The sequence below is a fragment of the Legionella pneumophila subsp. pneumophila str. Philadelphia 1 genome (assembly GCF_000008485.1).
Taxonomy (GTDB): domain Bacteria; phylum Pseudomonadota; class Gammaproteobacteria; order Legionellales; family Legionellaceae; genus Legionella; species Legionella pneumophila.
On record NC_002942.5, the window covers coordinates 2,743,845 to 2,974,530 of the forward strand.

Consider the following 230,686-nt stretch of genomic DNA (forward strand, 5'->3'; position numbering starts at 1 on the left):
ATATCTCCTATGATTAAAGTTGGAGTGGCCGGTTCAGGTAATTTGGAAGTGATTATTAAACCAAACTCTAACTTTGATAAAACCGATATTATTGTAAATACTGTAATCTCTGGTTTCCGAAATACCTGGGATGCAGTGATTGAACGCTTTGTTGAAGACTATCCTTATGGCGGGCTATCCATTACTCTTAACGATGCGGGGGCCACTCCGCCTGTCGTTTCCTTACGCCTACGTCAGGCGATGGAAACCTACCAAACAGGATATCATAAAAAGGATAGCTACACAGAAGCCGCCGCACGCAATAGAATTTATTCGTTAGTCGATGAAAACAGTTTTACAGAATTCTTACTCGATAAAGACACACCTAGCCCCACCCTGCCTCAGTTAAACATGCAAGTGGAAACAGACGATGGGGTCATCATTGGTATCGCCAAAATGAATGGAATTGATATAGCCATTGCATCGCAACAAAAAGATTTCATTGGCGGCTCAGTAGGAGAGATACATGGTGCCAAAATCAATGGTCTAATCAAGTATGCAATTAAACATCAACTGCCTGCAATCATTTTTTTGATTGACAGTGGTGGAGTCCGTTTACAAGAGGCGAACGTAGGTGAAATTGAAATTTCTGAAATCATTCGCTCCATCCTGGATGCTCGCTCAGCCGGCATTAAAACCATAGGCGTTATTTGTGGCAATAATGGGGCCTTTGGTGGCATGGGGATCATCAGTGGCACTCTTGATTATCTTATCGTTAATCAAGGAGCACGTATTGGCATATCAGGAGCGGAAGTAATTCAGGCAGTAAAAGGAGTTGAAGTATTTGATAGCAGTAATCGTCCATTAGTCTGGCGAGTCTATGGTGGTAGAACCCGCTTTCTTAAAGACGATGTTCAAGGATATACCACCAATAAAACCATGGATATTCGTCAGGAGATAAAAACTGCCCTTAAAACGCTCGCCACTACCCCGTCCCTTAGTCTGAATTCTATTCTGGCAGAGCATGAACAACTGCAAAAACGCATTACCTCAGCCAAAAATTGCCGTGAGGAAGGTGAGTGGTTAAAAAATAACCGACCCGAATTATATCAGCAAGACATATTCAGTGTTTCTGACCAGCAATTCCTGGAATTGACTAATAAAGGGAAATAAATGATGCCCAATGAAAAAATTACTTTAAAACAATTAATCGATCATTGCTTTGACACGACAAAAACAACAATTAAACAGCAAATTGTTTTTGGAGCCGGAAAAATAGAAAACAAAAATTTCAACATTGTTGGCACCGTTGAAGATACCAGTTTCGGAGTTGACGAATCCATAGAAATGGCCCGATGTATTCTGGATATAATCAAAAATAACAACACAGATCCTATTGTCCTGTTGACTGATGTAGCCGGACAAAAATTAGCAGTACGTGATGAATGGCTAGGAATGTATGCATACTTTGCTCATTTATTAAAGTGTTTGCATTTGGCACGCCAAAATGGCAATAAAATCATTACCCTTATATACAATCAAGCCATTGGCGGCAGTTTTATCGCATTTGGCATGATGGCAGATAGGATATATGCTTTGAAAAATGCTAAATTGGCAGTCATGTGGCTAGAGGGTATGTCTAAAGTGACCAAGATAGATATCGATGTGTTACGAAAAATCAGCGAGACATCCCCGGTATTTGCTCCAGGCGTAGAAAACTTCAAAAAATTAGGAGGGTTACACCAGGTTCTTGATTTGGATGAAGTCTCTCAGCAATTGCTATTGACACTTCAGGAACCCAATATTAGCCATGATAATCGTGCCGAATTAGGCAAACAATATGGCGGCCGCAAAGAAGCCTATGACATTATAAAAGCCATAGAAAATCTATGAACTATCTCAGACATACTCTATGCTATCTTGATAAAAATACGACAACTGCGATCTTACCCGCTCCTGCACAAATTGATATACTCCGGTATTGGTTAAAATGTGACTATCCCCTTATAGTAACCAGGCAGTCTGAGAATATCCCCAGTGGACAAATCCAACTCGCCATTCCCTACTTTATCCCAGCACGAAACCAAAAATTACGCACCAGCTATGTAGTGGATGACTCTTGGGTAATTAGCACAAGAGCACTCCCTTCTCTTCAAGAGATCTTCCCTTCTTTAGAACTTGATACAAGCAGCAAAATCCAGGTTTATGGCTCCTACTGCTGGCAACACCTAACCAGAGAGCAATATGTCCAGCCTTCTTCTGATCTGGATGTGCTGATATCTTATGACAATCAATCACTCTTTAACTTATCAGCATTGCAAAAATATTTACAAAAAACACTTAACATTGATTGCATAGACGGTGAAATACGCTTTCCTGCTTTAGGCGACTGTTCATGGGCAGAATTGCTACAAATCCACTCCAGTGATTCTATTTTGTTTAAAACAACAAAAAAAGTAACTTTAGTGAAAAGAGAGAGCCTATATGCAAATTTTCCAGCACTCCTTGCCTAATCCATACAAAATTGCCAGATATTTTGCAAAAACAGCAGTTCAAGCCCTGTATGATGAAGTGGCCTTATATCCAAAACCCGGATTAGTCAGTTTTGTTGATAGTGGGGCACATCAAGATATGAATGGAGCCCTGTTTTTTCGCAGTCTCTTTGGTTTGCGCCATTATTTTTACCAGGTTGGCCTGCATACTGCCTTGGGATATTCACCTAAAAATCTGGTAACATTTGGCTTGAATGCCGAAAAAACCATGCTAAAGATTACCGGAGGGATCAATACTCATCGAGGAGCTATATTTGCCCTTGGGATATTATGCACTTCGATTTGCAAATTAAGTGTAAAATATCATGCCTTTTCTATTGAAGATCTGCATTATGCGATTATTGATCAATGGGCTCAATACCTGGAAAAGGAACACCAAAACACAGATACCCATGGTACATTAGTAACGAAAAAATATGCTGTACATGATGCTAAACAAACTGCCATTGAAGGGTATAAACCAGTATTCGATACTTATAATGAATTATTGAACATGACTCACGATCAGACATTCTTTGGGTTATTGACATACCAACGTTTATTATTGACCATTGACGACATCAATATCCTTTATCGTACCGGTCCCGAGGGATTAGAATTTGCCCGTTATCATGTTCAACAAGGCATATGTCAAAACAATCGGGAAAAATCCATACAAAAAGCCATTGAACTGCATCAATTATTTTCCAAAAAAAACATAAGTCCCGGGGGCGTAGCAGATATGTTAGGCTTAATTTATTTTTTACGGCATGTTTTCTCAAGAGAAGCCAAATGAAAATATTATTTCTTTTTGCCGGTCAAGGTTATCATGCTGACAGTTTGTTTGATATTTTTCGAACTGATAAAAAGACAATGAACCTTCTAAAGATAATGTCTTCTGCAGCTGAAATTGACTTCTTACAAAATGATCTTGAAATGACCAATCCGCATTCTGTTCAATCTATTATTGGCGCCTATCAGTTGACTCTTTTTTCAAGACTGCTGCCGCTCTTCACAAACCACCAAGTTGACCTGGCTGGTTACAGTTTAGGCGAAATCAGCGCTTTTTTAGGGAGCATTAATGCAAATCATCAAGATTCCTTTAAATTATTCAGGTATCGCACCCAGCTTATGACATCGATAGTTAATAATAATATCTTTGCAGAATACGATTTGTTGTCTGTCGTTGGACAATTTATATTGGAAGAAATTCAACCTGTTATTGCAAAACATAACTGCTATATTGCTATTATCAATTCAATACAACATGTGGTGATCGGCGGAAAAATTTCAGATCTCCGGCACTTGATCACAGCGCTTTCCCAATACCCTATAAGTCATGCGAAATTTTTAGGAGTTTATCTGCCTTCTCATACGGATTTTTACTCTGATAAAAGCAAACAATTCCAGCGATTTCTGGATGAAAATTATGGTTTTTATTCTCTAAAATACCCTGTCATCAGCCCACTAGAATTAAATAAAATATATAATGCCAGGCAAGAAAGGGCTTTGCTTGGCCAAGAGCTATGTACAACACTTCAATGGCATAAAGTTTGCGCTTTAATCGGCGAATATCAGTATAATTTGATTATAGATCTCGGCCCTGGCGATTCCATGACTACTATCTTGAACAAAGCAAACACAGAATTGTTCAATACACCCCTAATTACTGCATCACATTACAATAGTTTAAAAGGACTTTGTAACGCCATAATATCGCTTACCTCATCTTATCAATGAGATAATATTCATTAAATTTCGCCCGGTTTAAAAATTAAATTGACTTAATCATCTTGTACTTTCAATTCTATTGATTTATTAAAAAGAGATCTCTTACCATAGCGGCTTCGCTCCATCAAGCACAGGGATCTTCTTTGAAAATCTTGTTGTTTCTTGTTTTAGTTATCCTGACTAACCCGCTGATGGCCAAGGAAAACCTGGTCTTTGCTGTCATTGGAGACTACGGTGCCAATTCTTTAGCGGAAGCCAAAGTAGCCAGTGTCCTCAAGTCCAAAAATCCCCAGTTTATTCTTACTCTTGGAGATAATAATTAAACTTACGGTTGCTGGAAAACGATTGATAAGAATGTGGGTAAATATTATCACGAATACATAGGCAATTATCAGGGAAAATATGGGAAAGGTTCTGATGTCAATCGCTTTTTCCCTACTCTGGGTAATCATGATTGGCTTGCTCGAAAGACTTGTTTATATCAGGGAACATTACCCTATTTCAGCTATTTTACCCTTCCTGGAAATCAAAGTTATTATGATTTTGTTCGCGGCCCAATCCATTTTTTTGCCTTGGATAGTGATTCTCATGAACCGGATGGAAGCAAGGAAGGTTCGAAGCAATATCAATGGTTGTTTGAACAGGTACAACAATCAAAAGCTCCCTTTAAAATAGTCTATTTTCATCATGCTCCGTTGAGTTCTGGCAAACATAGTTCCAATACCAGTATGCAATGGAATTTTGCCGCTATGGGTATTGATGTGGTCATGGGAGGTCATGATCATCACTACGAGCGTATCGAACGCAACGGAATTGTTTATTATGTCAATGGAGCCGGAGGAGCAGAGCTTTATTCCTATAAAAAATGGGTGGAAGGAAGCAAATTTTTCTACTCTAAACACCATGGATTCATGCTGATAATAGCTCTCGAGCATGCCCTGAAAATTCAATTCATCAATGATGATGATGAAATCAAGGATGAAATAGTCATTCAAGAAAAACCGGGTGTTGGATAACATCAGGACCTTGAGGGTTTTTGTAAGTCCTGAACATAAGAAAATGATGGGTTTACACCATGCTTGCCTCAGCTTTCCTTAATATTCACATAATATTTCTTTGATAAAATGGCAAGATTAAATACTTTTTGTATTATTGGACATCCATATGACGCCTTTGTTTCCAGAAAAAAATACTCCCCTTACTATAAAACAAGGCCCAGTCGATGATTGTTACCTGCTAGTCGCATTAGATTGTATTTTTAACTCTGGAGACGAAGCTCGTCAATTGTTAGCATCAAAGTTTACGCAAACTCTACTTGGGCTAACCGTCCGCATTAAACGAAATAATCAGAGTACCCGACTGGATTCTCAGAAAATGCGTGGCAAATATATCCACGTTTATGATCGAAATACAGATGAAGATGTTTTTTTTATAGGCCAACAAAAACTCAAAGAAATTGATAATTCAAAAAAAGGGGTAGAAACCAATTCACTCGCTATTAAAGTTTTAGAACGAATCAGCTCCTATTATTACACTGGAGATTGGGATCATACCAATGACTCTGGAAGTCTGACAGCTCATAGCATAAGACAAAGACACATGGAAACCTCCACCCGTTTTGTCGGCAAATTATTAGGTATTCATGCTGAAGATACTGAAGAAATGGATGCAATCATCAAACTCAAATTAATGAACCCCAAAGAAGCCGTTTATATCAGCTTCGCCTATGGTGAGCCAGATGCCAATGGAAAAATTTATGACCGTCATGCGTTAAGAATAGATAAAGTGGTCCCTAAAATAAATGGTGGTTATGATTTTATTTTAGTCAATCCATGGGATAATCAAAAACAGGAAACATTCAGTCTAGAAGAACTTGAAAAACGAGATTGCCGTTTTTGTACCTTCAGTCTCAATCAACAGAGACATGAAATTACACGTATTTTATTAAAAAATCCGGTAGAGCAAGGGCAATATATTTTTGCAAACCCGGAATTGTTTACCCTGCTCTTGCAAATGCAAAAGCTAAGCCTGTTATCCGATGCTAAAAACATTCAAGCGTGTATTAATCTTCACAAACAAATGCCTTACTTGCCCTCCCTATACAATTCATTAACATCTGACGAACAAAAAAAACTGATTCAAGGAATGGTAGGCACAAAGGGTGATAAAGCAAAATTTATAAAACACCTGATAATTAACACCCCTCGACTGGATTTGATTAAAACAATTTTTCAAAAAGAACCTCTTGAAAATAAAACTGAGAACATGATTGTTGACCTGGCACTTGAAGCAAAAAAGAAACATTCACCAGCACGCATTGTTTTCGAAGATCCGGAATTTTTTACTTTAATCATGAATCGAGCGATTCATCATAAAGCAACCATTCGGGGATGCAGTCAGGAACAAGCAAAAAAATTGATTGAATCCAAAATAATTAATTTTTATTTTGATAACCTGGGAACAGATAGTCTGACTCGAAATGCAAGGCTATGTGAATTATTTGCTGCAAAGATTTTCACAAAAACATCCATTGAATCCTGGTTTGCTGCCAGACTTTCTTTGACTAATGTTGATTTGTCTCAAGCATTACGAACTCTGGGATTTTCTGATCAACGTTCTGGAGTAATGAGCGCACCGGTTCTAAAAAAGCAAACAGCTTTAGTGGCTGGCCAGGTTGGATTTTTCCCAATCCATAAATCCTCACCGGCGCTGGTAACAAATAAAACTCCCGCTCCAATCCAGGAACTGACTGCAAAAAAATCATCTGTTCCTACCCTACCATCTATAGTAAAAAAACCTTCTACACCAACTCCAGCACTTCTAGGGAACGGATTATCCATTTATACCCCAGAGAAACCCTCTGTAAAAACGCTCCCTCCTCTAAAAGGAGTGCGCCTTACATCACTCCCCTAGAATTCATAATATATCTATTGTGCTGGCTGGAAATTAATTTTTTAACCTGAAACTCCTAAAGCAAAGATCTGGAAACAGATTCATAGAAAAATCTAACTCACTCAAAATCTTTCTATATACTTTGCTTTCTGCTGCCTAAGATTAATCTTGCTTTGGTTTCGCTAAATTCAGTAACAAATCCATAATTTAGAATTCCTGAAAGTAGGGATTCAAGATAACTTACTTTATGCTAATATTGATTAAATATTGCAAGGATAGAACTCAAATTGACGATCATGATGAACAAAGACAAACATTCATTGCCTGCTATAGCAGCAGAAGAGATCCCCCCGCGAACCAAACCCTCTATTTATCCTGAGCCATTCGCATCCATGATGGCTGGTCGTCAAAAACATGCATTAGGGGATTTTTTTGGAATAAAAAATTTTGGCGTCAACTTAACAAGATTAGCTCCTGGGGCACAATCCGCTTTGCTGCATAAACATAAACTACAGGAAGAATTCATTTTTATCCTGAAAGGGCAACCAACATTAGTCACTGAAACTGCTGACATTCAATTACATCCCGGAATGTGTGCTGGATTTACTCCAAATGGCGAAGCACATCAACTGGTCAATCGGACAGCTGATGAAGTGGTTTATCTTGAAATAGGAGATCGAACCCAGGGCGACGAAGTAAATTATCCTGCGGATGATCTTGCGGCAGTGTTTGGTGATGATGGGCAGTGGCATTTTATGCATAAAAATGGAATGCCGTATTAATAACAAATAATTAGAAAGAAAAAATTATGATAACTAACAACATAAGATTTAATTGGATTATCTTTATTCTATTAATTAGTTTATTAAATTTAGCCAATATTAATGAACTTCATGCAGATGAAGCTGGAGAGCAAAGTCAATTTAATTTAGAGAGTTATTCTCCCCAAACAAAGAAATTATGCCAAACAGTAGCTCATTTATCAGCACCAGGCCAAAACCAGCTTGATGAAGCCAGTAAAGCCTCACTAAAAAACTGTGATGCGCTTGATCTCTATTATGGTTTTAATACCGCCCCCGATTATGACAAAGCCTTTCAATGTGCATTAATGAATAAAGATTATAATGTCCTGGTTATGGCTTACGCCAATGGTAGAGGAGTAAAATTTAATCCTGATCTTGCCATGCATTTTGCCTGCATGATGGAGGATGCCGCTCCAGCGGAAATGGATGGTCGTATTGCCCATCTCGCACAGATAAAACAGGGTAATAAGAAAACTTCTTTTGATATTTGTGATGACATTACCAGTGGGTATATGATGGGTTGGTGCTCTTCTATTGATCAGCGTTTGCAAGATGCAAAACGCAATAAAAAAATTAATGCCCTAGTCAGCCAATGGACTACTCAAGAACAACTATTATACCAGCAGGTTAGAAAAACTGCCGAAGTGTATATCCATGATCATTCGATGAATGAAATTGATTTATCAGGAACAGCCAGAAGCGCATTTGCCATCAATGCGCAATTAGGTCTCAATCAAAGCCTGTTTGAGCTGTTACAAAAGGTAGATCGATGTGAGGCTCCTCTTGTGACAACAAAGCAATATGAGGAACTGGATAGGCAATTGAATAGTATCTATAAAAAGTTGATGGCAGATACTACCTCCTTTCAATACACTACTATTACCAAAGAAGGTATTAAAAAAACCGAGATAGCCTGGATTAAATACAGGGATGCCTGGATTCAACTGGCTCGTGTGAAATGCCCCAAGATCAGCGCAGAAAGCTGGCAAGCGCTCTTAATTCAAGACCGCATTAAATTGCTCAATGAAATTCTTGAGTTAGCTGAATAATTAATGTTATTGACTATCAAATAAAGCGAGTAATCAATGACTCGAAATTCAGTGAAAACAGTATGTATCTTTTTATCGATAATCCTTTATGTCATTGCCTTGTGCTTACCCGCGGCAATAATACCTGATTTTGAACGAGGGATACATCAAACACATTATGGATTTGAAATCTTAATCACAGGATGGATGGGTTTTCTAGCATGGCAACCTGCTTGGCTGGCAAACCTTTTGTATCTATTTTCATTACTGGCCTATGGATCCAAAAACAGTTATCGCTTTGGCATTACAGCTTTTATTTTTGCCATGCTTTCGCCATTCATTCTTGTAGAAAAATTATTAATCGGATTTTACGTATGGCTTGCCAGTTTTGCTATCTTACTATACGGGAATAATTTGCATGAAATGACTATAGAGTAGATTTAAGATTAATAAGTCTATTCCTTGTCTATAGAACATCTACAAAATCATTAAAGCCTCATGTCTTGGCATGAGGCTTATTGTAAGCTTGCTTGGAAAAATCATTCTATGTATTGGATGCAGCTACTTTTTTAAAGCGATCATGTCCAATGAAACGAGCTCCCGGTCCTTCATGAGTAATATCCTGAGCCTGATGGGTCAAGATGGAAATGGTATCAATGATGTTTCCTTTTTTAGTGAAATTACCACTAAAACTTAATACAGAACCACACCCGGGATAAACAACACTAAATGTCACAGTGTTACCTACAGCATAACCTATAATCGGTCTTTTTTGGCCAATTGCCTGAGGACAAGATTAAGAGCCGCTCAATATTCTAAAACTGAATTTGGTGATTCTAGCCAATCCCACTGCAGTGAAACAAAGTACGGGGATAGCTACACTTAATGGCCCGGGCATCCATTGAGCTGTCAAAACACCAATCAGGCCCGCGAGACCAAACTGGCAAGCACCCAACAGAGCGGTAGCGACGCCAGCTTGCTGTTCAAAATCCTTTAAAGCAAGCGCTGTTGCTGTGCCCATGCTAATACCAATACCCACAGTCAAGCAAAGCATGGGAAGCATAAAACTTAAAATGCTGCATTGACGAAGATTAAGAGCCAGCATAAAAAAGCATGACAGTGTCATTAAAACCAAGCCCCAACGCACTATGCTCTCCAATGAGTGAGAATAAGTAAGTCGTGCGGCCATCATATTGGCAACAAACACAGTCATTGCATTCAAACCAAACCAGAAACCATATTCAGTCGCACTCAGGTACAGTTGTGTGATCAAAATACCTGGTGATTGAGCACAAAACAAGTACAATCCCAGCAAACTGGCTGAGGCAACCCATGTGTATTGGCGAAAGTCAGAGTTACTTATTATCTGCCTCATCACTTGGTGCACCCTCATCTGGAGCAGCTCGGGTTTGGGATAGTGATAATCAGGGATGTAACGGAAGGCTATGCCAGTCATTAATAACCCAAGCAAGGTTAAAAAGTAGAATCCACTATGCCAATCTTGCGTCATATCCAACAATAATCCCCCAATAACTGGAGCAGAACTGGCAACCATCGAATTCGTCCCAGACAGGATACTAAACAAGCGGGCACAGGTGCCCGTTGAAAAATTATCTCGAACGATAATAAAGCATAGTAAATAGGTTCCACAGGCACCAGCTGCCTGAATGATACGTGCAAAAATCAATGCCGGTACTGACGGAGCTAACGCAGAGATCAACGATCCTGCAAAAAAAAGAAGTGCCGTACTCAAGGCCATCTGTCTTCGTCCAAAACGATCGGCCAAAGGCCCAACCAATAGCTGACCCAAAGCTACAGTGAGCATAAACAAATAAAGGGTAGCTTGCATCGTTGTACTGTCAGTATTGAAATAACGACTCATTTCCGGAATTGCGGGCACAAAAACATCCATAGCAAAAGAAATGCTGATAATGAGTGGAAATAATCGAAAAAGACTTTGTCTTTCTGTCCAGCCAATAAAATTCAATTAATGGTGTTCCTGATAAAATATTACTTATGAAAAATATAAACTGCGCTTAATTGTAACAGATTTACACTCAATGTTATAAAATTGCTGATTCAACAGATGTTATTCAATTAATTATTGGTAGTCCAAACGCAAAAATTCTGGACTACCGTAAAACATAAGGAATAACGAAGTGAGCAAGAGGCTTTAGCCAAAATGAATGATCGGGAACATAGAAAAATGCACCAATTGCCAGAAACATTGCTTTGGGTAACCAGTCGACATACTTATATTGATTTATGTTTTTCAATTTCCCTGGCAAAACGATCCAGAAATCCTTGCAGAAAATTTCGGGTAGACTCCATGGTAATAGAAAAATTGTTATCAATCAGTCCATCTTTATAAACAAGATAAATTTCAGGCTGCCCAAAGCAAACGCCATCAATTGCAACCATTATGCTTCGCAAATGCGATTGAGCAACAGCGGTTCCAATAGCTCCCGGACTCGTTCCAATAGCTGCCATGAGTTTGCCTGCCCATACATTTTTTCCGTATGGCCTGGTCCCCCAATCTATAATATTCTTCAATACACCGGGTATCGAACGATTATATTCAGGTGTCACAAATAAAACAGCATCTGCCTCAGTAATTTCTTTTTTTAACCGAATGACTGAGTCAGGTAAATTATTATCAAAATCCTGGTTATAAAGAGGAATATCATCTATTTTAATATGAGATAGCTGAAATGTAGGATGCTGAAGCTTGTCCAGAGCAAACGCTAATTTACGATTAAAAGATTCTTTACGAAGGCTTCCGACAATAACAGCTACATTGAACATAAATTTTTCCTTAAATTTATTGATACAAAATGAATTAATCGATTTATCAATGATTATGCATTAAAAAGCAGTTATTAAACAAGACGTATTCATGCTGCGTCAGTATTCAAAAAATATTAATAAGTTGTTGATATATAAGGAATTAATAATGGGGATACTAATTGATGGTATTTGGCACGATGAAAACAATATAAACACAGACAAAGAAGGACGTTTTGTTCGTGCTGAATCAGGTTTCCGTCAGCACATTACTGCGAATGGAGAGAGTGGGTTTAAAGCAGAGCCTGATCGATATCATTTATACCTGTCCTATGCTTGTCCCTGGGCATGCCGAACGTTAATCATGAGAAAACTGAAAGGATTGGAAAAAATTATTTCTGTTTCTTTTTCAGATCCAGTCATGGGTAAAAATGGCTGGAGTTACGGCGAATCAGGTAATGAAACAGCCGATCACATCAATCATATCCATTATCTCAAAGAGTTGTATTTGGTTGCCAGAAAAGATTATACCGGTAGAGTAACAGTTCCTGTTTTATGGGACAAAAAAAAGAAAACGATAGTCAATAATGAATCATCAGAAATCATGCGCATGTTGAATAGCGAATTTAATGCCTTTAGTTCTACAGATCATGACTATTATCCAAAACAATGGCGCCAAAAAATTGATGAGATTAATCAGCTTGTCTATGAAAATATTAACAACGGTGTTTACAAATGCGGCTTCGCTAAATCCCAAAAAGCTTATGAAGAAGCATTTGATGCGTTATTTAATACCTTAAATCAAATAGAAAACCTATTGGCAACACAGCGATATTTGCTAGGAGAGCAACTAACAGAAGCCGACTGGCGTTTATTTACAACATTAATTCGGTTCGATGCCGTGTATCATGGTCACTTCAAATGCAACTTGCAGCGGATTGCCGACTATCCGCATTTATCCAATTATTTACGAGAGCTTTATCATTTTCCTGGTATCAAAGAAACCGTAAATTTTAATCATATCAAACAACATTATTATCGAAGTCATTTAAGCATTAATCCTACGGGAATTGTTCCCAAGGGCCCAAAATTAAATTTGGATGAACCACATAACCGCTATGAATTCTAATAAATTTTTCAATAGCTAGAAATTAGGATAAAAAACCATGCAAAAAATCACTCCTTGTCTATGGTTCAATGATAAAGCCGAAGAAGCAGTGACGTATTATATCTCGATTTTCAAAAATGGGAGTATTGAAAAAATTACTTACTATGGCAAAGAAGGAGTTGAATTCCATAAAAAACCAGCAGGCAGTGTGATGACAATCCTCTTCAATTTGAATGGACAACAATACGTGGCACTTAATGGCGGCCCTGAATTTCGATTTAACGAATCCATCTCACTGATGGTCAATTGCGATACACAAGACGAGTTGGATTACTTCTGGAAGGAACTCTCAGCAGATGGAGAAGAAGGTCCTTGTGGCTGGCTCAAAGACAAATTTGGATTATCTTGGCAGATAGTTCCCGATATCTTGGCTGAATTGCTGAGTGACCATCAAAAGTCAGAAAAAGTCATGAGAGTGCTTCTGCAAATGAAAAAACTGGATATCGCAAAGCTGAAAGCTGCAGCAGAATAAGATGCTAAGGAAAAATCATAAAATCGAAGCAATAAATGACCTTTAGCAAAGAAATTGGGAGTTACGAGTCTTGCAATAATCAATTTATCAAGGAGAATACATGAAACCGCTAATACCTTACCTTCTTTTCAACGGTACCTGTCGAGAAGCAATGACATTTTATCAGAATTGTTTTGGAGGAGAATTAGAACTAATGACGTATGGTGATTCCCCTGAAGGGGCTTGTGATAAAAAAGCCGATAAAAACGACATCATGCATGCTTGTTTAAGACAAGGTGGTTTCACTCTGATGGCATCTGATTGGCCAGGTGGCGAAGCAAAGCAAGGCAATAATGTGCATCTCAACATTGATTGCAGCACAAAATCAGAAATTGAAGCCCTGTTTAAAAAACTAAGTCAGGAAGGAACGGTAGTGCAAGCACTCGCCGATACATTTTGGGGCGCGCACTTTGGTATGCTGATTGATAGGTATAATATACACTGGATGTTAAATTATTCTTTGAAACAATAGAAATCAAAATACAAAAAAGTCTGATCGACAATTTTTAATCAATTGAGATCGTTTCACTAACCAGTAAAGTAAGTCCCATGTGACCAGCAAAAAGCTCATCATACAGGGATTTACTTTATGTCATTATTTACGGTCATAAATACATGAGATAGTTTCTTGTTTAATATCATCCAAGGTATTTCCTGTTTGAAAATGCTGTCCTTTGACTACCAGTTGCTCTTGCTCCAATGCCATGGAAACCTTACTAAAAAACACATTCAAACTACCGCTTTGATTGATAAACAAATGATAATTAATAAAAATTAAAGCTGTGTTATCTTGATTCCATTTCACTGTAGTGCTGCCGCTTTCAGATAAAGATAAGCGTGAGGATGACTCTGCTCGAACTTCACCCGGAATATATTTTTCTTCCATAAATCCATAGGAAATAGAAATGTGTTCTCGAGTATGCTTGATAGTTAGGTCCACAGCCGGATTACTATCACATTGCCCGCTCCACCTGCCAGAAAAATCTATTTGATTTTTTTTGATTTCATCATGAGCCCTATATCTCAGTTTGTTATTATTTCTTAAATCATTCTCATTCTCAAACCAGGGAAGAGCTGAAGCCTGATTCATAAAACCGACGAAAAAGAATAAAACTATAAAAAAATGTCTTATCATTTCTGACTTCCTTATCAGTAGGCAGGTTTGTACAGAATAATACTTTTTCTGTCTCGCAGAAAACGAATTTATAATATCATTGCAATCTACTTTTTAAGGAGTATCCGGGAAAATAGCAATTCAGGGTTCTTGCTTTTGACACAACTCTTACAACATAGCATGGTTTTGCTTTGGTATAAGACGTACTTCGAGAAATCCGCTGGAAATTGATATTCCGTTACCCCGAAACCGAATATTGTCGCTTTCATAGACTATTGGTATGGCTTTTATCAGACAATTTACTGACAGCATATGTTATAGCTAAAGCAGCTCCTCCAAATAGGCCCCACTTTAGTGCTTTCGACGCATAAGAACTGTTGCTCTTTTCTATTCTGGGATCACTTTCTTTTTTTAAATAACCATGATCCATTTGTTGCGACATATTCTCAATGACTTCTATTAAATACTGAATAATATCTTCTGGCTTTGCAGGATCTTCAGCATTACCCATCTGGATAAAATTTTTTTGACTATGAAAATAAGCATCCGGGTTCATTGGAGAAAGAGTGTTGCCCAGAAAATCCTCTAATAAAATACCTACCGTATCATCACCATTGATTTGTTTGTTCACCAACTCTTCTTCCAAACACTCAATAGGCAACTTTAATAAATAAAATCGCAGGTATTGCAATACCATCACATGTTCATTGGGTGTTAAATCGCCTTCTTTACGTTCAGTTGGAATCCCAAAAAACAGATTATAATTGGATTCGAAGTAAGATTTTATGGCCGTTTTTTGCTGAGCTGATAACCCCATACTGAGCTTCCTCCAATAGCAGTAAAGTCTAAATAATGCAAAGCAAAGCTTAACAGAAGACAGAGTGATCTTAAATCTTTCATGATGACCTTACAATGAATTTTATGTGCAAATTATAAATAATCAAATAAAAACAACATTAAGAATTTGCTGTCATTGTCTGGAGGGATTTGTTAAGTTAATCTTTTCTTTGGGTTCCACGAATCAATATGAATCGCTTCATTCGTTTTTTGTTGCTTCTATTGATAACCTGTTCTTCAGGCTCTCCCTATCTTTATGCAGCCAATAAAAATAATGATTTTGTTTTATTTGAAAAAATATTTACTGACTGGACTTTGGCATTTAATCAAAAAAAACTGGCACCAACTTGTGCTTTATTTTCAAAATCATTAATTGCCAATTATCAGGGTGCTCCGCAAAAAAATTACACGTCTATTTGTCACGGCTTTAAAAAAATATTTCAGCAAACAAGGAAAAATTACCAATATCATTTTAAATTAAAACAGGTCTATCGCTCAGGCCATCTCGCGGTTGCAAGAATTACCTGGTACTTGCAAATATTTGAGCAAGGAAAACTCATTTCCGAGACGCAAGATGAAGGATTAGATGTCTTTCTAAAAGATGCACAAAATCAATGGAAAATTATTAATTTCATAGGATACCCTGTCCCTGGTAATCTCGATGAAAAACACTAAAACAAGGTGGCATAATAAATTGTAATATGCTCCTTGATTGATCTTGTTGTATTTTATCAATATAATCGCCACCCTATTTATTTGATGAGTATTAGCATGATCACTGAAATTGAAACATTACTAAAAAAGGCGGGATTTACCTATGTAGGGAATGGCAGAGGCTTGGGGGAATTTGAAAAATATGAAAATCACCTCTACCATAAAAATGTTTATGGCTCAATACAACAGATCCAATTGGCTATGGACAGAGAGAATGACACGGTGAGACCCGTGTTTTCAAAAAATGTTCCAATAGAGCTACGTGACAGTATTTATGAACTTATGAAAAACCCATCTGAAAAAAATTCGTTAACATTTAATTGACATTAGGGTGTGTTGACAATTGGCTCCCAAAGCCTACGTGCCGCGACTTGTTCGCGGCATCCATGAGATCTAATCAGCTGCAGATTTCTTCATAAAGATCGCGCCATTCTGGATTTAACTCTTCAATTAAATTTAACTTCCACTGTCTGCACCAATTTTTGAAACGTTTCTCACGACGAGCAGCTTCTATGTACGTTTCATGCACTTCATAATAGACCAAGATATGTACATTATACCGTGCTGTAAACCCTGGAATCACTTTATTTTTGTGCTCCCAGACCCACTTAATTAAATCAGATGTTGAGCCAACATATAGGGTGCCATTGCTAGCGTTGAAGCATAATTCCGTTTTAACTTATCGTACCTTGTTGCAATAGCACGAAACTGTTTAAGTCTGGCAAATATATTTTCAACTAGGTGACGATATTTATATAAACCCCAATCAACTTCAGCATTACCTGTTTTAGAGTTTTTCTTTCTGGGGATAATTGGAATGGGAGATTTTTGCTTAATTTGTTCTCGAATTTCTTCGCTGTCATAACCTTTGTCCGCAATAGTATAAGTTGCTATCGGTAAAGAGCTGATTAAGTCCGGTGCAGCTTTAGCATCATGTACTTCACCGCAAATCAACTGAAATGAAATTGGAAAACCAAAGGCATCCACAGCCATATGGATCTTTGTTGTATTGCCAGCGACCGATTTACCAATGGCTTCAATTGTTTTCATTGAGCATAAGTCTAAGCATTGCAAGCTCGTTTTGTACTTGGGGTTAGAACCGTTATAATACGAGTTTACTCTTATTTATCAATCAATTACACACTTATTCGAAGGACCGATTTCAAGTTGACCATCTCCTGGATGCCGCGAACAAGTCGCGGCACGTAGGCGTTGGGAGCCAATTGTCAACACGCCCTAGAGTTTGAGCCATAATTCCCTTAAATGGCTAATTGCAGATTGTTAGGTTTTATCAGAAAAATTTTAAATAATTAAAGCATAAGGCCTAACCTGCTTTTTTGTTAGCATGATATAATTAATGTGCGGATAACTTGTCGAATCCATGTAATAAAATTTTGCTTGTTTTGCGAAAAATAATGAAACCCATAGCACATATCGCAGATAAAGAAATAATATCTATCCCTGTTAAAGAATGCGGCGAAGAGCTCATTGATCTTAAAAACCAAAATATTATTGTTTACGGGCCCCCTCCAGAAACCCCTTTAACCGCAAATGACTACACCAAAATACGTAAAACCGTATATCAAAAATTATGTTTGGCACAAAATGACCTGCCCAATGGCTGGCGTTTTAGACTATATGAAGGATTACGCAGTCTGGCTGTTCAGGAAATTCTGTTTAACCAACAACGTGATAACCTACGTCAAAGCAAAGAGTACGATTCCTATGAGGATTTATTTAATGAAACCTGTCGTCTGGTTTCTCCAGTAGTCCATTTGGATGGGACAGCTAATATACCACCACATAGCACCGGGGCCGCAATCGACATTGAGCTCATTGATAGCTATGGCAATCTGATTAATCTTGGAATGGCTGCAAAGGACTGGTTAATTGTTGATCCTGATTTAAGTGAAACCTATTCAAAACTTATTTCTGAAGAAGCTATGCAAAATCGTATTCTGATGCTGAAAATAATGGCTAAGCATGGTTTTGTTAATTACCCCAGAGAATGGTGGCATTTTTCCTATGGAGATCGCCTATGGGCCTATATGACAGAACATTCTACTGCCATCTATGGTGCTATCATAAATAATTAAGCCAATGCGGCAATGCCTGCCATTCTTGAACTGGGCTAATTATTTGATTATTCTGTCAATATTACCTTAAAGAATATCTCTTATGACCCCATCTATTTCGCTTATTACCTCCTATTCTTTATTACCCGCCATATTGATGTTAATCGGTGGGGGCATCGCAAGCCTTTACCGTCCAGGTGGTTCAATAACCAGCGCAACCCAACATTTTGCAGCAGGTGTTGTTTTTGCTGCTGTAGCAAAAGAACTGCTACCCAAAATCGGAGCATACCATGATCCTCTTGCTCTTATTATCGGCTTTTCAGTAGGCATTCTGGCCATGTTATTTCTAAAATGGTTGGCTAACAGGCTCGAAGATCTTGAACAAGAAAAAACAGGTCTATCCTGGGGATTATTAACCGCAGTTGGAATTGATTTATTAATAGATGGTATTTTAATTGGGGTTGCTTTTTTGGCTGGTGAACGAGGAGGAATTCTTATCGCTATTGCCCTTGCCATTGAAATTTTCTTTTTGGGATTATCGACGACCGCCACTTTAGGGGCAAGACAAGTGAACGTGCCAATTCGTCTGTTAACCAGTGTCATTTTGGCCATATTGATCCCTGTGGGAGCTGCTCTGGGCGCCAGTTTATTAATTCATTTACCACTATCGATTACCAATGGAATTTTATCATTTGGTGTTGCGGCATTACTTTATCTGGTCACTGAGGAGTTATTGCTTGAAGCCCATGGGGTTCGTGAAACCCCTTACATTACTTTATGTTTTTTCATTGGATTTTTGTTGATTTTATTGTTAGAAGGGCTGGCAGCATAAATGCAAGCAGGTATTTTAATAAAAACATAAGCTATGATGAGCTGAACCAGCTTGGAAAAACAAATACAAATCACTTTTCTATAGTCTAAAAATTAAATTTTCTTCCATTCTTTTTAACTCTGCTTGATCAAGGGGGAGGTCCACAGTCCAAGGTTTTATTGGCTGGGGAAGATTCGTTTCAGTACAGTAAATTTTCAACTCTTGCGCTGAAATATGATCGATATCAAACTCCTTAACAAGTGTTTGCACTCCCTCCTCAAAACTGGTTAAAGTTTTTTGAATGACTTCATCACCATCATGTTTTGAAAATTTCAATTGATTCGATTGAGCGTCCCAAATCAACGATTTACGTCCATATTCCGTAATAGATCCAACAATCGTTTTATTGTCTCGAATAGAAATTGTATCCGGATAACGTTCCAATTTGAGTAAGTTCAGCTCTACCGTTTTGAGATCTATGGGGATCAAATCAGTCTGCATCAAGCGAAACCACCCTTGACTTGTTTTCCTCTCCAGAACATGCACACCATCCTGCTTATAAAATTTAAACTCTTCTTTACCTTGTAAAATGGACTCGTCTTTTTCTGTTATCAATATTGGGAGCCTTGGAGCAGAAGCGCCCAATCCCGGATCCAGAAGAAATTTTTTGTCTCCCACAGTCACGACTAAAACAAGATGAGTAGCAGGTATCGCAAGTACCTTAGGGGAGTTCACAGGTTCGCCAACAAGAACACGCGCCGCACAATATTCCGTCTTAAATCCCAATTGCACTAATGCATCAAACAACAGACCCGCACTTTGGTAACAATACCCCCCATGCTCTGAAGAAAGCAGCTTTGTATAATTAAAAAAAGACAAGGATTGTCTTTGGACAGGATGTTGATTAGCAATTCTGCGTAATTCAAAATTGGAATAAGGAAAAACTTTAATATGTGCTAAATAAATACTGTTTAAGTATTTAATCTGTTCTTCGGGGGGTAAATCAGATAATAATTGAAAACCTAATTTTAATTTTTGGAGATATTCCTTTAAGTCGATGGGTTTCATATAAAACTAAATCATAATACTTTTTTACATCGTATCTGGTTTAAGTTTGAAAATAAAGTGTTTTATTAAAACAAAAATCAAGGGTTCCATAGAACCCTTTGCCCACAGCCCAAACAGAATAGAAAGAAACACTTGGTTTCAGCGGTTAAACTATCCAGCTAAGCCAGTTTATTGGATATTTCTGTTTTTAGGGTTTCCAGGTTATTCGCAAATTCACCCATTTTTTCAGAAGAGTCTGTTTTTATATTTTCTTTGCCAGAAAAGAAAACTCCTACATATCCCTTTGCTGATGAAAAGTGTACAACCAATGCAGGAATAACTGCCAAGGTTGCAATAACTCCTATAAATCTTCTGACAAAATCAGGATAGCCATGCCAACCACGATGCGTTGATAAAACTGGGCTGGCCTCCTCAAGAACCTGTTTACACTTCCTTTCAAATTTTTGAAAAGATTGAGGCGTAATATCATCCATAAAAAAATCATTTCCTACTGTGGATAAGTCATTAATTAGTGCTTGCATGACATTGGTTGCTTCGTGAAGAGTACCATATTTTTTATTCAGTAATTCTGCTTTTCTTTGTAATTCATCTAATAATTTATTGAATGAATTTTGATACGGCATAATTTGAGAACGCAACATCTGTTGATTATGTCGTTGTTTTGCACGTAGTTGATCTTCTTGAGTAAAAAATTTTTCGAGGTGTGGACAATACTTTAAAAACAATGCGATTAATTTTAAATCCCCATTATTTATCGCCTGGGTTAAATGAGCCTTGTTGAATTGGTCTTTATAAGCACTGTTGGCTTTAAAATGGTCTTCCATGCGCTGATAATAAGTATCAAATAAGGCAATTATCTTTGATGCCTTTACAGGATCGGTTTTATCATAGCATCGCGCCCAATCAAGTGCGGTTCGTCCCCCAGTTGGGGTTTCTCCAATTTTATATCGATGACTCCCAGACACTTTTGTTCTGACATGAATATCAGCACCTGAATCCATTAAATATTCCACGATATCCACATAGCCATTGACACAAGCCCAAAGCAACGGAGTTTGTTGGAAAGAGTCTTTGGATTCCAATAAATCTGGTCTATGTTCTATAATGATTTTAACCAGCTCAAAATCTCCTTTTTTTGCTGCCTGAATTAAATCATTCCCGTCAATATTCAACGCATGACGAGAGTCTGCGTTGAGAAACGCTCGAATCAAATCAATATGAACCGGTCTACTCTTTATCACTGAAATAAACACGGATGGGAAAACAAGATTGGCATAGTTTTCAATTAAAAGTTTTGCATGTTCGTATTTCTTTTTTTGAATCACTTCACTTAAGATTTGTGACTTTTGATATTTCGTCAGGTAGCGAACTTTTGACGCCACAGCTTCAGCTATCCCTTCGTCATTCACTTCTTTATCTAGCAGAACTTTTATCTGTTGAAACTCTCTTGATTTATCAATATAAGATTGTCTTTGATTATAAAAAATTTCAAAATTTTCAGATGAAATTTTCTTTTGCTGCTCCAAACTTCGTATATTTCCCTCTTCATTAATAGAACTGGTGCTCCAACAAAGACGCCCTCCCATTACGATATAATTGGAATCCTGGAGCAATTGAGCACTGCATGCTATTCTTAGTTCATCAAAATGTTCAGCATCAATATGAGCCAAGACGATGCCATAAGTTGATTCAGCAATAGACGCGTATTCTGCAGAAGTCAGCCCAAATTCATCGGCCATCATTCTCATAAACGCTTTTTCATCGTTACATAATTGTAATACCAAATTATTCAACGTACCCCTGTCTTCAAACAAACCCAGGAATTTTTTTGCCTTTTCTTTGTTTTTTAAACGCAACTGCAAAGAACACAAATAGAGAAACGTTTGTAAAATAAACAGCTGATAAGTGTTCCTGCGTTTACATCCTGATTCAGAATCATCATTAGTGCTTTCGTTATATTTATCAAAAGCCTGATTGTAGACATCTGCAAATGTTTTTTGCTTGGTTCCTGATTGTTCACTCAGCAAATTTGCTTGTTTAAATATTGATTTAATGGCATCGACTATCTCTTCCTTTTGCCAGGTACTAAAGTCTTCGTTGTCTCCAAAGGCAGCGACCAAATTGCCTTCCATGACTTCGAAAACAGCTGATTGTTGATTTTCTAAAGAAGTATCCTGTTTTTGCAGAATTTCATAAACCGCTTTAAATAAAGCTTGAGGATCTTTATTATCTTTTTTGCATAAGTAATCGATGGGGTCTGCATCCAGTTTTCCCAGCGCATCAGCAATCAGGTCCAAGTTACCCTCTGCAGCAGGCTTTTGCACAAGAGACAATGCTTCCAGGCATTGATTAATGTCGGACTGGGCAAGTAATTGCTTGTAGCGGGATTCACCGGGGTTTATAAGACTCATTACGTTTGGCAAATCAAATTGTCGCACTCTGTCTGGATACACCGTTACAACAAACTCGCTCTTTGATACCATGATTTCATCGCTGTGACTAAAATCATTCCTCATGTCTTCAAAGCCTGGATTTCCTTTTCTGAAAGCGAGAGCTTGCTCTTTCAACTCATTGAGATTTGCTATGATTGTTTCAAGAAATAGTTGCTCATCCACACGGATTTCAGTAGACGATTTGAGACCATTTAATTCATGAATCAAATTTGAGAACAATTCGGTAAAGGGTTTTACAGAGTGACGACCTCCGGATTTCTGCTTACCATAAAAAAAAGTTCTTCTTTCTAAATCCGATTTGCACGTATTATCGCCAAATAAATAAAGAAAAATTGGCTTGGTTTCATCGGCAGTAAAATTGTCGGAAATACTGGCCGCGCCTGTTAAAGGCACAATTATTGATAGCTCACCTGATTTATCTAAATGAACAAAGGGGTATTTTTCGAATATTTTGGCTAATTGGTCTTTCAATTTCGTTATACTCTTTCATTTTAAGCTTTTTTGGCGCCATTGTAATATAGTTTGCTTAAGACAAAATTAATAACACTGTGGGCATAAATAAGCCCAGAAAAAACCTCTTGTTGTCTCTGCCAACAAGAAAATCCCAAGATTTGAAAAATGAATAACTTGCCTATTATTTACAAACACTGCCAATTTTTTTAATATCCGCTGATTCAATAACAAGGAGTTTCCAGTGGCTTTTCAAAGATCATTTTTTTCTCATATCGAAGACGATTGGCGTTATTATCAAAACATTCGTGCAAAATACTCTGATGCTATACCCATACCACAAAGAAAATATTTCGAACCCATTCATTCCATAGATTCATTCGCCACATTAGCAGTACGGCCTATTGAAAAACCTCTTTGGCTTGGTGTTCACACAGCAGGTTTTTTGCTGAAAGCGATAATCCACTTAGTAGGGGCATTAGTTCTTTCACCATTTGCTTTGATCTTTGCGGTATGTGTTCCGAGATCCGAATTGAGAGAGCAAACTGTCTCATCATTTAAATCTACTGCTGCCGGATCTATTGTTGCTGCAGGTATGGCTTGTGTTGCATTACTCTCAACTTTAATGTCGCTTATTTTTAATCCGTTGTATCTATTAAGTCGAAGTGCCGCCACAGGAATCGATCATCTTAATTCAGTAACCGAATCCTGTTGCGGTCTGACTATAGCAAAAATCTGATTAGGTGGTTCAATCGCAACCCTTATTTATTTCAAATCTGGCGAAAACTAGAGAACAGATGGTCTCATCTGTTCTGCTGGCTCACTTTTTACCTTCATAGTTGATATTGCTCCTCCAATCAAATCAATCAAATTAATAATGGGGCTAACAATCACACCAATTGCGGTAATAAGAGAAACAGCGAAATGCACCACGCTATCAATAATATGAATCTTTGCGGCTTTTTTATCAGAAAAAACCAGGCTGTTGAGAGACTTTAAGCTCAAATAGAGAGACGATGAAACAAGCTCTAAAGTTATAATAGAAAAACTAATCGGTGCCGTTATCACATGGCCTGCTCTGTAAAAAAAATTAGGGGCAGATGAATAAGGAGCAAAAAAAACTGATTTGAGGGGTTTGTCTTTCCCTTTCAAATAATGGTCAGCAACCTGGTAAGTGGTACCGCATTGTTCTAATAAAAATTCATTGAATGTTTTTAAGAAATTATTAAACGACATCGATAGATACTCCCTGTTAAAAAAATCTTCATAATAATATATGAATTTGCATTAATTACTAAAGATAATTTCGATAATGATTTTTACTTCAATCTATCGCCTGTAAATTTGCCCTGGTATAATCAGAACTTGCCAAATACATCCAGTTGGAAGCAAAAAATGTTTTTAATAATGGGTGTTATTTAAACTAATTGACTTAATTAAAACCATTCTTTAACAAAATCCTGATCATTACTCCACTTGATTTCAGAGTCATAACTTCAGCATAATGCATCGAAGATTTTAGCCGGATTGGGAGTTTTTCATGCTTAATTTTAAATGGTGTGAGTTTTCAGAATTAACAAGCAAACAACTCTATGACATTCTGGCATTACGAGCGAGTGTTTTTGTAGTAGAACAGCACTGCCCCTACCTTGATCCAGACGGTAGAGATTTTTTTTCCATGCATTTATTGGGCCTGGAAGAAAATTCTCTCGTGGCTTATTTGCGCCTGTTTCTTCCAACTGAGATCGAAAACCATCTCACATTTGGCCGTGTTGTTACAGCTAAATCAGCGCGGACCAAAGGATATGGAAGAAAACTGATACGTGAATTATTGTCTTATTGCGACATGCATTACCCTGGTATTCGCATTCAATGCTCTGCCCAAAATTACTTGAAAAAATTCTATGAAGAATTCGACTTTAAAAGTTATGGCTCGGTTTATGAGGAGGATGGTATTCCCCATATTACCATGCAAAGAACCTTATAAAACCGCAATAACCAATCCGGGTTTCCTGGAAGTAATCTATCAGCCCGATCAAATTTTAAATTGACATTAGTGCTACAATAAAGCACACTTTTTATCATGTTTACTCATTAATAATATTATTTAACGCGAGCTATGGATAAAATCAGTCATTATCTCGAAGCCTAGTATCGGATTTCATGTTTCATGCCAGGGCTTCGAGACAATGCTTATGCATCTCCTCAGCCTGAGTGTTCCCTGGGTATCGACTGGTTGATATATCATCTTTATCCATAACTCACGTTATTTAAAGTATTATTCTATGGAGAGGTTATGACGAAAATTGTTTATCTACACAATGACCCGGATAAAATGCTCTATTATAAGGACAGCGTTCCCAAAGATTTAAAAGTGGTTGAACCAGATGCCAAAATGATGTTAGAAATTTTAGAGCAAAAATTAAAACTACTCGAAGTAGTTGATTTAGATTGGTTTTATTGTGCAATTTGTATGGAACTTCCTAAAGAGCCAGTGTTTTATCCAACCTCAGAAGGCATTAGTAATCTTTACGAAAAAAGTGAATTAGTCAAATGGTTTTCAAGAGACCCCAGAAATAAATCCGACCCCGTTGGACTTGGTTTAAATGTTACTATATCTCAATATAAAACTCCTACTCCAAAAGAATTGCTTGATTTTGTTATTAAATCAACAGGATTTGCTGAAGAGGTGTTCATTGACCATTACAAAAAACCACTAGCAAAAAAAATTTCCCCTGAGGAAGAGCTCTTACTTGAGAAACCCGATAATACCAGACGCAATGAAATAGATAGCCCCACTCATTCACAGTCAAGATCCTGCTGGAGTCTCTTTTTGTATAGTATTTTTGGTGGTAAAGATAACAGAAAAGTAATGCAGGAAAAAACTGATTCCCTAACATCGTATGATATACAGCCCCATCATTAATGAAAATAAATCAAGTTTTTTAGACGGTTTTTTTGTTATGCACAGAACTTACACCCCCAAAGATCAAGGCAAAAATGTGTTTAATGAGAGAGTTTCGATAAACTAAATGACCGAATTAAAAACAATTTTTAACAAAGAGATTGGGGGTTTTGTAAGTCCTGATGTATAATAATGATATAGTTCAACCAATCAACCAGGATGTTCCATGTTGACTCCTCCGCCTGACTCAAAAATTTCAACCACCGATAAAAGTTTGGATAAATTAAGCGCTCCATTGGATATGCTTAAACAAATGAATGAGTCAACAATGGAACAAACCAAACTTGATGAACTACGAAAAAAAATGTCCCTGCAAGCGGAAATACTTAATAAAGCGAAAGCAGATAATGACATGTTTTTTCGTTTACTTATCGAATTAATGTCATTAAAACTCCAAGGTGAATTATTTAAAGAACAATTAAGCAAAATTTCTAAAGAAAGTGGTTATGACAGCGCACAAAGCGCATTAATTCAAGCCACAAACTCAGAAGGGCAAAGCCCTTTACAATACGCCCTGCAAAAACAAGACTTCTCTACGGCAAAGTATTTTCTGGATAACGGAGCAAAAGCGGGTCCGATAGAAAAAGCCGTCTTCGAAATTGCTCTTGACAGTAAGGCGGCTAAAGAATTTGGGTTTCCTCCACTCCCACCCGAAAAGGAAAAACTGCACCCTGTCAAAAATTTTGGTCTGGTTTTAGGTATAAAAACAACCAGTGTGGATGGTACTCCCTCTCAATTCGGCCATATAGCGCCCACTTATCAATTGATGACAGATTCGGTCAGTCATTTTGCCAAATCTCATCCTGGCAACAAGAACTTTCAGGAAATAGCCAATGCCTTCCAGTTTTCAAATGAGGCATCGGCATTCAAATTCAGCACACCACAAAGAAATCCGGAAGCAGGTAACGATCTTGCAAGACGCATTCAAGGAGGCGAACTCACCACAATTCCTGTCAGCTGTAAAGGTCATGCCATGGGATTATCGTATGTACCCGACGGCCCTGGTTCGAAATCGGGCTACCTGGTATATACCAATCGTGGTCTTGGAGCAAAGAGCAGCGAGCATGGCACCCATATTTTCCGAATCGAGGATTCCAGCAAAATTACACCTGAATTTATCAATAATATGACAAGTGGACATTCGAATGGCGCGTCTCATGATGAAATTATGTCTCAAATTAAAGCAGCTGCCGGAAACAAAGAGCCCATTCACCATATCAAACAAAAAGGACAAAAAAATGACAATTGCACAATAGCCAACTCCAAATCCAACATAGAGGGAATACTATTATGCCAAAAAGCCAGAGAAGTGGGAGGGTTCGATAAATTAACAGAAAGCGATATGGACTCCGTTAAAAAAGAATACAAGGAATTTACAAAACATATGAGAGTTGAAAAAGTCAATGAATTAGCCAAAGCCCTTAAAGAAAATCCTCAGGATCCTGATTTAAATAATTTAACCAAAGAATATTTGAAGCAACATCCAAACGCCGACCCTAAACTAAAACAAACCTTGGAAACTGCATTAAAACAAGCTTCTGAAAGCAGTATGACACTAAGCCAACCAGGGAAAACCATTTAATACTACCGAGCCTACATGGATTGTAATATCCAAAATAGTTTAATAGCCTCGCCATAATCGAGTGGTTTAATCAAATGGCCTCGAATATTTAAAGACTCAAAAGCCAGCTTATCCTTGCTGGTATAGGCTGCCGTAAGTACAAATACCTCTATATCCGTAAAGGAAGAGTCGTCTCTTAATTCTTTTAAGAACTCAATACCGTTCATTTTAGGTATATTGATGTCGAGAAGAATTAACTTGGGATGAATTTTATTTTCTTTATTTCGACCATATAGCATATCCAATGCCTGATTCCCACTTTTAGCTATTTCAATCTTGATTAATGAACTGATTTTATGGAATACGCGCTCAACAGACTGAATGTCAACCTCATCATCTTCCAAATACAGGATATCTACTTTATCAGCTGCGAGGTCCATCACTATTCTCCGTGAGACAATGTTTTATTTTTTTATTTCTAAATTAATTATAGACCTAAACCTTTATTGATGAGGGACTTTAGGCCATGTAAATGAAAATCTTGCGCCTTTACCCAACTCAGAGTCCACCTCAATTTTCCCATTTTGAGATTCTACAATTTTCTTTACTATAGTTAATCCTATGCCGGTAGTTTCTGCCTCATCTTTGGATTTTAAGGTTTGAAATATTCTGAATATTTTCTCAAAATACACCGGCTCAATACCTGGACCATCATCTGCCACAAAAAACTCATAAAATGTGCCTTTATCCAAAACACCAATTTCAATTGTTCCTGTTTTACAATGATGATGTTTCATGCTATTTGCTATCAGATTAGAAAAAACCTGACTTAGAAGTAATTTGGCCGTTGGCAGTTGGGGCATGGATTCATGGACTATAATAGTAAATTGTTCATCATGGTTAAGAATATCTATTATTTCTTGAATTAACTCCTTAGTATCTACCCATTCTACCTCCATATTGACCCTGCCTGCCCGCGCATATTGTAATAAGCCATCTACCATCCCGCTCATACGACGGGTACGTTCTCTGAGCAATTGAAGATTTTTTCTGGAAAGAGAATCCAACTTATTTCCGCAATCCTCTTCAATCCACGTTGCCAATTGAATAATTGCCCTTAGCGGCGCTTTTAGGTCATGGGAAATAATGTATGAAAACTCTTCAAGATTCTGGTTACTTTTAATCAGCTTTTCTTCAAATTCTTTAATTTCTGTAATATCTTTTGAAATAATGACGTACCCTACTTTTTTTCCTTGCGAATCATAGCGGATAGTCATAGTAACGGAAGCAGTGAACTGGGACCCGTCTTTTCTGACTCTTTGAAATATTTCTTCCGCCTTTCCTTCCCGACGTACTGTTTGAAAAAACTTTCGTACTTTACCTGACTGGATATCTTCCACTGTATGCAAAATCTCAATGCTCTCTTTGTTCACTAATTCTTGAGCCTCGTAGCCGTAATTTCGTCTGGCCCCTTCATTCCAAACCAAGATGACGCCTTTCAAATTGATTGCAATGATTGAATATTCAATTGCGCTTTCCAATATGGTTTGTAAAGTACTTTTGGCATGCCGTTCTTCTTCTGTTTTAGCGATTTGCTGCTTTAATGCCTTGGTCTTCTCTTTTAATTTTTTACTTATTTCTTTTTGAGCCTTTAAACTCTCTTCCAGACGTTGGGCAAAACGGTATAACTCGGATATTTTTTTTTCACTTATTTCTTCAGCTTCTTTCCTTGCGCGTATCTCTCTATCAAGATGGCGTAACAATACTTCATAATCACTCATCAGGATCGCCTTTTGTTAATACAAATCTTACCTTAAAGCCTGTTTTTGCAGGCAGATTTTCACGAACAATAGTCATGTTTTCTTTATGATATTTAATACAACCTTTTATTAAACCTTCCGCAAAATCGGCCAAAGGACGCGAAGAAGTGTAAATCATTTCCATTTGATTTTGACTGTGATATTGGCATTCAAAATGGGGTAGTTCAGTATAGTCATACAATTTTTTCACTTCGAAATGAATATGTGTTTCAAGCGCTTCCAAAAATTGAAACACCGACTTTTTTTCCCTGAAAAATTGAGGATATTTTTTTGCAAAAACCTCAAACAAATACTCACCATATTCTTGTAAAATCACTGATGTTGGTTTGCCATTTTTCATAGCAAGCGCTTTAACCAATTGAAATAATTCTTTGGGAGAGTATGTACCGATAGACGTGTAGGCACCATGGGACTTCAAATGACTATCCATAATAATTTGATCTACCAGGGTGTAGGATTCACTTTTTTCTACAAAATTGAGAAATTCGTTGAATATGATTCCTTTCATAGACAAGATGTTTTATATCAATTGATTAATACTATAAGTATAGTCGTAAATTTGTCATCAATAATATAATCCTGACGCAAGCAGGAATGTTTTGCATTTTTTTGCTCATATTGATTAAACCATAAGGCCTTGCTCGCTCCTGCGTGGCGCTACACCATGTAAAGCGGGGAAATCTTGACCAACTACTTTTCTGATATTCCCCTGTTTGGAGGAGAAGAGAATCGTCTAGGTTAGCTGATTTGAAAAGGCAGGTAACTTGGACCAATCCGGATAAGTTAACTCCCATAATCGATAAATCTTTTCATCTTTATATTGGGCAATCAAAATGACTTCGATTCTCTTGACTGGCTCATTAGGTCGAGTGGTGGTAATAAATACCCGCCCAGCTATTTTTTCACCTTGCTCAAGGAAGGTCTCTTCATCGTATTCAACTTGATATTGAATTTCAGTCGCATAATACTGTTGATGCGAGCTTAGAAATTCATCATAGCCTGTCACTATATCATTGGTATAGAGCAGAAACTCCCCGTGGTAATATTCTGGAATAAGATTGGCGTTTTTCTTAATTACCATTTGAGTAAACATTTCTTTTAATTTTTGTATATACATTTTCTACTCTCAAATTAATTTTTCAAAATTATACAACAATTATTTAGCAATAAAACTGATCATTTTGAAAAATTACCCTCAGTATTGTTCATTAATTGAAGAAAGGTTACTATGAAATTGCATGGAAGTAATCATTAATACTGGATAATAGGAGAAAAGGAATGTCTCAATTCAATTTTTTTGAAAAAAACCAGGCTTTTGATGAAAACAATTTTGAACAAAAATTGCAGGATGCAATCAATCTGATAAAACAAAATCAATCTTTTGTTGCAAGATTAGTGCTCGATGCGATAAATTCCAATCAAGTCACATTAAGTACTTTCTATCAACTTACCCCAAATCATTACCAGAAAACGAAAACAATTATGAGAAAGGACTATCATACTATCCTTCCAAATACTTTCCCCCCTACAATTTCCGCAGTACGTAAAATTGAGAAAGAACTGGATGGCATTATTTATGATAATCAACATATTTATATCAGTTCGACAAAAAGCGTTGAAGAAATTGCCAAAACATTAATCCATGAAGTCTGTCATTTTTTAAATTCAGATCTTTACGATAAAGAAATGGAAACAGAAGAGTCAAAACAAGTCGGCTATAAAGATGAAGTAAGAGCATTTACAGCAGAAAAAATGTTTGAAAAAAATAAAGGCTACCTGCTCAGAAGCGATATAAACCAAATACATGAAACGGTTACCGAACTATATCCTGAATTCACCGATCCGGAAAACCCAATGTCAGGGTATATTTACAGCACTTTTGATAGCCCTTCTTAAGGGCTGTTTACATTTTGCCAGCTTGAGTCGAAAAGCCTTGATTTTCGAGCGCCGTAGTGGAACATAAAATGAAATAAGTTAAAAAATCTACGTATCTTCAAGAATATTAAGTATAATTGCTGTGAGTTTGAATTATAAAATAAATCCATTTTCTTATCTTAAACTCATAGCAATTAATAATTATAAAGATTATCCAGAGAGCCTGCATGTCAAAACAAGAAAATATCATTTCTCATAACACCGATTCATCTCTTCTGAATACTGTAATGCAGCAAATGAAGGAAAGAATAATAAACGAGGGTGATAAGCCACATGTCACGGTAGAAACTCAACTTAAGATTCTTCAAGAATTAAGCCAATTTGGGTTTGGTCAATTTCTAATAAAAAATCAGGGTATCAATGGTTATTGGACTCATTATATGTTGACTCATCCTTGGTTTGGAAGAAAGACGGGATTAAACAATAGTCGTGAGCCATTATCAAACATGGAATGTTTCTTGTTGGACAAAGCACCAACAATGTTAGCAACCCAACAGCGTTTCGAATTATTTTTGCAGGAAAATCAAAAAGCTCTGGTTAATGGCGCAACCCTTGCTTCTATCCCCTGTGGGATGTTAGGGGAATTACTTTATCTTGATTTCAATGGCATCAACAACATCCAACTGATGGGTATAGATTATGACCAGGCAGCATTAGAGGATGCCAATGCCTTGGCAAAAGAACGAAACCTGGACAGATTCACAACGCTTGTTTGTCGTAATGCCTGGGAGCTTAATATTCAAGAGGAATTTGATCTCATTTCCAGCAATGGGTTAAATATTTATGAACCAGACGATAACAAAGTTCTGGATTTATACCAGCAGTTTCATACAGCCTTAAAAAAAGGCGGGAAGTTAGTAACCAGTTTTTTAACTCCTCCCCCTCACCTGAGTTCACAATGCGAATGGATATTCAATAAAATTAACCCAGAAGATTTATTATTGCAGAGAATTATTTTTTCCGATATTTTAAATGCAAAATTCCAGTGTTATCGCTCATCGCAACAAACCCAGAAGCAACTCGCCTTGGCAGGCTTCAAGAATATTCATTTTCTATATGATGAAGCTCATCTCTTCCCAACCGTAATAGCTGAAAAATAGCAAGAAAAAGGAAATTGTTATCCGTATTTTTTTAAGCCATAGCGATAAATATTATATGATGACTGCCATTGAGAATATGCTTACTTGGAATAAGCTGGATGCCAAAAATCATTTCCAAAACCTGAAAGGATACCTCGGCACAGAAACGAGCATTTTTTAAACTTCCATTTCTTCAAACTTCATTTTAAAATAGCTGATTTTCCCAAGGATAGTCGAACATTCGGCACCTGATTATTATCACAAATAAAATAAAGGAATAAGCAATGGTAGACTATCATTATTTCAAGAGTAAATTGAATCACTTTTATGGGCGCTATGTAGGATATAATCAACGCCCGGTTTTTTTTGATATTGATCAAACTTTCCCAGAATTAAATCACATAACACGCCATTTTCCCGATATCAAAAGGGAATTCGAAAATGTACAAGCGAATGTAAAAGAATTTCCACGCTACCACGACATAGATCCCGGAGAGTCTGCCATATCAAACACTACAGAAAAAAACTGGAATGTTTTTATGCTGTATCTTCTTGGTTATCAACTCAAGGAAGCACGTTTATTATGCCCGGAACTTTGTAATTTATTGGAAGGAATACCCCATCTTATACAAGCTTTTTTCTCGATTTTAGAACCTGGAAAATCTATTCCCCTCCATGAAGGCCCCTATATTGGCTATCTAAGATATCATTTAGGAATTCATGTTCCCCAAAACAATCCACCACAAATTTTAGTTAATAACCAAACTTATACCTGGAAAGAAGGAGAAGCAGTACTTTTTGATGACTCCTGGCCACATGAAGTAAGAAATACCAGTGATGATTATCGTGCCGTATTAATCATTGATGTCTTGCGCCCTATGCCCTTCTTGCCGCAACTGGTCAATCAATTTGTAACCCACGTCATTGCTCGATATTTTTATGGTCGCAAAGTAATGAAACGCGCGATGCAGTATGGTGGAGAAGTAAAGCCTTTGGCACTTTAAGTAAACAACGATTATTATCTTTCGAAAATCGTTTAAAATATTTATCAATCAATAAAAAAAGAAAAGTTGAACTTTAGGTTCAACCCTTGTTGAATTAGCTCTTATCAGTCTTTCTCTATACTAAAAAGAGCGATATAAGCATATCTTCATAATTGAAATGCGCTGGTTATTTTATCTTAATGGTTTGTCTTTCTTGAGACTTAATACTTTCTCTTGTTTCCTCAACCATTTTCTCAAATGAAGACACTGAACTTGTCTTTAACCCTAAAAGCTGGGTTGTTAACCCTTGCCCCTTAGCCAAAATTCTATATTCATCTTTACTTTTCAATTCAGCAACAATTTGCTTAAGGCTCTGTTCATCGGTAGCTTCAGCCAGTTTATCCTTGAAATCAGCCAGGATTTCTGTTTTTAAAGCATCACCTCGCATTTGCTGATATTTTTCTTTAACATTTTTAAAGTTTTCCGTGCTTGCCGTATAGCGGTGCTCTCTTCCTTCATCTTTTGTTGCGTATTTATAAGAAAGATATTCGGATAAATTTTCACCTTTAGAGCTCAGCACACTCTCTAATGTTTCATCATTAACATTATTGCTTCTCTCAAGTTTTTGAATAGCAGCAATTTTATGATTCATCAAAGCTTTTGTATTATGCATCCATATTTTCGAAGTTGGGTCTGCTACATCTTTTATGAATTGCATTATACCTACTAAAATTTTAGATTTCCCAACCTTAAAATCTGGATCAGGGGTTGCTCGCTCATTTGGACTTAATTTACAATCCATAAAGAATGCTGACATTTTGTTAACAGCTGATACTAAACCAGGCTCTACCGTTGATTCTGTGAGAGTTGCAGCCGCTCTACTATAATCCGAAGCTGCTCCCCATAAAGATTGTAAAATAGCATATCCTTTTGGAGATATTGTTTTATCACTCAACTCTGGCCTTAAATCATCTTCCTTAAGATTTTTTTCCTTCATAAATTTATGAAGCTCATTCGCTGCTTTAAGATATCCGCTGATGTTACCCTTTTCAAGCATGCTATTCGCGTTGTCCCACAACTTCTTGGCATTTTCCAGATTTTCAATCCTTGTGACACGTTGAACACCCAGCTCTCTTATTTTCGCTACCTCATCAAGCATTGCTTTAGCATCAGAATAAGGCATCTCATCATGTTCTTTTTTGTGCTCAGCATGCAACTCAAATCTCTTGCTCATCGCTTGATTGTATACTGACTCGATTCGAGCAATTTGCTCTTCGGGCAATAAATTTTTTTCACGTAATAAACGTATAGTTCCTGGTGCCGAAAGATGAGCTCCATCCTCACTGTATAAATTAAATTCCTCACGCAATCCCATCAGCATAAAATCGATGGGACGCATAATATGAGTTTTGACACTCACTACTTCTGCACCCTCTTTAGGTGCAGTAAAGTCTTTAATTGCTTTATTATAAAACTTCTTGGCTGAAACCATATTGCTGAAAGAAGGTTCTTGTTTGATTTTATCTCGTAACTCTTCTCCTAATTCATAGCGAGGTAGAACAGGTTTTGATGTTAAAATTGACATTGCAGTTGCTTCAACATCAGCTACCATCCCGTCTTTTAACATACCAAACAAATCATCAGGCGTACCAATAAGACGGCTTGGATTGATTCCAATAGGATCAGGATATATCTGATTGCTTGCAGTAAAAATACGCTGACATAAATTATTTAATGCGTCAAAGACCGGTTTTACTTTTTTTATATCTTCGTCATTTTTAACAATAACAAAGGCATCCAAATCACTATACTCAGTGGCTTGTGCCTTGGCAAGAGAACCTGCAAAATGGACTTCCATATCTTTCGGCATCTCGACACCAAGCGCGTCAAAGGCATCATAAATCATTTCTTTGTAAATTTGACGTAATCCATTCTCCCACTCCTGCCATGGAGATACTTCATTGCCCTCATTTTCTCGAATTATTTTACTTAGATTAGCCAATTTGTTCTGATATTCTTCAAATTTTTTCTGAGCGGTTGGGGATAGTAATGGTTTGTCTCGCTCATCACTGTATAAACTACCAAATTGCTCTTCATTAACACTCATTTTAATTCTCCCCATTATGCTCATGTACTCGAGGATTCATAAGTCTTCAGATAAGATAGATAATACCTCTCTACTTGTAATTAAGTATATCATTTGGTATATTATGAGATCATTAAGGATATTGTCTTTACATATAATTTACAATTTACACATCTAATACACAATGACAGGATATCTGAAGTAAATTTAGGAGGAGTAACGATGCGTTCGATTATTACACAAATCTGTAATGGTGTTCTTCATGGACAAAGCTATCAATCTGGTTCCAATGATTTAGATAAGGGTAATAGTGAAATCTTTGCATCCAGCCTCTTTGTACATTTGAATGAACAGGGCAAAGAAATTATAAAGCACAAGGATTCTGACGATAAAATAGTCATTGGATATACCAAAGATGGAATGGCTTTTCAAATAGTGGTGGATGGCTTTTATGGATGCGAACGTCAGGCTGTTTTTTCATTTATTGATAACTATGTACTCCCTTTAATTGATAACTTCTCCTTAGATCTCACCAGATACCCGGATTCAAAAAAAGTTACCGAATCACTCATTCATACTATTTACTCTTTGCGCAGCAAACATGCTCCATTGGCAGAGTTCACTATGTCTTTATGCGTAACTTATCAAAAGGATGAACAACTGTTTTGTGCTGGATTCGGCATTGGTGACACCGGAATAGCTATCAAACGAAACGAAGGAACAATTGAACAATTAGTTTGTCATACGGAAGTTGATGGATTCAAAGACGCATTTGACAACTATTCATCCGCCAATATCGACTTGGTCATTGAAAGAAATTCTGTCTTTAATACTAAAGTCATGCCCGGTGATGAACTAGTAGGATACACTTATGTTCCACCGATGTTAGAAATGACTGAAAAAGAGTTTGAAGTAGAAACTGTTGATGGCAAGAAAATAAATAAAAGAATTGTAAGACATCTAAATCTCGATCCTGGAAATTTTGATGACAAAGACCCCTTATTTTCTCAATTGCTACAAGTTGTAAAATCCAAACAAAAACAGCTGGTTGAACAAGCAAAAGAAACAGGACAAATCCAACGTTTTGGTGATGATTTTACAGTAGGAAGATTAGTCATTCCTGATCAGTTACTAATAAATCAATTAAGAATTCATGCTTTATCAATCGGAGTAAGTGATGGATTACTTTCATACATCAAGAATGAAAATGAAAACAAAGGTTTTCTTGGTATATATGGTTTCTTCACAGGAGCTGATAAAAATATAGAAAAAGCGACTCTTTATAAAAATCTCATCGCAAAATACCAAAATAATCATTTTATCTCTCTAATTATTCTTTCTGCTCTAGTCTCTGATAGTAAAACACCCCTAATGACTCAGTACTTAGTTGGCTATCTGGATTTCCCGTCGAAAGCATTACTTGCTAATAAAATTACAGAATTGCTTTTAAAAGAATTAGAAAATCCGGATATGAGAGAAATACTGGGTTCCAGATTAGCAACTGATGTTATAGAGGAATTAGAAACTAAAATTATTCGTTATATTCACAACCCAGCAGGCTCGGATATTCATTCAACGCTAAACCTTTGGACTGCAGATAAAATTAAGGCTGCAACTAACTCGAGTCTTACTATTTAAGTATTATAAGTTCATTATGAAAAGAAACTCATACGATATGATTTAACATATCCTTGAGTTCCTTTTTTATTTGGATAACAACGACCTTCATTGCTTTTTCAACTGATTTGGACAGCGTCGCATTAAAAGCAATGCTATCAATTTCAATCCCGTATAAAATGATATCCTCTGGCAAAGCATTAAGACTTTGACCTATTTGTAGTGCTTCTACAACCCCTATTTCATGGGTCGATAATCTATTTTGAAATGCAAAAATCTCGTTATTTTTTAAGCGATGGATTGTACCTATGGCGCATCCGGACTTTACAGCATCAATTAAAAAAACGACTTTGGCTGGATTCATCACTTCAATCAAACGAAGACCAGGCCGATCGTGAGACTCTATGCTCACCAGTTTACTAATGTATTGATCTTTGGACAATTCTGTCTTAAGACAATCGGCAAGCAAATATCCTACTTGATCATCACCAAAAGGTGAGCCTATGCCTAATATTTTTATAAGATTCATATTCTATCGATTTTTAAATTCAGAAAATGTGTAGAGCATGAAATACACGGATCATAATTACGAATGATCATCTCACTAAAATACCTGATCGCTTCTTCCTCCTGATTAAGGCCAAATTGTATTAAAGAATGCTTTAAATCTTCCTCAATACGCGCCTGATTTTGGCTGGTGGGAGGAACAATACGCGCTTGTAAAACCTGGCCGGTTTCATCAAAAACATAATGCTGCCACAGCATACCTCTGGGAGCCTCGGTACAACCTGCTCCTTCTCCTGCCTGAGGTTTGATTTCAGGACGAGATTGCTCTGGCAAGTCATATTGTTCCAGAATGCGGATAGCTTCCAAAACACAGTAGTACATCTCCACTGCTCGAGCAATAATACTATGGCACATATTCCGCGAAGGAAATTGAATATTCAAGCTTTGTAAAAGAAGATGAATGGGTGCTGGCAAATGCCCAAAACAATTATTAATACGGGCCAGAGGACCTACTAAATAAGGTTTATTTTGCAATAAACAGTGCAATGCATTGGAGTAATCCACATGATGCTCTTTGAAATAAGCATCAAATTCTTCTTTGGTTATATTTAATCCACGATCTGAAACAATCCTTCCCTCATTCATAGGATATTCAGTAGGGTGATAAAGCGAAACACTGGTAAAATCATGAGAATTATCGGGTAAGGATAAGCTCGCAAGCCAATGAATTAACGCTTCGCAATCCGAGATCCGTTCTTTTGCCTTGTCTAATATTAATTTGATTTGCGGATGGGAAGGCGCTTTATAAAAACCACCTACGCAAGCTCCTACTGGATGAACGGAACGCCCCCCTAACAATTTAATCAAATCATTACCAAAAGCCTGAATCCGCAACCCGCATTTCACCTCCTCTGGATATTTCCTTGCCATTTCAGGTGCTGATTGAAATCCTAAAAAATCAGGTAAAGCCAAAAAATAGACGTGCAAACTATGACTTTCCAGCCATTCGCCACAATAAAACAGGCGACGCATATCGCGAACCCAAGGAGTGGGACTTAGGTTAAAACATTGTTCTATAGCCTGGGTAGCACTCATTTGATAAGCAACAGGGCATATACCACAAATACGGGCTACAAAATCCAACACTTCATTGTAACTTCGACCCTCCAGAAATTTCTCAAATAATCTTGGGGGTTCATAAATTTTTAATTTTAATGTTTCAATTTTGCTATCCCGAATGCAAAGTTCAAGAGCCCCCTCTCCTTCCACCCGCGCCAAAATTGGAACATTAATTGAAATGTCTTTACCCATTGCTAATTTTAATTCCCTTAAAGTAATTTCCGGCTTGATTAAATGCAGGTGCCTGATTATTAATATGTAAAAACTGCCTGGCAATCGCTTCTTTGGTTAATCCGATAGATAAAAACCACTCTCCCAAAGAATTGGGATTAGCATTTTCTTTTGGCCCATAACAAGCATAGCATGCTCTGCCTAAAGTGGGGCAAAGCGACCCACAGCCTGTTTGAGTTACTGGCCCCATACAAGGTTGTTTTTTGGTCACCAGCACACACACATTCCCTTTTCGTTTGCACTCCATACATTCAGAATCTCTTTTTATTTTGGGAGTCGCATTAGATAATAAAAAACGAATCGCCTCCAATATCTGCCCGCTATTTACAGGACACCCCCATAACTCCCAATCCACTTTAACGTGATGCGCAATAGCCGTGGATGTAGTTAAAGTCTTGATATAATCCGGTGACGCATAAACACTGGCCATCCATTCCCTGGAGTCTGCAAAATTACGTAAGGCTTGTATACCGCCCGCTGTAGCGCAAGCACCTATGGTAATAAGGTATTGACTGTTTTCACGAATTTTACGTATTCGATGCTCTTCATCAGGAGTTGAAATACTGCCTTCCACAAATGCGATATCCACTTTCATATCCACATCCACCATACCTGCCTCTGCAAAATGCACAATTTCAACCAAGTCTGATAAAGTTAACAACGATTCACCCGCATTTAAAAATGCCAATTGACATCCATCACAAGAAGTAAATTTATATACAGCGATACGCGGTTTCATAGCGTTCCTCAGACACTTTAAAATCCAGATTCTTTGAATAACTCTTTAACTTGAGAATAAGCAAATACAGGACCATCTTTACACACGAATAAACCACCGTATTGACAATGACCACAATGACCAATTCCACATTCCATGTTTCTCTCCATACTGAGGTAGATGTCGTTTTCAAGAATCCCTTTTTGGGTAAACACTTTAACGGCTGTATTCATCATCATTTCAGGCCCACACATCATCACCACAGAGTTATCTGGTTGTATAATGATGTGGTCAATCAAGTCAGTCACATAACCAACACCCCAAGGCCATTTAGGACCAGCTTGATCTGCGGCTATATAAACTTCAGTATGATCTGATTTTTGCCATTTGGCATACTGCTTTCTAAAAATAAAATCCTCGCTGTGTTTTACTCCCTGCAAAATACTGAGCTTACCGTAATGACGTCGTCTTCCTAAAATATAATTGATAATGGAAACAGATGGAGCACAACCCAATCCCCCGGTTAGAACAATAATGTCTTTACCTATCGTTTTTTGTAGTGGCCAGCCTACTCCAAAAGGACCTCGTATTCCAAGACGATCACCAACCTGCAGTTTTTGCATGGCTTTGGTTACCCGCCCTACCGCTCGAATAGTGTGACTTAGAAAAGTTTTCTTTCTGGGATCTGAAACAATAGAAATAGCCACTTCACCGACCCCATAAAGGTATAGCATATTGAATTGACCAGGATAAAATTGAAATTGCTTATGATGTTCTTCATCAGTAAAGCGGAAGTGCAGAGTAAAAATTGAAGACGACTCCTGTGTACGTTGAATAATTTCAACTTCTTTTGGTAAATAAGGATCATAGACTACTTCATTCATTTTCTATTTTCCTTGCATTGGACTCGCCTGAAATTGCTGCCAACTCTTCGGTTATATCAATTCCCACAGGACACCAGGTCACACAACGTCCACATCCAACACAGCCGCTTGTATCAAATTGATCAAACCAGCTTCCTACCTTGTGAGTTAACCATTGCCTGTATTGCTTTTTTGTGTCATCACGAATAATTTTCCCATTGAGATAAGTATGACCCGTCGTAAAACAGGAGTCCCACTCTCTATGGTGTTCACTGGTACAACCATCCAGGCCTGGCTTTTCAACTTCACTATGACAAAAACAGGTTGGGCATACCAAAGTACAATTACCACAGGATAAACATCGTTCGGCCACGTCATCCCAACGGGTGTGATTTAAATTCGAAAACAGCAAATCTCGTAAATCCCTTTTATTGTCCAGAGGAATCCTCTTGGTTTGCAAGGCAGCGGCTTGTTTCACATTATTTTGGGCATCAGTACATTGAGCACTTTTTGCATCATGTAAATCCAGTTGATTCATAATCTTTTTGCCTTTATCACTACCTGCTTCCACAACAAATCCATCTTCAATTTCCGTCATAAGAATATCAAACGAATTGTTCACTGCAGGGCCAGTTCCAGCAGAAACACAAAAACAATTCGCAGAGGAATAGGTGCAATTCACTGCAACAACAAATAATTGCTCGCGCCTTCTTTTGTAACGAGGATCCGGCTTATTATTTTCTATAAAAACTTTATCTTGAATGCTCATCGCCGCTAAATCACAAGCGCGAGAACCGATAATGGCAACAGGTGTTTCATCTGGCTGATGTGGTTTAAAGCACAATTTTCCTTGTTCATCACGCTCAACCCTCCAAACAGTTTCCTGTGGCTTAAACAATAGAGGCTTTATTCCTTGAGGGCCATTGGCAAATGCAAAAGCTTTGCGTTCGGGAATTTGTTCCAATCGATAGCCACCTGGTTCTTGATGATCACGCATACCCCATGGTAATTGCTCAGCCCTGGTCAGGACATCATAAACAATCGCACCATCACGCACTTGAGGCCCCACACAGGAGTATCCAGCATTTTGCAAAGAGTCAATTAAATGTTGCAATTTATCATGAGGCAAAAAACAGTTCCTCTTGTCGTTCATCCTGGTCGTCCTTTCTTGTCGATCGTTATTACTTATTAACAGATTCTGGGCAATTGCTCTCCGGCCAGCCAATCCACAATTCGCAACCCGCCCAATTTTGTTTTCAGCTGAACAAAATAGCGATGATCTTCAATCACCTCACCAATGATTTCAGCATGTAAACCCAAGGGGTGCGCTTTCATAGCAGTTAATAGCCTCTCTGCCTTTTCAGAAGGGCAAACTGCTATTAATTTTCCTTCATTAGCAACATAAAGAGGATCAAGACCTAATAATTCGCACGCGCTAGCAACCTCGGTACGAATCGGAATTTTACTTTCATCAATAACAAACCCGACTTTGGATTGTAAGGCCAATTCATTCAGTGTCGTTGCAAGCCCTCCACGCGTTGGATCACGCAAGCAATGAAGTTCTGGAACTGCTTTCACCATCTCGCCGACAAGCCCATGCAAAGAGGCTGTGTCAGACTGCACTTTGGTCTGAAATTCCAGGTTATTGCGGTGCGCCATAATAGCTACCCCATGGTCCCCTATAAAACCGCTCACAATGATTTTGTCACCGGGTTTTGCTGCATCACCCGAAATATGAATTCCCGCAGGGACAATCCCTACTCCGGTTGTCGTAATAAAAATACCATCGCCTTTTCCTCGTTCGACAACTTTTGTATCGCCGGCAATGATGGCAACACCTGCTTGCCTGGCTGCATCAGCCATGGAATAAACGATTTTTCGCAAATCCTTAAGAGGAAACCCCTCTTCAAGAATAAAGCTGGCTGTCAAATACAAAGGTTTTGCCCCTGACATAGCCACATCATTAACAGTTCCATGCACTGACAAAGAACCAATGTCCCCGCCAGGGAAAAAAAGTGGGGAAATAACATGAGCATCGGTTGCCATGACCATACGTCCTGAAGGAACAATAAAGCAAGCCTGATCATTTTTCTGTGCCAACCATTCATTATCAAATGCGGTTAAAAATAATTGTTCAATTAGCTGAGCCATAGCACGTCCACCACTGCCATGGGTCAAATTGATAGTGCCTTCTTTAAAATTCAGCTTTGGCCCCGTTAATTTTTTAGTTATCAGGATTTCATTCATAAAGCATTAACCCGTCCATAAGCATAAACTGCTGCACAAGCTCCCTCCGATGAAACCATACAGGATCCTAAAGGATTTTCTGGCAAGCAAGCCTTGGCAAATAATTTGCAATCAGTTGGTTTTTTTACTCCTCTTAATACCTCACCACAAAGACATTGCTTATGTTCCTGCGCTGCACTCTCCGGTAATTCGAAACGCTGTTCAGCATCAAACTCAGAAAAAGACTCTTTGATCTTTAATGCGCTGGATGGAATAAAACCCAAACCACGCCATTCAAAACGATCGCGTATTTCCAGGACTTCGGCCATGATGCGTTGTGACAAAAGATTACCCTTACGATTCACTGCACGAGTGTATTGAATTTCCACATCACAACGCCCCTCATTCAATTGTTGAATTAACATCAGAATAGAATGCAACACATCCAACGGCTCAAACCCTGATATCACGATAGGTTTTTGGTATTTTTTACAAACTTGCTCATAAGGAAAACTCCCAATCACGATACTGACATGGGCTGGGCCAACAAAGCCGTCCAGGGCAACTTCATTGGCCTGCAGCAAACTATCCATAGCAATGGGAGTTAACACATGGTTACAAAATACACTGAAATTAGTGATGTTTAATTTTTTAGCTTGCTTAATGACAAAAGCAGTGGGAGGTGTTGTTGTTTCAAAGCCTATAGCAAAAAACACAACGTCTTTATCGGGGTTTTCCTGAGCGATTTTTAATGCATCATTCGCAGAATAGATCATCCTGACATCAGCGCCGCATGCTTTGGCGGTTAACAAACTTTTTTGTCCACTTCCCGGGACTCGCAGCATGTCAGCATAGCTGCACAGAATCACTTGCGGCATTGAGGCAAGCGCAATAGCCTTATCAATTCTCGCTATAGGCAAAACGCAAACAGGACAACCGGGGCCATGAATCATTTCAACATTGTTGGGAAGCAAACTTGGAATCCCATAACGATGAATAGCATGAGTATGGCCTCCACAAAACTCCATAAACTGATAATGTCTTTGCGGCTCTGCTGTTGCGATAATTTCATTGATAATGGCTTGTGCGTAAGCACCGTTACGAAACTCTTCTATGTATTTCACTTCAAGCCATCCTTTAGCATATGGGCAAACAAACTCAATGTTTTGTTTGCCTCTCTTTCATCCAGTTTTGTTAAGGCGAATCCTGCATGAATAATGACGTACTCTCCTTCAGAAACCTGCTCCAAAAGAACAGTGGAAATTTCCTTGGTGATCCCACCCAAATTAACGATTGCCTTGTTATCTTCCAAAACCTGATCAATTTGCGCTGGCAACGCTAAGCACATAAGCCACCCTTATTCTTTTATTCCAACAATCCATGCTTGACCTAGCGCAATTCCACCATCATTTGGTGGAAGCAATTTGGGCAACAGGGGTTTAATACCTGATTTAATTAATGAATTAATTAAGCCTTCCGCAAGAACCTGGTTTAAAAAACAGCCGCCACTCAATAGTAGCATGTGAATCCCTTTTTCTCGACAAATTCCTGTAACCCACTCGCTAAGACCTGCTATTAAAGTACCATGAAACAGATTGGCCCCTAACTGTTGCTCTGTCGTGTTTGCTATAAACTGTAAAGTAGGCCGCATGTCAAAAACATTGCCGTTTATCGTCCAGCCTTTGTTTAAGACTTGTGGATGAGTCACCATGCTTTCCAATCTCATGGCCGCATGACCTTCAAACAAGGAGAGCGATTCAACCCCTAAAAGAGCGCTGACCGCATCAAACAGTCGCCCACAACTGGTAGTCAGCGGACAATGAATCTTTTTTTCTAATAATTGCAGTAAAAATGGCGATTGGGGCTGCTCTTTAAACCGTTGCGAAATCTCATCCCCCCTTCCCAAAGTATGCAAAATTCCAGCAGCCATACGCCAGGGTTCTCTTGCAGCAAGTTCGCCTCCGGGCTGAGGAATAGGGAAAAAATGTCCAACGCGCTTAAATTCCGCTTTCTCCAGTAATAATAATTCGCCCCCCCAAGCTTCGCCATCAGAACCAAACCCATAGCCATCCAGAACCAATCCTAATACAGGCTCCTGAATTCCATGTTCTGCTACAACAGAAGCCAAGTGGGCATGATGATGCTGCACCCCGTAAGCAGATATATCATACTTTTGCGCCAATCTGCTGGTATAAAAATCAGGATGCCAATCATGAGCGATTCGTTCTGGTTTGACCGCAAGAAATTTTAATAAATGATTCAATGACTCATGAAAATACTCAATCGTCGCTTTATTGTTTAAACTGCCAATATGTTGTGAAACGAAAGCTTCTTCGCCACGAGTAATACAGAAGGTATTTTTAAGATGTCCTCCCAAGGCCACGGTAGGGGGAATTTCATAAGGCAATCTTAAAGGAGCAGGCACATAGCCGCGTGCCCGACGAATCAATACTGAAGTGTCATTAATCATGCGAACAACAGAGTCATCTGTGCGAGTAATGATTTCCCGATCATGAGAGACAATTTTATCGGCTATTGAAATTAAACCTTGCTCGGCCTTCTTATCATCAATAATGAGCGGTTCACCGCCTATGTTCGCACTGGTCACCACTAATACCATGGAATGATACTCATCCAGCCATTGGCAATAATCCGGGTTGCCAAGGAACGAATTAAAAAGCAAATAATGTAATGGAGTAGAAGGTAGCATGATACCGAAATGATTTAAGCCCGGAGCAATCTCATCCGGTAAAAGCGCTTTCTTTTTTCTTAACAAGACAATCGGCCTTTCTCTGCTTTCTAATACCACTCTGGCCTGGGGGCTTACTTCGGCAATTCTTTCTGCACTTTTCGCATTAACTACCATCAAAGCGAATGGTTTGGCCTCACGACTTTTTCTTAACCGCAATTGTGAAATAGCATCCTCATTTCGAGCATCACAAATTAATTGATATCCTCCCAAACCCTTTAAAGCAATAATTTCTCCATCCCGAATTCTTTGAGCTACCTTGTCGACTGATAGCGCGAGTTGCGGGCCACATTCACTACAGGCTGTAGGTTGCGCGTGATAGCGACGGTTATCAGGATTTAAATAGTCGGATTGACACGATTGACAAAGGGGAAACTGACTCATTGATGTTTGACAACGATCATAGGGCAGATTTCTGGTAATTGTGAACCTTGGACCACAGTGAGTACAATTTAAGAAAGGATAACGATAGTATCTGCTTTGAGGGTCAAATAATTCACCGAGGCATTCAGAACAAATGCAAACATCCGGAGTAATGACAGTATTTATTTTACCCTGCTGGCTATCAAGAATTTCAAAAGCTCTTTCGTTCGGAACAATTGGCAGTGAAGTGAACTCCAGGTTATGAATTGCTGCGAGAGGAGGTAATTGCTCTCTTAATTTCGGAATAAATTGTGATAAATAGTTGCCTTGAATTTCTATCAAAACACCTGATGCATTATTTTGTACAAAGCCAGTTAATTCCATTTGTTTGGCAAGCTTATAAACGCACGGTCTAAAACCAACCCCTTGCACTAGTCCTTGAATGCTAATTTGTACCCGTTCCAATTCCATGGGCTACCACTTTTTCTATGAAGAAGACTGGACATTCAACCTAAAAGAATGCAACAACCAATCGTGCCAATCCTTCAATCCAACACCATTAACCGCTGACAGGGTAATAATGTCTATGGATGGATTCGTGCGGCGTACATATTCCTTACATAAATCCAAATCAAAATTCACATGGGGTAATAAATCTGCTTTGGTTATCAGAAGCAAATCTGCTGAATGAAACATATCAGGGTATTTGAGCGGTTTATTCTCTCCTTCCGTCACAGAAAGAACTACTATTCTGAATTGCTCGCCCAGATGAAATGAAGCCGGGCAAACGAGATTACCCACATTTTCGATAAATAAAAGCGATTGCTTTTTTAGGGAAATATCTTGTATGGCGTGACTGATCATATGGGCATCCAAATGGCATACTTTTCCAGTATTAATTTGCCAGGCATCCCCTCCATGAGATTTTAGCATTTGGGCATCACAATTTGTTTGTTGATCACCTACTATGACTGCAATATCCATTTCCTTGCCAAGTTCGGAAATGGTTTTGGAAAGCAATGTTGTCTTCCCGGATCCAGGGCTTGACATCAAATTCAAAGCCAAAATTTTATGCCTGAGAAAATAATCCCGGTTATGAGCAGCAAATTCATTGTTTTGCGCTAAAATATTCTGCTCGATATCAACTGAATGTTCATGAGGCACAGAATGCTCATGGTGAGCAGCATGATGCCCATTATCCATGGTTTGACCTTTTTCTACTGAACATCCGCATATCCCGCACATTATTCCACCACCATTGATTTCACTTTTAATTCTTCACCTTTTGTCAGTGTTAAGGAATGATTGCCGCAAACCAGGCATTCATCATAATACTGTTTCATCGGTACAATTTGTTGACAAGAATTGCATATTGCTTCACCTGGGATTTCTACAATCGATAATTCTGCATTTTGTGCAATCGTCCCTTGAGTTATCACTTTAAAGCTAAAATTCAATGCGTGCTTATCGACTGCTACTAGCTGCCCTATTTCCAGCACTATTTTCTTTACCTTTCGGCATTTATTGCCAGTGGCTTGTTGCTTGATAATCTCGACAATACGCTTACATAACCATAATTCATGCATTTTTAGCCTGTTTAAAGCAATTTGCAGCAATTGATTATAGCAATACCTATGCTAAAAAAAGCAATGCCAAATCCTACTAATCTTGAGAAAAGTAATGAGAACCCATCAGCACGCCGAATCAAGCTTGCTACAAAAAATCCATTTAATCCATCCGACATCATCATTCCCAGCATAAAAACAAAACCTAATAACCCGGAAAATAGAAAACCTGATAAAGCACTGGCTGCAAGTGAAAACAATACAATTTGACTCATCGTATCAAAAGATAAGGCAAACAACGCACCAATGAAAAGAATCATAAGAGGATGTACATTGTTATCAGCAAGCTTCCTGAATAAATAACTCCTTAAGTTGGTTGGTATGATGGCAGAAGATGAATAATGAACCGTATTCCACAAAGTTAAAAACCCAAATAACAATAAACAGGTAACTGATACAATATTTCCCACTTCATTTAACCATTCAGGAGTACTCGCTGAAATAATACCCCCGCCAATGATCAAACTCACAATAATAACTACCAAACCATGGCCTAGTGAAAACAAAAAGCCAACCATGCGCGATAAAGAAGGTTTATAACGAACTGTGCGAGTTATCGCATCGATCGTTGCCAGATGATCCAAATCAAAACCATGACGCATCCCAAGCAAGAGAGCAGTTGAAATCAAAAACCAACCTGAATCGTTCATTAGTATGGGGCCATTATTAATGTTAAAGACTATGGACAATATACCAATACTTTCACTGTTTTTATAACCCTCAATGGACTCAACTTCCAAGAGTAGGTTAACATATGAAGCTATCTATCTTTTGTATGGTACATTAATACTCATTATGTCTAAAACTGCAAAACATAAAAAACTCATCTCTTGCGTTGTTCCTGTTTTTAATGAGGAAGTACTTATTGCTGAATTCATCGCCGCATTGGATAAAACTCTTAAGAGCATCACTTATCCTTATGAAATTCTACTGATAGATGATGGAAGCCAGGATAATACTTTCGCAATCATTCAAACATTAAGAAAAGAGTATTCTCTTCGTTGCATTCGTTTCAGTAGAAATTTCGGCAAGGAAAAAGCGCTCAGTGCAGGATTGGATCATGCGCGCGGAGATGCTGTGATCTTATTGGATAGTGATTTCCAACACCCGCTTGAATTATTAAGCGAATTTATCGCCAAATGGGAAGACGGTTATGACATGGTTTATGCCGTGAGGCAAAATCGTTCTGACGAATCATGGCTAAAACGAGTTTGCGCTAAAATTTTTTATCATCTCACTTCCAAAATAAACCGTATTAATATCCCGGCAAATGCAGGTGACTTTAGATTGCTCGATAGAAAAATTGTTAATGCACTACAAACCCTTCCCGAACGTAATCGCTTTATGAAGGGTTTATACAGCTGGGTCGGTTTTAAACAAATAGCCGTGCCATTTAATGTACACCCCCGTAAATCGGGTAGTTCACAATGGAGTTTTTATTCTTTACTGGATTTGGCAATTACTGGCATAACATCGTTTACTGCTTTTCCTCTAAGAATGATTTCCCTGGGAGGAATGGTGGTGGCAGCCCTGGCGCTTATTTATGCCGCCTGGATTGTATTAAGCACGCTAATCTTTGGCATTGAAACCCCTGGCTGGGCAACCATAGTCACTGCAATCAGTTTTTTTGGCGGATTGCAATTATTTGCTATCGGTGTAGTTGGCGAATACATAGGCCGTGTTTTTGATGAAGTGAAACACAGACCCCACTACATTATCGATGAGGAGTCCAGTTTTGATGACCACTGCTCTTAAATTATCCCATCGATTAATTTATTTTACTGGAGTAGGGATCTGCGCTGCTATCGTACATCTTTTGATCGTGTTCAATTTAGTCAATTTTCTAAATCTTCAACCTCTGCTGTCTAATGCTATTGCTTTTTTAATTGCATTCAATGTCAGCTATTTAGGTCATAAATATTTCACTTTTAATCAGCTACAAGATAAAAAACAATTAAGTTTGCCTCATTTTTTTCTAGTGGCAGCTTCTGCCGGCCTACTTAATGAAACACTATATTATCTGCTATTACGCTTCACAACGTTATATTATATTGCTGCCCTGGTTTTTGTTTTAAGTATCGTTGCAGTTTACAACTATCTTTTTTCAAGATTTTGGGCCTGTCGTTAAATTGACTTGGTATTCCTCACAATCTTGCATAAATTCATCACTCAAAAAATAATTTAGTTCCCTGGCTCTTGCCGCTGCAATAATATCACTATTGTCACCTTCACCAGGATGGCACATGATTAAGGTATTTGTCGGAACATTGTTTAACCATTGCCTGAATAAAGATCTGTAGTTCGTTCTGGCAGAAAAATCGTAAATCCCTGCAAAATAAGGATTGTGAGGAATATTTGTTTTCTTTAACTGGCTACTTAAAATTTTACCGCCAGTTATTCCCAGAATTTTTGTTTTTGCTTGATACCCTGACATGTTAACCGAAGGGTACGTGGAACGAATAAAAATACTCTTTCCCTTTAATCGCTGTTCATACATATCAATAATAATTCGCCTAATACCAGGAAACTGATGGATATGTTGATGACCATCAATAAAATCCGGCAACTTTCCCATGACTTTTATGAAATGATCCAATTGAGTATTCAATTCATCTGAGATTAATCTTGAATTCAAGATACCCAAATGCGATCTGATAAGTAATTCTCTTAAACCAAAACAAAGCTTGTCAGGATGAGATAGAAAATAACCTTCTGTGAGATTAAAATGCAAGCCAGTGCGAACCCCATTTTTCAAAGCCAATAAGTCTGGGGCATCGACATCAAAAGAACTGGCATTCACAATACAGCTTACTGCGGATAAGCGCTGTAAACGAGCCATTTTTAAAATACCCTGGGTAATACCATGATTAAGGCCAAAATCATCAGCGCACAAGAATATATTTTTCAGATCACTCATTAATAACTTCTAATTCCAAAAAAAATTGTAATATATTACTGCCCCTATCCTTATTTTGTAATAACCAAAATCATTATCTGATAATCTATATTATAGGGGTGATAGAAATTTAACTCCCTGCTCCACTTATTTTCTTAAAAGGATATATAGAATCAGCTGGGGATAACTAGGCTGTCTCAGGTTGTTGCGTTTTTGCAACAAACAGGCGAGTTGTCAGTAAATTAATACAAAGCCCACTAATCACCAGCAATCCGGCAACCAGCTTCCAGAGATAAAATGGTTCTCCCAAAATAAGGACAGAACTCAAAATACCCACAACTGGAACCAATAAAGTGAAAGGTACTACCATGCCAACTGGATAACGGCTTATCAACCAATTCCATACTCCATAACCAACCCAAGTTGAAATATAAACAATATAAAGCACGGAAAGAATGCCTTTCCAGGTCATATGTTCATAGGCAGTTACAAAGCTTTCAGGCCCTTCAAAAACCAGTGAAAGTATAAACATGGGCAAACAGGCAACAAAACTACTCCAAACAATCACAGCAATCAGATTAACAGAATGAATTTTTTTCGTAATGAGGTTGCCAATACCCCAGGAAGCCGCTGCAGCAAGAATACATAAAAACCCCATTAAAGACACATTGTGGTCGAAGTGTAAGGCCACTACACCAATGCCTATAAATGCAATCAAAGCCCCTATTATCTGCCCGACTTGGGGTTGTTCTCCTAAAAAGATTATTGCAAAAAACATACTGAAAAAGACTTGCACTTGCATGAGTAAAGAAGCCACTCCTGGAGTCATGCCCACACGCAAACCAATAAAAAGCAATGCAAATTGCAAGGCAAACATGATTAACCCATAACTAGCAATAATTTTAAAAGGTACAGCAGGAGGCTTGATAAAAAACACAGCCGGTACACTGGCTAAAAGAAATCTGACAGCGCAAAGAAGCAGTGGAGAAAATTCTTCAAGACTAAGCTTGACGAAAATAAAATTAATTCCCCAAACGAAAACAACCAATAAAGCTAACAAGAGATGGGCAAAAGGCATGACTGAAGTCAACTTTTATAAAAGTCTCTTTATTTTAACCCATAAACATAAAATATGCTAAGAAATCTTAATAATTGAGCAAATAAACAACAAATAATTTCGGCATATTGGCATGAATCCTAAAAAAATCATAGTATTATTGATATTTTTGGTTTTTAGCAAATCCGAATGTACTTTATTAATACTCTCTTAAGTTTTTTCTGCTAAATTTATGCTAAATTTAAAAAATATACTGACTTTATTTAGCTCACACTGGGGAATTAAATGGCCAAAACTATTACAAAAGACAGTTTTTTTCATAGTCGTTTACAACAATTTGTAGCTAATTCCCTTTTTCCAGCAGGGGCCGGTGATTGGTATAAAAACAAAGGCTACGGAAAAAAGGGCGAAGTTGATGACGAAGCTCCTTTTAGAGATTTCGTTGAAAAACAAAAAACCGATAAAAAATCACACTATTATAAAGAGTTTCAAGGCCTGGATTTAAGTCTGAAGAAAGTGAAAACAAAGCTGGTTTCTGGTGAATCCTGTCAGTTAGAAGTCATGAAATGCCAACCAGAGTCAAATGAACCTAAAAAACCTGGCACTGGCAAACATATTGTCTATTTTCCCGGGGCAAATACTTACTACCAAGCCTGTTTTCGCGATATCAGCACGGCTTGCAAAGAAACTGGAGCAACAGTACATGCTTTTAATTTCCCAGGGACAGGTCTCAGTTCAGGGAAGGTGAGAGAGGCAAATGACTTAATCAATGCCGGTATTTCTGTGGTATCTTCTTTGATTAAACAAGGCGTGCACCCGGACGACATCATTTTACAGGGTGATTGCTACGGAGCAAGCATTGCATTAGAGGTAAAAAAGCAATTAGAAGACCAGGCAGACATCAAAGTTCGTGCAATCATGAACAATGTTTTCAAGTCATTTAAAGCAGCCGTTTGCGATATGATTACCCAATCTCCATGGCTACCTAATATATTAAAAAGCATTGTTAAAAGATTGTTAGAATTTACCGGCTGGCATGTTACTCCGGGAAAAAAATATAAACATGCCGATCCTTACCAATGTCATATTCAACACTTGGGAGATCAAACGCTAGAATCGTCAACATTATCAGGTAAAGTCAGCAAATATCATCATGAAATACAAACTGGGCAAACCAAATCTCAAAAAAGGGCTCCCATTACCGATACTTGTCCAGAAGAGTATCGAAAGGATCGCGATGAGCTGGATAGGAAACATTATGTTCGAGTCAAAGAAAGCGCTAAAGAACGCCTTGCTTCCAAATTTGGAGTAGATAAATTTGGAAGGGTCAATGCTCACTTTGCCGATTTGTGTGAACTGGAAATGTTGGATGGGCAATCGGTGTATCAAGGCTTTGTCAATGACTATATTGCCAGATCGAATGCTTATATCGAAAAACACCCTCAAAAAGGTATTAAAGAAGTTCAGGATGATTTACGTAAATTACATTACCTGCAACCAGCTGATTCCATAGAGATTACTGAAGATGAAGCTCAGGATTTTAATACGGTAGTGGATCTTATTACGGAAGAACAACAACTAAGGCATGATCGATTCAACGATAATACAATAGGTAAAAGCATCTCTATGTAATTGAAAGTACTGACTGGCAGGACTATTCAGCTTTTGCCAGTCAGTTGCCTCGAACAAAATCCTTGTGCTTCAACGCCAAGGGCACTATTAAATTTACTGGACATATTCTGAAATGCAATCAGTGCTGTCAATTCAATGATTTCCTGTTCAGAATAATACAATTTCAATTGATTGAAGCACTCATCATCAGGACGTTGATAAGAATAAGTTACTTTTTCAGCATAATCCAATGCCGCTTTTTCTTCTGGTGAAAATAATGAGGAACTCCTCCATTTCGCCAGTTGTTTATACCGTGCTTCACTTCCAGCCCTTTTAATTAAAGTTGCTGAATTAATATCAACACAAAACGCACACCAGTTAATTTGAGAAACCCTGACAGTGATGAGAGAGCGTAATATTGGGGAAAGTGGTGATTTTTTTCTGTCTATCACGCCATACATAGCAGCAACTGCCAAAAATAACCTGGGAATTCTTGCCCAAATCAAAGCAGGTTCGAGTATTTGGCCGTATTTTCTTTTTTGATTCCAGAAGAATGGTTTTAAATACCAGGGAGTCTTCTTGATATTTTTTTCCAAAATTCTCATGCATAATTATCCTTTTTATGAATACTGAATTAATAGCATGGAATAAGAATGAAAGAAATTATTTTGGCAACCAGTAACCCTGGAAAAATAAAAGAATTAGAACAATTACTAGCCCCCACCATATGCATTCCCCAAGCCGACTTGGGTATATCCGATGCGGAAGAAACAGGATTAAGTTTTATAGAGAATGCCATTCTCAAAGCCCGTCATGCCAGCTCATTAGCCAATAAACCAGCTTTAGCCGATGACTCGGGGCTTGTAGTCCCCTCTTTAAATGGAGAGCCGGGTATCTATTCAGCACGCTATGCTGGAATAAAGGCAAATGACGAAGACAATATTCAACAATTGTTAAGTAAAATGGCTGATTTATCCCAAGAACAAAGACAAGCCTATTTTTTTTGCGCAATAGCGCTAATGCGACATGCCAAAGATCCAACACCGCTCATTGCCACAGGCGTATTTCATGGCCTTATTAGCGTGAAACCTTCAGGAACAAATGGCTTTGGGTATGACCCGGTATTTTATCTCAACGAATATCAATGCACAGCCGCTGAATTACCTGCTAAAATTAAAAATAGGATTAGCCATCGCGCAAAAGCTTTAAACCAATTACGCGCCCTTCTTCCAGATTAATATGAACAGTGAAGTAGATACTCTTTTTGCACAAGCCTATAAGCTTCAATATGAAGGCCATTTACCTCAAGCCATTAGCTTATATGAGCAGATACTTGCCCAATCACCCAAACATACAGAAACTCTGCATTTCCTGGGATTAACCTATGCCCAATTAGGTGATATGGAAAATGCCATTTTATATTTTTTGCAAGCCAGAAAAATTAATCCCAATGACGTTGGTATACTCAATAATCTCGCTAACGCTTATAAAAAGGCAGGTCAATTAGATGAGGCAATTAAATACTACCAGCAAGCCATTGAGATTAAACCAGAGTATGTCCAGGCTCATAATAATCTGGCAGCAACCTACGCATTACTCAACAATTACCAGAAAGCGTTGCATCATTATGTGATTGCAGTGAATACAGAACCTGACTTTAGCGCGGCTCACTTTAATTTAGGTTTATTACTTCTCAAAAATCAACAATTGTCTGCTGCCAAAACACAATTTAATAATGTGATAGCTCTAAATCCTCAGCACAGAGAAGCTCAATTTTACTTAGGTATTTTGCATTTGGAAGACAATTTACTCTCAGAGGCAGAACAGGCATTTCATAAAGTGTTAGAGCAAGATCATGAACATGTCCAATCCCTAATTAACTTAGGCGTGATCGCTTTGAAAAGAGAACAAAACCAATTAGCTGTTGATTATTTTACCAAAGCCTTGGCTTTGGATAATGAAGACATTGATGCACGTAATAATTTGGCAGCCACATTCATGCATCATGATCGATTTGAAAATGCGCTCATGCATTACGATGTTTTACTGAAAAAAGAACCCGACAATCTGGAGTATTTATACAATTCCGGAGTCGCTCAAATGGCATTGGGCCATCTCAATGAAGCCACCCTTTTGTTTGATCAGATTTTAACATTACAAAGTGATCACACCCCATCCTTGAATAATCTGGCCGCTATTTATTTAAAAATGGACATGCGAGAAACCGCGCGCGAATATCTTGAGCGCGCTCTGGCAATCAACCCCGATGATGTGATCAGCAGGCATATGCTGAATGCCATTACAGGGGCAACGAGCGTTAATACTACAGAAAAATATGCCCAAAATTTATTTAATAATTATGCCTTGTATTACGACCAACACATGCAAGGTGAATTACACTATAAGATTCCGCATCACATTGGCCGCCTCATCCACCAACTTCAACTTTTGCAAACCAGTCATTCTTTGGACTTGGGTTGTGGTACTGGATTAACAGGTATTGTGCTTCGTGAAATAAGCAAACACTTAACCGGAGTAGATATAGCAGAAAAAATGATAGCTCGAGCAAAGGAAAAAAATATCTATGATCTTCTGGTATGCTCGGAATTAATCGATTTTTTAAGAAAAGATAAAAACGATTACGATTTAGCGGTCGCTGCAGACGTCCTACCCTATTTTGGTAATCTGGATGATATTTTTAATTCCATCAATCAACATCTGAAGCAAGAAGGGTATTTTATTTTCACTACCGAAATCAGCACAACAACTCCGTGGAAACTGGAAAGCAGCGCTCGATTTAGCCATCAACCCGAATACATAGAGAGCTTAATCAATAAATACCAATTTCATCTTATCAAACAAGAGAAAATACCAGGCCGAACACAAAACAAACAAGTGCTGGAAGTCATGTTGTATTGCATACAGAAATCAACCTCTTGTTTTGTTTCCAACTGAACTTACGCCCCCCTAATCACTTTGTTAAAAAAAACCGTTCACAGGATATGTAATTAGGGAATACCAAGTGTTCTGTCTTTCCCGCGAAGGCGAATCTATCAATAAAATTAGCATATAGTTTTTATTTTTAGACGGTTTCCCGCCTTCGCGGGAAGGACCACTCAAATAAATAGGATTATAAACAGAAAAGACTGCATTCCCAATGAACGGTTGTATTAAAAAATAAACTTTTATCTAGGCTTTTTCGTGAGTTCTGTCCAAATCTGGCAAACTCTGAAAAGGATAACTCTATATTGGATTTTTCATATTCTTAAACACTAAAATGGCAAATCCAACTCAGAATCCAAGCGCTGAATTTGTTTCTTAAACAAATATTGAATTTGCTCCAGATGATCTTTATCTGTCGCCTCAAAACGTGCGACCAGACAAGGAGTTGTGTTTGATGCTCGTAACAATCCCCATCCATTTGGAAATTCAACACGCAAACCATCAATATTCAAAATCCTACCTTCAGGGAAATCAGCCTGCTCACTAAAACGCTGAATAAAATCAAATTTTTCTTCATCAGTAATCGCTATTTTTATTTCAGGTGTATTGACACTATTAGGGATCAACTCAAATTGTTCACTGACAGTCAAATGGGAAAAACTGATAATCTCTAACAATCGGCATGCGCTATATAAAGCATCGTCAAATCCATACCAGCGATCTTTAAAAAACAGATGCCCGCTCATTTCGCCAGCCAAGATGGCTTGTTCTTTTTTCATCACCGCTTTCACAATTGAATGGCCAGTGGGGCACATTCTGGCAACACCGCCTGCTGCCTGGATTTCTTTCTCCAAATGACTGGAGCACTTCACATCAAACACAACAGTAGCACCTGGATTACGACTTAAAATCTCTCGTGAGTAAAACATCATTAAACGATCAGGCCAAATCACTTCGCCTTTATTTGTCACTAGGCCAAGTCTGTCAGCATCCCCATCAAAGCCCAAACCAATATCAGCTTGATGATTTGCCACAGCCGCTTTTAAATCAACTAAATTAGCTTCTATTGAAGGGTCAGGATGATGATTGGGAAATCGACCATCCACTTCACAATACAGGGGAATGACTTCACAGCCTAATTTTGAAATAGCCCTGGGAATAATTGGACCCGCCACACCATTTCCACAATCAACAACTACTTTTAAAGGGCGCTTCAATTGAATATCGCTCACGATACGCTGAATGTAGCCTTCTATCACATCAAAAGCCGTTTCTGTGCCACGAACAGCTGACTGTTTGACTTCACCCAGCAAAGCATAAAGTGTATCTATTTCATCTTGAATTAATGTTTTTCCAGCCAATACTAACTTGATACCATTATAATCAGCAGGATTATGACTTCCGGTAACCATCAATCCAGAATCAATCCCTTGCGTATGGGTAGCATAATACATGACAGGTGTCGCCACAGCACCAAGATCAAGGATATCTATCCCACTGTCTAGCAAACCCTCTTTCAAGGCCGTAGCCAATGCATGACTGGTCAGACGTCCATCACGAGCTACAAATATTTGTCGACGATTTAATTTTTGTAAATAACGTGCAATAGCTAAACCAATGTTATAAAAAGAATTCTCATCCAGTTCTTTACCGATAATCCCCCTAATGTCATAGGCACGAAAGACAGAGCGGGGAATTTGTTTTTGTTGATAGGTCATTTAATATCTCCCGGAACTACCAAAACCACCTTCTCCTCTGGAGCTTTCTGTAAATTCATTGACCACCTCAAAAGAAGCCTGTACAACCGGGATAAAAACTAATTGAGCAATTCTATCACCAGGATTAACAGTAAAATGTTCCTGGCTCCTGTTCCAACAAGAGATTTTTAATTCTCCTTGATAATCGGAGTCAATCAGCCCTACAAGGTTTCCTAAAACAATACCATTTTTGTGGCCTAAACCTGATCTTGGCAAAATCACTGCCGCCAGCTTTGGATCGGCAATGTAAATAGCAATGCCGGTGGGCAGCAATACTGTTTGCTGAGGTGCTACTTGCATAGGCTCCGAGATACAGACCCTTAAATCCAGACCAGCGGACCCATCAGTGGCATAGGCAGGCAATGGAATGGTATCTCCTATCCTTGAATCCAGAATTTTTAACTGAATAACTTGATGCATAATAATTCTCAATCGTTTTATTGCGCCTAATTTTGCAGACTTGCAGCAAGGATTGCAATAATTTGGCCTGCCAGGCGTGTTTTATGGGTTAATGGCAGCTCTATTTGTTTGTTTTTTGTAATCACTGTTACTTGATTTACATCACTTTCGAATCCCATTCCATTACCTACCTGATTGGCGATAATCATATCCAGTTTTTTATTTTTCATTTTTTCTTTTGCATAGGAAATCACATCAGTTGTTTCAGCTGCAAACCCAACAACAAAGGAAGCTTTACCACTTTTAGCTACTTCAGAAAGAATATCTGCATTTCTAACAAGCTGGAGAGTGAGTTCAGAGTTTTCATTTTTTTTCATTTTTTCCGAAGCAGGATTCAGCACTCTATAATCTGATACTGCGGCTGTTCCAATAAATACATCTCCCTGTTGTACATGTCTGTTCACTTCTTCCAGCATCGATTGTGCAGACTCCACTCTTATGACCTCGATGTCCGAAAACGTTTGTAAATGACAAGGACCACTAATTAATGTCACTTGTGCGCCTGCCATAGCGGCGGCTTCAGCCATTGCAAAACCCATCTTCCCTGAACTGTAATTGCTTAAATAACGAACTGGATCAATCGACTCGCGAGTAGGGCCTGCAGTAATCACAATTCGTTTGCCATGCAATAGTTGATTCACATCCAGTAAGCGCAAGGTATTCACAATTTGATCCGCCTCGCTGACTCTTCCCAATCCATGTTCCCCACAGGCCTGGGAGCCTTCTTCAGGCCCGACAAAAAACACACCTCGTTCTTTTAACAATTCACAATTTGCCTTGGTTGCTGGATGTGCCCACATGCTTCTGTTCATGGCAGGACAAACAATAACTGGCGTTTCAGTAACGAGATATAATGTTGAAAGCAAATCATCAGCAAGACCTTGAGCCATTTTAGCAAGACAATTTGCAGACGCAGGAGCAATGAGCAAATAATCTGCCCATCTGGCTAATTCAATATGTCCCATAGCCCGTTCAGCTTGAGTGTCGAATAAATCAATCCTCACTTCATTGCCTGATAATGCCTGCATCAATAAAGGGTTAATGAACTGTTGTGCTGAATGAGTCATGACAACCCTCACATCGGCCCCCAAACGAGTTAACTCTCTAACCAGATGAGCAGATTTATAAGCAGCAATGCCGCCACAAACACCAAGTAGAATTTTTTTATTAATAAAATCTTGCATGGATCGCCATTTTTGATAAGAATAACCCCGATCAAAGCACAAACTTCGCAATAAAGGAATATAAAAGGAATACAAAATGATGGTTGCCCATACAGCGCAGCAACTTGACTTGCGCGAAAAACTACTTACTAATGGAGTACATAGCCTCTCTGATATTGAATTGTTAGCCGTTTTCATCAGTTCGGGTAACAATAAAAAATCTTGTTTGCAACTAGCCTATGAGCTCACCAAACACTTGGGAAATTTACGTAATATCCTCAATGCTGATCTGCAAAGCTTTAAATCAATCCATGGATTAGGAGAGGTTCGTTATGCACAACTTCAGGCTGCGAAAGAAATATGTCATCGAAGTGATTTTATTCATCTGCAAAAAGAAATCCGGTTATCTAACACACAACAAACTTATGCTTTTTTAAAAAAACGACTGCGAGACTACAAAAATGAAACTTTTGCCGCACTCTTTCTGGATAACCAACACCGAATTATTGCTTATGAAGAATTATTCTCAGGAACCATCAACACGGCAACAGTCTATCCCAGACCGATTGTAGAACGTGTATTGCAATTAAATGCTGCTGCTTTAATTCTGGCACATAATCATCCCTCGGGCTTGTCTGATGCAAGCCAGCAAGATTTAGCCATTACAGAACGCATTCGAGATGCTCTGGATTTGGTAGATGCCCGGTTACTGGATCACATTGTCATTGGGGATAATGAAGTGTATTCCATTTTTGCTGAGAACAAATGGGTATGTAACTAGTTCCCGTCCCTATCATTTGAGTTAATGGATTAAAAATGCTCCAACCTTTTATTACAGATTTTATAAAAAATAGTTCGTTTCAATTTATTTTTGTAATGGGATTAGTTTCTGACATCACCGTAGCCGGGACGATAAAACACATAGTAGTTCTCTTTGGATTCCCCTATTTAAGCTCTGTTGTTCTTTATTGTCTAATGAAGCGTAAAAAAGCAACCGTTAAAGCAAGAATCAGTGAGCAATACCGGCCAAAACAGAAAAAAATTAGTAGATGAATTCTTAAGGTTTTCTTAAGGTTTAGTTAATACTTGGTGGTTATAATGGCACAAAGTGTTGTTTTAGGTCAGAGTCATTATGTTAATTTATCAAGGTAAAGAAATAGTTCGATTTAAAGAAAAAACGGGGGGTAAAAATAAAAGCGACGTCGATGGTTTTTATAAAGACAATGATGGCGGGAAATTTTTTATAAAAAAACCAGGTGACCCTCGTGAACTATTCACGGAATTATTTGCCGGTTTGTTATTAAAAGAATTCATGAAGCGAGGGTTGATTGATGAAAGTTATTTTCCATCATTGATTTGCGCGGATGTCATTCAATTTGAAGACAAGTCCTATGGGCTCATCCAACCACTGGTTTCATTTGATGAATTACATAAAGTGATTGGAACGAGCTCTGGTGATGGCAAAGATCGTAATACACTAAAGGAAACCCTTTTTGGGCCAGGTTATTATGCTGGTATTACGAAACAAAATAAATACTTTGGCCTTTCTATGGCCCTTATGTTTTCTTTATTGTTGGGAGCCCATAGTGTACATAGTGGCAACATCGTTGTACTCAACGGAGAGGAAAAAGAAAAAAGCAAACAATTTGGCCGAATAGATTGGGGAGACGCATTCCGTTATTTCGCTCATCCTAACAATAATGACAATCTCCTTTATGCTTATGAAAACAGAGGTTGGTTTAATTATAAATCACTAACTAAAGATTATTTCCTCAACTATAAGAAGATCAACGGGCTCTTCCCTGCGATGGCTGAAAAAGCTCGACAATTGCAATCCAAACTCAATCCTGAATTACTTGTTAAAATAGTAACCAGCGCACTCAAAAATATTCCAGCTGATCTGATAGATGAAAAAACCAAAATCCAACTTGCCGCATACATGTGTATGGATTCATTTAAAGAGGCGACATTTGGCACTGAGGGTAATTGCAAAGATTTTGCCATTGCCATGGCCACATTATTAGAAAATCGTTTAGGAAAAATTGCTGTTCTTAAAGATATGTCCCCATTGAGCAATCCTGAAGAGCTATATCAAAGTATTTTGGAATTAAAACCCTTGACGCTTCTTATGACCTCTTCAACCTCTTTTTCAGAAACCATAAATCAATGGGCAGACATCTTAAAAACTACAGACATGGAAAAATTTTCGTTTGATAGTAATCCAATCAACCTACTGGAATTAGTCAAACAATTTAATCTTTACGTTGATGAACTAGCCATCACGTGTGAAGCCAATAATGTCTGGGCAAAAGAAAGAATAGACAGCACCCCTAATCTGTTTGCTCTCTACGATAATAGCGGTGGTGAAGCGATTCACGGACATGCCTTTGTTCCTTACTACAAAGAAAGCATTGTATTGCGCCGCCTATTTACAGTAGACCCTAATACTTTCAACTTATCTCGTTTTGCTGCTTTTGAAGGACCATGCCAACTCTATTGCAAGGAACATAAAGACTCTGCCTGGGTTAAAATCCAAACCTTACTGACTTTAGGTAATGGAATTATTAATACGCTAAAAATAATCAAACAGGCTCAAGCATTCGGAATAGATGAGGCAGTTACAGAGAATTTAAAAGCATTGAAAGAACAATTCATTGCTTTTCAACTTGCGGAAGCTGATATAAAGGAATCATTAAAAGCACCTTCTTTTGCAGAGCCCTTGCCTAATAAGGAAAGTGAGTTTTTTTATCCCATTGATGAAAAAGCATTAGCTAAAATGAATGGATATCAACTTGCAACGATTTGTCTGGAAGAACTAAATAGCCCTAAACCGTCGCCTTTAATTGAAAGAATTCTCAGTAATAAAAAATTTTGGAAACGTATTAACTCTGCTTTTGAAAGTGGTGTATTTAAAGGCCGCACAGATGATCCCGCCGGTAAAATAGCTAAAATCCGTGAATGGCATCAATTATTACAGATTTCTGGTAAAAAAACTGCTGGACAAATTGATGAGCTGCAAAAGATAGTAATTTCTCTTCAATCAAAAATTAAAAGGCAAACGATTGAATTTGAGGAGTTAGAAGCGACTTTAATCCAAATAAAAGAAAAATATCAGTTACTGGAGAAAATGGCTGAGCAAAGCGAACATGAGAAATCTTCCGCCCAATCCATTATTCGCTCTCTGAATTTAGAACTGAGTCAGCTTAAATTACAACTGCAAGAGCAAGAAAAATTACAGTTCCAGTTAAAAGAACTCAAAGAGAAAATACATGAACAAACTACTCTATCCAAGCGATTAGGAGAAGAGCTGCAAACGCAAAAGAAAACCAACACGCACCAGGAAGAAACCATTCAAAGAATCACCAAAGAAAAATCATTGGCCGATTCTTCCCTTGAGTCGCTTCGAAAAGAACTGCATGAATTGGCAAAAAAAGAACGCTCTCTTCATAAAACGCTCGAAGAAAAACAATTACAAGTACAACAGTTAGAAGAGCAATTAGCAGAGAAAGAAAAGGAAAATCTAGCCCTGAAAAAAGCTGACAAACAAAGTCAACATGAAAAATCCCTGGATAAATCCGCTATTGAATCTCTAACCTCAGAGCTTAATCAGCTTAAACTAGAACTGCAAAAACAAGAAACATTACAATTGCAGTTAAAATCTTTAAGAAAACAAATTCAAGAGCAAACATTAGTTGTAGAGGGCTTAAAAGAGGAGTTACAAAAACAAAAGAAAAGCAACACACACCAGGAAGAAACTATTGAAAGAATTACTAAAGAAAAATCATTAGCTGATTCTGCTCTTGAATCACTTCGAAAAGAGATGTATGAATTAACTCGAAAAAACGAAGAAAATCAACTTAAATTAACAAAACAAGTCCACTCTCTTAGCGAACAACTTGAAGAGAAACAATTACAAATTAGAGAATTTGAGAAGCAATTACAAGAAAAAGAAAAACGAGTTGAGCAAAGTGAGAAAGGTAAAGCTTCAGCAAAACGAACTGTGGCTTCACTTAGAGAGCAAGTAAGCAATTTAAAATTGCAATTACAGCAACTTGGAGAGGTAATTCAGGAAAAAGAAAAAGGCTCCTCTTTGATAAGCCAGCAATCCAAACAAATTATTGCTCTTCAAGAGATTATAGAAGATCAAAAAAGACAATTGGAAGAATTGAAAATAAAAATTCAGGAACTTGTATCTGCAAATCAAGAGCTTGGAAAACAAAATCAAAGTTTGAGCAAGGAAAATTTACATAATAAGAATACAGTTGAAGATCTTAAGAAAAAATTGAATGAATTAAATGTTCAATTGGAACAATTGCATCAATCTTCAAATGAAAAAGAACAAACCATTAGAAAATTGAGAGAAGAACTCATTAAGAAAGATTCTTCGCTCAAACAAAATGAGGAAATGCAATTAGCCCAAAAACATCTGCAAGAGGAAATTGATCGTCTACAAAAAGAAATTAAACAACAACAATTAAATACAAATCAATTAGAATCTATAATTGCTCAAAGTAAAGAGGCTGAAAAACGCTATCAGCAAGCTTTACAACAGAAAAAGGGAATTTACTTTGCGCGAATGGAAAGAGTGTCTCCTATTTATTTGCAAATACAGCAAATTGAACAAAAGGCCAAAGAATTGGAGGAAAGAAGGGAAACAGAAGCATCAACAGCGGCAAAGACACTCGCAACAAAACTTCGTTTAGAGATAAAAAATTATCTCGACAATAATGAGTCCGATGAAAAAAGTGCCTTAAACTCATTCAAAATAAATGCCAAACGGCATATTGAAAACTCGAAGGAAACGCTAAATCAACATCGTGAAGAATGGAAGTACCTGTTAGCCAATGTTACTTTAGGGGTATTCTTGCTTGGAATCGGTTATCTCGCCGCTATTTTGATTAACAAAGCAACTACTGGCAATTATACCTTTTTCAGCCAAACTAACAGCGGGAAAAAATTGGACGCGTTGGAAAAAGCGATTTCCTCCACTCACTCCGAAACATTAGTTTATGGATAATCTTCTCTTTTTGGCATAGGTTGGCTTAAATTCATCCTATGCCAATAATAAAGACACTTGAGCATAATAAGTTGGACACAGAGGCAAAGAATCGTTCCAATTGGCAAATCAGCCATTCTCTTTTACCGGGTTAAATCAAATTGTGCCAAGGGAAAATAATTACTTCCTTCTTTATCGGGCCTACTTTCGATTAAATAAAATTTATTAATCGGAACTGGTGGAATGATAGGAAATTTTATTTGCAACAACTGCTGAAGTTTTGGGCTGAAATTCACCACTCTACCTACAGTCAAATGCCCTCTAAAAGGACGTTTTTCTAAGGGATACTTTAAACTGTCCATCACCTGACCAATCATTCGAGACCAATCCCTAAGTCTGTCTTGAGGATCTACAGTTAATGAAATAAGTCTTGGATTTTTGGGAGAAGGGAACCACTCTAAAACACCGAATTCCAAATCAAATTGCTTTATATGGTTAAGTTCATTACTTACTCTTTCAATCAAGACCTGAATATGTTTTGTTTCCAGTCTCTGTAAAAATTGCAAGGTGATATGCAAATGCATTGGCTTTGTCCACCTTATGGAGTGAACTGGTGCCATTTGCCTCAATGGCTCCAAATTACTCCGGATATTTTCCTGGATCGCTGGTGGTAGTGAAATAGCAAAAAAAGCACGTATAGCGTTCATAATATGAGTTGCCTATTGGAAAAATATTGCAATCCACAAAATAAATTCCGAAAAACAAACGCTTTTTCCAAATTAATTATCAAGATCACTACTGTTTTTAAATTTTTTGCTGCCTGTCAACGACCCCGATTAATGGCCTCCAGGCAAGCTATTCATTCATCAGCATTGATGTCAAATATTGTTACTTTTTGAATGCATTAAGTAAGTATAACCCATCCTACTATAATTGTAAGATAGAGGATAAAAACAGGACCAATACCCATGCATGCCATGATCATGGAAAAGCCTGGATGTGAATTGCAATATCAGGAAGTCAATAAACCAAATCCAAATGAAAATGAACTTTTAATTAAAGTATCAGCTTGTGGGATTTGTAGAACTGACTTGCATGTTGTCGATGGTGAGTTGAAAAATCCCAAGACTCCCCTTATTCCAGGCCACCAAATTGTAGGAACTGTTGAGCAGGTTGGATCCGCTGTTAAGAAATTTGCAATTGGACAGCGAGTTGGAGTCCCTTGGCTAGGTGGAAGTTGCGGGATCTGTAATTTTTGCACCTCTGGCCGAGAAAATTTGTGTGATCAAGCCTGCTTTACCGGGTATCAAATAGATGGTGGTTTCGCTGAGTTCTGTGTAGCAAATTACCATTTTTGCTTTCCTATTCCCGATGGATACCCGGATCATCAGGCAGCACCATTATTTTGTGCTGGTTTAATTGGATATCGTGCCTTGCTAAAGGCTGGTGACGCAACTCATTTAGGTCTATATGGATTTGGAGCGGCCGCACATATACTGATTCAAGTGGCTTGCCAAAAAGGAATAAAAATTTATGCATTTACAAGCCCAGGCGATCAGGAAACTCAAAGATTTGCATACCGATTAGGTGCTGTCTGGGCCGGGGATTCTACGCAATCACCACCTCATCTTCTTGATGCAGCAATCATTTTTGCACCCGTTGGTGCATTAGTGCCTCAGGCTCTTAGCCATACTGTAAAAGGAGGTACTGTGGTTTGTGCTGGTATACATATGTCGGATATTCCCAGCTTCCCTTATGAAATACTATGGGGTGAACGCACTGTATGTTCAATTGCCAATCTAACTCGCAAAGATGGAGAAGAGTTCCTGTCTCTAGCCCCTAAAATCCCAGTTAAGACAAAAGTTCAAACCTATCCCCTTACCGAAGTTAATCGAGCACTGGATGATTTAAGACATGGCAGGTATAGAGGAGCCGGGGTTATTGTTATGAAATAAGGCTATAATTATCAAAAGCTATTACAACAAATTCAAATCATCAAGGAAGTAACTCGCCTCGCTCAAAATTGGTTTAAGCAACATTTAGAAAGAATAAAATAAATACAAAAATAACAATATAAAGTCATTGTGAAATGAATTTAAAACAATTGAAAATATTTTATCTAGCAACTATATTTACATTGATAAGCTGGTGAATATTACTTTCGGTGTTTTTAACAACTAACTGATACGTCAATTTATGGAATAAGGAGGTGACATCATGGGCAGCTTAAGAAAACATCAACCAGGTAAAACAACTGATCTTCTGATGAGTCCGTTTTTAAGACTTCAGCAAGAGGTCAATCATGCTATGAGTGATTTTTATAATTTATTTGACCCTCAAAGAAGTGCCAATCTTGAGCAATTCGAGCATATTTCTCTTACTCCGTCTTTGGATATCGTTGAAGATAAAGATAATTTCAAAATTGAAGTAGAAATGCCTGGTATGGGTGAAGAAGATATTAAAGTATCTTTTTGTGAAAACAGATTAACCATTGAAGGAGAGAAAACCACTTCTAAAAAAGATGAAAATAAAAATTATATCAGTCGTGAAATTAGTTATGGGCGATATGAACGCACCATTTCCTTACCTCTATCTGCGGATGTGGATAAAGCGACTGCCTCTTTTAAAAAGGGTATGTTATGGATCACAATACCTAAAAAAACTGAAGCCAAGGAAAATGTAAAAACAATTAAAATTGAAAAAGCAAAATAATTAATTCAGTCAGGGTCAGGCTCCAAAGCGATGGAGTCAGCCCCATTCTTATTTTTTGGCTCTACTTTCCCAAATGGTAGTTAATAACATAAGAATTATGCCTATGAGAGCGCCTGTCACTGACCCAATACCCGGGTGAATTTAAACTTCCTATGACAGCGCCTAAAATAATTCCAATGGATATTTCAATACTAATCCATAATTATTGTAAAATTTGAATAAAATTGTTCATTATTAGCTTGAATGATCATTATTATAATAAAAAGATAAACTGACACTCTTTTGCAAAACCTAAATTAAAAATTAGTTTCATTGATCCTGATTCTTTTTATGATAATTTAATTGAAATAATCCATCGCTCTCTCAAATGACTATGAAATTTCCTTTTCAAATAATCGATTTAACACACTCTGTTTCACCTGAATCCCCTGGTTGGGATCTGGATTGTGGATTTACCCATAGTAATTTTATTGATTATGAAGACTGTACATCGGAAATCAAATTCAGAGTTCAGCAAATACACTCACCCTTGGGGATTGGAACCCATATGGATGCTCCGGCCCATTGTATTACAGGGGCCGCCTCTATTACTGATCTCGATCTGCACCGTAATTACCTGCTCACACAAAGTGTGCTGATTAATGTTAGTCATCAAACGGATGAACATTATCAAATTACAAAACAGGATATTCTGGATTTCGAAGCCAGATATGGGAGGTTAAAAAAGAATGTGTTTGTGCTTTTTTATACTGGTTGGGATAAACATTGGCCTAATCCTGACAAATATCGCAACAATTTGGTTTTTCCAAGCATTAGTGCTCACGCAGCCCAACTATTGCTTGAAAGAAATATTGCTGGCATTGGCATAGACACGCTTTCTCCTGATACCGCAGACTCAGGTTATCCTGTGCATCAACTGTTATTACAAGCAGGTAAATATATTATTGAAAACGTTGCCAATGCACATTCCCTGCCACCCATTGGCGCCTGGACCCTTGCTTTACCATGGAAAATAATCAATGCTACGGAGTCACCAGTCCAATTGATTGGACTGGTATGATAATGCATAGTTCATTGATTAATACTAATTATTACAATACGTTACTCCTTTTAATTAACCCTTATATTGAAAAATTGCCAGGGATCAGATAAGTCCACTTCTTCAGGATAAAGTTCCCCTCTATTTTTTAAAGGGGTCCAATCCGTGTAATAGCCGCCGACTTTTCCAAGATACGGTTTGGCAATATCAATAATATATTGGTGATCAACTTCCTCTGGTTCTACGATACCCTCATCAGGATGCTCTATTGCCCAGATTATTCCTGAAATCATACTGGCGACAACTTGTAAACTGGTTGCATTATTATAAGGGGCAATTTGCCTTGCTTCCTGGATAGAAAGAGTTGAACCATACCAATACGCCCCTCTTTGATTACCCATCAACAACACACCCAATTCATCACATCCATCAATGATTTCGTTTAAAATCAGGCGATTCTTGTTTTGTGGTTTCCATTCATTACTTTTTAATTCGAAAATGGAGAGCCTGGCATCTGGACAAGGATTATAGGCGTAGTGAACTGTTGGCCTATACAATAATTCAGATCCATTTTTTAATGTTAAAAAATTGGTAAGTGAAATAGTTTCTGCATGAGTAATTAAAAAACCGTGAAAAGCACCCAGTGTTGGCGTCCATGAACGCACCATTACACCGGCACTAGGGCGAGACAGATAGATCGCGCATTGTGGTCCATTACTATGAGAATAAGCGTCATGGGGCCAATGAGCTTCATGTGTCCCCCACCCGATTTCAGCAGGTTGCAGTCCTTCCAAAATCAGACCATTAGCGGACCAGGTATTAACGAACTCGCCTGGTGATTTTGGAGGATAGGTAACTTGAGAGTCTTGCTCTGCAACATGGATTACTTTAATTCCCAAAGTCATGGCGAGATTAGCCCATTCTGCTGCATTTTTAGGTCTGTTAATAGTAAGGCCATTATCTTTTGCAATATTCAACAAGGCCTCTTTAATAAAATGTGAAACAAGACCCGGATTAGCCCCGTGAGTAATTAAGGCTGTTTTTTGAGTTTTATCCTTTAAGCGAAGGACTTCTTCACGCAAAGAATAATTGGTTCGGCGATTAAGCGCCATCTTCTCCATAACAAATTCTTCTTTCCACGGCTCAGTTGCAGCATTAATATACAATGCTCCTTTTTGATTACATAGTATAATCAAAGCAAGACTTGATATACCGATTGACACATCAATTAAAAAATCGTTTTCTTCCAAAGTACTACCAATCACTTCAAGATAATTTTGGGGAGTAATTTGTTGTAACTTGAATGAAACTCCGTATTGTTGAGCAACATCGACCTTTGTCCCTTCTGCGGCAATGATTGTCACTTGCGATGGTTTGATATCAAATTTCTCAAAGATTAAAGGCATTAATGCCTGACCAACGCAACCAAATCCTAATATGACAAAACGATTTTTAAACAAGATTTTTTTTGTATTATGATTCTTATCCATGATGAATCCTTAACTTCCCGGCCCAGTTTAATTTGAATTTTTAATACTCAACAACTATTCAACAATGATCATACCCAACAGACATCAAAAACTTTCATATGGCATACTAATATTGTAGTAGCTATGTTGAATTCAGACAGCCTGTTGAGTAAAAAATTAGACACATCAACTCCCTGCTTGATTTTTAAAGTATGTAGTAAAATTGCATCCTGCCACTCTATTCCTGGCTTTGAATAAATCAATTAAAATGGCAGCCAGAATGTTACTGGAAAATCACATGATCCATATTGCGCTTTATCAACCAGAAATTCCACCGAACACGGGCAATATTATTCGACTCTGCGCCAATACTGGAGCTCAACTGCATTTGATTCATCCATTAGGCTTTACTTTGGAAGATAAACAAATGCGACGAGCCGGTCTTGACTATCATCAATGGGCCTCAATATTGCATTATGAGAATTGGCAAACATTCTTGCAGTCTCATTCACAACGACGATTATTTTGCTGTAGCGCAAAAGGAAAAGTGAAGTATAGTGACGTCGATTATAAGGCAGATGACATCTTATTATTTGGACCCGAATCTTGCGGCTTACCTCAACAAATACTGAACCAATACTCAACAATACGGATTCCCATGAGAGAAAATAATCGTAGTCTCAACTTATCAAATGCTGTAGCAATCATATTGTACGAAGCATGGAGGCAAATGGATTTTAACATGTAAGCATTAACTTGGTAATCCACCTGATAGCGATTACAGCAATGGAAGGAACAGGTTATGCAAGCAGTACTCTAATATAAACAGGACTTACGAAAAACCACAAGGCCGAGGCAAAAATATTTTTTAACAAAGAGATTGGGGAGGGCGTAAGTCTTTATTCCTTATAAAGAGGAAACTCCAGCATCCTCAATAGCATCTTCATAAATCAAAACAAGGGCGGCGCCCTGGTGAACCTCCAAACTAATTTCTGCTGTTTGTGTTCGATTGAAACAGGAATTTTTTCCAGGAAAAGAAAGGTGTGAGTGCTTTAACTCCCACTTCAAACCCTCAGAAGACAGGACAACCTCAGGGATACCTATTAACGAGATTTTAGTCTGGACAGGTAAAATAAAATTAACCCTCAACTTTTCATTGACAACAAAACCTTTGAGGGGAGGCGAATATAAAAGGCAGTTTGTATCCATAAAAATGTTGATGTTATTCAGAATATGATCCAAATACCCACCATTTATCCCTACAACGATAGCAGGCAATAGATCATGAGTTTGTAAATAATGCATAGCCTTTTGATAATCCGTACTCCCTTGATCTGGTAAATGAAGAAAAGAATGGTTTTCCAACAAAGCAGGCTGAATAGAATCCAGATCTCCAGTAATTAAGTCAGGAAAGACACCAAGGTTACATAACACATTAGCGGCACCATCAGCTGCAATGACCGGCAGCTTTCTTTTATGAAAAAAGGAAGGATCGGGCAAATCACCATTAAGACATAAAATAGAACGATAGTCTTTAAAGTTAATTACATCGAGCATCATAACGTCTTTTTAATAAAATCAGCAGAAAACTCACTATCAAACCCACTACATTGGAACTCGTTACAAAAAATGAGTTTGTGCTGCTTCCATAAATGATCCAGGCCAGCGAACAAACTAGATAATTCACTAACATCATCATGGAAAGATCTTCAGTTGATTTGGTTTTTAAGGATTTAACGATTTGCGGTAAAAGTCCAATAAACGAGGTAATAAAAGCAACTATTCCAGAAAAAATAACAATTGACACATTTTCCTCCGCTCAGACTAATGAGATCAGGTTCAAAGGGTTGGGTGATCCTCTCAGCCAACTTATCAATTGGCACCCCTAATGCTGGACTTATATTTTATCACGAAATGAGCAGACCGCAATTTAATAGCAACAAAATACTCCTTTCTTTTTTTATCAGTTTATGATTAATTGATAATCCTTTAGTTCAAAAAAGGAATTAAGCTCCTCAAATAACTCTCAAATCGGTATTTGACAATAACTCATACAGCAGCTGGAGGAATCACTATGACATTAGAACTTATTCGAAATGGAGAGACAGATACCAATGATTATGAGGAACACCTGGATTCTTTTGGATACGAAACATTAGAAAAATCCTTGAAAGAAGATGCCAAGTCGATATGCCAATTCTTTTGTAATGAAGAGCTGGTTTTACAAGGTTTAAAAAAATTGGTGACACAATTTTATCAGTTTAACCAGCCTGAGAAAAAAACATTAATGCAATTTTTTGATGGCTGGGGAAGTAAAAATCATTTTAACCAGGGGACTACATCAAATGAAAAGATACCTTTTGAAACCAGTCGCAATTTTCATTTCCCTAATCACACTCCAGTTTTATGCGGCGAATTAACCGCTGATTTATTCAATAATGTTCTTCTAAAACAGGGTTATTTATCTGCCGATATTGGAGCAGGGCCAAAGCATGGCAAATGGGCACACTCCATTCAATTTTTTCTTTTGGAAGAAGCAAGAAAAGCTGGACAATTAAACCTTCATGCCAATAATGTCTGCGAATTTATTAAAAAAATCTCACAAATTCACGGTCAATACGAATCATTGAGTTTATGGAGCATTCTCTTTGATTCATTTGACGAAACCTTTACCTGCCCTAATCTAATTACTCAAACTTTGACATCACAATGGGATAATTCGAAAGAAGCTCAATTTCTAGCAGACAGACTAAATAGTTTCCAAAAAAAATTTGAAAAAGCCGCATCTACTGAAAATAATTACAATGCGTATGCGAATAAAAAGTATCTGAGCAAAATTGATAAAGCGAACTATGTCAAATACAAAGACAAATGCGCAATACTGTGGTTTGCGCCACAGGATAAAAAAACTATCCCAAAACCTTCCAGCCAAGAAGAATTGAAACAAAATCAATTAAGCTTTTTAAATTAAGCTTATTATAAGAGGATATGACTTTATATCGATAAACTTAAATAAAACATCCCTGGCTTGGATAGCAACTCTTTATCAAAGCAAAAAATTGTTTTAAATCGAAATATTTTCAGAAAAAACTATAGATGCTCACACAAAATCTCAATCTATTTTTATTATAAAAACGAATTTAATTCAATAAATCAGTTTATATAAACTCCTTCACTAGAAAACATTTTTCGCCTTGACCTTGGAGTTTTTCCTAAGTCCTATTATATTTAATAGTATAATATTTAATCTATTTTGGATTAAATAAACCAGGGAAAACGCGATCATGAGCAAATTCCTCGTATTTATTGGATCAATATTATTTTTTTCTTCCGTTTTAGCTGGAGATATCCCAGAAGTAGACATACAAGATCAACAGTCGGATCAGGAATTATGCGCCCAAAAATTTTATAATCAATGCATCAACAAGTGCGAAAAAACAAATTATGGCGACTGTACTCAAGCCTGTGAGGAAAATGCTAAAAATCAATGTCTTTACGCAGGTGAATAAGAATGGTTTGCATTGAGGCAATTAAATTAAATCCTATAAATTTTAATAATGAAAATATTAACTCATTAAAAATAAACTGTATTTCCTCATTTCATGTTATAAATAAAACATTGCATCTGGAATTTTAAAATGCTCCATAATACTAAAATAAACAAACTCGCTGTCTTTTGTGGATCTAACACTGGTTATTCTGAAGTCTATAAACAATCAGCTGAAAACATGGCCGATGTCCTAAGCAGTAATGGTATTACCCTGGTTTATGGTGGCTCAAAAAGCGGTTTGATGGGAATAATAGCCAATCGCATGTTAAAAAATGGCTCTAATGTCATTGGTGTTATACCAAAATCTCTGGTTGACACAGAAAAAGCACATGATGGGTTGACGGAATTACATGTTGTTAATTCTATGTATGAAAGAAAAATATTGATGTGTAAATTGTCGGACGGGTTCATTCTGCTGCCAGGTGGGTCAGGTTCTCTGGATGAGTTTTTTGAAATGTTTACCCTGGTACAATTAGGATACCATAAAAAACCTTGCTGTGTACTCAATGCCTCTGGTTACTATGATTACCTTTTGCAATTTTTAGACTATGCTGTTAATCAAGGTTTTTTACGCTCAAAGGATCGAAACGCGCTCATTGTCAATCAATATCCAGATACGCTCATTGAGAATTTATTTGAAGTAATCAATAATCGCAAATAACAATTTAGGAAAATTAATAACATAACAAGGAGTTAACCAATGCCAAAAAAACTGCTCATCGCTGCTTTATTATGCAATATTTTTTGTAACCCCAGCCATCTCTATGCCTCATCAACAGAAATACCCATACTTGGGAAAACCATGACCCAGGCTAAACAACAACAAATGACTCCCAAGCAGGCATTGCAACGTTTAAAAGACGGTAATCAACGCTTCCTCAGTAATCAACCTTTAGCACGAGATTATCTAAAACAAGCCAAACAATCAGCTTATGGCCAATATCCTTTTGCGGTCATCTTGAATTGTATGGACTCGCGCAGTGTTCCTGAATTCTTTTTTGATCAAGGATTGGCAGACCTGTTTACCTTACGTGTTGCTGGCAATGTTCTCAACGATGACATTTTAGGAAGTATGGAATTTGCAACAAAAGTAGTGGGAGCACGTTTGGTAGTTGTCCTGGCTCACACCTCCTGTGGGGCTGTTGCAGGAGCATGCAAAGATGTTAAATTAGGGCATTTGACTGATGTTATAAATAAAATCCAGCCTGTTGTAAAACCCAGCATGGAAAGCACGGGCATTGATAATTGCTCTGACCCCAAACTGATTGATGACATGGCTAAAGCCAATGCTCTGCATGTTGTAAAAAATATACTAGAGCAAAGCCCCATTTTAAATGAACTAGTTAAGAATAAACAAATTGGGATTGTAGCGGGTCTTCATGATATTAAAACAGGTAAGGTGACTTTTTTTGAAGAAAAGCGATCTGTCCCAGAGTAAAGCATGTTGGCAGTTGCCAACTTGCTTTAATATTTCCTTTCAAATGCAAGCTGAATTTGGTTACAATCGCATAATTTTTGGTGAATGACTTTTTATATGCCTAAATCACATAATTCCATTATATTTCTTGGTTTGCTTTCTGCGTTTTCTTTGCTTACATTTGATCTTTATCAACCATCACTGCCTTTCATAACGAATTATTTTAATATTACCCCAAGTATGGGGCAATTAACCCTAAGTATTTATTTGCTAGTTTATGGTATCACGCATCTTCTATGGGGACCACTTATAGACCATTTTGGGCGCCGGCGCCTACTTCCCGGAAACCTTTTATTAGCCTTAATTGGCAGTTTAATGTGTGCTTTTGCACCGAATATCACCATGCTTATTTGCGGTCGTGCCCTACAAGGATTCGCTTTATGCTGCGCCAATCTCATTGCCTATTCCGCAGCACGTGATTTTGAAGACACGATTGTTCGCGCCAAAGTGCTGTCCTATATTTCCATGACCGTTTCAGTTTCACCGATTATAGCCCCGGTAATTGGTGCTCTTATCTTTCATCATTTTGGCTGGCAAGCCAATTTTATAGTCATGGCAATCGTTGCCTGTATTCTATTGATACAAACCAAACTCTCCTTGCTAGAGTCCCCTTTCTGGACTCCTCCCCAGGAGAGGTTCTCGGTAAAAAAAATACTCCAGGAATATAAGTCCATACTCAATATACCCTCTCTATGGTGCGCATCATTTATTTTAATGTTTGGCATTTCTGCTGTCATGCTCACTGTAATTAATTCCTCTTACCTTATCATCGAGGTACTGAATTACTCTCCACTTGCCTATGGACTTATTTTTATTCTGAATGGTTTAAATATTATTTTTGGAAACTATCTGGGCATTTGGCTTCGTGACCGATTACCCATTATCACCACCATCTATTTGGGGAACTGGTTCATTGTCCTTGGTGGTACAGCGATGTTGGTTACTTCCAAATTGTTTGGATTTAGTCTGTTAGCATTGTCATTTTCATTAATTGCCAACTTGGGAATTAGTGTCAGTGCCGCTCCAACTATCTCCATCGCCCTAACGGATTTTAAGCAAAATGCAGGAATAGTTATGGCTTTTATGAATACCATACGTTTAATCGGCCCCTCTCTTTTAACTATTCTAACCGGCTATTTGTTGACAAGGAATCTTGACGCGCTTCCACTGGGATTAATAGGCTCAGGAATTGGAGCCCTCTTTTTCTCATGGCATTTTAGCCGATTGACCACTGAATCGAGAAACTCAGACATGGATAGCGAAGAAGCGTTGACCTAACAGTCTGTTAACTTCCCCATATTGGATATAAAATTTTTTATATAATTCTCCTGAAACACAGAGCCACACATTGGTTCTGTGAAGGTAAAGCAAAACATGAGTTGCTCATTAAGAGTAAGAACATTGAGCAAAACAGGTATGTCTGCATTTTGCCGGGATGTACAAAAATAGCTTTTTTTCCATTTCAAATGACTATATTGAGTATTAAAAGGTAACAAACCAATATTGGTTACGGTCACTCCCATTGAAAAGCGATCCCTATGACCTTCCCATGATGACAGAGCATCAATAATATCCTGCTTACTATGATGAACTGGAAATATAGCGTCACCGGGCAATCGCTCTTGTTTTAACTGATGATCATAATCCCTGGCCAGCTCTATAATATCTGATTCTATACTGACTTGTTTATGATATGTAGTCACCACAGACACATAGCATCCAAAATAGTCCACCGGAATCACAGGTATACACCATTTCCTTAAATTAACAGGGGTGTGTAGTGTTTTATCTTAAGGTTGATCGAGAACTTTTGTTAATGTCATTAGGGACAGCGCATTAATTAATGCATTCAGAGAAAAGTTGTGATTTTTACTAAAAGCCAGAAGCACTCCGGTTTGTTTCACTCTAACAGGATAATAATGATTTTTTGTTATTCGCTCGCCAGGAGGGACATAATTCTGGTAATAAATCGGAGTAGGCAAAAATGTAGGAGGCAGAGAAGATTTTTGCCTTTTTTGTGTTGCACCAGTTCCTCAACAGGAGGATAGAGAGGTAAGGATGGATTTGAATCACTTTTATGGTAAATTCTAAAGAGAGTATGGAAAAAATAGGCTACCGAGACGCCATCTCCAATATTATGTCCTGCGATTAACAGGATTTCATGAGAATTACCGTGTTGGTCATAAATAAGAATGGTTCGCCATTGACATAGCTCTTCCCAATAGCCTAGTTTTCTGGATAGCGGTTTCATAGATTTTCTCCCGAAGCCCTGGTCATGATTCTGGAAAGTTCCTTTTACAGAGAGCAATTTCCATACTACAGGACATATACCAGCTTAATTACTTTTGATGGATCTAACCCATATTACTGCTCTAAATTATAAATAATTGCTTTTTTCAAGTTCTATTTATGCAATTAAGTCAAAAAAACTCATAATTTTATCAACATATTATCATCTTGCTATTCCTGATTATATTTTGCAATTATACCTCTTAATGTTCATTTAATAATCTTAATGTAAGATATTCACCATGACAAAAATTTTACTAAAGTAATTTATGACTAAAATATACTTATTAACTGCACCTTTTGATGAAGAAGCAAAAACAGGTGATGGGCAATACGCGGCCTCTTTAGAATTGGGTTTTGCTGAAAATTACGAACATATCCCCTGTAAATGGTTAAAAAAAGACAAAGGTGATTACAGCATCCCATTCCCAACAGGAACCACTTCTATACCGGAAGAAACGATACCAAGCGCAATAGTATTACAGCCAGTTGCTAACGAAAATACAGTAATAAGCGGTTATAAATTAAAAGATACTGTTTCATCTCCAGAAAAAGCACAAGAAGTAAATAACAAAACGGTCAGTCCCAGAACACCAAAAATTATTGTAAAGCATGATAATAGCCTGCAATCACTTACAATAATGGATATTTACTCTCAAAAACCTATCCAATTTGATGAGTCAAAAGTTGATGAAATAATTCACTCTTTAGAAACCAAAAAAGTAAACCTGGAAAAAGCTATAGAAGATAATAACGCTGAGCTGAGTAAAATTAAGAAACAAAAATCCAAATTAGCGTATTTGACTAGATTATATAAGGAAAACAAAGAGAATATTCAAGATTATTGCACCTTAAATGAATATATTGAGGCTCATTTATTTAATCCTAAATTTTTAAGCAGACATGAGAAAGCACTCAATAATTTTAAGGCACTTAAAAGCCAATTTACTGGCCCTGTCAATTTAAAAGAACTGGAAAAATTAACAGATAAACTGACTGGAATTAAAGAGTACAGCTACGATTTCCATAGTAACAGTTTACCCTATGATTTAGAGCACGATAAAAGTTTCAGAAATTTTTATGATTTTGATGGATTAAAAGAATCTATTGAAAGCATTATCAAGGAATTAGAGGTGCTTAACAGCATTCGTCAGGCTGTATCAGACAAGTACCCCAATAGCTTTAAAGCGCTAAATGAAACAGAAGAGCACGACGATAAATTAAAATTTATCAATATTATTTTCAACGATGGATTTAGCACCACTTATGACCAACAAACCTTTATCAAGGCCTTATCAGCTCTTGATATTGAAAAGGCAATTGACGCTTATACAAATGTTAAAAACAAACTGGAAAACACTCAGGATATTATCGCCAATAAAGAGGGGTGTAGAAATAAGTTAATTTCAGAATTACAAACTTTAATTGCAAATAAACAAGAACCTTACCTCTCTGCAAATGAAAAGCTTGGCGGTTTTTACAGTAAAAGAAAACTCTCCGCAAGTGAAGGATTTCATTTAGCCTATCAGGCAAACCGACGTGACCCGATAAAACCTGAAGTGATTGAAAACATTATTACCAAAATGAAACCCATTGATGAGGATACTCATCTTGATATTCATATTCGTCCACCAGATTGCGGGGTCTTTATTACTCCAGAAGACATCAAAAAATTTCAAGAGGCAGGTATTAAAGTCAATATCACAATCCATGAATATAAACAGAACTACACTCGACGTTATTTACAACAATATACTCATGATTTAATGCGCCAGGCAAACAGTGTGCAATTCTTTAATGCAGAAGATAGAGAAAATGCTATTATTGCCGCTACTTATGGTGATTGTGATAAGCGCAATACAACTGAACCGACTGGTGTTGCAAAAAAAATAAGAGAAGTCGGGGAAGATTTTGACTTAGATAAATACCCGGTTCAAAAATATGATTTAAAAGGAAAATCAGGATTAACCGTTGCATCACAAAAATTAAGTACTGAACCGGATCATCCATTGGATGTAGTAGCCAAGGCCCCTAATATCTTATCTTTTGGTACGATTCGTCCTGGCAAAGGGTTTGAAGAAGCGTTAAAGCTGGCTCAATTGATCAAAGATAACTCCCTTTCTATTCATGAAAAAATAAAACGGGTACCTATTGTAAAACTGGCAGGTGACCCACAAGACAAAGCTTTAATGAAACAAATAGTTGTTGAAAGATTTGGTAAAACAGCGGTCAAAACTTATCAAAAAACTCATCCCTATGATAATCGATTCAATAATAGTCAGCGCAGAGATTATTGGAAAAATTTGGTTAGGGAGTTAAATGCAAAAGTTAAAGAAGAAGTCGCTGTTCTTAATAATCCTTACATCGAAATATATCCTTGGTGTGAGCCGCATGAATTGCTGGATTTAAAGCAAAACTGTAAATACGTTTGTCGAATGGATGACATGGGCATGAGAAACAATGGCTCAGCAATTATCAGTGTATTAGACGTTGGAGTCGTTTATACTAAATTTGGTTCTGTTACAGACGATATTTTTATTAAAGGCGGTAAATACGGCAATGCCGTTGATATTGGAGAATATCGTTATGGGAAATACAGTCTGTTAAAAAAGGAAAAGGAATTTAAAGAACAGCATGAGGAAGAACCACTACCTAAGTGGCTAATCAAAAATCCAGACTCTGCTTATAAGCGACAATCAGAATCGAGAGATCCAAAGGATATTTTAGACTCCATTGTTGCAAGAGAAGAAAATCAATTAATATGTGATAATATAGAAGATTCCGATAATTATCGGACAGTAGTCGAAGCACAAAAGTTATTAAAAGAGCGCTTTACACTCAAAAATGCTGTAGATCATTTATTAGAGAATATAGGACTCGGCCATTTAATTGCTCAAGAAGAGGTCGATGAATTATTTGAGACAGTTGATCCAGTGCAAGCACAAATAGATAATTTAGACATTCTTTCTGATATTAAAACACCACGTCTGTGTTTATCACGCTCTTGCCCTGAGCTAGGTTTTTTCGGCTCACGTCGTGGTGACTTGGAGGCTAAACAAGAAAATAATAAACTTAAAGAATCGATACTGGTATTTTGATATGATAAAAGGAAAACTTATGCCCAACTCTCTGAAGGATGTGCAAAAATTAATTTGTGATGAAGGCATCACAGATAATGTAATTACGACTCTATCCAGGTTAAAACCATTTGATTTAGCCATGCTCAAAGCCACTAGTGACAACAAAGTTAAAACGCTACTGGATAGTGATGAATTAAAACCATTCTGGGTAAATAAATTTAATAAATTGCGATTAGAAAAAGATCATATTTTTCAATTTAGAAACCCGGATCCGCAATCAAGAGCTGATTTCTATTGTGGATATGTTTTATATTTAGCGGCATTAAAGGAAAAACAAAAAGAAATCAGTAGTTATTATGATTATCTTAATCTTTCCTTCACAACATTTAATTGCTTTTATGCGGCTCAGGAAATTTTGACGTTCTTAATTGGTGCTTGTAAGAATGACACCAAAAGAGAAAATATCGACCTTTTATACAATTTTGTAACTAGCCAAAGCACTCAAATACAAGAACACAAAACGCCAGGGTGCTTATTGCTTGCTAATGCGTATTTTTATCTTGCTGGATTTTATCTGAGCCTGGATCTTAAAGCAGAAAGCATTGAATGTTATAAAGAATGCTGGGGACAACTTCATTTGGCACAATTATTAGAGACAGATTCTGAACGAGAAATTCACAACGCATACTTTAATAAGGGATTAGCGACCAGTAATGCATTTGGTTTGAATTCCATATCAGAAATTAAAGCTCGATGCCTTGACTTAGCCTCAGAAGCATTACCTTATCCGGCTCGAAATGTGATGGAAGCAAACGCTGTAAAAACCTTTGAAAATAGATTTAAAGACAGCATGAGTACGGCTGGTAAAGACGATGAGCGCAGTATAACTCGACCAATTATTTTATAATATAGTCCGCTGATATTCTCTTTATGGTATTGTATTATGATGCTAAAAACAACCAACATTAGCTTCCAGGTCGCTGTATTTTGCATAGGACAATTCATATTAAATTAAAGCGCAATAATATGAGTTTTTACTTATGGAAAAGTAATATTAGTATTAAAAAACAGGGATTATGGTATCCTTGGTATTTGTTTTAATTGGGAGCAATATTATTTAACTTAAGTCCAAGAAACCGTAGAAATCATAACTCTAATTGGTAGCATCCATTCAGAGTTCACCATTGAAATACTCATGATTTATACAAGTATTTCTAATCCTACACTAACTATTCAATGTTCAGGACTAATAAGATTAATACCCAAACAATCTCAAAGTTTTTACTCAGATAATTAAGGAATCATGCAAAGGTTAAAAAATATATTTACTGCAATTTACCAATATTTATTAAAAGAAACTGAAGATGCAAGCCACCAAATCACTTTATTTGGCATCGTCATGATGATTAATTACCCTCTTTTCGGAGTTTTCTGGAAACTGGAGCATTTTCAACTGACAGAAGAATTTATTTTACGCATCACTGCAGCCCTCCTCTGTGCCTGTTTGGCATTTAATCAATTTTGGCCAAGACAATTATTAAAATTTCTACCTGTTTTTTGGTATATAGTTCTTCTCTTTTGTTTGCCTTACTTTTTTGCTTATTTGACTCTCATAAACAATGGCTCGACTCTTTGGCTAATGAATTGCGTATCCGCTATCTTTTTTCTTTTATTAGTTTCCAGTGTATTGGGGGCTCTTATATTACTTATATCAGGTGTTGGACTTGCTTTTTTTCATTTTTATATTTTATCAAATAATCAGTTTGTCTATATCCCAGGAACCATATCACTTTTTAGTTTAATTGTTACGTTTATTGCAGCAATAATCATTGGTGCCTTGTTTGCACGAGATAGAGAAATTACCTATGCCGGACGTTTATCGGGTATGCGCATGCTGGCTGGAAGTATCGCTCATGATTTAAGAACGCCGCTTGCCAGTATTTATTTACAAGCCGAATTACAGGAATTGATTGTCGAAAGATTAAATAATCCAGAAGTTCAAAAGGACCTGAAGGAAAATTTAAGCAAAATTACTCGCGGCATAGAAATGAGTAATCAATTAATTCGTATGCAATTAAATAATATTCAACGAGACAAATTAGATACCAGTACATTTTCGATTTATTCCATCAAAAAATTGCTCAAGGCGTCTTTAGAAGAATACCCTTTCAAAGAAAATCAAAAATCATTGATTCATTTAAATGATAAAAATGATTTTTCCATATGGATTGATGAAGTGGGTTTTAAAAATATGATGTGGAATTTGCTAAAAAATAGTCTGGAATATATTGAGGAAACCCATAAAGGCGAAATCTCTATCTGGCTAGAACAAGGATGGGAGAAAGAGAATTTTAATTACCTCCATATAAAAGATACAGCTAAAGGTTTAAATCATAAAGAATATGAAAAAATATTTGATTTCTTCTATTCTGGCAGAAAAGAAGGAACTGGTTTAGGCTTGGCCTATTGTAAACTTCTGATGCAAGCAGCAGGCGGTGATATTTCCTGTAAAGGGAAAAAAAATGAATTCGCTCATTTCACTTTAAAATTCCCCAAAATTGATTAATTCCTATTTAACATAAGAAATCCCGAGATTTCTTATGTTAAAAAATATCAATTAAATAAGGCATTGGAAAACTGTTCCCACATCCCTAACTGATGAGTTTGAATAAAATGAAATGATTCTATCAGACGCTGAGGTGATTCTTCCCATATGGGCACAATCAATTGTAGAGTGGTATCAAAATGATCAACATGGGTATGTACATTAAAGAAGGTCATGCCATGTTGAGATATTTTCATCGATTTGGCAAGTTCAACAAGAAAAGGATAATCAAGATTATCCAAGCGCTCATAAGCCGCAAAAGCACACAAATGATCTTTAGGATCATGTTGCGCCAACCAGGATAAATGAGCTTTATTAAATTCTTTGGCAAAAGGAATGTAGTTGGTTTCATTCACTATTTCATCATGAATATCAACACCGCATTCTTTTGCAAAACGTTCATAAAGCTTTTCATGGGAAAAACGATTGCCAATTCCAATTTCTTCATAAATATTTTGAATAATAATTTGTTTTGAAGCTTCGTTATCAGCAAAATTGGCAACGTACCACAAAAAATTTATAAAATGCCCTCTTAAATGATAAAAAATTGATGCAAACATTTTTCTAAGGTTGTCATCCCAGAAAATAGTTCGCTTAACGTCAAATAAAGGAATCGAACTCAATGAGTTCTTATAATCCAAATCAGATTGAATAAGAAAATGGCTGAGTGATTTTGGTAAATTTGTGCTCGTCTCTTCAGGCATGATTCACACTTCATATGAAATAAGTTAAGTCCAGCAAGTTAATTAAACATTATACCATCTGAACATTATTTAATCAATAAGATATTATTGACCGTTTTTAAAAAATTTGCTTTCTTTATAAAAGCAAAAGTATCGTTTTTTGTCTTGTTTTTGTCAATTCAAAGCGTAATCATATCTGATATTGAGTTTAAACTTCCACCATAATTCCCTGGATGAAGAATAAAATCTTGTCTTAATTAAATAGCATAAAATCCAATTGTTAGCGGAAATAAGAAAAATCTCATTAAGCTTATGAGTACTTTTAATTTTCCAAAATTAAAAGTAACAGGTCAGTGCCCTGATGTTGAAATATCCTCTAACGATCTTGGGGATGATCTCTTACAATTGAAATGACCCTTTCATAAAGGCGACTGCGATGAACTAGTGTTCCTGTCAAAATCAAACCCTTTTTCAAGCGATTGGTTTTCTTTTTTATGCTCTCGCCAAAAACGCTGAATTTTTATAATCGCCTCTTCTTTTGCAACAAGTTCAAATCTCACATCTGCGGGATTTGAGCAGGGATATATTCTTTTGATCATTTCATAATAAGTAAAAGCCAATCTTCGCTGCATTTGACAACCAGGCCGAGCAAGATCCAGGAGTTTTGCGACAGCTTGATAGCATTTATCAACTCCAGCAGCACTCAAAATCATTTTCTCAGTTTCATCCAACTGTTGAAAAAATTGCTTATCCAGTTGCTGGGTTCCCTCTATTAAGGTCACTGTAGCATACAATAATTTCTCTAGCTCCCTTAAAGGGCTTGCCTGGTTATAATCACCCAAATCCTGATTGATGCCATCAAGACTCAGACCGACCCCCGAAATTAAATCACTGTTTATTTCATAATCTGATTCGCCGGGGTACAAAGTGGATTGTTGAGACTGCACACTCAGCCTATCCAGATTCGAATAATCAGGAGTCATCCAAAACGACGTTTGTTGAGTATGTTTTCTTACATTGGCTCTTTGCTTTAAAAAAGCAAGTGCCCTGGATTTGGGCATACCAGTTATCAAATTAACCGCTTCAGCACAACTGGAAAACATCAATTCGGCTAAATGCTCCCAAACCTTAGCTTTGCTTTTACTATTCATTTTACGGGTCACTTTATCGCCATAACAGCCAATTACCAATTGAATAACTAATAGATACTCAGCGATGATATTCAGATACAAATAATTGCCGAATATTTTGCGCCGGCTGTTAAACAAGGAGCGAACCGAGCCACTGGATTTATCGAGGAATAGAAAGGATGGATGGTAAACGCCCGTTAGCAATTCCGCATGATAATGCTTCGTCCAGTCAGAAACAGTTAAGAAGCTGGTCAACGGAAGATTGTCACCCAAATCAGCGATACCGCTGGCTCGTAAGTTAACAAATTCGACTGCTTTTTGCCATTTATCAAGACGGCCCATTTGTGATTGCAAAGCACTTAAAAGCTCAACTAACGTCTGATATCGACCCTTATCGCTCCTTTTACTCTCATCAATATGGGTGTGAAACATATCTGCCAGATAAGGAAAGACTATGCCCTCTCTCAGGAGCACGAAAAGATCATGTACATTTTTCTGCACTGATGAAGTGAGTTGACTAAAGCTCTGCTGCTTATCATGCAGATAAGTAAAATAAGAAGGTGTTGCTTTATAAACATAAATTTCAAGGCTTTTTGCATCACTTATCAAATTCTTGAACTTCTCAAAATCAGGTGATTTACTGCATTTTTCGAGAATCTCTGTTCGATTAATTGAATATTGGCTGAGAGGGGTAGGTAATTGACTTTGCAAATTCAAACGGCGTTGATGTTTCAACAAATAATCTGCCATTTGAAATTCATTACTTAAAGCAGATTGCGGTTCCCCTTTTTTTTGCACCTTTACAGCAATCACTTCATTGCCTTTATTCGTGCTAAAAAGTAATGTTCTTCCCTGTATGCGCATTAATTTTCCGTCATTGATATTGAAACGATAAGTATTCTTGACGGGGCCTTTTCCTTTTTGGAAAAAATGTTGAGGACCAAAATTGACCTGTTTGGGGCGTGTTCTTAACAAGAGATTATCAGTAATGTTCGCGTGATAATAATGCGTTGATCTGCTCTCCCTGTACATAGGATTCAAGATAGAGCCTGGTTCATAGGATTGGGTAAGCCAAGCAAGGTAAACCTGATCAGGAAAGAAAAAAGCAGCAGAATCCCTAAACTGCTGCATAAACGCACGTTGATTATGAGTCAATGATTTTTTATTGTAATCCAGTATAAAAGCTCTTATAAAATTAAAATGAAGATGGTGCTTTTTTATCCAGTCAACTATGGGATACTCACTGGTTTTAGCGCATTCAACAGCCATACTCCATATTTTAGATTCATTTTTTTCAAGATAATCAGCCACTTTTTGAGATAAATTAAGATACAGATCTTTTCGACCTTTATTTCCCTCGTTTGCGGCTAAGGTTTTTATAAAAAGATAATGAGATATAAGATACTGCGCAGGGATACTCTTCAGTTTTTCATCTAAAACACATTGTTTTAACAATGCAATATAAAGCTCAATCAACTCAAGTCTGGTATCCTCAAAAGGAATTTCCTCCAAGGGAACTGATTGATTATGTCGCTTGCTAACCACTGGCAGTAAGCCTAGATCCTGTGTTTCACTTTCCCCAATTTTTACAAAATATTCTTGTTTCAAAGGAACAGTAGTTAGAGTAGGTGGCGTTGAGGTGCTTAACTGACTAGTATCTGACTTTTGGTATCCAAATATTCCATCTAATAATTTATCCAGATAACTAAACATAGTTACAACACCTCATTGCGTTTTAATTCCCTAAGTGAATCCGTTTCTCTATTACTTTAAATAAAACAGGCTAAGGTTTATTAGTCTTCTCCGTTGTTGGTTGAGTCGTTTGTACCTCTGGCTTTTTCCAAATCATAAATGGCTTCAGAAGTTTTTCGACAAAGGAGTCAGTTTTTACTGTACTTAAAGGTGTTGTTGCCTGCGAAGGAACAACTATCTCATGTTCTTTTTCTATCTCCCTATCATCAACTTCCTTAACATCGATTTTTTCATCATCGATTTCTTTTAACTCTTTCTCATACCAGGAAGGTGTAGGCACACTGGTTAACGCAGAATAACAACCATCCACAGAAAAACCGGCTTGCGCTGTTTTTTTAGAATCAGCCTCTTGCCCAGGGACATTGATATCACCAACGATAGAGAGTGCGCGTTGTACCCGACTCAAGTCAACTCCCAAATGAGGCCATTCAGATGAATCAATATAGGGCACCGCCTCACCTGTAGCCGCAAACAAGCCTCGGGCGTAATGCATAATATCCAAGCCATCTTGTTTGCCAAACAAGTGAATCAATGTAGGTACAATACCAGAAACCCCTTTTGAGTGGCCCAAAAATACTTCAACCGGGCTTTTGCAACGCATCAAATCGATCATGTGTGACAAGTGAATTATATAACCTTCAGGGGTACCATCAAAACTGTCACCTACCCTGTCTTCTATACATCGTGAGTACAATCGGATTTCTTCTTCTGAAAAAAGATGAGTCAAATGCTTGCGGGCATATTCTTCGAACTGTTTAGCCCCATACAGATGATAACGATGATAAGCATCACCATAAGAAGCCTCGCTTTCGCGCCCGGCTACAAAAAATAGCTGCGCAATGTTTATCTTTTTAAGATCAAGTTCACTGAGATCGGCTATTGTTCGTCCGTCTTGACATACGTGTGGGGAAGGTTGTTTTTTTGAGGAGCAATACATCAATTGGCTATACATCAATGTGCGCATCGTATGAGCTAACCCATGGATAGGGCGATGAAGCTGCTTGCCATCAATTGTAATATACCTTTGCAAGTTATGGCCATCGCCTTTTGCAAAAGTGGCTGTTGGATTCTTGTAATTATACTCCCATTCAGAACCCACTTCAGTGTAAGGCTGAGATAAGCGTGTTTTATACACATATTCCGCCACTTCCAACACATCAGAATCTAGAATAATAGGCACAATGGTCTCCTTCCATAAACAAAATGAGGATTTATTATATAACAAGTGTAATTATTTATCAATTCATTGCGGTAGGCATAACTCAAAAAATCGCAATGATTTAATCGAAAATCTCATATTCGATTGTTTTAGATAACTCAAATTGTGAGCTCAATTCTTGTATATGAGGAACAATGATTAGTTTTTTATACTGAAAGAAAAAACACAAATATTATCATCTTTTTAACAATCAGACTTATTTTTAAATACTTATAATCATTTTATAATATACTTATAGTCAGAACACTAGCATAGGGTGATGAACATGGTTGACAAAATAAAATTCAAAGAGCCGGAGCGATGCGAATATTTACATATCGCTAAGGATAATAAAGTCCATATTCTTTTACCTATTGTAGGTGGGGATGAAATAGGACTGGATAATACCTGTGAAACAACAGGTGAGTTATTAACCTTTTTCTATGGAAAAACGCATGGTGGGACAAAGTATTCTGCTGAACATCACCTAAATGAATATAAAAAGAATCTGGAAGATGATATAAAGGCAATCGGTGTTCAAAGAAAAATTTCACCAAATGCCTATGAAGATCTATTAAAAGAGAAAAAAGAGCGCCTGGAACAAATCGAAAAATATATTGATTTAATCAAAGTACTCAAAGAGAAATTTGATGAGCAAAGAGAAATAGACAAACTACGCACAGAAGGAATCCCGCAATTACCTTCTGGAGTAAAGGAAGTCATTAAATCTTCTGAAAATGCCTTTGCTTTAAGGCTTTCCCCGGATAGACCAGACTCATTTACCCGCTTTGATGATCCTCTGTTTAGTCTCAAAAGAAACAGATCTCAATATGAAGCTGGGGGATACCAACGGGCAACTGATGGATTAGGGGCTCGTTTGCGTTCTGAGCTTCTACCACCAGATAAAGACACTCCTATTGTTTTTAATAAAAAATCACTGAAGGACAAAATCGTAGATTCTGTTTTAGTGCAACTTGACAAAGATTTTAATACAAAAGATGGCGATCGTGGTCAAAAATTTGAGGATATAAAAAAACTCGTTCTAGAAGAGTACAAGAAAATTGATTCCGAACTTCAAGTGGATGAGGATACCTATCACCAACCACTTAACTTGGATTATTTGGAAAACATAGCATGTACGTTAGATGACAACTCCACCGCGAAAGATTGGGTTTATGGAATTATTGGTGCTACAACAGAAGCTGATTATTGGCCAAAAAAGGAAAGTGAAAGTGGTACTGAAAAAGTTAGTGTATTCTATGAGAAGCAAAAGGAAATAAAATTTGAATCTGATACAAATACAATGTCAATTAAAGTCCAATATCTATTAGCTGAGATTAATTTTTATTGTAAAACCAACAAGTTATCAGATGCTAACTTCGGTGAATTTTTTGATAAAGAGCCCCATGCTACTGAAGTTGCTAAAAGAGTGAAAGAAGGACTTGTTCAAGGAGCAGAGATTGAGCCTATTATTTACAATTACATTAACAGCCACCATGCCGAACTGGGATTAACATCTGAGTTAAGCAGCAAGCAACAAGAGGAAATTACTGAAAAATTTACTCAACGTTATCACATTATTGAGAACTCTCCTCACTTTGATGAATTTTTTGTCGCTGATCCTGATAAAAAAGGGAATATATTCTCCCATCAAGGCAGAATGAGTTGCCATTTCCTGGATTTCTTCGCTCGACAAACCAAAGGCAAATATCCCCTTGGTGATCTTGCAGGTCATCAAGAAGCACTCCAGGCAGGAACTTCCAATCGGTTACATCACAAGAATGAGGTAGTCGCTCAAGGATATGAAAAATTTGATCAATTCAAGAAAGAAGTCGTCAAACTGCTGGCAGAGAGTAAACCAAAAGAATTATTGGATTATTTGGTTGCTACCTCCCCCACAGGTGTTCCTAATTATTCCATGCTCTCAAAGGAAACTCAAAATTATATTGCTTACAACCGTAACTGGCCAGCCATTCAAAAAGAGCTCGAAAAAACTACTGACATACCAGAGAACCAAAAACAAGATCTTTTAAGATTGCTTTCTCGTAATAATCTGCAACACGAGAACCTCAGTGCAATTACCTGGTCAAAATACTCTTCCAAGCCATTATTGGATGTGGAGTTAAATAAAATCGCCGAAGGTTTAGATCTAACTGCTAAAATTTACAATGAAAAAAGAAAAAGTGAATGGTTTAAAGGTTCAAGAAATGAGGCTCGTAAGACCCAATGTGAAGAATTGCAAAGAGTATCCCAAGAAATCAATGCTCTTCTGCAAAGTGAATCTTTAACAAAAAGCCAAGTTCTTGAAAAAGTTTTAAACTCCATAGAAGCATTGGATAAAATTGATAGAGACATTTCTGCTGAATATAATTTATTTAAGAGTACTCTGCAAAAAGAAGTACAATCATTTCGAGATCAATTGAAGGATATCTGTCAATTAGATAACTATGCCTTTAAATCAACAAAACTTGATGAAATTATCTCTCTGGAAATGGAAGAACAATTTCAAATGATTAAAGATCCTGCTGTCCAACAAATTGTCCGAGACTTGCCTTCTCATTGTCATAATAATGAAGTGATTGAATTCTTTATGACATTAAATCCTGAAGAAGCAGCTAAAGTAGCTAGCTATTTAAGCCTCGAGTACCGGGAACTCAATAAATCAACAGATAAGAAAACTCTCCTTGAACAAGATATTCCTAAATTATTTAAAGAAGTGAATATGGAACTATTATCCCAATTAAAACAAGATAGTGCAGTTAAGGAAGACGTCTATGAAAAATTCTGTCAATTAGCTGATAAAATTCCTCCTGAGCATTTTACAAGGAATAATATCAGGAAATGGTCTGCCAATCCTGAAAAACTTGAGGAGTCCAATCTCGGTGAATTACTAAAATCCTCTGAAGGCTCAATTACTGAAATGGCAAGAAAATACAGAGAAACCATAAATGAAATGACAGGAAGAAATGAGTCACTCAGAGAAACTGTTAGGAATACAATATAGCTTAGTAGTATGAATCAAGCGATTGAGAATATAAAAACACGGTTGTGTTGAGGCGTATGTGTAATCAAGCAAAAAGTTTAATTACAACTCTTTTTGTTGTTTTACAAACAAATTGTCTTTATAATATACTTATAAACAAGACACTAGAAAATGGTGATAAACATGGTTGACGTAATCAAATTCAAAGAGCCGGAACGTTGTGATTATCTATATGTTGATGAAAACAACAAAGTTCATATCCTTTTACCGATTGTAGGAGGAGATGAAATAGGCCTGGATAATACCTGTCAAACAGCAGTTGAGTTGATCACATTTTTCTATGGTAGTGCGCACAGTGGTGTGACTAAATATTCTGCTGAACACCAACTCAGTGAATACAAAAGGCAATTGGAAGAAGACATCAAAGCCATCAATAGTCAAAAGAAAATTTCACCTCATGCTTATGACGATTTATTAAAAGAGAAAATAGAACGCTTACAGCAAATTGAAAAATACATTGAATTAATTCAAGTACTAAAAAAACAATATGATGAACAAAATGATATCAGGCAACTTCGTACTGGAGGGATTCCGCAATTACCCTCTGGGGTAAAGGAAATCATTAAATCCTCTGAAAATGCTTTCGCTGTGAGACTTTCTCCATATGACAACGATAAATTCACTCGCTTTGATGACCCTTTATTCAATGTCAAAAGAAACATCTCAAAATATGACACGCCCTCAAGACAAGCTCCTATTCCAATATACGAGGGATTAGGTTATCGCCTGCGTTCAACACTGTTCCCGGAAGATAAAACACCAACTCCAATTAATAAAAAATCACTTAGGGATAAAGTTAAAAGCACTGTTCTTAGTCATTATAAAGATGAAGATAGAATTGATGGAGAAAAAAAAGATGAAAAATTAAACGAACTAATTACTAATCTTCAAAACGAACTTGTAAAAGAGTTAGTAAAAAGTGATCCTCAATATTCGAAACTATCTTTATCTAAAGATCCAAGAGGAAAAGAAATAAATTACGATTATTTAGTAAATAGTTTGATGCTTGTAGATAACGACTCTGAAATTGGTGATTGGATTGATACTATTCTCGACGCTACAGTAGATTCCACTGTCTGGGTAGCTCAGGCATCCAGCCCTTTCTATGATGGTGCTAAAGAAATATCATCAGACCGCGATGCGGACAAGATATCCATCAGAGTTCAGTACCTGTTGGCCGAAGCCAATATTTACTGTAAAACAAACAAATTATCGGATGCTAACTTTGGAGAATTTTTCGACAAAGAGCCTCATGCTACTGAAATTGCGAAAAGAGTAAAGGAAGGATTTACGCAAGGTGCAGATATAGAACCAATTATATACGACTATATTAACAGCAACCATGCCGAGCTGGGATTAAAATCTCCGTTAACCGGCAAACAACAACAAGAAATCACTGATAAATTTACAAAACATTATAATACGATTAAAGAATCTCCACATTTTGATGAGTTTTTTGTCGCTGATCCGGATAAAAAAGGCAATATCTTTTCTCATCAAGGCAGAATCAGTTGTCATTTTCTGGATTTCTTTACTCGACAAACCAAAGGCAAACATCCTCTTGGTGATCTTGCAAGTCATCAGGAAGCTCTCCAGGAAGGAACCTCCAATCGCTTACATCACAAGAATGAGGTAGTAGCCCAGGGGTACGAAAAACTGGATCAATTCAAGAAAGAGGTTGTCAAACTGCTGGCTGAGAATAAACCAAAAGAATTATTGGATTATTTGGTTGCTACCTCACCTACAGGTGTTCCAAATTACTCCATGCTTTCGAAGGAAACTCAAAATTACATTGCTTATAATCGTAACTGGCCAGCCATTCAAAAAGAGCTGGAAAAGGCTACCAGCATCCCGGAGAGTCAAAAACAAGATCTTTCAAGATTGCTTTCTCGTGATAATTTACAACACGATAATCTAAGCGCAATTACCTGGTCAAAATATTCCTCCAAGCCATTATTGGATGTGGAATTAAATAAAATCGCTGAAGGATTAGAACTCACTGCAAAAATTTACAATGAAAAGAGAGGACGCGAATGGTGGTTTAAAGGTTCAAGAAATGAAGCTCGTAAGACCCAATGTGAAGAATTGCAAAGAGTATCCAAAGAAATCAATACTCTTCTGCAAAGTGAATCTTTAACGAAAAGCCAGGTACTTGAAAAGGTTTTAAATTCTATAGAAACATTAGATAAAATTGACAGAGACATTTCTGCCGAATCCAATTGGTTTCAAAGTACTCTGCAAAAGGAAGTCAGGTTATTTCGAGATCAATTGAAAGATATTTGCCAATTGGACAAGTATGCCTTTAAATCAACAAAACTTGATGAAATCATCTCTCTGGAAATGGAAGAACAATTTCAAAAGATACAAGATCCTGCTGTTCAACAAATTGTCAGGGACTTGCCTTCTCATTGCCACAATGATGAAGCAATTGAATTCTTTAAGACATTGAACCCTGAAGAGGCAGCAAAAGTAGCTAGCTATTTAAGCCTGGAATACAGGGAAATTAATAAATCAACCGATAAGAAAACTCTCCTAGAACAAGATATTCCCAGACTGTTTAAAGAAGTCAATACGCAGTTACTCTCCAAACTCAAAGAAGAAAAAGCTATTGATGAGCAAGTTCATGAAAAACTCAGTCAACTGGCTGACAAAATTGCCCCTGAGCATTTTACAAGAAATAACATTATAAAATGGTCTACCAACCCTGAAAAGCTTGAGGAATCAAATCTTAATGAGCCAATCAAATCAGTCCAAAGCCCTACTACTAAACAAACATCAAAACAATTCAGGGAAGCGATGGGTGAAATCACTGGAAGAAATGAGCCTCCTACAGACACTTTGTACACGGGAATTATAAAGAAATAGGTAAGAGTGAAATCACTGGAAGAAATGAGCCTCCTACAGACACCCTTGGGCATACAATATAACTTGATAGCATCAACTGTTTGAATGTTCAGGAAGATAAATACACTATTTGGCTGTGAGAGGATTAGAATTATTCTCACAGCATTCTCTATAGCTGTAAATTAGCATGAGTCATGGATAAAATCAGTTATTATCTCGAACCACTCAGGTTGCGGAGGTATTTATGCCGTCTCGAAATCTCGTATTTGATTTAATGTTTCATGCCAAGGCTTCAAGACAATGCTTACGCATCTCCTCAGCCCAAACGTCCTCTGGATATCAACTGGTTCTTATGTAATCTTTATCCATAACTTACGTTAAATTAATTAATGTTTTGCCTTCCTCTTGTCCTGCCAGGTTTGCAACAATACATAAAAAACAGGCACAAAAACAACTGCAAGGCAAGTTGAGGCAAGCATACCACTGCTCACCGCTATACCAATTGAGCGACGAGAATTGGCACCTGCTCCCGTTGCAAAAACCAAGGGCATAACCCCCATGATAAATGCAAAAGATGTCATCAGAATAGGACGAAAACGTGTTTTGGCGCCAATGACCGCTGCCTCAAGAACTGATTTATTATGAATTTCACGTTGTTCACGCGCTACCTCAACAATCAAAATAGCATTTTTTGTAGCCAATGCAATAAGAAGTAACAAGCCAATTTGAGTGTACATATTATTATCCATACCCAAACTGCCGAGAGCTAATACTGTTCCAACCAAAGTCAAAGGAACACTCAGGATAATCGCAGATGGAATAAGCCAATTTTCATACTGGCCAGATAAAATTAAATAAACCAAAACCAAAGACAAGGCAAAAATAAAGTAACTGAGGTTACCAGCCACCTTTTCCTGGTAAGCTGTACTTGTCCATTCATAAGATATCCCTGGGGGTAATTGTTCCTTTGCCAATTTCTCCATAACCTGGATTCCCTGCCCCGAGCTATAGCCTCTTGCGGCAACCCCATTTATGTTACTTGATGGATAAAGGTTATATAAAGAAATAATTGAGGGTCCTACCGCAGGCCCCACGTCTGTAAGAGTACCTAAGGGCACCATGGAGCCGGATTGATTTCTTACATAGTAATTCCTTAAATCTTCGCTGCTAACCCTCGAGGATGCATCCGCCTGAACATAGACTGGAAATACTTGACCAAATTTCGTGAACAGATTGACATAAGAAGAACCTAAATAAGTTTGTAAAGTATCAAAGGCATCAGCAACGCGCACTCCTAAAGATTCGGCTTTGGTTCTGTTAATAGGTGCTGCAACTTGAGGAACACTCGCACGAAATGTCGTCATAAGGTTTTGCAACTGTGGGTATTGACGCCCTGTATTGATCATTTGATCAGTAGCTTGCTGTAATTTCCTGTAATCAAAAGTACCGTCTTGTAATTCAACTTGCATTTGAAATCCCCCCGACATCCCTAAACCTTGAATGGGAGGGGGCACAACCACCAACACTTTTGCATCAAGGGTTTCTTTGGCTATTGCATTGAATTTGGTATAAAGAGCTCGTAAATTTTCAGATTTTCCTCTGACACTCCAATCTTTGAATATAACATAGATGACACCGGCATTAGAAAGCAGAGAATTGTTATCCAATAATGAAATACCATCAATAGCAATCACATTATCTACACCCCCAACTTCAGATGCTTTTTTAGCTAATCTACTCACTACTTCATCAGTACGTCCTAAACTGGCGCCATCCGGCAGCTGAATACTTAACATCAAATAGCCTTGATCTTCCATGGGAATAAAGCCAGTTGGAATACGCGTCAGGCCATAAATGGCACAAGCCACTAAAATGATTCCAATCAAACAAACTTTACCACTACGATGTACAAGCCGATCAATAAACTTTACGTAAGCCGATTCAATGGGATTATAAATTCGATCAAAGGCCTGAAAGAATATATTCTTTGGTTTACTCGTATCGGGAGCCTTTAACCATAAAGCACATTGAGTCGGCTTTAACGTCATGGCATTAATTGCGCTTATAAAGGCAGTTGCAGCAATAACTAAAGCAAACTGTGCATACATTGACCCCGTTAACCCAGGCATAAAACCGGCCGGTACAAAAACAGCCATTAATACCAAAGTGATACCAATAATCGGGCCAAATAATTCTTTCATTGCAAGTATGGCTGATTCTTTAGGTGACAAGCCTTTTTCAATATGTTGAGTCACACCCTCAACAATAACAATGGCATCATCAACCACAATTCCAATTGCTAATACCAAAGCAAATAAAGTCAGCAAATTAATGCTATAGCCCAATAAAAGCATGGCAAAAAATGTCCCAATGATAGTCACAGGAACCGTTGTCGCGGGTACTAATGAAGCGCGAAAATTTTGTAAAAATACAACAATCACTATTAAAACCAAAATTCCTGCTTCAAAAAGTGTTTTATATACTTCTTCAATTGAAGCTTTGACGAAAACGGTGGTATCAAATGGAATAGAATATTCAAGACCCGGAGGAAACTGTTTTGCCATTTTCGCCACGGCTTTCCGAACTTCTTGCGCAACATCCAACGCATTGGCACCAGGAAGTTGAAAGATACCTATTGCTGCTGTAGGTTTACCATTAAGATTAGCGAGCTGATTATAGCTCTCGGATCCCAACTCAACTCGCCCTACATCACGAATACGTACTACCTGAGCAGAGCTACTGGCAGAGGAATTTTGATCGGGTGGGGTATCAATCGTTTTAATAATAATGTTTTCAAACTCTTTGGGATCAGAGAGTTGTCCAGGCACATTCACTGTAAATTGATAGGCTTGTTTGCCAACAGTAGGAGGAGCACCCAGTTGTCCAGCTGATACCTCTTTGTTTTGGTAGCTGATGGCATTTAAAACATCACTTGGGTTCAAAGAAAAAGCAAGCATCTTTTTAGGATCGAGCCAAACACGCATCGCATAACTTCCTGAACCAAAAACCACCACATTCCCTACTCCGGGTAAACGGGATAATTCATCTTGCATATTGATGGTCGCATAGCTGTCAAGAAATACGCCGTCGTATTCATTATTTTTTGAAGTCAAAGTAATAAATTGAAGAATAGCAGTCGATTTTTGTTGAACGATAACACCTTGCTTTTGTACTGATTCGGGGAGTTGAGCCATCGCCGCTTGTACTCGATTTTGCACCAGAACCTGCGCATAGTTCAGATCCGTGCCTATAGCAAACGTGACAATTAAAGTATAGGTGCCTCCACTAGTACTTGTCGATTGCATGTACAGCATGTCCTCAACCCCATTGACTTGTTGCTCAATTGGCAAAGCGACGGTATTAATCAAAGTTTTTGCATCAGCGCCAGGATAGGTCGTAGTAACCTGGATAGTAGGAGGAACAATGGCAGGGTATTGAGACACAGGCAAAACAGCAATCGCTATTATCCCTATAAATACAATAAACAAGGCAATGACATTGGCCAGAACGGGTCTTTCAATAAAAAATTTGGAAATCATTTCAGTTGTTTCGCTCCCTGAATAAAGGGTCTTAAATTCTTACAATTTTTTGGCCATACTTACTCAGGTTGCTCAGTTTTAGGCGTAACCCGATGATTGGGCGTCGCATTTTGCAACCCGGAAACAATCACACTGTCTTGAGCATCAAGGCCTTTAGTAATAGCCCTTACCCCATTTTCTAGCCCGCCAAGTGTCACGCGTTTGGTAAGCACATAATTGTCTTTATCAACCACAAGGACATAGGGGCCAATTTGATCGTATTGAACAGAGGTGTCAGGTATTGTTAATTTTGGAGAAGGTTCAGATATCGGTACCCGGACTTGCACAAATAAACCAGGTACCAGGGGATATCCCTTGTTAGGTAACAAGGCGCGAAACTCCATGGTTCCAGTTGAAGCGTTTAAACCAGTATTTACAAAATCCAATGTCCCCTTATGAGGAAATCCTTTTTCATCTTGCAAAGCCACTTCAACAGGGATTTTGACCAATTCCATTGGTTTATATCCTCTCTTGCGCGCTGCATTTCTAATCCTGATTAAATCCAGTTCATTTAAATTAAAATAAACGTAAATAGGGTCGATTTGTTCTATGGTAGCCAAATCCGTTGCGGCACCGTGCCCAACCAAATTACCCACATCGACTAAATGTCTTCCCATCCGCCCATCGAAAGGAGCTGAAACGTGGGTATAACCATATGTAATTGCGGCGTTTGTAGCATCAGCTTCCGATTTATCTACTTCTGCCTGTGCTTCTTCAACTTTTGCTTTCCATTTTTCAACACTGTTAAGAGACGTGGCATTTTGTTTATACATGCGTTGCTGTCTGGCATACTCTGATTTGGCATAGGCATAATTTGCTTTTTGAGCGGCTACCTTGGCTTCAGCAGCACGCAGTTGCTCAAGATAGGGCTCGGGTTCAATAATAAATAATTCCTGATTTTTTTTGACAAAAGCGCCGTCAGTAAATTTTATGGCATCCAAATAACCTTCAATCCGTGCCACCAAATCTACCGATTGAAATGCTACTGTATTACCTGTCTGGGTAACATACTGTCCCATTTTCATTAATTTGGGCTTTTGAACGATCACATCTGGCGGTGCTGGGGTTGCTACCTGGGCCCTTGTAAAATGGTCATATACTAAATAAACAAACACAATACCAAAAAATACAATTGCTACGGTTTTAACTAAATTTTGTTTATTTTGAGAGTTCATTCTCATCACCAGGTTGGTAAATATAGTTGTTTCATTCGTTGTCCGTTAGAGTCTGGAGGCAAATGATTTTCTTGCTTCAATAAACTACCCCAATTAGTACGGGCAGCCATTTCACTTTTTATTTGATTTGAAACAATATCATTCTTGCCGCGTATTTGCCAACCGCCTCCAAGCGAGCGGTATAAGCCAACCAGAGACAAAGCCAATTCTCCTGTGGCATTAACCAGTGAAGTTTGTACTCGTAATTGTTGCTGTTCTGCATTCAATACAGTGGTGTAATTAGCCTCTCCTTCCTTGTATCGTACTAAAGCAAGTCTTGTCGATTCTATGGCAGCAGCATTGGCTGTTTTAAGTGAAGAGACGGTTTTTTGCCCCTCTACATAGCGCGTAATGTTATCTTGAACTTCCTGCTGCACTTTGAGCACCAAATTAAGATAGTTCAGCAATGCTTGCTGGAAAGCAGCGTCTTGAGCTCGTACCGCGTTCGTGATTTGACCATAATTTAATAAAGACCATGCCAGTGACGGGCCTGCGACTATATTGCGATTAGACCAGTTAAATATATCACTAATAGTAGAATTGCCAATATTATTTGAGGCAAAAACAAAAGTCCCCACTAATGAAAGTGAAGGATAAAGATTAGCCTTCACAGCGCCAATTGCAGCTGATTGGGCTATAGCCTCCATTCTGGCTTGATAAACATCTGGCCTTCGCGCTATCACTTCTTTAGGAATTCCAACTTCCACTACCGCTAAAGCTTTTGGTATTCCTTTATTTTTTTTAAGCAAGTCATCCACCTTATCAGGAGTGGTACCAAGTAATACAGCCAAAATATCTTTTTGGTGCTGGAGGTCACTCACGTATTGGGGCAGTTTTGATTGAGTTTCCGCAAGTTCTGTTGCCGCTTGTTCCACATCCAGTAAACTGGTTTGACCACCATAATAACGATCCTTTGCGATTTTAAGACTCATCGCCTGCACCTGGATATTAGTTTTTGTTACTTTGATTAATTCTTCGCTGGTGCGGATTTTAATAAAAGTACTGGCAATATCTGAGGTGAGAGTAACCAATGCGGAATCATAAGCTGCCAGAGAGGCAAGGAACAGGGCATCATTAGATTGAATCGCTCTTCGGTATTTTCCCCAAAAATCAAGTTCCCAGCTTGCGGAAAATCCGAGGCTGGCTGTTAAAAAATCGGGCGGTAGAAGCCCTTGTAATTGATTGCCCCCAATTCGATTGTAATTATAATCTCCTACCATAGCTTGTTGCTGGGGATAAAGCTCCCCAACTGATTGAGCAAGTTGAGCTCTTGCTTGCAAAACTCGTACTCCTGCCATTTGCAAGGAAAGATTGTTGTGATAACCGTTATCGATTAATGAGGTTAAAGTGGGATCATTAAAGACTTTCCACCAATTCGCATTTTGAAAAGCGGATTGTTTTATTGCAGGGCTTGAAGTAAGCCAATAATTGGCCGCATCTTTTTTAGGCTCTTTAAAATTTGGCCCGACCAGACAGGAGCTTAGAATCAAACAACTTAAGAGAGCAAGGATTTTCAACATGTATACCAGTATTTCCCTATCTGTTCAAAAGCAGCTTATGTAGATTGAAGATGGATTTGAACTATTGGTTCATCAATCATTAGATATTATCTATGAATACTCAATTGAACAAGTATCCTGAAGAAACAAATTCTTACTAAATGACCAACCATCTGGTGATTCGACCTGCCTGAATTTCTCGCTCTAATATTTAGAACTCTGTCTCAATACGTACCACTTGATAAGAAGGGCTTTCATAGGGATGAGCTTTTTTTAAAGCTGCAACCACCTCTTTGATTCTCTCTCTGGCGCAAATCGTTTCCACCTTGTATTCAGGCACTTTTTCCAATTGATTAATTTCTCCAATAAACGCCTGGCTACCTGGTAAAGGCATAAACTGGCCTTCACCTAAAGTTTGCCAGGCGCAATGGTTATAATTATCAACATAACCAGCCCCTGCCGCAAAAACTGCATTTTTTACTTCGTCAAGATGAGTTTCTGGAACATGAAAATACAACATATACATGATAGCTATACCTCCCTTGATATTTATTACCACACAAGATAGAAATGCCAGTAATTATCGTAATTCAGGAGAGGCAAAGGAAGCATCCGGGGTAAAATTTTTCTCTTGATAGGCCAGAAACAAAAAACCCACCACGCCAACAGCCAATGTCAAAGGAATCACCCCAACTCCATAAACAAAAGCGCGAGCTACATGTGTCCCCCCATACATATTGACGACATAACCAATTACAGAATGAAAACCATACCCAAAAATCATAATAATCATATTCGCAATTGCAGTAGTTAACCCTGCAAGATTATCGGGGACATAAGTGGATACTTTATAAATAGCCAAAATTTGATAAGAGCAACAAATGCCAACCAGGATAAAACTTATTGTTATACTGGGAATAGTCAGAACACCTCCGACAAGCATAGCAAATACCAGAAACATAACCACGCCTGATGCGATGATAGTTCCAAGATAATACCCTGTTTTTTCTGCAATCAGACTTAAGATAGGTGCGCCAAAACACATGCCAATATAAATCATTGATGGAAGATAATTTGCCGCGTTGGCATTCAAACTGTATGCCATTTTTAAAAAGCCAGAGCCCCATACATCAGAAAAACCTTCCAGTGGTCCCAACATCAATCCCGCAAAACAACACAATAGGATCACTTTACTATTACCAAAAACCATTCTGATATTAGAAATCACACTATCCTGGCGAGAAGGCTGTGCATCGGGAACAATTAGATAGGTAATACCAGCCAGCACTATTCCTATGCCTACAAATATTTCCACCACCATTTTATAACCCATAAGTTGACACATGTAACTGACAGGACCGCCGCCATATACCGCGCCAACAAGTCCTATCATGACTGAAAAGCTCAGCATCCTTGGAAAATGTTTCTCCTTAAAAGTCATGCGGATTATTTTAAATGTTCCTAAAATGGCAGCCGATGAACCTATACCAATCAGGGCTCTTCCTATCACTGGATAAACCCAATTTTCAGCAAACAAAATGGGAAGTAAACCTATCACGGTCAACATGATGCATCCTGTCATCACTTTTCTTGGGCCAAAACGATCGAGCATAATCCCAATAGGCAAGTGCATCAAAGAATAACCAATGTAATAAATACCGGAAAATTGCCCAAAAATTATGGCATCAATGTGAAATTGCTGAGTAATATCATCCAGCATAATATTGGGCATAACTCTCAGAACATATTGATATGCGTAAAATATGGATACTATGACCCACACAAACCACGCTGTAACTCGTGAAACAGACATAATCACCCTCGGAAAAGAAAATAAAAAGACCACTAGGATTAAATAATTATCATAAAGTATTTTATCTTACTTCCCTTGAAATTGGATTGCAAAAAACAAAATAAAACCCTTTTTTTTGATTTTAAATTCTAATTTAATATATTTTTTTGGAATATAATTCTATAATAAGAAATATAAGTGCCATTTTCATTGCATAAAATATGATACTCGATCGTACTGATAAAAAAATACTTGAAATACTGCAAGCAAATTGCGAAATCAATAACCAGGAATTGGCCGACCTTGTGGCCTTGTCTCCTTCGTCCTGTTTGCGTCGAGTCAAATTATTAATAGATAATGGTTATATCAAGAAACAGGTTGCCCTGCTTGAGCCAGAAAAAGTAGGGTTAAAATTGACTGTTATTGTTTTAGTAGGGTTAAACAATCACCAGCCTGAGGTTATGAATCAATTTGAAAAAACCATACAACTTTTTCCGGAAGTCATTCAATGCTACTTGATTACAGGCCAATCTGCTGATTATTTATTGAAGATAATTGTGCCTGATTTAAACGCTTATCAAGCTTTTTTATTAGGCAAATTAACACGCATCAATGGCGTTGCAAGTGTTCACTCCAGCTTTATATTACGCAATGTTTCTGACACGACCGCCCTACCCCTTGATCATTTGGATTAGGGCACTGCTCTTCGAATATTAAATTATTCAATAAATACTAACTCGAAAGTACCTGGCTCTGCCTATAAAATCAAAAATTCTATAAAAATAGATAAAAATAGAACAAATTTATTAATTTAATGCTTATTTTTATAGGTTTTAATCTGAATTTGAATTATAATTGCTGACCTAATTTAAGTTAAATTGGAGTAAAAAATGTCAATGACTCTCTCGTTAGGTCAAAAATACGGCTCATTCTTTTGGGGATGTACTAAATTTGCTGTTTCCCCCTATACCAATACTTTTCTATCCATCGTCAAATCGAAAGAGGTTGAAGAAGCAGATTGTTTATCCAAGGCTCTTGCTGCCAGCATTGTCTGCGGAGTTCTCACTTTTGTTGTTCCGGTATTACCAGTTCTATGCGCTTTTACGTTTACCCTGTCTTCAATAGCCATGTTGCTTGCGGTAGCCAGCATGTTCGTGACTTATCCGATTGCAATACTTGGTGATGCACTGTGCGGACCAGAATTGTCTGACGATTACCATTATTCTTTCTAATCAGTTTTAAGATAATTTCATTTGAAATCATCATAAGTATCAACAAACAGGAAGAGTATTTTTAAACTCGTAAAAAATACTCTTCCTGTTTGATATTGAGAAAAAATGAACCCAGCCATCAACAAAAGCCATTAATTTGCTCATTATGCAGCATATATGTTTGATATGATCAAAAAGCATATGCTAAGATATGCTGATTTTGATTCAAAAAGGTAAAAACATGTCTAAATTCCCTCACAAAACCCCCGAGACACTTCGTCAATATTTCCAAGCAAAAGATCTGGGGCAATTAACAGAAATTAATCATTCCTATGGGCCTCATTTTGAAAATCTGGAAAACGCGATTGATAGACTGACTCAAGAGATATCCACTCAAAAAGGAAAACTATCCGGATTTTTAAAAGAACAGGAAAAGATTTCCCAAAATTATGGAAAAATCGTAATTGAACAAGAACGATTTGAAAACAATCGTGCATCGATTATGAGCGACTCTTGTACCGGAGCAGAACGCTATTTAGCACTCGCCGCACTTGGAATGTCGCCTTTCGATTGCTACTATAGCAATAGCAGGAGTTTACAAGATCAAATCGATACGACAAACAAAAAATTAAATGAATTAAATTCTCATTTTGCTTTTTGGAAAAATCAAAGATCGAAAGCGGTTTCTGAATTAAAGATATTAAATAGTATTATCGATGAAAAAAGAAAAGAGCTTGAAGTTGATCATCAATTTACATTGAGTTCAAACTAAAAATTGATAAGCCTAACCCGGGTTAATCTTAATTATAATCCGGGCGAGCGTCCTAATCATTGAATACCAGTCCTATTTCACCTTGCTTTATCTTACTCATCATCCATATGCAAAGAGTTTATTTTCAGTTTGTTACATGCGTCCAATATTTCTCTGATACAATCCCCATGATCATCGAGGTAATGAAAATCATAATTCATAAAAACATCATGATGCTCCGTATTCAGCGTACATTGGGTATGGGTACTTGACGCAATTTTTTCCTTATCAAAAATCTCGATCTTATAAACGACACTTCCTTCTTTATATATGCGACATTCCGTATCTTTATCATCCAAAAAGGCTACGTGTAAAAAGCCCATGTTAAAACAAGGGCAGGCAAATAATGCGCTTGAACCAGTGCAGAAAAAAAGAAATAAGGCAAAGAATATCTTGCTATAGTGAGCTTTAGTCGTTTGCATATTCTTCCCTGATTAACTGTCTTTTGTCTAATTGTAGACCATTATTAGTCTATAATTTAATGAACAGGATAATCTTTACAGGGAGCTGTTATGTTAAGTTGGGCACTTATTTTTTTTATCATTGCAATTATTGCAGCCGCGTTTGGATTTGGCGGCATTGCAGTGGCTGCTGCTGGAATTGCAAAAATATTATTCTTTCTATTTTTGGTGATGTTTGTCATATTTCTTATTATGGGATTACTCGGGCGTCGTGGCCCTCCTCCTGTCTAGCAAAAATATGAAGCTCAAACACCTGGTTAAATAGTATAGATTATTGTGATTTTCCACGCATGTCGATATCCCAAATATCGACAACAACATTATTTTCTGTGATATAAAACTTATCATACAAGTTTATTGTCGGATCACAATGAGGAACGATAAGCTCTAAAACATCGCCATTTTGCAGGAAATGACTTCCGCCTTCACAAGAAAATACCTTGCCATGCTCATCTCCAAACCCACCCCAATCATAAACCAGTCCGGGATGACTAATAATATGTGGTTTATGATGAGGATCGACATAAATCGATTTCGTTCCAGCATCAACAGTAGCGTGCTCTTTACGATTACTGCTTATAACACTTGTTAAAAGAGTCATCGAGTTTTTAAATGGCTGAAAGCTTGATGGGTTATTTTTTGAACCAATTGAACCATACTCAACATCCATTACAGCATATGAGCCAGGCTGGATTTCTGTTACTTCACTTGCTTCGACATCAATATCAAAAGTACCAGTTCCGGTGCCAGTTAATATTTCACAAGGGAGATTGGCATCTCTAAAACTCTTAACAATCCTGCTGGCCATATCCATAATACGTAGAGAAAACGCTTTTCTCTCTTCATAGTTTTGAATGTGTTGCAAGTGGCCTGCATAACATTGAATTCCTTTTAGCTTAAGCCAATTCATACTATTGATAAAATGACCATATTCCAAAGCTACCTCGGGATTAATGCCCGTTCGACCAATGCCTGAATCGATATCAAGCAAGACATAAACTGGCTGGTTTAGCGACTTTCCAAGCTCATTAAGCATGCGAATATTATCCTTGCCATCTACAACCAGCATTAAATCAGGCGCTGATTTAAGACAATTAAATAATCTTGAATACTTGGCTTCCGATACAATGGGTGAAGTAATTAAGACATTCGTGATTTGTTTGGATACCAATACTTCAGCCTCTGATAGTTTGGCGGCAGAAATCCCTATTGCCCCATATTCAAGTTGTAAACGTGCGATTTGAGTACATTTATGAGTTTTACAATGCGGTCTTATTCCTATGCCCCATTCGAAACCATGTTGTTGCATCACTTTTAAGTTGTATTTCAGCTTTTCATAATCAATCACAAGGCATGGGGTATTTAGTTCTATCTTATGAAGCCCGATGTATTTTTCTTTCATGAGATAATTCATCACAAAGTTCAATAAATGCGTTTTATGACATAAATTGCTTAGGAATTTAAGCTTTTATTAAACTATTTTTTAAAAGATGAGCATCCTAATCCTCAAAGATCAATATAAAATTGCATGACTAACTGCTATGAGCTGGCTCCTCGATTTCAATGATTTTATAATTGATGAGTTATTTATTTCTTACATCAACCACCATTTTTCTCTGATTCAAATCATTCTATTTTGTGATTAAAAAATAATCTTAGGACACTTATCACAGGATATTTACCTCTCCCAAACAAAATTTTATCCCCTTGATAACCCAAAACATATTTAGTTCTTATCTTTCTCAATATTCAAAATTTGAACTAATAGATTAGAAAACAAATGTCCTGAAAATTTAAATACACAAATGTCGCTTATGCGACATGTCACCTCATTTTTCGATAACCACAAAAGGTTAATATTTAATCATAAAGATTAACTTTATATCTTTTAGATTAAATTTTAACGAGGTGCATCATGAAAACCAAACTAAACAAATCAATCCTTTTTAAACAAGGAAATGCTGGTGAGCTTTTTGAGTCTTTTATTCAAAAAGTTGATGAAAATGCCAAGCCTAATCAGCTTGAAGAAATTATCGCTGTTGCAAAACCCCAAGTCATAGCCCCAGTGACAAAAAATAAATACACTAAACAATTTGAAATTATAGTATCCGCTTTACTAACCAATAAATCCAATATTGTCTTTACACAAAATAATGGCAAATATGTTGTAAATGTAAATGGGGCAGATTTCAATCTGGATGAAATCCTGGCTAACATGCAACGCTCTCAAATAAATCTGTCTACTGAACAACTAAATCAGTATGTTAATTACGTTGATAAAGAAGCAGGAATTAAAGTTACAATTCCAGATGCTGCGAAAAAACCAATAACTTTGAGTTGTCAAGAATTGAAAGGTAAAGCAACCAAATTACAACATCTTCATGAAGGTGAAATTGCTGGATTAAATATATATACCCAACAATATTATGAATTTATGAATGGCTTATTAAGAGGCCAGCATCCATACAAAGGAAACGATGCAAACTTTCAGGAAAATATGCGTCAGGTAATACTCCATAGCGCAGCAGCACTCTCAGGAATTAGTAAAGGTCAAAAGCATAAACTTCCATTGACCTTCCGATACGACGGAGACACCCTTCCCAAGCCTATTATTGAAAAAAGAATTCAATGCGCCCAGTCAAAAGGTATAGGACTAGAAGTTTATGAAGACACCGCTTTTGTCAGTAGTGCTTTTGAAAAACCTGTATCTACTTTTAATGGACCCATTCGAACCGTATTTTATGGTATGCAAGGATTGGATATAGGAGAAATCTCTCGTTATCCTGCTGAGCGTGAATTTTTAATCGCTCCTGGTAAAGTCAAATACCTGCACCATCGAGAAGAAAATAAAAAACACTATTTCCTGGCGTGTTCCGTCACTCCTCCTGCAAGCATAAAACAAATATCAAATTTGCCAAACGGGGGTACTTATAAACAAGCGGAAAACATAGCAGTCGAAGCAGAGAGGGATATGGTAAAAAAATTCGCACAATTTGCTATCGATGTAACAAATCAATATCTTGAAGGTAAGGCTGAAAAAGACAAAAGCAAATGGTCAATTTTAGCAAATATTGATAATACCTATGGAAAAGGCTCTTATAAAATTCAATTTGCAGAAGAACTAAAAACATCATTGAATGGATTGCTGAATAATTTACAAAATGGGTATATTGAACATAAAGCCGCTCACAACAGAATTATTGAAATACTTCATCAGGCCATTGAAAAAGCCCAAACTATAGATAATATTTCTTTATCCTACGCAAAAGGGCAAGACAGTTCTGGAGTCCTTTCTAAAACCTTACAATACATCTGTTTTCAGGTTGAGGATGAAATGAAGGGATTAGAAACATTCAAAAGTTCAATCACTGAATATTTTGCCGGACATCAAAGCTTTTTTGAAAGCTCCAGGAATATTGGAGTCATTGATAAGTTGCATAAAGACTATCTATCAAAACCATACGACCAATCAGAAAAAGGCAAAGACCCCAATGGTGGCGATTGGACTTTAAATTGTGGTAACAATAAAACTCTTCATAGACCAAATCATGGGCTGTCTCACACTTTAAGAGGTGCTGCTCTAGTTCCAGAGGTACTTTATTCCTACGCGACGCATTCCACCGATAAGAAGACCAGAGATATGGTTCAAAACATAAGCAAGGATGACATCAAACGAATGCAAGTCGCCATGTTATTTTCTGTTGTCGGCAGAAAAAGCGAACTGGGATTTGCAGATAACCCAGGAGTATATGGAGGATATAGAAGAGCCAGCGCAGACCTTTTTGAAGAGTATGCAAAAACGCATTATAAAGACTTATTTACCTCAAAAGAGCAAATTGCCTATTGGAAACGCTTGGTACTTGATTATGGAAACCCTGGTTTTCATCCAGATGTGAACAAACCTGAACAAGCAATCATAGCTAAAATAATGAGACAATGCCATTGTCTGGATTTATTAAGATGCTATTCTAAAGAGGAATTCACGAAAAAGGTAACCAAACCGCTTCAAGATGACTTGGGAGTTGACGCAGCTAATAATCTTGTCAACTACTCCAAAACCCTTCTTGAAAAAACAGGAGACAGATTAATCGGTACGAAGAGCTACAATTTACAAGAACATTGGCTCAACAACACTGACGTATCACATTGCATCAATACTCTGAACTCCGCTTTACAACACGCACCACACCAACAATATGTTGTTAAGCATGAGGAAGAGGAATCCTTAGATTCAGATATGTGGGTTAAACTATAAAATAACGTCAAATAGAGAGAACCTCTGGTTTCAAGTAAAACTCGGGATCAGAAGTTCTCTAACTTTCTTTGATTACTTTGTTTATGCATTGAATTGAATCTACAAAAATAAAAAAAATCATTACACCACTCAACATGATTAATTTTTGTTCTATAATTTAATCAGGTAGATGTTCGGATTAAAGCAACATAATGAATGCCCAATCCAGAATGAAAGCTTATACCAGCTTCCTGTATAATTGTTACAATGATATTTTCGAAAAGACTCCTATTGATTTCTGGGGATACTTATATTTTGATTTTCAAGGACGATACTTACAACTCATTTCAGAAAAATCCATTATTGACGAAATTCTTAATAAAGAATTATTCATTGAACAGAATCTTTGCAAAAAAAATTATCAGCATGATAATTTTTATGTTTGCAATGTAGATGGTGATCATGTCATAGCGCCTGGTATAAAGAACTGCTTATTAGATCGTGACTTCACGTATTTTGTTGATATCATTCATCAGGACTCCAATCGCGTTGAAATGGTTACCTTCGCCTCTTCACAACAACCAAACAGCACAAATAATTTTATATTTAATAATCTTGATTACCTTAATATGGTTGCTGAAAACCTGTCTTCAAGAGCTAGGAGAATGCATACAAAAGATAATTTTTTAACCTTACCCAGAGAATGCATAATCCAGATGAATGAACTGATTAGCTCAGGAAATTCAAATAAGAAAGATAATCTTAAAGAAATTATTCTGAGATCCTCGCAGCAAAAAATGGCGGAACTCATCAAAGATAATGTATTTGATTATAATCAACTTCCTTTTAGTTTTTTAGCAGCCAAAGAACTGACTCATCGAGAAAAGGAAATGATCTATTTATACTTTAATGATTTTAATTTATCGCGTATTGCTTCTATTTTTGAAGTTTCCAAACGCACGGTCGAGAGACACTTTGAGAGTATAAAAAAGAAACTTGACTGCGAGAGCACAGGCCAAATAATCCCTGCGTTGATTAAATATGATTGTTCTTTAAAAAAAGGCATCAAGACATAACCCCTACTGACTCAAAAACAGCATAATTATTATGGTGGTACTTTATTATAATCTATTTTTGTTTATTATATGTCATTTGATTAAAAATGATTTTTTTTAAACTATATGAAAGAAAAATACAAAAAGAGTCTATATATTCCAAATGAACTTCTTTTAGAAATTTTTGCGGATAAAAATTTAGACATTCAAAATATCATAGTTGTCAGCATGGTTTGTAAACTTTGGTATGAGTTATCACTTGATAATGCCGTTTGGAGGCCTTTATTTATCAAACGATTTTCCTATTCACCAACTTTAGCTAACCACTCAATCTTTAAAGAGGATTATCAAAAACAATTGGCTTTAACTCAAGCAATGAAAAAGAAATGTGAATCAAATCATGCATGTAGGAATGAGCCAGGATTACTAGAGGCTATTAGAGAAAAAAACATTCCTTTGATCTACGCCTTATTTGAATCTGGCCATCGAATTATCATAGATAGTTTTCCTGATGGCGAACAACAGTTTACTGAAGAAATGCTTGGTTTTTTATCAGAATGCGCTGAATTACCAAGTTCCTTATTGGCAAGAATTTTTAAACGTGGTTTTTGCACAGCAGACATGGAGACCAGTGAGTTTTTGGCATTACATTTCATTGTTGCAGAAGCTGATGAAAAACTATTACAAAAAATATTTAGAGCTCTAGGTGATGACTTATTATCAGTTAGCCGCTATTGTGATCTTTATGATAACAATTTTTTTAGCTCTCTATTACATTTTCCTGTAGAACGATTTTCATTAGTACTGAGATTGCTCTACGAAACTTTAGGAAAAACAAAACTGAGTACTCTTTTAGTGTACCAAAACCATACTTACACTGATTGGAGTTGCATTCATTCTGCAAGTAGATGTGGTAGAGAATATTTCTTCATTACTCTCAAATATCTTAAAAGGCAAGATTATCCTGTATTATTGAAAAAAGGATTAAATGATGAAGATATTCCTTTATTCAATATTGCATATTGGGGCGATAAAGAGTCTTTATCTCACATTATTAACATTTTGGGAGCTGACGCAACAACGTTTCTTAAATACAAGGACAATAAAGGACGTAACATCTTATTGCCCGCATTGTTGAGTGAAGATCATTCAACAGTTGAATTAATTGAAAAAGTGATGGGGATGGAATTCATTGATTTGTTACTTATGCAAGATACAAATGGCCGCGATATTTTGAGACGAGTCATGTTGCTTCAGGAACCTACAGTATTGAGACGCATCAATACAGTACTTAAACTATTACGTGATTATGATTGCCTGGACATTGCTCAGGAGCTATATAGCAGTGATGAATTTACCCAACTCATATCTCAGAATTTATATATCAACCAGGATGAAACCATAGAGTTATTCAATAAATATACAGAAGAAAAAACAAACAATTTTTGTTCTATTTTATAAAATTAGAATAAATATATGAACGTACTTTATCATTGAAGAAGATTCGAAGTTGCATCTCGAAATAATAGATGTATCCTGCCAATTTAAAAATGCCTCGTAATAAGCCAGAATGAAATTGTTACGATTTATTCAAAATAGCAGAGGCTCCATACTATTATTCAATCTTTCATGAAACTACACATAACTTGACCACGTCAAGTTGGTAAGTCCTGCAAGTAGTAACAGAGTCCAACCTCAAAAGTCAGACCCATTGTTACCCTATAAGAATTTGTCAAAATTATTACTGAGGACCCGATTTTTTCGATTCTTCCTCTTTAACAGTTGGAGATGGCTCTGTCGTAGTACTATGAGAAAAAAGACTGAACATACTACGCACAAGGTCACTTATTGTAGTTGTAGTTTCAACTTTTGCTTTGGAGGAACGACTTGCAACATTTTCCAAGGTATCCAATTTACCGCTTTTATCCAGAGCTAAAACAGGGCCATTAAATACAATGCCATTTTCTCTGACATAATCCCCCCAGTCACTCATACCTTTACGGTCTTTAGTAAATGATTCTGGAGGCATATATCGACCCCATTTTTTATCATAGACACCAGTTGCGCCTGTAACTTGCCCCATGGTATCCGTGCTAGCGGCCTTGACACCATCATCTGTTTGACGAGCACCGCCCCAATAATCATTTCCGGGCCAGGAAAAATGATCCCAGGCAACAATTGAAACGAGGATATGCGTATCTGGATTGCTACCTAAGGGGTAGTCAAGTTGCCCCGTTGTGCCACGAACCACACCAGAAGGACTCACACGAAAAGACATATGACCAATCTTCTTTTCAGCAGGTTCATCTCCCATATAAGGGTCATAATGAATGATATCAATGTAAGGTAACGAATCTTTATGTTTCTCAAGAATATGGATTAATGCGTTTCTGACATAGGGTTTAATCACATCATAATAAGCGCCTGAAAAACACCCTGTTCCTATACCGGGAATAGTAATTGCTGCCTGCTTTTCATTTTGTCGCGCTAACTCATTAAAATGGATCAATTGAGGTAACAAACGTCTCTCATACAAAGCGTTTAATTTGTCTTGATTTAGTTTGCCATTGTCTAGCACTTCTTTCATATCTGAAGTCGGTCCACTGCCCGAAGCCAAGAGCGCTCCTGGCACATAAGCCAAATAACCGGAAATTGGCTTTGGGTGATTCTTGAAAGAGGAGCCATGTCCACCATCATTGTACATAGTGACTGGCATATTGACACTAACATCCCCAAGAATGCTCTCTTCTTCCAGTGTCCAGTCAGTTCCATCATGATAAACCTGACTTTCAGCAAAAACCTGTGGTTTTTTAGACTGGATTAACAGTTGAGTAAATGTAGTAATATCCATTTCAGAGATGCTTTTTTCTTGTTTACTTAATTCTTCAAGAAAAAATTTACCGGGCGTGGCAAGCCCTTTTTCGAGGTTCTGTTTGTATTGTAAAATTTTATTCAGGGTTTCTTTACTGAGCAACAATTGATAGGCCATTATATTCTCACTTAATCCAAAAATTGTATTAATGTTTCTTACCACGAAGTCCTTACAATAAGCATTGCTTACTGGAAATCTTCCCCTACAGATGTGTTGATTGTACTGAAACAATCTCAAACCTATTGCCTCAACAAAAGGAATTTAATTGACCAATATGCGTATAATAATAACACATAATAGCTGCTATTCCAATCAGTGAAAACCTGGTATACCGTTTTCAAAACTGGAATATGGCTTGATAAATATATAACTGTCTAGTTTTATTGCAAATACTTTTTTAGTCATTTAAAAACTTTTTAATTAGATGCATCATTAGCCTTCTTGCCTAAGCTGATTATTTTAGGGCAAGGCACAAACATTTCGAGGCGTGTAGTTTACATACAAGCACCGCAGAAACATTTGCGCGCTGGTTATGCAAGAGATCTATTGTAAACGAGCGCTTTTGTCATCTTGCCTTTGAACTTCTTCCAATTGCTCAGAATCTAGTGTCTTTTTCACTTCACTGTCTTGATTTTTACTAGGCTTGTCAGTATCAACAGCTGATTTGCGAACATCTGCTGTCTCATCAGATGATGAAGTATTTTTAGGGTCAGGCTGCGTTGCTTTTTTTAAAGAAAGGCTGGTTTTATGAAAATGATCTATTTGCTCAAGTGTGCCTCTTAATTCAGTGACTAACATTGTGACCGGACTAGACGGTTTTGGATAGTCTTCTTTCAAAAAACGAAGGGTAATCAAGTATAAAAGATAGTTCCCGAGGTTCTTCAGCATGGAGCCAAGACCACGATTACTTTTTTGTTCTTCAGACTCAATATCATGAATCAGCTGATTAGACTCACTTTTAAAAGCATCATAGCTTTTTTTGCCCGCAGACCAATCCTGAAATACCTCGTTTAATTTATTCAGTGCCTCGCGATGGCGACCTGTATTTTCGACATTCTGGTTGAGTTTATTTAACCCAGATTCAAAATTCTTTACCTCTTCCTGAAGTTTTTCTTTATTCTTAAATCGCTCTTGTAACTCATGATGCATCGCTGATTGAATTGTCAAACCAAAAACATAATCCTGAGCTTTACGAAATTCTGCATGCGTGTCGTCAAGTACACCATAATTTAATTTAATATTTGCTTTATCAAAAATGGATTGAAGAAACGGCTCTGTCAAAACATCCACAACCTCACTGTAGCTGTGATAACCTTCCTTGATATAACTGGAAATCCATAAATTAATAATCTGGTTTACTTTTTTTTCAATGTCTTTATCTGTTTTATGCTTTTCAATATAGTCCGTTAACACCACCATAAGTGAGTAGGTTGTGCCAGACAGCGACGCCACAAAAGGAGTAGTAGGCTTAGTTTTTGAATACCCACCCGCCACTTTCTCATTAATGGCTATTTTGGGCACATCTCTGACAGGCACCAGGTTATCGGTAAAATTAGGTGAGTTAGGTTTCATAATCCCTGGATTCGCAGATGGAGTATTCCCCAACTCTTCTCTGGATCTGTCCTTTTTTGGGTATCTCTCTGATTGTGCTTTTAAAGGTAATTCAACATTATCATTCAGCATGACAAAAGATAAAATAAATTGCTTTGCTTCATCCAAAGTTTTGATTTCGGTCTCATGAGTTACTGCATACTCAGGTTTCACCGCATTATAACTGTCTCTCAATTCGTTAAATACGGAAAGATCACTCTCTTGTTTAATGACTGATTCAAGGTGATCTGCATACAAGGTTTCATAAAGCCTTCTGCTTTCATTGTCTTTAGGATTGCTTTTTAATCTGGGAGCGACCTCTGCCAGCCTCTGGACAACTTGCTCACTTAACAAGGATTCATTTTTTTTACAAAAATCCAATATTTTTTCAATTGCTTCCTTGTAATTCTGCTTAAAATAGAGCTTTTCTATGTCTTCAAAAAAACCAGAAAACTCTTTCTTTTTGCCAAGTGACTTTTCAAGATACTTAACTGAGAGCAATATAAAATCAGACTCATCTAATTTTGGAGAATCTAATGATAATGAAATACTGAGTTCTATTTTTTGGTATGACATAGGATATCTGCTAAATTGATTAAATTTTAAATCACATAGTACAAAATATAACAAAATGTTTAATAAAAGTAAATATGATACCCATAAAGAGCAAACAACACACTTTGGTTAATTTTCTATGCATGCATAGGAATTAAATGATTTGAAACAATACAATAAGATCGAATTTAATACTTCTACTATACTTCATAGACATAGAAACAGAAATTGAGAAGTCAACATGTCTCCACGGATTTGTTGCTATAACCAATACCCTGGCTTATATCAAGATTTTGATGCGATGCGGGAAGATTTGCAGCGAATTCAGAAGATGGGTTTTAAGCAAGTTTGGGTCAATCCATTTTATACACCTTGTCAATATAATCCTGTCCCTAACATGGCTAATCGTATTCATAGCCCTTATGCCATGCAGGATGAATCAATTTATCCACGCTATGCCAAGAATGATAAAAGCGTTCAGCAATACACTGCAAAAGCAAATGAGCTTGGTTTAATGCCTGTATTTGATTTGGTCGCAAGACACCTGGCGGTAGATCATCGTTTTGTGAATGGCGATAAATTTTTTCTTGAAAAATACAATATTGATACGAAAAAATGGTTTAAACGTCACCCCAATGGAAATTTGGTGATGCATAACATGGACGAAAATTATAATCCGTTGACCAATAATCCCTGGAGTGATGTGGCAACGTTTAACTATGATGATCCTGTCATTTGCGAACAAATCATCGAATATTATTGGAAACCATTTATCGAGCGAAATATTGAGTATCTTGGTTTTCAGGGAATACGTATTGATGCCCCAGCCATGGTAAATAACAAGGTATTGTCTCGACTAACAGAAATCGCAAAGGAGGCTTGCCAACGCAAATTTCAACATGCCCCGCTTATTATTGCAGAAACGATAGGCAGAGGTTATATGGAAGAAAATCTTGCTTTGAAAGGTATTGTAACCCACACGATGAATAGTGTGTTCTGGATGCCGGGCCCCGAAGGTGGCTATGGTTATTCATATAACTTATGGCAACAGGATGACAATTGGTTTACTCAAAATAAAGGATTATTACAGCAGGTTGGTCCTACAATTGGTTTTCCTGGCTCTCATGATGAGCCACGCTATATTCAGCAACTGGTGGAAAAAGGCATCCAGGATGATGAATTGCTTGCAAAACGCATGCGCGAAAAACTGGCTGTCAGCGCATTTTGTTCTGATGGCGGTTGGATTTTACAATACGGTGATGAATATGGTGCTACCAAGCCAGTAAACGTTTTTGATCCAACCCCTGTTGAATATCATAAACAAAGCCATCTGAGACGATTTGATCTGTCAGACTATATCTCTGAAATTAATACAACACTGGCCCAGCTACCCAATCCTCACTTCCCCGAATGGGCGCAGCGGGTCTTTCTTCCGAATCATCCAGATTTGGTAACCTTTATTGTTCACCAGGGTTGGGGTTATACTGGAACCTCATTCGTTATTGCGACCAACACCGATCCCTCTCAGCAAATCCAATTAACAGAAAAAGAACTTGGAGAAATAATGCTGGCAAATGGCCGAAATAATACGACTGAAAAACAGATAAAACCACAAGTGCTTTATTTATGTGGCACAGTTCGCGCATCACCTGAATTGAAAAAAGAGATCCAAATTGTTACATCCAGACCAGCTACAAGTGAAAAGTCCATCCATTTTTTCCAGAGTCATCCTGAAGAAAAGCAAATGAGCGAAAAACTGCCTTTAGAGAAAACACCACCTAAATTTAAATAATATTTACCGGAGATATGCATTGATATTAATTACAGCCTAGAAAATCATTGCGGTTGCTATTTTGCTTCCTCACCAATTAAGTCACCACTTGATAAGAAAGCAAAATCAATCTGACGATGTTGTTTTTCCCACACTTCAGCAAAAACAGCACCCTTACATTGCAGCACGCTTAGAGGAGTTTTCACTAATTGATTCTTGTTGCTTAATGATTTTATCCATTTCCTGCACAAAGAGGATGACATCATCAAGAATGAAATTGCGTTTATGAGATTTCGAATACTCTATATACCTCTGCGCAATGTCTTTGCACTTTTCTGGCGTATATCTTTCATCACCTTCAAGTCCTTTTTGGTACATTTGGGTGAGTGCTCTCGCTACTCGTGGACCAGACTGCTTGTTTTTTCGAACATACGGGTTTAGTTCTGTAGGGTATGGTTTTGGGCTTACATCCTCAGATACCTTAAGCAGAGTATGTTTCGAGAATTGACTTAATACGCCCTTTTGAGGCTGTTCAGAATTAACTTTCTCCTCAGATGATTTGGTCAAGGACAAATCTTCTTTTTTCTGAGATATTACAGGACTATACAATCCAAATTTAGCTAAGCCTGTGCTGAGTTTATTTTCAACCATAAGGGCTGGAATGCATTCGAGAAAATTGGAAAAAAGAGTACCAAGCGACATCCTCAAGGCAGGTTCCGATGCTAATTTAGGTGTTGCTTTAGCCAGAAGCTGAAAAAACAATTCAATTTCTTTTTGTTTTGTCACAGCAGTTGGGCTGGTTTTAATAAGCTCTATCTGCTTCATCAAATCACTAAGCCAATCACTTATCGAAGAGTATTTTTCTACCCCAAGCTCTTTGCTGCCATACTCTGACTGCATCCGCTCCAGCATGTCGAGTAGTTTTTCTTCTTTGTCTGTTAGTTTTGAGGTAAATATCGCATCAGGAATGATAGAAGTCCAATGAACATTGCCTTCATTATTTAATATCATTTCCGGACTGCCTGCCTGATAGGACGGACTTGCTCCATTTCTATGAACATGCAAAATAATTTCATGATCATAGACAGGCTCAATTCTTCCCTCATGGTTACGTACCATGCGTTCACCTTGTATGGCGCGATGTAAAACCATCAGTGTTTCTTCACTACCCCATACGAACTCTCTTCGAAGATGCTCTCTGTATTCATCAAGATGTTTTTCATTCTCAGCTAATAAAAAATCTATCGTTTCTTTTCTTAGGATATTATCTAAAATAGTCGCCTGATGAACCTGGATCTCTTTTTCAGTTAAGCTTTGCTCTTTGAGTTCCTGTTTTTTATTTTCCCATTGGCGATTGAATTCTTCTATGACAGAAGGTGTTCTTGTTAAAATATACTCCTGAAGAGCATCCAACAAACCACTTACCTTGTATATCTCGGCCTCAGTATAATCAGGATTCGAAAAATCATTGTCTATTAACAGCGTCAACTCGGATTCATTGATTTGTAGTGAGCGTTTAAAACCAAATTCCACAGCATAATGGAGAGATGAAAATAAAGGCGTATCATGAGGTGAAGATTTGAATTCGACTTTGGTATGTTCCGCTGCCAAATCTCTCGTTGCCCTGCCAAGAATGGGTTCTATGATTGTTTTGATTTCATCACGGGTAAACGCCCTGTCAGGGTCTTTGGATAATAGTTTTCGTAAACGGGCCCTATCTTCTTCCTTTAATCCTAATTTGTTAAAAATATCTTCAGTAATCTTGACATTATTTTTTGCCCGCAAATAATACATTAATGAAATACTGTAAGCATAATACAAGCAATTGCCTTTACCACTATTATCCACATTAAACATATTGACTCCTTTTTGTAAATTCAAAACCCTCACCACATTAATAGTCTCTTATTGCTTTTCCTCCTTGGTTTGATTTCATTATTTGAAAGATTCATGAGTTCTTTTCTGGTAATGGACTGATACTCAGTGATATAAGTGAGTAAATCGATAAATAGTTTATTTGATACGAAAAGAATTCCTTTAGGGGTGGATTCGGAGTCATTCATTTGAACCCGGTGACCAGTGAAATTGGTTTGCAGCAGGGTATTATGATTTATGATTAAATCCCAACATATTGACACAACATTAATCCCTTAGTTTTTATTTGATATAAAATGCAATGTATACGATCAAAATGATTCGCGCAATACTTTGATCTCATTTTCCGATCAGTGAGTTCGATTAATGCCAAAGTGATTTTTATATGTAAATCATCGGGTTAATTCCCAGGGGAAAATTGGCTATAAAATTAACTATCGCTAACAGGTGTTGACAGGTTTACCATAGTCCTGTATACATAATATACAAATTAAATTTTTTGTGATTATTCATGTTCTACACTACTACACCAAATCAATTAAATAAAAAAGCAAGCCTTGTACAGGCTTTTGCTTGCTTTTTTTATTTTAGCTTTTTCAGCCCTGAGCTGGGTGGTAGGTAGGCAATACTAACACTCCAACCCCCAGCTGAGTCTGGGGGTTTTTGATACCCAAGATCCCCAGTCTAATAAGGGGGTTGGGTACAAAAGAGGAGTGTGAACGATGAACCATCAATGTCAAATTCATCATCCATCTAAAGCGCTTTCTGGCTTGAGGAGGATACGATGAGTTATTCCATCTTAAAAAAACTGCCACCAATAGAAAAAATTATCCGGGAATTGCCACTATCCCACCCCGCCTATCTACAAATTGCCCAAGACCGACAAGAGGTCAAAGCTATTTTGGAAGGGCGAGATAAACGTCTTTTGATGATAGTTGGTCCTTGTTCAGCATGGCCTAAAAAAGCGGTATTGGAATACGCTGAGCGTTTGGTACAACTCAACAGCAAAGTAAAACACGCTTTAAAATTAATCATGCGCGTTTACATTCAAAAGCCAAGAACCACCAAAGGCTGGACTGGACCGGTGAATCAACCCGATTTATTTTCAACTCCTGATATTGAGGCAGGTATAAAATATACCCGGGACATGATGATAAAAGTCATTCAAATGGGGCTCCCTATCGCTGATGAGGCTCTTTTCACCCATAATGCCAAAGGATTTCTTGAACTTCTGTCCTGGGTTGCAATAGGCGCCCGTAGTTCAGAGGATCAAGAGCATCGAATTTTTGCCTCCGCCCTTGACTGTGCCGTAGGATTAAAAAACCCTACACATGGTTCACTCGCTGTCGGAGTAAACAGCCTGGTTGCATCACAGCATCCTCATGTCGCTGTCTTCGATGGCTATGAAGTACAAACCCATGGTAATCATCATGCTCATCTCGTTCTGCGTGGTTCAAACCAAGCTCCCAATTACTCTGTTTCTCATCTGGAGGAAGTCATGTACTACATGGGCATGCATCAGATAGTGAACCCTTCTGTCATTATTGATGTTAGCCATGACAACTGTCTGGTGAATGGGAAAAAAAATCATCAGCTACAACCAGAGATTGCATTTAATATTCTGGAAAGCATCAAAAACAGACCTGATTTAAAACAACTGGTCAAGGGATTCATGGTAGAAAGTTTCATCAAAGAAGGTAATCAAAAATTAGATTCTATCAATCCCGATAACATTGATTTAAGCGGGTTATCCGTTACCGATCCTTGCCTCAGTTGGGAGAAGACAGAATCGTTCCTGTTGGAACTGGCAGAGAGGGAAGCGTTATGAAGAATCTCGTTGAAGAAAAAGAAGCCTTTCGCTTCGGTGTTTCTGGAGATATCGGATCATTTTCTGAGGAAGCGGCTTTGCTTTATGCCAGGAAAAAAGGCCTTAATGCCCATCTCGTTCATTTGCTGGATATGGAAGGCGTTTTAAATGCTATTGAGAATGAAACTATAGATTTGGGCATCTTACCCGTTGTTAACCTTTTAGGAGGATTGGTAAAACCAGCATTTCAGGCTATGGGCAAATATTCATTTACTCCCATCGATGAGATTTGGCATGACATAAACCAATGCCTGCTAGTTAAGACAAATACTCAAAATCATAAAATCACACATATTGTGTCACATCCTCAAGGCTTTGCCCAATGCAAAAAATTCCTAAGAAACAAATTTAAGAATGCGAAAAAAATAGAATGGATCGATACAGCAAAAGCAGCAAAGGATTTGGCAGAAGGAATATTGCCACCCCATGCCGCAGTCATTGCATCGGCACGTTGTGCACCACTTTATGATTTGAAAATCAGTGCGAGAAATATTCAGGACAGTCATCTGAACAGAACAGCTTTTATATTAGTTAAAAAATAAGTGATAAGGTCTCTATCCGCTAAGGAGTTCATCATGAGTACGATTGAAGAACTAAGAAAACAAATTGAACAAACTGATGCATACATCATTGAAAAGTTGGCTCAACGCCAAGAATTGTCTAAAAAAATCGGAGCTTTAAAGGCTAAAGAAGGAAAAAAAATATTAGATCGCCTGCGCGAAAAAAAATTGTTTGAATATTATGACTTTTTATCCAGGCAATATCACTTGCAGCAGGATTTCGTGAATCAATTATTCAAGATAATTATCTCAAACTCAAAAAAGGTCCAAAAATAATGAACCATTATGAAAAAATGAGCTTGCTAAAAGATTCCGCAACAGTTGCCATCAATTCTCTAGCCCAACAAAAAATAAACGCGGGAATCAAAATTCATAATCTCAGTGCTGGAGAACCCAAACTGCCACCCCATCCCTCCATAATAAATGCCGTCACACAAGCTATGGAACAAGGACATACCCTTTATCCTCCAATAATGGGAATTCCTGAACTACGTCATATGGGCTGTGAATGGATGTATAGATCCTATGATTGCTCATTCCAAAATGAGCAATGCCTGGTTGTGAATGGTGGAAAACTTGGCATTTATTTACTCATGCAATTATTACTGCAGCCTAACGACGAAGTCATTATTCCTTCTCCCTACTGGGTTTCCTATCCAGCCATGGTTAGCCTGTTTGGCGGCACCCCCGTGCCAGTTGAAACGACAGAAGCCGAAGAATGGAAACTAACGCCACAGGCACTGCAAAAAGCGTGTACCACAAAAAGTAAAATACTCATTCTGAATAATGCCACCAATCCCACCGGAGCTCTGTATACCCAGTCCGAGCTGATTCACTTATTGCAAACTGCCAAGAAGCATAATCTTTTAGTGATCTCTGATGAAGTTTACAGCGAACTAACCTATGATGGGCATCATTACGTATCCTGTGGTTCTTTACCCCAGTTTCGAGAGCGTGTCATCATCATTCAAAGCTGTTCAAAAAACTTTTCCATGACCGGGTGGCGAGTGGGTTTTATTTTTGCCCCGGAAATATTCATCAAACCTTTAAGCGCCCTGGTCAGTCAAAGCACCAGTGGAGTAACCACCCTTAGCCAATGGGCCGCTGTGGCTGCGCTGCAAGAAGTAAATCAAGTCAATATCTGGGTTCAGCAAAACATGGAAAAAAGAAGAAATTGCCTCCTCCGCACCTTGCATGACTATCTGGGATTGACCATAACACCTCCAATTTCCTCACTTTATGTTTTTCTTTCCCTAAAGGATATTGGCTGCAAAAATCAAAATTCCGAGGAGTTTTGTAAACAAGCTTTGGATAAGGCAAATGTTGCGATGGTACCGGGAATCGCCTTTGGTAAAGAGGGTTACGTCCGCTTGTCTTTTGGAGGCAATGAAGACGATTTAAAATCAGGTATTTATGCTCTGGCGCAATGGCTGCATCGCTAATTAAAGTAATTCATTACTTTGCAAGAAGCATGACCAGACCTCTTACATAACTAGTCTCTTTTATTTTAAACGTTTCTGTGGTGCCTCATTTAACGACTCTAAAATAGGACTTACGAAAAACCCCAAGGTCGAGACAAAAAATGTTTTTAATGAGGAAGTTTAGATACACTAAATGACCGAATTAAAAACATTTTTTAACAAAGAGATTGGGATTTTTCGTAAGTCCTATATAAAATTGATGCATTCGACAATAGGCTAAAAAACTATTATGTTATTTATCGATACCTCAGGATAAAAAACCATGCCAAGAGAATACGATAATTTAATCTGCTACAAACAACTATCAATTGATGACCATGGAAAACTTAAATTTTTTCTTGAAAAGCACAGCACTAAAGAAGGAACATGGGGCAAACTTTCCCTAAGCGAAGGTGAAATTGATTTTATTTTCCAGAATGGCTTGGGGCAGGAACTGTCGCGTATTCGTCTTGATAAAAATAATAGGCAACTATCTATTCCTCCGGCCTCCTGGCATAAAATCATTCCGATCAGCGCATCGTTCAATGCTCAGCTTGGTTTTTATTGCAAACCTCATCGCTACTTTAACAAAAAATACGGCTTAACTGAGGTGCACCGTGACTTATTGTATGTGTATCATACCTACTTGTCGCATTTAGGCTCACTAACCACTCTGGATGTCGGTTGTGGTTCCGGTAGAAATCTGTTGTATTTGACCCAACTTGGCCATATAGTGACTGGAATTGATATCAATCAAACGGCACTGGAAAATATTCAAATAATCGCTCAAAAAGAAAACCTGAGTCTGCTTAATATTTTGTCGCAGGATTTAAATCAACCTCAAGCCCTTGCACCAGATCATTACGATTTTGTCTGCTCTACAGTGACTCTCCAATTTTTAAATGCCTCACGTATCCCCTCTTTATTGATTGAGTTGCAGGAGGCAACGAAGAAAAATGGCTATCATTTTCTGGTTTTTCCCGTCCAATCTGAACTTTATTCACTCCCAAGCTCATTCACGTTTTTACCAAAACAAGAAGAGCTGTATCATTTTTACCAGGACAGCGGCTGGTCTATCCTCGAATACAAAGAATCAGTAGGACATCTTCATAAACAGGATGAAATGGGAAGACCAGTGCAAGGATTATTTGCTCTGTTGCTTGCCCAGAAAGTTCTATAAAGATCACTTTCATAAAATATTACCCTGGATTGCTAACTGATCCTCAATAAAGCAGACAATTCACTTGGATTATGTAAAACATCAGCCAGAGTATACTGCTCTAAAATCTGCAGGAAAGCACGTTGCGCTTCATACAAAACGCTCTTGAGTTTACATGCTGGGGCAATACAACAGTTTGCCTTTTCTTTGTTAAAACAGGGAACCAAATCAAAATTGGGCTCAAGCTCCATAATCAATTGGCCTAAATTAATGGTTTCAGGTGAGGCCGCCATCAAAATACCGCCGTTTTTCCCCCGTATTGTCTTAATTAAACCCATCTTCGATAAATTATGAATGATTTTGATGAGATGATTGTTTGATATGGAATAGGCATCTGTAATGTCCTTAATGGTACATGAACCTTTCTTTAAGGCAATGTAGATCAAAGCACGCAGGGAATAATCAGTAAATTGAGTCAATTGCATAAAAAATCCTTCTGGTTTGTTGACGTCTATTATTTCTTTTTATAAGATGTATTTCAAATACATCTTTAAGGAGTATATCATGACTGAATCATTGTTTGAGCGATTAGGCGGCCAAAATGCCGTCAACACAGCTGTGGATATTTTCTACCGCAAAATGCTCATGGATGACAGAGTGAATTATTTTTTTGATGACGTGGATATGGAGCAACAAATCCTTAAGCAAAAAGGATTTTTAACCATGGTGTTTGGCGGACCAAATCAATACACTGGAAAAAGTATGCGGGAAGGACATCAGCATCTACTTGCCAGAGGCTTAAATGACTCACATGTGGATATTGTAATCGAGCATTTAGGGGAAACCCTTAAGGAATTGGGCGCCAATGAAGAGGACATTCAGAAAGTAGCTGCAATCGCCAATAGTGTTCGTGGCGATGTATTGGGGCGCTCATCATGAGTACCGTACGATTTAACAATCAATCTTTTGCATTAACTCCGGATGAAAGCCTCTTGCAATGTTTTTTGCGCCACGGGGTAGAATACCCTAACTCCTGCCAGGCAGGCATTTGCCAGTCATGCCTGATTAAAGCCAAAGACGGGAAGATTAATCCAGACTGGCAAGAAGGATTACCCGAAACACTCAAATCTCAAGGGTATTTCCTGGCTTGTCTTGCCAAACCAAGCACTTCGCTTTATGTCACATCTCCTGACAATGCCGAATGCGAGACACAAGCTCAAATAATGAGCCTGCAACGCTTAAATCACAATGTTATTCAAGTCAAACTGAACGTGGAACATCCTGCCCCATGGCTACCCGGACAATACCTGTCGCTCATTAATCCTGAAGGAACAATGCGCAATTATTCCATAGCCAATATCCCTGCTGATGATGGATACATTGAACTGCACATAAAAATTTACCCGCAAGGCAAGATGGGACAATGGCTTTTGCAACGCGCAGCCATTAATACATTCATCACCATCCGAGGCCCTTTTGGTCAATGTTATTATCATAATCCACATAATCTGGCTTTTGATATATTGCTGGCAGGGACAGGGACTGGCCTCGCTCCGCTGATAGGTATCATCAGAAGCGCATTAACACAAAAGCATGAAGGAACAATTACGCTGGTGCATGGCGGGGTTACTGATGAGGATATCTATTACAAGGAAGAACTGGAAATGTTGTCTTTATTGTTCAGCAACTTCCGCTATGATCCCTGTGTGCTGCAAAGTCAAGGGCTTTATCCAGAAGGCTCAATTGAAAAACGGGTGCTAACTCACTTGCACTCTCCCAACAATACGAAAGTGTATGTGTGTGGTCCAAAGGAAACAACCAATAAATTGAAAACACGAATTTTTCTTGCGGGTGTTCCTTCAACAAATATTTATAGTGATGTTTTTTTATAATATTTAAATAGCCCTGTTGATTTATAATCTGGTGCAAACCAGATTATGTTTCTCGCTCATCAAAATAATCTCTTCTTTCCGCTGGTAGCATTTCTTTTCTTTAAGACGTTTTCCGGCAATTTGCCATCAGAACTTTTATAGCCATGTGGCGGTATCTAATCTTCCGGCTATACTTAAGCATATAATTTTCAATCATTTTTCTCACGTCTAAAAGGATTACGTTCATGATCGTCGATTTTGAAACGCACTTCATCACTGAAGCTTGTATTGATTATCTGACTCAACGCCAGGAAGTTCCCAAATTGGTTCCAGATCTCAATGGAGCTTATACAATGTGTTTTACACCTGATGTTTCCTTATTTCACACAAGTGCATTAATGGAAGAATTATTAAGTTTAAACGAGCAACGACTGGCAATTATGGACCAAGCAGGGGTGACAATCCAGGTATTAAGTTTGACTACTATCAATGGGATTGACTCCTGCCCTGGAGATGAAAACAAAAGCACCGCTTTAGCAAGAGAAGTCAATGACCAGCTTTACTCTGCCATTCAAAGACATCCTGAACGATTTAAAGGTTTTGCTTCTATATCGCCTTATGACGTCAAAGAAGGTGTAAAAGAATTGGAAAGAGCGATATCTCAATTAGGTTTTGTAGGTTGGCTTACACACTCCAATTTTGGCCAGGATAATTACCTGGACGATAAAACCTATTGGCCATTGCTGGAAGCCGCGGAAGGTTTAAACATTCCTATCTACCTGCATCCGAATGTACCCATCATGCGCGAATTCGGTAAATATGGTTTTGCCTTGGGGGGAAGTGCTTTAGGGTTTGAATTTGACACGGCTTTATGTTTGATGCGAATGATTCTTGGAGGTGTATTCGATGCGTTTCCCAAATTAAAAATTATGCTGGGACACTTGGGTGAAACCATGCCGTTTTTAATGGAGCGTCTCGATCATTTATACCGTATACCAGACTTAAAAGCTTATCGACCTTCTATTCAGCGTATTCCCTCAGAGGTATTACGTCAAAATGTTTACATAACCACTAGCGGACGTTTCTTCGTTCCCGCCTTACGTTATGTTCTAGAGGTCATGGGGGAGGACAGGGTATTGTTTGCCTCCGATTACCCAATGGAATCCTTACTTGACGCTACTCGATTTATTCAAGATTCCGATTTATCAAACCAAACGAAGCAAAAAATTTTCTCTATAAATGCCAAGAATTTGAACTTAATATGAAGCATCTCTCTTGCATCATATCAGTAAAGAGCTGATTTTCTTGCAGACATTAATTGAGCCAGGCTCAATTAATGTCTTGCTTTATAGAAATAAAATACGAATAGTTTCATTCTGCAATATTTTTTAACGAAGAATTAATCTATCAGCATCCGCCTCATTGTTTATGGATTGATCACTTGCAATATGGCTCATCCGATGGGTGGAGTAAAGCAAATATTTATTTACCCCTTGGTGCATCACATCGCGTTTGGCGACCATTTCCTTATAGGCCTCCTGCCATTTTTCCTGGAAGCTGGGTAATATATCCCAAATTTTTTGATTTTCCTCCAGAACATCGGCATCTTCTTTCTCAAGTGCAATCTTAAAAGATTGGATGAGAATTTTTTCGACAGTATGAAACATATATTTTTTAGCGCCTTTCCTGACCAAACCAGCCTGTCCATCATTTTCATGAGATAAAATGGCTTTCAGCGCTTCATTATATAAACTTATTTGAGAATATCGTAATACTTGTGGTGATGGGAGAAAAAAATATTCCTTTTCACCTTTATCATTATAATAAGTAAAACTCAGCGTAAACTCTTTCAGCCCTCTCGCATCATCTTTTAATAACTCCTTGGCATACATCATTGTTAAAGTACCACATGAAGTCCTGTCAGCTTGAGGGATTAGCTGTTGCAAGTCCATTGCAGAATATAATTTTAACAAATCAGGTGTAAAAAAATTGCCTTCGACAAAAGGAAAATTCAAATGAAACATCCCTCCAAGATCATGATATCTGATAAGCGCTGTGTTATAAAATATCGGTCTTATGGCCTTACCAGGTAAACAGATATAGAGATCGAAATGACATCTCCCACTGGTACGTTGACCAGTAAAGAAATAACCCAAAACCTCTCCTTCTTGCAGTTCATCACAGATGTCTTTTATTTCACTTGCGCTTTCCCTGGCAGTTAACCCCATATAATCAAAATTTCGCTCTATAAATTCATTAATTTTTGCATCAAGTATTCCTTTGCATGACAGCTCTTGGCATGCCTCATTGAGTTGTCTTAACTCTTCCAGGGATAATCCAGAAATGATTTTTCCTTTTGCATCCAGAAATGGAAGAACTTTATTGTATATTTCTTCGTAAAAACCTATAAATGCACCCATATGTTTATTGATAGAAAAAGGAGAGTTTGCGCCATTCAGATTAGGTGGTTGAAAAAATATTTGTAAAAATTTGGCGTATTTGAGTTCCAGGAATTGCTGTTTTTGTTGTTCAAAATTAACCTGACGCTCTTTTATCAGAGACTGATATTTGGGTGTAGTGCCATTAATAATCAAGCGAATACCGTATTTTTCCTGATAATGCTTAACTATTTTTTCGAGATCCAGAACGCTGACTTGATACCCTGGATAAGAACTATCTTGTTCTTTAGCCAAAAACTCAGTTTTATCTTGACTCATTTCATATTTTGTTTTCATAAAAAACCCGGCTGCAGCTTGTATCATTACTAATTCATGAGTTTTTCTCATCACCGGAACTGGAATCAATTAATTGCCCACCAGGATGATTTTCATTGATTTCATAATGACAACTCCTTGCTCTATCTCAATGAAACAACTGATTATAAAAATCATTATTTTTTCATTATGAATCCCTTATAAATTAACAAACCCTCTGCCTAATAAAGACTGACAGAGACCATGGATATTTCAATTTAGAGACAAAAAGAAAGGAAACGACGATTTGTTAAGTAACGCTTCGCTGAATTAAAGTTAATAAACTACTCTCAATCACCAAATCCGAGAGTAAATCGCTCATCTTCTTTGCCTCAGCGACGAACCCGTTTACTTAATTAAAGCTAAGTGTTACCACTAGTCCTCCGTATATCCTTGTGGAGAAGATAGGCCGCAGCAAAAAGATCATTTTTATGATCTTTTAGTGAGCAAAATTTTAACAATAAAAGCTTAAGAATTTATTAAATGGGCAACACCTTATATTGAGACCATAGGGGACTCAAGACCTTTCACTGGTTAACTGATTGAATGTATTTAATTTTTTTCATTGCATGACTCAAGTAATGAATTACAAAACGAACACTCACTATGTTATACAGGATGTTTTATTCTTGTTACATATCAGGATTCATAGCATCACTGCTTGCAACAGACATAAGATCTTTTTCAATTTCAGGTTTACTTGCTTTCTTATTAGCTTGCCAAAGAAGGATTCTACTGGCCTCTGCATCCGCTAAAAGACACTGTTTCTCAGTAAACTCCTCCCAGGTCAAATGACATGGATCTTCAAGTTGATAATCAGCTAAATTGGTTCCCGGAAGTAATTTATTTATAAATTGATCCCCATACAATAAACATTGATAAACGGAAATAAATTTTTGATACTCACTAAAAGACAAAGGCTCGTACCTTTTACTGCGATGAGTATAAAGAATTAAAAGCAACTCATTCACTGTCGTTGTTGCTTCAACATCCAACGTCATCGACTCCGCCCTATTTTTTTTATTAATTATAAGTTTCATTTGCGATTATTAAGTAAAAATTAGCCTTGTCTGCTAGTATAGTTTAAATAGCAGTAAATCAATATATGGCTTTGTGAGATTTAAGTGGCCGATTGAAACACCAGAATTCTGTATACATCTTACCGAAATAAAACATAAGCTGTTTAACAAACCATTTTGAACGGGGGTATCCGACTGCAAATATATAGAGATTTATTTTTGCCAGCCAATTTCAGATTTTACTGCTATTTCTTGCAAGCAGATCCCGTATTTCAGTAAGTAATTGAATTTCTGGAGTGACTGGTTCTGGTTCATTTGCTTTTTTTCTCTGCAGCAGATTGATTAATTTGATGAGTACAAAAATAGCAAAAGCAACGATAATAAAATCAATGACGTTTTGTAAAAAATTTCCCCACTTGATTTGAACGTCTCCTACAGTAAAACTCAATCCTGCAATATTGATGCCTCCCAATAACAAACCAACGCAAGGCATGATAATTCCATCGACCAAAGCAGTGACAATTTTATTAAAAGCAACACCCATTACAACAGCAACTGCCAAATCCATCACATTGCCTCGCATGGCAAATTCTTTGAATTCCTTTAGTAAACTCATCAGACATCCCTATCATGATTAAGTTATGCGATGAAATGTATATTCGCAAAATTTTTCCAATCTTTCAATTACAGACTGTTCTGAGCCTGTTAGCTTGTAGAAAGGAACTTAAATTTACATTATTGTACAACGGTGTTTTTTAGTATCTTTGTAGTTATTGGTATCTTTTCTTTGTTTATCTTGTTCCGCCCATAGAGTCAAATCCGGTTGATGAATCATCTTCTTTTCAACCATGCAACATTCTATAGAATCATAACTTCCAAACATATCGGACTCTGGCTGATACGTTTTTTGTTCTGAATAAGTCCTGTTTTTAGGGAAATGTGTAATAAAACAGGCTGAAGCCATGTCTTTGCCTAAGCGTTGGAGCATCCCCTCTTCAATAACTACTCCATCTTTTCGTACCGTAGGGATATGCTTGGCCCCTACTCTGGCAATGACTATAGTATCCTCATCCATCTTATGCAAAATTTGATTACAAAAGCCTTCATTACCCCGTTGTACTCTGACCAAAGATTTTCCATAGAGATGGTAGGCCCAGTACAAACAATCATCAAAATCATTAAATATTCGATTCCCAATTTGCAAACCCAAATCTTTTATACGTGCCGTCACTTTTTTAATAGATTTAAGGTTTTTAAATGGATTGCTGAAATTATCTTCTAACCCATAAACTTCAACATTATTTTTAATTAATGCAATTAAAGAAGGTTCAACTGTATTTAATTTGCTTAAAGATTCCAGAGTGTAAGGTTCCAAATTGTCTAATGCAGCTAAATTTTCATCGAAAAATACTATTTTCTTGTTTATCTTACCTTGCCTTTGCAATTTTAAAATACAATCCAGACAATCCTCGCTTGCATAGGAATAATGGTTTTCCCCTATCAAGATGCATTTTTTACCATTGCTTATTTGTTCCAGAAACCAATCTTCGAATTCCATTAGCACATCTCACTAAAAAGACAATAGAGCCATAACTCAATCAAGGTGATTATTATACTAAATAATAAAACAATAAAATAATGATCAATATGATTTATAAATATACAATTCTAATTGCTTGTCTTTCCCGTTGTTATCCCTAACTACATGATATGGAATTGAAAATTGTTGAACCAAAATCACTCTTCTCATGACACGATATCCTGCACAAAAAATACTGTGATCAATGGTTCGAAAGATTGAGTTCGCATGTGATTTGAACCAGGCTGCCTATAAAATGACAAGCCCTGGCTACCACGTGTTGCACTGTCGTTCAGCAAACAGCGTTTGCATTTTTTTATTTACAGCAGACGCAATCCGATTGTTTTCGGTTTTTTCTAACTTGTCCAAATTCTGCTTCAATTGATTCATCCACTCCTGATCAAAACCTTTTTGACAGAATAATCTATTTTGGCGCACATATTCTTCCAGAAGTTTCGATTGTTTTTTACCAAGATGCGTATGCTGGTTTGAGGAAATCAAGATTCCATCCAAAATAGCATAAATGTCGGTTTCTAATGCCGGAAAAGAGCGATTTTTTTCATATAAATTGGAAAAATTAACATCATGGTACTCTTCATGCGCCGTAGCAGGTGAAATCTTATTATGATGTTCTGCCAAAGGGATACAACCGACCTGGAATATACCAAGCACGATAATAATAAAATGTCTTCTCATCATACACCACCTGCAAATTGAGCATAAAGAACAATCTATTATGAAATTTACATATCTACTCAGCATTGAGGAAATATTTCAATTTTGACTAAGATACGAAATTCATTTCATTTTATCCAGCTCATGCTTGTTCTAAGCACTTACTGCGGCTGCTAAACCAACTGTTTTAGGAGGATCTGAAAATTTGGTAATTTGAGAGGAAATATCTTCTGCAAAGAATACAAAGTGTTTTTTATGCTTCTCAATCACTGGAATACCCTCACTCTGGCCAATGATAATACCATGACCATGCCATGTTTTATCGGATACATCCTGCTTTAATTGCAGTGAAGTTGAAAACATTAATACACGACTGTCCATATCTATATTGAATACTGCTGAATCACCCCCTGTTTCTAGCAGGGAGTGAGCAATTTTTTTTTGCTTTACCCATTCCAGAATAAAGGAAATCAAATGTTTTTCTTGAATCCTGGAAGGCGAAATAATTAATTTAACATCGGATAATGAATTGCTTTTTAAAACATATTCCAACATCTCATTTAATATCGTTTCTTTTCGTTTATCATCCTTGTCCGAAGCTTCACTGGACATATGAGTAAAGGCGGCAGAACAACCGCTATCACTGCCGTAGATAGCAACAGCAGCGCAGGTAGCCAATCCATCGGTAATAAAAGTCTTATTCGTACCGTTACTATAGATAACCTCATCCATACCAACATTTACAGCGTTTTTTATAAAGGCAAAACATTGCTCTTTCGCCATCAATTTAAATTTTTTCATTTTCAATATCAAAGTCATTTATAAACCAAATTGTCATTATTTTTTACATTTTAAATGAAAAATGAATCTTATGAAAAGAAAATCATATAATTTTTATGAAAAATTTATCCGTGTTATCCCGTTAAATAAACCCAATAAAAAATTATTGGTTTGTTTTTATGTTGAACACTATGATTAATAAATCGCTAGGTTCAACCAAACACTGAGGCTAACCGGTGCTATACGCCATATTTGACAATAACTTAAAAAGTCTTTTCTGGACAATAAAGTTTCAAGCTTAAGAAGAAGTGCTTCAATCGCAGATAAGTTAAGAGAATCCACTGATGTATGTAAGCTTTTGGTTTGAAACGCTTTTTAAACAGGGACAATTGGGATTCGACACTATTTCTGTATAATGATAAGGTAGTTATAGGGTGGCAGAATTTATGTAAATTCATCTCTTTGATGAGTTGGTCAATAGCCTATATAATTCTTGTTACTAATTGAAATCAATGGACGGGCAATGCCTCAACCATAGCTAAGCTAAAGGATACCAATGTTTCAATCCATTCTAATAATTGCACTAATGACTTTTAGCTTCATCACTAAAGCAGCCCTCCCTGCTGATCCAATCCAGCGCTGCCTGGATATTAGAAGGCTCGTGGATATCACCTCAAGACAGAAAATGGCAGCCAAAGAACCCGGGGTGTTACGTTTTAAATTTCATAAAATTTCAGCATCAGAACTCCCGTTAGATAACCCTGTGGGTAATATGGATGAAGTTATCCAGGCATTAAATAATCAGATTGAAAACTGCAATAATAGCTATGGTGAATTCCAGACAGTAACAATCGCTGGCCATCAATTCAAACGCCAGGAATGGTGCTTAAATACCAACAAAAAAATGCTGACTCTGGCAAAAGCCGCCCATGGTGATTTTAAAAAATTTTTATCGAGCATCAAAACCGAGTTTGACTGGTATAAAAGCGATGGTTGGCCGGAAAACCACGCAGGATTTAAAAAAGGTGAATTCCAATTTACCGCCTATTACGCCCCTGCCGCCGTCGAGGCCCGCACCAATCGAGGTGGAGCATTTTTGTATCCTCTTTATAGTAACCCAGGAGTTGTCAGTGTTATTTTGGAAAGCAAAAAATATAATTTAAAAACTCCTCTTTGCGGGGTGGACCCGCTTAGCAAAGTGATGCGTGGATTTTGCCTGAAAAATGCGGACGGCACCTACTCTGTAGCACCAGACCGAGAAGAAATTGAGCATGGGGCTTTAAATCCAAAATATATAATTGGCTATCTTAAAGACCCAAATGACTCTGCTTTTTTAATGCTACAAGGCTCTGGTTCATTACTCCTTGATGGCAAATTGTTTCACATCAATTACGATGGTGCCAACGGCAGGCCACGCACGATGCTTGGTCGCATAGTCCAATGCGCTCAAGATCCAACCTGTGGTGGCAATCTTGACAAAATGGAACGTTGCGCTAAAGATCCGAAATGCCATGATGAAGCCAAGTTACGCTGCAACGTATCTAAAAAAATCAGGCAAAGCGCTGCATCAGAAAAGCTCATTCGGCAATATCTGAACAATCTTACCCCTGATAAAGCAGACAATTTACGGAATCGAGATCAAAGCTATGTATTTTTTGCCAAAGAAGATGGTGGCCCTTATGGTTCAGAAAATATTTCTCTAACCCCCCATGTGTCATGTGCAACCGATCACAGGGTTATTCCTGTTGGAATGAATTTTATCTATCATTGCAAAAAAGCTACTTCATGGTGTGTAGCTCAGGATGCAGGCGGTGCAATTATAGGGGCTCATGTTGACGTCTATAAAGGTGAGGGAAATCAAGCAGGTGTGGAAGCAAATCAGTTAAATCATACTGGAACATTATTTGTGGCACTACCTAAACGGAAATAGAAAGAAGGCAACCAATACTTATTTCGAGTAATTACTTTTATTGGCTATGGTCATTTAGGGTGCTGTTAATCTACAACCGAATAAATAAGAATGCTTTTTGATTTGGATTACTTTGCGCAATGAGCAAGGAAAATGCGGCTAAGCTTTTTCCTATGATCTGAGAACAAAATGATTCCATTGGGGTACTGATTAACATCGCCCAAGCTCGCCATTAAAACCACATATTTTTAATATATATTCAGCATTTATCTTATATAATTTATTGAAAAAAAAAAGATATTACAAATAGTATATATCACATATGATTATAATTAATTGTCTATTTTTTAATCTTTATGATTAAATATAATTAATTGGTTCGCTTTTGGAGAGTATCATGTCCATTATATCTAATCATGACATCACTTTTAGTTCCACCCAAAAGGATTTGATCGAAAAACAGCAAAAAAATGACATTAAAAATCAACACATCGCAGATGTAAAAGCGAATAAGGGAGGAGAAACATCAGAAAAATTGATTGTTTTTGGTGCCAAAACAACAGCTCTTGCGGCGTGTGGTATCGCTCTATTATTTCCACTCACAGCACCAATGATTATTCCCATAGCACAAGTCAGTGGTGCAGTGGCACTAGTCATCATTACTCGCAAGTTTATCAAAAGCTCCTAACAGCGCCTTTAGGCGCTAGAATGCAATGGGAAGGCTTGTATTACTTTCCATTGCAATGAGTGCTAATTTCAGAAATTCCATGTATTTCTATTGGAGCAGCTCTATCAGGAAATTCAGCCATTAATTTTAATGATCCTCCCATAACTGAACTATATTTACTCAAAGTTGAAATTAACCTATCAGAACATTTTTCCAAACGAGAGATTCCATCTTATTTCATATGTAATATTTCACCAAGGTCTTCTTGAGTTTTTTGGTGCCAGACGTAAATGACCCAAAGTCATTTCTTCAGCAATGAGTTGATTAGCTTGGTTTTGAGTAATATCCAACCTATCCTTTGCGAGATATTTCATTGTGCCATTAAGTGGTTTCGCCATGAAACAACTTAATGTTTTAAATTTGATAAATGTTCATCAAATATCAAATCTTTCGTTTAAATTATATCGTTATAAAGCTGTGTTTCCTTGCTATCTGATTACTCTCCACAAACGAACGGAGTCGCCTTTCGCACAGAGCCAAATTTCTCTGAAACTTTTAAATGAGCTAAACCTTCGTTTTGAACCATTTCATTTTGTATGGACTCACAGCTTAAACCTATCTCACTCAAATAAAAAATTGGCAATCGATACATAAATCTCTCAGATCTCTTCTATCAAATATTACCTTATTATCACAAAGAACATTGCTTAAAAATGACAGTTTAATAAGCTTTTGGTAGTAATAAAACAAGCCGGAACTGGCGAACAAATCCGGCTGGAATAGAAATTTATAGAACCATTTATAAGTTTAGAGTTCTTGAAACCTCAGATGAATGCTCCAGTTCAACCTGGGCATCAGCATGGCTTCGTGTCCTTAAATTCGCAAATTGCTTTCTTAAATTATTGTAAGTCGTCGCCGCTTTATTTTCATCAATCACAGTACGTGCTTCATCTTTATAATAGACATTCCCCCGCTTCCCAAAATAGCGGTGTGAAGCCAAAGCCGCTCTTATCGCAATTAATTCCGGAGAAATTTTGTCATTAGAGAAAATTTTACCTCGATCTTCCACAGGCACGTTGAGTAATGCCTTTTCTATTCTGTCCGCTTTGGCATTCATGCCAACGCTAAATAAGCATTTGGCTTCCTTGCGATAATTTGCAATGACTTTGTTAATCGCTTCGGTTACTTTTATTGCACTATTAATTTCCTCAAATGATTGTTGCAACGTTATAGAATCCATATCTTTTGAGCTACCCATTTTTTCATAAGACTCCTTGATAAAGTCGTCCATTTTTTGATCTTTTTGACCCACTTGATGTTTTGCAAGATTCTCAAGAGAGTCTAATAGTTTTAGCCTTGTCTCATCTTTTCCAAATCGGCAGTATCTTGCAATCTTTTCATTATCCATCTCTAATACTTGGCAACAATTCCCTGACTTTAGGTGACTGCTTGATTGTTTATGAATCCACTTTACAATATTCTGATAATTCTCTTGTTGAGACCCCAGGCCCAAAATTGGACTAAAGTCAGTCTCCATAAGATTGCCATTCAAATAACGTTTAATATTCAAAGTCACATTAGCAGGTATTAAATCAGGATTTTTAGAGAAGATCTCATACAGTGGCTTTAATATATCTTCCTTGTCATCGTAAAACTCAAAATTAATCTTTTCATCAGGATATTGTTGAGCTATATACTGTATCTGTGAATACAGCATTAAAAATTTACTCTCATCGCTTATGCAATGGAGTGAATTTAGTTGGCCACTGAGCGCCGATTTTACCAGTTCTGCTAGAGACTCACTGTTTAATGAATTCAAGTCATTCAAGCCTTTAATCACTTGCAGGGCACTGTGAAAAGTATCTCCAATTGCGGCATTCTCACAGATTAAATCAGGAACAAGTAATGGATGAAAAGTTGCCCCCATGACATCACACAACTCTTGAGCTACTGGTATAAATAAAGTAGCTGCTCCTGCATTTAAATTGATTAAATCCGCTTTGAGGTTTTGCCTGTTAGAACCAATAAAAACATGGATGGGATCGCCATTATTATTTTTACCCAGAATTTCCTTATTGGCGTTAAATAAACTGTTAGCATCCCAAACTTTCCTCCCATCATTTGTTTGTAAAGACTCTTTATATTTCCTGTTTGAGATACATTGATCAAAATCCAAGGATTTAACTGTTATGCTCATTTTCGTCTCCAAGGTTAGAATAATTACCTTTATTGTTTAATTATTTTACATATTGCACTGTTATTTTGAAAACGAATTTTATTTATATCTGATATTATTATTTTTAATATCAATGAATGTAATCAACGGAGCTAAAAACAAATCCATAGTTGATAATGATGATGTATCAATATTTCAGATAGGAATCAGTGCATTTTTTTACCATTAGGAACATGAGGCTCAACGGAAGCCAGACATATAGCACCCTTCTCATCTGAAAAACCAAGCAATAGAAATTGAGAGAGGAACCCGGCAATATTTTTCTCCCCTAAATTCACGCATCCAATAACTATCCGCCCTATCAATGCTTCCGGCGTATAATGCACTGTTATTTGCGCAGAGGTTTGGAGAACGCCAATATCGGCACCAAAATCCACCCAAACTTTATAGGCAGGTTTCCTGGCACGCAGGAATGGTTCTGCTTTCACAACGGTACCGGAACGCAAATCGACTTTTTCAAATTCTTCATAAGATATCGTCATTTTTCCACCTCAACGTTTTGCATAGACTGTAATTGAAAGTATAACCATGCCCATTCCAATTATTTGCCCTATCGTTAATTGCTCACCAAGAAATATCCAGGCAATAGTCACTGTTGCCAAAGGCATTATAGCGGTCGATAACGAAGCCATGACTCCATCAACTGTCTGGCAACCGAAATACCAAAAAACATAAAAAAGGCCAGAACTTAATCCCAGAATAATTAAAATTAGCCAATCCAAAGTATGGATAGTGAAACTGTCCCATGTGCTAAAGCTTAAGCAAAATAACAATAAAATCGCATTAATCCCATTGAGCAAGGAAGAAATTAAAAATACAGGTAATGAATTAACGTGCATTTTACTTAAAATATAATACATGGCTTCAGGCAGAAGCGAAGTTAAAACAAGTGCGTCACCTAAAAAAGAATGGCTTACGTTGATGTCGCCTAGCTTGTCGCATGCAATTACAACTAATCCAAGAGTAGCAAAACCCACACAAATGGCTTTTTTGCCTGATATTTTCTCGCCAAGAATTAGCCACGACATGATAGCAATAATCGCGGGCAAAGCACTCGTTATAATGCCAGCTACGTTAGCATCCGTATATTGTAAGCCCCATAATATAAGGAAATTAAAAAGTACTCCCGCAGATAATGCCTGAGCAAAAATAAAAAACCAATCTCTTCGTTTTAACTGTAAAAAATAAGAATACATGGGTAATTTTTTCGCTGGGGTTAGCCAATGTAACAGTAATAAAATGACAGCAGCCAGTGTAAAACGAAGTGCAAGTATGTAAAGAACAGGAATTGACGAAAGTACGTATTTTGAAAATACAATATTAATGCCTACCATAATTTGGGCAAAGATAAGAAAGAGCATGCCCTGGATAAAATAAGTATTGGATTTTTTCACATCAATAACCATCTTGGTCTTATTTAATAATCGATACCATCAAATGAATTCGTAGTCTATCAATTTAAAACCAGAGCTTATTTATCTATTTCACGCATTTTCTTTGCTGTTAACGCTTTGGATCTCCATTGAGAAGGGGATTCACCGAATACTTTACTAAAACGGCGACTAAATGCGGGCAAGTTTTCATAACCTACTTCAAATGCGATTGCTTCAATGGAACAATTTTTCTGAGATAATAATTTTTTAGCATGGAGTAATTTTTTCATCCGCCAATATTCGGCAATACCACAGCCTAACATCTGTTTAAAACGGCGCTGCAATTGACTAATGCTCAAATAACAATGTTTCGCTACCCTGTTCACATTCACAGAATCTGCAAAATAAAGATCAATCCATTGTTTTGCTCTGATAACAACCAGATCCGGTTCGGGTGAAAAAGAACTTGCCGCAAAGTGAAACAATAATTGATTGATTAAAGAGTCTGTAAAAAAATCTCTTTCATTATGTGCTAAATAATGGTGGGTAAATTGGATGAGCTTTTTAGTACTGGCGGTTAAATTGAGAATATTAGACTCAAAAGCTTCGTCACGAAGAGAGTTTTGAGTAGTAGCATCAATCACTAAAAACAGATTTTTTTGACTTCCGGCAAAACAATGTTGTTCATTAGGCGCAATGTATACTCCGATATCATCATTAACGACACCGGAGTAGTGACCTACCTCTAGCTCCATAGAACCTGAGACGGGCAGTACCAATTGCGCAAAATCGTGAGTGTGACTGCAACTTTCAGTATGGTAAGAACGAAGATCAATACGATTAGTCAGCAACATATTGCTCCCAAGCAAGCATTTACCTTTAAAAGAAACAGATTATATCATACTTAATTTGAGCCCCATTGAGAGAGGTAGTCAGGAAATTAGAGAGCGTTATTTGGATCAGCTTGAGTTTTTTATCACACGGATAGGTCAGGACTAACAAAGGCTTTAAACGCCTGGGTAGAGTTTATTGAAAATAGGCAACGGGATCGCCCAGGGCTAGACCCTGTTGTAGTGAGCATCTCACAGATTCATTGAATCAATCTAAATTTTAATCAACTCCCTCTAGTTTGCTTATCCTCATTTAGCAGAGCAATCCTTGAGTAGTGCCTTGGGTTTCAAACGCATTTCTTGCATTAATGCCTTACGAAGAATGATGCTATTCTCTTGGGTTGCACCAGACCAAAAGCCGGTAGCACAGGTATTCGTATTACAATCACCGCCAAAAGTAAAAAAAGCTTGAGTGTTCTCAATCGTACAAAGACACAAAGCACGTTTTGAATTTTGTGGATCAACCGTACATGGCATGTCTAGGCAATTTGTCCAAGGCAATCCTTCTGAGCAGTTCATCTTTCTTTTAAATGCAAATTGCTCAAATGAAAAAGTTGAAACAAGTGACGTCACTTTGTATCTGTCTCTAATAGGCTTTCTCTCTTTACATGTTTTATAACCGGCACTTTTACCTTTTTCTACTATGCAATCACAAACTGCGTTGGCCGGATTTCCAGACGTGGGAATACAACGAGCGGAAGTGCAAAGCGCATACTCCTGATCACATATAATTGGCGTTGCAGAGGCCTGTACAAACCCCGTATTGAGAAATAAAAAAGCAGCTATTAATCCAATCCATTTTCCAAGCATCAAGTTCATTTTTCAGATCTCTTTATTTTTTATTTATAGCAGCATATTTATACTATTATCGAATCGTATGAGCTTTAAATAGGTGACTGGACATTGTAGACTAACTCTGGTCCCACTATGATTAATTATTGAGCACATGACAATAACTACTATAACTTCTCCTCAAGAAACGAGATACATTGATCTATCTTCTTGTTATTTTTATTACTCTTCTCGCATTCTTGCTTTCGTTACATGGCTTAGTTGCGGCTTATTCGGAATTTACATACTTTTCTTTTACGCAAACTCTCTAATATCCGACTCTGCCTCTCGTTGGAACAATGTATTACCTAATCTTTATATCAAATCGCACACCGCATCAACTTTAGGTATTGCCATTCACTTTACTGCAGGCGGTATTATTCTTGCAATGGGATTTTTACAGTTACTCAGCACCATTCGTCATTACGCACCCGGGATACACCGCTGGTTAGGGCGCATCTATGTCATTGCTGCTGCTCTTACAGGAATAGGCGGATTGACTTTCATCGCTTCAACCGGAACTATCGGTGGGCTGGTAATGGATATTGGTTTTGGTCTTTATGGATTATTAATGATTTTGTGTGCCTTACAGGCTTACCGTTATGCTAGACAATTAAAATTCGATAACCATCAGGCTTGGGCTATTCGTTTGTTTGCACTTGCGATCGGCTCATGGCTCTACAGGATGGAATACGGCTTCTGGTTTCTCATGACAAATAAACTATGGCATACCCAAACATTTCAAGGCCCTTTTGATTTTGTGATGGCATTCTTCTTCTATCTGCCCAATTTGTTGATTGCTGAAGCCTATTTACGAGGCCGCTCAGCACAAGTTAGTCAGTTTTCCAAACTCATTGCTGGAACCGTGATAAACTTGGCTAGCGGTTTATTAGCAGTAGCTACCTATTTTTTCGCTAAACAATATTGGTTACCAGCAATTTGGGGACATAGCATTAGATAGCAAGCTTAGCCTGGTTGCTTTAAAAACCTCATCACTTATGGCGAGGGGGATGTCAAAACAGCCCTGCTCTCTAAAGTAGGGTTAGAATTGGGCTTATGAGTACGCTCTTCGCTCAAGCCCACATCAAAAAATCTTAGCCCAGCTTGCCTGATATTTGAATCATCAGGTTTGGATAATTTTTCTGATGTTGGTAATAGAGTATTATTTTGCAGCACATCTGAAGTATGGCTGTGACTCATTTTCTCTATCAATGGCTTGTCCATCTCTGAAGGACATGGAGTCGATTTTTTCCTATCAAAAACGGTGGGCCAGGTAAAAGCTATCGATACAAATACTAAAATGACCGGAGACAATATTGCCATGGTAATGGTTAATGCAAATTTTGCCCCTATTGTTTCTCCCAGCGTTTCACCAATATGAATCCCGCTTCGGATTCCACCAGCAACAGAATAAGCAAGAGAATCACCTATCAATGCAAACAATTTGAGCATGTTGATAGCTCCGTGCTTTATCTTTTGCGCTCTTGTTAGGTTTTCTTCCGGTGGTTGGTATATTGATTCAAATTTTTCTTTTAGATCGACATACGTTTTCGGGTTAAAGACTTTATATACTTGTGAAAAAGTATTGACAACCATCGTTGTTGAAGTACATATCATGGCAATAAAGTGTGCTAAAAGGGTATCAGGAGTCGCACCTAAGGCATTGAAAAGCTTATTAACCCCTGAAACCGTTGTAAACCAAGTTAGCGTCGCATAAACAGCCAAAAAGACCGTACTTACCATTCCTAATAAAACACATCGCAAAAGACCATAGGGTTTTTGGTAATCTTCAATAAAAAGATTTTTAAATTTTGTATAATTTTCACGTATGCCGATAGCTTGAAACGAATAAAAAGAGACCGCTGCAACCACAGACAGCCCAATTGTAAGTATCAAAACCAGAGGGTTAGAGATTAGCATGCCCGCCCCCAAAAACGTGAGAAGTCCTACGAGACCAGCATATCCAGAGATGCCCGCAGAAATGCACGCTAACAAGGTCACTACACCAAAAAATAATTTCTGGCCTCTATCGAATATCGTTTTTTCTTTTATATTTTCTTCAAGGGTCTTAAACGTTTTTTGTTTTTGAGGCTGAAAGCCGGCACTATCAAGCATGGCTTTTCCGCGGCTTAATAAGCAAACTATTCCATTACATAAGGAAAGTATTATCGCCAAACCGAGGCTAAGGCCAAAAGGCGCTCCTAAAGTACTTAATAATCCCAGGCAAAATACCATACACAGCGCCATGGAGGTAACGACTTTGCCAATGACCAATGGCACTCCTTTTATCAGCCTGTTTCTATTTTGAGTCGGTGTTCTCGCAAATTCCTGGCCATTGCTAGAGCAGCTAGCAATCTGTAAGACTTCCTGCTTAGATAATCTTTTTCCACCTGAAAGTATCTCTCCCCACTTAAAGGTAAGGAAACTCCAAAAATAGTGAGAAAAAGGACGATTAAGAAGATCTGTTATGCGAAGATCCCCGTTTAGAATGGCTTGTTGAACTTTTTGCGATTCTTCTTTAGTAAATTGATATTGGTTGAAAGAGGTAATAATCCAATCTTTTTGAGTACGAAATTTTCTTCTTAAAACCATTATCACTTCGGGACGTTTATGATTAGCAAAGTCGATTTGATCTTGTTCTAATAAACTAACTATTTCTTTCATTACAATAAATCCTTTTTTAATACAAACTGCGTAGCTTATTTATAAATTCACAAGAATTCCATTAAATTTTTATTTCAATCATCAATAGGTATGATCCTGTTAAATTTTCACTAGAAAGATTTGACATACTTTGCGAGTTACATTCTAATCATGTTTTTTTCATGATCATGGACAATCATGGCATTATTGAGTTTTCTAAAACCTGCTCCATATCTTGATGAAATTCAGGATAAAAACGTTGTTAAACGGCAATATCGTTATTGGCGTATTCGCACCTTTTATGCAATGTATATAGGGTATGCGTTGTTTTATTTTACGCGAAAGAGTTTTACCTTCGTGATGCCTGCGTTACAAAGCACCTTGGGGATGACTAAAACTGAACTGGGAATGATCGCCAGCATTTTGAGTTTAAGTTATGGTATCAGCAAATTTTTGAGTGGAATTCTTGGTGATAAATCTAATCCTCGTTATTTAATGGCGATCGGACTGATTTTGACAGGTGTTTTTAATATTTTGTTTGGATTGTCTTCTACCTGGTGGTTATTCGCTATTTTTTGGGGATTGAATGGTTGGTTTCAAGGGTGGGGCTGGCCAGGATGTACTAAATTATTAACACATTGGTATTCTCAATCGGAGCGTGGCCGTTGGTGGAGTCTTTGGAATACATCACACAACGTTGGTGGTGCATTAATTCCTTTGATTGTTGCTGTGTGCGCGCAATACTTCGGCTGGCGTTCAGCCATGTTTGTGCCTGGGATCATTTGCATTTTAGGAGGTGTTTTTTTAATCAATCGTTTAAGAGATACCCCACAATCACTTGGTTTACCCGCGATAGAGCAATATCATGAAGATTTTTCTGGTTCCACAAATCACCACCAGGAGAAAACAGAACTCTCAGTCAAAGAAATTCTTTGGAATTATGTGTTGTGCAACCAATATATTTGGATACTGTCCATTTCTTATTTGTTTATTTACATTGTCCGAACGGCCATTAATGATTGGAGCATGTTGTATTTAACGGAAGTGAAAGAGTATTCCTTAATCACTGCAGGCAGTTGTGTCATATGGTTTGAAGTTGGTGGCTTTTTTGGAAATCTGGTTGCCGGCTGGTCTTCTGATAAAATATTTCAAGGTAAACGCAATCCAATCAACGTTCTTTTTACTGCAGGCGTATTTGCCACTTTATTGCTGTTTACGTTAACCAGGGCATATACACCGTTCCTCGATGCTTTGTTTCTTTTTTTCTTTGGTTTTTTTATCTTTGGACCACAAATGATGATCGGTATGGCCTGTGCGGAATTAGCACATAAAAAAGCAGCGGCGACTGCAACTGGCTTTGCCGGATTTTTTGCTTATTGTTTAGGTGCTGTTCTGGCCGGTGCTCCTTTGGGTGCAATTATCAAAAATTACGGCTGGGATAATTTCTTCCTCACATTGTTTGTTTGCTGCTTGATTCCATTACTTTTGATGCTGCCGCTCTGGCATGTGAAAGTTAATCCAAAGTATCGTCAATCAGAATTTTCAGGCAAATCCGAATTTGCTTAGTGATTGGCTTCCCAGGGTAATCCAGAAAAAGTAGGTCGGACCTGCCTTGGCCCGACCTGCTCTTGCTACCTCCACATGAATGCCCCTGGGGTATAGAGATATCCTTGTTGTGATAGGACAAGAGGTTATACAGAAAAATTTGTTGGTACATATTCATCCAAAAAATGTATAATCAATCAAATCAATGATGAAAGCAAATGATAAAAATGTGTTACCTATTGACGATTTTCTTTGCAAGAAATATCTTTGATTCTCGTGATCTATGAATTACGTATATTTAAAATCTGTAGCGGAAGTAGAAGATAACTTTATGAATTATTATTCGATTTTGTTGACCATTAAACGACTCATTATAGGTTTACTCCCCATACTACTGGTTGCTTGTACGCATCAGCAATCTCATGGTCCGGATCACTATGTAGTCAGAGGGAAAACATATCATGTGATGAAGTCTGCCAAACACTACAAAGCAAAAGGAATTGCTTCCTGGTATGGGTCACACGCTCGGCACCAAAAAACATCGACCGGAGAGCGTTACAACATGTATGCGATGACAGCCGCTCATCCAACGCTCCCAATTGCTACACGAGTACGTGTCAAAAACCTGAATAATGGCCGATCGGTTGTGGTTCGAATTAACGATAGAGGTCCTTTTTTATCAAACAGGCTAATTGATTTATCCTTTGCTGCCGCTAAAAAACTCGGTATAAAAGGCATTGCTCCTGTTGAAATTGAAGTCGTTTGAAAATGCTAAGAAGTAAAGCTTACTCAAGCTAATAACCTGATTTACCTGGTTAACTTATTAAATAATCTAAAATTAAGAAATCGTCCTATTCATCAATGAATTTCATACTCATTTAGACTTTAAAATAATTCATAGTAAATTAAGTACTTGCAAGTGAAAGGCTATTCTCTGAATTTTAAACTTCATAAAAATGATGTAGAGAATCATTATTCAATAAGTCAACAGCATAAAATTAAATCGCAACTGGATGATTGAAATATTGATTATTACAGAAATCAATGTATTTCTCCTTGGATCATTGCTATTGACTTTAGATATCGATACATATACCTGAATCTCGAGATTTGTTTGCAGGATCTCACAAATTTTAAATCCCGAGGACAAGCCCCGGGATGTCGATTGAGGAAGCTAAAGTGAATGGCAGTAGCTTCTAGGACATACCAAGGCACCTGGATAATGGAGAAAGGAGAAAATTGTTAAATCATTCTATTGAGAAATGGTTGATCTTCTTTGATTTCAATCGGGGCTGATATATGTTTATCTATTGCTGTTTTAGCTTTAGTTAAACTTACGGCTATATCCCCTTTTTTATTTGGATCATAAGCAATTTTCTTAAGGTATTGATCAAATTCTTCGCTAACCTCATTAGCAGATTTTCTTTGTAATTTAGATGCCAAATTTTCTAAACTCTGTGCTATAGGCAGGTGAACTGAAAAGAAACCAGCAATTTGCCTTCCCCAGGAAATTGAACGAGAATTGTTACGTATTTCAGCTGCTACTTTATTAAAAATATGCGAAAGTTCCATGTTATCTACTTGATGAATTAATCCTGAAAAAAATTGTTCTGTATTTTGCAGATATTTATTATGAGTCGCATGTATTGTGGGTATTCCTTTTGACTGTGCGGCTTCTATTTCTGTATGGTCATCATCGATAAATACTTTTATCTTATTACCGCTCATTTTTTGGATATACAAAATGAAACTTGCTTTATCAGGAAAGTTTGTTTCACCATACCTTGTAAATAATAAACGATTATCATTGTCTTCAAATGTGAAATTTTCTAATGGCATAATTGAAGACTCTAGATCATAACTTTGTAATTGGAGCTGTCTTAACCTATTTAAGTCTCCTCGTGAACTGACGATCACAACATGATATTTTTCTTGAAGTTGTTTCAGCGCTTCTACTGCACCAATAAACATAGGAGACATTTGATAAATAGTATTGTTTTCGTCTGTTACCGATTCAAAATCTTCTGCGTTCTCTCTATTGACTAATGTATCATCCCAATCAATAAAAATTAGTTCTTTGGCCATGGTTAACTCCAGATTAATCTTAAATAATTTAATGTAACAATCGCAAGATCATAAAGATTAAATTTTTTACAATTATAGCCCGTTAGAGCAATAGAAATAACTGTCATTTTTTAGCAGTGAAATAGGAATAAACTAAGTGTAAAAAGAATAGGAGCAGAGTAATCCCAGGTGTAAATGAAGTTTTTTTAAATTTTTTTCATCCATTATTTTAGGTTCAACCCTATGACAAAACCTACAATTAATCAATAATGCGGTATCAATCTTTTGCTGTTCAAGATCATTATCAGTATTTCTTCCTAATCAGTAATTTCGAGTGCTAAAAACCAATCATTTGGTAGTTGCTTTTTCACAAATCTGTCTGCTCGTCCATGTGTTTGGATCATCTTAATTGCTCCAGTAATTTTCATTTATTAAATCCTGTAGCTTAAGTAATAGAAACAGAAACAAGTTGTCGGCGTGATTATAGGTAAAAAATAAGTGCCATAACTGTTCAATTTCGACAGTTATTTTATAGATCAAAATGGTTAAAATATGTCTAATTATTTCAATTTAGACGAGTTAGCAAATACATGAATAACTATTTTGGGAGTAATTAAAATATGTTTGATAGAAATATAAAAGAAATAATCAATGAATTACAAGAAAAGGATTTACTTCCGGACACTGGAAAAATTATCGGCGGACCCCGAAATCAATTTGATAAGAAAGGAGAGATAAAACAAGGGTATCTTTTTTCAGTTATGAACAAAGAACCAATAGGAAAAGGTGGGTTCGCTTCTGTTTATCCTGTTACGCTGTATCGGCAAGGTGAAACTGGATTTGCTAAAAAATCTACTGATCATAAGAAGTTTGTAACAAAGAAATTTAATTTAAATAAACTTAAAATAAAATACACCAACTTAAATATAGAAAATTTAATTGAAAAAGAGTTTGAGTTTTGTCGAAAAGCAGGGCACTTAAGTATAAAACCACCTGTTTACAATAATAATAAATGTTATCTAACGATGAAACGAATGCCAGGGATGGATTTAAATCGTATCTTCAATAAATTAATGGCTAATCCTCATTATCTTACAGAGGGTCAACGAATTAAGATAACCTATGCTTTATTATTGGCTTTGAAAAATCAGGTGATTGATAAAGGAATTATTCATCGAGATATAAAGCCTGAGAATATTCATGTTAAAGTGGTTGACCCTGTTGAAGTGAATATTTTCGATTACGGACTTGCCAAAAATGCAGGCGAAGACGATAACCTATTTCCTGGAAGTGAAAGTTGGGCAGCGCCTGAAATGTTTATTGGCTTAAAGCACGATAGTAAAGCTGATATTTTTTCAATGGGAAGAGTGATTGCCTTCTTATGGGGCGAAAGTGCTACAAACTATTTGAGTAATAACCCCCTTAATAAAAGCCGAAATGCAGCAAAAAACCTTAATTTGCCCGCACAAGTTAAATGGGTAGAGCCATTTTTGAAACAAATGTTAGCGGAAAGACAAGAGGATAGAATAGAGATTGATTCCGCAATAAACCAATTTAAGCAACTTGCGTCCATTAACGCGCCGAAGCTTAAATTACCTCAATCCTCAATAAAGAATCACTCAAATATTAATAATCTCTGCTTTTTTCAAAATCCAACTAAAAGCACAAACAATTCTGATCTTACACAATTAAATATTCAGCGGGATATCAAAAAGGATTTGCAGGAATTATTAGAGAATCTTCCTGGTGAATTTTCTCATTATCGCAGTAATATAATTTTTAAAAACACAATAGGCCGTTTTACAACAATACAAAAAATGATGAATGAACTAAATCGGATCATGGATGAAAACGAATCTCAAGATATACCCAAGGAATTATATGATTTTATTCATCAATATCAGAATAAATTTTTGCATGCAAGCGAAGCTAATATTATAAGAAAAATAAATGGCTTCTTAGAAGATATAGAGTATCAAAATTTAACCAATTCAGGCTTTGAATTATAATATATTGATTTTACTCTGGGTTTGTTAGGAACGCATCGCTAACAAATCCCAGATAATTGTAAGATTTTTCAAGCCTTTTTCAAAGGATTTAGTATATATATCTTCTTTATTGTAACAACCCCATTTGCTTTTTATATTATTAAGATGAAAAATAACGGTTCTTTCAGTAATATGAAGCAATGGTGCAATAAGCTTGATCGATTTTCCTTGTAAAAAATAGTACAAAACCTCCATTTCTCTCCGAGACAAATTAATCGTTGTTTTTAGCCAATCATCAACATTAACATTGATTTTAAGATTAGGTGTTAAAAAGGTATTTTTTGAATTAAGGTTATTCATCAGTTGATGGAGATTCATAAATTTCGTAAAGCCAATGACACCATGAGTTTTTCCATCTTCATCTTTAAGCGGTAATTTGTGAGATAAGGCAAATATTTTTTCACCGTTTTTAGTAATACAATCATCTAATTGAAAGTAAATAATTTCTTCCATTGCCGAGTAATCATGACTATTATAAAAATGCGCATATTTCCCAAAGGGAAGTGCTTTATCAGGCATACCCATAATATCTTTTTCTTGTAATTGCAATTGTTTGAGTCCCCTATTATTCATATACTGGTAATGAAAATTCTTATCTTTGATGTATACGGTACTATGGGAGTATTCAAAAATTGTTTTTGTATAAGTCAAGAGTTTTTCAGGGATCATAAAGCTATTGTGACACAATCTTTTTGGTTGAAAATAATACCACAAGATTATAAATAAATCAATTTACTTTTTTATTAGATCCTGAACTACTTATTTTAATTAATAAATCTTGGATTGATTGTATTATTGGATAAAAATGACCCAATCTCGCTTTGTAAAAGATGTGATTTCCCTGGATGAATTTAGCTGTAAATTGACTATTATTGTTAACCTCAATAGAATTGCCATCTAATTTATCATCAATGAAATTGATTTTGAGCAATCACTCTGGACAATCCCATCAAGCCATACCAAAAATGCGCTGGTTATGAAAATTCATTTAACGCCACTCACTCAATCTTTATTTGAATTATTAAAAGCTGAAACCAATTCTTCTTTTGTCATACCAGGGCTTAATGATGAAGAACCCTTAACCGATAAGGCTATTGCGAAAGCAGTTAGCAGAATTCAAACTCGAGTTGGCATTCCTCATTGGACAGCCCATGATCTAAGACGCACCTTTGCAACCCAACTTGGAGAGGCTTTGCATGTTGATCCGGTGGTAATTGAGAAATGTTTAGGGCATAAGATGCCTAAGATCATGGCTACTTACAATAAGAATGAAATGCTACCTCAAAGAAAAGAAGCTCTTATTCGGTGGGAAGAACGTATTAAGCAACTTATAGGATCAGACTCCCTCAAATTAGCTGTATATTGCAAAACTGCTTTAAACAAAGCAGAAATTACAATTGGATAAAAATTCATGATAAAAAATCTAATTACACAACAAGAAGGAAAAACACTCGAGTTTAAGAGAGATTTATCATCACCAAAATCACTACTTAAATCTATCGTTGCTTTTGCAAATACAGCTGGCGGTCACCTGATTATTGGGGTCAATGATGAAAGACAAATAATAGGTGTTGAGCATCCATTAGACGAAGAGGAACGTCTGTGTAATCTGATTGCTGATTCTATCTCACCACGTCTTATACCTAGTATTGAATTGGTAACACTAAATAATAAAACACTGCTGGTAATTGAAGTATTTGTCAGTAATACAGGACCTCATTGGATCAATTCAGAAGGATCGACACAAGGTATTTATGTCCGACTAGGTTCCACAAATCGTCAAGCAGATCAAGAGCTTATCACAGAATTACACCGTCGCTCAGAAGGAGTAAATTTTGATGAAATGCCCATGCCTCAGCTTTCTGTCGATGATGTTGATATAACGAAAGCTCAAGAACTATTTTCAGATATTAAATCGCTGAATGAAAAAAACCTCCTGACTTTAAAGCTCATTACTTCTCATCAAGGAAAATTAGTTCCAACAAAAGGTGCGATATTGTTATTTGGAAAAGAACGCAATACATATTTTCCTGATGCCTGGGTACAATGTGGCCGTTTCATTGGTAAAGACAAATCCCGTATTTTCGATCATGTTGATATCTATGACTATCTTCCCGATGCAGTTGAGAGCATCATGATGTTTTTGAAAAAGCACGCTTTACGTGGCGCTGATTTTTCAGCAGTACAAAGAAAAGATATTTGGAGTATCCCTCTTGTTATGTTGCGCGAAGCTGTTATCAATGCACTTGTCCATACCGACTACTCTCAACGTGGTGCGCCAATTAGGATCTCTTTTTTTGACGACCGTATAGAAATAGAAAACCCAGGAATCCTGTTACCTGGGCTAACGATTGAAGATATGCGACAAGGCATATCCAAAATTAGAAATCATGTTATTGCCAGAGTTTTCCGTGAACTTAATTTAATCGAACAATGGGGAAGTGGTGTAAGTCGTATCTATTCCGAAGCTATAGAACAAAAATTACAAGAACCAGAAATTATAGAAATTGGGATGCGAATACGCTTTATTATATATCTTGCACAAGGGATACCAATCGATTCCACTTTCGATAAAAGGGATAAACAATTGGAGTCACGGCTAGAGTCACGGCTAGAGTCACGGCTAGAGTCAAAACTTGCGGCTAGAGTCATCCAAGTACTGCAAAATGGGGAAGCTGGAAAAATACAAATTGCTCGAAGTTTAGGTCATCAAACAGTATCAGGAGAACTACACAAGCAAATTAAGCAGCTACTAAAGCTTGAGATAATAGAAATGACTATTCCAGATAAACCAAATAGTAGATTGCAAAAGTATCGCCTGACTAACAAAGGGATAGATCTAATAAACATCATACAGCGGGAATTGTAATGCTCACCCTAGGTTTTTCTCAAGGCCAAAATAATAAAAATCAGACAAAACCTCTTCACTTATCAATAACAGATTAGTATTTGTCTGATTTTAAAAAAGCTCAAGGATTTATTTTAATAAATTATCATTTTCTATAAAGATTAATATAACTTTTTTGTCCGCTTTAAGCGATTGTTCATTCATATCGTCATCGCCAACAAATAAGGAGTAACATCAACGCGCAGTTTCTTTGCATAGCGTTGCAACTTTCGAGAATCAATATGTTTTTCTCTCAATCCAGTCTGAAGTGCCTTAAGAGCAATTTCTTTTGAAAGAAATCGAAAGGCATCGATAATAGTACGCTCCATGTCAAAAATGGGTACTGATTCTCCATCAACATTCCATGTTGTTAGACCAGTGCTTACATCCCTCATTCTTTTTACAATGGTATTTGGCCTCATTGGTTTCGTTGTACTATGAGGTACTGCTATCCAATGCTTACGAGGCATTTCATCTGTAAGCTCATATATTGCCAGTGCGCTAACGAGACAAATAACACCTTGGGAAATTGATCTCAGTGTAAATATCAAATCTTCCCACCTAAAATCAAACTCTTTCTTCACATAAACAGCTTGATATAGGCCTTTGCTAACTCGATGAATAATATCTTTTTGCACATAGTAACAGAGCAAACTTGGAGACATACCAAGTTCATTAGCCTCTTTACTGGTAAAAACGGGCTTTCTCAGAAGAGATTTAATGTTAGCAAGTTTTGTATATGTTTTCATATCTATATTTTAATAAATAAACCCATAAAAATCTAATGGGTTTATTTATTAAAACTGTTTACTAAAGCCGACACAAACCCGACACACTTTTGTTCTGTAAAACCCTGGGAATTTCAACGATTGATGTTAAAATCCAGTCATTCCCAATTTTAGTTCTGAAAGGTTAAATTAAGATATAACAGGAACACCACTTATGTAAGGAGGAAGTCCCTTCGGATGTCTTCTTACAAAATCTTTGTAGTTCTTTATAAAATTTTTATCAGTACTTATTACACTTATCCAACATTTTGTTGCGTTTATTATATCGTTACAGAAAATTTTTATGTCGATATTTAATGCTTTGTTTATAATATTGTTATGGAAAATATTAGAAGAACTTGGCTCTACGAAAAGAATACGGGTGAAATTACTATTTTTATGAGTTGTTTTTCCTTGGTGAAGCATAGAACATCTAAAATAATAGCAATCCATTCCATTCAAATAATAGCCATTCGGAATCACAACATTTTTATCGAACCAACTTGCATATTTAGAACCGCTAGCCACGCCATTTACTGATTCAAGTGCTCCACAAATATCAGGAATAGCAAGACTCACAAATAAGGATAGATAATACAAGTTATTTTGAATTCCTGTTTCAATTTGATCTAGCAAATCATCCATAATTCCTACTTTCATTCTTATCAAATGATATCTTAATGTAGAAAAGTATAGACCAATATTCGATTTATTCTGCCTTATAAAAAGGTAGTAGCAGAGATTTTCCACCACAAACCAATGCTTTTTTTATTTCCTGATTAAATTAGAGCAGCAAGACGTAGAGCAAATAAGTTTAATTATCGCAAATAAGTATATAATAGGTATAAAATTGGTATAAATTATACCTATTTTGATTAATGTTTCCGGAATAGTGGTTTATGCTAATATGAGTCAAATTCCTCTTCCATCCTGAGTAATACCCAGCTTTCCCCTGGAATTTCACCCCATCTTAAAAATCTTATTGGAAATTCTACCGACGATACGTCCGAATATTTTGAATCACCGTCCCCACTATCTCGACTTGCTCACTTTCGTTAAAAGTAATATTGGGCCAGTTATCATTCAAGGTCAGTAGTTCAAACTCAGATGAAGTATAGGATATCTTTTTATACTGACAAATAATGACATCATCTTTGCCACTTATTTTGACGACAACGAAATCACCAGGATTGGGGGATATAGAAGGGTCAACTATTTGTATGTCATTGATTCTTAATTCCGGGCTCATGCTGTCATCAAGCATTTTCAAAGCAAAAGCATATTCATCTAATTGATTTGCTATGTCTTGATTAACAGGTAAAAAAGTTATTTTTTCAGCGTAAGGTTCTTCTTTAACTCTTTGAATATGATATTTCGGATCACCAGCTTGTTTGTGGTCGAGCAATGGTATTAATGACCCGACTCTAGAATTTATGCCAAAATCACCATCTCGTTCATCGGATAACCCCATGAGAAAAGATGGGGATACTTCTAAAGCTTGCGCCAACTGCGTAATTTCTTCGGGTCCCGGCATCCTTGTGCCGTGTTCCCAATTATTTATTCGAGAGGGTTTTATATCATCGGTTAAATCAGCTAAAGCCTGCCTGGTTAAGCCTTTAGCTTTACGCGCTTCATGAATACGTTTCCCAATCTTTTCTCTAATGCTCATTACAATAAATTCACCAAAATTGAAAAAAGCTCTGATTGATACTTGATTGTTACACGAAAGGTGTTATATTCAATAATATTTGCACGTAACGTGTAATTTAATGTGTTTTACCTCTTAAACTTAACACAAAATGAGTAAGTTAACGAGCGGGAATTTGGAAATGACTGCATACATACAACAAAACGTTTGCAGTACTGATTATGGAGTTACTATATGGAACATACAAAAAATAAACCCTTCAAACAAAAATTACTCTTTATCAAAGACGTAGAGCAAATTATTGGCCGGAATAGACTGACATTAAGAAGATGGTGGTCTGCTGGTAAGTTTCCTACACCAACGAAACTTAATGGTACTGTATTAGTATGGCAAACAGATGTTATCGAACAGTGGATTAATCTGCATACTGAATCAAAATAAATACATCTATCAAAAAAATTCTTAGGAAGAGTGAATAATGCATTTTTTATTTGTAAATGCTCAGGAACTTGAAGCGCTTATGGAATTACCCTATATTCAACGTTTAACCTATCTCATGGGCATTCGCCCCTATATGGACAGAGAAACGCATATAGTTGGGATAAAGCGTAGAATCAGTTATCAATCACTACGAGAGGCGTTATACGTTGCCCCTATTGCAGGTGTAAAAACAGGCAGCCCAAGCCAGCAACAGGTAAAGCGAGCAGTTAAATCGTTAGAACGTGCTGGTTTGATTGAAATCAAATCCACAACACGGCATCTTATTTTAAAATGCCTTTTAGCCGAAGGGCATCAATCTTTTCCAAAACAGGCCGACCCTAGGCCGAACCCTAAAGCCGCCATAAACCCGACACACTTTTGGCCTTTTAAAATATAGGGATTTTCTAATATGCATTGTAAAACCCATCATGCCTATAAGCGTTTAGGCCGACCCACCTCAGAACTCAGAATTATTATTTATTTATATATATATTTTTGTTTATTTGAAAAAATTTTCTTTAAAAGTGATCCACAGAAAAATTTATAAATGGTGCTTTAATTTTAGTGAGTATAAGTGACTACACAGATCAACAGCGTTTAGGAAAAATTCGGTGCAGCAATTGCAATGTGTTTTATGATCTAGAAGAATTAATTACCCTACCATTTAAAGGCGTCACTCCACTATTAACCCATTAATAAAAGTTTCTATGCTCTTCACTTCATGATGAACTCATGATGAATAAGTGATGCAGAAGTTATATTTATCCCAGATAGACACTAGATCTTCCGTGCATCACCTAATTCATCACACATTCACCGCTATTTTGAGCTGTGTACTACCAGTTTTTTGGTAAAATATTATTATTAATCATATGGATATGGCGCATATTTATATCATGCGAAAGGTGTGTGTGTTATCTTAACATTTATTAAAAATTATTTTGTCTTCAGACCTTATTTTATATTTATAAATCTTCAAATTTTTAAGTGCAGACAATTGCACGTTTGTGATTGATAATATTTATATAGTTGTCTTTGTAACCATCCCCTAAAATAGTTGTATTCCTGATTAGAGTTCTCCAAGTTAAACTACCACTAAGGAGAACGAAGATGAAAAAATCGCGTTATACAGAAACTCAGATTGTCAAAATTCTAAAAGAGGTTGAAGCAGGCAGACTGGTTAAAGAAATTTGTCGTGAATATGGTATTTCTGACGCAACATATTACAACTGGAAAGCAAAATATGGAGGCATGGAGTCATCAGACATAAAGCGTCTGAAAGACCTTGAAGAAGAGAACCGTCGTCTAAAGCAGATGTACGCTGAACTGAGTCTTGATCACAAAATCCTGAAGGATATTGTTGAAAAAAAGCTGTGAAGCCAACTGTGCGTCGGGAGTTGGTTGATTATGCAGTCAATGCTCATGCTGTGAGTTTACGCCGCGCTTGCAAGGTTGTGGGTATCAACGACTCGGTTTATCGCTATAAGCCGGATAGTCGGTCTGATGAAAGTGTCATTGTGGCATTACAAGAATCATCTGAACGTTACCCAGCGTATGGCTTCAGTAAATTGCTTAAGGTCTTACGGCGCCAGGGGCACAAATGGAATCATAAACGGGTTTACCGTGTGTATTGTGAGCTTAAGCTCAATATGCGTCGCAAGGGAAAAAAGCGGTTACCCAATCGCTCACCTGGACCTCTGAGTGTGCCAGCGTCCATTAACCAGTGTTGGTCAATGGACTTTATGTGCGATGCATTGATGTGTGGTCGACGCTTCCGAACATTTAACATAGTGGATGATTTCAATCGTGAAGTGTTAGCGATCGAGATAGATTTGAACCTGCCCGCACAGCGAGTAATTCGCGTATTAGAACGTGTTGTTGCCTGGCGTGGTCTCCCTGCCAAACTACGTATGGATAATGGTCCTGAATTTATTTCCAGAGCCCTAGCTGATTGGGCAGAAAAAAATAAGGTGCAGTTGGAATTTATCAAGCCAGCCAAGCCAACACAAAATTCATTTATTGAGCGATTCAATAGAACTTATCGCACAGAAATACTGGATATGTATGCGTTCAAAAATTTACACGAAGTAAGAGAGTTAACAGAAAACTGGATAAAGGAGTACAACGACGAAAGACCCCATGATTCACTAAATGATTTAACGCCGTGGGAATATCTGGCAAAAAATCAGCCAATGAACTCTAATTTAGGATGCCACTAAATATGGGGGGTTTACAGCTACAATTTATGCAACAAATTCAAAATAGCTTATTCCTCAGTACTATCAGAGCCTAGAATTACTATTCGCTCATTATCTTTATAACTGATAAATAGATTACATAGAAAACCCTCTATTTCCTGAGAAAAAATATTTAGCTTCTCTCTAGTTCTCAAACCAAATAGTACCAAGCCGTTTTCTTCAATTTCTGATATAATTTCATTCAATCGATATGATGCCCTAATTTGTTCACCAACATCTAAATCCCCCCAGATTTCACCCCAATCCTTGATCTCTTGTATAACACTTGAAATAAGATCAGCATCTTTTGAATTTCTGGGTATTTCATAATCGATTTTATAAGCTAATGATTCAATAAATGATTCAACGATCATTTTTCCAGAATGCAGCCTAATTAAATACCTCTCTCCTTCATCAGTTTTTTGTTGCAACTGCTCTATTTTATCCATTCCCATTAGTTGACTAGCCTCAACTCCAAAAACTGCAGCAAGAGCTGTAATAGTTTCCATACTATTTACTCCGTCCTTTTCTGCTCTTGCAATAGTTCTTACACTACAATCGCATAAATGTGCCAAATGTTCTTGAGTCCAACCCCGGCTAACTCGCAGTTCCTTAATAATATTTCTTTTAACTTTCATTTTGAATTCCTGTTTATAACAACAAGGTAACTATATCAAAATAATAGTCCTAACTATCTGACAGTTTACTGACAGTAATAAGACAGCAGTAGGCAAATAAAAAAAATAGTTCATGTCTTAGAGTAAATTATTGGGGGGTTTTGTTTACTAATTTAAATCAAGAATGTTTATCCCAAATTTTTGCACTAGTTGCATTATAAAAATGAACTTCTAAGTTATTTTTTCTTTTCTTTGTATCAATCAGATGATTTCTATGCTCCACCATAGTCGAGAGCATATTTATCATATCTTTATTGGGTTCTAATGTTGGATCACCAAATATACTGACATACAGATGTGAAATTGTGCTATCAATTATAGCGTCAATTATATGTTGATCATTTTTTTTAAAGCTTACACCATAAGCTACTACTGAGCCGTTCAACTGCGTAAGACTCCTTAAACCTTTAAGCAAATATCCATTGTGAAGTATTTTTTTTAGTTTGGCTCCCGCATCGCCTTCTGATACAAATAGAGGGAACATTCCTTGTCCAAGAGCTTGAAGAATTTGCTCTTTCAATGCTATGCCAGTTCTAGACCAACAAAACTTTCTTATCTCATGTCCTGCATCAAACAAATGCAAGGCACCATGTAGAAAATAAATCTCCGCGCTAGATGATTGAGTAGTAGGCCAGACAACATATTCATCTTGATAATAATCTTCTTCATCTGCATTTCCATCACAAAATCCATCCCTAAAACCTAGCTCTTCAAGATATTTCATAACTACCCAATATAGTAATAAATCGTAATTTAACGAATATATAGATTTAAAATTGGAAAGAAATTCAAGACAGGATTTATATTGAGGCAAAGTAATACTATTCGGATTATCTGGATGATTGTTAGTAATTGCCTCTACCAACATGTTTTTTAAAAGAGCTTCATCTTGTTTTGCCTGCATTAAGACATTTTCATCAACACTATAAGCAGCGCCTGCAATGCCAAAATACTTCAGCACTTGCATAATATATTCAAAATCGAAGGTATTTACTGATTCAAACAATTCAGGAATTGAAGAGGATAATTTTTGCACAAGTCCCTTTTCTAAAGCCTGCTCATATAGGCTTTTATAAGAAAAAATACTTTTATTAAATGCCATGCTGAAACCGTTACCTAGAAGAAGGGCAGGTTTTTTTTGTGGTGATCTTTGTGTTTCATTGAGTACTTCTGAAAAGTCCATAATATGCGTGATATTCATTTTGGTTCCTCATTAAATCAACCCCTTGACGTGGGGGCTTAAGACTAGACTGCTATTAGCTTACATAGTGTTCTTGCATAAATTTAAAAAAAAGATGTTGCATTGGAGTTTGGGGTCGTCTTGTCTCTTGCCTTATAAGACTCATTTCTGGCAAAATTATTAACTATTCACTGATTAAATCATTCAGGCAAAAGATAAGACATGCTCCCATGACGTGAATATTAATCCATCAAGTTCTTAAATCCTGCTGGGATCCATAGGATTTTGACGTGATCGTGATCTCCCTGCCATCTAGCAAGATCACTCTTTATTTTATTTATAATCTTAAGCTCATCACGAAACTTATCTGCATTTTTTCTACCATTGCAAATATGATAATTATTTTCATAACAAGTAAAAAGGGAGATTATAGGTGTACTAGGAATGATACCATTTCCCCTATTTTCCTTCACAAAATTTAATCCCTCTTTTATTGCTAGAATATCTGCCTTAATCGGTGATATATCCTCACCAACATCTAATTTAGACTGACTCTGATATAGAACTTCAAAATCGGGAGACGAAATGGAGAAAACAAATTGATTTTTCTTACCCTTTACAAAGATATTTATATTGTTAGATTTGGACATGCTGTTCCTCAATAATGTAGCCTTATTGGGGTTGTTTTTTCCTTATCTGCAATATAAACCCACAAAGGCTGCTGGTTGGATAATCCATAAATTTCCTTGGATTTCATTCTAATAATAGCTTAAAAGTCGACCAAAGTCAAGTTTTTTGTAATTATATTGTAAATTTCATTGCATTTTAAGAAATTAATGCTAAGCGAATTTAACCATCATTGTATTTTTTACTTTTGGTTTATATATTTATAAAGGGTAGTTTTTCCAATGCCAACCATCTTACAAATTGATTGGATAGAATGCTTTTTAGTGGCATAAAGAGTTTTAACTAGCTCTTTTTGTTCGCTTGTAAGCTTTTCTGGCTGCCCTCCCTGCCGTCCTCTAGCTCTGGCGGCTTCGAGACCAGCTGAGGTTCGCTCCTTGATTAAGTTACGTTCGAACTCTGAAAGTGCCCCAAAAACATGGGTTTTCGGGATATTTTAAATATTGCCTACCTTATTTCAGGATTCCTATACAAGCCTTTTACACTTATTAATGACGTTCCCACCTTATATGAATTTTTGGTAAAGAAACTTTTCTTTGATTGAACATTTTCCATACGTCATCTAGCTTAAAATTATTTCCCCAAAGATAGGATATATAATGCAGGTGTGGCAAGCCATGATGATTTTCAATTTTTTCTATATCTTTAAAATCAAAGTAAAATATATGCCATTTGGATTTATCCAAATTATAAAAAGCATGCACAGAAATGTATTTCTTTTTATCATGTTCTGCTATCATTTTTCTAAAAATTTTTCTTTTAAGCTGAGAATCATTGCTGGTAGAAAAAAGGTCTTTTTCCTCATCGCTCACTTTATCTTCTTTTGAAAGAAAAGTGTTATGCTTTTTTTGCCAATAGAGACCTAGTAGGCCACAGTTAATTATAAAATTTGAAAATTCATCCTCTTGTATAATGATATTTTTTATAATTGCTTCCACTTCTTGTTTGCTTTTTGCCTCTATAATTTTTCTAAAATTATTAGGGATGTGTTTTTCAATTTGCTGATTTCTAAAGATTATTCTTTGATAATATTCTAATACTGGGTCCATATTATGTAATTTCCTGCCTACCTTATATGAGTTTTGGGATCAATAATTCAATTACTGAGCAAATAAAACGTTCATATCTTTTTCTGCTTGTTCTAGAAAGACAATGCAGTAACCTATGACTACTTTAGTATGGTTTTCCTCAACCTCACAGTGTACTCCCCTTCCACGACCATCATCTTTCATCTTATAGAAACTTAACGGAAATGAGTGAGCTTGAGATGATAAAAACTCATATAATCCTCTAAATGTATTTTTATTCAAACCCATTTTAACCACAAGATCATCCTGGCTTACCATTAAGGGCTTTTTTCCTTTCAAAAATTCTTTTTGCTGCTTATCAGGCAATGAGAGGAAATATTTGTTTTTATTTAAACGATTTTCCAAATCTTTTACAGTTTCTTGAAATTTATCAATGCCATTTTTTATACCTAATTTCTCATAAAGACTTATTCTTGCTTTACAATCATGTAAATTAAAAATATTCCAACGACAACCCCATTCACTTTTACTTATTTTATCAATACATAAGTAATAAAAAATCAGGTAGCACTCTATTATATTTCTAGTTAAAGACGCAGCTGATGCATAATCCCAATGTCCATCTTCTCTATCAGGAAGTACTGATAATAGAGTTTTTGCAGTTACACACATTTTTGTAAATAATACAGAAGAATAAAAATGCTGTTGCGATTTAGAAGGAATATTTGCGAAAGCACGTGAGGTATGTATACATTTTGCGACGAAACTTTCAAAATTATTTTTTGATTCATAATAGCTCATAAACATCCTTATTCAATATTAAAAATCTCACTGGTTAATATATTTGTAAAGTGTAGTCTTCCCAACACCGACCATCTTGCAGATAGATTGAATTGAATGCTTTTTATTAGCGTACAGTGTTTTTACCAGCTCCTTCTGCTCATCACTGAGTTTTTCTGGTCGTCCCCCTTGCCGACCCCTAGCTCTTGCAGCCTCAAGTCCAGCAAGAGTACGCTCTTTTATTAAATTACGTTCAAACTCAGAAAGGGCACCAAATACATGAAACATAAATTTTCCAGAAGGAGTTTCAGTATTAATAGCTTCTGTTACACTATGAAAACCAATTCCCTTTTCTTCCAACTTACTTACATAAGAAATAAGGTGTTTGAGAGATCGCCCTAACCTATCCAATCGCCAAACAACTAAAACATCTCCTTCTCTAAGAAAATTTTCGACTTTCTCTAATCCGGGGCGTTCGGATACTGAACCACTAATTTTATCCGTAAAAATTTGTTCACATCCTGCTTTCTTTAACTCATCAAGTTGCAAGTCTAAATTTTGTTCATGTGTGGAAACTCTGGCATACCCTACTCTCATTATTATTCCCTTTGTTCAGAAAGACTAAAAGAATAGATTAAAATGAACTTTGATTAATGTATAGAGTTTTCGAACTGGTTTTTGCAGTGAATTACAAATTTTTGAGCATCAATTTCGGGCGTCCACAAACCCATCATTTTACGAATCATAACGACAAATGGGTTCGTTTTGCCTTAATACTATTATTCTTCAGCAACTCAATTAGCTAGCATAAGTAATTAAATTAATACTATTCTATTCGTTGAAATCGAGGAACTGTTTTTCCATGATGAATGACATTCTCAAAAAACATTTGCATAGGGCGAACCCAAAGCTGGTTATCACCAAATTGATCACAATGATAAAGTGCCCTATACACTATCATCTCTTCATCTGTTTCACTATGACGCGCTCGGCCAATGACTTCATATAATTTTTCGTTTTTATAATGCCTGTATTTTCCATAGATAATTGGATCAGCTAACATTTACACTCTTGTGATTAATAGCCATTAGTTTTCACTGACTGGTTTATACTACTATTGCATCGGTACCAAAACTGGTACCAAATATTTCTGACGGGGTATGGATAATTTTATAAAACCCTTACTGGGCTTGGTCGGGACGGAAGGATTTGAACCTTCGACCACTAGCACCCCATGCTAGTGCGCTACCAGGCTGCGCTACGCCCCGATTGGTTAGGCATGATATCTAAATAAGGCTAAAATAACAAGGGTTATGGTTTACTATCATGAGTGAAGTATAAGTTCATGGCTTGTCTGAGTTTTATTTCGCTCAAATAGGCCCTACTTGATTTCTGGTATTTTTGGCCACGATTTTAGAACTTTCTGAAGTACCAGCGCATGATTATGTTGAAGATCTTTTGCCGCATAAAACAAAGTGACTGGTGAAGTGCTCGCTAACGCCAAAACGTGTTCTATCAATTCGGGTTTCTCTTTTAACTCCTGAGCATACCGCTTTGCAAACTCATGCCAATGCTCACTGTCTTGATGAAACCATTTCCTCAAAGCCGGACTTGGAGCTATGTCTTTCAGCCACATATCCAGAAGAAAACTGTCTTTTTTTATTCCCCGAGGCCATAATCGGTCTACAAGTATCCATAGCCCTTCTTTGTGTTCCGGTGGAGAGTACACTCTGGATAAAGTAATTTCGGGTACCGTCATATTATGTCATCCGTATCATTGGAAAAATTTCAGGGCCATTTTAATCTCTTTGATTATATGGATAAGATAGGGGGTTATCTCTAATCGTTCGGACTGAGGAGGCATTAATGCTGTCTCGAAGCCTTGTATGAAATTTAATGTTTCGTGCCAAGGCTTCGAGACGATGCTTATGCATCCCTCAGCCTGAACGACTCCTGGAGATCAACTGCTTCTTATATAATCCTTATCCATAACTTACTTTAATTAAGAATAGCATGATGGAGAAATTTTTCCGCTCATCCTTGCCTGGGAAAAATTATATCCAATCAGGTAATTTAGGGCCTCGGCTAATATCAAATGGATTTGGCAGGGATGATTTATATTCTTCCCCTACCAAATCTTTTTCCATTGTCGCTTTCGATTTTTCCGGATATTTTACTGATTGGTTTTGATGTTGCAAAGCCAGTGTATTGCTGGGTAACAAATTTTTATCCATCAATTGTTGCACAAACAAATCATAATATTTAGGGCTGGGTATCTTTATCGTCAAACTATTACCCTCTCTGGCAAGCGTAATTGTTTCCAGAGGAACCTGTGGGTCTTTTATTGAATTTTTAAAAAGGTTAAATTCCTTCGCAATCATCTCATACAACTCATCCAGAGCATTCTGCTCTTCATTGCCAAGCTCGCGCTTGCCTTGCAACACCAATAAACCAAGCTCCATGTTCAGAGTCATATTGACTAAAGCAAGGGGGTCTTTAAATTCAAAAACAAAATCTTCATCCTCTGGCAAATGCCATAGGCCGCTATGCAATAGTAGTTGTTCTATGTTTGTAACATTGGCAGGATTCTTTGGTGCGAGCAATTGATGATCATTATCATCCACTTTGTCGTCAGAAGCGCTATCCGATCCGCCACCCCCAGAACCGCCGCCATGACCACGACAAAAAGGTAATCCTAATGAACGACAGATACTGCAGGGATTATTTTCAATTGCACGTGCACGTTCATCTTTTTGCGTTTCTTCTCTTTTCTTTACCACAACCATTATTTTAAACCTTGGAGTTACTAACAGGCAAATGATAATTTAAAATGAATGTTTCATTTGGCAACTTGGTGAATTTTGCAAAAAATTTACAATAAACTACACTTTGAACCTCATTACGGAGATCAAGGCACATTTTTGGGATTAGGGTTCAAGGTAGGAGTATAGCGAGCTTCTCTTTGCTCTTCAATTTCATCATCTGTTCCATCTTGTCCTGTTGTTTCATATCCGGGAACACCATCACCGACTAAATCCACTTCATCACCACGGGTGAATTGGTTATGATCCATATCATTATCTGACCCTTCCAACTTCATTTCCTCAGTCAAAATATCTTTAGGATCCAGGACTGTGTCTGGTTCTGGCTCTAACTCAATCATATTGCTGCCCTTAAATATAATCTTCTCTATATTTAAGTGTAGCAGGGATAGAAAGATAAGAAATTTGGCAAGGATTAGTTTACCGAATACCTTCTGCCCCTTGCTGGGAAAAGACTTAAAAAACCATCGGGTGATATGAAGTTAATGACAGGCTAAACTGCTGCTTCAGTTGGACATAAAGTCTCATTGCCCAATAAGCAAAGAGACCTTTTTTCAAAAAATATAACCATTATTTTCTATTACTATAATAGGCTTTTTATTCTTTGTGCTTCCAGTTTGGAATGAGATATCTGTATATAGCGATTACAACTATTCAGCTCAGCATATTGCAAAGAATAAATGGCATTATCTAATTCTTGTTTTGCTGCAGAATGAACATCCTCTACAATCCAGTCCGCCGCTGTATCAATGTGTATTGAAGCAATAACCAATTTTTCTGCACAGGTTTTTTTAGCCTGGCTGGAAACCAAAGACGCTACTGTTGAAGCCAAGTCATGACACTGTTGTAAAATGGCTTCTTTATTTTCTGATGAATTCGCATAACCGCTTAAAGTTAGAACGGACAAACAGGCTATCAAAGTTGCTTTTAACTTCATGTTAATCATATTAAACTCCTGTAATTGTTTGTATAAAACCGTTTTACATCGAATATCCATAAAATAACCATGCCAGGACCATACCTTCCTAATTCAGCACCATAATCTGGCGGGCAATCGCTCAACTCTAAAATCAAAAAGGCTTAAACAGTTCCTCTTTCTGCAAGAAAAAGGAACTGGAACCGTAATCATTACGGATTAAGAATAGTTATCTTGTGGTATTCAGAACTAACTCGATAAAAGCAGAAAAATCCTTAACCAAAAGCATTAATTCCCGTTATATGTCTTCCCAAGACCAAAGTATGCACATTATCGGTACCTTCATAAGTGAAGACCGACTCCAGATTCAGCATATGCCGAATGACATGATACTCAAGACTAATTCCATTCCCGCCCATTAGATTCCTACATTTTCTCGCAATTTTCAATGCTTCACGGCAAGCATTCCCCTTAGCCAGAGAAATCATAGTCGGTGTCTCACGATGCTGATCCTTTAAACGCCCAATCTGCAAATTAAGGCATTGTGCTTTAATAATTTCTGTATACATATCAGCCAAATCTTTTTGAATCAACTGAAACGAAGCCAAAGGTTTGGCAAACTGCTTGCGTTCCAGCAAATAATCCCGAGCGATATCAAAGCAAGCCATGGCAGCGCCCATTGCTCCCCATGCGATACCATAACGCGCCTGACTCAAGCAACTTAACGCAGCTCCAAGCCCTTTTTCACTTTTCGGCAATAAATTCTCGTCTGGAACAAAAACATTATCAAAAACCAGCTCCCCGGTAATGGAGGCTCGTAAAGACATCTTTAACTTAATTTCAGGACAACTCATGCCTTCAGATTTTGTATCGACAATAAAACCACGAATTCCCGCCTCTGTTTTTGCCCACACTATTGCGATGTCTGCGATAGGGGCATTGGTGATCCACATTTTAGCACCATTCAAAATCCAGCCACCTTCAATTTTTTTGGCATGAGTACGCATGCTGGCCGGGTCAGATCCTGAGTCTGGCTCAGTTAATCCAAAGCAACCTATAATATTCCCCGCAGCCATCTCTGGCAGGTAGCGTTTTTTTTGCTCTTCACTGCCAAATTTAAAAATAGGATACATACACAAAGAACTTTGCACAGAAACAAAGCTGCGCAAACCGCTATCACCTCGCTCCAATTCCTGGCATACTAAACCATAGGCAACATAAGAAGCTTCTGCACCCCCATATTCCGCAGGTAAAGTTAAGCCCAACAACCCCAGATCAGCAGATTTTTTTATCAGCTCTTTTGGGAAATGGGCGTGCTCATAAGATTCAGCCATTAAAGGTATTACGTCATTGCTAACAAAACGAGACACACTATCTCGTATCATGCGCTCGTCATCATGTAATTGTTCATCAAGAAACAACAAGTCGTCCACTTTCCTTCTCCCTTTTATCTGACTGTAATGCGATTACCGCGTCTATAATACTTTCCTGACTTGGCAATAAATACTGCCAAGCAGTTCCTAATGGTATGAAGCAATCTTTGCCCGTAATCCGCTTTATTTTTAACCGTGGCGAAGCCTCTTCCATCAATAATGTCATCAATCCTTCACTAATTGAGCCGCTTTGTCTACCCTCATCAACAATTAAAATACGTTTTGCCTTGGCAATTTCTTTTAAAATGGCGTCTTTTGGCAAGGGGCTGAGCCAGCGCAAATCAATGATCTTAACAGAAATATTATGTGCTTCACGCAAGACCTTTTCCGCCTGGCGAGATAAATAATATCCATTGGCATATGTTAAAATAACAGTATCCCCCTCCCCATATACGCCAACCTCTCCTTGAGAAATCATTTCATCAGGTGACGGGTATTCAAATAACCACCCATTATCTCCCGGGCTATACAAATCCTTGGTCATGTAGAGGGCAATGGGCTCTAAAAACACGACAACCCGCCCTTCCTCATAGGCAAGGCGCATACATGTTCTCAACATTTTTGCTGCGTCCGGGCCATTAGAGGGGCAAGCCACTATAACCCCTGGCAAATCGCGTAAAACGGCTATCGAATTATCGTTATGAAAATGACCGCCAAATCCCTTCTGATAAGCAAGAGAGGCGATTCGAAGTACCATAGGGTTTTGATATTGGCCACTTGAAAAAAAAGATAAAGTGGATGCTTCTCCACGTAATTGATCTTCGGCATTATGCAGATAAGCTAAGAACTGAATTTCCGGAACAGGAATAAAGCCATTATGTGCCAAACCAATAGCAGTACCTATAATGGTCGTTTCATCGAGAAGGGTATCAAAAACCCTGCGTTGCCCAAAACGAGCCTGTAAATCAGCTGTAACTCGATAAACTCCACCTTTCTTTCCTACGTCTTCTCCAAAAATCAACATATTAGGATACTGCATCATCAGATCGGTCAAGGCAAAATTGATCTGCTGGCATAAATTACGCTTTAGGGTGAGTTGATTATAAGCTCCGGCAAATACTTGCGCTCGCCTATTATCATCTGGCAATGAGTATTTTTGCTTTTTATCAATTCGTGGGACAATTGAAGCCATTATTTCTTCAGCAGAACTCATTCTGGGTTCTCTGATTGCCTCGAGTGCCTTGGCTTCAATTAAAGCCCGGTTGTCCTGATAAAGCTCAACCATTGCCTGTAAACTCATCCAACCTTCTCTGTACAAAATTCCTGCTGTATGCAATAAAGGGTCGTTTGCTTCTCGTTGCTCAATTTCTTCCTGAGTGTTGTATTGCGATTCAATATCAGAACCGGCATGGCCCAACAAACGGACACAACGCATGTGCAAGAACACGGGTTGTTTTTTTACTCTTGCCAAATAGTCCGCTTCCTGCGCTTTGGCAAAAACATCCGCAATGTTTAATCCATCACACTCAATGTAATGTATTCCTGGACGAGAAGAAACGGATGACTTAATCCAACTGGATGGAGTAGGTACTGAAATACCGATTCCATTATCTTCACAAATGAACACAATGGGGAGTGGATAGTTTTGCTGGGTTATCCAGGAGCAAGCATTCAATGTGGCTTGGCTCGTTGCATGGTTGGTTGAAGCATCACCAAAGGAACAAAGTATCACGGAATCAGGCGTCAGTTTACTTGGCAATCCTAACTCTCGCGCTCTGGTAATTGATAAAGCAGCGCCTAAAGCTTTTGGTAAATGAGATGCGATAGTCGATGTTTGCGGCGGGATATTTAAAGGGACGCTGCCAAAGACTTTATGCCTGCCCCCTGAGATAGGATCACTTGCCGCAGCCACTAATGACAATAAAATATCCTTTACTCCATCGATTCCAGGTAATTGCTTTGCTCGTTGCAAGAAAAAGGCACCGCTGCGATAGTGCAAAAACGCCATATCACTCGCTCTAAAAACCTGACCCAAAACCGCATTGCCTTCATGACCACTACTTCCTATCGTATAAAAAGAGAGGCCTTTTTCCTTTAATTGTCTCGCAATAATATCAAGAAGCCGGGATTTAATTTGTGAGTCAAAAAATTCTATAGCAGTTTTCTTGTCCAACTCTGCTGTATCGGGGCTCATGCTGCTTCTTAATTGTGGGAAATCCCCTTGCAACACTCTTTTCAGAAATTGTTCATCCACTACACTTGCTCTATCTAACATCACCACACCCTGTTTAAATTGCGCAATGACCAGATGAATAAGGCTATTTCAATTACATTTTGTGTAATGATTACTCTTATATCCATGCCTGGTATCCTTTCCCAACGAACTATAAAGAAATTCATAATTCTGCCGATAATTAAGACGATGAGTATATACTTATTAGACAACTTACGAAACAGTCCAGTGGGGGACGACGATAAGAAAAAGCAGTCTAACTGATGATAAGGATGGTGTATGTCGGTCGAGATGAGCAAAACCTCCAGTGCCAGATTCCCTCCTGGACAAGAAATCAAATTAGCAAAACCGGCGACAGAACTTTATATAGGACAAATTCTGAAAACGGTTGTTGTCACAACTCTGTCTAATGATCAGGTTCTTATCAATATCAATGGGCAAAATCTCAACGCAAAAGCATCTCATCATTTTACACCGGGAGAGTTATTTGAAGTAAAAGTCATAGCGAACCACCCCGAAACCATCCTTGAAGTGCAACAAAAAACACCGCTTCCATCTCTATTGCAAAATGCGTTACTTCAGTATTTACCAAAACAAGCACCAGCTACCAATCTTTTACAGACACTGACTCAATTGATGGCAGAGAATAATTTATCGGCTCCCATCAATCAGGTTATGAAAACCATTTTAGGCAACGTCCCTGTTTTGACTCAATTACCTAATCAACTTATGCAAGCGATTAGTCAAAGTGGTGTTTTCTTAGAATCCAAATTGTTAAAAGGAAAGATACCCCGAGAAATACAATCGGATTTTAAAGGGTTGTGTTTTAAATTATTACACCGTTTAGGCACAGACAGTAAACTCCCAATCAATCTGCCGAACGAATTGGAATCAGGTTTTCTTCAGCAAGCAGCCCTTCCTTTACCAGGAGCTATCCCTCAGCCACTGGCTAAAGACACGATATTGAATCTTATTGGACTATCAACAGAGGCGGTACACCATATTTTACGTGAGCAGGTAACACAGGCATTAGCGCGAATCACGACAAATCAAATTAATTATTTATCGCAGGAGAATCAAGAAGCTTATCTAATCATGCTTGATTTTCCTTTAAAAACCCCCGATGGCATTGATGTAATCCCTATTATGATCAAACAACACAAGGCAGAACCTATGCAACTGTCTAAATGGTCAATATCGTTCGCTTTGAATTTATCCCATTTAGGAAGCATACAAGCTACGGTTTCGATTTACGCTAAAAACATCGATATCAAGGTTAATACTCAGCAATCGTCAACATTGCAACTCCTCAATGATTACCATAAGGATTTGGAAGAAACGCTCTATGAATCGGGTCTTCACTTAAGAGAATGGAAGCTGCAAGTTGGGTTGGAAGAAAATCATATCGATGCCACAAACCTTCGTTTATTGGATATAAAAATATGAAAAGAAAGAAACCCGTCGCTGTTGCATTACGTTATGATGGCAATTCTCCTCCCAAAGTAACCGCTAAAGGAGAAGGTTTATTTGCTCAGCAAATTATCAATACAGCCAAAGAACATGGCATTCCTCTCGAACAAAATCCCGAATTAACAGCGCTCTTGTCTCAAGTTCGCCTCAATGAGGAAATACCCAAAGCACTTTATATTGCCGTAGCCCAAATTTTGGCATTCCTTTATTACATCAATGGAAAGCACTCCAAAGAATAAACCCATTTCAAACGAATTTGAACTTCTTCAGATGAACAAACACGCAAAGGCATCCATAAAACATTGGCAATATCTGAACAAATAATCTACAATTTGGTTAAGTTATGACGAGAGGTTTCGCTATGAAATGGATAATGCTGATCGTTGTTATTATAACAACTGCAGGTTGCTGTTGTACTACAGCAGAAGTAGTTGAATACCAACAAGTGACAGTTGCCGCTCCAGTGGTTGAGCCTGTCATTTTAGATGTCGATGATCCGGAGCCTTTGGATGTGACTACCACCACTATTGAGTTTTACTAGGAAATTATCAGGCTTCACTATTTTCTGAGAATAGTACTAAATTCTATTTTTCAGTCCAGTCTTTAAGTGAAGCCCTACGCAATCACTCAATGCAAGCTAAATTTGTGTCAAAAAAACTTATTAATCTTACGTTAATGTTTGCCAGCTATAATAAAATAAATGTTATGATATGGAATAAACCATGCCACGAATCACTGAAAATATAGAAACCTATGTCACGCATTTATTAAGTGATCTGGAACCCGTTCCTTCTCAAAATCAGCATCTTGCCTACGGTTATCCCGGCGAAAGACAGGTATTCAAAGACCCGATGCTGGATGGGAAACAAGTCGTGGTGGTGAACAGTCAATATGATAAACATGGCAGACCTGTTACAGGGCAGCCTGATGTGATCCAAGAGGCGAATAATTATATAGACAATCTTGTAGCCGCTGCCAAATCTCTGATAGACAAAGATAAGAAAGGTGAGAAGGATTTGAGAAAAAATGCCATTGATGAAATGGCAAAAACTTTCAAAAAGTCCATTTCAGAAACCATTCCTTCCGACAAAGCAAAAGCGGATTTGTTTTCAAGTAAAAAAAGCTCTGCCAATAAAGACTTTCTGGAACAGTTGGCCAAAGTCGAAGGCAGTTTACAGCAATTCACACAGGCTGTCGCAAAAGCCTCAGGTCATAAATTAAAAGCACTGGATAAAGAAGGGCATAATATTCGCAGTCATAATCGCGATACCTTGATACATCGCTTTAAAGCGCCCAACTCTAAAGAAGGCGAAGAACAATTTATTATGTACATTCCGTGTGGAAGGTACACCAAACGCCAACAAAGACTAATGGGCAAGGATGAATCTGAAGTCAACAGAGATCACGACACTACAAGTCATAAACGTTCTGACCTGGTTCTGGGCAACAGCAGTATGGCGCGCATGATTGCCGGGACAAGACATTCTGATGGCACCGTGACTATTCACCATGACAGTTTTTCTGGTCCTGGTGCACGCATGCCCTATTCTGATTTTAAGGGTGCTGATGACTATAAAAAGCTGGCTATCAAAGCGGTCACCTTAATCAACCAGGAAGAAGTCATCCAAACCCTGGCACAGCGTCAAATTGACCGAATGACCAATGAAGACCTTTGGAATAAAATTCCTGAAGAGTACCGCCCTGATGAGCTTCCTCCTGATGCGGAGAAAGCACGAGCGCAATTAATAAAGCTGTATGTAGAACATAATCCATTATCTGTCACGGAATGTTATACACAAGTTGTAACAGCCGGACAAAGGGTAGCGGCCGAAAATCAAAAAGAACAATTTGAATACGTACGGCAAATGATGGATGCTTTTGATGGCTCCAAAGCAAAAATCACCATTCAAACCGGCTCCAATACAGAAGTGGAAACAGCGGTTGGTTATCAGGCGCGTATGAGTTCCTGGGGAGTGAATTGGTTTAGACAGGTTGGAGCGCTCAATCCGCTCTCTGACAATAGTGTCACAAAAAATCAAAATGCGCGTTTTGTAAATCAAATGACTGATGACGTCATCAGAAATTTAGACAAAGTGGCACAAAACCTGGGTGATTATGACAAAGCAGGCGCATTACACACATTATTAAAAGGCCCAGACGTCAGCGACCTTAATCAACAAATCACTGAGAAAGAAAATGCCTTAAAAGAGGTGAAAGGAGCCTATCGAGAAGCATTATTCAGCTATTTCGAAGAATATCAGAAAGGCGAAGGGAAATGGGATCAAGCCAAACTGGATCAATTGAAAAATCAGGTTGATGGCTATGAAAAAAGCATTAAAAAACAAGAATCAGCCATTTATGAACTACATAATCAAATCGATGCCTTAAGAAAGGCTTATTACACAGAACACAAAGGGCAAATCAATAAGGCTTTACAAGAACTTAAAGAACAAATAAGCCCTGTAATCCAGAATAAAGAAACAGATCCTGAAACCAAATCCAGACTGCAGCACTTTTACAATTCATGTGCTTACCTCACGCAAGCTCAAGAGCTCTATTATGAGAACACCTGGCATCATGGCAAAAATAATTTCAAGCTGCAAACCTTAATGGCTTCTCTCTCCTGCGAGCTGGATTACGCCAATACGAAAGGATGTAAGAGTAATAATGATCGTGGCCAAAGATTGGCGCAAAAAATTGTTGGGAATGCTTTATGGACAGCAATGAGTGAGGACGGGTTATACACTGGTGAATTTCTGGATCATCGAAGGACACATGGTAAAGAAGTCAGTAATGTAGAACAACTTGATCGGGAACTTACTACTATACAGGCCCTTCATCATACTGCCAATACGGGTGTTTCCGGCGGAAAGTTTGAAATTCAGGATAAAGCCAATTTCGCTGATAATGGCCTTTTTGGCAAGGTCGCTAATTTTGCCAAAATAAAAGAAATGGGGCCTGAAAACGCTTTTACCAAAAATATGGGTACAAAAATTAAAGCAGGTCTCGGGCTTGGGTTACTAGCAGCTGGTGGATTTGTCGCCCTTACTTTGCTATTCCCTCCGGCAGGCTTGGCTGTGGCCGCCTTGGGAATTGGTGTGGCAGCCGGTGCTGCCATTGTTGCTGGCGTTACTTTTGCGGCCACTTATCTTTTTGGTACCGCTATTGATGCTATTAATAACAAGATAGAAGAAGGAAAGATTAAATCCATTGTTCGCGAGGGTATGAAAGCGGCATCAGAAAATTCACCACAACACAAAACCGAACAAAAGGATCATTTAACGGTGAATGCCAAACTTCATCAACAATTAGGTGTGACGCGAGAGTCTGTCTTGGAAAGACAATCCACTCCAAAACAAGAGTTTGAAAAACCCAAAGATATGACCTCGAAAGTTGACTTAACAGCAGCGATGGAGGATGATAATCGAAGCGAAAGCACCCCCACGCCAGTAAACTTCTAAGGGTTATGAGTTTAACAATCTAACAATGAAAGAAATCAGCGCTCTTTTTTTTCTTTATCTCATAAGCACGGCCAGTTTTTCGCTTCCCAAAGGCTTTGTTTATTTACACGATGTAGCACCTGACATCATTGAAGACATAAGATATGCCACCCATAATAATTTCATAGGAAATCCTATCCCAGGTTACAAACGCGGAGTATGTATAGTCACCAGACAAACCGCGCAACAATTAAAAAAAGCGGAAGAATACATCAAACCCAAAGGATATACGCTAAAAGTATATGATTGCTACAGGCCACAAAGGGCTGTGGATTATTTTTATAAGTGGAGCCGCAATGCCAAAGATCATCGAATGAAACCTGAATTTTATCCCCGTGAAATAAAACAGGATTTGTTTGACCGTGGTTATATTGCTCTAACCTCTGGCCACACGCGAGGCAGTACCCTTGACTTAACGCTGGTGAAACTAACAGCCTCTCGAGAAAAAAAATCTAATCATCCTTTAACACGTTGCTACGATAAAACACCAAACTATCTGAATGATGATTCGATCGATACAGGAACTCGTTTTGATTGTCTGGATGTGTCAGCCAACATTGATTATTCCAAGTTGAGTAAAAACCAGAAAGCCAATCGCGAATTACTACAAAAGCTCATGAAACGCTTTGGTTTTAGACCTTATTACTATGAATGGTGGCATTTCACCCTGAAAAATGAACCTTATCCAGACACCTATTTCAATTTTCCAGTCGAATAAATAGTTAACATCAGAACTCACTCTGACACACTTATTCATGTCCTGGATGAAACGACTCAACCCAACCCTGGAAGACAATTAAAACCCAATATGAATTTATTTTTTATTTAGTGGGTATATTAAACATATATTGAATATTATTTCATCATCAGTTATCCTTGCCAGCCATTTCAAGTCCATATCACTAACGGAGAATGATAGATGCGTGTTTCAAAATTACTTTTTTTAACTTTGGCATTGAGCGGGAATTTATTTGCTCAAGATATCAAAGTAGTAGGAACGTTAAACCAAACATTAAAAGCCCCGCAAAATAAAACACTCAACACAAAACCCGCCATACAACAAATCAAATTGCTTAAAATGCAGTTGTCAAATTCTGCTATCAAAGCACTTGCGAGAAAAACAGACATTACACTCAAAAAACCGAATACCATAACCACATCAACAGCTCTCCCATCCAAAGTAGAATTAGGTATGAATAACGTACCTGTTCTGAACCAGGGAAGCTTTGGAACTTGCGTCACTTTTGCAACGACTGCGGCCATAGATGCTGCTTTAAACAAAGGTGACTACATCAGCCAATTGTGCCAATTACAACTAGGGCTGTATCTGGAGAAAAACGGTCATTCACCAAGTGGTTGGGATGGCTCATTAGGGCGCATAGTCTTAAGTCAAATGGAAAATTTTGGGATAGTCAGCAAAGAAAAACAAAAAAACCTGGGATGTGGTGGACTAACTGAATACCCAGACAACGAGCAACCTACCCCTGATCATGCCATGTCGCTTGAGCAATTCCATGAAATGAGCGAAGATCCAGAGACTAATCCTGTTATTTACACGCCCATCCTGGATGTTTATCAGGCTGTATTAGACAGAACAGACACCAACAAAACGATTAATGATATAAAAACCGCTTTGAATCAAAAAGATCGGGTTACTTTTGCGGTATTATTGCTGGATTTTGATTTAGGTGTTATGGGTGCCGTAGGAACGAATAAAACACAATTCGATACCTGGGTACTAACCCCTGAAATTGCTCGTGATATTTATCTTCGCCCATTTTTTGGCGGTCATGAAATGATTATAACTGGATATGATGACAATGCCGTCGCTGTTGATGACAATGGCCGGGAGCACAAAGGATTATTTACTTTACGTAACTCATGGGGTGAGCAATTTGGAGACAAGGGTAATTTTTACATGTCCTATGATTACTTCAAGGTTTTAACTATTGAGGCACAACGTATCCGTGCTCTTGCTGATAATGAATCAGAAGAAGAGTCAATGACGGCCTGAACAAATCACCATCATAAAATCAATATAATTGGTTAAGCCAAACTCCCCTCATCCTGGTTCATTTTGCAAGTGGATTAGGTGAGGGTATTCCTAAACCAAACTTGATTCAGCTATTTTACGTCCTCCGCAATAAAAATTTCACCAGAAGATCAGTCCAAAACATACCATTTAAAAATCATTTTGTGTATAATGTGATCACGTTATTTTTCTTGCAAATATCATGGCCCAAAAACCAACTAAAATCACACACCTTGTAGTATTAGGAGATAGTTTATCCGATAGAGGAACGCTTAATAAACGTGAGCTGCTGGGTTTTATCCCCATGAGTTATTTAAGTGGATTAAGAAGCAAATCTCCAAAAGGTCGATTCACTAATGGTTTTCTTTGGGGGGATTATGTCGGTGCGACCACTGCAGAGCAATTTGAGATAGAGCATATCCGAAGAAAATTAAGATTGCATAATAATGCAAGAGACAATGCGGATATAGGCGATGAATTACTCATCAATGATAAGGCACGAAGAGAAAATGAAAACTCTTTTAGCTTAAATGAAGACAATCATATTCTGTTTAAAGGGGAAAGATTTGCCCGCTTCTATTGCGAAGGTGGATTAACTTCTCATGACTACTCTTGTAGCTTTACCTTTAACCTGGTTTTGTTTTTTACAAGATTGATTCTCGCTACTTTGGGAGGAAAACGGACTCAATTATTGGCTGATGATAAAAAATACAATATTTCCAACCTTGAAAAATCTGAAACATTAGTTGTGGAGTGGTCAGGCGCGAACGACTTGATCACCGCCAATGACAAGCCTTCTCGTGCGGCTGCAGAGAAAGCAGTTAACGACCGAATTCAAAATATTGAAGCGCTTATTCATAATGGGTACAGAAATTTTGTTTTATTCAATTTGCCCAATCTCTCATTGACCCCAAGATTTCAAAGAAAAAATGCTGAAGAACAGCGTAATGCATCTGATTGTACTGAATACTTTAATCAACAACTGCAGACAAAATCTCTTGAATTAATCAAAAAATACAAAGAATTGGGAATTCCTGTCAATCTCTCTGTCTTTGATGTTAATGAGCAGTTTAAGGAAGTTTACAGTAATCCCGAACAATATGGCTTTGATAGAGACAAGTTAAAATCCCCTTACGTTGAATCGGATCTTTTTAAAGAAAATCAGAAAAACCCTGTTGATCAAAAAGAACATATTTCACCAGCCAAAGGATATATGTTCTGGGATGATGTTCACCCGACTGCAACAATGCATGATTGGTTAGCTGAGCGTTTCAAAGAGAAATACTATGATAAAGTTTTTCGATTTGAACCACCGCTTCAAGCAAAACATAGGCACAAAGAAACCGCTGATGCTCTGGCAAAAACAACAGACTCCATGGTCAAAACCGATAAACCGGTAAAGAAGCTTCCGGAAAATATCGTATTGATGTTAAATGCTATCCATTCAAGAGCACAATTGATGTGTCAATCCACTGATGATCAACGACGTGAAAAAGGTGAGTTATTAAAGCATTTTATTTTTGAAATAAAATGCCAACATGGAAACCTAGAAAACATCTATGGGTTAATCTCTGCATTTACCTTAAACCCTGACCATTCAAAAATAATAAAAACTCACCAAAATCCAATAATTGATTTCTTTAGAAACAAGGCGACGACAAGAAGCGAGGATGATATTGCTGCCTTACAAAAAGCAGTCGCAGCGTATTTACAACCTGAAGACAACAAGGAACATCTCGTTAAACTTACCTGATCAAAGAAATCCTAACTTAATTAATCTGGTAAGTTTTAATGCATCCCTGATAGGGAACACGCGTACTTTTCACCCCATAAAATAGTCCCACTTCCAGATTATTGCATACTTGCTCTGGACTTAAGGTGTCCAGGCACTGGGGTATCGTTTTATTTTGACAATTTGGAAAAATGGCGTCAGGAGTATTCATGGCTTGATAATACTCATTACCCCACTCATACAAATCGGACGTATAATAAGTAGTAGAATTTCTGACCCTCATTTGCTTGTCTAAATCAAAAATTTTCATCCCGGGATTGTTGTGATGCGCCCTGCTAATTCCGGGAGTAGAAAACGCATAAATAGTTGAGCCATCGGATAATCTGATTTTCCTGAATTCCTCCATATGGGAGTGTGAGAACAGTATGGTGATTTGATCATAGGATTGATGATATTTGTCTAATAACGTCAAAAATCTATCCAGATAAATGTCATGCCAAAACCGGTTGCCGTTATAGGCTGTACCAGGAGGAACATGCATCGCCAACAACAATTGCTTTGCACGATGATTTTTTAATTGTTGTTCAAGCCAAAATAATTGTACAAAGGCATCCCTTTGTTGATTAGGGTACTTTGGTAAAAAAACAGGGGTCTTGGTCCATTGAACCGAATTAAGTGCTATTAAAATAATCTCTTTATTATTGGGGATGACATAACTGGAGTAATAGCCATCCTTGCGCATATGAGTATCATCAATAATTAACCCATCACAATAAGCACAAGCACCATCCCAATCCAGAGCCAAATTGAGTGGCGACTTATTGTCTGAAGAAAATGGCTGGTAATTGCCAAGCAAGGAATCATTATTTCCTGTAATATAAAACATGGGCTTTTGACCCGGATTCGCTTCATGCAAACCATGAAATACAACTTGTTCGTATTCTTCTTTTTTAGGTATCGAAAATAACGAGTGAGTAGGCAGATCACCCAAATGTAAAATAAAATCTACATTTTGAGACAATTCCTCAAATCGTTTGAACGTGACATCCAAAAACTCCTTTCCAGTATCCTGCCCATCCTTTGCTATATTTTCTGCACCATAATGAATATCAGAGATTGTTAGAAATTTTGGTGCAGAAAAGGCTAAAGAAACAAAACCTGTTAACAAAAGAATTACTCGAATACTAAAATTCAATTACTACTCCAAATCAATTTATACCGATATTAAGCAGTTCTCAATTATAGCTCTTTTACACAGTACTTACGATAAACCTCAATCTCTTTGTTGAAAAATGTTTTTAATTCGGCCATTTAGTTTATCTGAACTCTTGCATTAAAAACATTTTTTGCCTTGACCTTGGAGTTTTCGTAAATACTGTTACAATCACCTTGAATACTGCAAAGCCCGAATGCAGAAAAAACAGTCTATTTAACATGAGTTTTACCGATAAGGATTGTACGAGAACCTGCCAATATCCAGGGTCTGTTCAGGCTGAGGAGATACATAAGCATCGCCTCGAAGCCTTGTCACGGAATATGAAATCCCGTACAAGGGGCTTCGAGACGGCATAAATGCCTCCTCAGCCCAAACGGTTCGAAATAACAACTGACCTTATCATAACTTCACATCATTTAAATCGTGTTTTGGGCAGAACAGCACATTCAAAACTCAATCCCTGATGATGCCTTCAGCTCAAATCAATTCAAAATCAGTTGTTCAGGACCACAGACATGTTTGCAGCGCGACAATAAATAGATAAGGATTATACGAGAGCCTGGCTATATCCAGGGTTCGTTCAGGCTGAGGAGATGCATAAGCATCGTCTCGAAGCCCTGGCACGAAATATTAAATCTCATACAAGGCTTCGAGACAGCATAAATGCCTCCTCAGCCCAAACGACTCAAGATAACGTTACGTTGGAAGAGCCCCGCATTACATTTTGTAATATGAGGCTAGTCTTTCTTTTAATTATCAAACTCAGATTATACCGCTTCCCGAATTATCCAGGTTCTCTCTGCCTTATTTTCAGATAAAGGTGCTTGCACCCAAAGAAGCAAAGGTTTTCCCGATGGTGTAACAGGCATCACTTTAGAAGACAAAGCTACGGCGAATGAATATTTCTTGCCAATTGATTGTAAAGCTTTCCAAACGCTATTCGCATTAGACTGATTGTCTGTCACGATTAATTCATTGCCCCGGTAAACCACATTCACATCCTGTCCTCTCAAGACCTGCCTCACTGCCGTTTCCAAACGCCTCCATTTGGCTTGATGAACTCGCTGTAACTCAATTTGTGTAGGATTAAATTGGAACTTAATGCGACTGTGGGGAGATAATACCCGTGCCAGTCGACTGCTTGTTGGGCTTTGCTGCAAGAAATAAGTGCATAATGCGTCTAATAATGGACGTCCTGGCCCAGCTGGTTTTCCTGGTAATCTATTGATATACATAGCAAAAGCCAAAGTATGGCCATTAGCAGTATACAAGTAACCGGATAAACTGTTCATCCCCGTCATCGTCCCGGTTTTGGCTCGCACAAATCCTTGTTGATTTGGGGTTTTAAACCGTTTTTGCAAAGTACCATCCCGACCAGAGATGGGTAAAGCAGCAATGTATTCGTATGATAATGGGAAACGTTGATACAAGAACTTTAAAAGCGCCATGGTTTGCGCTGGAGTTACCAAATTATAACGTGATAATCCAGAACCATCTGTAAAATTCGAGTCTTTTAAATCGATTCCTGTTTGTTGCTGCAAAAAGTTTTTAATTACTGGCTGTGCTTGCTTCCAATCCACAGGACTACCCTTAATTTTGGCAGCAGCATGCAAGTATAAACTATCAGCATATAAATTATCAGAAGGCTTTAAAGTATCTGCCATCAGTTGGGAAATTGGCTTTGAATAGCGAGTGGCAATTAATAAAGTACCAGCAGGAGCTCTTCCAAGCAAAACCTGCCCATTTAATTTAATGTTAGACTTGGCAAGCTCACTCACAATCATCCCCTGGGCATAAACAAAAGGATTCTTTATAGCGATGCGTTGCTGAACAGCCCATTGCCCTAATCCAACACAGCCTCTTACCGTTAAATTGTTCTCAGGATCCAAATAAAACCCTACACCACATCCTTTCTCACTCGCCTTCGTGGTCGCTTGATTATTCAGGTTAATGGTACCGCCGCCATCATCTACTTCAACAATAGCAGGAGCGCCTGCTTTAGCCCCGGGGTTGACCGTGATTGTTAATCGGTTGGAATCAACCATCAAAGGTGCTATTGGCGCACCATAACTATAAGATAAATCCGAAGTTAGCCAGCCTGGGGGATAGGCAGGAATGGACATCAGGCTACTGTCAATGATCACATTACCTTGAATGGTTGTGATATTCCAATCCTTGAGTGAAGAAAGCAACGTCTTTAAATCTTCTCTGCTAAACGAAGGATCGCCGCTGAGATGTAAATACAAGTTTCCGTGCAAAACACCTTGTTGTAATTGATTGGCGCTCGTACTGAGTTGATTCTTGAATTGGTAGTCTGGACCCAAAGCCATCAGAGCCGCTGCCTCGGAAAAAAGCTTCATGTTGCTGGCAGGAATATACAAACGATTGGCATTGCGTTTATATAGCGTCTCGCCCGAGGTTAGATCGGTCACTACTATCCCCAGGTTCACATGAGGGTTTAGCCGATTAATTAATTTATCCACCTCGAACTGCATACTAGCCGCATGAGATGACAGTGACCATACTGCCCACATGAATGCCCCAGTCAACGTCCTTTTCATTTAAATATTTTCCTTAACATTGAATTTCACAATATAAATCAGGTTGAATTGTTTGATACATAGTGACAATTTCTGAGTTAGTTCCAATAAGCTAATCATATCTCAAGCCCAATCGCTCCAAAAGCCCTGCAAGGGTATCATTATCAAAAAATTTTACTTTTAACCAACCTCCGTCTTCGCCATCGTTTACAATTTGTACAGGAGCCCCCACTTGTTCAGCCAGGATAGTCTGTAACCGCTCAATATCTCTGTCTTTTCTGGGGTTTTTTGGGCTATTTATATCTTTATTTTTATAAGATTTAATTTCTTGCTCTAAGTGTCTGACAGACCATTCCTCTCCAATAATCTGCTGAGCAAACATTTCTTGTTGTTCAGGATTTAAACCAACCAATACACGAGCATGTCCAAAGGATAACACTTTGTCTCGAACCAACTGTTTAACCTTATCTGTCAAGGTAAGGAGACGAAGAATATTTGCGACATGGCTACGAGATTTACCTACCAACGCTGCGATCTCGTCCTGATGATAATGGAATTCTTCAATTAAACGCTTATAACCAGTGGCTTCCTCAATTAAATTCAAATCCTGACGTTGAATATTTTCGATTAAAGTGAGAGCACATGCCTGTTGATCACTATAATCTCCAATCAAACAAGGGACTTCATTTAATCCCGCCAATTTGGCCGCACGCCACCTTCTTTCCCCTGCAATAATTTCATATCGCTCTTTTGCTATGGGTCTTACCACCAAAGGTTCAATTAAACCCTGGGAAGAAATTGACTGAGCCAATTCCTGTAACTCCGTTACATTAAAATCTTGCCTGGGTTGATACTGACCTGCCTGCAGGCTTGTAACAGGTAAATAAGTAAATCGGGTTTGCATAGGAAAAAATCAAGAAACTTAAGGATATGAAATTGTTTCACAATAGTGCCTGAAATGGAATTGTATCCGGTTTATCTGACCACAAAGAAAAACCCTGAAACGAAAAAAAACTTATTCTAAACAGTGGGTCTGTTTATTATTTTTTCCTCATTTTCCTTGTTACTTTCAGATTGAACTCCAAAAAATCGAAGAGTGGACTGATAAGGTACTTCTTTGGATTTTAACTCTTCAGCGAAGTCGGGATATTTTTCTAACAGTTTCTTGCCAAGCCCAATAATATACGAATCCTTGGAGCTTTGAATGAGGCGCATATAATGTGCAGCAGTAATCAAGTCATTTGCAGCTCCGGATTTCAATAATATCTCACAAGCAGATAACATAGCGTTCGTGCAACCTTGGGCAGCTGATTGCAAAATCATCTGCTTATGCTGTGATGATGAAGGAGAATAAACTTGTGCCAGACGAAATAAAGCCAAAGAATTCGTTTTAGCTAATAACTGCATTTCAGGCAGGCGCTTCACTACGGCTTGCTTTAATCCCGGATTATCGGGTTCTCGTTGTAATTGTTTAACCAAAGCAGCAAATTCGCTACTTGGATCTAATTGCGCGGCCATACCTCAACCTTTGATTATCATCTTCATTAAAGACAGAATAAATGCTCAAAATTAAGACAAAATTAAGAGATGGCACTTTTACATTTTTTTTACACATAACTGTTTTTTTAACAGTATTTTAAGGACATAAATGCTAAAAAACTCCCATCTTGATCAAAACAGGAAATAAAAATTAAAATAATTTTTCATATCTGTCCCAACCCAAATGAAATAGCATGTGCGCTAAAATTGCTGAGGTCAGCCCATATTGCCAAAATAAAAAACCAAAGAGTATGGACTGCGAAAGACTCAATAATACAAAAGAGTAAAGAAATCGTCTGGATGGTGTGCAACCTGCTGCAATATAGGCTGGAAGTTGGCCTACAGCAAAAATAAATGCACTCAAAAAAATTGAAATAATTATAATTTCCGAATTAATTTGACTTGTAAACAATAAAGCAAAAAAGCACACCACATTCATTAATCCCCATCTGGCAATTACCTCTTCTACAACCCCTCCATAAAGGACACAACCATCAAGTCCTATTTTGGACCGCAATTCCGACATAATCTTGAAACTTTTTTCATCAAGTATGGAACCAAACAACCCATAATACAGTATACAAAAAATAACCAACCCTAAAAGGGCATATAAAAAAGTAGGTAATAAAATCACTTGAAAGGAATCTAGGCTGGCTTTGCCTTGCAAAAGACCTTCCAGGAGAGGATCGCCTAGCCCGGTACGTGAAGACAGGATGGAGCCAGCAAAACTCATGACAAATGTCATAAATAAGGTTTGCAGCACAACAAAACGACTAAATCTTTTTTTTAATCTCTCGGTATTATCGGCTAGCAGAAAATATACCAGGCGATGCATCACGATTAAAACACCAGGAATGGATAAACAAAACAAGACAATAATTACAGGCCAATCAATTATCATTTTTCATCCTTTCGCAATACACTGTAAAAAAAGCCATCCATGCTATGCTCCCCAGGCAATATCTGTTGACCATGCCCAGTCCACCTTCCCCAGGACCATTTGCCATCACTCACTTGACAATCCGAATGCTCTGCAACAAATTGGGCGATTTGCAACTCATTTTCATCACTCATAATAGAGCATGTGGCATAAACCATTAAACCACCTGGTGCAAGCAGTGGCCATAATGAATTCAACATACTGGATTGTACCTGAGAAATTGCTGAAATCTCTTCATCCGTTCGTAATAATTTGATATCAGAGTGGCGTCTAATCACTCCTGTAGCGGAACAGGGAGCATCCAGTAAAATACGATCAAATGGATGACCATCCCACCAGCTTCTGGGTTCCAATACATCACCTTGCACCACCGTTGCTTGCAAATCCAATCGATTTAAGTTATCTCTGACCCGCTGTAACCGCTGCGGGTCTAAATCCAATGCAACACAGGAAGCCAAACCAGGCTCTTTCTCCAAAATATGACATGTTTTTCCGCCAGGAGCGCAACAAGCATCCAGTACTCGCTGCCCGGGTTTTAAAGACAATAAATACGCTGCTAATTGAGGCGCGGCATCCTGAACAGACACAGAGCCTTGCGCAAAACCAGGAAGCGTCATCACATCACATGGGATTGCCAAAGTAATTCCATCAGGTGCGACAGGGTGTTTAAAAGCCTCTATCCCGGATTTTTTTAGTAAATCAAGATACTCATCAACTGAGTGTTTCAACACATTGACTCTCAAAGTCATGGGTGGGTGTCTATCATTCGCTGCAGCGATGAATTGCCAATCGTTTGGCCAGTCTTTTTGCAGGCGTTGAAGTAACCAATTCGGCTGTCCATAGATAAAAACCGGCTCTGCTGCCAGCTTTTCCAGAATATGGTCTTTTCGACGGCAAAAATTCCTTAGCACGGCATTTACCAGTCCTTTTGCCCAACTTTTTTTAACCTGCCCCAGTAAAGACACTGTCTCCTTCACCACGGCATAATCCGGCTTATTCATATACTGCAATTGATAAATACCTATCAACAAGACTATCCATAGCTCATTATCTTTAGGTCGCTTATTGATTAAAGTATCAGCTATGGATTGTAAACGAAAATAATGACGACAAAATCCATAGCAAATTTCTTTTGTCATGGGAGAAATCTCTTGCGGAGACATCAAATAGGACAGGTTTTTTCTGCTTTCTATCAAGGCCGTCAAAATTTTTAAGGCGTTGAATCTGTCATTTACTTTCATTGCAACATTAAACCAGTATGCAATTGTGTTTTACCCGAATTTAACCAATCCCTGACTGAAATGATCTTTGCTCCGGGAAATTGAATCTTTTCCACTAACAATGCATTATCACTGGTAGCGACCAACATTCCATTTTTATCGATATTTAATATCATGCCCGGCATCTCGGTACTCATGATATCAGTTGCTTTTGCCTGGTGAATTCTGAGCATTAATTCCCCAGCCAGCGTATAGGCAACAGGCCATGGATTAAATGCGCGAATTTTTCTATCTATTTCCACTGCAGACTGATGCCAGTTAATTCGTGCCTCTTCTTTATTAATTTTACCAGCATAAGTCGCTAATTCATTGTTTTGTAATTCAAATTGTGCTGAATTGGATGCTAAAGCCTCCAAAACATCCAATAATGGTTTTACTGACATTTTTGCTAATTTATCATGCAAACTACCAGCGGTATCCGAGGAAGTCACAGGACAGGCGGCCTTGCATAACATAGGGCCTGTATCCAATCCAACATCCATTTGCATAATGGTCACTCCGGATTCAGCATCACCATGTAAAATGGCATGTTGTATTGGAGATGCGCCACGCCAGCGCGGTAACAGAGAAGCATGCACATTAATACAACCCAGACGAGGAATTTCCAACACTGCTTTTGGTAATATTAATCCATAGGCTATCACGACCATTACATCGGGCTTTAAGGCAGAAAGTTCATCGACAGCTTCTTGATTTTTAAAATTAAGCGGTTGATAAACTGGTATCTGGTGATTTATTGCCCATTCTTTTACAGGAGACTCCTGTAATTTACGGCCTCGGCCAGCCGGCCTGTCGGGCTGAGTATAAACAGCCTTGAGATGATGCCTTGATTGAATTAAGGCATCCAGACAGGGTAAGCCAAATTCTGGAGTTCCAGCAAAAACGACAGTTAAACCATTCATGGCTTACGAGCTTGTAAACGCTTGAACTTATCTAATTTCCGGCGAGCCATCATTCTCTTCAATGGAGACAACATATCGACAAACAATTTGCCATTCATATGGTCAATTTCATGTTGTAAACACTCGGCAAGCAGCCCTTCACCCGTAATTTCAAACGGTTTGCCAAACCTGTCCAGTGCCTTCACGGTCACTTTTTCAGCTCTGACAACGGTATCATAAGCCCCTGGGACAGACAAACAGCCTTCTTCAAATTCTTTTTCGCCATGAGAGGAAACTATTTCAGGATTAACAATAACGATCTGCTCCTTTTTATCTCCCACTATATCAATGACAGATAAACGCAAGCTGACTCCTATTTGTGGTGCGGCAAGCCCAACTCCCCGAGCATCATACATTGTATCAAACATATCGTTGATTAATGTCTGTAAACTCTCATCAAAAGTCTCGACCGGCTTAGCTATTTTTCTTAACCGCTCATCAGGTAAATAAAGAATCTTGCGAATTGCCATTGTTTATCTAGTTCTCCACACGTTAATCGTGATATTATCCCCGATATACAGTAATGCTGCAAGATGCTAAGGCTCAACTAAAGGGATTGATACATGAGATATTGTCTCCTCATTTTCTGTTTCATTATATCATCCATTACTCATGCCTTAAGCCTAAGACCGGATTCCCCCTCTCGTTATGTTGTGCAACCCGGAGACACCTTATGGAGTATCTCCAGCCGTTTTTTGAATAACCCCTGGGAATGGAAAGCGTTATGGCGCGCAAACCCCCAGATTAAAAATCCCGACAGGTTATATCCTGGTGCCGTTCTCGCTTTAGAGTATTATCAAAACATTCCCTATCTCAGGGTTCTGTCTAACGGAACAATCAAACTTTCCCCCAATATAAGAGTGACACCCCAGGAAGACGCCGTTCCACCAATACCATTAGGCGATATCAAACCTTTTTTGGATGAATCGTTAATTCTGGATGTTAATGTCCTAAACCGAGCACCGTATGTGGTAGCACTCATGAGTGAGCGGATGCTTGGAGGCCAGGGAGATGAAATTTATGTCAGAGGCTTGCATCCCTCCAAAGAAATGCCTCAAGGAGGCACTATAGGATACTCCATCTTCAGGGGAGGGAGAAATTATTTTGATCCAATAACCCATGAATTGTTAGGCTATAAAGCAGTTTTGGTCGGTTATGGAGAATTGGTTGCTGGCGGCGAGCCCGCTACGGTTTTATTGACCAGTATTAATCAGGGCATCAAAATCAATGATAAGGTATTGATTAATAACCACCCTGAATTTGAATTGTATTTCGAACCCGAAACCCCTGCCAGGCAAGTCAGAGGATACATTATTGAAATGCCTGACAATATGCCTGTTGGAAATACACAAGAGGCTGTTGGAGGAGTCATCATCATTAATCTTGGAGAAACCTCCGGGATAAAACCGGGAGATGTTTTGGCTATCTATGGCAAGGAACGTATTGTCAATGATCCCCAAAATCATCTCAGACCTATTACCTTACCGCAAGAACGTCTTGGCGAAGCTATGGTGTTTCGTGTGTTTACAAAAGCAAGTTATGCCCTGATAGTAAGGTCCACGCGTGCTATTCATTTATTAGATACAGTAACGAACCCATGAATAATCTGCAACCCCTCCTCGCCTTAAACAGGATGAAAAAAATTGGCCCCCGAACCGTATTAAAACTGCAAAAAAGATGGCCTGATTTAAACCTTATGTTCCAACTGTCAAATGTTGATCTGGAAGAAGCGGGCTTGCCATCCTGGTTGGCACAAACCATAAAAAATTTTGATCCGGGCTTTATAAAAACTGATTTGAACTGGTTAAGTTCATCAGAAAATCATCATATTTTAACTTGGGACTCCCCCTATTATCCCGCATTGCTCAAAGAAATAGCCGATCCTCCCTTCATTTTATACGCTAAAGGTGAGCTGTCCGCCATGACACAACCCAACCTGGCTATTGTTGGAAGTCGCAATGCTTCTGTAACAGGAAACGAGAATGCCCGCGCATTCTCCAGGGAAATTTCCAGGCATGGGGTAAGCATAGTGAGTGGTTTAGCTTTGGGAATTGATGCTCATGCTCATTTAGGCTGTCTGGAAGGAGGCGGCAAAACGATAGCGGTCTTAGGTACCGGAATTGATTGTATCTATCCGCGCCGGCATTTAAAATTAGCTGAGCAAATTACAGAGAATGGTTTATTATTAAGCGAATTTCCTTTAAAAAGTCCACCAATTGCTGGACATTTTCCACTCAGAAATCGTATAATAAGCGGTCTATCATTATGCATTTTGGTTATCGAGGCAGCAATTAAAAGCGGTTCTTTAATTACAGCAAGAATGGCTCTGGAACAAAACAGAGATGTATTGGCTATTCCCGGATCAATTCATAACCCGTTAGCCAGGGGCTGCCACTACTTATTGCAACAGGGTGCGAAATTAGTAACTTCAGTGGCTGATGTTCTTGATGAGCTAAAAATCGAGCACCATCAGTTCACTTCTAATAAACCAATTTTTTCCCTTGCCAGCGGTAAGGAAAACCTAGTAAAGTTCATTGGTTTTGAAACTACGACTATCGATCAAATCATTGATCGTAGCGGATATGGCATGGAACAAGTCACGAGTGGACTGGCTGAACTAGAATTGAAAGGGGCTGTGATGGCAGTGCCCGGTGGCTATATAAGGTGTGAATATGAAAGATAATTTATTTGAAATGTTATTGAATTTGTTTGAAAAAAGTCTTACTCAACTCCAAAAAAGCCATAAATCCAATGATCAGGACTCCCAAAGTCAATTGCTTGAAGAAGATCTTTTAAGTGCTGAAGAGCAATCATTGTTTATCAAATCTGCTCAAGAAAAATCAACACGTATTTTTACTTACGATGAGCAAATGAAACTGACAAAAGCCAGCTATCAATTTCTAATGCGTATGAAACTATGGAATATCCTTGATATCGATCAATTTGAATCAATAGTAAATCAACTACAATTCTCTGAATCTCGTATTGTAACCTTGCAAGAAACAAAATGGACTATAAGAAATGCTCTGGCATCCTCCTTGAATGAAGAGCAATTAACTTTTCTTGATCTTGTGCTATACCAAACAGAAGATGAATTAACAATTCACTAATTAATGAGTGTACTGATATCAACCCATTCATGAACTGTTAGTGAGCCACACAACCCAAAAGGATAAGGTTTATTTGATATGAGTAAACACTTGGTGATCGTCGAGTCGCCCGCGAAAGCTAAAACAATACAGAAATATTTAGGAAATGACTATGACGTGTTAGCGTCTTATGGTCATGTGCGTGATCTGCCTGCCCGTAAAGGGTCAGTAAACCCTGAAAAACATTTTTCCATGACTTATGTTCCTATTGAAAAAAATGCGAGACACATTGATACGATAGCAAAAACTCTTAAAAAATCAGACTCTCTACTGCTGGCAACTGACCCTGATAGAGAGGGAGAAGCTATCTCGTGGCATATTTTTGAATTAATGAAAGAACGAAACCTATTAAAGGACAAATCAGTTCATCGAATCTTTTTTAATGAAATTACAAAAGCAGCAATCCAGGATGCAATTAATCATCCTCGCTCCATATCCATGGATTTGGTGAATGCTCAACAAGCCCGACGCGCTCTTGATTATCTGGTTGGCTTTAACCTGTCCCCTTTGCTATGGAAAAAGATTCGGCGAGGATTATCGGCCGGGCGAGTACAAAGCCCTGCCCTTAGGTTAATTGTTGAGAGAGAAGAGGAAATTGAACGTTTCATCGCTCAGGAATACTGGAAAATAATCGCAAAATGCGCTCATGCCAGCACCGAATTTGAAGCACGACTGACCCATTATAACGAAGAGAAACTTCAACAGTTTTCAGTCACTCAACAAGAACAAGCCCATGAAATAAAAAAGCAACTGATAGCACAAGCACAAGGCTTTTTAACCGTTGCTCAAATTGATAAAAAACAGCGTAAACGTAAGCCATCTCCCCCCTTTATTACCTCTACCTTGCAACAGGAAGCCGCCAGAAAATTAGGTTTCACCGCACGAAAAACCATGATGGTCGCTCAGCAATTATATGAAGGTATTGATATAGGCACAGGAACGGTGGGTTTAATCACTTACATGCGTACTGATTCAGTCAACCTGGCAAAGGAAGCGATTGACGAAATACGCGACTATATCACACAACGTTATAAGGGGGATAATTGCCCGAATTCTCCCAGAATTTACAAAACTAAATCCAAAAACGCACAGGAAGCACATGAAGCCATTAGACCAACTTCCATCAAAAGAACTCCAGAAATGGTGCAAGGTTCCCTGACAAGCGATCAATTGAAACTCTATAGCTTAATCTGGAAACGCACAGTGGCCTCCCAGATGGCTGATGCCATCCTGGATACGGTGAGCGTGGATTTTAGCTGTGGTAAAGGGAATACCTTCAGAGCCAATGGTTCAACAATAGCCTTCCCTGGCTTCCTTTCTGTCTATGAAGAAGGACGAGATGATTCTAAAGACGAAGACAATGAAGATAAAATTTTACCTGCTTTCAATGTAGGTGAAAAAATAAAAGTATCGGATATTGAAACCAATCAGCATTTTACCGAGCCACCTCCAAGATATTCTGAAGCAACTTTGGTTAAAGCTCTTGAAGAATACGATATAGGCAGACCATCTACTTATGCCTCTATCATTCATACTTTGCAACAGCGTGAATACGTGGTAGTTGAAAAAAAACGTTTTTTGCCCACTGACGTGGGTAGAATTGTCAATCGATTTCTAACCAACTATTTTACTCGCTATGTCGACTATCAGTTTACCGCTGGCCTTGAAGACACCCTGGATGCCATCGCGCGTGGAGAAAAGGATTGGATCCCTGTTCTGGAAGAGTTCTGGCAACCTTTCGTCCAGCAAATTCAGAATATAGATGAACAAGTGCAAAGAAAGGATGTTACTACGGAATTATTAGATGAAAAATGTCCTAAATGTCAAAAGCCATTGTCCATTAGGCTCGGCAAGAGAGGGCGCTTTATTGGCTGCACAGGATATCCAGATTGCGATTACACTCAGGATATAAGCAATCCAGAAGGAGAAAAATCAGAACCTGAAGTCGTGGAAGGCAGAAGCTGCCCTCTGTGTCATGGAGCCTTGCATATTAAAACCGGTCGCTATGGAAAATTTATTGGGTGCAGCAATTATCCTGAATGCAAGCATATGGAACCTTTAGAAAAACCCTCCGATACTGGCGTCACATGCCCTAAATGCAGCCAGGCAAAAATTCTGCAGCGGAAATCAAGAAAAGGGAAAATCTTTTATTCCTGTGGAAATTACCCAAAATGCGATTACGCTCTGTGGAATGAACCGCTTGATTTGCCTTGCCCTAAATGTGCATGGCCAATCTTAACCTTAAAAGAAAGTAAAAAATTTGGTCGTCAAATTCTTTGTCCTCGCGAGGGTTGTGATTACTCTGCCAAGGAAGACTAGGTACTTTGTTACTCCAGTTTTTACACCCTGAGTACCTCAGGCTATTGGATTGCGAATGATCTGTTTGTTTTATTCGCAATCCATTAACCCAACAAATTATCTCAACTCACTAAGGGATTGTTATTCTTCTCTAAGTATAATTTGGCCAAATGATAGGAAGCATAATCGGTGATATGTCCTGAATCGCGAAATACTGGAATACCATTGATATCTACCTTACACATCCCCGACGGACACTGAGCTACTCGTGGGTCAATAATGACCAGTGTCTTGTATTTTCGCTGCATTTTTGCAAACAAATTATCGAACCAAATCTGTTCACTGACATCCAGGTTAAAATCACACCGCTCGGGATTGTATTTTTTATGCAGCTTGATATGCTCAAAAAAACAATTGTAAGGATTTCCCTTAGACAGTGCTATCGATTTGATTAATACAGGTTTCGCTCCTGAAGTGGTAATAAGCTCCAGAGCTTTATCCAAAGCCTTTTCAATGCGCTTTAAAGAAAGCTCTTGAGATCGATTGTCATTCAATTGATTAATAATTCTATCACCAAAATAACCATTCCAGTTTTGGCCTAAAATAACATAATCATAGTGGTTGGTTTTAATCATATTAAAATAGCGATTCGTTTGATCATGGCATTCCTGGTAAATCTTATTTTTAACATTCCAATCAAATTGATATATGTCAGGTAAAGCAAGACAAGCAACCGTTGCATGAGCCAAAATGGATACATTGGCCTCCTTTGCCAACGTATCCATAAATCCCCAATGCTGATTGGAATAAGAATCGCCTATCATAAAGCCGGTTCGACTATCCGAGTTTTTTGCTCCCAGAACGCACTGAGGGTTGACTTCGGTATTTTTGCGCTCCAGACACAAAGGCCTCTGTGGATTTTTGTACTTGTTTAATTCCGCATAAACCTGGATTGCTTCATTGAAGCGATAAGGATAACCCGCATTCTTTTTAATCAGATAATCACTCAAGTGAGTGACAAAAACCGGCATAATTAATAAACAAACCACTGTATAGCTGAACCGGATTCGATGTAATTTTCTTGCTGGTTTTTCAATAAATCGCCAGGAAAGATAAGCGATAATCGATATCAACCCAAAAGTAACCAACAGAACCAAATTGGACTCTTCAATGTTTAAATAGCGAATTAAAGCCAATACAGGCCAATGCCAAATGTACAAGGAATAGGAAATTAATCCTATGAACACCAGAGGTCTTAATGAAAGAGCATAAGTTACTATAGGTTGCGGCTCTTGTTGTCCGGCGGCAATCAGTATGGCCGTTGCAAGGCATAAAATTAAAGTATACCAATTGGGAAAACCTATATTAATGTCATGATGCATTGCAATATAAAACAGCGTCAGAACAGCCAAGACAGTTATAAAATTTAATACATACTTATTGGCTAAAAAGCGTTTACTCCCTGAAGCTGAGGCAACACAGGAACCAATTAAAAATTCAAAGATACGACTGGAAAATTGATAATACGTTTTTGCAGGATTACTCCAAGAGTAATACATGGATAATGCGAAAAAAGTGATGGTTAATAAATAGGTTATCTTGATTCGATGCTGTGGACCAACCAATCGGTAAAGCAAATAGATTCCAACCGGCAAGATAAAATAACATTGCCATTCTACGGATAAAGACCACATATGCAAAAGAGGCAATTGATTGCTATCCGGAGAAAAATAATCGCTCGTGACATTTTTAAAAAACACATTCGATGTAAAAATAGATGTTTTACGGGCACTTTTACTAAAAAGCATCAAGTCATCGGGCAGATAATAAAACAGGGTAACCAAGGTTGTGACTACAATCAAACAAATAAAAACAGGCTGTAATCTCCATAATCGCCTGCTGTAAAAGTCCATAAAAGAAAAACGATTATTTTGCAAAGATTTTTCAATGATACTTGTAATGAGAAAGCCTGAAATGACAAAGAAAACATCAACTCCAATAAACCCTGATGGGAAAAGAGTTAAGCCTCCATGAAAAAATAAAACAAATAAAATAGCAATTGCTCTTAAGCCATCAATATCTGAGCGATAGTTCACACTACAATTTCCATAAAATGATTGTTGATTAATACTAATTACATGCCCACCCTTGCACTTTATTTCTGTACAAAGGTTTGCAAATTGGGAAATTCAGAGTTATATCACAATAATCTTTTTTTAGTGAGAACTATTTTAGTGTGGTTCATTCATCAATTGTTCAATGTAGCGTCTGCAGGTTAACGGTTTATATAAATAATTAATTAAATAGCGAGTTCCACCAGTTCCTGTGATTATCAAAGTACCATAACTTAAAATACTGCCTAAAATGGATTGACGTATGTCTATCGTTTCAATTTTATTCAGGGGGATATCCACCGTTTGCCTTACTATGATACCGGTACGTAAAATAACTTGCTTCCTTTTTATGGTAATGGAAGAAAAATGATAGGTTACCCAGGTAATCAATATCCAGATCAGTGCAAAAAATCCTAAAAAAAGACTCACTTCGCGCAACTGGATGATATAAATATAAATTGCCATCACTAAACCCAATCCAACGAAAGGACCAAAAAATATGATCCAATGCAATCTGGTAAAATAAATGACATTACTTTCTGTAGTATTTTCAGCCATTGATCACCCTTATATACCTCAAAAAAATATGATATTGCACTTAACGTTAATTTGCTATTCTATACATAAATCAACTTACTTTTCGATAGTCTAACTCTTTAATAGATACCTAACAATTAAGACGGACGTTATGAAATCAATCAGTCAATGCCTAAACAAGCAACTCAGTACAATTTGCCAGCATTCTATGCAATTGGAAGAGTTATCTCTTAAAATTTCTGCATTTCTTCCTTCCCATTTCATTTCTAAATGTCAAGTAGGTAGTTTTAATAAAGGGTGTTTGGTTTTAACCACAACCAATGCTGCTTTTGCGTCCGAAATACGTTATTTACTTCCTGAATTACGGGATAAATTAAGAAAAGAAGCCGGCCTTTATCAGCTGTCTTCAATTAAAATTACCATCATTGCTCCCTCCTCTCAAATCGAAAACCCTGCACAAAAAAAATCTCTTACCCTGTCTGAAAAAGCCAAGGCAACCATTATTAGTGAGAGCCAACACTGTACTTATGAGCCACTGAAAAAGGCATTACTGCATTTAGCTCAAAGTGAATAACTCATCAACCATCTCATTTGTATTCTGATTTTTTTTTCACTATAATGCTCAAATATTCAACTAATATGTTAGAGCTTGCTATGCCTAAAATAAATAAAATTGTTAATGGAACAGACCTAACCCCCCATTATCTGAGTGAGCCAAACAAAGAATTTAAAATCTATCGTTATAATAACGAAGTTTATGCTGTTCGTTTTGAGAATGATGAACCCATGGATTATGTTTTAATGTGGAAAAGTCACAAGAGTGAGCATACGCAGAACAGTGAAATGATTAAAAATACTGAAGAGGATTATAAGGAGCTTGGAAAAGGAGAACAAGGAACGGTATATGAGAAAACAGAAGATAAGGCTATGAAAGTATCTCGAGGCAGACATCCAAGAGAATTTTATGAAGAAATTAACCTCCATATTATAGAACAGCAATTTTTCCTTAAATATCATGGCATTCAAGAACACTTTGTTCTAGGACTCTGGAATATCAAAAATGAAGAAAACGTGTATTTCTACATGCCTAAAATCAATGCGATCCCTATTAATAAAAAAATCGACCAGCCCAAAATTGAGGAATTTGTTCTTGCGCTTAAAGAACTTAATGATGCAGGGTACTGGCATCCTGATTTGGCAAATAATCCTTATCATATTAGTCCACAAAATCTGATTGCAACAGAAGAAATGGTAAAGACTATTGATCTTGATGGTGGCTTTCGGTACGACAAGGGAAGAGTTGATGAACTCAGCAGGAAGTCTCTTGTTTATGGTAAAGATCAATGGCTATATGTCTATAATTTCATCTATCCACCCACCGATGAGGAGGATCACAGAATTGATTGGAGAGTCCCTATAGAGAAATGGTATGAAAATAACAGAGACGAATCTTTATCGGATAATCCCCATACGTTGCTTCGATTTTACCATGAGGGACTTATATCATTGCCAAAAAAACTTGCTCATGATCTGCATGAGACAATATTAGAAGAGTTATCTCAGGATAAAAAATTTAAAAAACATTCGCATGAGGTAGGGGTGAATCGCTTTTTTAGCCCGAAAAAACAAGAAATCTATGAGGGTTTAAAGGGTGATGGGCTAAAAAAAGTGATCCTGAAAGAACTTAGAGATTCGTTGGCTGAGATAAGAACAATGGAGCAATTGGAGGAAAAAAAACTGGAGTTTTTAGCTTCCCCAGAAATGCAAATTCTTGCTGAAGGTCAGGATAAGACAACAAAAGCACTGAACTTAAAAACCAGTTCTCGTAAAAAGGTGATGGTAATATTTAAAGAAGCAGAAGAGCGAATACTGAATAGCCCTAATGTAAGCATTTAGGACGTGTCCATTTTAAATTCTGTGAATAGCATGCTTTTATGTGAGTTAGTTTCGGCTTAATTCAAATAACTCTTGAAAAATTAATTAAGCCTTTTTCATGGCAAACTTATAGCGTTTCGACAATTTTTTTAAGTAAAGCTCCATTGATAACTTCCCCATAAAAATGGAGCCTCACTATTTCCTTCTTTCGCTAACATTTCTTTTGAGGCAATTCGCCCATCATCGATATTGGCTTCCAATCGATTAAGGTGCATTATAATCAAATTAATACAATATATTTAAATCCTTCTTAAGGTGATCATGCTGAAACAAATTGTGCTAACCGGCCTAGTTATTATAGGGATTGTCATTACGCTAATGTACTTATTTCAGCGTCACCTCATTTATTTCCCTAATAGACATACCCCAAAGTTGGAAGATTACAATGCATCGGATATGAAAGTAGTTTCCTTACGTACAAAAGATAATTTACATTTAAAATCCTGGTATAAACCTGCAAGCAAGCATCGCCCTACAATACTCTATTTGCATGGGAATGCAGGCCATATTGGTTACAGAATGCCTTTGGTTCGTGAATTTATTGACGCTGGTTTAGGCGTATTTTTATTAGAATATCGTGGTTATGGAGGCAATCCGGGCAAACCTGGCGAGAAAGGTCTTTATGAAGATGGAGAAACAGCCATTGAATTTTTAATTCAACATGGTGTGCCATCAAAGCGCGTGATTCTATATGGGGAATCCATAGGTACCGGCGTAGCAACTCACCTTGCCACAAAATACCCGGTTTGTGCGGTTATACTTCAATCACCCTTTACATCACTAACCAGGCTTGCCCAGTATCACTACCCATTGAACTTCCTTAAACCCTGGGATCAATATAATTCACTTGCCCGTATGAAAAAAATTAATGCCCCCATTCTGGTTTTGCATGGAAAACTGGATCAGATAGTACCGTATCAAGAGGGCTTAAATGTTTTTAATGAAGCCAATGAACCTAAAAAAATGGTTTCTTTTGACGACAAAGAACATAATGATTTGTGGAGCGCTGATAATTTTTCGAGGGAAATTATTCAATTTGCTTTAAACCAGTGTTCCTAACTTTTGTGGATAGTTCATTGTTAAAGTATTTTCATCATCAACACTATTATTGAACTTAATCATCCATTTCCGCAAAGGCGATTGAAAATCTCCTTTCAACCCACTCCTTATTGAGGTACTGAAAGCAATCTTGCAGATAATCGGCCAATTCCTCTTCATCCAAGACATGCTCAAAACCTACAGGTTCAACGTCATGATGAAAGTATTCGCCGAAGTACTTCATTGAAAAATCAATATAATCCCGAGTATGCAAAATAAAAGAATGCCACATCTCGTCGAGGATCAATAATGGTCCAAAAAGATAGGTTTTTTTCCCCCGCAACCTTCTTTGCTTATTAAGCCACATCCAGGCTAATAAATCCTCAAAGAGAAATAGCCCTTCTTGTATGGAATATTCTGGATGAGAATAGCAAAAATGAGTCACTATTTTTTCATTTTTATAGTGAAGTAATTCAGAAAGAGAAAAACTCATTAACGTCCACAACAAGTTTTTTTATTACTTGGTTTCTGAGTAATGAATCTAATTATTCTACAAATCATTTCTTCTTTAGCCATAATTGTCTCTTATTGTTAAAATCATTCAAGTTTAACCCAATGTTTGTAAAGGGCGCAACTGAATGTTTTTATTTTCATCAATCAGTATCATATGTTGTGGTGGCACATCTTCCCATCCTTCATCCAAATCATTTAGCCTTTCAGAAGAGACTACAACATAAGCTGGATTACCTTCTTCTTTTATCCATAACCCTTGAGTAGATAATACATACCCAATCAAATAATGCAGCGTCAAAGGTTTTTTCTTCTCATGACTGCAATAGCGGGTAGCGATAATCTTTTTACCATTTGTAAGACAAATATTAAAATAGGAAGGTCCACTATGGCCAAATTGTCCTATTACTTCCAATATTTTGTTAATAGTTTCTTGCAGCACATCAGCAGCCACCGATAGTTGAGTAATGTCTCTTCCTTTTGCTAATTGCAAAAACAAACCAAACAAATGCTCAGAATCTGTTTGACCTTTAACCCAATGGTAAATGTCATCATCCAACAAATGCCTTATATGCCTTTTCACATCAATAAAATCATTAATTTCCCCATTATGCATTAACATCCAATCGCCATAAATAAAGGGATGGCAGTTATAATTGGTTACTCCTCCTGCACTGGCAGAGCGAACATGAGCAAAAAAACAAGGAGACTGAATTTTTGCTGTTAAGTGTAAAAGATTTCTATCGTTCCAGGCTGGATAAACGGAGGTGAACAAAGCAGGATCAGAGCTAACTTCTGGTGAATACCATCCCAAACCAAAACCATCTCCATTGGTTCGATATTTGGTTTCGCGCGCATGCAGACTTTGCATGATGATTGAATTCTTAGGTCTTACCAACACATTTTCCAATAGCGTAGGGCGTCCCAAATAAGCAACGAATCGACACATAACAGCCTCCCTCATTGAGTGATTCGAATAGCAAACTCTAATTAATTAACTAACTTCCAACTTTCTATTACTCATATCCCTAAATCTGTAATCCATTCGGCTGTCATTGCGCGTTTTTATAAGGTACCCGGAATCACTGCAAATCAACTCACTTTACCATATGATGCAACGATTCTTACTTATCATAGGGCTACCATTTGGAATATTAAATGCCTCTTGAAATTGAGGCATATTTGCCAAGCTACCATTGACTCTGTATACAGCAGGCGGATGTGGATCTGTTGTCACTTGATTACGAAGTTGCTCCGGCCTGACATTCATAGCCCAAACATGAGCTGTTCCTAAGAAAAATTGTTGATCAGGGGTAATTCCTTCTATCGTTTTAGCATTCTTGTACTCTTTTGAACGCTGAAACGCTTTATATGCCAAGATCATTCCGCCCAGATCTGCAGTTGCTTCGCCAACAACCAATTGTCCCTGTACATGCAGATCGCCATCTACTACATATTTTGAGAATTGATCAGCAATGCATTGTGTCGCATTTTTGAATTTTGATAAATCATTTGGCGCCCACCAATTTTTCAAATTTCCATAACCATCAAATTGAGCACCTTGATCATCAAATCCATGCGTCATTTCATGACCTATAACATACCCTATTGCTCCATAATTTATGGCAGTCGGAGCCTTTGGATCAAAAAAGGGAGATTGTAATATACCTGCGGGTATATTGAGGTTATTCATTGAAGGATCATAATACGCGTTGATCGTTTGAGGTGTCATCGCCCATTCACTTCTATCTACAGGTTTACCAATTTTGTCGAGATCTCGATTGATCAAGAATTCGTTTGCTCTGATAACATTCAATACGTAGGGGCCGCGATCTATTTTCAAGCTGGAATAATCCCACCATTTGGTGGGATAACCAACTCGTTCTTCCATTAAATCTAGCTTTTTCAATGCCGCATCACGAGTCTTGGGTGACATCCAGCTTAAAGTTTTTATATCTTCTTGTAATACTGCTCTGATATTTTTTAGTATATCCAAGACCTTTTGTTTGGATTCAGGAGAAAAATATTTCTCTACATACAATTCTCCGATTGCAAATCCCAATGCACCGTTTTCAGTGTTAACTACTCTTTTCCACCTTGGTAATAGTTTTTGTGTACCAGTTAATGCAGAAACCATCTTAAAATTCTGATCGACAAACGGTTTGGATAAATAAGGAGCGAATGCATCTATTAAATGCCAACGCAGATAAATTTTCCATTCATCCAAACTAACTGACTGTAATAATTCATTCATCGCTTTGAAGAAATCAGGCATAGCAAAATTGATTTTTTTAATTTTGCCCTGACCTCTAGCGCTCAAGTATTGAGACCAGGAAAAATTAGGTGTCAATTTATCCAATTCAGTAATGGTCATCATATGATAAATGGCGTGTGGATCTCGTTGCTCCACTTGTGACATGGACGCTTTAGCCAATTGAGTTTCAATATCCATTACAATTTTAGCTTCTTTTGCCGCCATTTCAGGACTGTCACCCAATAGCCCAAACATTTTAGTAAGATGGTTAACATAAGCTTCTCTTACCTGTTTAAATTTAGCTTCTTTTTTAAGATAATAATCTCTGTCTGGGAGTCCCAATCCCCCTTGCATAACAGCACCTATCATGGAAGTGCTGTCCTTAAAATCTTGCATGCTGCCAAAATTAAACAAAGGCCCTACACCTATTTTGTGCAGATGGGCAATTTCAGCCTGTAAATCTTTGAGATTCTTAATTTCTTCTATTTTAGTGAATTCTGGTTTTAGAGGCGTGATACCTGACTTATCAATGCTATCAACATCCATACCGCTAAAATAAAAATCCCCCACTTTCTGCTCAATACTTCCAGGTTTAGCATGAGTATTCTTGGATGCATTGATTAACATCTGATGAATAATATTTTGTACTTTCTCATTTACAACATAAAAACTTCCCCAGGAAGCATAATCAGCGGGTATTGGGTTATTCTTTTTCCAATTGCCATTGGCATAGGTATAAAAATCCACAGCTGGTGACACACTGGTATCACGCCAGTCAAGATGAAGAAGATCGTTTGTATTATTATCGGAAAAATTGGAGTTGGAAGAAAATACTATAAAACTGGATAACATCGTAACAATACAAGTTGCAATCTTAAATTTCATCCTGATATTCCCCTTAATTTGAGCTTTATATAAATTTCTAAAGAAGGAAACTGCTTAGGCCATTATATTTAGTATAGATAATGCCTATAAAATGATAATAGTGAAAATGAATATTCTCACTACGTGGATATGATGTATTTCTGTCAGGCTTCAACAGGATAATATTCAGGGTGAACCGCGGGCAGATAATTTTCTGTATCAAAATAGGTATATTCCCAAGCATCCTGCCTTACCATTAATTCACGCAACAATCTGTTGTTTAATTCGTGACCAGATTTATATCCTTCAAATGCGCCAATTAAACTGGAACCCAATAAATAAAGATCACCGATAGCATCTAATACTTTATGAGTAACAAATTCTGATTCGAAGCGGAGACCATCTTCATTAAGGACACGATAATCATCTACTACAATAGCATTATCTAGACTACCGCCTTTTGCCAGGTCGCACTCTCTCAATTTTTCATAATCTGAAAGAAAACCAAAAGTTCTCGCCCTACAAACTTCTTTGACATACGATGTTCCAGAAAAATCAAAGCTTACTGTTTGTGGTCTATCATTAAAAACCGGGTGCTCAAAACCTATGGTAAATGTTATTTTATATCCTTTATGAGGAAGGAACTGAACATACTTTCCATTTTCTTCGACTCGTATAGGTTTAAGAATTCGGATATATCTTTTTGCTGCATTTTGCTCTCTTATACCCGCTGATTGAATTAAAAATACAAATGGGGCGGCACTTCCATCCATAATTGGAATCTCTGGGGCATTGACATCTATATAGGCGTTATCAATTCCTAACCCGGCCAGGGCGGATAATAAATGCTCCACCGTTGCAATTTTCACCTTGCCATGATGAAGGGTGGTGCAAAGCATGGTATCTCCGACGTATTCGTAGGAGGCAGGTATTTCGACAACTGGTGACAAATCGACGCGTCTAAAAACGATACCTGTGTTTACAGGAGCTGGTCTTAAGGTTAAAAGCACTTTCTCACCGGAATGTAATCCAACACCAGTAGCCTGGATTACCTTTTTAGGAGTTCTTTGTTTTATCATTCAGTGCTCACCTTTCTCTCTTATATTTATTTTGCACGCAAAAACCTTAAGATCTTAGCAACAATTTATTGATTAGTCTAATTTTTTTAATTTCAATTAATGCGGTTTTGGAAACCAAATACAAAAATTGCAAAAAATAACCACACGAATCAATTCATGAGATACTCAAGAAAGAACGTTTGTATCCATCAAATACATCCTTGTTTTCAAACACATCCTCTCTCAAGATATCCCGTTAAAAATGCTTCTATGCTTCTTCTTGCCTACGTAAAAACGCCGGTATGTCCAGGTAATCCACATCAGGAACACTCTCATTACCATTATTAGTTTGCTTTGTAGCTGTTGTTGCAGTACCAGTCTGAGCCTGCTTACGAATCACCGCCGGTCTCTCCAATTGTTGATAATCAAGAGACCCATCGCTTCTTGTCGTTTCAACCAGGCGTGCTCTAAGAGGTTGTTGTGGCTGTTGCTGACGCTGTCTATTATCACCTAAACCAGTCACAATCACAGTTACTCTCATCTCGTCAGTCATTTCAGGATCAATAACAGTTCCAACAACTACAGTGGCATCATCAGAAATGAATTCTTTAACCACGTCACCCACTTCTTCAAATTCACCAATAGACATATCAAGGCCTGCGGTGATATTCACTAAGATTCCGCGAGCGCCGGAGAAATTCACATCCTCCAATAAAGGAGATGCAATCGCTGCTTCGGCCGCTTGACGTGCCCTTTGCTCACCAACTGCGCTTCCTGTTCCCATCATGGCCATTCCCATTTCTGACATCACCGTACGCACATCCGCAAAATCAACGTTGATCAAACCAGGGCGGGTAATTAAATCAGAAATACCTTTCACAGCACCAAGCAACACATTATTTGCAGCTTTGAACGCATTGAGCAAACTAATATTTTTTCCTAAAACACTTAATAATTTATTATTAGGAATAGTAATTAACGAATCCACGTGCTCAGCCAAGCGTCGAATACCTTCCTCAGCAGCAAGCGCCCTTTGTTTTCCTTCAAAAGAAAATGGTTTAGTTACCACAGCGACCGTTAAAATACCTAATTCCTTAGCAATTTCAGCAAAAACAGGCGCAGCTCCTGTCCCTGTTCCTCCGCCCATTCCGGCTGTAATAAAGACCATATCTGCACCACTAAGAATCTCTTTAATGTGCTCTCTGTCTTCTTCTGCTGCTTCTCTTCCAATTTGTGGATTAGCACCTGCCCCCAAGCCCTTGGTCAATGCATCACCCAATTGAATGTGTATTTTGGCACTGGAACCTCTTAAAGCTTGTGCATCGGTATTCGCACAAATAAATTCCACACCATCAATATTTTCAGCGACCATATGTTCGACAGCGTTACCACCGCCACCACCAACACCTACAACCTTGATGACAGCATTATTTTCTTGCTGGCTGCTTTCCATTAATTCAAACATAACCCTGTCTCCCCTAATGTGCTGCTTTTTTCTTATTAAATAAATTAAACAGTTTTGAACTTATCGCATTTGACACTTTACAAGACAAAAATCTGCATTTGTTGTCATGCAAAATATCATGCAACCCCATATCTCAATTTCTATCCATACCAGGAACATTTTTAAGCATCATATCAGTGTTTTTACATGAAAAGCTAAAAATTTCCTTGAAACCATTCTTTCATGCGTGACCAAATGCTTTTACCATTATCATTCATTGCTGGCACATTATAGCCACTTTCATATTGCTGTTGAAAGCCATGAAGCAGTAAACCAACCCCTGTTGCAAACGAAGGATTTTCTGTCGCTTCTGTCAAACCGGAGACATAATGCGCACATCCTTTTCTGACTGGCATTTCAAAACAAAGTTCGGCCAACTCAATTGCTCCTCTTACATTGGAAGCTCCACCTGTTAGAACAATACCAGCAGCCAAACGGTCTTCAAACCCGCTTCGGCGTAATTCATTACGTACCAGTGAAAATAGTTCCTCATATCGAGCTGAAACGACATCTGCCAAAGCTTTGGCCGAGATTTTTCGCCCAGGTCTATCATTGACACTGGTAACTTCTAACATTTGGTTTGGATTGGCTAATTCTGGTAATGCACAAGCATGATTGACCTTAATTGCTTCTGCCGCCTTGGTTGGCGTACGCAAGGCCATTGCAATATCATTTGTCACTTGATCGCCTGCAATCGGTATGACTGAGGTATGCTGGATAGCTCCCTCACAAAATATCGCAATGTCAGTAGTGCCGCCACCTATGTCAATTAAACAAACCCCAAGCTCTTTTTCATCCTCAGTAAGAACAGCATGGCTTGAAGCTAATTGCTCCAGAATAATATCAATCACATCCAAACCACAGCGCCTGACACACTTCACAATATTTTGGGCAGCACTGACAGAACCAGTAACAATATGAACCCGAGATTCCAGCCTTACACCAGCCATACCTATCGGTTCACGAATACTGCCTTGATGATCAATGATAAATTCTTGCGGTAATATATGAAGTATTTTTTGATCAGCAGGGATTGCCACGGCCTTTGCTGCATCGATAACCCTTTCCACATCGGCTTGAGATACTTCCTGATCACGGATGGCCACAATACCATGGGAATTAAGGCTACGTATATGGCTGCCAGCAATGCCTGCGTAAACAGTCCTCACCTCACAACCAGCCATTAATTCGGCTTCTTGTACAGCACGTTGGATTGAATTGACTGTGGTTTCTATATCAACTACAACTCCTCGCTTTAATCCGCGAGAGGGATGACGGCCAATACCTATAATTTCTATCGTTCCATCTGATGTTACTTCACCAATTAATGCAATAATTTTTGAAGTTCCAATATCCAACCCTGTGATAATATTTTTTTCTATTTTTTTAGCCATTATCGTCCCATTTGTTGTTTCCACTGCACTGCCATGCCACGTGGATAACGCAGGTCCACGCCAGCCAACTGATCTGCTTTTTCAGCAAAAACAGCAGGGTATGCTTTACAAAAACGCAGCAACCGCTCTTCTAACTCTTTCTTTCCCAAGTATATTTTTACACTATGATTAAGCAGCAACACCCAGGATTGATTATCTCTTAAATACAAGCCTGAAGCATTTAAACCGTATGATGATAATATCTTACTCAATTTTTCATAAACTTGTAAGACTTCTAATTGCTGAGATTGCGGACCCTTTAATTTGGGAATATCCAAATCAGATGGAACAGAACCCTGATTGAACAACTTTCCATCCCTTGTCATTAGAGCATCACCCCAAATCGCTACAGGCTTTTTTTCAGTGAGTTTAATTTTCAATGTATCTGGCCAAACTCTTTCTACATAGGCAGTATCAATCCAACTCATTGAATTCAATTCACTTTGCAATCCTTTTACTGATAATAAAAAGAAACTGGCATCCAGATATTTAGCTAACACATTCTCCAATTCTTTATGTGTTATATGTTCATACGTCGCTGCAACTTTGATCGTTGTAATTGGAAAACGCTCTGCATCAGCAAGATATAAATAGCCTAAGCGACCCGCTAGCAGCAAAGCACTAAGAATTAACAAACCCATTATCGTTAAATAACGCAAGCCGACAGAGTTCACTTCCATAATTTAGTGTTCCCTTCACAAGTAATTTGTCACCAAATGTTGACGACAGTTATGATGAACCATTGCTAGATTAATCAATTCATCAAGTAAATCAGGATAAGCTATACCAGTTGCCTGCCACAATTTGGGGTACATACTTATGGAGGTAAATCCAGGTAATGTATTTATTTCATTAAAGTAAATTTCTTCTGTCTTATCATTTACAAAAAAATCTACCCTGGCCATGCCTTTACATTTAAGATAACTAAAAATATTCGCTGCAGCCTGTTTTAATTGTTCTTCCAGACTATTATTTAATTGAGCTGGAATAATCAAATCCGTTTGACTGCTTTCCAAATATTTCGCAGTATAAGAATAATAACCGTCAGGGTGGTTTACTTTTATCTCACCCACCATACTTACTCTTGGTTTCCCACAGGGGATACTGTTCTCCAACACTGCCAGTTCAATTTCCCTTCCGACAATAAATTCTTCAACCAGAATTTCTTCATCATAGCGTAATGCATCAGCAACTGCTGCGTTTAGCTCATCCATATTATTTGCTTTGTGAATTCCCACACTGGAACCTAGTGAGCATGGCTTAACGAACAGAGGCCAACCAAACTCCGAGGCGACTTCATGACAAAATTGTTGTCTTTCAGACGCATTGGCATGCCATGATAATAATTTATATCTTGCTGATTTGAGCCCATTAATACATGCGAGTCGCCTCGCCATGTCTTTGTCCATTCCGATTGCAGAAGACAATACGTCACATCCTACATAGGCGACACCGGCTAACTCAAGTAAACCTTGTAAACATCCATCCTCATATAAAGGGCCATGAACCACTGGAAAAACAATTTTAGCATCAACTGCCAGACGTCCATTAATTAATAAGCCTTCCAATGGGGTTGATTTTTCAGTAACAACAGGTAATTTATCAGAACAGGCGAGCAAATCATTATAATCATGACGATGAAATCGACCACTTTTATCCATTGCAATGGGTATAATATGATATTTCTCGGAATCCAGGTGTTTTAGAACCGATGCGGCAGAAACCAATGACACTTCATGCTCGCCTGATTTTCCACCATAAAGTAAAACCAAATTAACGGGTTTGGACATTAGCGTCTCCAATGATATGTACTTCGCGTATCAACTCTATAGATGTTTGCTCTCGAACTTTAGTTTGCACCAAATGAATCAAGGCTTCAATATTAGCTGCCGTGGCAGTACCTTGATGATTGATAATAAAATTGGCATGTTTTTCAGAAACAACTGCCCCACCAATGCTTACCCCCTTGAGGCCACAAGATTCAATAAGTCGCGCTGCAAAATCTCCAGGAGGGTTTCTAAATACCGACCCACAATTATATTCATTAGTTGGTTGGGTCTTGGCTCTATGAGCCAATAAATCCTTAATTAATTGCAAGGATGTCTCTTTATTACCTGGTGATAGCTGAAGCTTTGCGGAAATAAACCATTCATCTCCCAAGCCAGCAACATGTCGATAAGCCACTTCAAATTCTTCCGGTTTACGGGTTCTGATTTCACCTCGACGATTTATCGTTTGTACTTCAATAACCGACTGCCAGGTTTCACCTCCATGACAACCGGCATTCATTCGCAGAGCACCACCCATGGTACCGGGGATACCAGCCCAAAACTCTCCTCCTGACAGATTATTACGCGCAGAAAAACGAGCCATACTGGCACAGGATACCCCTGCCTCAACCCGAATACAGTTATCGCTCAATAGGGTCATTTCTTTTAAACAGCCCTGAGTGAGAATCACGGTACCGGAAAAACCGCCATCGCGAATTAGAGAATTAGAGCCTAAACCTAACCATAATAATGGCTCATCAAAAGGCAATCGACTTAAAAACAAAGCCAAATCATCTATATTTGCTGGTTTATAAAGCCTCGCTGCAGGGCCACCAACTCGCCAGGTAGTATACTCAGCCAAAGGCTCATTGAAAAGCAAAGTGCCCTGAGACTCTGTTACATGACTGCTGTCCATTCCCGTTATGCTCATGTTCATTCTCACATGTTTTTCATCAGGTTCACTGCTATTTGGCCGATACTTCCAGCTCCCTGCATCAAAATAACGTCACCATCTTTAATAAATTCATCTAAGGTGGCTTTCAACGATTGCTCGCTCACTATGGTCACTCGTTTATCCCTGGATCGTATTTCATTGGCCAGATTTTCACTGGTAACGCCTGGAATAGCTGTTTCTCCCGCTGCATAGATATCCATCAATAACAGCTCATCCGATAAACTTAAAACATCGACAAATTGTCTATGCAAGGACTGTGTTCTGGTATAACGATGGGGTTGAAAGACATGAACCAAACGTCTCTCGGGCCAAACACGTCTAAAAGCATCAATTGTGGATAAAATTTCCTGTGGATGATGTCCATAATCATCCACAATAATCGCCGCGCCTTTTTCGAACTGTTTTTCACCAAGCATTTGAAAGCGGCGTCCCACCCCTTGGAATTTTTGTAAGCCACGAACAATGGAATCGTCATCAACTCCCAACTCAGTGGCAATTGCTATAGAAGCTAATGCATTTAATACATTGTGACGGCCTGGATACTGAAATTGTATAGTCAGTTGTTTATGTGGTGCAGGTCGAACGACCACAAACTCACTCAGCATGCCCTTTTGAGTCCAATTAATTGCCCGATAATGAGCCTCTTCTTTAAACCCATAAGTTAAGGTTGGTCTTTGAATAGCCGGGAGGATACGGCAAATTTCTTCATCTTCCAAACAAACTACTGCTAATCCATAAAAAGGCAAATGATGCAAAAATTCCAAAAATGTTGTTCTTAATTTTTCAAAATCACCTTCATAAGTATCCATGTGATCAGCATCAATATTAGTCACTACCGCCATCATAGGCTTCAAAAACAAAAACGAGGCGTCGCTCTCATCAGCCTCTACAACAAAATAAGCTGACTTTCCAAGCTGAGCATTCGCACCACAACTATTCAGCTTTCCGCCAATAACAAAACTGGGATCCAAACCACCTTCAGCAAGCAAACTACTGACCAAGCTCGTTGTTGTCGTTTTGCCATGAGTGCCGGCAATTGCTATACCATGCCTAAATCGCATTAGCTCAGCAAGCATAGCTGCTCTAGGAATAACTGGAATCATTAACTCACGAGCAGCCACAATTTCAGGATTATTAAAATCAACGGCCGAAGACCTTACTACAACATCAGCGCCTTTAATGTTTTCCAGCCTGTGACCGATATAGACTTGAATACCTAATGACCTTAAGCGTTGTACCGTGCCACTTTCTCCGAGATCCGAACCAGTAATACGGTAGCCCTGGTTATGCAATACTTCGGCAATACCACACATACCAGCACCACCAATGCCAACAAAATGAATTTGCTCTACACGCCCCATGCGCGGAGATAAAAATTGCTCTGAGTTATTCAATATTCCCCCTTAAGCCGTTAGCGGTCTCAACCCAAGAGACTGCCAACGATTTTCATGATCTATGCGCAATAATAGTGCAATAACGATACAATTAATTACCATACTGGCCCCACCATAACTGAGTAAAGGCAGAGTTAGCCCTTTGGTTGGTAACAGTCCGGCATTAACACCCATATTAATAGAAGCCTGTAAAGCTAACCAAATAGTCAAACCATAGGCTGTATAGGATGCAAAATGCCTTTCTTGAGTATAGGCGGTATATCCTATGTTTAATCCTCTAATAACCAGTATACTATACAATGTGATGACAACTAAAATTCCAAATAACCCTAATTCTTCAGCAATCACAGCAAATAAAAAATCAGTATGTGCCTCAGGTAAATAGAGTAATTTCTGTATGCTTTCACCTAATCCGGTACCAAACCATCCACCTCGTCCGAAAGCAATCAATGACTGAGTCAATTGATAACCACTATTGTATTGATCTGCCCACGGATCCAAAAAGGCTGTTAAGCGAGCAACCCTATAGGGGGAAGATACCGCCAACAGAGCAAGTGCTGTCACTACAACCAGCATTAAACCAAAATAGTATCTTAATTTAACTCCAGCTAAAAATAACATAGCCATTACTGTACCAGAAATGACAACTGTCGCTCCAAAATCTGGTTCGAGCAGTAATAAAACTGAAACAACAGCCAGTATTGCCATGGGCTTAATGAATCCAAAAATGCTTTCACAAACCGCCTCTTGCTGGCGAACCAAATACCCGGAAAGATAGAATATCATTGCAAGTTTCGTTAATTCTGAGACTTGCACACCAATCGGACCTAAAGCTAACCAACGTCGACTGCCATTCACTGATTTACCAATACCCGGGATTAAAACAATGAGCAATAAAAACACGCAACCAATCATCATGGGCATGCTTATTTTTTCCCAGAAACTGCTGTCTGTACGCACCACAATTAAGGCCAGCAAGAGTCCCACAAATAAATAACAAGCCTGGCGAATAAGAAAATGAAAAGGTTGATGAAAGTACTTTGTTGAAATCATAACCGAGCTTGATGCCACCATCATCAAACCAATTATCAGCAAACCAAAAACTGCCCCTATCAGCCATTTATCATAAAGTGATATCGGCCTGCTAACGGGTTTGCCTCTTTGATTTAAATGTCTCGGTCGCATCGTGTTCACAATCCGCGCACTGAAGATGTAAACACATCGCCCCTATGATTAAAATCACGGAACATATCCAAACTGGCACAAGCTGGAGATAATAAAACGACATCACCAGGTTTCGCACATGTCTTGGCAATAGTCACAGCGCCCTCCAGAGAAGAAGCACGCACGACAGGAACTACTTTGGCTAAAGCCGATTCAATCTTGTCAGCATCTTCACCAATCAAAACAATGGAACGAACAAATTCTGAAACTGGCTGGGCTAATTCTTGGAAATCCGCCCCTTTTCCCTGTCCACCCGCAATAAGAACAATTTTCCCTTGCATAGAACCTCCTATTCCATTAATAGCAGAGATTGTAGCACCAATATTTGTTCCTTTCGAATCATTAATCCAACCTACTCCATCTACTTCTCTTACCCACTGGCATCGATGTGGCAGTCCAGGGAAGGTTTTTAAAACATTAAGAATGTGTTGCATAGAAATTCCCGCTGCTTCGGCTAAAGCACAAGCAGCAAGCGCATTCATCCAATTATGCACCCCTTTTATTAAAATCGATTCCACTGGCAAAAGACGCTCCATTCCTTTCGCCAAATAAGTAGTATTCTCTTGTTCAATCAGCCCCCAATTTCCCATTGAAGGCGCGTCTTTGCCAAAAGAGATGCATTTTATATCTGCTTGACAGGATTGGTGAGGAACAGTGTAGACGTCTTCACGATTAAATAAAACAGCCTTGGCACCACGATAAATCCTTTGTTTTGCTTGCGTATAGGCTTCCATAGTGTGATGCCTGTCCAAATGATCAGGCGTTACATTAAGAATCGTCGCAACCACTGGCGACAAAGAATAAGTTAAATCCAATTGAAAACTGGATAACTCCAATACCCACAAATCGTAGTGATGTTCATCATCCAACATATCTAAGACAGGAGTGCCGATATTTCCGGCTACAGCTACGCGAAACCCGGCCGCCTTAGCCATTTCTCCCACCAAAGTCGTTACAGTGGATTTACCATTAGTTCCCGTTATGGCAATGACAGGGGCGCTAATCTCTCTGGCCAGGCATTCTATGTCTCCATAAATTGATGCGCCCGCTTGACGCGCTCTCTCTAAAACAGGCGTATCCAGTGCCAAACCGGGGCTAGTGATAACATCCGTCACCTGGCTGATTACTTCATCAGGAGTCTGTTGCAGGTAAATTGGCACATCAGGAAATTCATTTTGGAATTCAGCTAATCCAGGCGCCTCTTTACGTGTATCAAAAACAACAAACGATTTATTATTTCTCTTCAGGTATCTTGCTATAGAGAGTCCCGTCTTACCCAGCCCTGCTACCAAATATAAGGAATGATTCATGAATGCACCTTGTCTATCGAAGTTTTAAAGTAGCCAATCCGCATAACACAAATACAACCGTAATAATCCAAAACCTTACTATCACTTTGGGCTCTGACCACCCCTTTAATTCAAAATGGTGATGTAATGGGGCCATCCTGAATAATCTTTTTCCGCCTGAATATTTAAAATAACCCACTTGTAATATGACAGAAAGCGTCTCAATTACAAATAATCCACCCATAATGAGCAAAACAAGTTCTTGTCTAACTACAACCGCAACTATCCCTAAAGCTGCTCCTAACGCCAAAGAGCCCACATCGCCCATGAAAACTTGGGCAGGATAACTGTTATACCAAAGAAAACCCAGGCCGGCACCAACAATAGAAGAACAAAAAATCGTTAGCTCACCAGTATTGGGCACATAAGGAATTCCTAAATAATTAGAGTATACGGCGTTACTCGATGCATAGGCAAACACACCCAAGGCACCAGCCACCATTACTATTGGCATAATAGCCAAGCCATCCAGCCCATCAGTTAAATTCACTGCATTACTGCTTCCAACAATGACGAAATAGGCAAGTACAGGAAAAAAAACGCCCAGATCCCAAGTGACCGTTTTAAAAAAAGGAACTGTGAGCTGAGTATGTACTGGCAAACTGGCATTCCAATACAAATAAGAGACAGCAACTAAAGCAATGACTGACTGCCAAAAATATTTCCAACGACCAGGTAATCCTTTGCTATTTTTTAATACCAACTTGCGATAATCATCAACCCAACCAACCAAACCATTAGCCAAGGTAACCAAGAGCACCAGCCACAGGCTTGTTTGTCTTAAATCGCACCAGAGCAAGCAACTCACAGTGATAGCCAATAAAATCAAAACGCCCCCCATAGTGGGAGTTCCCGCCTTTGATAAATGGGTTTGGGGGCCATCACTCCTAACCATTTGACCTATTTGCAGCCCTCTTAACCAGCGGATCATTAATGGGCCACATAACAAACCCACTATAAGGGCAGTTAATGAGGCTAAAATAGACCTGAATGTCAAATATTGAAAAACTCTAAACGCATGATATTGTCCCTGCAATAACTGCGTTAACCAATAGAGCATAATTATTCCTCTTGTTCTTAAAATTATGCTCAATGACTTTTATTGAGCATGATTCCTTTAATGGGGCAAAAAAGTGGCCAAGCATACCACATTCCTGTCGATTCAATGAAGAGGTTAGCCCTCTACCTGAACCAACCGGTGCACAACATTTTCCATAGCACTGGACCTGGATCCTTTTACCAATACCGTGGTATCAGGTGTTAAATCATTTTTTACCACTTCAATCAACTCTTCTTGACTGCAAAAATGCTGACCTCCCTCACCAAACGCCTGGGATGCCAGTTCACTATGTAAACCGCAACTCATCAACTTATCTATTCCCAGCTGGCGAGCCGCTACGCCAACTTCTCTGTGATGTTGTGTCGTCCATTCACCCAACTCTCCCATATCACCGAATACAAAAATTTTTCTTCCTGGGCGCCCAGATAAAACTTCCAGGGCTGTTAAGACAGAGCGTAAATTAGCATTGTATGTATCATCAATAACTGTTGATTGATTTTGCCCTGACAACATCGTCATCCGACCTTTTACACCACCAAAATGAGCCAGTCCTCTTTGAATGTCATTGCCTGATATTCCTACAGCATAACAACAAGCTGCGGCAGCCAAAGCATTTCGGACATTGTGCAAACCTGGTACTTGTAACTCAATCTCCACTCTGCTATTAGGTAAAACCAATGTAAAATGAGCTCGCCCATGGGTATCCAAGCGTATATCCTGGGCGTAAATATCTGCAGGATGAAGTGAGGAAAAACGTAATATTTTTTTATCAGCAATCAAATCATCCCAAAAGTGAGCGTAGGCATCATCATCATTGACTATAGCAACACCAGTCGGGGATAAGCCTTGATGGATTTCACCTTTGGAACGAGCGACTCCGTCTATTGATCCAAAGCCTTCGACATGTGCCGGGGCAATATTATTAATTAAAGACACATCAGGCTGCACTATCCCTACCGTATGTGCTATTTCTCCGGGATGATTGGCTCCCAACTCAAAAACAGCATAGCGGTGCTGCTTATTTAAAGCTAACATGCTTAAAGGAACCCCTATGTGATTATTTAAATTGCCTTTCGTAGCATGTGATGGCTGCGGTAAAATAGTCGCTATCATCTCTTTGACAGTGGTTTTTCCATTTGACCCTGTTAAAGCAATAATAGGGCAACTCATTTCCTGTCGATGTGCCGCAGCAATTTTGGCCAAAGCCATTAAAGGACTGGCAACCACGAATTGAGGAATATGAACACCGTCAATCGATCGATTAACTACAGCAGCTGAAGCGCCTTTAGCCTCGGCTTCTTTAATAAAATCATGACCATCAAAGCGTTCCCCCACTATCGCAAAAAATAAATTTCCTGGCTTTAATGTGCGGGTATCTATACTAACACCAGTAATGTCGGCATTAATCTGGCAAGACTGAGAAAGAAGTGACGCAATAGTAATTAGGTTCATAGTATTTTGTGATGTCGAAAAGACTAGTGTACTAACACTCAGGCTCACAGTTCAAGATGGTTTGAGAATAGATAGATAAGAATATAACTAAAAAGTCAAGAATTTTAAGTTTATTACAATCCGATTCATAAGTTATCAGACATTAACCATTAACAGAGTAGATAATGAGCTTCGCCTGGTGCGAAGCCCTATCCTGAAAATATAACCGCTAGATAGTGCAATGATTCTAGCCTATGGGCATTAGTTTGTTACACAATCATCCATCAAATGCTCAATTTTCAAGTATCGATGATATCGTGCGATACGCTCCTCCGTTAGAGGTTTGCGCTGGTCATCCAGCAAATAAGCGTCGAGACCCTCACTTAATTGTTTTGCAGTATCTAACATAACAGAAAACCGTTCTGCATTAATCTCAGGATTATTTGATATTTGCATGAACAGACATAATCCTCTTACACTGAAAGCACCGATATTCTGTAAATCAAAAACACCGGTTGCTGTAGCTGCAGCTAAACTGCAAAGCACTGGACCTTGTCCATTCGTGAATTGATGTCTATGAAACAAGTGCCTCTCTCCAAATCTCAAACCAGCAGCCAAAACAGTTTGCAATAATTCATAACCGGCAAATTGTCGATTTTCCTTGGCCAACAAAAACACCATGGCGGTGGAAGAAGAACAGTCACTATTAGGTTCTGTTCTTTCATTTAATTCGCACTCTTCTTCCTCGGGAATCAACTGAGGTTGTTCTGTTTTTACAGAGGGCTTCCTTATTGCTTGTCGCTTTTCAGAACCATCAAAATTTTCAAAATCCAAAGGAACCTCCCTATTGACCTTCCGCACAGCGATAATTTCATCATTATATGATTGAGAGCCATAGGAGTTATTTTCTACTTGGCCAAGAGAAGGTTGATAGTGTTCTTGATTTAAGCTCTGTCTTCTAGTCTTCATTAAACGGCCAATAGCCACTAGAACGCCAATTAACAACAGGACATTAAGAATTAAGCTCCAATTTGCCTGCATAAGTTTACTCCATAGTCAAAGCTTGTTTCACATCAACCGCAACCAAACGAGACACTCCCGGCTCACGCATGGTCACCCCAACTAAATGTTCAGCCAATTCCATAGTTACCTTATTATGAGTAATAAACAGGAATTGTATGAATTGTGACATCTCTTTTACTAAATCGCAAAACCGACTTACATTTAAGTCATCTAAAGGCGCATCTACTTCATCTAACATACAAAATGGTGAAGGATTTAGCTGAAAAATTGCAAACACCAAAGCCACAGCAGTCATTGCCTTTTCACCACCAGATAATAGATGAATAGAACTATTACGTTTTCCAGGCGGCTGCGCCATTACTACAATCCCTGCTTCTAACAGATTATCACAAGTTAATTCGAGCTGTGCCCGACCACCGCCAAATAATCTTGGAAAAAGCGCTTTAAAAGAGGTGTTCACTTCATCAAACGTATTTTCAAGACGCGATTTCGTTTCATTATCCATTTTTTCAATTGCAGTTTCCAAAGTAGATAAAGCTTGGCTCAAATCATTATATTGCTCATCCAGGAACACTTTGCGCTGCTGTTCGGCAGCAAATTCTTCGATGGCGGCCAGGTTTATAGCGCCTAGCCTTTTAATTTTCTCCAAAATCGCTATCAACTCGTCTTCTTTTATACTTTGCGTGACTCCGGATGGAATTCGCTCTAATAAAGACTGGGCTTGTAAATTAGCCTCATCAAGAGTTTCTTGAATTGAACTGGCACGAACGGATAGGGCTTGTTTTTCCATTTGGATTTGATTCATGAGTTCCTGAATCCGTTTTACTTCCTGATCATAGTTTAAAATTAATTTCTCTTGGTCTTCAAGTTGCAACTTAAGCTGAGATACTTTTTCTCGGCTCAAAGTCAACATCAATTCGATTTCACCATGTTTTATCAATAATGCTGCCAATTGATTTTTAAACTCGGCTTCTGGCGCTACTGACTGTAAATAATGTTGAGTTAACTCTTCTAAACGCATCTGTGCACGTTGCAAACGCTCTTTTTCTCTACTTATCCTATCGGTTATTTGCTGTATCTTGGTGACTTCTCTATCATATTCCAACTCACTTTGATGCAGCAAAGCACGGACACTCTCTACTTGTTTATTTTGTTCAACGAGAACACTGTTCCATGTGTCTTTTTCATTTATAAATCGCTTGAATTGCAACTCAGAAGCCTGGTATTGACCTTCCAGTTCTCTGATTTTATCAGCCATTTCCAATTGTTCAGCGTTTAGCTCTTCCAGCGACGACTCCAACTCTATTATCTCGTTCGTGATAGCATCTTTCTGTTTTTCAGCGTGAAAAATAGCTTGTTCCTGACTATTTACCGCAATGATATGATTGCGTAGCGCCTCATTACTGGTATTTAAATTTAATTGATGCAGTTTGATAAAATTTAAATTTTCCTGTAGCCGCGCTTGATAACTATCTCTTGCTAAACGGATGGATTCAATTTTTTGTTGTAAAGATTCCACACTTAAATTCAACTCGATAATCCTTTGCTGTCTGGCAAGAACGCCCACCTCATCTTGCTCTTTTTGGCGAGGTAATTTAATCCACCCCTTGCCTAGCCAAATACCATTGACGGTTACAATAGATTCATGAGCCAATAAATCAGGAAACCAGGTCTTTGCCTCTTCAAGACTGTCTGCGGCATAAATGTGTTCAAGATGGTTTACTGTTGAGGGAACCAAGCCTTGAATTTTATCAGCTAACCTTGGGCGCTCCTGCTTTTCCCCATTGAGAGCTCTCATCGTCACCACGTTCTCTTTATGATCTTCACAAAACTGCCACCGAGACCATAGCTCAGCAAAATCATCCAATACATAAGCGATTAGATCATCTCCTAATACGATTTCACAAGAAGATTGCCATTGGGGTTCAACCTTTAAAACATCCATTAATCTTGGCTTATCTGACCATTCCGCAATTCCGTCCTTATTAGGCCGATTTTCCTTTTTTGCCGCAATTTGAGCAGCTTTTAATGCAGCAAGCTCAGTGTTTAAACGATGAAATTCATCTTGCAATGTATGCAGTTGTTGCTCGGTATTTTGTAATTGATTCTGCAAATCCGATTGAGTCTCATTCGCTTGCCTAAGCTGTTCCTCATCAAACTCCTGTGTTTCTTTCAATTGGAAATGCTTTTCTTGCAATTCAATTTTATTTTTTTGCAAATCGTCAAGCGAGATAGCTGATTGTTCCAAGTTCAGTTTTTCCAGCCTTACCAGGACTTGATGGCGCTTCTGCTCTAAATGTTGTAGTTTGGCTTGAGTGAGTTGGTATTCATTTTTAATGGTATTGGAATTAATTTGCACCTCTTGCCAAATTTTCTCCCATTGCGATTGTTCCTTTTGTTTTTCTTGCCATAGAGATTCCTGTTCTTTGAATTCCATTTTTAAATGATGCAAATGCTCCTCTAATTGTTGAGCCTTAAGCTTGCAATTGTGCAATTCTTCATTATCCAGCTTAAGTTGCTCTTCAATGAGTTGAGAGTCAACCTGCATTTGCTGCCTGTCATTTTCCAAACGCTTTTTTTCTCTTTCTTGTTGCTGAATGGCTTCTTCAAGACGAGCTATGTCAGTTCCTGAATGATAGAGAGAATCCTGAATTGATTGGGATTGATCAATGGCATCTTGTAATTGTTCATTTAAAACTGCCCGCTCCTTGTAACAACTAGTTAATAAACTTTGTTGCTGCTCATTGCGGATTGCTAACTCTTGTAATTCTCGCTGTTTTACCGTTTGTTTTTCTGAGTATTCCTGCCATTTAAGAGCCTGGATCTCAGCTCGGCAAATTTTTTCCTCTTCCTTTAAAATGGTATAGCGTTCTGCTGCTTTGGCCTGCCGCTCCAAACGTTGTAAATATTTGCCCAATTCTTCTCTAATATCAGCGACGCGCGTCAGGTTATCCCTTGTTTGTTCAATACGTTGTAAAGTTTCCCGGCGGCGCTCTTTGTATTTTGAAACTCCTGCCGCCTCCTCCAAATAGACCCTTAATTCCTCGGGTTTTGCTTCTATTAATCGAGATACAGTACCTTGGCCAATAATTGAGTAACTTCGTGCCCCTGCTCCTGTGCCTAAAAAAATATCAGTAATATCTTTTCGCCTGCATCGAGCTCCATTCAAATAATAAAAAGATTCTCCATCCCGAGTGACTATTCGCTTTACAGCAATTTCACCATAACTGGCAAAAGGGCCAGTCAGTCTTCCCAGGCTATTATCAAATACCAGTTCTACTGACGCCTGTCCTACCGGTTTGCGATTGGAAGAACCGTTAAAGATAATATCCGTCATGGACTCTCCACGAAGATTTTTGGCAGAGCTTTCGCCCATAACCCAGCGAACAGCATCAATAATATTGGACTTGCCACATCCATTCGGGCCCACAACAGCGACCAAACGACTGGGAAAATGAACCGTGGTGGGATCAACAAATGATTTAAAACCAGCCAATTTTAATTGCTTCAAATGCATTTTAACTGCGAATTATAAAATAATAATCGGTTAGTATATCGTAGGAAGTGAATCCTGACTATTTCAGAACATCCATATCGCTCTCTTCTGCCATCGTTAAGGACAACATGCTCAATTGACAAACAATTTTATCGCTTTATAATACATACTTCTGTTAACAAATGTAGGTAAACAATGAAACAGCAATTCTATAAATTGCCCCAAATTCTAATAAGCCTTTGTCTCCTATTGATTCTTTCCACCCCAATCCAAGCAGAACCGCCAAATCTTAGTTTAATTAGAAAAGAAATTAAAAACTATTACGACTCTGGCTTGTATTATCACGAATTAGAACGAACCATTAAGTTAGCTCAAGAATATATACACCAACAATATTTAATCAATAAAAACAATAAACACCCACAAAAACTTGCCATAGTACTGGATATTGATGAAACCAGCCTGTCCAACTATGATAAGATGGTAAAACGGGATTTTACCGGTAGCAAAGAGCAAATTCATAAAGAAATACTTGCTGCCAATTCACCGGCAATCAAGCCTATGCTGACACTTTACAAAAACGCCTTAAAACAGGGTATCAAAGTATTTTTTGTAACCGGAAGGCAAGAATCCGAACGCGACGCAACCCGCGCTAATTTAATTAAAGCAGGATATACTAAATGGGCAGGACTTTATCTACGGCCTAATGGGTATTCTTCCCCTTCGATTATCCCATTTAAATCAAAAGCAAGGGAAATGATAGCAAAAAAGGGATACACCATCATTGCCAGCATCGGTGATCAATGCAGTGATATCCAAGGGGGGTATACTAAAAAAGGATTTAAACTTCCCAATCCATTTTACTACTTGCCATAGTCAAGGCGTGATGGGTGATTAGGTTTTTCGTAGGTCCTGTTGATTTTGAATCTATGAAACCTCAGGCACAACGACCCGAGGTTTCTTAATAACTACAAGCATTAAGCTGCTTTTTCTTTCATCCGAATTGCCATGACTTCCATAGCCAGGAATTTGACATAATCATAGGTCACGTAATAATCTCCTTGATCTCCAGCAAATTTGGACCAAGAATTACGCAAGGTGAAAACGCCTTTGTTAACATGGCCTTCTTCATCCATCACTTCAAGATCATCATCATAGCCAGTGATCACTAATTCGTGCCCGGCATAGATCATTCCATTCATCGCATCCAAAACAATTTCAGGTGTTAACATCCAGGTGTCATTGTAAGCACGGTTGGTACCTACAGCTCCGGCATCCCCAACAAACACATCCAATAACATGCCGATAGTCAAGCGGTTACCTTTCGCGAGCTCCTCCTTGATCTGATAGACGATTTGATTCATATCCGCTTTAGCTGAAAAGGATTCCTCATCCTTTAACAAAGCCTCCCAGCTAATTAAATTTGATACCGGGACGCTATGCGCCAGGAACTCGGAGTCAGACATGGGTTTCCCTTCATTATTTTCGTCTTCTAACGGATATTCTCTAACACCGGCGCAACCATTCAATTTCTGATAATTCTGACTGATAATACCGTATTCAGAAATCTGTTGAAGAACCCAGTAACCAAAAGAGCCATTCCACCCGCTGGCTTTGGCTTTGTCATGTATCGCCAGATAACTTCCTAACTCCAGATTACACAATTGACTAATGTAATCCCCTGCCCCAAGGGCAGCATCTATGGCTGCAGTTACTGCGAAAGTGACACAACTACCATGATATCCCTGATCCAATACTGGTGTTAACTGCATTCCCAACTTAACTTTTCTTGGTAACTCAGAAGAAAAACTGGCTGTGTTTATACTATTTTTAGGATATTCTGACAGCTGTTCACGCAAATAAGATTTCGCTTCGGTCGATAATTCATACTTGGGCAACTTAAATGTTAAACTTTGAGCAACTCCACTGGGATTTTTAGGCGTAATGTGAACATCAACCTCTCCTTTTAAAGTCAAAGGACCTGCAAAAGCCAGCGATGAAGAGAAAGACAATACAGCTAAATTAATTAACTTACTCATAAAATATATCCCTATAATTAACCCTCTTGCATCATATCAAGAGGTGAATTAAATGCAAACAAATCATGCGAATAAGAATAAAATGACAAGCTAGCTTTCTATTCACAGAGTAGAAACCATTTTAAAATAAGGTACCTGTTCGCCAGAGCGCTATGATAATTTTTATCAAACAAATTCTATCCCGAATACTGAAATAACATCCTCTCATTGACGAATCAAAAATAACAAATCAGATTCAATTTAAGAAAACAAGCAACTTGACTTGAGTTCATATATAATAAGCCTGATTCTAAAAAAGAGGATATTAATATGCGTACTCTATTGTCATGTTTCCTGATAACCCTATTGTCTTTTGGTTTAATTATCAATGAGGCCTCTGCTAAACGCTTTGGAGGCGGGCGCAGCTTCGGGGTTCAACGCTCTCAAAGCAGTCTTTTCTCATCCAATAAAACACACAATACGTCTTCATTAACACAAAAAGCTAATAAAAGCAGATGGGGTGGCGTATTAGGCGGCCTCCTGGTTGGAGGACTATTGGCCAGTCTCTTTATGGGCAATGGCTTGGCAAATGGGTTAATCACCTGGCTAATCCTTGGTTCAGTCATTTTCTTTATAATCAGCTTCTTACGCAGGAAAATGAACCCAGGGTTTCAAGCAACTCAATCCGGAGCATTCCGCCAAAACTCTTTTGAACAATTCACGCAAAACTACGGAAACCGAAATAGTGGAGGAGCTCATTTTGCCCAACAAGAAACCAGCTTTGACGCGGACAATTTTCTTCGTGATGCCAAGATAACTTTTATACGTCTACAAGCGGCTTACGACCAAAAAAATCTGCAGGATTTGCAAACATTCACAGTACCGGAAGTATTTGCAGAAATTAAAATGCAACTGGACGAACGAGGCGATGCCCCCAACCAAACGGAAGTCATTTCCCTCGATGCAAAATTGCTTGATGTGTCCAAACAATCCTTATCCATGATAGCCAGCGTACAATTCACTGGAACAATCAAAGAGAACGGTGAAATATCTAACCTGGATGAAATATGGCATTTCCGCCAGTTTGATAACAGAAAAGAGTGGGTCGTAGGGGGTATTCAGCAAGAAGTATTTCAGCCATAAATACTTTTAGGTTTCCTGGAGTAGCAACTGTCTTTAATGACAGTTGCACTAAAAATCAAAGAAAATAACTGAAATCACTCAACAATATATTGCACCTGGATGATTTCATATTCAACCATACCGCCAGGCGTTTCTACCGTGACCGCATCATCAAGCTCTTTGCCAATTAAAGCTCGAGCAATAGGAGAACTGTATGAAATCTTGTTCAGTTTGATATCAGCTTCATCCTCTCCAACTATTTTATAGGTTAATTCCGAGCCCGTTGCTACATGACAAATTGTAACAGTTGAACCAAATATCACTTTACCATTGTTAGGTAATTTACTGATATCAATTATTTGCGCATGAGACAACTTCGCTTCAAGTTCTTGAATACGCCCTTCATTAAAACTCTGTTGTTCTCGAGCTGCGTGATATTCCGCATTTTCTTTCAAATCACCATGAGCTCTTGCAGTTGCAATTGCTTCTACAATGCGTGGACGATCCACGAACTTTAAGCGATGCAACTCTGCTTTTAGTGCTTCTGCACCCTCAACTGTCATAGGATGTTTACTCATATTTACCCCTAATGTAAATCTTGTAAGCGAGTTACAGTTTCCCTATCTTCATACTTCATAGCCAAACAAGCAGCTTCGGCTCCTGATAAGGTCGTAGTGTAGCTGACCTTATGCTGCAAGGCGTTGCGTCTGATAGCAAAAGAATCTGCTATCGCTTGTTTGCCCTCAGTAGTATTTACAATAAAGTCTATTTCATTATTTTTTATAAAATCCAGCACATGTGGTCGGCCTTCTGCTACTTTAAAGACTCTTCTGCAGTCTACGCCGGCTGCTTGTAATGCCAAAGCAGTACCGCGCGTGGCGATAATTTCAAAACCCAGTTCTATTAATCTCTTGGCAATCTCGCCGACACGCGTTTTATCTGCGTCACGTACGGATACGAAGGCCCGTCGCCGTTTGGCAATGTGACATCCGGCACCCAATTGTGCTTTAGCATAAGCTTGTCCAAAACGCTTGGCAATACCCATCACTTCTCCCGTTGATTTCATTTCCGGTCCAAGAATCGAATCCACACCAGAAAACTTGATAAAGGGAAAAACCGGCAACTTAATCGAATAGAAAGAAGGCGTATGATGATTCTGGTTTAATCCTTGATCTTTCAAGCTAATTCCTACTTTACAAAGAGCCGCTATTTTAGCTAATGGCAGACCGGTAGCCTTTGAAACAAAAGGCACGGTTCTCGAAGCACGCGGATTCACTTCCAAAACATAAATATCATCCGCTTGAATAGCAAACTGCGCATTAATCAAGCCCACCACGCCTAATTTCAAAGCCATTTTTCGAATCTGCTCTATCAAATCCTGCTGAACAACTACGCCCAAGCTAAAAGGAGGTAAAGTGCATGCTGAATCACCAGAATGTATCCCCGCTTGCTCGATATGCTCCATGATGGCACCAATTAATACGTCTTTGCCATCACAGACGGCATCAATATCCACCTCTATGGCATCATTCAAAAATTTATCAAGCAGAACGGGTGAATCATTAGAAACTTCAACTGCATGCGACAGGTAATACCTTAAATCCTCTTCTTGATAAACAATTTCCATAGCTCGTCCACCGAGAACATAAGAAGGCCTAACAACTAGCGGATAACCAATTTTGTTAGCTAATTCAATGGCCTCTGCTTCGCTTCGGACAGTTCCATTATCAGGCTGATGCAGTTTCAATTCTTTGACCATTTGCTGAAATCGTTCTCTGTCTTCAGCCATATCAATAGCATCTGATGAAGTACCAATTATTTTTACGCCATTAGCCTCTAAATCACGAGCCAACTTTAATGGTGTTTGTCCCCCATAATGCACAATGACACCCTCCGGTTGTTCCATTGCGACGATGGACAACACATCCTCTAAAGTAACAGGTTCAAAATATAGTCGATCGGAGGTATCAAAATCAGTGGAAACCGTTTCTGGATTGCAATTCACCATAATAGTTTGGTAACCCGCGCTCCTTAATGACAAGGCCGCATGCACGCAGCAATAATCAAATTCAATGCCTTGGCCGATTCGATTAGGTCCACCTCCAAGAATCATAATCTTTTTCTTATTGCTCTCAGGACGTGCTTCACAGCTTCCTTCATAACAAGAATACATATAGGCTGTATCACTAGGGAATTCTCCGGCACAAGAATCAATTCTCTTGTAGACGGGCAAGATCTCTAATTCAACACGTCTTGCCCGAACTTCTGCTTCCGTACAACCAAGCAATTTGGCCAAGTAGGCGTCAGCAAAACCCCGGTGTTTCATCAAGTGTAAAGCGGTTTTATCCAGATCCCGAATCGTTTTTCCGATGATTGAGCGCTCTAAAAGAACCAACTCTTGAATTTGTGCCAGAAACCATGGATCGACTCGACTTTCCAGATGAATTTCCTCAAGTGATAAATTTTGCCTAAAGGCATCAGCAATATACCAAAGTCTATCCGGAGTGGGTTCTCGTAAATGCCCTCTTAAACGCGCCATATCCTCTTTTTGAAACAGCGAATGCAATCCACAGCGTCCAATCTCTAAACCTCTTATGGCTTTCTGTAAAGATTCTTGAAAGTTAGAACCAATCGCCATGACTTCCCCGACTGATTTCATCTGTGTGGTAAGAGTATCTGGAGTTTGTGGAAATTTATCAAAATTAAACCGTGGAACTTTGGTAACGACGTAATCAATGCTGGGCTCAAAGGACGCAGGTGTTTTACCTCCGGTGATTTCGTTTTTCAATTCATCCAAGGTATAGCCCACAGCCAATTTAGCTGCGACCTTAGCAATAGGAAAACCGGTTGCTTTTGACGCCAAAGCCGAGCTTCGAGATACACGCGGGTTCATTTCCACAACCAGCATGCGCCCGTCTTCAGGATTAATAGCAAACTGAACGTTGGAACCTCCCGTATCCACACCAACTGCCCTTAGAACTTTAATCGCCGCATCCCGCATCCGTTGGTATTCTTTATCAGTTAATGTTTGTGCCGGAGCAACGGTAATGGAATCTCCAGTATGCACTCCCATAGGGTCAAAATTCTCTATAGTACAAACAATAATGCAATTATCATTTTTATCCCTGACGACTTCCATTTCATATTCTTTCCAACCCAGAACCGATTCATCAATCAAAAGCTCGTGAGTTGGCGACAACTCCAATCCTCTAATGCAAATTTCTTCAAATTCTTCACGATTATAGGCAATACCGCCTCCACTACCACCCATGGTAAATGAAGGCCTGATGATGGCAGGAAAGCCTAAACGGGCTTGTACTTGAATTGCTTCTTCCAGGCTATGAGCAATCGCCGACCTTGGCATATCCAATCCGATTTTAATCATCAGCTGGCGAAATTTTTCTCTATCTTCCGCCCTGTCTATGGCTTCACGCGTCGCTCCTATCATTTCAACAGAGTACTTGGCTAATACCCCTTCTCTTACCAAGTCCAAGGCGCAGTTTAAGGCTGTTTGTCCTCCCATCGTCGGTAAAAGAGCATCTGGCCTCTCTATTTCGATAATACGAGCCACTTCTTTCCATTGAACAGGCTCTATATAGGTGGCATCAGCAAGCTCAGGATCAGTCATTATGGTTGCTGGATTTGAGTTAACTAATATCACTCGATATCCTTCTTCTTTCAAAGCGCGTACTGCTTGGGTACCTGAGTAATCAAACTCGCAAGCCTGCCCAATCACAATAGGGCCTGCTCCAAGAATTAGAATAGATTTTATATCGGTTCGTTTTGGCATAATGACAATAAAAAAAGAATAAAGTGATATATTTTACCGAGTTTTGCCCAAAGATTATACCCTTGGATAACATGTTTTGAGTTATTAATTGCCAGAAAACATCCAACGGCATTAAATAACTTAAAATTACTTGTATAAAGTAGAAAGCAACATTTGCAAACCAGCCTCTGTCAAAGACAAATATTTATAATAGGGGTCTGCCGTTGTGCGCTCAAGCCATTCATTTGCGATGCAAATATCGGTTAATTTCTGCGCTTCCTCTACTGAAACAGGTTTGCCTAATTTCTGGGTCAGCATTGCTGCTGCATCCTCTTCAATACTCAAAAAAACCTGTTCTCTGGTTACCCCACGCGCAGTCATTTCATCATAAAACAAAGATAAAATATCCATTTCGTTCATAGCAATTCCTTATTATTGGATACTAAGATCTATAGCATATATTTAATCATCGTTCGACATGATAAAATTAAATACTTTTTAACTAAAAAATTGGTCATAACCGAACCTCTCTATGCAAGAAATTGATGTCCTTATCATTGGCGCTGGTGCTGCAGGCCTAATGTGTGCTATTGAAGCAAGCAAGCGTAAAAGAAAAGTACTCGTGCTGGATCATGCCAATAAAGCCGGGAAAAAGATACTCATGTCAGGAGGTGGTCGTTGTAATTTTACCAATTACTACATTGAACCCAACAAGTATTTTTCCCACAACCCCCATTTTTTCAAATCAGCCTTATCCCGTTACACTCAATGGGATTTTATTGAACTGGTTAACAAACACAAAATTCCCTTCCACGAAAAAACATTAGGACAATTATTTTGCGATAATAAATCCAAAGACATCGTTGATATGTTGCTTAAAGAATGTGAGCAATATGGAGTGGCGATTTATTTAAATACCGTAATAGAAAAAATACAAAAAACCAACGACTATTCTTTCAAGATAGGCACGACAAAAGGAAAGTTTCATTGTCATTCTTTGGTCATTGCTACCGGAGGACTTTCTATTCCCACAATGGGTGCCAGTCCCTTTGCCTATAAAGTTGCAGAGCAATTCGCTATTAGAGTATGGCCAACCAGAGCCGGTCTGGTGCCCTTTACTTTAGATGTTCTCGAAAAAGACAGATTATCCATCCTGTCGGGAATAGGTATTGATAGCCTGGTCAATAATGAAAGAAATCAATTTCGTGAGCATATCTTGTTTACCCACCGGGGACTGAGTGGTCCTGCTATCTTGCAACTCTCATCCTACTGGAATCCTGGTGAAAGTATATGCATTAATTTGCTGCCCGAACATAACCTCCTGGAAAGCTTGAAAACAGCCCGAGCGGAAGCTCCGCATAAACAGTTAAACTCTGTATTATCGATGTACTTGCCCAAACGAGTTGTTGAAGTCTTTATTCCTCAAAAACTGGGTGAAAAGAAACTGGCTGATAGCTCTAATAAAGATTTGGAAACAATTTCCCATTTATTGCAGAACTGGGTAGTAAAACCCAATGGGACAGAGGGCTACCGTACAGCAGAAGTGACAATAGGCGGAGTAGACTGTCATGCTATTTCATCCAAAACCATGGAAGCCAACAATGTACCAGGCCTATATTTCATTGGAGAAGCCCTGGACGTGACGGGGTGGTTAGGTGGGTATAATTTCCAGTGGGCATGGTCTTCCGGCTGGGCTGCCGGACAAGTAGTGTAGCGAATTTAAAAACCAAGTCTCAATGCAAATCAGCTTATCTGAATCCCAAAGCCCATATTTTTCCCAGGATTTCATGAAGAGCAATGGAAGTATAGGCCAGGTTATAAGAATTAGGTATCACCATTTTGACCCAGGTATCAGTAGACCAAAAGAAGGTAAAATCAGTTGGGGCTGCTATGGGGTGCAATCCTTGCTGCTGGCATAATGCCATGGAACGTGGCATGTGAATCGCTGAGGTAACCAGATAAAAGGGTTGATCATGTACTATGGCTGCTAATTCACGCGCCTGATCTGCTGTATTAATAGAAACAGTTTCAACGACAACTTTTTCCGAATCGATTGCAAACCACTTGGCTAATTCTGTCAATAATAAAGCCTCTGATTGCTCACCAGCAGATCCCCCGCCCGATAAAAGCAATTTTGCGTCGGGCAAAGTTCTGAATAATCGGACGCCTTCAATCAATCGCTTGATGCTCGCTGAGGTCAACAGATCATTTGCAGGCATTTCCTCCCCAATATTTTGTCCTCCACCGAGAACGACCACCCATTTCACATTCGGATTAACCCGCTTCACTATAGGGTATCGAGACTCTAATTGATAAGTTAAATAACTGGGTAACCAACCCGTACTCATAGCAAGCAAGACAATCAATACAACAAACAACATAACTTTAGTGAAAGTAGGAGCAAGCCGACGATATAGTAAAAAAATGCAAATACCTAATGCCAAAAGACATAAAAAGAAAGGATGCAGCAAGTATTCAAGCAAATGTCTAATGAATGCCATTATCTGACTCTTCGCATTAAATAAATTCCAATTAAAGAAAAGATGAGAGTAGGACTAAAGGCAGCCAATTCAGGCGGCCATTGGAATACTGTGCTCACTGGGCCAAAAAATCGATTCAGAATATGAAACCCGAATCCAACCATAGCGCCTACCAGTAATTTTGAACCCATGGTTGATGAACGTAAGGGGCCAAAAATAAAGGGGATAGCTAATATCATCATAACCATAGTATTCAGAGGCTGGGTAATTCGTTGAAAAAAGGCAAACTTATAATTTGCTACATTTTGATGGTTGCGTTGTTGCTCACGTAAATAGCGGTTCAATTCATGTAAAGTCATTTCATCCGGATTAGTACCCGTAATTTTAAGAATTTCCGGTTTCACTGGCACATCCCACGGCAAAGTATCGAAATGATGGGCTTTGGTATGATCCTCTGCAAATTCAGTTTGTTTCACATCATAAGCTATCCACGAATTATTGACATACTTTACTTCACTTATCTGGCGAGCCAGTTTTAAATTATGCTGGTTATCAAAGCGGAATTGATTTACATAGCGCAGAGTATTCTCGTGCGTGACTGAAGCAATAGAAACAAAATCATTACCATTACGGACCCAAACCCCTCTTGGAGTCAGCAAAGCCTGCCCTCCTGTTAAAGCGGAAACCTTGTATTCATTCGCATAATGCGCCATTACTGGTACAATGGTTTCACCTAAAGACGTGATTAATAGGATGACTATCAGAGACGCCTTTAATACCGCCCCCGTTATTTGGCCGATGGATATCCCCGCCGCACGCATCACAACCAGCTCGCTATGATTAGCTAATACTCCCAGGCCAACCAAACACCCGAGCAAGCTGGCAATAGGGAAAAACAGATAGACTTGGTAAGGCATCTGTAAAAGGACAAAAACACCGGCTTGTACGATTCCATAGTCTGCTCGCCCCAAATCGTCTATCTGATTAACAAACAAAATAAAGATCTGCAAACCGACCAGCATCAAAGTCACCAAGCCGATTGCAGATAAAACCGTTTTGGCAATATAACGATCAAGTATTTTTCTGCTCATGCAAGCTTCACCTGATTGCGCCAAATAAATAGGATGCCGAGAATGGCAACCGCCACGTGTACCCACCACATCCCTATCCACCAGGGAATCTTCCCGGTAGCAATCGCATCACGAGAAACAAACATAAAATTAGCATAAAAAATATAGATAATGATGGCTGGCAAAAGTTTCGAATATTTTCCAGAACGAGGGCTGACACGACTAAGTGGAACGGCAACCAGAGTCAAGGTCAAAACCATTAAAGGAATGGAAATACGCCACTGTAATTCAGCCGCCTTTTTCAAATCATGATTGTTCAAAGGCCATAAGTCTCTTGTTTTTGCAGTGCGAGCATCATCATGCATAACAACAGTCGGGTTGGGCAATTTGGATTTATAGCTTGCAAATTCTGCAATCTGGTAATCGGCATGACCCGGAACACCTTGATATTCCTTGCCATTTTGCAGCACGATGTATTCCTCGCCTGTTTGAGGATTAACCTCAGCAAATGCTTTATCAGCCCACAACACATCCCATAACAGCCTATTATCCTGAACGCTATGTTTTGCCATGAATATCTGTTCTGCTTGGGAGTGATCGCGATTCATGGATTGGACATAAAAGATTTGTTGACCGCTATTAATGGCATGAAAGCGTCCAGGCATAATCGTTTGAATTAAAGTTTTGATTCCTGTAGAACGTATTAACTTGATGCGTTCAACAGCAATCACAGGGCTTGCCCAAATCATTACGATGGCAACCACTACCAACACAACAGTAGCCATTGCAAAGCTGTGTTTCAGTAATTGCCTGGGGCCATAACCACAAGCTCGCAGAACCGTCATTTCGCTTTCGGCATATAACCGGCCATACGCCAATAAAAGAGCGACATAAAACCCCAGTGGCAGTAACAGACCCATTAAATTTGGCAACTCCAACATCAACAACTTCATGATCACAAAACCAGGAATTGAACCAGAAGCAGCGCGATTTAAGTATTGTATGAATTGATTACTCATGAAAATAAGGACTAATATCGCTGTTAATGCGATTAAAGTAAGAAACACTTCTTTAGTCAAATAACGAAAAATAATCACTACAATACCCTACAGAGGACCTTATCATTAATTCAATTCTTTCAGAATAACATATGAAAGAACCCATCATGATAATTCAAGACAGCCTATTTAAAAATAGTATTGATTTAAAACAGATGATTAAAACAGAATTTTTCATTCAAATGCTTATCCAATTTAGGTAAACTAGTTGTCTTTCTCAAGCGGTGCAGGAAAAAATATTATGAATTATGGATTAACTCATACCCCCTCATTAACCACGAGCGAATGTCTGGTGTTAGGCGTTTTTTCAGATTTGGCGCTACCAGATTTTGCAAATGCAATTGATAATGAACAGCAAGGCCTGATTAAAAAACTTTGCCAGAGAGTCCCTGAACCAGGAAATACTGTATGGCAAACTGATGTTGAAGGACATAGCCTATTAATCATTCAGTGTGGCAAAAAGGAAGAGTTTAGTGCTAATTCACTCCAAAAACGTGTAGGAGAAATTACCGAAGCATTAATTAAACAGCGTTTCTCTTCTGCCACCGTGTGCTTGCCTCGGTTAACTCAGGAATCTGCTGAATGGCAGATAGAGCAAATGATTGTTCAAATCGATAATTTACGATATCAACTTCTTGATTTTAAAACGAAAAATGCAAAAAGTCATAAATTGGAGTCGGTAATATTCCATCTGCCTGGAGCTACTGAAAAAAGCCTTGAAATGGCCAAAGCCATTGTTACCGGAGTTGAATTTTGCCGTGATTTAGCGAATATGCCGGCCAATATTTGTACTCCGACTTACCTTGGTGAGCAAGCCATTTTATTATCCAAACAATTCGACCAAATAAGCTGTCAAGTGATGGGGCCAGAAGAAATAAAAGAAATGGGTATGGGCGCATTATTAGCCGTTGCCCAAGGAAGTGACCAACCCCCAAGATTGATAGATGTTCATTATCACGGTAACAAAAACTCAGCACCGGTCATTCTTGTCGGGAAAGGCATTACTTTTGACTCAGGAGGCTTATCTATAAAGCCGGCCAACGCCATGGATGAAATGAAATACGATATGTCTGGCGCTGCCAGTGTGCTGGGAGTTATAAAAGCCTGTGCTTTGCTGAAATTGCCAATTAATCTTATCGGCATTATAGCCAGTGCTGAAAATTTGATAAGTGGCTCCGCTGTAAAATCAGGAGACATTGTAACCACCATGTCAGGACAAACTGTCGAAATTATCAATACCGATGCGGAGGGTCGATTAGTACTAGCAGACGCTTTGACTTACGCGGAGCGATATAATCCTGATTTTGTAATCGATATTGCTACTTTAACAGGAGCGATAATCGTCGCTTTGGGCAATATAGCTACTGGCTATATGACTAGAGATGAACAGCTGGCCAAATCAATCGAACGTGCCGCTAATGAAAGCCAGGATAAAGTCTGGCGTATGCCACTGGATGAGGCCTATCAAGATGCTTTGGAAAGCCCATTGGCTGATATGATCAACGCCGGCTTTGATCGCAGTGCAGGAAGTATTACTGCCGCCTGTTTCTTATCACGGTTTACTGAAAAATATCGTTGGGCCCATTTGGACATCGCGGGAACGGCCTGGATTTCTGGAAAGAAGCGTAATGCAACAGGGCGTCCTGTTCCTTTATTAATTCAATTATTGCGCCATGTCGCCAATTCGCGTTGATTTTTACTTATTAGCCAGCAGCCTTCCAGAATCTCGCTGGTTGGTTGCTTGTCGTTTAATAGAAAAAGCCTATACCAAAGGACATACTATTTTTGTTTTTTGCGACAATCAGCAACAAGCAGAATACCTTGATGAATTATTATGGACTTTCAAAGACGACAGTTTTATTCCTCATAATTTGCAAGGTGAAGGACCGGAGCCTCCTCCTCCCGTACAAATTGGCTATCAAAAAGAACCCAGAGGCTTTACAGATATCCTGTTGAATTTATCCACCAATATTCCAATTTTTTATACCCGATTTAAAAGAGTCATTGAATTGGTGAGTAATGTAGAACATGAGAAAGAAGTGAGTCGATTGCACTATAAAGAATATAGGCATAAAGGCTGTGAGCTGCACACACACTCCATTGAATAAATACTCAACTACCCGCTGGATTTTTAAGCTTATTATGCATCCGCTCCCCAATGGTCGCTGCTCGGATTATAATAAATAAAACTGAATGGCGACCATTAGGGAGCGGATAAAGAAGGCTGGAAAATATGCTGTTACATTTCAACCTGGTGATTTTGAATGAGACCACAG

General features: G+C 38.0%; 213 protein-coding genes, 1 tRNA gene, 3 pseudogenes and 1 riboswitch (2 of these 218 only partly in view). Of the genes and pseudogenes, 94 read left to right on the forward strand and 123 right to left on the reverse strand.

All coding sequences use genetic code 11. The features are described from left to right. The 11 genes from mdcD to LPG_RS12275 form a co-directional block, all read left to right on the forward strand. A protein-coding gene (gene mdcD / locus LPG_RS12225; protein WP_015444082.1) for a biotin-independent malonate decarboxylase subunit beta crosses the window boundary here: on the forward strand, positions 1-1,152 show its 3' portion. 45 nt of this gene lie to the left of the window's left edge; the window shows 1,152 of its 1,197 coding nt (coding positions 46-1,197); the start codon falls outside the window, past its left edge; its stop codon occupies positions 1,150-1,152. Beyond that, on the forward strand, positions 1,153-1,872 hold the full coding sequence (gene mdcE, locus LPG_RS12230) for a biotin-independent malonate decarboxylase subunit gamma (RefSeq protein WP_010948131.1): 720 nt from the start codon (positions 1,153-1,155) through the stop codon (positions 1,870-1,872). Then, a complete protein-coding gene (gene mdcG, locus LPG_RS12235; protein WP_010948132.1) occupies positions 1,869-2,492 on the forward strand; it encodes a malonate decarboxylase holo-[acyl-carrier-protein] synthase in 624 nt (207 codons plus the stop codon). Before mdcE ends, mdcG begins: the two co-directional genes overlap by 4 nt. Then, on the forward strand, positions 2,464-3,306 hold the full coding sequence (gene mdcB, locus LPG_RS12240; RefSeq protein ID WP_010948133.1) for a triphosphoribosyl-dephospho-CoA synthase MdcB: 843 nt from the start codon (positions 2,464-2,466) through the stop codon (positions 3,304-3,306). Before mdcG ends, mdcB begins: the two co-directional genes overlap by 29 nt. Further along, the gene (gene mdcH / locus LPG_RS12245; protein WP_010948134.1) at positions 3,303-4,250 is read left to right on the forward strand and encodes a malonate decarboxylase subunit epsilon; all 948 of its coding nucleotides are present in this window, start codon (positions 3,303-3,305) and stop codon (positions 4,248-4,250) included. Before mdcB ends, mdcH begins: the two co-directional genes overlap by 4 nt. 134 nt (positions 4,251-4,384) lie before the next feature. After that, complete coding sequence (locus LPG_RS12250) at positions 4,385-4,564, forward strand: alkaline phosphatase (RefSeq protein ID WP_015444081.1); 180 nt, start codon at positions 4,385-4,387, stop codon at positions 4,562-4,564. Positions 4,565-4,597: 33 nt separating this feature from the next. After that, positions 4,598-5,257 (forward strand): metallophosphoesterase family protein, encoded by a 660-nt coding sequence (locus tag LPG_RS12255; protein WP_010948135.1) that lies wholly within the window; start codon positions 4,598-4,600, stop codon positions 5,255-5,257. Between the two features lie 136 nt (positions 5,258-5,393). Beyond that, positions 5,394-7,154, forward strand: coding sequence for a Dot/Icm T4SS effector Ceg30 (gene ceg30, locus LPG_RS12260; RefSeq protein WP_010948136.1), 1,761 nt, complete (start codon positions 5,394-5,396; stop codon positions 7,152-7,154). Between the two features lie 266 nt (positions 7,155-7,420). Next, positions 7,421-7,915: a lpg2434 family Dot/Icm T4SS effector gene (locus LPG_RS12265; protein ID WP_010948137.1), complete on the forward strand. Its 495-nt coding sequence runs from the start codon at positions 7,421-7,423 to the stop codon at positions 7,913-7,915. 26 nt (positions 7,916-7,941) lie between these two features. Next, positions 7,942-8,985, forward strand: a complete 1,044-nt coding sequence (locus tag LPG_RS12270; RefSeq protein WP_010948138.1) for a lysozyme inhibitor LprI family protein — start codon at positions 7,942-7,944, stop codon at positions 8,983-8,985. A 36-nt stretch (positions 8,986-9,021) separates the two neighbouring features. Then, the gene (locus LPG_RS12275; RefSeq protein WP_010948139.1) at positions 9,022-9,402 is read left to right on the forward strand and encodes a hypothetical protein; all 381 of its coding nucleotides are present in this window, start codon (positions 9,022-9,024) and stop codon (positions 9,400-9,402) included. Positions 9,403-9,508: 106 nt separating this feature from the next. On the opposite strand, the gene LPG_RS12280 is transcribed toward LPG_RS12275, so the two are convergent. The 3 genes from LPG_RS12280 to LPG_RS12290 form a co-directional block, all read right to left on the reverse strand. Beyond that, complete coding sequence (locus LPG_RS12280) at positions 9,509-9,700, reverse strand: hypothetical protein (RefSeq protein ID WP_015444079.1); 192 nt, start codon at positions 9,698-9,700, stop codon at positions 9,509-9,511. Positions 9,701-9,760: 60 nt separating this feature from the next. After that, on the reverse strand, positions 9,761-10,951 hold the full coding sequence (locus LPG_RS12285; protein WP_010948141.1) for a multidrug effflux MFS transporter: 1,191 nt from the start codon (positions 10,949-10,951) through the stop codon (positions 9,761-9,763). Between the two features lie 266 nt (positions 10,952-11,217). Then, complete coding sequence (locus LPG_RS12290; protein ID WP_010948142.1) at positions 11,218-11,769, reverse strand: NADPH-dependent FMN reductase; 552 nt, start codon at positions 11,767-11,769, stop codon at positions 11,218-11,220. A 148-nt stretch (positions 11,770-11,917) separates the two neighbouring features. Here LPG_RS12290 and LPG_RS12295 point away from each other — a divergent pair, with 148 nt between their 5' ends. From LPG_RS12295 to LPG_RS12305, 3 genes are all read left to right on the forward strand, one after another. Beyond that, complete coding sequence (locus LPG_RS12295; protein ID WP_015444077.1) at positions 11,918-12,877, forward strand: glutathione S-transferase family protein; 960 nt, start codon at positions 11,918-11,920, stop codon at positions 12,875-12,877. 37 nt (positions 12,878-12,914) lie between these two features. Beyond that, on the forward strand, positions 12,915-13,388 hold the full coding sequence (locus LPG_RS12300) for a VOC family protein (protein WP_010948144.1): 474 nt from the start codon (positions 12,915-12,917) through the stop codon (positions 13,386-13,388). A gap of 100 nt (positions 13,389-13,488) precedes the next feature. After that, positions 13,489-13,899 (forward strand): VOC family protein, encoded by a 411-nt coding sequence (locus LPG_RS12305; RefSeq protein WP_010948145.1) that lies wholly within the window; start codon positions 13,489-13,491, stop codon positions 13,897-13,899. Between the two features lie 123 nt (positions 13,900-14,022). Here LPG_RS12305 and LPG_RS12310 read toward each other — a convergent pair whose 3' ends face one another. Beyond that, entirely contained in the window at positions 14,023-14,580 is a 558-nt protein-coding gene (locus LPG_RS12310; RefSeq protein ID WP_010948146.1) for a lpg2443 family Dot/Icm T4SS effector, read from the reverse strand. A 226-nt stretch (positions 14,581-14,806) separates the two neighbouring features. Further along, positions 14,807-15,421, reverse strand: coding sequence for a Dot/Icm T4SS effector MavI (gene mavI / locus LPG_RS12315; RefSeq protein WP_010948147.1), 615 nt, complete (start codon positions 15,419-15,421; stop codon positions 14,807-14,809). Positions 15,422-15,567: 146 nt separating this feature from the next. On the opposite strand from mavI, the gene LPG_RS12320 reads away from it, so the two are divergent. Together LPG_RS12320 and LPG_RS12325 are read left to right on the forward strand one after the other, a co-directional pair. Then, complete coding sequence (locus LPG_RS12320; protein ID WP_010948148.1) at positions 15,568-16,053, forward strand: hypothetical protein; 486 nt, start codon at positions 15,568-15,570, stop codon at positions 16,051-16,053. A gap of 84 nt (positions 16,054-16,137) precedes the next feature. After that, on the forward strand, positions 16,138-16,416 hold the full coding sequence (locus LPG_RS12325; protein WP_010948149.1) for a hypothetical protein: 279 nt from the start codon (positions 16,138-16,140) through the stop codon (positions 16,414-16,416). Positions 16,417-16,489: 73 nt separating this feature from the next. On the opposite strand, the pseudogene LPG_RS12330 reads toward LPG_RS12325, so the two are convergent. Together LPG_RS12330 and LPG_RS12335 are read right to left on the reverse strand one after the other, a co-directional pair. Further along, positions 16,490-16,741: pseudogene (locus tag LPG_RS12330) on the reverse strand (GIY-YIG nuclease family protein); the annotation flags it as partial. After that, a pseudogene (locus LPG_RS12335) lies at positions 16,705-17,130 on the reverse strand (IS5 family transposase); the annotation flags it as partial. The pseudogenes LPG_RS12330 and LPG_RS12335, both read right to left, overlap by 37 nt. 377 nt (positions 17,131-17,507) lie before the next feature. Between LPG_RS12335 and LPG_RS12340 the strand changes: the two are divergent. Then, complete coding sequence (locus LPG_RS12340) at positions 17,508-18,188, forward strand: M15 family metallopeptidase (RefSeq protein ID WP_015444074.1); 681 nt, start codon at positions 17,508-17,510, stop codon at positions 18,186-18,188. 82 nt (positions 18,189-18,270) lie between these two features. Continuing rightward, complete coding sequence (locus LPG_RS12345; RefSeq protein WP_010948152.1) at positions 18,271-18,999, forward strand: ZIP family metal transporter; 729 nt, start codon at positions 18,271-18,273, stop codon at positions 18,997-18,999. 78 nt (positions 19,000-19,077) lie between these two features. On the opposite strand, the gene LPG_RS12350 is transcribed toward LPG_RS12345, so the two are convergent. Together LPG_RS12350 and ankF are read right to left on the reverse strand one after the other, a co-directional pair. Then, positions 19,078-20,046, reverse strand: a complete 969-nt coding sequence (locus tag LPG_RS12350) for an arylamine N-acetyltransferase family protein (protein WP_010948153.1) — start codon at positions 20,044-20,046, stop codon at positions 19,078-19,080. A 158-nt stretch (positions 20,047-20,204) separates the two neighbouring features. Beyond that, on the reverse strand, positions 20,205-22,970 hold the full coding sequence (ankF, locus tag LPG_RS12355; protein ID WP_010948154.1) for a Dot/Icm T4SS effector AnkF/LegA14/Ceg31: 2,766 nt from the start codon (positions 22,968-22,970) through the stop codon (positions 20,205-20,207). A 223-nt stretch (positions 22,971-23,193) separates the two neighbouring features. Here ankF and LPG_RS12360 point away from each other — a divergent pair, with 223 nt between their 5' ends. Beyond that, positions 23,194-23,688, forward strand: a complete 495-nt coding sequence (locus LPG_RS12360) for a hypothetical protein (protein WP_014327007.1) — start codon at positions 23,194-23,196, stop codon at positions 23,686-23,688. A gap of 47 nt (positions 23,689-23,735) precedes the next feature. Here LPG_RS12360 and LPG_RS12365 read toward each other — a convergent pair whose 3' ends face one another. Continuing rightward, entirely contained in the window at positions 23,736-24,185 is a 450-nt protein-coding gene (locus LPG_RS12365; protein ID WP_010948155.1) for a hypothetical protein, read from the reverse strand. Positions 24,186-24,489: 304 nt separating this feature from the next. Here LPG_RS12365 and LPG_RS12370 point away from each other — a divergent pair, with 304 nt between their 5' ends. From LPG_RS12370 to ankD, 3 genes are all read left to right on the forward strand, one after another. Beyond that, positions 24,490-24,936, forward strand: coding sequence for a GNAT family N-acetyltransferase (locus tag LPG_RS12370; RefSeq protein ID WP_010948156.1), 447 nt, complete (start codon positions 24,490-24,492; stop codon positions 24,934-24,936). Between the two features lie 309 nt (positions 24,937-25,245). Next, the gene (locus LPG_RS12375) at positions 25,246-25,875 is read left to right on the forward strand and encodes a hypothetical protein (protein WP_010948157.1); all 630 of its coding nucleotides are present in this window, start codon (positions 25,246-25,248) and stop codon (positions 25,873-25,875) included. A 205-nt stretch (positions 25,876-26,080) separates the two neighbouring features. Beyond that, on the forward strand, positions 26,081-27,496 hold the full coding sequence (gene ankD, locus LPG_RS12380) for a Dot/Icm T4SS effector AnkD/LegA15 (RefSeq protein ID WP_010948158.1): 1,416 nt from the start codon (positions 26,081-26,083) through the stop codon (positions 27,494-27,496). Between the two features lie 11 nt (positions 27,497-27,507). On the opposite strand, the gene LPG_RS12385 is transcribed toward ankD, so the two are convergent. The 4 genes from LPG_RS12385 to LPG_RS12400 all read right to left on the reverse strand — a co-directional run bounded on the left by LPG_RS12385 (position 27,508) and on the right by LPG_RS12400 (position 30,412). After that, positions 27,508-27,915, reverse strand: coding sequence for a response regulator (locus LPG_RS12385; protein WP_015444072.1), 408 nt, complete (start codon positions 27,913-27,915; stop codon positions 27,508-27,510). Positions 27,916-27,978: 63 nt separating this feature from the next. After that, the gene (locus LPG_RS12390) at positions 27,979-29,256 is read right to left on the reverse strand and encodes a sensor histidine kinase (protein WP_015444071.1); all 1,278 of its coding nucleotides are present in this window, start codon (positions 29,254-29,256) and stop codon (positions 27,979-27,981) included. Beyond that, the gene (locus LPG_RS12395; RefSeq protein ID WP_015444070.1) at positions 29,249-29,803 is read right to left on the reverse strand and encodes a heme NO-binding domain-containing protein; all 555 of its coding nucleotides are present in this window, start codon (positions 29,801-29,803) and stop codon (positions 29,249-29,251) included. The genes LPG_RS12390 and LPG_RS12395 overlap by 8 nt, the downstream gene beginning before the upstream one ends. A gap of 225 nt (positions 29,804-30,028) precedes the next feature. Then, on the reverse strand, positions 30,029-30,412 hold the full coding sequence (locus LPG_RS12400) for a hypothetical protein (protein ID WP_010948162.1): 384 nt from the start codon (positions 30,410-30,412) through the stop codon (positions 30,029-30,031). Positions 30,413-30,552: 140 nt separating this feature from the next. Between LPG_RS12400 and LPG_RS12405 the strand changes: the two genes are divergently transcribed. The 3 genes from LPG_RS12405 (at position 30,553) to LPG_RS12415 (ending at position 33,313) form a co-directional block, all read left to right on the forward strand. Next, positions 30,553-31,191, forward strand: a complete 639-nt coding sequence (locus LPG_RS12405; protein WP_010948163.1) for a lpg2461 family Dot/Icm T4SS effector — start codon at positions 30,553-30,555, stop codon at positions 31,189-31,191. A gap of 206 nt (positions 31,192-31,397) precedes the next feature. Beyond that, on the forward strand, positions 31,398-32,330 hold the full coding sequence (locus tag LPG_RS12410; protein ID WP_010948164.1) for an SAM-dependent methyltransferase: 933 nt from the start codon (positions 31,398-31,400) through the stop codon (positions 32,328-32,330). Positions 32,331-32,593: 263 nt separating this feature from the next. After that, complete coding sequence (locus LPG_RS12415; protein ID WP_010948165.1) at positions 32,594-33,313, forward strand: aspartyl/asparaginyl beta-hydroxylase domain-containing protein; 720 nt, start codon at positions 32,594-32,596, stop codon at positions 33,311-33,313. Between the two features lie 166 nt (positions 33,314-33,479). Here the strand turns inward: LPG_RS12415 and sidM are convergent, their stop codons facing one another. Continuing rightward, complete coding sequence (gene sidM / locus LPG_RS12420) at positions 33,480-35,423, reverse strand: Dot/Icm T4SS effector guanine nucleotide-exchange factor DrrA/SidM (protein ID WP_010948166.1); 1,944 nt, start codon at positions 35,421-35,423, stop codon at positions 33,480-33,482. Positions 35,424-35,492: 69 nt separating this feature from the next. Between sidM and sidD the strand changes: the two genes are divergently transcribed. After that, positions 35,493-37,016, forward strand: coding sequence for a T4SS effector deAMPylase SidD (gene sidD / locus LPG_RS12425; protein ID WP_010948167.1), 1,524 nt, complete (start codon positions 35,493-35,495; stop codon positions 37,014-37,016). 28 nt (positions 37,017-37,044) lie between these two features. On the opposite strand, the gene LPG_RS12430 is transcribed toward sidD, so the two are convergent. From LPG_RS12430 to LPG_RS12485, 12 genes are read right to left on the reverse strand one after another with little or no spacing between them, the layout of a single operon-like run. Next, complete coding sequence (locus tag LPG_RS12430) at positions 37,045-37,524, reverse strand: hydrogenase maturation protease (protein ID WP_010948168.1); 480 nt, start codon at positions 37,522-37,524, stop codon at positions 37,045-37,047. Next, entirely contained in the window at positions 37,521-38,813 is a 1,293-nt protein-coding gene (locus LPG_RS12435; protein WP_010948169.1) for a Ni/Fe hydrogenase subunit alpha, read from the reverse strand. The genes LPG_RS12430 and LPG_RS12435 overlap by 4 nt, the downstream gene beginning before the upstream one ends. Beyond that, the gene (locus tag LPG_RS12440; protein ID WP_010948170.1) at positions 38,806-39,591 is read right to left on the reverse strand and encodes a sulfhydrogenase subunit delta; all 786 of its coding nucleotides are present in this window, start codon (positions 39,589-39,591) and stop codon (positions 38,806-38,808) included. Before LPG_RS12440 ends, LPG_RS12435 begins: the two co-directional genes overlap by 8 nt. Before the next feature lie 17 nt (positions 39,592-39,608). Beyond that, positions 39,609-40,454 (reverse strand): FAD/NAD(P)-binding protein, encoded by an 846-nt coding sequence (locus tag LPG_RS12445; protein ID WP_010948171.1) that lies wholly within the window; start codon positions 40,452-40,454, stop codon positions 39,609-39,611. Beyond that, positions 40,447-41,586 carry a sulfite reductase subunit A gene (locus LPG_RS12450; protein ID WP_016357016.1) on the reverse strand — a complete coding sequence of 380 codons (1,140 nt, stop codon included), beginning with the start codon at positions 41,584-41,586 and terminating at the stop codon, positions 40,447-40,449. The genes LPG_RS12445 and LPG_RS12450 overlap by 8 nt, the downstream gene beginning before the upstream one ends. Positions 41,587-41,621: 35 nt before the next feature. After that, the gene (gene hypE / locus LPG_RS12455) at positions 41,622-42,680 is read right to left on the reverse strand and encodes a hydrogenase expression/formation protein HypE (RefSeq protein WP_010948173.1); all 1,059 of its coding nucleotides are present in this window, start codon (positions 42,678-42,680) and stop codon (positions 41,622-41,624) included. Continuing rightward, positions 42,677-43,783 (reverse strand): hydrogenase formation protein HypD, encoded by a 1,107-nt coding sequence (gene hypD / locus LPG_RS12460; protein WP_010948174.1) that lies wholly within the window; start codon positions 43,781-43,783, stop codon positions 42,677-42,679. Before hypD ends, hypE begins: the two co-directional genes overlap by 4 nt. Next, complete coding sequence (locus LPG_RS12465; RefSeq protein ID WP_010948175.1) at positions 43,780-44,007, reverse strand: HypC/HybG/HupF family hydrogenase formation chaperone; 228 nt, start codon at positions 44,005-44,007, stop codon at positions 43,780-43,782. Before LPG_RS12465 ends, hypD begins: the two co-directional genes overlap by 4 nt. A 9-nt stretch (positions 44,008-44,016) precedes the next feature. Continuing rightward, entirely contained in the window at positions 44,017-46,242 is a 2,226-nt protein-coding gene (hypF, locus tag LPG_RS12470; RefSeq protein WP_010948176.1) for a carbamoyltransferase HypF, read from the reverse strand. A gap of 15 nt (positions 46,243-46,257) precedes the next feature. Then, positions 46,258-47,016 (reverse strand): hydrogenase nickel incorporation protein HypB, encoded by a 759-nt coding sequence (gene hypB / locus LPG_RS12475; protein WP_010948177.1) that lies wholly within the window; start codon positions 47,014-47,016, stop codon positions 46,258-46,260. After that, a complete protein-coding gene (gene hypA / locus LPG_RS12480; protein WP_010948178.1) occupies positions 47,016-47,357 on the reverse strand; it encodes a hydrogenase maturation nickel metallochaperone HypA in 342 nt (113 codons plus the stop codon). The genes hypB and hypA overlap by 1 nt, the downstream gene beginning before the upstream one ends. Before the next feature lie 11 nt (positions 47,358-47,368). Continuing rightward, positions 47,369-48,046 (reverse strand): HoxN/HupN/NixA family nickel/cobalt transporter, encoded by a 678-nt coding sequence (locus LPG_RS12485; RefSeq protein WP_015444063.1) that lies wholly within the window; start codon positions 48,044-48,046, stop codon positions 47,369-47,371. 145 nt (positions 48,047-48,191) lie between these two features. Between LPG_RS12485 and LPG_RS12490 the strand changes: the two genes are divergently transcribed. Together LPG_RS12490 and LPG_RS12495 are read left to right on the forward strand one after the other, a co-directional pair. Further along, the gene (locus tag LPG_RS12490; protein WP_015444062.1) at positions 48,192-49,151 is read left to right on the forward strand and encodes a glycosyltransferase family 2 protein; all 960 of its coding nucleotides are present in this window, start codon (positions 48,192-48,194) and stop codon (positions 49,149-49,151) included. Continuing rightward, the gene (locus tag LPG_RS12495; RefSeq protein ID WP_015444061.1) at positions 49,135-49,524 is read left to right on the forward strand and encodes a GtrA family protein; all 390 of its coding nucleotides are present in this window, start codon (positions 49,135-49,137) and stop codon (positions 49,522-49,524) included. Before LPG_RS12490 ends, LPG_RS12495 begins: the two co-directional genes overlap by 17 nt. Here the strand turns inward: LPG_RS12495 and LPG_RS12500 are convergent. Together LPG_RS12500 and LPG_RS12505 are read right to left on the reverse strand one after the other, a co-directional pair. After that, positions 49,501-50,313, reverse strand: coding sequence for a ChbG/HpnK family deacetylase (locus tag LPG_RS12500; RefSeq protein WP_010948182.1), 813 nt, complete (start codon positions 50,311-50,313; stop codon positions 49,501-49,503). The genes LPG_RS12495 and LPG_RS12500 overlap by 24 nt on opposite strands. A gap of 166 nt (positions 50,314-50,479) precedes the next feature. Continuing rightward, complete coding sequence (locus LPG_RS12505) at positions 50,480-51,370, reverse strand: EamA family transporter (protein ID WP_015444060.1); 891 nt, start codon at positions 51,368-51,370, stop codon at positions 50,480-50,482. Positions 51,371-51,634: 264 nt separating this feature from the next. On the opposite strand from LPG_RS12505, the gene sdbB reads away from it, so the two are divergent. Beyond that, positions 51,635-52,981, forward strand: a complete 1,347-nt coding sequence (sdbB, locus tag LPG_RS12510; protein WP_010948184.1) for a Dot/Icm T4SS effector SdbB — start codon at positions 51,635-51,637, stop codon at positions 52,979-52,981. Between the two features lie 26 nt (positions 52,982-53,007). On the opposite strand, the gene LPG_RS12515 is transcribed toward sdbB, so the two are convergent. Further along, positions 53,008-53,565 carry a carboxymuconolactone decarboxylase family protein gene (locus LPG_RS12515; protein ID WP_010948185.1) on the reverse strand — a complete coding sequence of 186 codons (558 nt, stop codon included), beginning with the start codon at positions 53,563-53,565 and terminating at the stop codon, positions 53,008-53,010. A 48-nt stretch (positions 53,566-53,613) separates the two neighbouring features. Here LPG_RS12515 and rdgB point away from each other — a divergent pair, with 48 nt between their 5' ends. Further along, a complete protein-coding gene (gene rdgB, locus LPG_RS12520) occupies positions 53,614-54,198 on the forward strand; it encodes an RdgB/HAM1 family non-canonical purine NTP pyrophosphatase (protein WP_010948186.1) in 585 nt (194 codons plus the stop codon). A gap of 1 nt (position 54,199) precedes the next feature. Continuing rightward, a complete protein-coding gene (locus LPG_RS12525) occupies positions 54,200-55,915 on the forward strand; it encodes a tetratricopeptide repeat protein (RefSeq protein ID WP_010948187.1) in 1,716 nt (571 codons plus the stop codon). A 317-nt stretch (positions 55,916-56,232) separates the two neighbouring features. Here LPG_RS12525 and LPG_RS12530 read toward each other — a convergent pair whose 3' ends face one another. The 3 genes from LPG_RS12530 to coaBC are packed head-to-tail and all read right to left on the reverse strand — an operon-like array spanning position 56,233 to position 59,303. Further along, positions 56,233-57,621, reverse strand: coding sequence for a phosphomannomutase/phosphoglucomutase (locus LPG_RS12530; RefSeq protein WP_010948188.1), 1,389 nt, complete (start codon positions 57,619-57,621; stop codon positions 56,233-56,235). Further along, positions 57,622-58,080: a dUTP diphosphatase gene (gene dut / locus LPG_RS12535; protein ID WP_014842515.1), complete on the reverse strand. Its 459-nt coding sequence runs from the start codon at positions 58,078-58,080 to the stop codon at positions 57,622-57,624. A gap of 26 nt (positions 58,081-58,106) precedes the next feature. After that, a complete protein-coding gene (gene coaBC / locus LPG_RS12540) occupies positions 58,107-59,303 on the reverse strand; it encodes a bifunctional phosphopantothenoylcysteine decarboxylase/phosphopantothenate--cysteine ligase CoaBC (protein ID WP_015444059.1) in 1,197 nt (398 codons plus the stop codon). Positions 59,304-59,379: 76 nt separating this feature from the next. Here coaBC and radC point away from each other — a divergent pair, with 76 nt between their 5' ends. The 3 genes from radC (at position 59,380) to lepB (ending at position 64,299) form a co-directional block, all read left to right on the forward strand. After that, a complete protein-coding gene (gene radC, locus LPG_RS12545; RefSeq protein WP_010948191.1) occupies positions 59,380-60,063 on the forward strand; it encodes a RadC family protein in 684 nt (227 codons plus the stop codon). Positions 60,064-60,098: 35 nt separating this feature from the next. After that, complete coding sequence (locus tag LPG_RS12550) at positions 60,099-60,335, forward strand: hypothetical protein (protein ID WP_015444058.1); 237 nt, start codon at positions 60,099-60,101, stop codon at positions 60,333-60,335. Between the two features lie 79 nt (positions 60,336-60,414). Continuing rightward, on the forward strand, positions 60,415-64,299 hold the full coding sequence (gene lepB / locus LPG_RS12555; RefSeq protein ID WP_010948192.1) for a Dot/Icm T4SS GTPase-activating effector LepB: 3,885 nt from the start codon (positions 60,415-60,417) through the stop codon (positions 64,297-64,299). A gap of 122 nt (positions 64,300-64,421) precedes the next feature. Here the strand turns inward: lepB and thpR are convergent, their stop codons facing one another. Continuing rightward, entirely contained in the window at positions 64,422-64,985 is a 564-nt protein-coding gene (gene thpR, locus LPG_RS12560) for an RNA 2',3'-cyclic phosphodiesterase (protein WP_010948193.1), read from the reverse strand. Between the two features lie 261 nt (positions 64,986-65,246). Between thpR and LPG_RS12565 the strand changes: the two genes are divergently transcribed. The 3 genes from LPG_RS12565 (at position 65,247) to LPG_RS12575 (ending at position 68,050) form a co-directional block, all read left to right on the forward strand. Continuing rightward, a complete protein-coding gene (locus LPG_RS12565) occupies positions 65,247-66,233 on the forward strand; it encodes a zinc-dependent alcohol dehydrogenase family protein (RefSeq protein WP_010948194.1) in 987 nt (328 codons plus the stop codon). 262 nt (positions 66,234-66,495) lie between these two features. Next, positions 66,496-66,990, forward strand: coding sequence for an Hsp20/alpha crystallin family protein (locus LPG_RS12570; protein ID WP_010948195.1), 495 nt, complete (start codon positions 66,496-66,498; stop codon positions 66,988-66,990). Positions 66,991-67,357: 367 nt separating this feature from the next. After that, the gene (locus LPG_RS12575; RefSeq protein WP_010948196.1) at positions 67,358-68,050 is read left to right on the forward strand and encodes a cyclase family protein; all 693 of its coding nucleotides are present in this window, start codon (positions 67,358-67,360) and stop codon (positions 68,048-68,050) included. A gap of 50 nt (positions 68,051-68,100) precedes the next feature. On the opposite strand, the gene LPG_RS12580 is transcribed toward LPG_RS12575, so the two are convergent. Further along, a complete protein-coding gene (locus LPG_RS12580) occupies positions 68,101-69,519 on the reverse strand; it encodes a homospermidine synthase (protein ID WP_010948197.1) in 1,419 nt (472 codons plus the stop codon). Positions 69,520-69,796: 277 nt separating this feature from the next. On the opposite strand from LPG_RS12580, the gene trmL reads away from it, so the two are divergent. Continuing rightward, the gene (gene trmL / locus LPG_RS12585) at positions 69,797-70,246 is read left to right on the forward strand and encodes a tRNA (uridine(34)/cytosine(34)/5-carboxymethylaminomethyluridine(34)-2'-O)-methyltransferase TrmL (RefSeq protein ID WP_015444055.1); all 450 of its coding nucleotides are present in this window, start codon (positions 69,797-69,799) and stop codon (positions 70,244-70,246) included. A 158-nt stretch (positions 70,247-70,404) separates the two neighbouring features. On the opposite strand, the gene LPG_RS12590 is transcribed toward trmL, so the two are convergent. Together LPG_RS12590 and LPG_RS12595 are read right to left on the reverse strand one after the other, a co-directional pair. Continuing rightward, positions 70,405-71,055, reverse strand: coding sequence for a thiamine diphosphokinase (locus tag LPG_RS12590; protein ID WP_015444054.1), 651 nt, complete (start codon positions 71,053-71,055; stop codon positions 70,405-70,407). Beyond that, entirely contained in the window at positions 71,039-71,305 is a 267-nt protein-coding gene (locus tag LPG_RS12595; RefSeq protein WP_011947416.1) for a SemiSWEET family sugar transporter, read from the reverse strand. Before LPG_RS12595 ends, LPG_RS12590 begins: the two co-directional genes overlap by 17 nt. After that, positions 71,292-71,395: riboswitch (TPP riboswitch) on the reverse strand. (Overlaps the previous gene by 14 nt.) Before the next feature lie 141 nt (positions 71,396-71,536). On the opposite strand from LPG_RS12595, the gene mavJ reads away from it, so the two are divergent. From mavJ to LPG_RS12620, 5 genes are all read left to right on the forward strand, one after another. Continuing rightward, complete coding sequence (mavJ, locus tag LPG_RS12600; RefSeq protein ID WP_010948200.1) at positions 71,537-72,469, forward strand: Dot/Icm T4SS effector MavJ; 933 nt, start codon at positions 71,537-71,539, stop codon at positions 72,467-72,469. Between the two features lie 313 nt (positions 72,470-72,782). Continuing rightward, complete coding sequence (locus LPG_RS12605) at positions 72,783-73,007, forward strand: hypothetical protein (RefSeq protein WP_011947421.1); 225 nt, start codon at positions 72,783-72,785, stop codon at positions 73,005-73,007. Positions 73,008-73,136: 129 nt separating this feature from the next. After that, positions 73,137-73,709, forward strand: coding sequence for a TIGR00730 family Rossman fold protein (locus tag LPG_RS12610; RefSeq protein WP_010948201.1), 573 nt, complete (start codon positions 73,137-73,139; stop codon positions 73,707-73,709). A 39-nt stretch (positions 73,710-73,748) separates the two neighbouring features. Further along, the gene (locus LPG_RS12615; RefSeq protein ID WP_010948202.1) at positions 73,749-74,486 is read left to right on the forward strand and encodes a carbonic anhydrase; all 738 of its coding nucleotides are present in this window, start codon (positions 73,749-73,751) and stop codon (positions 74,484-74,486) included. Between the two features lie 96 nt (positions 74,487-74,582). Beyond that, positions 74,583-75,803 carry a multidrug effflux MFS transporter gene (locus LPG_RS12620; protein WP_015444051.1) on the forward strand — a complete coding sequence of 407 codons (1,221 nt, stop codon included), beginning with the start codon at positions 74,583-74,585 and terminating at the stop codon, positions 75,801-75,803. Here the strand turns inward: LPG_RS12620 and LPG_RS15390 are convergent. Both LPG_RS15390 and LPG_RS12630 read right to left on the reverse strand, forming a co-directional pair. Next, positions 75,800-76,228 carry a malonyl CoA-ACP transacylase gene (locus LPG_RS15390; RefSeq protein ID WP_223804316.1) on the reverse strand — a complete coding sequence of 143 codons (429 nt, stop codon included), beginning with the start codon at positions 76,226-76,228 and terminating at the stop codon, positions 75,800-75,802. The genes LPG_RS12620 and LPG_RS15390 overlap by 4 nt on opposite strands. 227 nt (positions 76,229-76,455) lie before the next feature. Further along, positions 76,456-76,776 carry a hypothetical protein gene (locus LPG_RS12630; protein WP_010948205.1) on the reverse strand — a complete coding sequence of 107 codons (321 nt, stop codon included), beginning with the start codon at positions 76,774-76,776 and terminating at the stop codon, positions 76,456-76,458. A gap of 307 nt (positions 76,777-77,083) precedes the next feature. Between LPG_RS12630 and ceg32 the strand changes: the two genes are divergently transcribed. From ceg32 to LPG_RS12645, 3 genes are all read left to right on the forward strand, one after another. After that, positions 77,084-79,912, forward strand: coding sequence for a Dot/Icm T4SS effector Ceg32/SidI (gene ceg32, locus LPG_RS12635; protein ID WP_010948206.1), 2,829 nt, complete (start codon positions 77,084-77,086; stop codon positions 79,910-79,912). A 1-nt stretch (position 79,913) separates the two neighbouring features. Continuing rightward, positions 79,914-80,801, forward strand: coding sequence for a Dot/Icm T4SS metaeffector MesI (gene mesI / locus LPG_RS12640; RefSeq protein WP_010948207.1), 888 nt, complete (start codon positions 79,914-79,916; stop codon positions 80,799-80,801). A gap of 396 nt (positions 80,802-81,197) precedes the next feature. Then, complete coding sequence (locus LPG_RS12645) at positions 81,198-82,460, forward strand: sensor histidine kinase (protein WP_010948208.1); 1,263 nt, start codon at positions 81,198-81,200, stop codon at positions 82,458-82,460. A 47-nt stretch (positions 82,461-82,507) separates the two neighbouring features. Here the strand turns inward: LPG_RS12645 and LPG_RS12650 are convergent, their stop codons facing one another. The 3 genes from LPG_RS12650 to dupB all read right to left on the reverse strand — a co-directional run bounded on the left by LPG_RS12650 (position 82,508) and on the right by dupB (position 87,289). Further along, the gene (locus LPG_RS12650) at positions 82,508-83,203 is read right to left on the reverse strand and encodes an iron-containing redox enzyme family protein (RefSeq protein ID WP_010948209.1); all 696 of its coding nucleotides are present in this window, start codon (positions 83,201-83,203) and stop codon (positions 82,508-82,510) included. Between the two features lie 398 nt (positions 83,204-83,601). Further along, entirely contained in the window at positions 83,602-86,025 is a 2,424-nt protein-coding gene (gene sdjA / locus LPG_RS12655) for a Dot/Icm T4SS effector SdjA (protein WP_010948210.1), read from the reverse strand. 70 nt (positions 86,026-86,095) lie between these two features. Further along, a complete protein-coding gene (gene dupB, locus LPG_RS12660) occupies positions 86,096-87,289 on the reverse strand; it encodes a Dot/Icm T4SS effector deubiquitinase DupB/LaiF (RefSeq protein WP_010948211.1) in 1,194 nt (397 codons plus the stop codon). A gap of 250 nt (positions 87,290-87,539) precedes the next feature. Here dupB and sdcA point away from each other — a divergent pair, with 250 nt between their 5' ends. Then, positions 87,540-90,266 carry a Dot/Icm T4SS effector SdcA gene (gene sdcA, locus LPG_RS12665; RefSeq protein WP_010948212.1) on the forward strand — a complete coding sequence of 909 codons (2,727 nt, stop codon included), beginning with the start codon at positions 87,540-87,542 and terminating at the stop codon, positions 90,264-90,266. Positions 90,267-90,416: 150 nt separating this feature from the next. Continuing rightward, a complete protein-coding gene (sidC, locus tag LPG_RS12670; RefSeq protein ID WP_010948213.1) occupies positions 90,417-93,170 on the forward strand; it encodes a Dot/Icm T4SS effector SidC in 2,754 nt (917 codons plus the stop codon). A 365-nt stretch (positions 93,171-93,535) separates the two neighbouring features. On the opposite strand, the gene LPG_RS12675 is transcribed toward sidC, so the two are convergent. The 5 genes from LPG_RS12675 to LPG_RS12695 form a co-directional block, all read right to left on the reverse strand. Then, the gene (locus tag LPG_RS12675) at positions 93,536-96,688 is read right to left on the reverse strand and encodes an efflux RND transporter permease subunit (protein ID WP_010948214.1); all 3,153 of its coding nucleotides are present in this window, start codon (positions 96,686-96,688) and stop codon (positions 93,536-93,538) included. Positions 96,689-96,747: 59 nt separating this feature from the next. Further along, positions 96,748-97,902, reverse strand: a complete 1,155-nt coding sequence (locus LPG_RS12680; protein ID WP_015444044.1) for an efflux RND transporter periplasmic adaptor subunit — start codon at positions 97,900-97,902, stop codon at positions 96,748-96,750. Positions 97,903-97,907: 5 nt separating this feature from the next. Further along, positions 97,908-99,461 carry an efflux transporter outer membrane subunit gene (locus LPG_RS12685; RefSeq protein WP_015444043.1) on the reverse strand — a complete coding sequence of 518 codons (1,554 nt, stop codon included), beginning with the start codon at positions 99,459-99,461 and terminating at the stop codon, positions 97,908-97,910. Positions 99,462-99,651: 190 nt separating this feature from the next. Beyond that, positions 99,652-99,966: a hypothetical protein gene (locus tag LPG_RS12690; RefSeq protein ID WP_014842546.1), complete on the reverse strand. Its 315-nt coding sequence runs from the start codon at positions 99,964-99,966 to the stop codon at positions 99,652-99,654. 54 nt (positions 99,967-100,020) lie between these two features. Beyond that, positions 100,021-101,253, reverse strand: coding sequence for an MFS transporter (locus LPG_RS12695; RefSeq protein WP_016357023.1), 1,233 nt, complete (start codon positions 101,251-101,253; stop codon positions 100,021-100,023). Positions 101,254-101,453: 200 nt separating this feature from the next. Between LPG_RS12695 and LPG_RS12700 the strand changes: the two genes are divergently transcribed. The 3 genes from LPG_RS12700 (at position 101,454) to LPG_RS12710 (ending at position 103,215) form a co-directional block, all read left to right on the forward strand. Then, positions 101,454-101,927 carry an Lrp/AsnC family transcriptional regulator gene (locus tag LPG_RS12700; protein WP_010948219.1) on the forward strand — a complete coding sequence of 158 codons (474 nt, stop codon included), beginning with the start codon at positions 101,454-101,456 and terminating at the stop codon, positions 101,925-101,927. Between the two features lie 195 nt (positions 101,928-102,122). Continuing rightward, on the forward strand, positions 102,123-102,464 hold the full coding sequence (locus LPG_RS12705; RefSeq protein ID WP_010948220.1) for a hypothetical protein: 342 nt from the start codon (positions 102,123-102,125) through the stop codon (positions 102,462-102,464). A gap of 220 nt (positions 102,465-102,684) precedes the next feature. Next, a complete protein-coding gene (locus LPG_RS12710) occupies positions 102,685-103,215 on the forward strand; it encodes a hypothetical protein (protein WP_016357024.1) in 531 nt (176 codons plus the stop codon). Positions 103,216-103,307: 92 nt separating this feature from the next. Here the strand turns inward: LPG_RS12710 and LPG_RS12715 are convergent, their stop codons facing one another. After that, positions 103,308-103,676 carry a hypothetical protein gene (locus tag LPG_RS12715; RefSeq protein WP_010948222.1) on the reverse strand — a complete coding sequence of 123 codons (369 nt, stop codon included), beginning with the start codon at positions 103,674-103,676 and terminating at the stop codon, positions 103,308-103,310. 90 nt (positions 103,677-103,766) lie between these two features. Between LPG_RS12715 and LPG_RS12720 the strand changes: the two genes are divergently transcribed. After that, a complete protein-coding gene (locus LPG_RS12720) occupies positions 103,767-103,946 on the forward strand; it encodes a DUF1328 family protein (RefSeq protein WP_010948223.1) in 180 nt (59 codons plus the stop codon). Positions 103,947-103,986: 40 nt separating this feature from the next. On the opposite strand, the gene LPG_RS12725 is transcribed toward LPG_RS12720, so the two are convergent. Beyond that, positions 103,987-105,117, reverse strand: a complete 1,131-nt coding sequence (locus tag LPG_RS12725; RefSeq protein ID WP_015444040.1) for a DSD1 family PLP-dependent enzyme — start codon at positions 105,115-105,117, stop codon at positions 103,987-103,989. Positions 105,118-105,630: 513 nt separating this feature from the next. On the opposite strand from LPG_RS12725, the gene lem26 reads away from it, so the two are divergent. The 3 genes from lem26 to LPG_RS12740 all read left to right on the forward strand — a co-directional run bounded on the left by lem26 (position 105,631) and on the right by LPG_RS12740 (position 110,465). Then, on the forward strand, positions 105,631-107,970 hold the full coding sequence (gene lem26 / locus LPG_RS12730; protein ID WP_010948225.1) for a Dot/Icm T4SS effector Lem26: 2,340 nt from the start codon (positions 105,631-105,633) through the stop codon (positions 107,968-107,970). Between the two features lie 191 nt (positions 107,971-108,161). Then, on the forward strand, positions 108,162-109,025 hold the full coding sequence (locus LPG_RS12735; protein WP_010948226.1) for a helix-turn-helix transcriptional regulator: 864 nt from the start codon (positions 108,162-108,164) through the stop codon (positions 109,023-109,025). Positions 109,026-109,130: 105 nt separating this feature from the next. Further along, positions 109,131-110,465 (forward strand): lpg2525 family Dot/Icm T4SS effector, encoded by a 1,335-nt coding sequence (locus tag LPG_RS12740; protein WP_010948227.1) that lies wholly within the window; start codon positions 109,131-109,133, stop codon positions 110,463-110,465. A 280-nt stretch (positions 110,466-110,745) separates the two neighbouring features. Here the strand turns inward: LPG_RS12740 and mavL are convergent, their stop codons facing one another. Beyond that, the gene (mavL, locus tag LPG_RS12745; RefSeq protein WP_010948228.1) at positions 110,746-112,113 is read right to left on the reverse strand and encodes a Dot/Icm T4SS effector MavL; all 1,368 of its coding nucleotides are present in this window, start codon (positions 112,111-112,113) and stop codon (positions 110,746-110,748) included. 306 nt (positions 112,114-112,419) lie between these two features. Further along, the gene (locus tag LPG_RS12750) at positions 112,420-114,096 is read right to left on the reverse strand and encodes a lpg2527 family Dot/Icm T4SS effector (RefSeq protein WP_010948229.1); all 1,677 of its coding nucleotides are present in this window, start codon (positions 114,094-114,096) and stop codon (positions 112,420-112,422) included. 166 nt (positions 114,097-114,262) lie between these two features. Between LPG_RS12750 and LPG_RS12755 the strand changes: the two genes are divergently transcribed. Then, a complete protein-coding gene (locus LPG_RS12755) occupies positions 114,263-115,813 on the forward strand; it encodes an alpha-amylase family glycosyl hydrolase (protein ID WP_010948230.1) in 1,551 nt (516 codons plus the stop codon). Between the two features lie 56 nt (positions 115,814-115,869). On the opposite strand, the gene LPG_RS15445 is transcribed toward LPG_RS12755, so the two are convergent. From LPG_RS15445 to LPG_RS12765, 3 genes are read right to left on the reverse strand one after another with little or no spacing between them, the layout of a single operon-like run. Beyond that, the gene (locus tag LPG_RS15445) at positions 115,870-115,998 is read right to left on the reverse strand and encodes a hypothetical protein (RefSeq protein WP_015444037.1); all 129 of its coding nucleotides are present in this window, start codon (positions 115,996-115,998) and stop codon (positions 115,870-115,872) included. Further along, positions 115,967-117,685, reverse strand: coding sequence for a Dot/Icm T4SS effector deubiquitinase LotC (gene lotC, locus LPG_RS12760; RefSeq protein ID WP_010948231.1), 1,719 nt, complete (start codon positions 117,683-117,685; stop codon positions 115,967-115,969). Before lotC ends, LPG_RS15445 begins: the two co-directional genes overlap by 32 nt. Further along, positions 117,679-117,930 (reverse strand): hypothetical protein, encoded by a 252-nt coding sequence (locus LPG_RS12765; RefSeq protein WP_011216409.1) that lies wholly within the window; start codon positions 117,928-117,930, stop codon positions 117,679-117,681. The genes lotC and LPG_RS12765 overlap by 7 nt, the downstream gene beginning before the upstream one ends. 521 nt (positions 117,931-118,451) lie before the next feature. On the opposite strand from LPG_RS12765, the gene LPG_RS12770 reads away from it, so the two are divergent. The 5 genes from LPG_RS12770 to tehB all read left to right on the forward strand — a co-directional run bounded on the left by LPG_RS12770 (position 118,452) and on the right by tehB (position 122,734). Then, on the forward strand, positions 118,452-119,495 hold the full coding sequence (locus LPG_RS12770) for a 3-deoxy-7-phosphoheptulonate synthase (RefSeq protein WP_010948232.1): 1,044 nt from the start codon (positions 118,452-118,454) through the stop codon (positions 119,493-119,495). Further along, positions 119,492-120,076: a prephenate dehydratase domain-containing protein gene (locus tag LPG_RS12775; RefSeq protein WP_010948233.1), complete on the forward strand. Its 585-nt coding sequence runs from the start codon at positions 119,492-119,494 to the stop codon at positions 120,074-120,076. Before LPG_RS12770 ends, LPG_RS12775 begins: the two co-directional genes overlap by 4 nt. A 33-nt stretch (positions 120,077-120,109) precedes the next feature. Continuing rightward, positions 120,110-120,370: a chorismate mutase gene (locus tag LPG_RS12780; protein WP_015444034.1), complete on the forward strand. Its 261-nt coding sequence runs from the start codon at positions 120,110-120,112 to the stop codon at positions 120,368-120,370. Next, entirely contained in the window at positions 120,370-121,536 is a 1,167-nt protein-coding gene (locus LPG_RS12785) for a pyridoxal phosphate-dependent aminotransferase (protein ID WP_010948234.1), read from the forward strand. Before LPG_RS12780 ends, LPG_RS12785 begins: the two co-directional genes overlap by 1 nt. Positions 121,537-121,837: 301 nt before the next feature. Next, positions 121,838-122,734: an SAM-dependent methyltransferase TehB gene (tehB, locus tag LPG_RS12790; RefSeq protein WP_010948235.1), complete on the forward strand. Its 897-nt coding sequence runs from the start codon at positions 121,838-121,840 to the stop codon at positions 122,732-122,734. Positions 122,735-122,766: 32 nt separating this feature from the next. Here the strand turns inward: tehB and LPG_RS12795 are convergent, their stop codons facing one another. Further along, complete coding sequence (locus LPG_RS12795; protein WP_010948236.1) at positions 122,767-123,198, reverse strand: Rrf2 family transcriptional regulator; 432 nt, start codon at positions 123,196-123,198, stop codon at positions 122,767-122,769. 79 nt (positions 123,199-123,277) lie between these two features. On the opposite strand from LPG_RS12795, the gene LPG_RS12800 reads away from it, so the two are divergent. The 3 genes from LPG_RS12800 (at position 123,278) to LPG_RS12810 (ending at position 125,849) form a co-directional block, all read left to right on the forward strand. Beyond that, positions 123,278-123,652, forward strand: a complete 375-nt coding sequence (locus LPG_RS12800; RefSeq protein WP_011947457.1) for a group I truncated hemoglobin — start codon at positions 123,278-123,280, stop codon at positions 123,650-123,652. Beyond that, positions 123,649-124,605: an FAD-binding oxidoreductase gene (locus tag LPG_RS12805; RefSeq protein WP_010948238.1), complete on the forward strand. Its 957-nt coding sequence runs from the start codon at positions 123,649-123,651 to the stop codon at positions 124,603-124,605. Before LPG_RS12800 ends, LPG_RS12805 begins: the two co-directional genes overlap by 4 nt. Positions 124,606-124,829: 224 nt before the next feature. Beyond that, on the forward strand, positions 124,830-125,849 hold the full coding sequence (locus LPG_RS12810) for an amidohydrolase family protein (RefSeq protein ID WP_010948239.1): 1,020 nt from the start codon (positions 124,830-124,832) through the stop codon (positions 125,847-125,849). Between the two features lie 123 nt (positions 125,850-125,972). Here LPG_RS12810 and LPG_RS12815 read toward each other — a convergent pair whose 3' ends face one another. The 6 genes from LPG_RS12815 to LPG_RS12840 all read right to left on the reverse strand — a co-directional run bounded on the left by LPG_RS12815 (position 125,973) and on the right by LPG_RS12840 (position 131,429). Continuing rightward, positions 125,973-127,388 carry a lpg2538 family Dot/Icm T4SS effector gene (locus LPG_RS12815; RefSeq protein WP_010948240.1) on the reverse strand — a complete coding sequence of 472 codons (1,416 nt, stop codon included), beginning with the start codon at positions 127,386-127,388 and terminating at the stop codon, positions 125,973-125,975. Between the two features lie 581 nt (positions 127,389-127,969). Further along, positions 127,970-128,377, reverse strand: coding sequence for a lpg2539 family Dot/Icm T4SS effector (locus LPG_RS12820; protein WP_010948241.1), 408 nt, complete (start codon positions 128,375-128,377; stop codon positions 127,970-127,972). A 211-nt stretch (positions 128,378-128,588) separates the two neighbouring features. Further along, on the reverse strand, positions 128,589-128,972 hold the full coding sequence (mscL, locus tag LPG_RS12825; RefSeq protein WP_010948242.1) for a large-conductance mechanosensitive channel protein MscL: 384 nt from the start codon (positions 128,970-128,972) through the stop codon (positions 128,589-128,591). Between the two features lie 114 nt (positions 128,973-129,086). Continuing rightward, entirely contained in the window at positions 129,087-129,920 is an 834-nt protein-coding gene (locus LPG_RS12830) for a lpg2541 family Dot/Icm T4SS effector (RefSeq protein ID WP_010948243.1), read from the reverse strand. A 285-nt stretch (positions 129,921-130,205) separates the two neighbouring features. Beyond that, the gene (locus LPG_RS12835; RefSeq protein WP_025862430.1) at positions 130,206-130,631 is read right to left on the reverse strand and encodes a hypothetical protein; all 426 of its coding nucleotides are present in this window, start codon (positions 130,629-130,631) and stop codon (positions 130,206-130,208) included. A gap of 132 nt (positions 130,632-130,763) precedes the next feature. After that, positions 130,764-131,429, reverse strand: a complete 666-nt coding sequence (locus tag LPG_RS12840) for a hypothetical protein (protein ID WP_010948245.1) — start codon at positions 131,427-131,429, stop codon at positions 130,764-130,766. 517 nt (positions 131,430-131,946) lie between these two features. Here LPG_RS12840 and LPG_RS12845 point away from each other — a divergent pair. Continuing rightward, entirely contained in the window at positions 131,947-133,320 is a 1,374-nt protein-coding gene (locus LPG_RS12845; RefSeq protein ID WP_010948246.1) for an MltA domain-containing protein, read from the forward strand. Between the two features lie 376 nt (positions 133,321-133,696). Beyond that, on the forward strand, positions 133,697-133,987 hold the full coding sequence (locus LPG_RS12850; RefSeq protein ID WP_010948247.1) for a hypothetical protein: 291 nt from the start codon (positions 133,697-133,699) through the stop codon (positions 133,985-133,987). A gap of 230 nt (positions 133,988-134,217) precedes the next feature. Here the strand turns inward: LPG_RS12850 and LPG_RS15275 are convergent, their stop codons facing one another. The 6 genes from LPG_RS15275 to LPG_RS12875 all read right to left on the reverse strand — a co-directional run bounded on the left by LPG_RS15275 (position 134,218) and on the right by LPG_RS12875 (position 139,284). Then, positions 134,218-134,364 carry a hypothetical protein gene (locus LPG_RS15275; protein ID WP_015444026.1) on the reverse strand — a complete coding sequence of 49 codons (147 nt, stop codon included), beginning with the start codon at positions 134,362-134,364 and terminating at the stop codon, positions 134,218-134,220. 401 nt (positions 134,365-134,765) lie between these two features. Then, the gene (locus LPG_RS12855; RefSeq protein WP_010948248.1) at positions 134,766-136,175 is read right to left on the reverse strand and encodes a lpg2546 family Dot/Icm T4SS effector; all 1,410 of its coding nucleotides are present in this window, start codon (positions 136,173-136,175) and stop codon (positions 134,766-134,768) included. 173 nt (positions 136,176-136,348) lie between these two features. After that, positions 136,349-136,684, reverse strand: a complete 336-nt coding sequence (locus LPG_RS12860; protein WP_010948249.1) for a tRNA-binding protein — start codon at positions 136,682-136,684, stop codon at positions 136,349-136,351. A gap of 9 nt (positions 136,685-136,693) precedes the next feature. Next, on the reverse strand, positions 136,694-137,608 hold the full coding sequence (locus LPG_RS12865) for a DMT family transporter (RefSeq protein WP_010948250.1): 915 nt from the start codon (positions 137,606-137,608) through the stop codon (positions 136,694-136,696). Between the two features lie 65 nt (positions 137,609-137,673). Next, positions 137,674-138,429, reverse strand: coding sequence for an AraC family transcriptional regulator (locus LPG_RS12870; RefSeq protein ID WP_015444023.1), 756 nt, complete (start codon positions 138,427-138,429; stop codon positions 137,674-137,676). Positions 138,430-138,714: 285 nt separating this feature from the next. After that, entirely contained in the window at positions 138,715-139,284 is a 570-nt protein-coding gene (locus LPG_RS12875) for a hypothetical protein (protein WP_010948252.1), read from the reverse strand. 127 nt (positions 139,285-139,411) lie between these two features. Between LPG_RS12875 and LPG_RS12880 the strand changes: the two genes are divergently transcribed. Then, positions 139,412-140,257, forward strand: a complete 846-nt coding sequence (locus LPG_RS12880) for a DUF2306 domain-containing protein (protein WP_010948253.1) — start codon at positions 139,412-139,414, stop codon at positions 140,255-140,257. Positions 140,258-140,292: 35 nt separating this feature from the next. On the opposite strand, the gene LPG_RS12885 is transcribed toward LPG_RS12880, so the two are convergent. Next, on the reverse strand, positions 140,293-141,960 hold the full coding sequence (locus LPG_RS12885) for a lpg2552 family Dot/Icm T4SS effector (protein WP_010948254.1): 1,668 nt from the start codon (positions 141,958-141,960) through the stop codon (positions 140,293-140,295). Positions 141,961-142,137: 177 nt separating this feature from the next. Between LPG_RS12885 and pgtP the strand changes: the two genes are divergently transcribed. Beyond that, complete coding sequence (gene pgtP, locus LPG_RS12890) at positions 142,138-143,505, forward strand: MFS transporter (RefSeq protein WP_010948255.1); 1,368 nt, start codon at positions 142,138-142,140, stop codon at positions 143,503-143,505. 310 nt (positions 143,506-143,815) lie between these two features. Continuing rightward, on the forward strand, positions 143,816-144,250 hold the full coding sequence (locus tag LPG_RS12895) for a septal ring lytic transglycosylase RlpA family protein (protein ID WP_015444021.1): 435 nt from the start codon (positions 143,816-143,818) through the stop codon (positions 144,248-144,250). Positions 144,251-144,726: 476 nt separating this feature from the next. Here the strand turns inward: LPG_RS12895 and LPG_RS12900 are convergent, their stop codons facing one another. After that, positions 144,727-145,581 (reverse strand): Lpg2555 family Dot/Icm T4SS effector hydrolase, encoded by an 855-nt coding sequence (locus LPG_RS12900; protein ID WP_010948257.1) that lies wholly within the window; start codon positions 145,579-145,581, stop codon positions 144,727-144,729. A gap of 587 nt (positions 145,582-146,168) precedes the next feature. Here LPG_RS12900 and legK3 point away from each other — a divergent pair. Beyond that, on the forward strand, positions 146,169-147,557 hold the full coding sequence (legK3, locus tag LPG_RS12905; RefSeq protein ID WP_010948258.1) for a Dot/Icm T4SS effector LegK3: 1,389 nt from the start codon (positions 146,169-146,171) through the stop codon (positions 147,555-147,557). 24 nt (positions 147,558-147,581) lie between these two features. Here legK3 and regK3 read toward each other — a convergent pair whose 3' ends face one another. After that, the gene (gene regK3 / locus LPG_RS12910; RefSeq protein WP_015444019.1) at positions 147,582-148,265 is read right to left on the reverse strand and encodes a LuxR family transcriptional regulator RegK3; all 684 of its coding nucleotides are present in this window, start codon (positions 148,263-148,265) and stop codon (positions 147,582-147,584) included. Positions 148,266-148,506: 241 nt separating this feature from the next. Between regK3 and LPG_RS12915 the strand changes: the two are divergent. Beyond that, positions 148,507-149,001: pseudogene (locus tag LPG_RS12915) on the forward strand (tyrosine-type recombinase/integrase); the annotation flags it as partial. A 6-nt stretch (positions 149,002-149,007) separates the two neighbouring features. Then, entirely contained in the window at positions 149,008-150,465 is a 1,458-nt protein-coding gene (locus LPG_RS12920) for an AlbA family DNA-binding domain-containing protein (protein ID WP_010948261.1), read from the forward strand. 179 nt (positions 150,466-150,644) lie between these two features. Here LPG_RS12920 and LPG_RS12925 read toward each other — a convergent pair whose 3' ends face one another. The 3 genes from LPG_RS12925 to LPG_RS12935 all read right to left on the reverse strand — a co-directional run bounded on the left by LPG_RS12925 (position 150,645) and on the right by LPG_RS12935 (position 152,919). Continuing rightward, positions 150,645-151,232: a type IV toxin-antitoxin system AbiEi family antitoxin domain-containing protein gene (locus LPG_RS12925; protein ID WP_010948262.1), complete on the reverse strand. Its 588-nt coding sequence runs from the start codon at positions 151,230-151,232 to the stop codon at positions 150,645-150,647. A 168-nt stretch (positions 151,233-151,400) separates the two neighbouring features. Further along, positions 151,401-151,895: a hypothetical protein gene (locus LPG_RS12930; RefSeq protein ID WP_025862428.1), complete on the reverse strand. Its 495-nt coding sequence runs from the start codon at positions 151,893-151,895 to the stop codon at positions 151,401-151,403. Between the two features lie 346 nt (positions 151,896-152,241). Next, positions 152,242-152,919, reverse strand: coding sequence for a LexA family protein (locus tag LPG_RS12935; RefSeq protein WP_010948264.1), 678 nt, complete (start codon positions 152,917-152,919; stop codon positions 152,242-152,244). A gap of 213 nt (positions 152,920-153,132) precedes the next feature. On the opposite strand from LPG_RS12935, the gene LPG_RS12940 reads away from it, so the two are divergent. From LPG_RS12940 to LPG_RS12950, 3 genes are all read left to right on the forward strand, one after another. After that, positions 153,133-153,339: a helix-turn-helix transcriptional regulator gene (locus LPG_RS12940; RefSeq protein ID WP_010948265.1), complete on the forward strand. Its 207-nt coding sequence runs from the start codon at positions 153,133-153,135 to the stop codon at positions 153,337-153,339. 37 nt (positions 153,340-153,376) lie between these two features. Continuing rightward, the gene (locus LPG_RS12945) at positions 153,377-153,775 is read left to right on the forward strand and encodes a protein LvrA (protein ID WP_010948266.1); all 399 of its coding nucleotides are present in this window, start codon (positions 153,377-153,379) and stop codon (positions 153,773-153,775) included. Between the two features lie 713 nt (positions 153,776-154,488). Continuing rightward, positions 154,489-155,597, forward strand: a protein-coding gene (locus LPG_RS12950) for an IS3-like element ISLpn8 family transposase (RefSeq protein WP_223804314.1) whose coding sequence is annotated in 2 segments (ribosomal slippage) — positions 154,489-154,741 and positions 154,741-155,597 — 1,110 coding nt in all. Because the reading frame shifts where the segments join, the coding sequence is not laid out codon by codon here. Between the two features lie 47 nt (positions 155,598-155,644). On the opposite strand, the gene LPG_RS12955 is transcribed toward LPG_RS12950, so the two are convergent. The 15 genes from LPG_RS12955 to LPG_RS13025 all read right to left on the reverse strand — a co-directional run bounded on the left by LPG_RS12955 (position 155,645) and on the right by LPG_RS13025 (position 167,350). Then, positions 155,645-156,253: a helix-turn-helix domain-containing protein gene (locus tag LPG_RS12955; protein WP_010948269.1), complete on the reverse strand. Its 609-nt coding sequence runs from the start codon at positions 156,251-156,253 to the stop codon at positions 155,645-155,647. Positions 156,254-156,410: 157 nt separating this feature from the next. After that, on the reverse strand, positions 156,411-157,493 hold the full coding sequence (locus tag LPG_RS12960) for a DUF4917 family protein (RefSeq protein WP_010948270.1): 1,083 nt from the start codon (positions 157,491-157,493) through the stop codon (positions 156,411-156,413). Between the two features lie 221 nt (positions 157,494-157,714). After that, complete coding sequence (locus tag LPG_RS12965) at positions 157,715-158,122, reverse strand: hypothetical protein (RefSeq protein WP_010948271.1); 408 nt, start codon at positions 158,120-158,122, stop codon at positions 157,715-157,717. A gap of 218 nt (positions 158,123-158,340) precedes the next feature. Further along, positions 158,341-158,589, reverse strand: coding sequence for a helix-turn-helix domain-containing protein (locus tag LPG_RS12970; protein WP_072364033.1), 249 nt, complete (start codon positions 158,587-158,589; stop codon positions 158,341-158,343). 55 nt (positions 158,590-158,644) lie between these two features. Next, positions 158,645-159,205: a hypothetical protein gene (locus LPG_RS12975; RefSeq protein ID WP_010948272.1), complete on the reverse strand. Its 561-nt coding sequence runs from the start codon at positions 159,203-159,205 to the stop codon at positions 158,645-158,647. 51 nt (positions 159,206-159,256) lie between these two features. Next, complete coding sequence (locus LPG_RS12980; protein WP_015444014.1) at positions 159,257-159,985, reverse strand: DUF5677 domain-containing protein; 729 nt, start codon at positions 159,983-159,985, stop codon at positions 159,257-159,259. Between the two features lie 27 nt (positions 159,986-160,012). Then, positions 160,013-160,561 carry a recombinase family protein gene (locus LPG_RS12985; RefSeq protein WP_010948274.1) on the reverse strand — a complete coding sequence of 183 codons (549 nt, stop codon included), beginning with the start codon at positions 160,559-160,561 and terminating at the stop codon, positions 160,013-160,015. Between the two features lie 229 nt (positions 160,562-160,790). Further along, entirely contained in the window at positions 160,791-161,027 is a 237-nt protein-coding gene (locus tag LPG_RS12990; RefSeq protein ID WP_010948275.1) for a DUF1653 domain-containing protein, read from the reverse strand. Positions 161,028-161,155: 128 nt separating this feature from the next. Further along, a tRNA-Pro gene (locus tag LPG_RS12995) sits at positions 161,156-161,232 on the reverse strand. A gap of 113 nt (positions 161,233-161,345) precedes the next feature. Beyond that, the gene (locus LPG_RS13000) at positions 161,346-161,723 is read right to left on the reverse strand and encodes a DUF488 domain-containing protein (RefSeq protein WP_010948276.1); all 378 of its coding nucleotides are present in this window, start codon (positions 161,721-161,723) and stop codon (positions 161,346-161,348) included. Between the two features lie 295 nt (positions 161,724-162,018). Further along, positions 162,019-162,777: a Dot/Icm T4SS effector MavM gene (mavM, locus tag LPG_RS13005; protein ID WP_010948277.1), complete on the reverse strand. Its 759-nt coding sequence runs from the start codon at positions 162,775-162,777 to the stop codon at positions 162,019-162,021. 95 nt (positions 162,778-162,872) lie between these two features. Then, positions 162,873-163,127, reverse strand: coding sequence for a hypothetical protein (locus LPG_RS13010; protein ID WP_010948278.1), 255 nt, complete (start codon positions 163,125-163,127; stop codon positions 162,873-162,875). A 242-nt stretch (positions 163,128-163,369) separates the two neighbouring features. Beyond that, the gene (locus LPG_RS13015; RefSeq protein ID WP_015444011.1) at positions 163,370-163,732 is read right to left on the reverse strand and encodes a hypothetical protein; all 363 of its coding nucleotides are present in this window, start codon (positions 163,730-163,732) and stop codon (positions 163,370-163,372) included. Positions 163,733-163,977: 245 nt separating this feature from the next. Next, a complete protein-coding gene (locus tag LPG_RS13020; protein WP_010948280.1) occupies positions 163,978-165,135 on the reverse strand; it encodes an acyl-CoA dehydrogenase family protein in 1,158 nt (385 codons plus the stop codon). After that, positions 165,113-167,350, reverse strand: a complete 2,238-nt coding sequence (locus tag LPG_RS13025) for a dehydrogenase E1 component subunit alpha/beta (RefSeq protein ID WP_015444009.1) — start codon at positions 167,348-167,350, stop codon at positions 165,113-165,115. Before LPG_RS13025 ends, LPG_RS13020 begins: the two co-directional genes overlap by 23 nt. Before the next feature lie 237 nt (positions 167,351-167,587). Here LPG_RS13025 and LPG_RS13030 point away from each other — a divergent pair, with 237 nt between their 5' ends. The 7 genes from LPG_RS13030 (at position 167,588) to plaD (ending at position 176,063) form a co-directional block, all read left to right on the forward strand. Next, positions 167,588-168,754 (forward strand): flagellar hook-length control protein FliK, encoded by a 1,167-nt coding sequence (locus LPG_RS13030; RefSeq protein WP_010948282.1) that lies wholly within the window; start codon positions 167,588-167,590, stop codon positions 168,752-168,754. Further along, positions 168,751-169,017: an EscU/YscU/HrcU family type III secretion system export apparatus switch protein gene (locus tag LPG_RS13035; RefSeq protein ID WP_011947507.1), complete on the forward strand. Its 267-nt coding sequence runs from the start codon at positions 168,751-168,753 to the stop codon at positions 169,015-169,017. Before LPG_RS13030 ends, LPG_RS13035 begins: the two co-directional genes overlap by 4 nt. A 122-nt stretch (positions 169,018-169,139) precedes the next feature. Continuing rightward, positions 169,140-169,319, forward strand: a complete 180-nt coding sequence (locus LPG_RS13040; RefSeq protein WP_011216460.1) for a hypothetical protein — start codon at positions 169,140-169,142, stop codon at positions 169,317-169,319. A 181-nt stretch (positions 169,320-169,500) separates the two neighbouring features. After that, positions 169,501-172,239 carry a Dot/Icm T4SS effector PI phosphatase SidF gene (sidF, locus tag LPG_RS13045; RefSeq protein WP_010948284.1) on the forward strand — a complete coding sequence of 913 codons (2,739 nt, stop codon included), beginning with the start codon at positions 169,501-169,503 and terminating at the stop codon, positions 172,237-172,239. A gap of 25 nt (positions 172,240-172,264) precedes the next feature. Then, positions 172,265-172,996, forward strand: coding sequence for a M15 family metallopeptidase (locus LPG_RS13050; RefSeq protein ID WP_010948285.1), 732 nt, complete (start codon positions 172,265-172,267; stop codon positions 172,994-172,996). Positions 172,997-173,197: 201 nt separating this feature from the next. Continuing rightward, positions 173,198-174,292 (forward strand): C1 family peptidase, encoded by a 1,095-nt coding sequence (locus LPG_RS13055; RefSeq protein ID WP_010948286.1) that lies wholly within the window; start codon positions 173,198-173,200, stop codon positions 174,290-174,292. A 220-nt stretch (positions 174,293-174,512) separates the two neighbouring features. After that, the gene (gene plaD / locus LPG_RS13060; protein ID WP_010948287.1) at positions 174,513-176,063 is read left to right on the forward strand and encodes a GDSL family phospholipase PlaD; all 1,551 of its coding nucleotides are present in this window, start codon (positions 174,513-174,515) and stop codon (positions 176,061-176,063) included. Between the two features lie 16 nt (positions 176,064-176,079). On the opposite strand, the gene legS1 is transcribed toward plaD, so the two are convergent. From legS1 to def, 8 genes are all read right to left on the reverse strand, one after another. Beyond that, entirely contained in the window at positions 176,080-177,237 is a 1,158-nt protein-coding gene (gene legS1 / locus LPG_RS13065; protein ID WP_010948288.1) for a Dot/Icm T4SS effector LegS1, read from the reverse strand. Between the two features lie 788 nt (positions 177,238-178,025). Then, a complete protein-coding gene (gene dacB, locus LPG_RS13070; protein ID WP_010948289.1) occupies positions 178,026-179,819 on the reverse strand; it encodes a D-alanyl-D-alanine carboxypeptidase/D-alanyl-D-alanine endopeptidase in 1,794 nt (597 codons plus the stop codon). Positions 179,820-179,910: 91 nt separating this feature from the next. Next, the gene (locus LPG_RS13075) at positions 179,911-180,702 is read right to left on the reverse strand and encodes a ParB/RepB/Spo0J family partition protein (protein ID WP_010948290.1); all 792 of its coding nucleotides are present in this window, start codon (positions 180,700-180,702) and stop codon (positions 179,911-179,913) included. Between the two features lie 116 nt (positions 180,703-180,818). Then, a complete protein-coding gene (gene ceg33 / locus LPG_RS13080; protein ID WP_010948291.1) occupies positions 180,819-181,316 on the reverse strand; it encodes a Dot/Icm T4SS effector Ceg33 in 498 nt (165 codons plus the stop codon). A 172-nt stretch (positions 181,317-181,488) separates the two neighbouring features. Next, positions 181,489-182,238: a CPBP family glutamic-type intramembrane protease gene (locus LPG_RS13085; RefSeq protein WP_010948292.1), complete on the reverse strand. Its 750-nt coding sequence runs from the start codon at positions 182,236-182,238 to the stop codon at positions 181,489-181,491. Further along, complete coding sequence (gene rsmB, locus LPG_RS13090) at positions 182,235-183,518, reverse strand: 16S rRNA (cytosine(967)-C(5))-methyltransferase RsmB (protein ID WP_010948293.1); 1,284 nt, start codon at positions 183,516-183,518, stop codon at positions 182,235-182,237. The genes LPG_RS13085 and rsmB overlap by 4 nt, the downstream gene beginning before the upstream one ends. Continuing rightward, complete coding sequence (fmt, locus tag LPG_RS13095) at positions 183,515-184,459, reverse strand: methionyl-tRNA formyltransferase (protein ID WP_010948294.1); 945 nt, start codon at positions 184,457-184,459, stop codon at positions 183,515-183,517. Before fmt ends, rsmB begins: the two co-directional genes overlap by 4 nt. Further along, complete coding sequence (gene def, locus LPG_RS13100; protein WP_010948295.1) at positions 184,456-184,968, reverse strand: peptide deformylase; 513 nt, start codon at positions 184,966-184,968, stop codon at positions 184,456-184,458. Before def ends, fmt begins: the two co-directional genes overlap by 4 nt. A gap of 93 nt (positions 184,969-185,061) precedes the next feature. Between def and LPG_RS13105 the strand changes: the two genes are divergently transcribed. The 4 genes from LPG_RS13105 (at position 185,062) to topA (ending at position 189,966) form a co-directional block, all read left to right on the forward strand. Further along, positions 185,062-186,099, forward strand: coding sequence for a LysM peptidoglycan-binding domain-containing protein (locus LPG_RS13105; protein ID WP_010948296.1), 1,038 nt, complete (start codon positions 185,062-185,064; stop codon positions 186,097-186,099). Further along, the gene (gene dprA, locus LPG_RS13110) at positions 186,096-187,181 is read left to right on the forward strand and encodes a DNA-processing protein DprA (RefSeq protein WP_010948297.1); all 1,086 of its coding nucleotides are present in this window, start codon (positions 186,096-186,098) and stop codon (positions 187,179-187,181) included. Before LPG_RS13105 ends, dprA begins: the two co-directional genes overlap by 4 nt. After that, entirely contained in the window at positions 187,171-187,608 is a 438-nt protein-coding gene (locus tag LPG_RS13115; protein ID WP_015444006.1) for a DUF494 family protein, read from the forward strand. Before dprA ends, LPG_RS13115 begins: the two co-directional genes overlap by 11 nt. Positions 187,609-187,686: 78 nt before the next feature. Continuing rightward, entirely contained in the window at positions 187,687-189,966 is a 2,280-nt protein-coding gene (gene topA, locus LPG_RS13120; protein ID WP_010948299.1) for a type I DNA topoisomerase, read from the forward strand. A 101-nt stretch (positions 189,967-190,067) separates the two neighbouring features. Here the strand turns inward: topA and LPG_RS13125 are convergent, their stop codons facing one another. Together LPG_RS13125 and LPG_RS13130 are read right to left on the reverse strand one after the other, a co-directional pair. Next, positions 190,068-192,041, reverse strand: coding sequence for an acyltransferase family protein (locus tag LPG_RS13125; protein ID WP_010948300.1), 1,974 nt, complete (start codon positions 192,039-192,041; stop codon positions 190,068-190,070). Positions 192,042-192,176: 135 nt separating this feature from the next. Then, complete coding sequence (locus LPG_RS13130; RefSeq protein WP_010948301.1) at positions 192,177-192,617, reverse strand: PH domain-containing protein; 441 nt, start codon at positions 192,615-192,617, stop codon at positions 192,177-192,179. A 130-nt stretch (positions 192,618-192,747) separates the two neighbouring features. Between LPG_RS13130 and LPG_RS13135 the strand changes: the two genes are divergently transcribed. Both LPG_RS13135 and lem28 read left to right on the forward strand, forming a co-directional pair. Next, entirely contained in the window at positions 192,748-193,170 is a 423-nt protein-coding gene (locus tag LPG_RS13135; RefSeq protein ID WP_010948302.1) for a DUF721 domain-containing protein, read from the forward strand. A 17-nt stretch (positions 193,171-193,187) separates the two neighbouring features. Next, the gene (lem28, locus tag LPG_RS13140) at positions 193,188-194,492 is read left to right on the forward strand and encodes a Dot/Icm T4SS effector Lem28 (RefSeq protein ID WP_010948303.1); all 1,305 of its coding nucleotides are present in this window, start codon (positions 193,188-193,190) and stop codon (positions 194,490-194,492) included. Positions 194,493-194,620: 128 nt separating this feature from the next. Here the strand turns inward: lem28 and LPG_RS15450 are convergent, their stop codons facing one another. Continuing rightward, positions 194,621-194,746 (reverse strand): hypothetical protein, encoded by a 126-nt coding sequence (locus tag LPG_RS15450; protein WP_015444003.1) that lies wholly within the window; start codon positions 194,744-194,746, stop codon positions 194,621-194,623. A 46-nt stretch (positions 194,747-194,792) separates the two neighbouring features. Here LPG_RS15450 and LPG_RS13145 point away from each other — a divergent pair, with 46 nt between their 5' ends. Then, positions 194,793-195,590, forward strand: a complete 798-nt coding sequence (locus LPG_RS13145) for an alpha/beta hydrolase (RefSeq protein ID WP_015444002.1) — start codon at positions 194,793-194,795, stop codon at positions 195,588-195,590. A gap of 55 nt (positions 195,591-195,645) precedes the next feature. On the opposite strand, the gene LPG_RS13150 is transcribed toward LPG_RS13145, so the two are convergent. From LPG_RS13150 to smc, 16 genes are all read right to left on the reverse strand, one after another. Further along, complete coding sequence (locus LPG_RS13150) at positions 195,646-196,062, reverse strand: hypothetical protein (protein ID WP_010948305.1); 417 nt, start codon at positions 196,060-196,062, stop codon at positions 195,646-195,648. Between the two features lie 114 nt (positions 196,063-196,176). Further along, positions 196,177-197,028 (reverse strand): class II glutamine amidotransferase, encoded by an 852-nt coding sequence (locus tag LPG_RS13155; RefSeq protein ID WP_015444000.1) that lies wholly within the window; start codon positions 197,026-197,028, stop codon positions 196,177-196,179. Between the two features lie 153 nt (positions 197,029-197,181). After that, positions 197,182-199,218 (reverse strand): M13 family metallopeptidase, encoded by a 2,037-nt coding sequence (locus LPG_RS13160; protein ID WP_010948307.1) that lies wholly within the window; start codon positions 199,216-199,218, stop codon positions 197,182-197,184. Between the two features lie 143 nt (positions 199,219-199,361). Beyond that, positions 199,362-200,276: a UDP-3-O-acyl-N-acetylglucosamine deacetylase gene (gene lpxC, locus LPG_RS13165; protein WP_010948308.1), complete on the reverse strand. Its 915-nt coding sequence runs from the start codon at positions 200,274-200,276 to the stop codon at positions 199,362-199,364. 247 nt (positions 200,277-200,523) lie between these two features. Continuing rightward, positions 200,524-201,720, reverse strand: coding sequence for a cell division protein FtsZ (gene ftsZ, locus LPG_RS13170; RefSeq protein ID WP_010948309.1), 1,197 nt, complete (start codon positions 201,718-201,720; stop codon positions 200,524-200,526). Between the two features lie 194 nt (positions 201,721-201,914). Next, the gene (gene ftsA / locus LPG_RS13175) at positions 201,915-203,153 is read right to left on the reverse strand and encodes a cell division protein FtsA (protein ID WP_011216485.1); all 1,239 of its coding nucleotides are present in this window, start codon (positions 203,151-203,153) and stop codon (positions 201,915-201,917) included. Continuing rightward, positions 203,153-203,872, reverse strand: coding sequence for a cell division protein FtsQ/DivIB (locus LPG_RS13180; RefSeq protein ID WP_010948311.1), 720 nt, complete (start codon positions 203,870-203,872; stop codon positions 203,153-203,155). Before LPG_RS13180 ends, ftsA begins: the two co-directional genes overlap by 1 nt. A gap of 15 nt (positions 203,873-203,887) precedes the next feature. After that, positions 203,888-204,982: a D-alanine--D-alanine ligase family protein gene (locus LPG_RS13185; RefSeq protein WP_015443998.1), complete on the reverse strand. Its 1,095-nt coding sequence runs from the start codon at positions 204,980-204,982 to the stop codon at positions 203,888-203,890. Next, positions 204,966-205,892, reverse strand: coding sequence for a UDP-N-acetylmuramate dehydrogenase (gene murB, locus LPG_RS13190; protein WP_016357031.1), 927 nt, complete (start codon positions 205,890-205,892; stop codon positions 204,966-204,968). The genes LPG_RS13185 and murB overlap by 17 nt, the downstream gene beginning before the upstream one ends. Positions 205,893-205,900: 8 nt before the next feature. Next, positions 205,901-207,310, reverse strand: a complete 1,410-nt coding sequence (murC, locus tag LPG_RS13195; RefSeq protein ID WP_010948314.1) for a UDP-N-acetylmuramate--L-alanine ligase — start codon at positions 207,308-207,310, stop codon at positions 205,901-205,903. Positions 207,311-207,319: 9 nt separating this feature from the next. Further along, positions 207,320-208,495 carry a putative lipid II flippase FtsW gene (gene ftsW / locus LPG_RS13200; protein WP_011216490.1) on the reverse strand — a complete coding sequence of 392 codons (1,176 nt, stop codon included), beginning with the start codon at positions 208,493-208,495 and terminating at the stop codon, positions 207,320-207,322. Between the two features lie 5 nt (positions 208,496-208,500). Continuing rightward, positions 208,501-209,844, reverse strand: a complete 1,344-nt coding sequence (murD, locus tag LPG_RS13205; RefSeq protein WP_010948316.1) for a UDP-N-acetylmuramoyl-L-alanine--D-glutamate ligase — start codon at positions 209,842-209,844, stop codon at positions 208,501-208,503. A 13-nt stretch (positions 209,845-209,857) separates the two neighbouring features. Beyond that, positions 209,858-210,943, reverse strand: coding sequence for a phospho-N-acetylmuramoyl-pentapeptide-transferase (mraY, locus tag LPG_RS13210; protein ID WP_014842671.1), 1,086 nt, complete (start codon positions 210,941-210,943; stop codon positions 209,858-209,860). 114 nt (positions 210,944-211,057) lie between these two features. Further along, positions 211,058-212,395, reverse strand: coding sequence for a UDP-N-acetylmuramoyl-tripeptide--D-alanyl-D-alanine ligase (locus tag LPG_RS13215; RefSeq protein WP_015443995.1), 1,338 nt, complete (start codon positions 212,393-212,395; stop codon positions 211,058-211,060). Between the two features lie 240 nt (positions 212,396-212,635). Next, on the reverse strand, positions 212,636-213,415 hold the full coding sequence (locus tag LPG_RS13220; protein WP_010948319.1) for a cell division protein ZipA C-terminal FtsZ-binding domain-containing protein: 780 nt from the start codon (positions 213,413-213,415) through the stop codon (positions 212,636-212,638). A 4-nt stretch (positions 213,416-213,419) separates the two neighbouring features. After that, positions 213,420-216,914 (reverse strand): chromosome segregation protein SMC, encoded by a 3,495-nt coding sequence (gene smc / locus LPG_RS13225; protein ID WP_010948320.1) that lies wholly within the window; start codon positions 216,912-216,914, stop codon positions 213,420-213,422. A 174-nt stretch (positions 216,915-217,088) separates the two neighbouring features. On the opposite strand from smc, the gene LPG_RS13230 reads away from it, so the two are divergent. Continuing rightward, the gene (locus tag LPG_RS13230; RefSeq protein ID WP_010948321.1) at positions 217,089-217,769 is read left to right on the forward strand and encodes an HAD family acid phosphatase; all 681 of its coding nucleotides are present in this window, start codon (positions 217,089-217,091) and stop codon (positions 217,767-217,769) included. A gap of 101 nt (positions 217,770-217,870) precedes the next feature. On the opposite strand, the gene LPG_RS13235 is transcribed toward LPG_RS13230, so the two are convergent. Beyond that, entirely contained in the window at positions 217,871-218,932 is a 1,062-nt protein-coding gene (locus tag LPG_RS13235) for a C1 family peptidase (protein ID WP_010948322.1), read from the reverse strand. 309 nt (positions 218,933-219,241) lie between these two features. On the opposite strand from LPG_RS13235, the gene LPG_RS13240 reads away from it, so the two are divergent. Further along, positions 219,242-220,054, forward strand: a complete 813-nt coding sequence (locus tag LPG_RS13240) for a Tim44 domain-containing protein (RefSeq protein ID WP_010948323.1) — start codon at positions 219,242-219,244, stop codon at positions 220,052-220,054. Positions 220,055-220,128: 74 nt separating this feature from the next. Here the strand turns inward: LPG_RS13240 and greA are convergent, their stop codons facing one another. The 3 genes from greA to LPG_RS13255 all read right to left on the reverse strand — a co-directional run bounded on the left by greA (position 220,129) and on the right by LPG_RS13255 (position 224,222). Next, a complete protein-coding gene (gene greA, locus LPG_RS13245) occupies positions 220,129-220,611 on the reverse strand; it encodes a transcription elongation factor GreA (protein WP_010948324.1) in 483 nt (160 codons plus the stop codon). An 8-nt stretch (positions 220,612-220,619) separates the two neighbouring features. Beyond that, the gene (gene carB, locus LPG_RS13250; RefSeq protein WP_010948325.1) at positions 220,620-223,823 is read right to left on the reverse strand and encodes a carbamoyl-phosphate synthase large subunit; all 3,204 of its coding nucleotides are present in this window, start codon (positions 223,821-223,823) and stop codon (positions 220,620-220,622) included. Between the two features lie 126 nt (positions 223,824-223,949). After that, positions 223,950-224,222, reverse strand: a complete 273-nt coding sequence (locus LPG_RS13255; RefSeq protein WP_010948326.1) for a hypothetical protein — start codon at positions 224,220-224,222, stop codon at positions 223,950-223,952. A 112-nt stretch (positions 224,223-224,334) separates the two neighbouring features. Between LPG_RS13255 and LPG_RS13260 the strand changes: the two genes are divergently transcribed. After that, positions 224,335-225,516, forward strand: coding sequence for an NAD(P)/FAD-dependent oxidoreductase (locus tag LPG_RS13260; RefSeq protein ID WP_010948327.1), 1,182 nt, complete (start codon positions 224,335-224,337; stop codon positions 225,514-225,516). Between the two features lie 34 nt (positions 225,517-225,550). Here the strand turns inward: LPG_RS13260 and LPG_RS13265 are convergent, their stop codons facing one another. The 3 genes from LPG_RS13265 to lptF are packed head-to-tail and all read right to left on the reverse strand — an operon-like array spanning position 225,551 to position 228,449. Next, positions 225,551-226,303 carry a lpg2628 family Dot/Icm T4SS effector gene (locus tag LPG_RS13265; RefSeq protein ID WP_010948328.1) on the reverse strand — a complete coding sequence of 251 codons (753 nt, stop codon included), beginning with the start codon at positions 226,301-226,303 and terminating at the stop codon, positions 225,551-225,553. Next, entirely contained in the window at positions 226,303-227,373 is a 1,071-nt protein-coding gene (gene lptG / locus LPG_RS13270; RefSeq protein ID WP_010948329.1) for an LPS export ABC transporter permease LptG, read from the reverse strand. The genes LPG_RS13265 and lptG overlap by 1 nt, the downstream gene beginning before the upstream one ends. Next, on the reverse strand, positions 227,370-228,449 hold the full coding sequence (gene lptF, locus LPG_RS13275) for an LPS export ABC transporter permease LptF (protein ID WP_015443992.1): 1,080 nt from the start codon (positions 228,447-228,449) through the stop codon (positions 227,370-227,372). The genes lptG and lptF overlap by 4 nt, the downstream gene beginning before the upstream one ends. 202 nt (positions 228,450-228,651) lie before the next feature. Here lptF and LPG_RS13280 point away from each other — a divergent pair, with 202 nt between their 5' ends. Further along, positions 228,652-230,103, forward strand: a complete 1,452-nt coding sequence (locus LPG_RS13280) for a leucyl aminopeptidase (RefSeq protein ID WP_015443991.1) — start codon at positions 228,652-228,654, stop codon at positions 230,101-230,103. Continuing rightward, a complete protein-coding gene (locus tag LPG_RS13285) occupies positions 230,084-230,518 on the forward strand; it encodes a DNA polymerase III subunit chi (RefSeq protein ID WP_010948332.1) in 435 nt (144 codons plus the stop codon). Before LPG_RS13280 ends, LPG_RS13285 begins: the two co-directional genes overlap by 20 nt. Positions 230,519-230,656: 138 nt before the next feature. On the opposite strand, the gene LPG_RS13290 is transcribed toward LPG_RS13285, so the two are convergent. Beyond that, positions 230,657-230,686, reverse strand: partial view of a DUF1840 domain-containing protein gene (locus LPG_RS13290; RefSeq protein WP_010948333.1) — the final stretch only. It continues 288 nt past the right edge of the window; 30 of the gene's 318 nt are visible here — the last part of the coding sequence; its start codon lies beyond the right edge, outside the window; the stop codon is at positions 230,657-230,659.

What these genes read in the sequence shown, in the direction of transcription:
- mdcE (WP_010948131.1), top strand. Translation starts at nt 1,153, where the DNA reads ATGATGCCCAATGAAAAAATTACTTTAAAACAATTAATCGATCATTGC.
- mdcG (WP_010948132.1), top strand. Translation starts at nt 1,869, where the DNA reads ATGAACTATCTCAGACATACTCTATGCTATCTTGATAAAAATACGACA.
- mdcB (WP_010948133.1), top strand. Translation starts at nt 2,464, where the DNA reads ATGCAAATTTTCCAGCACTCCTTGCCTAATCCATACAAAATTGCCAGA.
- mdcH (WP_010948134.1), top strand. Translation starts at nt 3,303, where the DNA reads ATGAAAATATTATTTCTTTTTGCCGGTCAAGGTTATCATGCTGACAGT.
- LPG_RS12270 (WP_010948138.1), top strand. Translation starts at nt 7,942, where the DNA reads ATGATAACTAACAACATAAGATTTAATTGGATTATCTTTATTCTATTA.
- LPG_RS12275 (WP_010948139.1), top strand. Translation starts at nt 9,022, where the DNA reads ATGACTCGAAATTCAGTGAAAACAGTATGTATCTTTTTATCGATAATC.
- LPG_RS12290 (WP_010948142.1), bottom strand. Translation starts at nt 11,769, where the DNA reads ATGTTCAATGTAGCTGTTATTGTCGGAAGCCTTCGTAAAGAATCTTTT.
- LPG_RS12295 (WP_015444077.1), top strand. Translation starts at nt 11,918, where the DNA reads ATGGGGATACTAATTGATGGTATTTGGCACGATGAAAACAATATAAAC.
- LPG_RS12300 (WP_010948144.1), top strand. Translation starts at nt 12,915, where the DNA reads ATGCAAAAAATCACTCCTTGTCTATGGTTCAATGATAAAGCCGAAGAA.
- LPG_RS12305 (WP_010948145.1), top strand. Translation starts at nt 13,489, where the DNA reads ATGAAACCGCTAATACCTTACCTTCTTTTCAACGGTACCTGTCGAGAA.
- LPG_RS12320 (WP_010948148.1), top strand. Translation starts at nt 15,568, where the DNA reads ATGAATCGCTTCATTCGTTTTTTGTTGCTTCTATTGATAACCTGTTCT.
- LPG_RS12325 (WP_010948149.1), top strand. Translation starts at nt 16,138, where the DNA reads ATGAGTATTAGCATGATCACTGAAATTGAAACATTACTAAAAAAGGCG.
- LPG_RS12340 (WP_015444074.1), top strand. Translation starts at nt 17,508, where the DNA reads ATGAAACCCATAGCACATATCGCAGATAAAGAAATAATATCTATCCCT.
- LPG_RS12345 (WP_010948152.1), top strand. Translation starts at nt 18,271, where the DNA reads ATGACCCCATCTATTTCGCTTATTACCTCCTATTCTTTATTACCCGCC.
- LPG_RS12350 (WP_010948153.1), bottom strand. Translation starts at nt 20,046, where the DNA reads ATGAAACCCATCGACTTAAAGGAATATCTCCAAAAATTAAAATTAGGT.
- LPG_RS12365 (WP_010948155.1), bottom strand. Translation starts at nt 24,185, where the DNA reads ATGTCGTTTAATAATTTCTTAAAAACATTCAATGAATTTTTATTAGAA.
- LPG_RS12370 (WP_010948156.1), top strand. Translation starts at nt 24,490, where the DNA reads ATGCTTAATTTTAAATGGTGTGAGTTTTCAGAATTAACAAGCAAACAA.
- LPG_RS12375 (WP_010948157.1), top strand. Translation starts at nt 25,246, where the DNA reads ATGACGAAAATTGTTTATCTACACAATGACCCGGATAAAATGCTCTAT.
- ankD (WP_010948158.1), top strand. Translation starts at nt 26,081, where the DNA reads ATGTTGACTCCTCCGCCTGACTCAAAAATTTCAACCACCGATAAAAGT.
- LPG_RS12385 (WP_015444072.1), bottom strand. Translation starts at nt 27,915, where the DNA reads ATGGACCTCGCAGCTGATAAAGTAGATATCCTGTATTTGGAAGATGAT.
- LPG_RS12390 (WP_015444071.1), bottom strand. Translation starts at nt 29,256, where the DNA reads ATGAGTGATTATGAAGTATTGTTACGCCATCTTGATAGAGAGATACGC.
- LPG_RS12395 (WP_015444070.1), bottom strand. Translation starts at nt 29,803, where the DNA reads ATGAAAGGAATCATATTCAACGAATTTCTCAATTTTGTAGAAAAAAGT.
- LPG_RS12400 (WP_010948162.1), bottom strand. Translation starts at nt 30,412, where the DNA reads ATGTATATACAAAAATTAAAAGAAATGTTTACTCAAATGGTAATTAAG.
- LPG_RS12410 (WP_010948164.1), top strand. Translation starts at nt 31,398, where the DNA reads ATGTCAAAACAAGAAAATATCATTTCTCATAACACCGATTCATCTCTT.
- LPG_RS12415 (WP_010948165.1), top strand. Translation starts at nt 32,594, where the DNA reads ATGGTAGACTATCATTATTTCAAGAGTAAATTGAATCACTTTTATGGG.
- sidM (WP_010948166.1), bottom strand. Translation starts at nt 35,423, where the DNA reads ATGAGCATAATGGGGAGAATTAAAATGAGTGTTAATGAAGAGCAATTT.
- LPG_RS12430 (WP_010948168.1), bottom strand. Translation starts at nt 37,524, where the DNA reads ATGAATCTTATAAAAATATTAGGCATAGGCTCACCTTTTGGTGATGAT.
- LPG_RS12435 (WP_010948169.1), bottom strand. Translation starts at nt 38,813, where the DNA reads ATGGGTAAAGACATTTCAATTAATGTTCCAATTTTGGCGCGGGTGGAA.
- LPG_RS12440 (WP_010948170.1), bottom strand. Translation starts at nt 39,591, where the DNA reads ATGAAACCGCGTATCGCTGTATATAAATTTACTTCTTGTGATGGATGT.
- LPG_RS12445 (WP_010948171.1), bottom strand. Translation starts at nt 40,454, where the DNA reads ATGAATGAAGTAGTCTATGATCCTTATTTACCAAAAGAAGTTGAAATT.
- LPG_RS12450 (WP_016357016.1), bottom strand. Translation starts at nt 41,586, where the DNA reads ATGAACGACAAGAGGAACTGTTTTTTGCCTCATGATAAATTGCAACAT.
- hypE (WP_010948173.1), bottom strand. Translation starts at nt 42,680, where the DNA reads ATGAATGAAATCCTGATAACTAAAAAATTAACGGGGCCAAAGCTGAAT.
- LPG_RS12465 (WP_010948175.1), bottom strand. Translation starts at nt 44,007, where the DNA reads ATGTGCTTAGCGTTGCCAGCGCAAATTGATCAGGTTTTGGAAGATAAC.
- hypF (WP_010948176.1), bottom strand. Translation starts at nt 46,242, where the DNA reads ATGGAATTGGAACGGGTACAAATTAGCATTCAAGGACTAGTGCAAGGG.
- hypB (WP_010948177.1), bottom strand. Translation starts at nt 47,016, where the DNA reads ATGTGCGGGATATGCGGATGTTCAGTAGAAAAAGGTCAAACCATGGAT.
- hypA (WP_010948178.1), bottom strand. Translation starts at nt 47,357, where the DNA reads ATGCATGAATTATGGTTATGTAAGCGTATTGTCGAGATTATCAAGCAA.
- LPG_RS12485 (WP_015444063.1), bottom strand. Translation starts at nt 48,046, where the DNA reads ATGAACGATTCAGGTTGGTTTTTGATTTCAACTGCTCTCTTGCTTGGG.
- LPG_RS12490 (WP_015444062.1), top strand. Translation starts at nt 48,192, where the DNA reads ATGTCTAAAACTGCAAAACATAAAAAACTCATCTCTTGCGTTGTTCCT.
- LPG_RS12495 (WP_015444061.1), top strand. Translation starts at nt 49,135, where the DNA reads ATGACCACTGCTCTTAAATTATCCCATCGATTAATTTATTTTACTGGA.
- LPG_RS12500 (WP_010948182.1), bottom strand. Translation starts at nt 50,313, where the DNA reads ATGAGTGATCTGAAAAATATATTCTTGTGCGCTGATGATTTTGGCCTT.
- LPG_RS12505 (WP_015444060.1), bottom strand. Translation starts at nt 51,370, where the DNA reads ATGCCTTTTGCCCATCTCTTGTTAGCTTTATTGGTTGTTTTCGTTTGG.
- sdbB (WP_010948184.1), top strand. Translation starts at nt 51,635, where the DNA reads ATGGCCAAAACTATTACAAAAGACAGTTTTTTTCATAGTCGTTTACAA.
- LPG_RS12515 (WP_010948185.1), bottom strand. Translation starts at nt 53,565, where the DNA reads ATGAGAATTTTGGAAAAAAATATCAAGAAGACTCCCTGGTATTTAAAA.
- rdgB (WP_010948186.1), top strand. Translation starts at nt 53,614, where the DNA reads ATGAAAGAAATTATTTTGGCAACCAGTAACCCTGGAAAAATAAAAGAA.
- LPG_RS12525 (WP_010948187.1), top strand. Translation starts at nt 54,200, where the DNA reads ATGAACAGTGAAGTAGATACTCTTTTTGCACAAGCCTATAAGCTTCAA.
- LPG_RS12530 (WP_010948188.1), bottom strand. Translation starts at nt 57,621, where the DNA reads ATGACCTATCAACAAAAACAAATTCCCCGCTCTGTCTTTCGTGCCTAT.
- dut (WP_014842515.1), bottom strand. Translation starts at nt 58,080, where the DNA reads ATGCATCAAGTTATTCAGTTAAAAATTCTGGATTCAAGGATAGGAGAT.
- coaBC (WP_015444059.1), bottom strand. Translation starts at nt 59,303, where the DNA reads ATGCAAGATTTTATTAATAAAAAAATTCTACTTGGTGTTTGTGGCGGC.
- radC (WP_010948191.1), top strand. Translation starts at nt 59,380, where the DNA reads ATGATGGTTGCCCATACAGCGCAGCAACTTGACTTGCGCGAAAAACTA.
- LPG_RS12550 (WP_015444058.1), top strand. Translation starts at nt 60,099, where the DNA reads ATGCTCCAACCTTTTATTACAGATTTTATAAAAAATAGTTCGTTTCAA.
- lepB (WP_010948192.1), top strand. Translation starts at nt 60,415, where the DNA reads ATGTTAATTTATCAAGGTAAAGAAATAGTTCGATTTAAAGAAAAAACG.
- thpR (WP_010948193.1), bottom strand. Translation starts at nt 64,985, where the DNA reads ATGAACGCTATACGTGCTTTTTTTGCTATTTCACTACCACCAGCGATC.
- LPG_RS12565 (WP_010948194.1), top strand. Translation starts at nt 65,247, where the DNA reads ATGCATGCCATGATCATGGAAAAGCCTGGATGTGAATTGCAATATCAG.
- LPG_RS12570 (WP_010948195.1), top strand. Translation starts at nt 66,496, where the DNA reads ATGGGCAGCTTAAGAAAACATCAACCAGGTAAAACAACTGATCTTCTG.
- LPG_RS12575 (WP_010948196.1), top strand. Translation starts at nt 67,358, where the DNA reads ATGACTATGAAATTTCCTTTTCAAATAATCGATTTAACACACTCTGTT.
- LPG_RS12580 (WP_010948197.1), bottom strand. Translation starts at nt 69,519, where the DNA reads ATGGATAAGAATCATAATACAAAAAAAATCTTGTTTAAAAATCGTTTT.
- trmL (WP_015444055.1), top strand. Translation starts at nt 69,797, where the DNA reads ATGATCCATATTGCGCTTTATCAACCAGAAATTCCACCGAACACGGGC.
- LPG_RS12590 (WP_015444054.1), bottom strand. Translation starts at nt 71,055, where the DNA reads ATGCTCGATGTAATTAACTTTAAAGACTATCGTTCTATTTTATGTCTT.
- LPG_RS12605 (WP_011947421.1), top strand. Translation starts at nt 72,783, where the DNA reads ATGAGCAAATTCCTCGTATTTATTGGATCAATATTATTTTTTTCTTCC.
- LPG_RS12610 (WP_010948201.1), top strand. Translation starts at nt 73,137, where the DNA reads ATGCTCCATAATACTAAAATAAACAAACTCGCTGTCTTTTGTGGATCT.
- LPG_RS12615 (WP_010948202.1), top strand. Translation starts at nt 73,749, where the DNA reads ATGCCAAAAAAACTGCTCATCGCTGCTTTATTATGCAATATTTTTTGT.
- LPG_RS12620 (WP_015444051.1), top strand. Translation starts at nt 74,583, where the DNA reads ATGCCTAAATCACATAATTCCATTATATTTCTTGGTTTGCTTTCTGCG.
- LPG_RS12630 (WP_010948205.1), bottom strand. Translation starts at nt 76,776, where the DNA reads ATGAAACCGCTATCCAGAAAACTAGGCTATTGGGAAGAGCTATGTCAA.
- ceg32 (WP_010948206.1), top strand. Translation starts at nt 77,084, where the DNA reads ATGACTAAAATATACTTATTAACTGCACCTTTTGATGAAGAAGCAAAA.
- mesI (WP_010948207.1), top strand. Translation starts at nt 79,914, where the DNA reads ATGATAAAAGGAAAACTTATGCCCAACTCTCTGAAGGATGTGCAAAAA.
- LPG_RS12645 (WP_010948208.1), top strand. Translation starts at nt 81,198, where the DNA reads ATGCAAAGGTTAAAAAATATATTTACTGCAATTTACCAATATTTATTA.
- LPG_RS12650 (WP_010948209.1), bottom strand. Translation starts at nt 83,203, where the DNA reads ATGCCTGAAGAGACGAGCACAAATTTACCAAAATCACTCAGCCATTTT.
- sdjA (WP_010948210.1), bottom strand. Translation starts at nt 86,025, where the DNA reads ATGTTTAGTTATCTGGATAAATTATTAGATGGAATATTTGGATACCAA.
- sidC (WP_010948213.1), top strand. Translation starts at nt 90,417, where the DNA reads ATGGTGATAAACATGGTTGACGTAATCAAATTCAAAGAGCCGGAACGT.
- LPG_RS12675 (WP_010948214.1), bottom strand. Translation starts at nt 96,688, where the DNA reads ATGATTTCCAAATTTTTTATTGAAAGACCCGTTCTGGCCAATGTCATT.
- LPG_RS12680 (WP_015444044.1), bottom strand. Translation starts at nt 97,902, where the DNA reads ATGAACTCTCAAAATAAACAAAATTTAGTTAAAACCGTAGCAATTGTA.
- LPG_RS12685 (WP_015444043.1), bottom strand. Translation starts at nt 99,461, where the DNA reads ATGTTGAAAATCCTTGCTCTCTTAAGTTGTTTGATTCTAAGCTCCTGT.
- LPG_RS12690 (WP_014842546.1), bottom strand. Translation starts at nt 99,966, where the DNA reads ATGTATATGTTGTATTTTCATGTTCCAGAAACTCATCTTGACGAAGTA.
- LPG_RS12695 (WP_016357023.1), bottom strand. Translation starts at nt 101,253, where the DNA reads ATGTCTGTTTCACGAGTTACAGCGTGGTTTGTGTGGGTCATAGTATCC.
- LPG_RS12700 (WP_010948219.1), top strand. Translation starts at nt 101,454, where the DNA reads ATGATACTCGATCGTACTGATAAAAAAATACTTGAAATACTGCAAGCA.
- LPG_RS12705 (WP_010948220.1), top strand. Translation starts at nt 102,123, where the DNA reads ATGTCAATGACTCTCTCGTTAGGTCAAAAATACGGCTCATTCTTTTGG.
- LPG_RS12710 (WP_016357024.1), top strand. Translation starts at nt 102,685, where the DNA reads ATGTCTAAATTCCCTCACAAAACCCCCGAGACACTTCGTCAATATTTC.
- LPG_RS12715 (WP_010948222.1), bottom strand. Translation starts at nt 103,676, where the DNA reads ATGCAAACGACTAAAGCTCACTATAGCAAGATATTCTTTGCCTTATTT.
- LPG_RS12720 (WP_010948223.1), top strand. Translation starts at nt 103,767, where the DNA reads ATGTTAAGTTGGGCACTTATTTTTTTTATCATTGCAATTATTGCAGCC.
- LPG_RS12725 (WP_015444040.1), bottom strand. Translation starts at nt 105,117, where the DNA reads ATGAAAGAAAAATACATCGGGCTTCATAAGATAGAACTAAATACCCCA.
- lem26 (WP_010948225.1), top strand. Translation starts at nt 105,631, where the DNA reads ATGAAAACCAAACTAAACAAATCAATCCTTTTTAAACAAGGAAATGCT.
- LPG_RS12735 (WP_010948226.1), top strand. Translation starts at nt 108,162, where the DNA reads ATGAATGCCCAATCCAGAATGAAAGCTTATACCAGCTTCCTGTATAAT.
- LPG_RS12740 (WP_010948227.1), top strand. Translation starts at nt 109,131, where the DNA reads ATGAAAGAAAAATACAAAAAGAGTCTATATATTCCAAATGAACTTCTT.
- LPG_RS12755 (WP_010948230.1), top strand. Translation starts at nt 114,263, where the DNA reads ATGTCTCCACGGATTTGTTGCTATAACCAATACCCTGGCTTATATCAA.
- LPG_RS12770 (WP_010948232.1), top strand. Translation starts at nt 118,452, where the DNA reads ATGAGTTATTCCATCTTAAAAAAACTGCCACCAATAGAAAAAATTATC.
- LPG_RS12775 (WP_010948233.1), top strand. Translation starts at nt 119,492, where the DNA reads ATGAAGAATCTCGTTGAAGAAAAAGAAGCCTTTCGCTTCGGTGTTTCT.
- LPG_RS12780 (WP_015444034.1), top strand. Translation starts at nt 120,110, where the DNA reads ATGAGTACGATTGAAGAACTAAGAAAACAAATTGAACAAACTGATGCA.
- LPG_RS12785 (WP_010948234.1), top strand. Translation starts at nt 120,370, where the DNA reads ATGAACCATTATGAAAAAATGAGCTTGCTAAAAGATTCCGCAACAGTT.
- tehB (WP_010948235.1), top strand. Translation starts at nt 121,838, where the DNA reads ATGCCAAGAGAATACGATAATTTAATCTGCTACAAACAACTATCAATT.
- LPG_RS12795 (WP_010948236.1), bottom strand. Translation starts at nt 123,198, where the DNA reads ATGCAATTGACTCAATTTACTGATTATTCCCTGCGTGCTTTGATCTAC.
- LPG_RS12800 (WP_011947457.1), top strand. Translation starts at nt 123,278, where the DNA reads ATGACTGAATCATTGTTTGAGCGATTAGGCGGCCAAAATGCCGTCAAC.
- LPG_RS12805 (WP_010948238.1), top strand. Translation starts at nt 123,649, where the DNA reads ATGAGTACCGTACGATTTAACAATCAATCTTTTGCATTAACTCCGGAT.
- LPG_RS12810 (WP_010948239.1), top strand. Translation starts at nt 124,830, where the DNA reads ATGATCGTCGATTTTGAAACGCACTTCATCACTGAAGCTTGTATTGAT.
- LPG_RS12820 (WP_010948241.1), bottom strand. Translation starts at nt 128,377, where the DNA reads ATGAAACTTATAATTAATAAAAAAAATAGGGCGGAGTCGATGACGTTG.
- mscL (WP_010948242.1), bottom strand. Translation starts at nt 128,972, where the DNA reads ATGAGTTTACTAAAGGAATTCAAAGAATTTGCCATGCGAGGCAATGTG.
- LPG_RS12835 (WP_025862430.1), bottom strand. Translation starts at nt 130,631, where the DNA reads ATGAGAAGACATTTTATTATTATCGTGCTTGGTATATTCCAGGTCGGT.
- LPG_RS12840 (WP_010948245.1), bottom strand. Translation starts at nt 131,429, where the DNA reads ATGACTTTGATATTGAAAATGAAAAAATTTAAATTGATGGCGAAAGAG.
- LPG_RS12845 (WP_010948246.1), top strand. Translation starts at nt 131,947, where the DNA reads ATGTTTCAATCCATTCTAATAATTGCACTAATGACTTTTAGCTTCATC.
- LPG_RS12850 (WP_010948247.1), top strand. Translation starts at nt 133,697, where the DNA reads ATGTCCATTATATCTAATCATGACATCACTTTTAGTTCCACCCAAAAG.
- LPG_RS15275 (WP_015444026.1), bottom strand. Translation starts at nt 134,364, where the DNA reads ATGGCGAAACCACTTAATGGCACAATGAAATATCTCGCAAAGGATAGG.
- LPG_RS12860 (WP_010948249.1), bottom strand. Translation starts at nt 136,684, where the DNA reads ATGACGATATCTTATGAAGAATTTGAAAAAGTCGATTTGCGTTCCGGT.
- LPG_RS12865 (WP_010948250.1), bottom strand. Translation starts at nt 137,608, where the DNA reads ATGGTTATTGATGTGAAAAAATCCAATACTTATTTTATCCAGGGCATG.
- LPG_RS12870 (WP_015444023.1), bottom strand. Translation starts at nt 138,429, where the DNA reads ATGTTGCTGACTAATCGTATTGATCTTCGTTCTTACCATACTGAAAGT.
- LPG_RS12875 (WP_010948252.1), bottom strand. Translation starts at nt 139,284, where the DNA reads ATGAACTTGATGCTTGGAAAATGGATTGGATTAATAGCTGCTTTTTTA.
- LPG_RS12880 (WP_010948253.1), top strand. Translation starts at nt 139,412, where the DNA reads ATGACAATAACTACTATAACTTCTCCTCAAGAAACGAGATACATTGAT.
- LPG_RS12885 (WP_010948254.1), bottom strand. Translation starts at nt 141,960, where the DNA reads ATGAAAGAAATAGTTAGTTTATTAGAACAAGATCAAATCGACTTTGCT.
- pgtP (WP_010948255.1), top strand. Translation starts at nt 142,138, where the DNA reads ATGGCATTATTGAGTTTTCTAAAACCTGCTCCATATCTTGATGAAATT.
- LPG_RS12895 (WP_015444021.1), top strand. Translation starts at nt 143,816, where the DNA reads ATGAATTATTATTCGATTTTGTTGACCATTAAACGACTCATTATAGGT.
- legK3 (WP_010948258.1), top strand. Translation starts at nt 146,169, where the DNA reads ATGTTTGATAGAAATATAAAAGAAATAATCAATGAATTACAAGAAAAG.
- regK3 (WP_015444019.1), bottom strand. Translation starts at nt 148,265, where the DNA reads ATGATCCCTGAAAAACTCTTGACTTATACAAAAACAATTTTTGAATAC.
- LPG_RS12920 (WP_010948261.1), top strand. Translation starts at nt 149,008, where the DNA reads ATGATAAAAAATCTAATTACACAACAAGAAGGAAAAACACTCGAGTTT.
- LPG_RS12925 (WP_010948262.1), bottom strand. Translation starts at nt 151,232, where the DNA reads ATGAAAACATATACAAAACTTGCTAACATTAAATCTCTTCTGAGAAAG.
- LPG_RS12930 (WP_025862428.1), bottom strand. Translation starts at nt 151,895, where the DNA reads ATGGATGATTTGCTAGATCAAATTGAAACAGGAATTCAAAATAACTTG.
- LPG_RS12935 (WP_010948264.1), bottom strand. Translation starts at nt 152,919, where the DNA reads ATGAGCATTAGAGAAAAGATTGGGAAACGTATTCATGAAGCGCGTAAA.
- LPG_RS12940 (WP_010948265.1), top strand. Translation starts at nt 153,133, where the DNA reads ATGGAACATACAAAAAATAAACCCTTCAAACAAAAATTACTCTTTATC.
- LPG_RS12945 (WP_010948266.1), top strand. Translation starts at nt 153,377, where the DNA reads ATGCATTTTTTATTTGTAAATGCTCAGGAACTTGAAGCGCTTATGGAA.
- LPG_RS12955 (WP_010948269.1), bottom strand. Translation starts at nt 156,253, where the DNA reads ATGAAAGTTAAAAGAAATATTATTAAGGAACTGCGAGTTAGCCGGGGT.
- LPG_RS12960 (WP_010948270.1), bottom strand. Translation starts at nt 157,493, where the DNA reads ATGAATATCACGCATATTATGGACTTTTCAGAAGTACTCAATGAAACA.
- LPG_RS12965 (WP_010948271.1), bottom strand. Translation starts at nt 158,122, where the DNA reads ATGTCCAAATCTAACAATATAAATATCTTTGTAAAGGGTAAGAAAAAT.
- LPG_RS12975 (WP_010948272.1), bottom strand. Translation starts at nt 159,205, where the DNA reads ATGGACCCAGTATTAGAATATTATCAAAGAATAATCTTTAGAAATCAG.
- LPG_RS12980 (WP_015444014.1), bottom strand. Translation starts at nt 159,985, where the DNA reads ATGAGCTATTATGAATCAAAAAATAATTTTGAAAGTTTCGTCGCAAAA.
- LPG_RS12985 (WP_010948274.1), bottom strand. Translation starts at nt 160,561, where the DNA reads ATGAGAGTAGGGTATGCCAGAGTTTCCACACATGAACAAAATTTAGAC.
- LPG_RS12990 (WP_010948275.1), bottom strand. Translation starts at nt 161,027, where the DNA reads ATGTTAGCTGATCCAATTATCTATGGAAAATACAGGCATTATAAAAAC.
- LPG_RS13000 (WP_010948276.1), bottom strand. Translation starts at nt 161,723, where the DNA reads ATGACGGTACCCGAAATTACTTTATCCAGAGTGTACTCTCCACCGGAA.
- LPG_RS13010 (WP_010948278.1), bottom strand. Translation starts at nt 163,127, where the DNA reads ATGATTGAGTTAGAGCCAGAACCAGACACAGTCCTGGATCCTAAAGAT.
- LPG_RS13015 (WP_015444011.1), bottom strand. Translation starts at nt 163,732, where the DNA reads ATGATTAACATGAAGTTAAAAGCAACTTTGATAGCCTGTTTGTCCGTT.
- LPG_RS13025 (WP_015444009.1), bottom strand. Translation starts at nt 167,350, where the DNA reads ATGTTAGATAGAGCAAGTGTAGTGGATGAACAATTTCTGAAAAGAGTG.
- LPG_RS13030 (WP_010948282.1), top strand. Translation starts at nt 167,588, where the DNA reads ATGTCGGTCGAGATGAGCAAAACCTCCAGTGCCAGATTCCCTCCTGGA.
- LPG_RS13035 (WP_011947507.1), top strand. Translation starts at nt 168,751, where the DNA reads ATGAAAAGAAAGAAACCCGTCGCTGTTGCATTACGTTATGATGGCAAT.
- LPG_RS13040 (WP_011216460.1), top strand. Translation starts at nt 169,140, where the DNA reads ATGAAATGGATAATGCTGATCGTTGTTATTATAACAACTGCAGGTTGC.
- sidF (WP_010948284.1), top strand. Translation starts at nt 169,501, where the DNA reads ATGCCACGAATCACTGAAAATATAGAAACCTATGTCACGCATTTATTA.
- LPG_RS13050 (WP_010948285.1), top strand. Translation starts at nt 172,265, where the DNA reads ATGAAAGAAATCAGCGCTCTTTTTTTTCTTTATCTCATAAGCACGGCC.
- LPG_RS13055 (WP_010948286.1), top strand. Translation starts at nt 173,198, where the DNA reads ATGCGTGTTTCAAAATTACTTTTTTTAACTTTGGCATTGAGCGGGAAT.
- plaD (WP_010948287.1), top strand. Translation starts at nt 174,513, where the DNA reads ATGGCCCAAAAACCAACTAAAATCACACACCTTGTAGTATTAGGAGAT.
- dacB (WP_010948289.1), bottom strand. Translation starts at nt 179,819, where the DNA reads ATGAAAAGGACGTTGACTGGGGCATTCATGTGGGCAGTATGGTCACTG.
- LPG_RS13075 (WP_010948290.1), bottom strand. Translation starts at nt 180,702, where the DNA reads ATGCAAACCCGATTTACTTATTTACCTGTTACAAGCCTGCAGGCAGGT.
- ceg33 (WP_010948291.1), bottom strand. Translation starts at nt 181,316, where the DNA reads ATGGCCGCGCAATTAGATCCAAGTAGCGAATTTGCTGCTTTGGTTAAA.
- LPG_RS13085 (WP_010948292.1), bottom strand. Translation starts at nt 182,238, where the DNA reads ATGATAATTGATTGGCCTGTAATTATTGTCTTGTTTTGTTTATCCATT.
- rsmB (WP_010948293.1), bottom strand. Translation starts at nt 183,518, where the DNA reads ATGAAAGTAAATGACAGATTCAACGCCTTAAAAATTTTGACGGCCTTG.
- fmt (WP_010948294.1), bottom strand. Translation starts at nt 184,459, where the DNA reads ATGAATGGTTTAACTGTCGTTTTTGCTGGAACTCCAGAATTTGGCTTA.
- def (WP_010948295.1), bottom strand. Translation starts at nt 184,968, where the DNA reads ATGGCAATTCGCAAGATTCTTTATTTACCTGATGAGCGGTTAAGAAAA.
- LPG_RS13105 (WP_010948296.1), top strand. Translation starts at nt 185,062, where the DNA reads ATGAGATATTGTCTCCTCATTTTCTGTTTCATTATATCATCCATTACT.
- dprA (WP_010948297.1), top strand. Translation starts at nt 186,096, where the DNA reads ATGAATAATCTGCAACCCCTCCTCGCCTTAAACAGGATGAAAAAAATT.
- LPG_RS13115 (WP_015444006.1), top strand. Translation starts at nt 187,171, where the DNA reads ATGAAAGATAATTTATTTGAAATGTTATTGAATTTGTTTGAAAAAAGT.
- topA (WP_010948299.1), top strand. Translation starts at nt 187,687, where the DNA reads ATGAGTAAACACTTGGTGATCGTCGAGTCGCCCGCGAAAGCTAAAACA.
- LPG_RS13130 (WP_010948301.1), bottom strand. Translation starts at nt 192,617, where the DNA reads ATGGCTGAAAATACTACAGAAAGTAATGTCATTTATTTTACCAGATTG.
- LPG_RS13135 (WP_010948302.1), top strand. Translation starts at nt 192,748, where the DNA reads ATGAAATCAATCAGTCAATGCCTAAACAAGCAACTCAGTACAATTTGC.
- LPG_RS15450 (WP_015444003.1), bottom strand. Translation starts at nt 194,746, where the DNA reads ATGCACCTTAATCGATTGGAAGCCAATATCGATGATGGGCGAATTGCC.
- LPG_RS13145 (WP_015444002.1), top strand. Translation starts at nt 194,793, where the DNA reads ATGCTGAAACAAATTGTGCTAACCGGCCTAGTTATTATAGGGATTGTC.
- LPG_RS13150 (WP_010948305.1), bottom strand. Translation starts at nt 196,062, where the DNA reads ATGAGTTTTTCTCTTTCTGAATTACTTCACTATAAAAATGAAAAAATA.
- LPG_RS13155 (WP_015444000.1), bottom strand. Translation starts at nt 197,028, where the DNA reads ATGTGTCGATTCGTTGCTTATTTGGGACGCCCTACGCTATTGGAAAAT.
- LPG_RS13160 (WP_010948307.1), bottom strand. Translation starts at nt 199,218, where the DNA reads ATGAAATTTAAGATTGCAACTTGTATTGTTACGATGTTATCCAGTTTT.
- lpxC (WP_010948308.1), bottom strand. Translation starts at nt 200,276, where the DNA reads ATGATAAAACAAAGAACTCCTAAAAAGGTAATCCAGGCTACTGGTGTT.
- ftsZ (WP_010948309.1), bottom strand. Translation starts at nt 201,720, where the DNA reads ATGTTTGAATTAATGGAAAGCAGCCAGCAAGAAAATAATGCTGTCATC.
- ftsA (WP_011216485.1), bottom strand. Translation starts at nt 203,153, where the DNA reads ATGGCTAAAAAAATAGAAAAAAATATTATCACAGGGTTGGATATTGGA.
- LPG_RS13180 (WP_010948311.1), bottom strand. Translation starts at nt 203,872, where the DNA reads ATGGAAGTGAACTCTGTCGGCTTGCGTTATTTAACGATAATGGGTTTG.
- LPG_RS13185 (WP_015443998.1), bottom strand. Translation starts at nt 204,982, where the DNA reads ATGTCCAAACCCGTTAATTTGGTTTTACTTTATGGTGGAAAATCAGGC.
- murB (WP_016357031.1), bottom strand. Translation starts at nt 205,892, where the DNA reads ATGAGCATAACGGGAATGGACAGCAGTCATGTAACAGAGTCTCAGGGC.
- ftsW (WP_011216490.1), bottom strand. Translation starts at nt 208,495, where the DNA reads ATGCGACCGAGACATTTAAATCAAAGAGGCAAACCCGTTAGCAGGCCG.
- murD (WP_010948316.1), bottom strand. Translation starts at nt 209,844, where the DNA reads ATGAATCATTCCTTATATTTGGTAGCAGGGCTGGGTAAGACGGGACTC.
- mraY (WP_014842671.1), bottom strand. Translation starts at nt 210,943, where the DNA reads ATGCTCTATTGGTTAACGCAGTTATTGCAGGGACAATATCATGCGTTT.
- LPG_RS13215 (WP_015443995.1), bottom strand. Translation starts at nt 212,395, where the DNA reads ATGAACCTAATTACTATTGCGTCACTTCTTTCTCAGTCTTGCCAGATT.
- LPG_RS13220 (WP_010948319.1), bottom strand. Translation starts at nt 213,415, where the DNA reads ATGCAGGCAAATTGGAGCTTAATTCTTAATGTCCTGTTGTTAATTGGC.
- smc (WP_010948320.1), bottom strand. Translation starts at nt 216,914, where the DNA reads ATGCATTTGAAGCAATTAAAATTGGCTGGTTTTAAATCATTTGTTGAT.
- LPG_RS13230 (WP_010948321.1), top strand. Translation starts at nt 217,089, where the DNA reads ATGAAACAGCAATTCTATAAATTGCCCCAAATTCTAATAAGCCTTTGT.
- LPG_RS13235 (WP_010948322.1), bottom strand. Translation starts at nt 218,932, where the DNA reads ATGAGTAAGTTAATTAATTTAGCTGTATTGTCTTTCTCTTCATCGCTG.
- LPG_RS13240 (WP_010948323.1), top strand. Translation starts at nt 219,242, where the DNA reads ATGCGTACTCTATTGTCATGTTTCCTGATAACCCTATTGTCTTTTGGT.
- greA (WP_010948324.1), bottom strand. Translation starts at nt 220,611, where the DNA reads ATGAGTAAACATCCTATGACAGTTGAGGGTGCAGAAGCACTAAAAGCA.
- carB (WP_010948325.1), bottom strand. Translation starts at nt 223,823, where the DNA reads ATGCCAAAACGAACCGATATAAAATCTATTCTAATTCTTGGAGCAGGC.
- LPG_RS13255 (WP_010948326.1), bottom strand. Translation starts at nt 224,222, where the DNA reads ATGAACGAAATGGATATTTTATCTTTGTTTTATGATGAAATGACTGCG.
- LPG_RS13260 (WP_010948327.1), top strand. Translation starts at nt 224,335, where the DNA reads ATGCAAGAAATTGATGTCCTTATCATTGGCGCTGGTGCTGCAGGCCTA.
- LPG_RS13265 (WP_010948328.1), bottom strand. Translation starts at nt 226,303, where the DNA reads ATGGCATTCATTAGACATTTGCTTGAATACTTGCTGCATCCTTTCTTT.
- lptG (WP_010948329.1), bottom strand. Translation starts at nt 227,373, where the DNA reads ATGAGCAGAAAAATACTTGATCGTTATATTGCCAAAACGGTTTTATCT.
- LPG_RS13280 (WP_015443991.1), top strand. Translation starts at nt 228,652, where the DNA reads ATGAATTATGGATTAACTCATACCCCCTCATTAACCACGAGCGAATGT.
- LPG_RS13285 (WP_010948332.1), top strand. Translation starts at nt 230,084, where the DNA reads ATGTCGCCAATTCGCGTTGATTTTTACTTATTAGCCAGCAGCCTTCCA.